Source organism: Stenotrophomonas sp. C-A (genome assembly GCF_054030835.1).
In genome coordinates this window covers 1,519,009-1,742,076 of the sequence record NZ_CM132916.1, presented here as the reverse complement: position 1 = coordinate 1,742,076, position 223,068 = coordinate 1,519,009, and the positions used below count along the sequence as shown (strand labels likewise).

Sequence of the window (223,068 nt, the reverse complement as noted above, 5' to 3'; positions counted from 1 at the left end):
ATGATGCGGCCATGGCCAGCATCCAAAGATCGGAGAACAAGTGGCGCGTGCAGGTGTATGTGGCGGTCGTTCGCGACTCCACTACCAAGCACAGCAAGAAGCAGCGAAGTGGGCTCTTGAGCGAGAGGCAGAACTTCGAGGTGGGAAGCTGCCCGACAAGTCGCTGCGCGACGCCATGCGCCGCTACGTCAAGGAAGAGGCGCCCAAGCGAGCTGGCGAACGGTGGGAGTCGGTACGCATCGCTGCTTGGGAACGATCGCTGCCTCTCTTGGACAGGCGAATTGCGACAGTCAGCAGTTCGGACATCATCGCTTGGCGGGATGGAAGGCTTAGGCAGGTCAAGCCTGGGACGGTTGCTCGCGAAATGAACCTGATGCGGTCCGTATTCGAGACTGCGCGCCGGGAATGGAAGTGGATCAAGCAAAACCCCATGTCGGACGTTCGCTGGCCGCAGCAGCCTAAAGGCCGCGCGCGACGCGTATCTCCAACTGAGGAAGCCGACCTGATCGCAGCGTTCGGGCTCGACAAGGGTCTGTCCGCGGAGACGGCCACCCAGCGGACGGGCTTGGCGTTCCTCCTAGCGCTTGAGACCGCAATGCGGTCCGGTGAGCTCCTCTCACTGACTTGGCCGAATGTGCATCTGTCCGAGCAGTACGTGCACTTGCCGAAAACGAAGAACGGCGACGCGCGGGGCGAAAGGTCCGCGACTCGACGGGCCATCGCGAAGTGCACTTCCACGACAGCCGAGCTGAGGCCATCTGGAGGCTCTCAAAAAAGTTGGACATCCTCCAGCTGGCCCGAATCATCGGACATCGGGACCTCAAGTCTTTGATGATCTACTACCACGAGCCTGCTTCTGAGATCGCCCGTCAGCTGGGATGATGCGCTCATCGTGCCCCATCATCAGAGAGGCTGCTTACATACCGCACTCAAGATGTGAAACGGCGCACACCTCGACAGAAAAGCACTATACACATCTTGGTCCGGAAGGTGACAGCGACACCTCCGCTGCATTCCACTACGCCAGAGACAAGTGATGAACAACGGAAGTAACACCATTACCAGGACAGTAAAGTACATTATTCAGAGCGAACATCCGTCGCCAGACACACTCTCATCGTCTGACTGGGTGGCAATCATTTCTGCCTTCATCGCCCTGCTAGCTCTTTTCGCTACGATTTATTCAAGCATCCTTCAAAGAAGTCATAATCGCCTCAGCTCCAAGCCAGCACTTAACACGATCCTTGACGGACCAAGCATGTCCTTGTACCTGTCGAATCATGGTCTCGGCCCAGCATTCCTTAAAGAGGCTGAAGCCATTTTTGACGGAGAGACTTACAACCTACTGATCGAGAAAGAATCAGACTCGTTTTCAAGTCACTTGTGCGCAGGCACCTCAAAGGGAACCAAGTACAGTTGGATGATCCTAGAAAAGGACGCAGCCATCGCAGCAGGAGCCGAGCAAAAAATGCTTAAAATTCATTCCGACAATGAGAACGAGTGGAATGCGGTCTATCAAGCTCTAGACCGATGTGCCATCAAGATTGTTTATGAGAGCATATACAAAGAAAAGGGAATCACTACGCACATTGGCAACAATGTAAAGACGGCGGCGTCTAGCAGAACAAACGCGTAAATCAACGCATCAAAGCTGAACTTTTTCGACATTTCGCGGACCGGCCCAGGCCTTGCGGGCGTCCTTCGGCCGGGGCTTGGCTGCCGGCGGCTTGGGCGGCTCCAGTGCTTCCTTGACGCGTGCCGTAGCGGCGACCGTCGCCTCGGCCAGGCGCCGGGCCTGTTGCTGCTGCTCACAGGTCGGCGGCAGGCCGGGCAGCGGTTCAAGCGGTTCGCTTGGGGGGGCATCCAGCAACCTAGCCACGGCCGCGCGCAGGCGCATCTCCGGATACAGCCTGGCGGCGCACCAGCGCTCGGCGTAGCGCTTACCCTGAGACACGCTGGCGGCAAAAACCTTCTTGGTCTCGAAGATCTTTCGCGCATCCAAGTGAAGCCGGACGCCGCGACCGGGCGCCGGAGTGATATTGGCGACCGAACGCCCATTCCACCACGAATCCCACCGCTCCCCTGTCTGGACCCACCCAGACGGGATCGGCCCGGTGCGGAAGCCTTGGTAGGTGGAGGAGATCATGGCAGGAAGGATACGACCGGCCGTCTCAACCACTGCGATCCAACCAATTGACATTCTTAACCACTCAGACTCCCCTGCAAGGGTGCCTCTCGCACTACGGCGTAGGGCTTCACCTACAGCCGTGTTGGCGGTTTTCCGATTGCATCCCCGTCTTACTGTTGCGACCTTGCGCGAGCAGTGCAGCACTACCCTACTCATGGAGAGATGGAAGTGAACTCAACGCAAAACGATTGCAGGCCTGCCCGCTCCACCCCGCGCCGCCTGATGTTGGGCATGTCACTCGCATTGCTATCGGTAGGCTTCGCCCAGAGCGCGTTCGCCGGTCAGTGGGTCCCAACGGGCCGCCTGCTATGGGTGGATTCGGAAACTATCCAGCCTTATCCAGTGGCGTATACCAACTTTTGCCAGGGCGGTGTGGACGGGCCGAGCGGAGTTTATTTGTACGGCGACTGGGGTTCGGAAGGGCTTGGCTCGTGCCCGACGGACGCATACACCGGTTTTGACAACATGAAGTACGGTGGCGGCACCTGTAGGCCAGATCCTCAAGGCGTTGGCGGCGGCTATTCCTGCCAGGAATATCACCACGTTTTCGCAGGTCAGAAGTACCAGGGTCCGATACCGGCGACCTGTAGTACACCGGGACTTTACGGGGTCACCAACTACTACCGTGCAGAGCTTGTGTACTTCGGCTCTGGCGATAATCCCAACGACTATTACGACAGGTTCTTCGAAAGCTCTACGGAGTACGTTTGCCAGTAGTCGGCATCCAAACACCAAGCTCTCAGGCGATGTGCTTTAAGAGCTATTGATCCCCATCTGACTACTACAAGCATTATCGTCCCCGCGCGAGCGGGGACACTACTTCATATCGCCCCAAGGTCCTTCATCACCGCGTGGCCCTGCTGGAGGAGCCCAATCAGCAGACGGCCGCCGGCGACCTGCCGGCCCGTCTCCTCGTTGAGGTAGTTCGCCTGAAGCCTTGCCGCAGCCAAGACGTCCTCCGACGCAAAACTGTCTGGACGGCCTCTTAGTGGTTCACCTGGCGAGGCCAGGCCCCCATCGAGCTGCTGCACGATCGCGGGAGTAGTGCTGTCGTTCTTGGCGTAGGCCGTCGCCACCATCCGCCCACTTTTCGGTGACCAGCCGCCAAGCACAAGTTCCGCGCCCAAGCTCTGCTTCGGAAGGCCCGCATCAATGGCAGCGCGCTCATAGCTCAGCCACAGCTTGTCGATCACAAGCCCCGGCTCCTTCATAAGCTGCTCCACTGTGAAATCTGCTCGGAAGCTCGCCTGGAGGGCAAGCTTGTAGATGCGAAGAAAGAACTGCGCGCATCGGCACAGATGATGGGGCAGGAATGGCCGGAGGTCGCCCATTCGGTGGCGCCTGGAGACTCCTTCGAGCAGACCATCCAAGAGATGGCCGGGGCACTGCTGTGGCTTGAGTACGCGCCCCATTTGCGGCGGCCTACGGCGGCTCCGACCATCTTGGATTCGGCTGAGGAGGCGCCGTGACCGAATCGTCTGCTCCTGACCCGACCATCACGGTCCTGGCCGCGATGATCGAGGGCGAACGCTGGCTCAGCGCGGATTCCTGTGCCGTCCTCTTGGGCCTGACGACGCCGGACGGGAAGCCCAACCGGCGCGGGTTCCTCGAAAGGCTAGCGTGCCATCCCAGCTTCCCTGCCCCGCTTCAGATTGGAAACGAGAAGAAGTGGAAGAGGTCTGAGGTCCTGAGGTGGGCGGATGACCAAAGAAGGGTCACCCGCCAGTAGCATTCTCGGCCAATGCTTCGGCGATGACAGCCTTCCCAAGCTCAGACTCCGTCCTCTGCCGCCTAAATATCGCCACCAGTCGCTCACGGAACCCCGGGACGCTGCGGACGGCCAAGTGGAGCTCCTTAGATGTCAGCAGCTCATGGAATGGGCTGCCTGACACTTGATCCTCTACGAGTCGCAGCGGGATCTCATCAAGCCTACTCATCGCAATAGAGAACAACTGAGCCTCAAGCACCTCGTCCAAGCGCGCTGCCTCGGCCCGATAGCCCTCATAGGCGGCAGCCAGAGCCGCCTTGTACGCATAGTCCTCAGACAGCCTAAATCGTTGACCGGTTTGCTTGGTGGCAACCCAGGCTAGCCAAACGGGAGCCGCTAAAGACAGAGTGGCCAGAGCAACTTGCGCCACGAGGAAGGGCCAGCCGCCGTTGGTTACCTTCGTTGCGGCATCCAAGATCGTTGGGAATCGCACGAACCCAATGACAACTGCTGAGACAAGAGCGACAACCAGCACTCCTCCCCACAAGTAAACCGAGTTCCCCAGAGATCGAGCCTTGGAGTCGAAAGATTTGGCGAGTCCCTCAGATGTTGTAGCAGCGTAGGCGGCACCGACCTTCTTCATCATGAGCTCTGCTTCTTGCATTAGCTCATCCATCCTCGCCTTGCTGTCGGAGGCGCCTCCTACGGCCTCCGCAGCAGCGCCTTCGCACTTCAGCGCATTTTCCTTCGCCGTCTTTGCGTCATCCAAGGCCTGCTCAAGGTCTTCCCTCGTCGCATCAAGGTTCGCTGCAACATCGTACGCCGACGCGATTCTTTCGAGCTTACGATCGACATCATCCAAACCCCAACTCGCCTTATCCAGACGTCTCCTTGCGGTGTCAATGTCCTTCTTGAGCGCTCCTGGAAGGGTCCATATCTGACTGACCACCTTTGGATCCAGGAAACTCTGGAGCTGCACATCCAGCGTGATCATCAGTCCCTGCAGTGAAGCGATCACTTGCGGATCACTCTGTAAATATGGCAAGAGCCTGGTGCGCGCTTCGTCAGTCTTGACCTTCAAGTCCGGCAGAAAGACCGCCGCTCTCTCAACATCAACCGTTGACCAGTCGTAGTCCTTGTAGCGCTGACGAATGATGTCGAAGTTTGCTCGGATATCATCCGCATCGATGACGGGACCATAGGTGCCGTAGCTTACAAATTTCGTCTCGGACCATTTTTCAGTAAATTCATCAACAAGCTGCGCCAGCGCCTCGAAAAGACGAGTCGCTGCATCGACTGGGTCGAAATCTTCCGTCATAAGCCCCCCTACCGTAGGAGAATGCTAGGCGGTTGCACTTTATGAATGCAAGCCAACGGCATTTCGGCTACAAGCGCAATCCCGCCCACCGTGCCAAGGCCAGATCATCTCCTCGGCGTTGCTGCCCCATAATTTCCCCACCTTTCGCCAAAACCATTGCAGCACAAAGGGTTCTGATTCCGGCTCCGGGCACCACACGAACGCAGCACAAGCTACCTTCAGATCGCCCGCGAATAACGCGGTTGCTCGTGCGCGGCACGCAGGTACGGGTCGAAGCACATCGCCAGCAACCGCAGCAATGGTCGCCCAGGTTCGCTGGCACGCACCACGCCATCGCGGTATTCGGCCAGGCCGTCTTCCTGCAGCCGCTGTACCGAACGCAGGTCCTCGGCGAAGTACTGCTCGAAATCCACGCCGTGACGCTGCCCCAGCAGCACGCCATCCACCTCGCCCTGGCACATCAGCTGCTGGATCAGCTCCGCACGCAGCTGGTCGTCGGCACTCAACGCCACGCCGCGCCAGACCGGCAGTTGGCCCTGGTCCACCGCGTCCTCCCACGACGGCAGATCGCGCGGATTCTGGCTGTAGGTGGCACCGATGTGGCTGATCGCACTCACGCCCAGGCCGAGCAGATCGGTATCGGCGTGAGTGGTGTAGCCCATGAAGTTGCGATGCAGCTGGCCGGCACGCTGCGCGCGTGACAGATCCTCCTCCGGCAGCGCGAAATGATCCATGCCGATGTACTGGTAGCCGGCCGCAGAGAGCTTCTCCACCGCCAGGCCCAGCAGCGCCAGCTTGTCTTCCGGCGAAGGCAAGCGGCTTTCGTCGATCTGCTTCTGCGCGCGGAACAGATGCGGCAGATGCGCGTAGCCATACACCGCCAGGCGATCCGGGCGCAGCGCCAGCACCAGTTCGAGGGTGCGGCCGAACCCTTCCAGGCTCTGCCCCGGCAGGCCATAGATCAGGTCGACGTTGACCGAACGCATGCCGCTGTCGCGGCAGGCGCGCAGGATGTCCAACGTCTGCTGCACACCCTGTATGCGGTTGATCGATTCCTGCACCTGCGGGTCGAAATCCTGCACGCCGAGGCTGGCCCGGTTGAAGCCCAGCCGCGCCAGCATGGCGACGTCGCGGGTGTCGATGAAGCGCGGATCGAGTTCGATCGAGAAATCGCGCTGCGGCGAATCACTGAAATCGAAGCGCCGGCGCAACCCTTCCACCAGCGTGGTCATCGCCTCGGCATCGAGGAAATTCGGCGTACCACCGCCCAGGTGCAGCTGGATCACCTCGCGGCCATCATCGAACTGCGGCGCCAGCAGGTCGGCCTCGGCCAGCACGCGCGAGACGTAGCTGTGGCCACGACCGCGATCTCGGGTGATCACCCGGTTGCAGCCGCAGTAGAAGCAGGGGCTGGAACAGAACGGCACATGCACATACAGCGACAGCGCGCGGGCCAGCTGGTTGCTGTCGGAGATCGCCTGGCGCAGCGCCGGCGCGTCGAAGCCATCATGGAAATGCGGCGCGGTCGGATACGAGGTGTAGCGCGGGCCCGGCCGGTCGTGCCGGCGCAGAAGGTCGGGGTCGAAGGTCCAGGCCAGGCCACCGGCGGCGGGAGAGAACGTGTCCATGCCGCCAGCATCGCGCCGGGCGGCCTGCGGCGCCTTGACCCAGATCAATCCTTGCCGGGGATCCCCAGCACCGGCAGGCCTACCTGCGGCCAGCGCAGCATCTGGTAGCGCTTCCAGAAGGTGTCACCGATGCGCGCGGCCACTTCGTTGGCCAGCTCCTGCATCGGCGGGTTGTTGCATTCGGCAGTGGTGATCCGGAACAGCACCAGCCAGCGGTCGAACAGGTCCTTGTCCAGCTCGATGGCCATGTGCTTGGACATCGGCGAGCCCTTGAATCGGCGGGTGCCGCGCAGCATTGCCGACCAGAAGTCGACCAGCTGCGCCAGATGCTCAGGCCAATCGTGGACGTGCGCCTCGAACACCGCTCCCAGCCGTTCTTCCTCACGCACGCGGGCATAGAAATCGTGAACCAGGCGGGTCACTTCCTGCTCGGTGCACAACTCGGGTGAGGCGACGGGGAGGACAGGCGGCGGTGTTGCGTTCATCGGGGTACCCAAAGCGTGCCGGCAGTGTGCCGCACCCAGGCGGCAGCGCCGTTGATCCAGATCAATGTCGGCGCAGTCCGCTGCACCTAGGCTGCCACGCTTGCAGGAAGCATGCCCTGCGGATGCAGCGCCGACCCTGGCGAAGTATACGCGCCGCCCACTTTTCGATCCGGGACAGCATGAACAGACCTTCTCCCAACCGCCGCCAGCGGCTGATCCAGCAGTGGGGCGCCATCCTCTGGCCCAGCTTCATCGCCGCCGGCGTTGCCAGCGTGGTGTTCTTCGCCTTCGTCGATCCGTTGCGCCTGCAGGCCATCAGTTTCCCGGGCACGGCAATCAGTCGCGAACTGGGCTATACGGCGGGATTCTTCATGTTCTGGACGGTAACGTCGCTGTCCAGCGCGGTCACCTGGTACCTACAGCGGCCCATGCCGAGCGATGACGACGACGAGCTGCCGCTGGGATGAGCACGTCCTGCACCCGGATTCCTCGCCCCTGGCACTGGCGCGGCACGCTCAGCGCCGCCTTGCTGGCGCTGTTCTACGCACTGCCGTGGCTGCGCTGGGAGGGTCGCCAAGCGCTGTTGCTGGACATCAACGCGCGGCGATTCGACCTGTTTGGCTGGACGTTGTGGCCCAGCGACGCCGGCGTGCTGATCGGACTGCTGGCGGTGCTGGCGGTGGGCCTTGCGCTGCTTACCCACCTCGCCGGGCGCATCTGGTGCGGCCATGCCTGCCCGCAGACCCTGTGGCGGCGCGCCTTCGACGGGATCGCCCGCAGCGCGGCCCGCATGCTGCCTGCACCTGCTGTACGCCCGGCCACCCAGCTGGCCTGGGGACTGCTATCCGTGTGGACCGGCGTTACCTTCGTCGGCCTGTTCAGCCCCATCGCCGAACTGTTGACCGCTGCGCCCCACGCCGGCTGGAGCCGCTGGGAAACCTTCTGGGTGCTGTTCTATGCAGTCGCGACCTGGGGCAATGCCGGTTTCCTGCGCGAGCAGGTCTGCCGCTCGCTGTGCCCGTTCGCACGCATGCAGCCGCTGCTGACCGATCCGCACACACCGCGCATGCTGTACGACGCCCGTCGCGGTGAGCCGCGCGGGCCACGTCCGTCCGGGCTTGGCGGAGTACTGGGCCGTGGCCGCGGCCTGCTCGACCCGACCACTGCGCAGGACTACGTATTCCGCGCCGCGCATCCGCTGCTGGCCGGACCGATGCCGACCTTCAGCGCCGACCGCCTCGGTGACTGCATCGACTGCGCTGCTTGTGTCAGCGCCTGCCCGATGCAGCTGGACATCCGCCAGGGGCCGCAGGCCGATTGCCTGGCCTGCGGCGCCTGCCTGGAGGCCTGCGCACAACAACAGCACCGGGCCGGTTTCGGTCCGGGGCTGGTGCGCTACTGCAGTCCGCAGGCGATGGCTGGACAATCGAAGCGCCTGTGGCGACCCCGGACCCTGGCCCTGCTGTCCTTGTTGCTGGCGCTGCTTGCCTGCGGCGCCTGGCGCCTGCTCTGAATCAACGCGACCCGTTGGCGTGCGGCGGCACAAGCTGCGCACGCCGGACGATGCCCAGCTGTTCGATGATCAGCGCCATTTCGTTGGTGACTTCGGTACGCTCGGTCCCCTGCGGGACCAGACGGTCCAGCACCTGCTGGTAGGTATCCCAGAACGCCGGACCGCATCCGTGTTTGTGGTAACTGGCTTCCAGTTCGCGGCGTACCCGTTCAGCCAAGCCATGCATGCCGTATTCCATACGACCTCCGTTGGACTTGTTCTGCATTGTTGACGGTCTACCGACTCACTTGCGTGCTACTGAAAGACTCCCAGGCTTCACGCTTGGTTGACTCCAATTAGTCATAGATTTCACGACAGGTCAATTACATGCAGCGACTTTCGCGATTGAAATTATTAATCGTTCACGAAACTACATACGGGGACCCGGACCCCGCGGATGGGGTGAAGCCGACAGTAAGCGGGACCCAGGGACCGACACCTCCAGTAGATGGCGCCGATTGTGATTCTCAGATCGATCGATCTTACCTATTTTGCTAAGCATAATTAGCAAAAGGCGCTTAGCGTGCTAGATGCGACAAAAGGCGGCGCAAGTCAGATGGATTCGCCCGCCGACGCTTCTGTCGTGGGGAACAGGTTGGGATAGCGCTGATGCAGGATGTATTGCCGCAGGGCCGGAATCGGGAAGTCCCTCGGCCATTGCGACACTGCGGAACGGCTTATGCCAAAGAAGCGTGCCAGTTCGGCGTCGGTGCGGAATCCCAGCCGGGTGCGCACCTGCCGCTTGCTCCAGAATTCGGTCACGGTCGGTCCTTCTGTTAACCAGACTGATTCTTGCGACAAGGCTTCTTCGCAATCCACGCGTTAAGCTGGCTTGCATAGATGAATACTCTCGGCCAACGACTCGCGGCAGCCATGAAGAAAGCCGGGCACCCACGCCCGGCCGATCTGGCACGCGCCGCCAAATCAACGACAGCAACCATCAGCAACTGGCTCAACGATCACGTGAGCGCCTCGCACGTGAAAGCCGAACAGCTGTTCCGCATCGCAGATGCGGCCAAGCTGGACGCCCGCGAACTGCTGTACGGGGTCAGCGGGCTCGGCGTCGGTGAGCCCGGCAGTGCCTACATCCCCAGCCAGGCCCATCTGGATGTCTGGCAGGACGCCTACGAGCTGGTCAGCCATCTGGTGGCCGAGAACGGGCTGGAGATCGACCACCGCCGCCATGCGGCGCTGGATCTGCTCGCGTTCGAACTGCTGATGGATGGCTTCAGCCGCAGCAAGGTGGCTCGCGTTCTGACGACCTCGATGACGTGAATGCACCGCCGCTGGTAGCATGGACCGCGATGGGGATGGGGCTCCCCCGATAACCGCCTGAGAAGGCTGATGGCTCCTGCCAGGACGAACCCGGTGTTCGTCGACGGCAGGTCGTGCCTGCCCTCGGCGTTCGCCATTGACCCTGCGAACCCGCATTCGAGGCACGCCATGCAAGCATTGAACAATTATTTCCTGGTCTTCGTCGGCGGCGGCATCGGCGCCTGCCTGCGCCACGCCTGCAACCTGATCGGCGCGCGGGTGGCGGTCGGCAGTCCCTGGCCCTGGTCGACCTTCCTGATCAACATCAGCGGTGCGCTGCTGATGGGCGTGGTGGTCGAGGTCTTCGCCATGCGCAATGGCGCCTCGCCGCAGCTGCGCCTGCTGCTGGCCACCGGCATCCTCGGCGGCTACACCACGTTTTCCACCTACGCGTTGGAGATCGGCCTGCTGCTGCAGCGTGGCCAGCATGGGCTGGCGGCACTGTATGCCGGTGGCTCGGTGGCGCTGGGCCTGGCCGGTCTGTTCGGTGGCATGAAGCTCGCCCGGCTGGTGCTGGGCTGACCGATCAGGCCGCGCTGGCCCGCGCCTGCCCGCGCCATTCCCGTGGCGACTGCCCGGTATGCGCCTTGAACGCGCGCGACAACGCCGCTTCGCTGCCATAGCCCACATCGTCGGCGATCCGCTTCAGCGGCCGCCCCTGCCGCAGCGCCTGTTGCGCGAGTCCGACCCGCCACCCCTGCAGGTACTGGCCTGGCGTGGTGCCCATCGCCTCGCGGAAGCTGGCGGCGAACACGCTGCGTGACATGCCGGCGACCTCGGCCAGGTCTTCCAGGGTCCAGGACTGTGCGGGCGCTTCATGCATCGCCACCAATGCCAGCCGCAACCTCGGATGACCCAGCCCGGCGAACAGGCCGCCGCGCATCTCGCCACCTTCCATCAGCTGGCGCAGCACCTGGATCATCACCACCTCGAACAGCCGGTTGACCATCGCCGCCCGCCCGCAGCGCTGCTCGAACGCCTCCTCGAACAGCAGCTCCAGCGCCGCGTTGCCGCCATACAGGTCGGCCAGCGGCAGGCAGATGAAATCGGGCAGCGCAGCGCTGATCGGATTGAGTCGGCCGCCCTCGAAATGCAGGTTGGCGCAGGCCATGTCGGCGCCCTGCTGCGGGTCGGTACTGAATCGATGTGGCATCGGCCGCGGATACAGCAGCAGGCTCGGCACTTCGACCTGCACGGTCTGCTGCCCGTGACTGACCTGCAGCGGCCCGCGCCGCACCAGGTGCAACTGACCCGCCTCGTCCTCGCCGTCCAGCGTGTTGATACCGCACAGCGCGCCAGCATGGAACACCGAGGCAGTGACCGCAAAACGTTCGAGCAGGATGGCGAGACGGTCGACCATGGCGGGACTCCGGGTCAATCAAAAAGGGCTCAATGCGACAGATCGTATCGGAATAAACACTGGAAAGGACGGCACTGGCCGCGTGATCCCCCGGGCGCTATACAGGCCGCACGTTCCCGCGCATGGAGGCACCGATGTCTCTCCGCATCGCCTTGGCCCTGTTGCCGCTGCTGCTCGCGGCCCCGCACGCACTGTCCGCCTCACCCTCGAAGATCGAACACCTGGCCTGGCTGGCCGGTTGCTGGCAGCTTGATGGCCAGCCGGCCGGTGCCGGCGAGCAGTGGTCCATCCTGGCTGGAAACACCCTGTTCGGCAGCAGCCGCACCCTGCGGGATGGCCGCACGGTGGGCTTCGAGTTCATGCAGCTGCGCCAGCACGATGATGGACGCCTGGTGCTGACCGCCCTGCCCTCTGGCCAGAACGCCACAGACTTCAACGCCACCCGGGTCGATGGCAATGAAGCCGTGTTCGAGAATCCCGCCAACGACTTCCCGCAGCGTATCCACTATCGGCGCCTCGACGACCAGCGCGCGCATGCGCGCATCGAGATAGCGCAGGACAATCCGAAGCAGGCAATGGACTTCCCGATGCATCGCGTCGCATGCGGTGGACCGGTGCCCGCGACCTGACCGGCACCGCGCCCAGTCCTACGCCGTATGGCGGATCACCACGAAGCCCTCTTCCGCGGCCGGTGCCACGAAGTGGCGGGTGATCTGTGCGAACTCCTCGTCGCTGGCCTGGAACGGATGCTCGCCGAGTGCATTGCGCGCGCGCAGCCGCGCCTTGCAGACGTCGTCGGCAACATCGAGGAAATGCAGTTGATGTGCAGCGCCAGCCGGCGAGAACACTTCACGTGCCCACGCGCGGCTGGCTGGCGTATTGAATGGAAAATCGAGCACCACCGAAACACCCGCCTGCAGCAATGCGCGCAGATGATCGGCCAGCACAGTGCGCAACGTGGCTGCGCGCTGCAGATAGTTGGCAATGGAATGGATTTCGCCCGGGTACAGCGCCGCCAGCCATGCGTCTTCGCTGATCAATACGTGGCGCGGCGCCAATGCCAACTGCTGAGACAGGGTGGATTTGCCGGCACCGATCTTGCCACACACCAGGTGCAGGGTCGGCGCAGGGTCGTTCGATGAAGAGTCGTGCATCTGCGTTCTCCTTGGTGGATTCATCTACCCGGGAGAGCGCTGCATGCAGCCCGCCTTCCCGGGCGGGCTGCATGGCCGTGACGACCGCGCGCTACCCCGCCTTCCCGTGAGGAATGCGGATAATCGACGCGGTGCTGTGCAGGGCCATGCCGCCAGCGTAGAGCGCCGCCTGTTCGGCCCGCAACCCCCTGCGGCAGTGCAGCGCGCGCAGCGTTTCGTTGGCATCTATGCTCGGCGCCATTCCCGCATGGAATGACCCCGATGCGTCCCTTGCTTCGATGCGCTGTTGCCCTCTGCCTGCTGCCCTGGATGACATCGCTGGCTGCACCGCCGACGGCGGCACGCATGCTCAGCGGCGAACTGCAGGGCGCGCCCTGGCGGTTGGATGTACCGGCAGACTGGAACGGCGACCTGGTGATGCTGGCCCACGGCTATGAGCCCGTGGGCGTGCCGCGCACCACGCCGATGGCCGCCAACGACAGCACGGCAGCGCTGCTGGGCGCCGGTTACGCCGTCGCGCAGAGCGCATACTCCAGCCAGGGCTGGGCGGTGACCGATGCGATTACCGATACGGAACGCCTGCGCCAGCAGGTAGTGGCTGAACTCAAGCATGTGCGCCACACTTGGATGCTGGGATTCTCGATGGGCGGTGCCGTGACCATTGGCAGCCTCGAGCGCTTCCCGCAGCACTATGCCGGTGGCGTGTCGCTGTGCGGTGCCAATCTCAGTGGCGAACAGATCGCGGCCGACCTGCTGACCACGCTGGTCGCGTTCGATTATTTCTTCCCCAAGGCGGAGGGACTGCCGGGCACCGGGTTGGCATCGCGCGAAGCCGCCGCGCTGCCACAGGTGGAGTTGTACCAGGGCATCGCCAATGCACTGCAGCACGATCCATTGCACGCCGCGTTGCTGGCGCAGCGGCTGCAGGTCTCCGCTGATGCACTGGCCGGCACGATCAGCCTGCATGCGCTGGTCCTGCATGAACTGGCCACGCGCAGCGGCGGCATGCCGGTCGGCAACCTTGGTGTGGTGTACAGCGGATTCGGTGACGACGCCGCGTTCAATGCCGGCGTGCAGTGCATCGATCCCGTGCCTGCGGCGCAGGCGCATGTCCGCAATGCGCTCGCATTGACCGGCGCGGTGAAGCGACCGCTGGCGATCCAGTTCAACCACAACGACCCCACCATCGTGCCCCACATGCAGGCGGTGTATCCGCAGATGGCCGCACGGGCTGGCGCGCGACCATTGCCGCGCGTGCTGCCGCCAGTGGGCGAAGGGCATTGTGGCTTTTCGGAAGCACAGGTGGTCGACGCCTTGAAGGCGGTACAGCACTGAGACCACCGCGTGCCGCAGCGCATCAGGACCGTCCAGCAAGTGCTGCTATGGTGGCCCGGCCCATTGACGGGCACACAAAGGACTGACGTGATGATCAAGACGACCTTGAAGACCGTGATGCTCCTTGGCATGGCCGTGACCGGCCTGGCCTTCGCCGCAGACTCCTGCGAGTTCTGCACCCTGAGGTACGAACAATGCCTGCGTGCAACCCATGGGCCATTGGGAAAGACCTCCGAGCAGTGTCTGGCCGAGTACAAGCTGTGCCGTGAAATGGACTGCCCGTCGCCCTGACCGGTGTCCGGCCGGCTCCTTCGGGGGCCGGCTCAGCCCGCCATGCTGCCAAACGCTTACGATGCAGGGATCGGTGCAGCACCCGCCACCTCCCTCCCTGCAGAAGCAACGCACACGATGGCCTTCTTCGAACGACTGAGCGACACCCGCTACCTGCCGACCGAACATACCGGCGGCGCCTGGAACATCCGCGAACAACACATCGCACCTGCGATCGGGCTGCTGGCGCACCACCTGGAACGCGACGCCGCAGCGCGCGGGCACGGTTTCCTGATCGCACGCCTGTCCTACGACATCCTTGGCACCATTCCGATCGAAGCGATGGAGGCCGACGTACAGGTGCTGCGCGCTGGTCGCACCATCGAACTGGTCGAAGCTACGCTGCGTCATGACGATCGCCCGGCGCTGCGCGTGCGTGCATGGTTGATGCGCCCGAACGATACGCAGGCCATCGCCGGCACGCCGATCGCTGCTATCGCACCGCCGGAATCAATGCCCGAATGGGATCCAGGTACGGTGTGGCCAGGCGGATTCATCAAGAGCGTGGAGATCCGCCGGTACGACCAGGGGCCCGGCCGGGCCACTTACTGGGCGCGCGCGAAGCACGCGCTGCTGGACGGCGAGCCAGTCAGTCCACTGGCCCGTGCCGCCACCCTGTTCGATCTGTCCAATGGCATGGCCGTGCGCGCCGATCCGAAGGAGGTCGCCTTCCCCAACCTCGATCTGACCGCGCACCTGTTCGGCATGCCCGACGGCGAGTGGCTGGGCTTCGATACGTCGGTGTCGTTTGGCCACCAGGGTCTCGGCTTGACCAGCACGGTGCTACACGATGCACGCGGTCCGATCGGCATGCTCGGCCAGGCACTGACCGTGCGTCCGTGATCCCAACGGGCGGCGTCAGCCGCCCAGCGTGCCCATGGTGAAGGTGTAGCCGGAGCTCATCAGGAATTCGCGCATGCGCATTTCGGCGCGCCGCGGTGAGGCCAGGTTGGCCGGGGCGTACAGAGCATAGACCAGGCCCGATCCTTCGATATGCTCGCGGCGGACTTCGCAGCGGGCGGTTTCCGAGGCAATCACCCATCCGTCTTTCAGCCGATCCGGTCCGATGGATTGCCCGTTCTTGAGCCGAAAGGTCAACCAGCGCACATCTGCCATGATTTTGCTCATTTCCGATTCGCTCCGTGCCGCAAGCGATCCGTAGTGTCCTTGCTCGCCATTGCAGCTCCCTAAGACGTGGAACTCGACCATAGCGCCTTTCCATGTCGCAGGTGGCTGAGACTGACCGCAGGGCTCAGGTCGCCAGGGTGAACAGCCGCCACAGTGCCTCGCGCCCCGGCGGAGTCAGGCGTAGTTCGCGCCGGCCCTCGACGCGTCGGAGCCAGTCGTTGCTCACGAAGCTGTCCAGCATCGCCTCGCCGACCAGGCCCGCCAGATGTGGACGCCGCTCGGTGCAGTCCAGGCACCCCCTGCAATAGCGCGCAGGCTTGGCCGCGACCGGCTGCCCAAGTAAATCGGCCAGTGGCTGGCCCAGTCCTCGCAGGAAATCGGCACCGCCCTCGCTCACCCGCCAATGCCCCAGGCCCGGCAACACATGCCCCGCCCTCAGCAAATGGTCGGTGATGGCCACCGCGTGCACGCCGGCCAGGTGTCGATAGCAGGAACGAGCCTCACGCAACGCCGGCAGGCTGCGCGATGCGGAAGCCGTGCAGGACGGCGTGCGGTCGGCAACGCGCAGGATGCCCTCCAGCATGTCGGCAACCTCGTGCGAGGCCAGCCGGTGGTAGCGGTGGCGCCCCTGCGCGACAGACACCAGCAGATCGCCCTCAACCAGCCTGCGCAGATGCGTGCTCGCCGTCTGCGGTGTCACTCCGGCCACGCGAGCCAGCTCCGTCGCGGTATACGCACGCCCATCCATCAGCTGCAGCAGCATGGCCGCGCGCGCCTGGTCGCCGACCAGGGCACCGACGCTGACAAGGGAACCAGGGGTGTGGACCATGGCCGCATTGTGGCACGCCGTCGCCGGCCGACAGTTCGATGCAGGCCGAAGCATCGGCACCCGCTGCCACGGCACAGTGGACACCCCGATAGCGCAAGGCCTGCCGTGAAAACCGCTCCGATCCCCCGCCGCCGCATCACCCCTTCGGTCCTGTATCCCGGCACACCGGTGCTGCTGATGACCACGCTGAACGACGATGGCAGCAGCAACATCAGTCCGCTGTCTTCGTTCTGGGCCCTGGGCAACCGGGTGGTGCTGGGCCTCGGCGTGCAGGGCCAGGGCTATCGCAACCTGCAGTTGCGCAACGAGTGCGTACTGAACTTCCCCTCATCCGCGCAGGCCGCACAGGTCGAGGCCATCGCGCGGGCGACAGGCTGCGATCCGGTGCCCGCTGCCAAACAGGCGATGGGCTACGTGCACGTGCGCGACAAGTTCGCGCTGGCCGGATTCAGTGCGGTCGCATCGACACACGTCGCGCCAGAGGCCATTGCCGAATGCCCGCTGCAGGTGGAAGTCAGCGTGATGGCGATGCACCCGCCCGGCGAGGATGACGGCCAGGGCTTCGTGATCGTTGAAGGACGGATCCGTTGCATGCATGCGCACGAAGCGATCACCGTGGCGGGCACCCAGCACATCGACGTTGCGCACTGGAAACCGCTGATCTACCTGTTCCGCCACTACGTGGGCGTGAGCGAACCGGTCGGGCGCAACTTCCGCGCGGAGACCCCTATGGGCGCTTCTGCCTAGCTCCCTAGACCGTTTCGCCCTGCAGATCGAGCACGGCCGTGGTCCAGCGGCGCTCTCCCAGCGTAGCCACCATGCCGCCTCGATAGACGAAACGGCGCGCGTGACCGTCTTCAATGAAGCAGGTCTCGTTCTGCATCGGCACATAGCCCGCAGAGGCATAGTGCCGATGATCCAGGGCGAACAGCACGGCGAAATCGATACCGTGCCGACGCAGCTCCGCATGGGCCGCCTCGATCAAGCGCGAGGCAACGCCTTGCCGGCGAACGTCGGCACGCACCACCACGCCGCCGATCAAGCCTATGCGTTCCGGCTCGCCATCCAGCAATACGTTGCGTTCGTACAGTGCAAGGTGAGCGACCACATGATCGCCTTCCATCGCCAGGACCAGAGCGACCGGCCCCGGGATAGCATAGCCGTCGCCCTGCATGTCCGGGAACGCCTCGCGGAGCAGATCCTCCGCTTGGTGACGGTGATCCGGCGCCACGCGCTCCCTGCTGGATACCTGAACGTGCATTGCCCTGTCTTCCTGGAACATGTGTCCAGCCTCATCGTGCCACGGAAACATGACCGTGCCCGCGGCAACATTTCACCGTCAGTGCAGCGAGATCCAGTACGAGACGATATCCGCGTAGCTGCCCGCGCGTTTGACTGCCCGCGGCTCTGTGCCAATTACGCTGAAGCCCAGCGATTCATACAGCGCGCGCGCGGCAGTGTTGTCCGCCAGCACCGTGAGGGTGAGCGATTCAATGCCTTCCGCGCGCGCAGCCGCGAACGCTGCAAGAAGAAGCTGGCGGGCGACACCCTGGCCACGATGTTCGGTGCCCACATGGACACTGTGCACTTCCGCCGTATGCCGTCGCGCCATCCGCATCGGGCGTACATAACGCAGGAAGCCCGCAAGCATGCCGTCGATGAAAGCGCCGAAGTAGCGCGTACCAGGATCAGCAAGCTGGGCGCGCATCACCTCCGCCGAGTCATTCAACGCCTCGGCCAGCGTCGACAGGAACGCAGCGGGCGACTCGCGAAGCGCCTGCAACCGCGCTTGCCAGAGAATATCGGCGTCGTCAGCGCTGAGTTGCCGGATAAGCATGCGACACCCTCGTGAAGCTGTTGATGCACAGGTGCCCAGCGTAGCGCGGGTCCACTGATGCGGCGTGCATGCAAGAATGTGGAACGTCCTTTTTCATTCTCCACCATGACTGAACTGCAGATTCCCCGCGTTGGATGCGGCGCCGTCGTCCGTCATGCCGACGGCCGCATCCTGCTGATCCAGCGCGGACGCGAGCCGGAGCGCGGGCATTGGGGCCTGCCCGGTGGCAAAGTCGACTGGATGGAAACGGTCGAGGCTGCCGTAGTCCGCGAAATCCGCGAGGAGACGGCGCTGGAAGTGACGCTGCTGCGCCTGCTGTGCGTGGCCGATCATTTCGAGCCTGCGCTTGCGCAGCACTGGGTCGCGCCGATCTTCGAGGCTCGGGCAGCTGCGGGTGCCGAGGCCTCCATCCAGGAGCCGGGCGTGCAGACCGGGTTGGGCTGGTTCGCGCTGGATGCTCTGCCACGGCCACTGACCCAGGCCACGGTGCAGGCGCTGGCCCGGCTGTAGCGGATATCGATCCAGGCGCGTGCCGGTCTCCAGGCAAACAAAAAGCCCTGACCGAGGTCAGGGCTTTTCAATTGGAGGCCTCAAGCGGAATCGAACCGCTGTAAACGGATTTGCAATCCGCAACGACACGTTAGTTTTCAATGACATATACCACCTTGCCATCCTATGAGCCGCCCAGCTGACCCTAGCGACGCGTAGGACGCGCCCCGCCTGACCACTACGGCCCCCAATGCCCCTTCGACTGCGCATGCTCCCTCTCGAACGCCATCTACCTGGCTTGCGAGAACACTTCCTGCAGCTGCTTGATCAAGCGCTCCAGAGACGGAGGGACGTATCCAAGCACCGCCATCGTATCGGCAGCCGCTCGGGCGAAGGCCATTTTTCGCTCTGGGATTACCGAATTGGCGACGATCCTTCGGTGGGCTTCAGAAGCAACCCGCGCCTCGATCAACTGCACCATAGTCATGTCGCCGCCGAGCTTCTGGAAGTTGAGCTTGAGTAACTCATCAGTTCGAGGCTGAAGCCATCCCTTCCCTTCGGCTTCGCCCCAGTCGAACGGGTCGCACAATTCATCAAGAGCCCAAGAGATACCCATGCCGCTTTGCTTTATTGCCCTGACATGGTCGTCTCCGTTGTCCCTCCCCACAAAGATGCACTTCACCCTCCCCGCCCGACCAAGCGCTTCACACACCATTCGAATTCGCTCAGCTGCCGCCCGACCTGCATCGTCATCATCCAGTAGGGCAACGGTTTTGCCAGACACATCTGCCAAGGCCGCGCGTGCAATACACCTGTCCGCCACCCAATTCGCACCGCCCCCCCTGCCTTCTACGACCTCTATCTTGGCGTCGAGCTGAATTTCCATAACCTGTAGCGCGCCGAGCAGAATCACCTGATCCGAGGAGCCCTCAATGAAAAGTGCATTGCCCTTGTAGAGCAAGCCTTCATCGCGAAGCTGTGACAGCGCTTCCAGCACTTTCTGCCGCTCCACTTCCGCGCGATCCAAGTATGGCTCCACGAATGGCATCAGCCCCAAGGTCCCGTCAACGGCCTCAGGCAAGGGTTCATCACGAAACTGAGTCCGACCATCGATTCGAGCAGCAAATTGAATGGACCCAGACTCGCTATCCTTTGCCACCTTATAGAAGGCCGGCGAGTGGGTACTTACAACAATTTGCACATCCTGTGCATATTCACCAAATTCACGAGCAACCTCGACTTGCTTGGCAAGCTCAAGATTATTCTCCGGCTCCTCAAACCCCCAAATGGTCTCAGGCGCGGGCTTGCCCTTGGCGGAATTCTTTTTCCGCTGTTCCGCCAAAAATTTCAGGATAAGTGGGACGTGCCGCCCTTGAACGCCATCGCCTCTGTTGTGAAGCGCAGTCAGGACCCCGACATCTGACGAGCTGAACTCCAGCGCCTCAAACAGGTCGCCAAGATCTTCGGGTAGGGAGAACTCTGTTCTCAGATCAAGCAGGCGGAGCGAATCCTGTTCAATCTTCGCGACTTCTGCGCGAAGGCCCTCAAGAAACATTCCTGATGCTTCCTTCAGCTTTTCTGCCACAGTTGCTGCCAGTGCAGCATGAAGGCGTCGTTTTAGAATATTGAAGAAAGGTCTGCCACGAACAGCTGGAACGTACTCGAAGGCGAGGTTTCGCGCCCAATAGTTTACTTTGGAGTTCGGGGAGAAAGGCTTGCCATCTTTGCGCCTAATTTCATCCGGGAATGGAGTCTGCTGACCCGCTCGATAGACCTTTCGCCAAGTAATCGCATCGGAATCGCGATAGTGCGCTGGCGGCTGAAGCTCTAGCTCAATAACAATTTCGCGCGCCTTCTTCTTACCAACTCGGGCCTTCTGAGAGAAGTCCCTCTCGAACACCAATGGCTCATCAATATCCGTTTCCTGATTAAAGAACAGATTGAGCGCGCGAAGAACATTGCTCTTACCCGCATCATTAAGGCCAACTAGAGCGGTGTAAACCGTAAAATCGACATGCAAGTCAACGAGCGACCTGAAATTGGTCACCCGCACACTAGAAATGAACATCTGTCCCTGATCCCCTGGCTCACGTGATGCAAGCTGGTTTTATCACACTACGATCAGGTTTGGCTCAGTGACTGGCCACCGGCTTAGAAGGCTGGCGTACTGTGCATTGTAGTCAACAGCTTAGATTGAGTTCAATTCAGGAGGCCTGCGAACAGGCCCCTAGTCTCGCAATGGGCAGCTTCCGTGTATTCGGGAACCCTCTTCGCTCACCAACCACGTAGATCGCGCAGCCCTGCCCTCACCCATGCCTTACGCGCATCCCTCGGACGGGGTTTCGTTTCGGCCGGAGGCTTACGGGGCTCCAGCGCTGCCTTGATCCGCTCGACCTCCTTCGCTCCGGCCTCGGCTAGGCGTCGAGCCTGTTGCTGCTGCTCGCGAGTCGGCGGCAGGCCGGGCAGTGGCGGAGGCGGCTGAATCGGCGTGCTGTCGGTCAGCCGGGCGACGGCCTCTCGAAGGGGCAGATCGGGATAGAGTCTGGCCGCGCACCAGCGCTCGGCGTAGCGCTTCGCCTGTCGGACGTTGGCGGCGCGCGCTTCCTTGGTGTGCCACATCTTCTGGCCTTCCATCCACAGCCGAACGCCAGGACCGCCATCGAGCGTGACGTTCGCCGTTTCCCGGCCGTTGTACCAGAGCGCCCAGCGCTCACCGGTCTGGACCCAGCCAGAGGGGATCGGGGCAGTGCGGAAGCCGTGGGAGGAATACATGGCCGGAAGGATACGACCGGCCGTCGCAGATCCTGCGAACACGGCGGCCACCTGCCTGAACCGTTCGGGGAGAGTCGAGACTGACTCGACTCTGTGCCGGCACGCCGCTGCTCAGGCAGCCTCGGCGAATGGTTCGACCAGTGCCACCAGCATCTCCATGGCGGTGGCCTGGCCAACTTGATCGCCCCCCCGCTGCAGGAAGGAAGTCCAGTCGGCCCGCACCAGCTGCACCAGCTCCGGCGGCGACAGGGGGATGCAACGCATCGGCCAGTACGGAAGACTGCGCTGTCCGACCCGCCCCCGCGCAATCTCGATCAGGCTTGAATGGCTGGTGGCGCCCGCTGCTCTGGAGAAGGCCACATCCAAGCCATCGGGCGGCCCCTCCATGTAAGCGAGGAACCTCTGCCCATCAAACAGAGTGACCCCGGTTACTCCGGCAGTGCGATTGAATCGCTCTGCGTCCGCCATGATCTTGGACAGGTGGGCCATGGTCAGGTCGCCAACCGCTTCGCTGACAAATACAACAGCCCTGTTGGGCATGGCTCTCTCCGGCCTCCATGGGGAGCCCGAGCGTAGAACCGCTACCGTAAGTTCCGCGTAGAGGCCGCCTGACCGGCGTCACAGTTCGCCCTGGCCCTACACGCCCCGGGCACGCCCGGCAGGGCTACCCTCCGGCCATGTGCGGCCGATTCGTCCAGCTCCCCGTGATCGACTTCGGCCAGCCAGGGCTGGCTGACCTTGCCCCCGGCTTGGCCGAGATCCAGCCCAGCTACAACTTGGCGCCTACGCAGCGCGCCTCGGTGATCCTGGACCGGGGCGAAGGCCGGCAGGTCACTCGCTTGGCTTGGGGCCTGCTGCCGTTCTGGGCGAAGGCCAAGGGCCTGCAGGGCTCGACCATCAATGCCCGGATCGAGACGGTGGCCACCAAGCCCGCTTTCCGGTCGGCGTTCAAGAAGCGACGGTGCGTGATCCCCATGGCCGGCTACTACGAGTGGTCGGTGAGCCCCGAGGACGGAAAGAAGGACCCATGGTTCATCCACGCCACCGCGCCACTCCTAGCCGCCGGCCTATGGGAAGACACCAGCCCCTTGCTGCCCGATGGCAACCTGGGCACCTTCACGATCATTACCGGTGACAGCAGCGGCGTCTCGGCCGACATCCACGACCGCATGCCGGTCTGGCTCCAGGTCGACCAGATCGATGACTGGATGGCGGCCAGCCCCGACGACGCCATGGCGATGCTGCTGGCAAGCTCGCCTCCATCCATGGAGGCGTACAGGGTCAGCCGCGCCGTCAACACGCCACGAAACAATCGCGAAGACCTGCTCCAGCAGATTGCGTGATGCCTACAGCAGGGTGGCCTGGCTGTCGTCCCAGCTTTTGATGATCAACTCTCCGAACTTTCTCCCCCTCCCCTGCCCGCCGCCGATGGTGTAGTCGAGCTGCAGCGGCACCAGGTCGAAGCCGGCGAAAACTTCGCGGATTTCAGGATGGTCGTTGATCGAGACCACAAAGCGGCCGACCGAGGTGCGCATCAGCTCGGCCATGGCCTCGTACTCCGCGAAGGGGAACTCGACGCCGTAGCCCTCTGTTTCCCAATACGGGGGATCGAGGTAGAACAGCGTCCCCGGCCGATCGTAGCGCCGCACGCACTCCTGCCATGGCAGGCACTCGATCACGGTGTTCGCCAGGCGGAGATGCACAGCGCTCAGCTCCTCCTCGATGCGCAGAAGGTTTAATCGTGGACCGCCAGCGGTAACCACGCCGAACGACTGCCCCTGCACCTTGCCACCAAAGGCGAGCTTCTGAAGGTAATAGAAGCGGGCGGCGCGCTGGATGTCGGTCAGGGTCTCCGGCCGCTCCATCTGCGCCCACTCGAACATCTGGCGCGACACCAGCGACCAGCGGAACATCCGCACGAACTCGTCCAGGTGGTGGCGCACACACCGGTACAGGGACACCAGCTCGCCGTTGATGTCGTTGAGCACTTCCATCTGTGCTGGGTACGGCCGCATAAGCAGCGACGCGGCGCCACCGGCGAACGCCTCGACGTAGCAGTCATGGATTGGGAAGTGCGGATAGAGGTGCTTCAGTAGGCGGCGCTTGCCGCCCGGCCAGGAGATGATGGGCTTGGGCATGGGTTCTCAGTATTTGCGATAGGGGAAGCCGACAATCCCGCCGCTCTCGCGAGGGCGGCAGGGCCACGGCCAATGCCAGGTGCTGAGATCACCTGTGTTGCGGCGCTGCCTGGATGCTTGCCGGCATCCGGGCAGCGCCCTGCTTCGTCAGACGACTAGTTCTACCAACGGGAGATTGGGCGCGGCTTCCAGTAGTCGGCCACCACTGACCCAAACGTTGTACGGAATGGGCTGCTGCAGCTGACCGAAGGCTCGCATCTGCGCGCCGTCGTAGGTTGTCAGGCTACTGGTGCCATCTGCATTGTGTGCAGTGACCGTTGCCAGCAATCGCGGCCGGCCGCTGACCAGTTCGCCGAATTGATCCCACAGATCAGTCCGCATCGGTGAAATGCCTCTCCAGAGTCGCTGTCTGCTCGATCACGACAGCCTGTTGATCCACGACGACCTCAATGCGGATCGACTCGCATTGGCCGTGCCAGGTTCCTTCAGAACTCAGCACCTGCACCAGGTCGAGCGGCAGGATCACCCCGATCTCCCCTGCTTTCAGCGGCCTCGGGAAAAGCGGCACCGTCAGGTCCACCGCCGCCTGCTCACCGCGATCGCAGAGGATGTTGCGCCCCCGCTCGGCTGCGGCGGCAGCAACGTTGATCAAGGGGCTACTTACCTGCTGCGCGTAGAGCTGGCCCGCTTCGCCGGCCTTGCGCACCTTGCAGGTGACCCCCTTCCCGGCCAGCTCTCCCGTGACCACCACCGCGTCATACAGGGGCGCACTGCGCATCTGCAGGCTCTCGGTCAGCACAATGTCTTCCTGCAGTAGGTGATCCGGCGTTGTCTCCCGCCAAAGCCACGGACTGGCCGGGTAGCTGGCGCGGACAACCAGCGCCAGGTCCGAGGGATGGGACTGCACCACCCCGCCACTCGCACCAGCGAGCGCACTAATGGCATCCAGCGGCGTGTTCGCGTCATAGAACCATGCGCCGGGCGGAACCAACCAATCAACCGTGTCGTACCGACTGGCAAAGCCCGTGTCCGCCAATTCCTCCGCGACAAGCTGGGCCATGCTGCGCTCCTCCGTGGTGGCCTTGACGCGAGCAGGGGCGTAAGGCGGTGCCAGCAACGCTGTCCTTGATCGCCCACTCAAACGCACGCCGCCCCCAGCAAACTCGCGCTGTTTCTGGAAGCTCTCGATGATGCCCGTCCAGACGTAGCCGTTCAGCACCAACTCGAACTGTCGCGGGCCCGAGGCCGAGGGCTTGAGCAGTCCCAGCTGATCGGCATCGGCCAGCTCGATGTCAAAGGTCCAGCCCCAAGCCGAACGGCCGGCGCTGAGCGAGACGCGGGCCAGTTCGATCGGAATCCGATCAGGAAGCCGCACAAATGAAACCTCATTGATCACGACGTAGGTCCTACGTTGGGGGCGCACCACATAGCACGCCGAGATACCAAGATTCAGGGGAGCAACACTGGACAGGCCGAGAACTCCGCACCCCAGGTTCAATCCAACCTGGTTGCCAGCAGGAAAGCTGGGGCCAGGTTCCGGCTCTGGATCAGGCCCGGGGCCTGGCCTGATCCCCCACGGGATACGGGCGGCAGCCCCCCAGGGCATCAGTGAATCTCGCCGAGTGCGGACAGGATGGCGCCATTCCCATGACGACACGGCGTTGGCAGAACGCGTAATTGAACGCCAACGCAGCGTGAGCTCTACCGTTGATCTATTGAGCGCACCCCAGGCGAACATCGACCCACTCGAAAGCGCGCTGAGAAGGCTCCGCCAACGAACCTCCAGTGATCGCGATGATTGACCTAATGCCTGCCAACGCAACAGTGTCTCGCTGCTGGACCCACGCATTGTTCGATGCCAATCAAACTGACCCGATGCGCTTAATCCGGATGATGACGACCACGCAATGCCATTCCCTTGATGGACACCAGCGGCAGTGCCCCAAGCCAAGCCCCTATCCGTTGCAGCCACCGAAGCGGGCGCCCAAGCCAAGGACGAGACAGCCTGGCAACGGGCGGACTTTCGCCAATGCAAGCCCACAGCCTGGCGAACACCCCGGATGACCGGCTCAGGCGCGTTATCGTCCCACTCCACGCCAAGATTCAGGCCTACCCGTGATCCACCTGGGACAGCTAGGGGACCGAGGTTCAATCCCGCGCGACGACCTTCCGGTGTCAACATGCACTTACTCCAACGGAGCCGGGGAAACCCAGTCCTGAATCGCAGCGTTGTGGTTGCCGCGATCGTCAAATCCAATGACCAGGAACTTTCGATCCATATCTAGACCCTCGACACGCCACGTCCCATCGACCTTCGATCTGGTCATTGCGACGGCCGACATCGAGATCCTGTCGAACACCATGATTCGACCAGCAGCAGGCTGATTCATGATGCGGAATCGACCATCAACATCCGGCTTCTCCGTCGAAGGGCCCTCACCCGCCAGGTAGCCTTTCGCAGCGATGCCAGCCCGAGAGGCGACCCGTAGGCGCATCACCGCTGTCGCCCGCGTCACCACCACCCACCCCCGAGAGAGAACAGCAGCTGACCCCGGTACGGGTCACCGTTGAGGGTCGAAGAGTAGTAGTTGGGTGCATAGCCAACTGCCACGATCTGGGAGGCTCCTCGAAACTCGAAGGGGGCTGCCTGCACACTTAGATCTGCGAAGGGCCGGAGGTGATAGGGAACAGCAATCCCGGGCAGCACACCACGAGGGCGTCCAGATCCCTCGAAGATCTGCGCCCCGGTATAGAGCAACCCGCCGGTGACTGCGTCAGGGTAGGTGGACTGCCTAGCGCCATCCGAATTCCATGCATGGAACGAGGTATAGCGCATTCCACCCACCAGGAACGCAGGGGCAGACTGCACGGGGGAGTTCACAGTCCTGGGCAAGTAGCAAGCTGGCCTGTTCACGTCTATCGAGGTCGCTTCGTTCTGAGTGGAGAACACGAAACCGTCAAAGTCCTCCGTTCCGAGATAGTCCACCAAGCCGCTATGGCTTATACACCACGCCATCGTGTCGCCAGGCTTGTACGACGTGAAGTCGCCAAAGAAGTATGCCTGTCTCTGATCGACGAGCAGCGCAGGGTTCACATTGGTAAAGAGGTAGATGCAGCGACTATCGGCTATCGCAACCCATCGAGACGCAGTGGCGCTCAACGAGCTGGACTTCGCGATAATTGAGCCGGCCGGCCTAGCGCCCGGGCTAGGCGTCGCGTCATCACCATCGCCAAACGAGCGTAGCGCAGAGTAACCGCGCGCACGGGCATATCGAGCGGTACCAGCACTCGCCGAGTCATCGACCTCCAGTACGAATCCGCTACCGGCATAGGGATCATTTCTGTAGGCCCTCTTGCCAGTTGCACTCAAGTGCCGCGTCCACCCCGCACCCGGCTTGAACGCCTCCCCAACGCCATAGCCATCAACCAGCACAGCGTCCAGCACCACAAGCAAACTGCCAATCTGCCCCGACAACTGCGGGGCGCCAGCGTCTGTACTGCTATAGAACCTTGGAACGGTTGCCATCGTCACTCTCCCGCCACATTGCCGACGACCTGAAATCGCGTTGAATCACGGGCGCCATCCGGAGTTCCAGGTAGCGTCGTGCGCATGAGCCAAACAGGAGCCAACCCACCAACGGAATTGAATCGGACGACGTTGTTCGTGGACCAACCGGTCCCCCAGCCTTCGCGCTTCATAACGAAGTACGGCGCCCCGGTACGTGGATTCAGAGGCGCCAAGTCCGTGGTCGTGTTGCCGGTGGCAATGGTGCCTACCGTCTCACCGATCACTTCAAACTGGGTTGAACTGGTGAATCGCACGGCCCAACGCTCAGTGATTGCATCCGCGTTCTTCACCGCCAGCGGGTAATCCGTTTCGTTGTAGGTACCTGGTGCGACACTGCCGCTCGGAGAGTCCGCCCAGACATTGTTCCACGCAGCCTGATCAAACAGACTTACGACACGTGCTTGCAAGTCCAACGAGCCGTTTGCCTCACCCAGTCGTAGTGCGCTACTGATCATCGTCTCCCCCACCGGATAATCGTGGGTCAGAGGTGTGTTGATCTCGATTTCGCCGGTAATCTGCGGCTGAACAACTAAACGCCGGTCCTCGACGCGCTCGCTGATCGTCAGTGGCAGCGTGTAGGCAGCCAGGTTCAGCGGGTCGTTGAAGCGCAGGTTGCCAACGTCCAGATCCACCGTGAACCATGCGGCGTCGACTGGACGCCCCTCGGCGTCACGCACTTCAATGCCTGCAATCCTGCCGCGACCAAAGGTGACCACCTGTCCCGCTTGCGGCGACGGCACCATATGCTTCGCGGTGTGGTGGATCAGCACGGTCTGGCCCGGCTTGAACGCTGGCGCACGGCCGTCGCTGGGCAGACGCACCGACGACAAGCCAATCACCACCTCCGACAGCGGAATCGACCGATAGACGACCGCGCCCATGTAGATCGTGCCCGGCAGCACGAGCGTCGGCCTCCAGACCTGATCCCCCTCAACCTGATCGGGATCAAACCAAGGCTTACCCTCATTCCCGGCCACGGGCACCAGCTGACCGAACTGAACCTTGACGACGCCACTTTCCCAATCGACCTTGCCACGAATTTCCGCAGCTGACAGCACACCGTTAATGTCCGCAGTCACCGTGAGCAGTTCGCCATCAGTTCGGGTCGCGCGCAGCGTGAACATGCCTGGCCGCAGCGGTGAACCAGGCGCACGGAAGAAACTGACCGCCACACCCGGATCGGCGATCCGTGTCAGGAGGGATTGGATCTGGACAGTGTTCTCGCCGCCTGCCAGCCACTGCACCAGGTTCACCACACCTGCTGCGTAGTCGATCGTCCCTGCATAGATGCCCGAGCCAGTGGCGGGATCGATGGAGTGATACAGCCCGCCGCTACGGTCAACGTAGGTGCGCCCCCGGAATGCGAAGCGAACGCTGCCCGGAACGATGCTGTCGCTGATCGTCGGGGTGAGTTGCAGCTGGACCGCCGGCAGCGGAATGACCTCCTGCGCGGACTGGGCGGCCTCGCCAGCGAGCATCCAACCGGCTGAAACGATACTGCCGGCGGAGAACTGGGCCAGCACGTCCAGACGCTCGTACCCAACCACCTTCAGACGCCCAGAGCGGATCTCGTACACCGGATAGGACACCTGACGGACCGTGAACTTCCCGGCCTGCAGCGAGACCGCGCCCGTGCTGTAGTTCACGGCGCCCAGCACAGTGCTGAAGGCCGTGTCCCCCACCGAAACGCCCACCAGGTTGCCTGCGCCATCATCCTTGGCAATGACCCGCATCGCCTGAGGGGCCGACGACAGGTCATCGCGATCGCGCCGCACACTCACGAGCCAGTCGAGAAGCACTGTGCCCTGCCTCACCGGTCCCTGCGGCAGGGTGAACGAGACGATCCCGGCCGCGTCCGGAACAGGCTGCGGCGCTGCGTGTAGCGGCTGCCCCCAGTCGTAGGCGATCGAGAGCTGACTATCCGCATCAGGCAGACTCAGCGGCCGGAGCGAGATCTCACCGGTCGAGTAGCTGATCTGTCCACGAACCTGCCCGCCAATCAGCAAGCCGCCGTTCCCGTTATCTGTGACCGCCACATTGGAGCCGCCGACACGCAGCGTCAGTTGCACCGTCCCCGGTACCGCCGAGCCCTCGCCCAGCACAAAGCGGAGCGCCGGCGGCAGGATGGCAGTATCACCAACCCGGGCCTCCGCGATGATGGGAGTGCCCCAGTTGGAGATGATGCTGCTCTTCAGATCCGGCAGCGCGCCAGCGGTCACCACGACGGAGCCGGTCTGGTAGTTGATCGTCCCGGTGCCTTGGCCCGGCTTGCCTATCAGACGGCCGCGGCCGTTGTCGGTCAACCTGATCCAGCGCCCAAGGGCGCGGTAGTCGACCACCACTGTTCCCGGGGCCGGCAACGGGGTCAGCTGGAACAGCCAGACCATGCCCTGGTTGTTCTGCGTCACCTCAATCTCGTCGGTGAAGCCCTGCATGGGGATGGAGCCCGCCGGGGACGCGGTGATGCTGATACTGGTACTTCCGACGCCACTCGCATGCGTCAAGGCTACGACCCCACCTTGATAGTCGACCGTACCGCTCCAGGGCGTCGCCACGGCGGAAGCGAGCCCGCCAGTACCGTCGTCGGTGAGTTCGACACTGCCTGCGACAACCCTTACTGCGCCCACCACCAACCCAGTACCGAGGTATCGGCTGACCGGCACGCCAGCAGCAAAGCTCGCACTGAAGTTCTGGCCGAGGCTGCCGGCAGGACCGGACGGGACCTGGCTGATGGTGCCCATGCCGGCCAGAACGTCACTGACCGGGGTTTCAGCCGTGGAGGTAGGAACGATGGACACGTACGGGGTATCGACTTGCACAGCCAGATCGCCAGGCTTCCCAGCAGCGGTGAGGCGTTTGACGCTGTGATAGCTCGTGGCCTCCACCACGTTGGTCTCGTAGATCCTGGTCGCGGGCTTGGTAGCCGAGTAACGCACCACTTCTTGGCCGTAGAAATCACGCAGCAACGCGTTCACCAGCTCGATCACCAAGACATCCCGCTCAAATGCCCCTTGGTCATCGGTAAAAGTCCGTGTCGTACGGGAAAGCACGCCTTTGACCCGCACGTACTGCTCGGCCGGATCATGCCCGGAGCTGGCGAGCGTCAGCAGCGAGAAGTTGTCATTGATGTCGGGGCTCGGCGCGTCCTTCATCGCGTAGACCTGGATCGTCATCTGGCCGCTGAAGTGGTTGCCGAGCAGCACAAAGCGGGACTCCGTGCCGCGCGTGATGTAGCTCTCCACGCGGTTCTTGGCATCAAGGCGCACGTCACTGTAGGAGCCCGTCGCAAACATCGTGACGGTCACGCGCGGGTCTGCGGGCGGATCGATCAACACAGCGATCGCGTCCTTCAGGACGTCCGGTGCGGGCGTATCCACATGCACAAACATCTTGCGGAGAGTAGTTCGGCCGGTAGTCCGCTCTTCATCGCCGATATCCGGGAACAGGTTGTTCATCGCCCCGTCAACGATTTCGGTCTGAACCATGCGGCCACCGCCGTCAGGGTTATCGGTCAAACGCTGCGACTGCCGCAGCTTGATATCGGTAGCAAGAATCGTCATGGATTACACCGTCATGAGGCGAAGGGTGATGGAGAAGAGATCCGCATCAAGCGCGGGGACAGCAAAGCGGGTGGGGTCGACTTCGATGGCCGGTCCATCGGTGCGGCGCCATCTCACCTGGAACGACCGCTCGCCGCTGTTGTGGGCAGGCATGATCAGATCCAGTGGCGCCAGGCGGGCCTCGCTCTCACTGGCCTGCAGCGCCCGCAGCACGGGGAGACTGACGACACCGACGTAGGCGGTACCGTCCCGGGTTGTCTGAAGCGTGATCGGCCGCCCGGCCTGTCGCGCAGACTCTTGGACGATCAAGGCACCCGTCAGGCTTGTGCGCGCCTGCTGCCCTACCTTCCAGGCCGTGAACTCGTCGGTCCATTGAAGGTCAGCCGGCAGTTCGATTCCGGCAAGAACAATGCGGGTCATCAGCCTCGCCCCCGAACAGAAACGGCTCTGCTCTGCTGAACTTGGCGCAGGACCAGCGGAGCGACGAGGCCCGCGAGGCGCTGCGCTTGCTGCACCTCGGCTGCGGTGGCGCCGGCCACCACTTCCTTCGAAGGCAGCTTCCAGTCAATGACGATGACCTGTTCATTGCTGCCGTTGCTGCCGATACGGGCGGCGTCCGCCCTCGCCTGCGCCTCTGCCTCAGCTTCAGCCTGCTTGCGGCGCTCGGCGAGCGCGGCGGCGGCCTCCTGGTCTCGCTGCTGCCGCTGCCGCATGACCTGGGCCTCCAGCTGCGCCACCTCTGCGATTTCGCCCTTGCCCACGTAATCGAACTGCCCGGCCAGTCGCTCCTTCGCTGCTTTGGAAAGCTCGTCCTCCGCCTCGGCGGTCGCCTGAAGCTCTGCCTTGTACTCGGCCAGCTGTTTGCGCTGGTCAGTAACCCGGTTCAGCGCATTTGCAAACTGCACAAGCGGGTTGGGGCCGCTGAGCTTGCGCATTGCCTGCAACGCCGATTCGGAGACCTCGCCAATGCTGAACGCCATTCCTTGCGCAGCGGCCCCGGCCTGCCCCATCTGCTTGCCCATTCGTTCGGAGCTACTCCCTACCCGGTCAACCTGGTCCGCCGCACCTCCCGCGCTCTCGCGCACCTCCTCCAGCCGCTCGCGGCTGCGGCTGGCACCGTCCTGCAGCTGCCGCATTGCCACGTCGCTCACATCGCCCAGCCGCTGCATGCTGCGTTCGGTGTCGTAGATCGATTCCTGAACTGCGAGCTGGCTGTCGACGTTGTCCCGGCGCCACTGATCACTGTCTGCGGCTGCCGCTCGGGTTGCATCGGCATATGCCCGGAAGGCTCGACGCACGTCCTCCACGGACGCCTTGCCCCTGGCCGCGCCGTCACGGATCGCATCGAAAGCGCTCTTGGCCGCGTCGCGCGTTGCATTGAGCGACGCCTGGGACTGGATGCCAAGCCTTGCAAACTCGTCGGCCAGCGGGTCGATGGCAACCTGAATCTCGCGGATGCGAGCGTTCAGCGCTGCAGCCGACCGCGCGGCCGCATCGAAGCCGACCTTGCCCTGCCGCCCTGCTGACTCCAGCAGCGCACCCAGCGTTCGTGCTTCGTCCAGCGTCGCGACCTTGCCAAGCGCTGCCTTGAAGGCCGTCTCGATTTGGACGCCGGTCGCGATCGCGCTCTCAGCCACCGCACCGAAAGCGGCGATGGCATCCTTACCACCAGCGCTGAAGCTGACGCCCATGCGCGATGCGGAAACACCAAGCCGCTCCATTGCACTAACAAGCGTGGTCTGCAGCACGGCGGCGGCATTGGTGGCGCCTTGCGGCATTGCCTCAAACGCCGACTGGGCCGATGCCTGGAAGCGGAGCAGCTCCTCCCCGGAGAGCTTCTTCAGCGTCTCCAGCAACCCATCGCGCACATTGCGCTCTGCGGCAGCGCCTTGGGAGGCGATGTAGCCCAACGCCGCTCCGACCGCCTCCAGGCTCGCCGTGTCTGCAAAGTTGAGCCCTTCGAACACCTTGCCGATCGATTCCTTCGCGAGCTTGGCGTTCCCGTCGATGCCCGCCAACTGCTGCACCACAAGCTGTGCTGCCGGGCCGATGCCGTTCGTGAGCGCGTCCGCAGCAGTCTGGACGCCACCCCGGAGCGCCGCAAAGCCCGTCGACACCTCCAGCAACTTCTGTGTGACCTGACCCAGCTGTTGCAGCTGCTCAGCCGTCGCGACGCCGGCCTTCTGCTGCATCAGCAGGAAGCCTTCCTGCGCCGTGAGGTACTGCTCCAGACCGGACAGGCGCTTCTCGTAAGCCTGTCGCTCCGCCTCGCCCAGCTTGGCGACTTCCTCGGCTGACTTGATGACCACGTCACGGTATGCAACGAAGGACACTGCCTGTTCACGCAGTTGCAGCGCCGAATCGCGGACCTGGCTGATGTAAGCGCGCTGCGCTTCACCGGCACGCTTCAGCGCCGGGTCGTGCTGCTTCCAGATGTCCTGTGCCACGGTCTTGAGGACATCCAGACCGCCCATCGCCGCTTCCAGCCCCAGGACGGCGACAGTAATGGGGATTGCCTTCGGCAATCCGCGCAGCAACGCTCCGAACCGGCCGATGCCCCGGCTGCCGCTGGCGACCGCCGCATTGTTGGCAATTTGCGCGTTCGTCGTCGCGATCAGCGCGGCGCGCCATGCGTTCAGCTGAATCAGGGCCCCCACGATCTTGAACTGCGCGTATGCGGCAGCCATCAGGCCGATCACGCGAGCGTGGTCCACAACCCACTGCGTCGTGCCCTTCACCGCCTCGGCCATGGTGATGATGGCCTGGGCGGTCTGCTTGGCCCAGCGCGATAGGCTGCCATCGGCGGCCAATCGATCCAGCGTGGTCAGCAGGGTGGTGAGCTGTTCCTTGAAGTAGGTCAGCACCCCCTGATCTGCGACCTCCTGCTTCCAATCCTTGAAGCGATCGGTGGCGGTCTTCCACAGGCCGGCGATGGTGCCCACCTTGGCCGCTGCAGCCGCACCACCATACGACTCGGCCAGCAGGTCGAGAATGATCGCCTGAGCCTTAGCCACCTGGCCGGTCGCTTCCAGACTCTTGATCAGCGACTTCTGGCTGTCATCCAGCGTGAAGCCTTGCTTGCTCAGGCTCTCCATTGCCTTCGACGGCGTCTGCAGAGCCTTGCCTACGACCTCGGCAGACTGCTCCAGCGACATGCCCAGCCGCTGGGCCTGGTCGATGGCGATCTGCATCGCTGCCGGGAACTGCTCGCCCACGATGTTGGTGTAGGACAGCAGACGCACCTGGGCGGCGCTGATCTGCCCATCGTCAAACAGCCCACTCTGCAGCTGCTGGCGCATGGCGGCCAGGCTTTGCGCGGTGAACTCACTGGTACGCCCCGTGGCGTGCAAGGCCGCTTCCAGCTGAGCCAGTTCCTGCTCAGCGTCGCTACCCTCCTTCACAATGGCCTTGATGCCATCAACCACTCGGTTCAGGCCGACGAACGCGATCGCACCAGCGGCGACCGCCTTGAGCTTGCTGAACCAGCTGACCGTGCTCTCCGTGGCGTTTGCCAGGTCGCCGCTGCCGGCGGCGGCATCAGCGGCGCGCTCCCTGTACTCAGCCAACGACTTCGCGGCCGCCTTGCTGGTGTTAGCCTGCTTGCGGAAGGCAGCCTCGCCCTCCTCGATTTGCTGCTTGCGCCGCCGCCCCGCCTCGGCCTCTGCCGCAGCGGCCCGGGCCTGCTCAGTGAGCGCTGCCGCGCTGCGGGTCGCCTCGATACGCAGGCGCTGCTGGTGATCGGCCAGGTTCGCGGTGTTGACGCCGAGCGAAGAAAGCTCGTCGTCGGCTTTGCCTACGGCGTCCCATTGCTCGTTGAGCGCCTTTTTCAGGCGCTCGCCTTCCTTACGAAGATCCCGCTGGGCTGCCAGTACCTCGCGGGAGGGCTTCTCCATCTCCCCGATCCCGAGGCTGAGCGCCAGCGCGGCCTTCTGATTGTCATCAAACTGCTTTTCCAGCTCCGCGAGATCGGCCAGCATGCCGTCGAAGGCATCCGCTTTTGCCGCCGCCTCGTTCAGCCCAGTGAGCGAGTCAAGCAGCTTCGTCGCCTTGCCAGCGGTCTCGACCGACACGTCACCCAGATCGCCGAACGCCGCGCGCAGTTCGTCCACACCCTCGCGGCCCTGCGTTTCAATGACGACCCGAATTGCCTCTTCCAGCCGATCAGCCATTGGAGCTTCCATTGACGCGCCACTGGCGGCGCAGTTCAGTCAGGTAGGTGGTGTGGAAGCGCTCGATCAGCCGGCGACGGGCCTCCAGGGCGCGGCTGTTGCCATCAGCACCCGAAAGCATCTCGAACGGGCTGGGACCACGCAGGATGCGGACCGGGCCGCGACCGTGGCGCTTCTGCTGCGCGCGATCCCAGCTGCGTACCCGGATGGCCCTACGACCCTTGATCGTGGCGATGAAGGCACCGTCGTAGGTCTTCGACTCGCCCACGCCAATGCCGGCCGTGGCACCTCGGGATCTGCGACCGGCCCAGCGACCACCGAACTCGATCAGCGAGATCTGCCGCGTGCTGGCCCAGATCGAAAGGAAGTCGTCCTTGCCACGCTTGCCGGTGCTGTAGCCGCGCTCGCCCGTTTCCACGCGATACTTCCCGCGCAGCGCAGAGGCGCGGATGTTGTAAGAGGCACGGACCTCCTGCGCAGTAGCCGGCCCAGCCCGGCGCTGCAGGCCAACAAAGGCACGCTGCACAGACAGGTCGTAGCGATTCAGCACCTCGCCAGCCAGGTCGGTCAGGCCATGGAAGCCTTTTGCCCGCCGGCCGCTGACGTAGTACTTGAGCAGGTTGTTGTTGCGATTGGATGCCACAGCGCCCTTCCTGTTTCAAACCGGGAGGGCGCCTTCCAGGCACCCTCCCTTAGCTGAAGTCACCGGTACGCTCAGCCCGCCGACTGCGCGGCGATCTTGAAGGTGTAGAGATCGGTTTCGCCGGCCTGGAAGATGACCGGGCCAGTCAAGGTCACCTGAATCGGCTCATCGCTGAACCAGTCAACGTCGCCATCGACGGTCAGGTCGACATTGGGGATCGTTAGCAGCCCTTCGTCGCCACTGATGCGGTCCTGCATATCGCCCAGGACCTGGAACGATTTGCTCGGGGTTGTGCCGCCGCTGATCGCGGTTTCCAGATAGGCATCGAAGCTGTAATCGGCAGCCACAACATCGCCGGCCTGCAGCGCGCCACCCTTCTTGGGGATCAGCAAACCATGACGGGGCTCGAGGTCATAGTCGGTGCCCTTCACCAAATCCACTGTGCCCTTCTTGAACACCGGGGCCGGAGTCGCTTCGATGAAGTTGTGCGGCAGCTTTACGGGGGTATCCACGCTGCTAACAGTGACCGACACAGCGTTGGCCGAGCCGGCTGCCACAGTGGTGTTGACCAAGGTGCCGTACAGCATGCGAGCCAAGAAGGCTGGCGGCACTTCCAGCGCGGTAATCGAGACGTTGGTGACGCCCGGGTTCGAGTCCTTGTGGATGATCTGCTGATAGCGAGCATCACGTCGCTTGCTCTTGATCTCCACCGAATCGCCGGCTTCGTAGCTGAAGGTCAGCGAGGACTGCTCCAGGGGCTGGTTGCCGAACTTGTCGGCGGGCTCGGGGATGACGGGGACGCGAACGCCCTCGGAGCCGTGCTCCCAGAAGCGCAGGTCACCTGCGAATTTACGGACTTTGGGCTGTGCCATGGTTCTGGTTCCTTTACGAGTTGGACACGGGCTCAAAGGTCTCGGTCAGACCAGCCCGCGCGGTGATCTGAGCGACTACGGCGGTATGCCCGGCATCGTCCTCCAGGGTCGCCAGCTGGGTTTCCAGCAGCTCGAAACTGGTCACCCCCAGCGGCAGCGACTTCTCTTTGAACGTCAGGGCGCGGATCAGGTCATGGCGCGCGCGATGAACGAGCAGCCTAGGATTCGCCTCATCGCTGCCACGCGGAACTTCGAACTCGATGGTGATGGCCGCATCGGAACTGGACTGGGCCACACCGCCACCACTGCGCGAAAGCTGGCGGACAGAGATGATCGTTGCTGGCTCGGTGCTGTCCTCGCTGATCTCGGTTTCATCGATGATTACGGCGCCCGCACCGATGTCGGTGCGGAAGCCACTGCTGCGCGAGATCAGGCGGACGCGAGCAGCTAGGAACTCCACCAGCTGCCACGACAGCGGCTCTGCCAGGTCAGCCACGGGTCACCAGCCAGCGGCTCTGCGAGCCGTCATCGCTGATCTTCTTACTGTTGACGAAGACCTCAGTACCGAACGCGCTCGAAACCACCTCGAAGCGATCGCCTTGGTCAGGCGCTACGTCCGAACGCAGGTACGCGATCTCCACACGGCCTGACCTGAACTGACGCAGTTCACCGATGGTCTCAACGTCGCGCTCCACATAGGCACGCACACCCTCGGTGGTCGGACCATCCTTGGCCGTGTACCGACCTTGCGACGCCATGCCTGCCAGCGCAAAGGCGGCGTGCAAGGTGCCATCCAGATCGCGAAGGAAGTCGACCTCGCTCACCGCGCACCTCCCGAACACAGCATCGCGTAAGCCTGCAGTGCCCTCACCTGGGCGTCGCACTGGGCGGCGGCGCCAATAGCTCGGCCCGCACTTTCAATTCGGTCGTCGGCTCGACCATCAGGCTGGCTGCCGGCAGCGGCGGCCGCGGACAGCTCTGCGGTGGCGACGGACGCTTGCCAACGCTGGTGCAGGCGCTGGTTGCCAGCGCGAAGATCAGCGATGAGGCGATCAGATGCCTTCTGTGCATCGTTCTTTTCCTTTTCGTACTTGGATGCCAGGTTGTTCGCGGCGGCGGCGCTGCCACGCTCTGCCTTCAGGGTTTTGGCTGCGGCATCGGCCTCAGCGCGAGCGGCATCACGCTCGATTTCCATGGCGTCACGGCTGGACGCGGCCTGGTCGGCCGCACGGTGCGCGATGGACACCGAGCCGCGCTGCCAGACGATGACGCCCAGCAGCAGGAGGATGGCGACGACCAGAGCGCGGATCATGGGGACACCACCGGGTCTTCGGGCGGGATAACCGCACCAAGGCCCCGCAGCGTCGATTCGAGCTGGCGCACACGCGTGCGCAGGGCGCTGGCCTCCTCCTGCGCTCTGAGCCGCAGCAGCATTTCAGCCTGAAGCCGCTCATCCTGAGCGGTGACCCTCTGATCGAGGAAGGAGACACGGTCGGACAGGCCCTTGATGAGATCCACGTTGGCGTCGGTCTCGGTACGCTCCTTCCTACGAGAGAGGAACGCCGTCCACGTCTCGCGGAGCAGCCACAGCGCTACCACGCTGCCTGCAGCCCACCAGGGAGCCGTAGCGGTGACGCCGCCGCCGACCATCAGCGCAGCGCCTCTGCAACACCGGCGTCGATCACGTCCGGGCGCCAGTACATTCCGCCGTTTTCATGCTTGGCGATAGCGGTAGCCAGACGGCTCAGAGTGACCGCGTTGTCCAGGCGGATCACTTCCGAAGGCGCAACGCCCACCGCAGTGGCAACCTGCCGGACGTATGCACCAGTATCGTTCTCCACCGGGGGTGCCCAACGCCCGATGATCTCCTTCACCGTGCGCAGGCCGTGCTTGCGCTGGTATGTGAGCAGGGTCTTCGCCAGAGCGCGGAACCCGGCCTGCGGGGTCAGGAACACGCAGAAGCGCTGCTCGCGCGCGATGGCCGCGACGGACCGATCCTCACCCTGCCACGGCGTGCTGGTACGGTCGATGTTGCCAGGATTGTTGTTGCGTACGCCGCGCGGCGTGCTGGTGGTGCCCATGCCATCCCCCGTTGTCGCTATTGAAGAACCGGCACCGCTCACGCCACCCGGGCGTATGTGAGCGGTGCCGGCCTGTTCGGTTACGCGCCTGCTGCGGCGGAGCCCGGGGTCAACCGGACGAAAACGGTAAGCGCACCGGCTGCCGCCGGGTAGACTGCGAAGCCGATGTCGCCAACCTGGCCAGCACCAGCGGCAGCAGCGATCGCGTGGCCGGCGTCGGTGTCCCAGTTGACAGTGGCGCCGACAGCGAACACGGCGGCCGGCAGTTTGGGGACCTCGAAAACGCCTTCGACATGCGTCGCAATGATCTCGCCGGCCTTGCCATCGGTGACAGCGACGGCAACCAGCTTGCCCTGTACCACCAACTCTCCACTCTTGGTGTCAGCGGCCAGGGTCACGTCGAGCACGCGGCCGTCCTGATGTGCGTTCTTCATAAATACTCTCCGGATGCGTGAGGGGGGTTCAGGAGGCCGCCGCTATTGCGGCGACCTCGATGCGAGACGGTCAGGGGTTACCCGGGTTCTTGTAGATGCCGCGGTAGTCCGCGATGGCCGGCGCCGCATCCAGGCGCACCTTCCAGGACACGCCGTCGACGGTGAAGCCCTGGTGCTGCTCCAGATACGGCGTCTGGTTGCCGTCGAGGTAGCCCACCACGATCCCGTCTACGTAGGCGGGGTTGGAGATGCCGTACCAGGCCTGTGCATCCTTGGCGTCCAGACGCCCGTCGTCCCAGACTTCGAAGGTCTCGCGCACGATGTTGGGGTCGTTGCTGCCAACGCCCGCCCCCACGGCAAACTGGGCGGTGCGCACGGTTTTTGCCAGGCCACTCAGCGCCACCGGCGTCAACAGACCGCGCATCGGCACCTGGATGAGATTGCCGTCAGCATCCTTCTGCAGGCGCATCGCAGCCTGCATCGCGCCTACGCTGGCAGTGCTGATCAGCGCGGCAGGCAGCAGGTTCTTGTGGTCAGCGTGGAACAGGCGCTTGCCGTCAGCCAGGAGCGGGTTGCTGTTGATGAGGTCGAACACCGCCTTCGCGAGCGTGCGGCGTGCAGCCTGGCCCATCTTGCGCGGCACGTCGCCGAACACTCCCAAGTCGTCGTTAATGATGGCCTGGCGGGTGATGGTGAACAGCTTGCCGTAGGTAACGATCTTCATGGCCTGCGACTGCTCAGAGAACGAGCCCTGCTTGTACTCGCCACCCTCCGGAACAATGTCCAGATCCGAGAATGCGCCCAGTCCGACCAAGTTGGTCGGCTTGAAATCACCCACGTTCACCGCTCGGGTGTACTGGTCGAAGGTTTCTTCAACCTCCTGGTAGCCTTGCAGCAGCGCCCGGCGCGAGGCGTCGCCCAGCAGCTGCGGGAAGTCCGAGCTGCTGTGGGTGAACGCCATACCGACCACTTCCAGGCGCTCCATACCACGGGTGTCCACACCGGCCTGCTGCACGCAGGCTCGGGCGATTTCGGTCATGGACATGCCACGGAAGGCATTACCGTCCGTCGCCTGAACCAAGCCGGCACGAGCCTGGATCGCGTTGGACATGGCCGCGCGGGTCAGATCGCGCTGATCTGTACCAGCAGTAACAGCCGCTCCACCATTGAGCGGACTTGCATTGCTGCCCAGCAGCGCCAGGATGTGGCGGCCCACCGCATCGGCGGTGATGTTGGAGTCCGCCTGCGCGATCACACCATCCACGTACTCACGGACCTGCGCGTTGCCCATGTGGGGCAGCGCGATGGCCTGAATCTGGGTATTGCGCTCACGCAATGCACCCAGAGCAGCCTGGACAGGATCGCCCGCGGCCGGCGCTGGAGCGGGAGCCGCAGCGACGACCGGGGTGGCTGGCGTGGCAGCGGTGGTTGCGACTGCCGGGCTCTGTCGACCGGCGTTCGCGAGGATGGCGCTGTACTGCTTCTTCATGGTTGGATCCTCGATATGGCCGATCACGGCCGACTGGCTGACCTCGGAAAGCGAGGCGAATACTTGCGGAGAAAGGCTGGCGACAATGCTTCGACGCAGCTGAGACAACACGGGCGCGCCAGCACCCTCGATGGACTGCAGATAGCCGCTGATGGCGACGGTAGATGCCGACGACCACATGGCCGTGGCACCGGGGTCGGCGTCCACCACCAGGTCAGCCAGACCGGCATCGACGGCCTGCGGACCGGAGAACCAATGGTCGGCGTCGTCGGTAAGCAGTCGCTCCATCTCCTCACGTCGGCCCGAGCGGGCCGCATAGGCCTCCAACATGGCCGAGGCATGCGCGTCCAGCGCGTCTGCGTTCTGGCGGAATGCGGTAGCGCTGCCAGCAGCCACGGTGCGTGGCGCATGAACCATGACCAGGGAGCTGGCATAGACCCGGCGCTCATCTCCGGCCTGCAGGATCAGCGAGGCGATGGAAGCGGCCTGCCCTTCCACGGTGACGATCTTGTGCGCCGGATGGGCCTGCAGCGCGTTGTGGATTGCCATGCCATCGGCGACAACACCACCGACACTGTTCAGCCGCACATGAATGGTGCCGGCCGTGATCTGGCCGATCCGCTCGACCAGGTCGGCAGCGGAAACCGACTCTTCGAACAGGTAGCCACCGATGGCGCCATAGATCATCACATCGGCGACCTCGCCCTCTGCCCGGACCTGATATAGGGCGGGGCCGAGCTCGGCTTCGGTTGCCGCGTCCGCGCGGAGGGTGTTCTGGATCGCGCTGGCCAACAGGCGTGCACGCATGTCATTCGCTCCTGGAGAGATCGCGCGTCAGCTGGCCCAAGACTTGGGCACGCGCTTCTGCACTGGTGTTGGGCGCCGGCGGCGCGAGGGTCTGGGTCTGTTCCTGCCAGTCCTGACGCTGACGCAGGACCTCAGCGGGGTTATTGCCGTACTGAAGCGTGTTCTGCTGCGGTGACACCCAACCGCGGTCCTCCGCCTCGCCGCGCGCGTAGGCCTCCTTCAACGGATCAATCCACGGCATCACCGGGCGGACGTACGTGGAGGCGGCCAGGTCACGCAGCGTCCAGCCACGGGGCAGCCGCACGCGGCCCGAAAGCACGCAGGCCTCCACGAATCGCATACGCTGCGGCCGCACGCACAGGGCGATGAAGCGCTCGGCCAGCATCAGGTAGCTGCCCCACTTCTCGACCAGCTCCTGACGCTGCGCCGAATAGGTGCCGTTGTAGTCCAGCGAAAGGCTGGAATAGCTCACGCCGATGCCGCCGGCAGCTGCGCGCAATTGTTCCTTGCGCCAAGTTGCCGCGTTGGGATTCGGCCGGTCTGTGCCCAGACTCTCAATCGACTCGCCAGGCAGCAGATCATCGAAGATTGCACCTGGCGCAAGGCGCAGCTCACGAATCGGAACACCGTCCTGGAGGATGGCCTGGCCGCCCAGATCCGCGCCGTACTGCTCGCCGCTGCCCTTCTTGATCTGGAACGTCATCGACGCCGCCACCTTGGCAGCAATGCGTTCGGACTCTTCATAGTCCTTCACGTCCTCGAAGCGGGACATGGCACTCGCGAACACGCTGAGCCCGCGCACCTGGTGCAGACGTTTCATCAGCGCGATGCAGTGCATGAACTCGGCGGAAACCCGCTTGGTCTCCAGCCGCGTGCCCATCGGATCACCCGGATGACTCTTGTAAACGTGGAACGCGATAGGCCGGCCCCAGGCGTTGCGCTCGACACCTTGCAGGATGTTGCGCGCCGGATCGTTGAAGTCCAGCGGCACCAGGTCGGCCTCTAGCATCTCGAAGCTATAAGGCACGGCAGTGCCGTGCTCGAAGTACGGCACGGTACCGATGAGATCCTGATAGAACGCATCACCATCGCGGAACCAGCTGCGTGCTAGCAGCTGCTGGCACATGCCGTAGTCGTGCGTCCGGGTGGCCTCGGGCGCGTCCCACCAAGCGTCCCAGAGGTCGTCCAGCTGCAATGCTAGTTCGCGGTTGATCGGCTGCCCGGGAAGTCGAGGCGCAGAAAGCACGTCGATGCCTGCGCCAACCGTGTTCTGGACCAGGACGTTCAGCGCGTTGTCCGCCAGATCCAGGTCACGCTCCAGATGGCGGGCCTGATCGCGGAGCTGGCGCGCATCCATGCCTGCGATGGCATTGCCGCTACCCCAGTCCCTCGCGAGCTTTCGGTTTCGCGACGGGCGAGTGACTTCGTGCGCGCGGGCGATTACCGGGGCCATCTGAGCCCGCGCCGATTGAACGGCGCGATCGGCGCCGAGAGCGGCGCCCAATCGTGCCTTGGCGATCTGCGCGGAGGACATCAGGTCACCCCACCGAAATCGGCGTTGGCCCAGCGCGCCCGCCGACCGGCGACCGAGCCTGCACGCAGGACCGCAGCCTGCCACTCTTTCCGACCGGAACGGATCTCAGCCAGGTCCGCCCGGGTCAACTGGCGATCACCGATGCGAACGGTCTGGCCGGAAAGGACGGCGACCTCCGCGTCGATGTACAAATCCAGCATTTCCTGAGCAGTCTTCATGACTACATAGGCTACGGATAGCACTGTCCACGAACTCAATAAAACCGTGGACAATGCCCCCCTTAAGTTACTGATTCAAAAGGAGCAGAAAACTAATTTGTCTCCACTTTCATTGAAACCGTGGACGACACCTGTTTTCCCTTTCGCGGAAGCCCACCAGGGAACAGCTCGTGCAGCTTTGATCTGGACACGTCAAAGTCTCGCATGACCTGTTTCACGGGAATCCCAGATTCCAGAGAACGACGAATCTCCGCCAAGGGGTAGGTTCGAACTGCTGCAGGAAAGTACGGCTGCTCTCCGGCAAAGCACTGCATCACCGATTCAACGAACGGAAGCGCCATGCGCTCACTGATACCTATGTCGGCCCGCATCGCAGCCAGGATCCGCTCCCTCAACTCTTCGGCTGACTCGGTACGTTTCGCCATCAGAGCGCCCACCCATCTCGCGCCAGCCCGCTGCTACGCGGACGGACCTGTTGCGTTCCACGCGAAACACTCTTCGCCTCGACATCGACCGGCGCTGCCTCTGTTTCACGGGAATCAGCACTGTTCACGGTCAGCAGCAGGCGGGCCTCCAAAACGTCCCAGTCTGCACGCGTGTAGCGATGCAGGCGGACCTCCGGGTGATGCGCGGCGGCGTAGGCATAGACCCAAGTGTCCAGCGGCTCGTTACGTGTAACCCTCTTCTCGAATCGGTTCTTCACCGGGTTGTAGACCTCCGACACCAAACCGGGGAAGTATTCATCCGGCAACTCATCGCTGAAATGCACCAATCGCGTCTCGACAGCGCGCTCCGCATCGGCGGAGAGGCGGCTATACAGATAGTGCTTCGCAGCCACGGTGCCGACGTGGTGAATGGTGATGCCACGCTTGTCAGTTTTGCCGTTCCAGGTTACGTCAGCCAGCTTGCCCTTCGACAGCACGGGGGCGTTATTCGGAACGGCGCCGAAAATACACATGGGCCTGGTGACACGCCGCTGGCGGACGTAGTTCTTGACCGCCTCCGTGCGGTGACCACCGGCGTCGATAGCGACCGCCATCGGACGCAGAAGAGAGCCGTCCGCTCGCTCGATGGCGCGGTTCAGCAGGTCCGTCAGCGAAACCCACACGGCGTCCTCTGCGGGATCACCTTGCAGTTCCACATAGTCGAGGGTCCAGGCGGTCATGCCACGCCCCCAGCCAATAGTGTGAACCGCCAGGCGACCATCCTGGGTATCGACACCCACCGTGACCGCCAGCACCCCGATCGGAGCCAAGCGCAGGGTGTACGGCTCGGCGCGATCCTTGATCACGTTGTGCTTGACCGCGCGCATTGACGGGTCTTCCCACGTCTCGGCCAGCCGGTCATTCACGAAGGTTTTGAGGGAAGCAGGATCACCCTGCGCTTCCAGCCACTCCTTCACCAGGTCCAACCAGCGCGGCCCCAGCCCGAACTGGTAGTACAGGCAGTTGATGGTGTAGCCGCGAATGGGCGAGTCAGGGTTGGCCGCCACCCAGCGGCCGTTGGCAATCATGTCGGTCTTAAAGTGTTCCTCGATGGCGACGCCGCACTCGCAACAGGCGTACCACGCGTGGCTCTTGTCGGGCGACCACACCAGTCCACTCCACTGCAGCGCCTGGTAATAGCCGCAGTGGGGACACGGCACGTGGTACCGGCGCTGGTCACTCTTGTCGTACAGCTTCGCAATCCGGCTGAGCCCGGCGATGCCAGGCGTACTGATGTACTGACGCTTGTAGGTGGTCGGGAAGGACGATGTGCGGCCATCCAGCATCTTCACCGGGTCGTCGCCGGTGGAGAGCTGCTGCGGCGCTTCGTCGATCTCATCCACCTGCAGGTACTTCACCGTCGAGGACTTCAGGCGCTGCGGGCTGCCCATATGCTCCACGAACAGCTGGCCACCAGCGAAGTCTTTGAACGTGCGCTGGTTGGCGCTGTCGCGGCTGGCGGTACTGGTCAGCGCCTTCTTGACCGCCGCGCACACCTCGATCATCGGGTTGAGCTTCTGGGCGATCCACTTGTTCATGGATACCTCGCCCGGCAGCGCGTACATCATCGGGCCAGGCGCATAGTCCATCCAGTAAGCCATGGCGTTGGTCGCTAGCTGGCTCTTGCCGAACTGGATCGGGAACATGCAGACCTGGTCATGCACCGGGCTACGCGCGGACATGTTGTCCATCGGCTCACGCAGTGGCGGGTTGCGGTCCGTCACCCAGCGCCCGGGCTTGCTGCCGCTCTTGGTGGACAGGCGCATGTGTTCATCGCACCACTGCGACACGCTCATGGGCCGCCGCGGCTGCAGCGAGCGCGCCAGTACCGCCGCCAGGCAGCTCTGTGCCTCCTTCATTCCACAGCCTCCGCTGCCTTGGCCGCCAACGTGCGGAAGCCCTGGCTCAGTTCTTCCAGTGCGTGGCTCACCTCATCCCACACCAGACGCCGGCACCCAGCCTCATCCAGCGTTGCAGCCAGCTGCGGCGCCAGCGCATCGGCCAAGCGCTCCATCGCCCCCCGGAAGGTCGTTGCGTGCTCGGCGAGGAAGGCTTCCACGTCGGCACGCGGCAACAGCAGCCCCAGCTCCTTCTGCAGCGCGATGTGCGCCATGTGCGCGTCGGTCTCGGCCTTGTCGGCCAGCGCTTTGGCCTTGCGCGCGGAATCCGGGGTCTGCGGCCGACCGGCCCGTGAGGGCCTGGAATCGTCCTCGTCGCTGCCCTCTTCATCGTCATCGATGTCGGGGTCGAGAGCATTGGCACCCTCCCCACTCCCCACCAGCGAGCTGCCACGCTCATCGGCGTGGCGCTGGGCTACGCCGGCATAGACCGGATCTGCGGTACGAGCGTAGAGATCCAGGGAGGCGGTCTTCAGAAATCCCTTTCCGCCAGCACCCACCACCACCCTACCCTTCTTCCTCAGCTCGACCACGTAGGACGGCTTGCAGCCGATCAGGGAGGCCAGCTCTTTGCCAGTGATCGTCACGTCATCTTCAGCCATTGCTACCCCCTACTCCATTTCCTTCGAAGATCGTTAAAGCGGAAAAACGCGCGCGCGCGAGCATGTGCGGGCTGTGCGGTGACCTGTGCGGCTTCGGGACGAGACTGAATCGCTGCGGCAGTAGGCGTGTGCGGCACGTGCGGGATGTGCGGGACCCCATGTACACGCGAGTGGCTGCTAGGCGTTTGTGGCGGGAACAATCACGCTCACCCGCGCCCGCCCATGTAGGCCGCATCCCGCACATCCCGCACACGCCTACTGCTGCAAGCAATTCACGGCATTTCAATGCCCGCACATCTGCCCGCACGTCCCGCACACACCGCACATTGATGGATGTAGTGATCACGCACGCCCCTTGTAGTCGGAGAACATGCGACGGAAGGACACGACCTGGTCTCCCAGCCATGCTGCCTCTGTCTTCCCGTCAGGCACGGTGCAGTTGCCGAGCATCAGGAAGCCGTGAGGTCCGTTCACGCTCTGCTCGATCTGGTAGCGCTTGCGCGCCCGATCGGGATGGGTGATCTGGCGCTTGCGCACCAGCGCGTTGATGAACTTTGGTGACGGCGCCGGGCGCGGCAGGCCCTCTCGCGCACACCAGGCCTTATAGACCTCGTACCACTCCTTCGAGAGCGCAGGCATGGGCTTGAGCCCGGGGATGTCGTCGCCGTAAAGCTCATCCAAGAACCGCTGCGGGCTATCCTGGCTAAGGCCAATCAGCTCCTCTTTCGCCTGGGTCATCGGCGGGTTGGTGCCATTGGTGAAGCCGGTCAGATCTACCTGCAGCAAATAGTGGTGCAGCGCCGCCGTAGCGCCATTGCGGATATCGGCCAGCACCTCGGTGTAGAACTCTTGACTGAGCTTGTCCGGCGTCCAGATCACTGCGTGGCGCCTGTCATCCTCCTCCAGCACGACAGGCATCGCCTCGTTGGAGAGGAACACCAGGTTGGCGTGGTTGTCTTCCTCGTAGGCCTGAATGTTCTTCGGGTTGATACGAATGCGGTCACCCGTGATCAGCGCCTTCAGCTTGTTCTTGAGGTGGTACACCTCGGTGCGTGCGACCACTTCGTCGGCCAGCAGGAACAGCTTGCGGCTGGCCCAGTCATTGAACTTGTCTTCCAGCGCCGCCTGGTCCAACACGCGCCCATAGTCACCGTAGAGCTTCATGTACTCATCGAAGAACATGTTCTTGCCGGTGCCCTGCGGACCATGAATGACGATGGTCGATTTCATCTTGGCGCCAGGATGCTGCAGCGGGTAAGCAAGCCACTTGACCACCCAGTCGTACAGCGCCTTCTGGTTGGCCTCGTTGCCGCACATGTGCCAGAGCAGCTGCAGCAGCCGGTCGCAGTTGCCCTCTTGCGGTACGGTCGGCCAACCGGCAAAGAGGTTGCATGTCACCCCTGGCTTCTCGCACGAGGGGTCGAAGTCAACTTCGCGTACCCGCACGATGGACCGATCCGAATGCTCCATCCACGCCCGGTGCAATTCCTTGCGCACGCAGGCATCGCGCATGTCGCCCAGTGCGACCAACATGTGTTCTTTGTGGTCGAACACCGTGCCGCCCTGCCCATAGACCAGGGCGAAGCGCTCAAGCAACTCGTTCAGCGAGTGGATCGGTGCCAGGCGATCATTCCCCTCGCCCCCGTTGCTGGTGATGGAAGGCGCGCGTTTTTCTGCTGGCACCCGCCAGGACAGCTCCGTGAGACGGGCCTCGACCTGCGCCCGCACGACATGCAGGCCCTCTTGGGCGTGCAGATCGTTGAAGTCGCTGATCTTGGGGCCGCTGTCGATGAAGCGCTCACGCCTGCCCGACTCATCGGCGAAGACCGGATGCAGCACCGCTCCACCCACGTCCAGCGCTGCGGCCTCGGCACCAAGCAGACCTGCATTCGATGCGCCATGAGGCTGCGCGCAGGAGGGGCAGAACTGCGGATGGTCGGCAAGGACGAGGCGGCTCTTGCAGTGTCGGCACTTCTGCAGCACGTCGTCATCGGCGCACAGCAGCATCTTGATGCCGCGATAACGCTTCGCCAGTGCCGAGGCGACGGCCAGCATGTTGCCGGCGTCGAACGCTACTGCCACCGGGTAGCCCGTCGCCATGTGCAACGTGGCCGCAGTGGCATAGCCCTCGGCCACCAGCAAGATCCACTGGGGACTTCCGCCGATCAGGTGGAAGTGGCCCTTCTTGACCATGCCTGCCGGCCAGTACTCCTTGGCCGGCTTGCGTCCTGCCGCCGCCAGCTTCGCGCTGCGCAACACCTGTAGGCCGTGCACCTGCCCGTTGACGTCCAGCAGCGGAACAAGTGCGGCACCCGTCGTGCCATAGCGCAGGCCGAAACCCTGCACGCCCTTGCTGACCAGGTAATCAGCCTCGCCAACTGCATTGGCCTTGGCCCAGGCGGACGACGCCCGCTCTGCAGCCCGCTTCGCTTGGGTCTGACGGGCAGATTCCGCACGGCGGCGGTCCTCGGCCAGCCGATTGCGCAGCGCTTCGCGCTGTTCATCGGAGAAGGTCTTGTCGCGCTTGCGCAGATCGACCTTCGTTGCGCCGTTCTCGTTGCCGTGCCAGACGCCGTATGTGCCGACGACCAGCACTTCGCCAGCCGAGGTGTTCAGTTCGTGGAGCGCGTACCAGCCGCGGCGCTCGCGTGAGCCCTCGACGCGACAACGGACCATGCGTCCGGTGGTGTCCAGTTCGGTGATCAGCAGGCCAGCGGACTGCAGCTGCTGCAGCACATCCCCATAGTTCTCAGACATTCAGTAGTTTCCCGAGCCGCTATCTACCCAGGAAATGCGCGTCTGAATACCCGCGTTCGTCAGGTCCAGGGAGGACCCAACGCTGGTATCGAGAATCGCTCTCAATGCCAGGGCGGATTCAGTAGCGCGGCCAGCACGCGGCCTTTCACAAGCCACCCGGGGGGATGGGGCCGAATCAATGCTTGCGTGGTACATCAGGGTTCCCCAAAGGCAGGCAGTGCTGCCGGTTGTCTTGCTGCTCTTGTCGCTGGCGGATGCGCTCGCGCTCTGCCAATGCCTCATCGCCTATCAGTCCCGGCACCGCGTCAGTTAGCGCGAGTGCTGCGAGTTCCATGGCATGCCGCGCAGAAGCGCTGGCCTGACCACGCCGTCGATACTTGGATCGATGGGCGCGGTGAACTGCCACGTCAGTCCTCAGCCCCCCTGCTGACCAGCAGCGCGGCACGCATTCCGCTCCAGCCTGAAGCAGAGCGTGCGCACTTCGCGGGACAGGTCCTGGATGCGATCAGCCTCTGGAATGCTCAGCCGTCGGTCGGCCAGTGCATCAATGCCCGCCCCAGCCAGTTGGCCTGTCAGTTTGTGCAGTTCGAGGAGCTTGCTCTGGATCGCCGCCAGCTCGTCAGGCCAACCGCCGACAGGTGGCGCTGGCACGTAATCCACCATCAAGCCGAACTGTCCAGCCAATGAGCACACCCAGTCGGTTGCCATTGCCTGCGTACCCACGAATCGCTGTAGGTACTCGGTGAGGATCTCGGCCATCTCCATGGAGACAGACTCGCCCTCGATTCCACGCAACTTCTTCCGCAGCGTCTCTGTAGTAATGGACTTTCCGCGACGCTTGCTCACGTGTGCAGCAGCGTCTTGCACACCACCTGGTGCGCAGGAAACTGCATTGTTTAGGGCGTCCCGCCAATGCAGATCAGAGCGAAGGCAAGTCATGCGCCCTCCCCCTGAAATGCCGAGCATTTCATCGTTCCATGCCGGCCGGTGCCGCCCTCAAAATTCCGGCTATGCCAGAGATCATCAGCTTCCCTCAGCGCATGCGCTTTCAGGCCATTCGATCCTTTGACGTTCGCACCGGGACAGGCGGCGTTGTTGCGGTCTTGTGGGCGCCCTTGCACTCCGAACGCCAGAAGGAGAATCATCGCCAGAAGCATCAAAACCACCCCGCCCTTGCGGAGCTGCTGCCGAATGAGGTGCAGGCGGTAATGCTGGTGCCCGCGAACCCAACCGAAGCGAGCTATGGCGATGCTTAGGGCAGGATCACGGGCTGGCATTAACGCCCCCCGCCGATCCGATGACTCTTTTGAAATAGCCCACGATTGCGCCGTCAGAATCACGCTCCCAGCGGACACCCGGGATCAGTTCTTCGGCGGTAACCTTTCCTCCGAGGGTATCGGCGCGCAGCGCTGCGTCCTGGTTCTCGGCCATGGCCGAAGCAACCGCCCGCTCAATGGCGATCGCCACCTCCTCGGTCACACCATTCTTGCGCCAGTGATAGACGTAGCCCGTGGCGGGCTTGCCGGTAACCCGACGAGCCAGCTCACTTTGGGTGCCACAGATCGCAATAGCCCGTTGCAGAGGGGTCATGGAATGCCCGGTCACAAGAATTCTTGCGGTAAATTAGCGCAATCTTTCTTGCGAATCAACAGTGCAAGATTGCTTGCATGTTGATAGGTGAAATCACACGGGGCCTGATGGAGGCCCACGGGCTTGGTGTGGAGGCTCTTGCAGCCCGTGTCCGCGCAGCGGGCGCACCCAACGTGAAGTACCAGCACATCCAGCAACTGCTGGACACTCCAACCCGCCGCCCCCGGTACATCCCGGAGTTGGCGCGCGCGTTCGGCATGTCTGTTGAGCAGTTCCTGACCTGGGACAAGGGCGAGCCGCTCAGTGCCCTCTCAGCACCCCGTTCTGCACAATCTCAACCAGTGCAACTCGACGCCCCTACGCTTGCCGCGTCGTACCAACTTGTCCGCCTAGCCTGCCTTGCGCTCGGGTCTTCATTCGATCCAGAGGACGCGAGTGACGCCTCGATTGTCATCTTGGCTCACAACTACCTGGCCGCCCGTCAGGAGAAGGCAGTTACGCCAGACAACGTGGTCGACTTCACCGCACACCTGCGGAAGCGCCAGATTTCAAAGGGGGTTGATCATGAAGGAAGCGGCAGCACTGGAAGCTCTCGCGCAGGCACTCGCTAGCAAAGTTCGGCAGCAGGCACGGCCGCCCGACCTAAGGTGCCCACGACAGTGCCACGCGACAGCGTCAAATGACGCCATCGCCTTCGCGTACATCCGCAGGATTCGCCTGCTATGTGAAGCCTTCCAGCTGAGCTGGCTAGTCGACCAGCACCTGGTTCTGAGGCAACGCCTAACCGACCTTACAGCGCAAGAGCTTGGTGCGTTGCTCTGCGAGATGGAAGAAGCAAGGGAAGCCATCATGGAGGGCTTCCCGCTTGAGCAGACTGGGCTCATCAAGAACATGGCTGAAGTGCTGCCGAACCCTTGACGGGGACAGTTACGGGCTATGCCCGCCACGTTCCCGGATGAAGTCCTGTAGCGTCTGCGGCTCACGGTCATCTTTGGACGTGGCCACGCCTGCCACGTCCCCTGCCTCAATTCCCTGGTCCCGCAACCCCTGCCTAGCCAGCAGCCGATTGTTCCTGCGTTGCTCCTCGATAAGCACCCGCAGTAGCGGCTTGATGCCGAACACGGCAAAAGGCATGAGCAATCCCATAACCACCAATGCCAGCACGGCTAAGGCAACCAGCCAGACGCCCAGAGCACCCAGTGTGCTGAAGAAGACTTCCATACAGCTCCCCTCCCTCCATAGACGGCCTGAAGGTTAGCATTCGAGCGCGCATTCAGCTGCGGCGAGGACAGCCTCCTGGCCGGCACAAATCCACTCCAATCGCATCGACGCAAGTTTTCTTGTTGACGAGAACGCAAGTTTATTTGTAGAGTCCGCCCTGCCAGCTGTGCAGCTGGCGGGCGACCGGCGGGTCGCCACCCTACTGGCCCCTCCCCTAGCCGGTTGCAGCCGCCCCCTCGGCCCCTGACCCGCCGGCGCCCTCCTTCGAACAGGAGCGCGCCATGTCTCATCGCTACGCCGATCCAAGCCCCTGCCTGCTGCCGTTGTTGGCCGTGAAGGCCCTGCGGGCCGTGGCAGCACGCGATCACAGCACCGCCCGAACCCTGTGGGTTCGCAGCAAGGGCGAACACAACCGCAACCAGCTGCGCCGCTCCCGGCGCATGGGCGTCGCCAGCCTCCGCCTGGAAGCCTGCTCGCGGGACATGTCTGCGGAGGTGCGGGCATGAGCGCCCTTGCAGCGAAGAACCACCACCTGTGGTGCTTCAACTGTGATGAGAACAGCCCGGGCGCCGCGTCTGCGGACGACTGCGAGGATCTCGCAGGGCGCGAGGGCTGGGTGCTTGGGATCGATATCGATGGAGGCGGCGGAGCGCAGTACGCGTGCGCCGACTGCGCCGACCTTCTGGATGAAGCACATCCGGTCAAAAGCCTACGAGCAATGCGTCAAGAGACCAGCGGCGGTGCTGCATGAGCCGGCGCCTCCGCCTCGCTTGGGCCGCCGTGGTGCTGGTAGCCGCCGTTGTCGTACCGCTGCGCATCGCCGAGATCCACCAGGCGCACAGCGACCGTGATGCGGCCAAGGCGCGCTGGGCGCTCAGCACCTCGGTGAGGGGCTGACCATGCGCCAGACCGCTCGCCCGCTCCCCGACTCAGTACCGCTGTGCGGCCCCGGCCATCGACCGCAGATCGTCGTGACCGCAGGCGCCCCGACCGGCCATCGCCTGGGCGCGCCCTGCCCTCCGCTGCTGCACATCGAATGCCATCGGTGTGGCCTCGCCACCCGTCCGGTACCGATGGAAAAGGCCGCGTTGGCTGAGCTGCGCTGGACGGATCCGAGTCTTGCCCACCTGCGCATCCCGATCTCCCTGCTCGCCCGCCATCGCGGCGAGGTGCTGGCCGAGATCGCCGCAGCGTCCCCCTCCACGCCCATCGCCGCCTGACCAGGAGAACTGCCCATGGCCGCTCCACTGAAGCCGAAGGAAAAAGCCGCGTTGCTCGCTGCGCATGGCGCTTCGGACCACACACTCCACCGTACCGCCAACGGATTTGCGCCCCGCAACCGACCGGAGAAGCTGTTCACGCGCCGCGTCATGAACTGGCTGGATGAGCGCGTGCTGATCAGGTACGACGACCCGCAGCTGCCGCGCAAGGCGACCCTGACCGATCTCGGCCTCGCTGCCGCAGAGGCCGAGATCGCCAAGGCACGCGACCTGGCGCTCACGGCATGAGCGCGCAGCCAACACTGCCCGTCGAGCAGCCGTTCGCCACAGGCCACCAGGGTGAGTCGCTCGTGCTGATGGTGTGCCAAGGCTGGGTGTGGGCGGGCCTCTACACCGCCGCGCCGCGCGAGTCGCTCCTGAAGGTCGCCGCCAGCGCCAGCCGGAGCGTGGGGGTATCGCACCACTCGCTCACCCTCGGCGGCGTCACGTTTTCCCTCAACCGACTGGCCGCACAGGCCGCGCACCGCTGGCTCGACCGCCAGGGCGTGCGCGTTCGGTCGATCTCCCCCATCAACCGCGCTACGCGCCGCACGCGAGGAATCCCCGCATGAGCCGTTCTGTTGTGATCTACGGGCCGCACCTGTGCGGCACAAATGCCAACGCGCAGGAGCTGCGCGAACACTTCGGCCTGCAGGCCGTGATTGAAGACTGGGATGGGCACAGCAGCTATCCGCTGGATAACACGCTGGTACTGACTGAGAACCCCGATGCCGTCGCCGACAGCTCGTCCAAAGTGATGCATCACGGCTGGGCGATGCGCGAACTGCTCGCGGAGACCCGCGCATGAGCGCACGCCCGCAACAGATCGGCCGGGCCGCCGAAGTGCGCAAGGTCCTGTCCATGTTCCCGCAAGGCGCTACGGTCGAACAGATCAAGACCGCTGGCCGCATCAACAGCACCCACCAGGCCATCGGCTACACGCTGAAGGGGTTGGCACGCAGCGGCCAGGCAGTCTGCCACCGCTCCGGCGTGCGCGGGATCTGGCGCTTGTCCAGCCACACCCAACATGCGATCGCACCGCTGCGTGCGGTACCCGTGCGGGAGCGCCCGACATGCGTGGTAGGTCCGCTCACCGGCGTCAGTGACGCGGCGACCACGATTCGACACAGGGAACTCGACCGGCAGCAGTTGGCCGACGACCTGGACGCATTCCTCGCAGCGGGCGGGCACATCGAGGTGCTTGGGCACACCCCACTTCGCCCGCTGATGAGCCGTCACGCCGCCAACCATGGCAGCTATGCGGAGCGCGTGGCAGCCCATGAAATCGACTGAGGCAACCATGAAAAGCGAATCGCACGCAGCTGCCGTAACGGAGCCCGGCAGGCCCGGCAGTAGCTATTCCGACGGCCCGGCTTGGCATGCATTCGGCGTCAGCCGCGCCGCGTACCACGTAGTGCCGCGACGCACCCTGCAGTCGATGCCGGTCGAGTGGCAGGCGCGCTTTGTCGCGCTGATGCAGGAGGCACGTCAGGCGCTGCCTGATGAAGCGTTCCCTGAGTACCAGGTGATTCGACTCAAGGACGGCAAGTACGCCAACGACCCCAACTGCCGGTACCGCCGCACGCCTCCGTTTCCCTGTCGCCCCGCCGACGAAGCGCATGCCGTCTGCAATGCACCGCTCGCCGGCGCCTTCGTCAACACCCACACCCAATTCGATCAGGCACGCCGATGACCGAGAAACTCACCACTCTCCCCACGAACTGCCCCGTCCTGCGCGACGCATTCGAAACGATCAGCGCGATTGCGGTCGAGGCCGTGTGGCTGCCGAACCAGGCGAAGGCTATCACGGTCACCCAGGCGCAGACCGCGTTGCGTGACCTGCATCATCGCCTTCCCCGGCAGCAGGATCTGCGCGTGTTCGAAGCCCCCGTAGCCGCGTATGTCTCGACGCTGCGTAGCAGCCTGCAGGACGGCGACACGCCGCTCTGCGATACCACCCGTGCCCGGCTGGCGCAGGCGACTGAATTGCTGGAGCTGGTCAGGAATCAGACCCGTACCGTGGTCGATCCGGCCGACCCGTGGCGGGGCCTGTACCACCCCAATCGCCTCCCGGCGCGCAACGCCGACGGAGAGATCCCGTGCCATCCAGATGTGCCGATGTGGGCTGACGGTCGCGAGGTGTCGCTGCGGCCGTTGTTCCTCGCACAGGGATTCGACCTACAGGTGACGTTTGGCGACTTCACCGAAGAAGCCGTGGAGACCGGCGACCACCGTTACTGGGACGAGATGCGCGAGTGGCAGCCCATTGGCCCTGGCGCAGATTGGCGCCTGGTGTGGCTGGGTGATACCGAAGATGGCCCGGCTGCATGGTTCGTGCGACCGCTTGCTGCCGAGGCGATCATCGCGTGGGAGGCAGCACATGGCTGACGGCTCCCGCTCGTTCAACTTTCCCCCGCCACAGCGCTCTCGCCTGCGCCCAGGCGAAATCGTAGTCGACCTGTTCGCCGGCGGCGGCGGAGCCAGCGAGGGCCTCAAGCAGGCCCTCGGCGTAGATCCCGCTCTAGCCTACAACCACGACAAATTGGCCATCGGCATGCACGCCGCGAACCATCCTCTCACCCTGCACCACCGCGAGGATATCTGGCACGCAGACCCACGCGTGGACGTGGCAGGCCGCCCCATCGGCTGGTTCCATGCCTCTCCGGACTGCACCCACTTCAGCCAAGCCAAGGGCGGCCAGCCGCGAAGCAGGAAGACCCGCGCCCTGTCGTGGGTGGTGCTGAAGTGGGTTGGCCAGCTGCGGCGTGCTGATCGCCTGCACGGCACCAACACTGCGCCGCGCATCATCTCCATGGAGAACGTCTGGCAGATCCTGACCTGGGGTCCGCTGGTGGCGAAGCGCTGCTGCAAGACTGGCCGGGTGGTCACCCTAGACATGGTCCAAGCCATGCATCCGGAGTCGGGAAAGCCGATGTTCCGGCGTGGTAAGCCGGTCATGGTCAACCGAGTTGCCGACAAGGGCGAGCGGCTGCCCGTTGAGCGCCAGGCTCTCGTCCCCGACAAGCGATACAGCGGCCGCACCTGGCGACAGTTCGTCGCGGCACTGCGGGCGCTGGGCTACGCGGTCGAGTGGCGCAAGTTGGTGGCGAGCGACTACGGCGCCGGCACCAGCCGCGAACGTCTGTTCCTGCTGGGCCGTCGCGACGGCGAGGCAATCGCGTGGCCGAAGCCGAGCCACGGCTCCGCTCGGGGGCAGAAGCCGCGCGTGACCGCCGCAGACTGTCTCGACTTCAGCGATCTCGGCCGTTCCATCTTCGGGCGCAAGAAGGACTTGGCAGACGCGACAATGCGCCGCATCGCCAAGGGCGTAAAGCGCCATTTGATCGATTCGGCCAACCCGTTCATCGTGCCGGTCACGCATCAGGGTGGCGAGCGCGTGCACAGCGTCCATGATCCACTGCGCACCATTGCCGCCGCCAACCGCGGCGAGCTGATGCTGGCCATGCCGGGGCTGGCACCTTTCATCGGCGAGCATGCGAACACCAGCAATCAGCGCACCATGCCTGCTGACGAGCCGCTGCGCACCGTCTGCGCCGGCGTGAAGGGGGGGCACTTCTCCATGGTGGCCCCGATTCTCGCCGGGGTTGGTGGCCGCGCCGGACAGTCGGAACCGCGATCTGGTGCCGATCCCCTGTACACGATGACCACCGAGGCCGATACGGCACTGATCGCCCCGGTGTTGGTCCAGACCGGCTATGGCGAGCGTGAAGGACAGGCGCCGCGCGCACTCGATCTGCAGCAACCGCTTGGCACGGTCGTTGCCGGAGGGGTTAAGCATGCAGTTGCTGCCCCTTCGCTGGTGACCTTGCGGAGGAACATGGTCGGTGCCAATGTGCGCTCGCCGCTCACAACGGTTGCCGCCCAGGCCGAACACCATGCACTGGCAACAGCCTTCCTTGAACAAGCCAACGGCGGGTTCTACCAGGGCGACGGCAACGATGCCCGCGACCCAGTCAGCACCATCACGGCCAGTGGCAGCCAACAGCGGCTGGTCAGCGCAGATCTGGCTCAACTGTCGCCCGAGCAGGAGGCGGGCGCACTTCGCGTGGCTGCTTTCCTGATCAAGTACTACGGCACAGGGACCAACGCTCCCAGCCTCACCGCCCCCGTGGACACGATCACCACCAAGGACCGGTTGGCCCTGGTCACGGTGGTCGTCCAAGGCACTCCCTACGTCATCGTGGATATCCGGCTGCGCATGCTCAAGCCGCATGAGCTATTCCGTGCTCAAGGCTTCCCCGCAACCTACATCATCGACCGCACCGCAGACGGCAGCGTGCTGAACACCACATCACAGGTGCGCATGTGCGGCAACAGCGTCAGCCCTCCCCCACTGCGCGCCTTGGCCGAGGCCAATCTGGACTGCAGCCCGGCTGACATGGCGGTTGCAGCATGATCGGCGACCTAGCGGAACCGCTTGAGAATCGACGTACGCCCGATCGCGGTCGAGCAACCCTTGGTCGCATGATCCAGCACGGCAAGTCCGTCGCCCAAATTGCGATTCATCGCGACGCAGAACTTGATCCATACCTCGTCTTCCACGCTACTCCTGTCATATTGAAGCAGCCCGGCCAATTTCGATATGTAGCTGACGAAGTACAAAGACCGAGAAACATCCGCGGCAAGAAGAGTACCTACGTCAGGATATTTGCTCAGATCGACTTCAAGAGCGCGGGCGGAAGCAAGGTTTTCCACAAGCGCCTCTGCGGCCTTGGCAAGCCCGGCATCACTCCTGAGAGCCATGCGTTCATCAGCCGACTCCGTCGAGGGCGCGGCGAACGAGTACGCAGAACTGAAGTTCCTAATTGCTGCTTGTGCAGATTCAAGCTGCGTGACGTGAGCGGCAGCAAAAATCGCACTCACACGTCGACTCGCAAAGAAGCGTTTAACAGCGGGAACAGAGAGCGCTGTCACAACACCCGCCACAGTGCCGATGCTGGCCCATGCGTCCCAATTTACTACGCAGGTTTTTCCAAGCCACCAGCACTCACTTATCCCGTCAGAAAAGCTCATTTCAGAAATCCCCCTGATTGTTGGGATGAAGTTTGCCACGAGTCTGTAGGCCAATGAGAAACTTTCCGATTGAAAACACCTCTAAGCAATTTAAAGACGAGATCTCTGACACACTGGGTATTGAGGGCGCGGCACGAATGCTGCGGCTCGGGCTGGAAGCGATGAAGGAGCTTGTGGATAAGGGAGAGGTGCCGGCCGTGAGACTGAATCAAAAGCACACCGTCATGCTCAGAGAGGATCTGATCGACTTCCTGCGTTCGGAGGGCCGCCGCCAGGCAGCCGAGCGCAAGAAGTCGGCCATTGGAACCCGTCCGGCAGCCAACACGCCCGGGTCAGTGCCGATCAGACGTCCAAGCAGATCCCGTCGCACCAAGCTCCCCGACCTCCGCGCGTATGAGCAGGCCGATCACCAAAGCTGATCGGCCAAGTCAGAAGCACGCAGGTTGGCATACCTTTTCAGCTGACGCGGATCGCGATGCCCAGTGATGCTCGCAATCTTGATGTCCGTCAGTGTGGTTTTTTCGTACAGTCGGCTCGTTGCTTCGTGACGCAGATCATGGAAGCCGAGATCCGCGCATCCGGCCGCAACAAAGATGCGCTCGAACTGGCGCGACAGCTTGCTCGATACTCGCCGAAGGGCTAGCGGGCTACGCTCGCCCTCCCAGAAGGGAAACAACCGGCCGCCGAAGTCACCCTGGTACGCAGCGAGCTTAGCTAGCAGTACCGAGGTCATGGGTACCTGGCGCTTGCTTCCGTTCTTTGTTTTATCCAAGAAGATCGTCCGCCGCGCCACATCAAGCTGGCTGCGCTCTAGCGTATAGATCTCCCGCATGCGCATGGCCGTTTCCAGCGCCATGTCGAACATCAGTATCAACGCCTCCCGCTGCGGCAGATCGAGCGGCCGCTGCCGCCCCGGCGGCTTCGCGCCGGCCAGGATCTCGCGGATGCGTTCTTCTTCACCAGGCTCCAGACGGCGATCACGCTCCTGGTCAGTTTTCGCTTCCCCGTCGATGCGCTTCACAGCTACCTTGTCGTCGGCCGTGTACGTCGAATAGCCCCGGGGCAGAAGCCGCAGTGGATTCATTGGCAGCGCGCCATGCGCAGCCAGCCAGTCCAAGGCGCGCGACAGGGCACCCACGTAGTGCCGAATGGTCGACGGCGCGAGGTTTTGCTCCCGCTTCATGGTGGTGACCCACTCGGTCGCCCACGTAAAAGTCAGCTGCGGCAAGGCGATGCCGATTGGCAGCCGTGAGAGCAGGACGGGCAGCAGCTGCTCGTCATCGACCGAAATGTGCTGCGCGCTCCGATACTCGCTGACCTGGCTGCGTAGATCCTTCGCGGCTGCCTTGGTATTTGCCAGCTCCTCCGGTACCACCCCACGGTCGAGCAGCGCCTCGAGGCGGCGCACGTACTCGTCGCCCTCCGCCTCCGAAGCAAAGCTCAGGTAGACAGGCTGGGGCAGCAGTCCCGCCCGCTTGATCGTGTACTGCCAGGAGTCGCCCCGGCGTCGCTTGGTTGCCATCCCTGCTCAAACTCACGTAAACGCACTCGGCACATGTTAACGCGAGTTTGCCACCCGGAAACGGGTGGCAGACCGATGATTTCAGGGCCGAATCAGGGGATTCTGGCTTGCGCCCCCTAACGTCAGGCAAAGAAAAAGCCCTGATAAATCAGGGCTTTATTTGGAGGCCTCAAGCGGAATCGAACCGCTGTAAACGGATTTGCAATCCGGTGCATAGCCACTCTGCCATGAGGCCAACGTACTGCGCGCCAGGAACGGAGCCCTGACAAGACAAAACCCCAAGATGGGGCCTGTCGGAACATGGAGCGGGAAACGAGACTCGAACTCGCGACCTCAACCTTGGCAAGGTTGCGCTCTACCAACTGAGCTATTCCCGCGTAAGCCGACATGCTACCGGAAATCCGGAAAACACACCAGCGATTTCACTTTTCTGACTGCGCGTAAAGCCTTGTGGCCCAACGTGCCCCGCCTTGCCGTGGCGGGAGAAAAACAAGGCCCCTACCGGGGCCCTGTAGAATCTGGAGCGGGAAACGAGACTCGAACTCGCGACCTCAACCTTGGCAAGGTTGCGCTCTACCAACTGAGCTATTCCCGCAGATTCCGTTCGACCTGCGTCGAAGGAGCGCTATTGTGTCCAAATTCCTTCACGCCGTCAACAGCCTTCACACCATGCGGTCACGGGCGTCCGCGCTGGGGTACGCTGCCCCGCCCGGCCCCGTTCGCCCATGCTCCTTCGCGGCACGCCCCTGTTGATCGCCCTGCTGCTGCATCTGCTGGTGGCCCTGCTGTACTGGGCACTGATACCGCTGGGAATGAACGGGTATCGCGACCATTTCGGCTTTACCTCACATCGTGACATCGGCCTGGGCATCGCCCAGTTTTATCTGTTCTGGATGTTCATTGGCGCGCAGCCGCTGATCGCGGTGTTGCGGCCGCTGTTCGCCAGGCTGTTGGTGCTGGCGATCCCCTTGGCGTTCGCGACCTGGACACTGATGCACAACCACCCGCTGCGCCTGCTGTACTTCACCATCGGGCCCGGCCTGCTGGCACTGGCCGCGATCGTCACATCCGCATGGTATGCATCACGCAGCCGCCTGCCCGCCACCACGGACACCGCCGATGCCTAGACGCTACATCCGCCTGTTCTGGTTGCTGGTCGCGTTGACCTGGCTGGCGCTGATCGCGGCCTTGGTCAACGCCGGTTTCACCCCGGACTACTGGCTGCTGCACCACCTGGAAGGCGCCGAGTCGCCCTACCCGACCAGCACTGTCATCGTGTTCGCGTTGCTGGGCACGGTCGAACTGGTGGTGGCCGCCTTGATCGTGCGGCCGTGGAGACTGAAACGCCTGTGGCTGCGCCTGCTGATCGCCTTTGCCCTGCTGGTGCTGTGGTCGGTGCCGTGGATGCTGTCGGCGATGCACCAGCCGCCGGTACAAGGCATGCACCTGCTGTGGCTGCTGCTGTTGGACGTGGGCCTGCTGCTGGCGCTGTGCGGGGTGTCGGCGGTGAGCGCGTGGCGGACACTCAGGCATCGAAAGGGCCCATAGACGCCCCCCCCCAACGCCAGGCCTACTTCAGGAACTCCACCCGCACGTGCTGGCCGAAGCGCGCCTTGGCTTGCCCGTCGAACTCCAGTACGCACTCCACCACCTTGGCCACGCCACGCCCTGCATCTTCAGGCAGGCGTGCCTGCGCGAACACCGGGCTGATGCGCACCACGCGCGCGGATGGCAGCGTGCCGGTGTTCTCGGCGCCATCGCTGTCCGGCACCACGGTGGCCTGCATGCCCACCTGCACGGCATCGGCATAGGCGGCGCTGAGTTCGGCACGCACCTGCAGCGGGCGCGCCGGCAACAACGAGATCGCCGGCTTGCCCGCCTGCACGAAGGCGCCAAGGCCCGGCACCTGGCCGACCACGGTGCCGGCTTCCGGTGCGCTCAACGACATCTGCTGCAGTTTAAGCCTGGCGTGTTCCAGCTTGTGCTGGGCCATGTCGACCTGCGCACCGGCCACGTCGACATCGGCGCGCACACCAGCCAGCTGCTGCTTGGCCGCATCGGCCTGCTGGTTGGACGACACGCCTTCGCTGGCGCCGGTGGACAGGCGGGTGGCATTGCGCTCCAGTTCGCGCAGCTGCGCCTGGCTGCCCTTCAGGCGGTCATTGGCCAGGGCCAGGTCGGCGGTGGCCATTGCGACTTCCTGCTGCAACAGGGCGCCATCCAGCGACAGCAACAGCTGCCCCTTTTTCACCACGGCGCCTTCCTTCACCGGCGCAGCGGTGATCGAGCCATCCACCGGCGGCGCCAGTGCGATCAGCCCGCCTTCGACGTCGATGATGCCGCGCGCCACCGCGACCTTGCCGGCGGCGGCAGCATCAGTCTTGCCCGAAGGCGCCGGTGCAGCCGCGGGCGCTTCCTTGGAACAGGCACCGAGCAGCAATGCCGCCGACAGGGCCAGGCAGAGGGGAAGCAGGTGCAACGTCTTGGTCATGGGGCGGACTCTACAGTTTCGTTCTGGCGGCGGTCATCACGGACCATGCCGTCTTCCATGGCGATCACCCGATCGGCATGCCGGATCAGGCGCGGATCGTGGCTCACGCACAGCACGGTGGCGCCATGCGCACGTGCGTAGCGATGCAGGATGTCGATCACGCGTTGGCCGTTCTCGGCATCCAGCGCGCTGGTGGGTTCATCGGCGAAGATCAGCGTCGGCGACTTGGCAAACGCGCGCGCAACGGCAACGCGCTGCTTCTCACCACCGGACAGCTGCGCCGGTCGCATGTGGCTGCGATGGCTGAGGCCGACTTCTTCCAGCGCACGGCGCGCCAGCGGTTCGCTTTCACGATTGCTCATGCCGCGATAGCCCAGTGGCAGCTGCACCTGCTCCAGCGCGGTCAGTGCCGGGAACAGGTTGAAGCCCTGGAACACGAACCCGACATGGTGCAGGCGGAAACGCTCCACTTCGCTGCGGCTCATGTGGCCCACATCCTGGCCGAGTGCATGCACGCGACCACCATCGGGTGCGGACAAGCCGGACAGCAGCGACAACAGCGTGCTCTTGCCGCACCCCGACGGGCCCGATACCAGGGTCAGCTCCTCCGGGTAGATGTCCAGCGACAGGCCGCGCAGCACCGGCACCTGCACGTCGCCGGACATGAAGCCCTTTTCAAGTGCGTCGGCCCGCAGAGTCGGGGCGACGGCGCGTAAGGAAGTCATCGGCCGGCCCTCAACGCAGCAGCAACGATGGATCGGAGCGAACGACACTGCGTACCGCCATGATGCTGGAGAGCATGGCCATCACCGCGACCAGCGCTACGCAGCCGAGGATCACCATTGGCGTCAACTGCACCGGAACGCGCTGGGTCTGCGCGATCAACAGCACCACCGTACTGAAGGCCGCCGCCAGCAACATGCCGACTCCGCCGATCAGCAACGCCTGCTCGAACACCACCCGTGCCAGCGCGTAGCGGCCGGCACCGAGTGCATTGAGCGTGGCGTACTCGCGCACCGACCCGGCCACCACCGACGCGAACGACTGGTTGGTGATCACCGCGCCAACGAAGCAGACGATGACGGCCATGAACAACACTGCGATACCTGCGCCGGTATCGAACAGCCAGTACTGCTGCGAGCGGCTGGCAAATTCCGGTGCGGTCCAGAACTCGACCGGTGTGGCCTGGCCCATCGACGCTGCAAGGCGGTCACGCACGCGGTCGGCCAGCTCCGGCGAGCGCAGGCCCGCCACGAAATAGGTGCTGCCCTCGTGCGGATCAGTACCGGCGATGGCGCGCGCGGTATCCAGCGAGGCCAGCACGTTGACGCCACCCAGGCCACGCAGTCCCGGCTGCGCGGCAACCACACGCACGGCCTTGCCGTTGATCCAGGCGCGGTTGTTCTGCAGATCCACGCCCAGCGTATCCAGGTCGGCGCTGTCGACGATCACGGCACCCGGTTCGCGCAGCTGTGCACGCACATCGGTCGGCAGGATGCGCGCGAACATCATGGCGTCGTCACGGGTGGAAATGCCGGACAGGTACACCGACACATTGCCGGTACCCTGCGCGCTGGAACGCCACTCGCCATCCACCCACTCGTAGGGTTCGACGCGGGTGACATCCGGATCCATGCGCAGGTGGCTTTCAACATCCGCGCTGATCGCATGCCCGTAGTTGACGCTCTGGGTGCCGGGGAACCCGGCCCAGATATCGGCCGAAGATGCCTTCACGTAGATCGCGGCAGTCCCGAAGATGCCCAGCACCAGTGCGGCCTGCACGATCAGCAGCACACCGGCGAAACACATCGCCAGCACTACCGGCAGGAACCGGCGCCACTCATAGGCCAGGGTCTTTCGGGCCAGCGCGATCATTGCTGTTCGCCCTCACCCTCGACCGGCAGCGGTGCACCGCCAAGAGCACGGTACAGCGACGCAAAGGCCAGCACACGTGCGCCCTGCGCGCCGATCAGGTCGGCCTGCGAGGCTAGCGCGGCACGCTGCGTGTCCAGCCCATCGAACTCGCTGGACAAACCCAGCTGTACCTGCCGCGCCTGGCGCTTGACCTGCTGGCCAGCGGCATCATTGGCCGCACGCAGCGACTGGATGCTGCTGTCCTGGCGCGCCAGGCTGCCCAGCGCACCTTCCACTTCGCTCACGCCTTCCAGCACCGCCTTGCGGTAGCCGAGCAATGCGGCGTCCAGCTGCTTCTCATCGGCCTGGAAACGCGCGCGGCGTTGACCCCAGTCCCACAGCGGAATATCGACGTACGGGCCGATCGACGGACTGGAATCGGAATTGGAGCGGGCGTTCTGGGTAAGGTTGTAGGCATACAGGATGGAGCCGCCAAGGCTGACCCGCGGATACATCGCGGCGCGCGCCGAACCCTTGCTGGCCGCAGCCTGCATCACCTCCGACTCGGCCAGCAGGATCTGCGGACGATGGCGCAGCAGATCCGCGGGAACCTGCTGCAGCGAGAACGTGCCCAGCTTTGGCGGCGTGCGATACGCGCGCCAGGCCGGATCCGCGCCGTCACGGCCCAGCAGCAATGCCAGCGCGCGGGCCGCGTTGTCGGCGTTTTCCCGAGCCTGTGCGATGGCGGCGCGGGTGGCGGCCTGGCGTGCACGCAGGCGGTCCAGCTCGCCGGGCTCATCCAGGCGCAGGCGCTGGCGGACCAGGGCCAGTTGTTCACCGCGGTCATCCACGGTCTGCTGCCGGGCCAGCAGGTCCTGCTGGGCCTGTGCCACGGTCAGGTCCAGATAGCTGCGCACCACGTCGGCAATCACCGCCACCTGTGCGGCATTGCGCAGCGCCTCGGCGTTGCCGGCCGAGGCCTGCGCGCTCAGCTGCGCGCTTTCGGCGGCGCCGAACAGGCCCAGGTCCCAGATCGCTTCGATGCCGGCATGGAAGTAGGTATCGACTGCGGCGGCGTCCTGCACCTGCTTGGCGCTGGCCGAGATTTCCGGCAGGAAACGCGAGTCGGAGGTGCCGGCGACGATCCGCACGGCCTGCAGCCGCAACGTGGCCTGCTGCAGGTCGAGGTTGCCGGCGATGGCCTGGTCCACCAGTCCGTCCAGCGCCGGGTCGGCCAGCACCTTCCACCACTGCCTGGCGTCCACCGCCACACCCTGCCCCTGCGGCACCTGGGTCCAGGCGCTGGGTGTGCGATCAGGCAGGTCCGGGACGGACACCGACATGCAACCTGCCAAGGCCAGGGTTGCCAACAACGCGCCGGGGCGCAGCACTGCCTGCAGGGAGAGTCCACGCCCTGTCTTGGGCACTGCCACTGAAGTGATACGCCTGACCACCAGCCCGCCAACGTGTAGAAGGAGCATGAAGGCTACCGTGCGATTGTGGAGCGAACATGGAGAAATCGTCCGAAAAAGGTCACAGCACGCGTGCGGTTCAGGCAACGCCGACCCAGCCTTTCACCACGCTTTCAATGCGTTCCCGGCACGGAACACTGGACGACTTTCACGGCGTATTGCACATTGCGGCACTGCCTTGCTTCGATGCTGCCCGACCGTGAAACACCCTCGCCGCTGGCTGCTGATTGGCTCGATCACGACAGCGACTGTCGGTGTGATCGTGCTCGTCCTGACCACCCCACTGGTCTCGAACGCCCTGCTGCTTCTGATGGAGCGCAGCAACTTCATCCCCGGTGAATCCTCGATCCTCACCTTCGAGCCGTATGCCATCAACCAGGGCTCGTCGAACTACTGGTTGTACGGAAAGGATCGCACCTACTACTACCACTTCACCTACGAAGATGACGTTCCCTACGTCTACATTCCGCAGGACAACCGCTGCCCCGGTTTCGACCGGCAGAATGCGCGGACCTGGTGCAGTGCCCTGCCCGGCAAGGCACGCTAGCGCGTGGGTGGTGCAACCGGTGTGACAAACGAAAAACGCCCCCTTGCGGGAGCGTTTTTCTAGAATCTGGAGCGGGAAACGAGACTCGAACTCGCGACCTCAACCTTGGCAAGGTTGCGCTCTACCAACTGAGCTATTCCCGCAGATTTCGTTCGACCTGCGTCGAAGGAGCGCTATTGTGTCGATATTGCTGCACGGCGTCAACAGGAATTTCCACGTGAAGTGAAGGGCGGCGTTCAGGCCTCCAGGACCAATACCTCAGGTCCGCAGGCCACGGCGGTGGAAGTAGACCTGCTCGGCAATGCGCCGCGTGGCCGCCGTGTGCAGCAGCGCGTTGAGCGGCCAGTCGGCCTGCAGATGATCCATCGCCCAGCGCAGCAGGCGCTTTCCATGGAATGCCGGCGCCACCTGCCGCGCCACCCGTTCCGCTTCCGGCCCCTGCCCACGCAGATGGCGGGCCATCGCCTCGCCGACCGCCCAGCCATGCCGCCACGAGGAGTGGATGCCCCCGGCGGAGAGCGGCGAGACGATGCCCGCCGCGTCGCCGGTCAGGATCACGCGTTGGCCGGTAATCGGCCCATCCGGCCGGCCGCAGGGCACCAGGCCGGCGCGGGTGGCCGAGGGACGCGCCGAAGGCGGAATGCCGACCACATCGCGCACGTGGCCGAGGAAACCTTCAATATCCGGCGGCCGCACCTGTCGCGGATCATGACGCAGGGCCAGCCCGACCTGCAGGCCGGTTGGATTCTGCGCGACCCAGCCGATGTAACCCGGCGCGTAGCGCTTGTTGACGAAGCAGTGCAGCGCGTCGCCCTGCGTGACCTGCAGGCCGGCGAACTCACGTTCGACGCCGTAGAGGTTGTCACGCACCTGACCGAGCCCGGTGCGCTGTGCCACACGTGAGCGTGCGCCATCAGCGCCAACCAGATAGGCACATCGCCCTGCCCCATCCACCAGCCAGCCGTCACCATTGCGATGTGCATTGGTGAAGGACTGCTGCAGGCGCAGGTCGACACCGTTCGCGCGCAGCTCGCTGGCCAGCCAGCGCATCAGGTTCGGCGTATCGGTGGTGAGGAAGTAATAGCCGGGCGCGGCCAGCAACACGCTGCGCAGATTCGGCGCATACAGGCGCACGTTTGCAACGCGTTGCACGAGATGTTCGGGCATGCGCCCCAGCCAGGTCTGCTCCATCGCCTCTTTCACCACGATGCCGGTGGTGTGCAGGCGCTCGCCGGGGTCGGCCTTGCGTTCCAGCACGCAGACGCGCAGGCCGTACTGGGCAGCGGCCAATGCGCAGGCGGCACCGGCGAAGCTGGCGCCGACGATGACCACATCGTGGTCGTAGGCGGAGGGAGTGTGGGGCATTGCTGCATCGTCCTGGAGGAACACAGATGCAGCTTCGAACGGGTGCGTGGTGACGCGATGGGGTGGCGGTGAAGTGGGGATGAAGCGGGCTCTACGCAAACGAAAAACGCCCCCTTGCGGGAGCGTCTTTCTTGAATCTGGAGCGGGAAACGAGACTCGAACTCGCGACCTCAACCTTGGCAAGGTTGCGCTCTACCAACTGAGCTATTCCCGCTTGGGAGGCGAAATTTTACCTATTCCAAGGATGCCGTCAAGCGCTTTTTTTTCAGGGTCTGCGAGGCGCCTTGCACCGCGTATCCACGCATGGCGTGGATCTACCACGGCGTCCCCGCAAACCGATTGATCCGCATCATCCGTGGATGCAGCATTTCCAGTAGATCCACGCCATGCGTGGATGGCGGCGGCGATGGGGTCAGAGCCCTTTCCTGCGGAAAGGGATCCGACCCCGAGCCTCAGTTGCCCAGCTTCTTCTGCCGCGCACGCTCGCGCGCAGCGCGCTCGTCATCGCGCAGGCTCGGCCAGGCGGCGTGCAGGTACTGCAGGCCCGACCACAGGGTCAGCACCGCGGCAATCGCCAGGGTCCAGTCGCCGATGTGGAACACCGGCCAGCCCATCCAGATGTCTTCCACCGGCACGTTCGGGGCCACCGAATACAGCAGGCACAGCAGCGCGACCATCTGCGCGGTGGTCTTGACCTTGCCGATCATCGCCACGCGCACCTTGGCGCGCTGGCCCAGCTCGGCCATCCATTCGCGCAGCGCCGACACCGCGATCTCACGGCCGACGATGACCGCCGCCCAGAACGCCATCCACGGCGTCGGGTGGCCCTGCACGATCAGGAACAGTGCCACTGCCACCATCAGCTTGTCCGCGACCGGGTCGAGGAAGGCACCGAAGGCCGACTCCAGCTGGTAACGGCGTGCAATCCAGCCATCGAGCCAGTCGGTGATCGCGGCCAGGCCGAAGATCGCCGCCGAAGCGAAGTTGGTCCAGGTGTAGGGCAGGTAGAACACCAGCACCAGCACCGGGATCATCACGATCCGCAACAACGTCAGCCAGGTGGGCAGGGTCAACTTCATGCTTGCGTGCTTCTCTCTCTACTCGGCCGCATCAGGCGTGGCCAACCCGTGCAGGTTAGCGTAGATACGTGCCGCGAGGGCGTCATTGATGCCTTCCACCTTGGCGATTTCCGCTTCGCCAGCGGCTTTCAGGCCCACCAGGCCACCAAAATGCTTGAGCAGGCTGGCGCGGCGGCGGGGGCCGATACCGGGGATGTCCTCCAGCTTGCTGGTCATCCTCGCCTTCTGGCGGCGGCCGCGGTGGCCGGTGATGGCGAAGCGGTGCGCCTCGTCGCGCACCTGCTGGATGAACTGCAGGGCCGGGTTGGCTGCGCCCGGGCGCAGCTCGCGGCCGTCAGGCATCACCAGCGCTTCGTGGCCGGCGCGGCGCTCCACGCCCTTGGCCACGCCCACCAGCAGAACGCCTTCCACGCCCAGGTCGGCCAGTGCGGCCTGCGCCTGTGCCAGCTGCCCGGCGCCGCCGTCGATCAGCAGCACGTCCGGCAGCACGCCCTGCTCTTCCACCGCACGGCGGAAGCGACGGTCGATGGCCTGGCGCATGGCGGCGTAGTCATCGCCCGGCTCGATGCCGCTGATGTTGAAGCGGCGGTACTGCGCGCGCACCGGGCCTGCCGCGTCGAACACCACGCACGACGCCACGGTGGCCTCACCCAGGGTGTGGCTGATGTCGAAGCATTCCACACGCTTGACCGGCTCGGCCAAGCCCAGCATGTCGCGCAGTGCATCGCTGCGCGCGTGTTGAGCATTGCGGCTGTTGAGCTCGGTGGCCAGGGTCAGCTGCGCGTTGCGACTGGCCAGCTCCACGTAGCCGGCACGCTCGCCGCGCACGTTCCACTTCAGCTGCACCTTGCGCTCGGCCGAGGCCGACAGCGCGGCGACCAGCAGGTCGGCGTCGGGAATCTCGCGGTCCAGCAGGATCTCGCGCGGCGGCTCGAACTCGATGTAGTACTGCGAGACGAACGCGGCCAGCACTTCCTCCGGGCTCTCCTCGCCGTTGGTGCGCGGGAAGAACGGGCGGGTACCGAGGTTGCGGCCATCGCGGAAGGCCAGCAGCAGCACGCAGGCCTGAGACCCCTGCATGGCCACCGCCAGCACGTCCAGATCCGCGGCGCGGCCATCCACGTACTGGCGGGTCTGCATACTGCGCAGCGAGGAGATCAGGTCGCGCAGGCGCGCGGCCTGCTCGAACTCCAGCGCCTCGCTGGCGGCCTGCATCTGCTCGCCCAGCTCGCGGGTCAGTTCGTCGCTCTTGCCTTCCAGGAACAGCGCAGCGCGGCGCACCGATTCGGCGTACTCGGCAGGCGCCACCAGCTCCACGCAGGGCGCGCTGCAGCGGCCGATCTGGTACTGCAGGCACGGCCGCGAGCGGTTGCGGAACACGCTGTCTTCGCAACTGCGCAGCTTGAACAGCTTGTGCATCAGGTTCAGCGTTTCGCGCACCGCCGTAACGCCGGGATACGGCCCGAAGTAGCGACCGGGAATGGCGCGCGGGCCGCGATGCAGGGCGATGCGCGGCCAGTCCTCGCGGGTCAGCAGCACATGCGGATAGGTCTTGTCGTCGCGCAGCGAGACGTTGTAACGCGGCGACAGCGACTTGATCAGCTGGTTTTCCAGCAGCAACGCCTCGGCTTCCGAGCGCGTCACGGTCACGTCCATGCGCGTGATCTGCGAGATCATCGACATGATCCGCGCGTTCTTCGGGCTGCCGTTGAAATAGCTGCCGACGCGGTTGCGCAGCGCACGGGCCTTGCCGACGTACAGCAGGGTGTCGTCGGCCGCGTACATGCGGTACACGCCGGGGGCGGTGCTGAGCTGGGCCGCGAAGGCCTTGCCGTCGAAGACCGGAGCGGGAACGTCGGTCATTCGCTGATCGGCACTTCGCTGAGCACGCCGCTGTCGGGGTCGAAGCGCAGCACGGCGTGGGCGTCGGTCTCGGCGATCCACACCGCACCTGCGCCCACCGCCAGTCCCGCCGGGCCATGCAGGCGGCGCGGCAGCGGCTGGGTGGTCAGTTCACCGCCGCCCAGGCGCAGCGTGCGCAGGCGGCCGTTGCCGGTATCGGCAATCCACAGCAGCGGTGCATCCGGGCTGAGCGCGATCGCCTGCGGGAACTGCAGGCTGGCCTGCGCGCGCGGGCCGTCTTCACTGCCGAAGCGCCATGGCCCCTGCCCGACCAGCGTCTGCACCAGGTCGCCGCGCAGCTGCAGTGCGCGGATCGAGGATCCCAGTGCATCGGCTACGTACAGCACCTGCTGCACTACGGCCAGCGCAGTCGGTTGTGCGAACGCGGCCAGATGGCCGCTGCCATCACGCTCGTCGATGGAACCACTGCCCGCGCGCCATCGCAGGCTGCGCTGGCCCAGGTGGTAGCTCCAGATACGGTTGTCGCCGGCCATCGCGATGTGCAGCTGGTTGTCGGCGATGGCCAGGCCGACCGGATGGTCCAGCGAGACCTGCCGGGCCTGCGCGACCGGACCTTCCACCGGCGCACCGGGACGGCCATTGCCGCACAGCGTGTCGACGATGCCGGTCAGCAGGTTGATGCGGCGCACGGCGTGGTTGCCGGTGTCGGCGACGTACAGCGCATCGCGTTCCAGCACCAGCGCCTGCGGGCGGTGGAACGCCGCTTCGGCGAGGTTGCCGTCCATGAAATCGGCGGTACCGAGACCGAACTGGCGCAGGATGCGGCCGCCATGGCTGCATTCGAGGATGCGGTGATGGCCGCTGTCGGCGATGTAGAGGCGCTCGGTACTGACCGCCAGGCCCAGCGGGAAGCGCAGTGCCTGGCGGGGCTCCGGATGCAACTCGCTACCGCCACGCGGCGGCGCCGACGGCGCACCCTCGCACAGCGCATTCAAGGCACGCTCCAGTTCGCCGGGCGCGCCCTGCCCGACCAGCCGCTGCTGTTCGCGGCCCTGCGCATCCAGCAGCACCAGGGTTGGCCAGGCGGTGATCCCGAAGCGGCGCCAGCCATCCCAGTCGGCATCGAGCAGGACCGGCACCGTCAGGCCCTGGCGACGCAACAGCTTCAGTGCGTCACCGGCGTCGCGTTCGAAGTCGAAGCGCGGCACCTGCAGCACCAGCGGCTGCAGCTTGCCGGGGTGGCGCGACAGCCATTGGCCGAACTCGGCCAGGCGTTGCGCGCTCCAGGCGGAGGCGGCGTTGACGAACAAGAGCGCCACCGGCCGACCGCGCAGTTCGGTCAGGGTGCAGGGGGTGGCATTGAGCCAGGTGGCGAACTCGGGCAGGTCCGGGACGGGCTGGACGTTCATGGCCCGATTATGCCGGAGTCGGCGTCATGCAACAGTCGTGCCACGGCACGTTTTGCAGCATTGTCGACCAATGTCCAGACCTGTTCGAAATGATCACTGCCGCCGGTGTAGGGATCCGGGATCGCCACCCGGCCCTCTCCGCCCGACCATGGCAGGTACAGTGCCAGGCGTTCGCGCTGGGCCGGCGTGGCGATACGGCCGGCATCACGCAGGTTGGCCTCGTCGGCGCACAGGATCCAGTCGAAACGTTCGAAATCCACTGCCTGCAGCCGGCGTGCACGCAGGCCGCCGATGTCCACGCCGTGCCCGGCCGCGCAGGCGATTGCACGCCGGTCCGGCGGCTCGCCCACATGCCAGTCGCCGGTGCCGGCCGAATCCACCTGCACCCGCCCGGCCAGCGGCGAGGCCTCCAGGCGTGCGCGCAGCGCACCTTCGGCCATCGGCGAACGGCAGATGTTGCCGAGGCAGACGACCAGCAGCTTCATCGTGCCGACAGCGTCTGCAGCAGTGCTTCGGCGCGCTCCAGGTCCTCGGGCGTGTCGATGCCCGGCGGGAACGGTTCGGGCGAGATCGCCACGCTGATCGGGAAGCCCGCTTCCAGCACGCGCAGCTGTTCCAGCGATTCGACCTGCTCCAGCTGGCCCGGCGGCATCGCCGCGAACTGCTGCAGGAAACCGGCGCGATAGCCGTAGATGCCGATGTGACGCAGCCAGTTGTGACCGGCCGGCAACGTGTCACGGCTGCGTGCGAAGCCATCGCGATGCCAGGCGATCGGCGCGCGGCTGAAGTACATCGCCTCGTTGCGCACGTTGCGCACCAGCTTCACCACGTTCGGATCGAACAGGGTTTCTGCATCCTCCACGGCGGTCGCCAGGGTCGACATCGGCGCATTGCCGTCAACCAGCGCCTGGGCCACCGCACGGATACCCGCAGCGGGTGCAAACGGCTCGTCGCCCTGCAGGTTGACCACCACGGTGTCATCGGCCCAGCCGGCGATGCGCGCGCACTCGGCCAGGCGATCGGTGCCGGAGGCATGCGAGGTGGCGGTCATTGCCACCTTCACTTCGGCCAGGCCGGACAGTGCGTCGGCAATGCGTTGATCGTCGGTCGCGACCCAGACCTCGCCGGCACCGGCCTGCAGCGCGCGGCGCGCCACATGCAGCACCAGCGGCTCACCGCCCAGCAGGCGCAGCGGCTTGCCCGGCAGCCGCGAGGCGGCATAGCGGGCCGGGATGGCGACGACGAATTCGGTCATGGGGCAGTACTCGGCAGGCTCGTTACAACGGGAATGCGGCCGGCGGCGCATGAATGCAAGCGCCGCCGTGCCACTCAGTTCGGTCGCAGCTTGTCCAGGCGGTCGGTCAGCGCCACCCAGAACGCGGCAGGCAGCTCGGCGCGCAGCGGGACCGCGTAGTGCCAGTCATTGCCGAACGCCCGGCATTTCACCGCGTCCTTTTCGGTCATCAGCACCGGCAGCTGGCTGCCAAAGGACAGGTCCTGCGGCTGATAGGCCTGATGGTCGGCGAAGGCGTGCGGCACCACGCCGATGCCTCGCGCGCGCAGCATGTCGAAAAAGCGCTGCGGGTGGGCGATGCCGGCCACGGCGTGCACGCGCTGGCCCTTGAAGTACGACAGTGGACGGGCACGGCCTCCGGCCAGCGGTTGCGCGCTGTCGATGTGCAGGGCCATCGGCCACTGGCCGAAACCACAGGCCTGGGCTGCAGATTCTTCATCGGCCTGGCCGAGATTCACCACGCGGAAATCGCACTCGCTGGCGCGGCTGACCGGCTCGCGCAGCGGTCCGGCCGGAATCATCCGGCCATTGCCGTAGCGGCGCTGCGCATCGACCACTTCGATCTCGATGTCGCGCGCCAGCCGGTAGTGCTGCAGGCCGTCGTCGCAGACGATCACATCGCAGCCGGCCTCGATCAGCGCCTTGCCGGCAGCAACGCGATCACTGTCCACGCGCACTGGTACGCCTGTCTTCCAGGCAATCAGCACCGGTTCGTCGCCGCCCTTGGCGGTCGGCGTATCGGCCTTCACCCACAGCGGTTTGTCCGCATCTTCGCGGCCGTAGCCACGACTGGCCACGCCCGGCTTCCAGCCGGCGGCACGCAGGCGCTCCACCAGCGCGATGGTCAGCGGCGTCTTGCCAGTCCCACCGGCGGTGATGTTGCCAACCACGATGACCGGCACCGGCAGCGTGTAGCGCTTGCGCCAGCCACGCCGATAGGCGCGCCGGCGCAGCGCGGTGACGCCGGCATACAGCGGCGCCAGCAGGCGCATCGCCCACGGAACCGGGCTGCCGTCGTACCAGTACGGCGGGGTCTGGGTACCCTTGCCGGCCATCAGTCCTGCCTTTCGCGGAACTGCATGCTGTGCAGATGCTGGTAGAGGCCACCCATGGTGAGCAGCTCCTTATGGGTACCGCGCTCGACGATGCGACCGTGGTCCATCACCAGCACCTGGTCTGCATGCTCGATGGTCGACAGGCGGTGCGCGATGACCAGCGTGGTGCGCTCGGGCATCAATCGCTGCAGCGCGTCCTGCACCAGGCGCTCCGATTCGTTGTCGAGCGCTGCGGTGGCTTCATCGAGGATCAGGATCGGCGCGTCGCGCAGGATCGCACGGGCGATCGCCAGGCGCTGGCGCTGGCCGCCGGACAGCAGCGCGCCGTTCTCGCCCACCGGGGTCTGCAGCTGCTGCGGCATGCGCGCGATGAACTCCCAGGCGTTTGCGGCTTCGGCCGCCGCTCGGATCTGTTCATCGGTCGCGTCCATGCCATAGGCGATGTTCGCGCCAATGGTGTCATCGAACAGCATGACCTTCTGCCCGACCATCGCCACCTGGCGACGCAGGTCGGCCAGCGGATAGTCATCCAGCGCCACCCCATCGAGGGTGATGCGCCCGCCGCTGGGTTCGTAGAAGCGCGGCACCAGCCGGATCAGGCTGGTCTTGCCACTGCCGGACCGACCGACGATGGCGGTGACCGTACCCGGCTTGGCCACGAAGCTGATGTCGTCCAGGGCGATGCCACTGTCTTCGCGGTAACGCAGCATGACGTGCTCGAAGGCCAGTTCGCCACGCACGCGCTGCACCGTGTTGCGGCCATCGTCGCGCTCGACCGGCATGTCGAGGATGTCGAACAGGCGCTCGGCGGCGGACACACCGCGGGAGATCGAGGACTGCACGCTGGTCAGGCGGCGCAGCGACGGGATGATCGCCGTCATCGAGATCATCAGGCCCATGAACTGGCCGGCATTGAGGCGGCCCGCCAGTGCTTCGCGGGTCGACACCCAGACGATCACCGCCAGCGCCAGCGCGGCCAGGAACTGGACCACGCTGGAGGCACCGGCACGGGTGATTTCCACCTTCATGTTCAGCGCCAGCATGCGGTTGGCCAGGCGCGAGTAGCGCGACATTTCGTGCTGCTGCGTGCCGTGCACCTTCACTTCCTGCTGGGCCGCCAGCGACTGCTCGGCAGTCTGCGCCATCGTGCCCATGCCGTCCTGGATGCCGCGGCTGATGCGCCGGTAGCGCTTGCCGACGTAGGACACGATCACGCCGATCATCGGCACCACCACCAGCATGGCCACGGTCACCTTGACGCTCATCTGCAGCATCACCGCCAGCATGGCGATGATGGTCAGGGTGTCGGCAACCACGGTCTTGAGCGCGTCGGCACTGGCCTGGGTGACCTGCTCGGTATCGAAGTTCAGGCGGCTGACCATCACCGGCGTCGATTCGGTATCGAAATGCGAGGACGGCAGGTGCAGGTACTTGGCCAGCACCTGTTCACGCAGGTCGCGCACCACGCTGCGACCGGTCTTGGCCAGCGCGTAGTCGCTCACCCAGGTGGCGGCGCTGCGCATCAGGAACAGGCCGAGGATGGTCAGCGGCAGGATCACCGCCATTTTCGGTTCGGGATTGACAAAGCCGCGGTTGACCAGCGGCTCCATCAGCTTGGTGAAGTGGTAGCCGGCCACCGACTCCACCGCCATGGCGATGACGGCGGCGACCATCATGCCCCAGTAGGCACGGGTGTATCCCAGCAGACGTTTGTAGATCGGCCACACCGGCGCGTGTTTGGAACTCATGGACGCACCTCGGGTGCTGTTGCAATGGCAATACGGCGGAAGCCGAGCTGACCGAGCGCATCCTGCGCGGTCACCACGGCCTGATAGGGCGTGCGGGCATCGGCACGCAACAGCACCGGCTGGGTGCGGTCGCTGCCGGCAACGGCCGCGATGGTCTGCTTGACCGACTCGACGTCGCTGCGCAGCACTTCCTGGTCATTGATGAAGTAGCGGCCTTCGGCGTTGATCAGCACGCTCAACGAGCGCGGCGGCTCATTGCTGGGCTGCTGGCTGGCCGTGGGCAGCTGCACCTGGAGTGTCGAGCGCGCGTCGAAGGTAGTGGTGACCACGAAGAAGATGATCAACACCAGGATGACGTCGATCAGTGGCACCAGGTCGATATGCGGCTCATCCTGGGATCGGTCGTTGCCGATACGCATCGATCAGGCCTTCGCCATCGCCGCGCCGGCCGGGCGCGTGGCAGCGGCAGGGTTCATCACCCCAGGTCGGCCATCCAGCGTATCCAGCAGCGCGCTGGCTTCCTGCTCCATCTCCACCACGTAACCGTGGATGCGGCCCTTGAAGTAGCGGTGGAACATCAGCGCCGGAATGGCGACGATCATGCCGGTGGCGGTGCACACCAGCGCCTTGCCGATACCACCGGCCAGCTGGTTCACATCACCGACGCCGTGGTCGAGGATACCCAGGAACATCTGGATCATGCCGATCACCGTGCCCAGCAGGCCCAGCAGCGGCCCGGCCGAAGCGATGGTGCCCAGCGCGTTGAGGAAACGCTCCATGCGGTGCACCAGGTGGCGGCCGGTGTCTTCGATGCGCTCGCGGATCTGGTCACGCGGACGGTTGCGCGCTTCCAGCGCCGCGGCCAGCAGCGCGCCCAGCGGCGAGTTCGCGCGCAGGGTCTGCAGGTGGGCCGGGTCGAGCTTGCCGCGTGCCGCCCAGTTGCGCACTTCCTGGCCGAGGCCGGGCGGCAGCACTTCAGTACGCCGCAGGGACCAGAAACGCTCCAGGATGATCGCCAAAGCCAGTACGCCCAACAGCAGCAGCGGCACCATCGGCCAGCCACCGGCCTTGACCAGTTCCCACACGTTTCAACCCTCCGGCCCAACGGCCGCTTGTTCGATCGGCGATAGGATAGCAGCCGACCGCGCCCGCCCAGCGGCATCCCACCAGCGGGATGCGTGGATGCGCTGTTCACGCAGCTGCAGCCCTTGTGCGCCAAGCCATATGCGGATCGCCCCGGAATCGGCCGTGGCCAGTACCTCGGCCCCTTGCGCCTGCCAGCGCTGGACCACGTCCTGGCGAGGGTGCCCGAAGCGGTTGCGGTGCCCGGCCGAGACCACCGCCAGCCGTGGCGCCACGGCCTCAACCCACGGCGCGCTGGAGCTGCCGCCGCTGCCATGGTGGGGCACCAGCACCACATCCGCCTTCAGCGCTGCCGGAGACGCCTGCAGCAGCGTCCGCTCGGCCGGCCGGCCGATGTCACCCGGCAGCAGGACCACGCCGTGGCGGCTGGCGATGCGCAGCACGCAGCTGTCTTCGTTCTCGGCCTGACGGCTGCCCGGCGCCGGGTGCAGGACCTGGAAATCAACCCCGTCCCACTGCCAGCGCAGCCCCCGCTGGCAGGGCGTGGCGCCAGCGATGGTGCTGCCCGGTGGTGCCAGCAGCTGCAGTCCGTGCAGCTGCCGTCGCAGGCTGGACAGGCTGCCGGTGTGATCAAGATGGTCATGGCTGAGCATCGCCCGCCGGGGCGGCCCCTGGCCGAGCGCGCGCAGGGCCGGGACCAGAATGCGTTCGTTGCCCTCGCCGCCGGTCGGCGGCCCCACGTCGTACCAGAGCGCGTGCCGCGCCGTACGTACCAGCACCGCAGTGCCCTGCCCTACGTCATGCACCAGCAGCTCCAGCTCCCCTTCGGCCGGTGCATGGCGGGCGGGCCACAGCAGCGGCAGGCACAGCAGCAGGCCCGCCAGGCCACCGCCTGCGCCGCGTGGCAGCAGCCACCAGAACACCCCCGCCAATGCCGCCGGGACGGCCCAGCGCGGCGCCTCGGCCAACCACCACATCGCCTGCGGGTGCAGCGCCAGTGGCTGCAGCGCCTGCCAACTCAGCTCGAACAGCCAGGCAGCGGCACGCCAGGCCCAGCGCCCGGCACCGTCGTGCAGCACCTGCAGCGCAGTACCCAGCAACGACAACGGCACCACCAGCAGGGTCCACCACGGAATGATCGGCAGGTTGACCAGCGGCCCCAAGCGCGCGGTGCCGCCGAACAGGGCCACGCACAGCGGCAACAGGCCGAGGCTGGCCACGCCCTGGGCGGCCAGGAAGCCACGCAGGCCCCCACCGGCGCCCTCCGGCCCGGTTCGCGGCAGGCACCACAGCAGCCACAGCACGCCGCCAAAGCTGAGCCAGAAGCCGGCCGACAGCACCGACAGCGGCGCCGGCAGCAGCATCACCATCGCGGCCAGGGCCAGCCCCTGCCCCGCACCCACCGGGCGACGTCCGGCACGGGCCAGTGCCACCAACCCGATCATCAGCGCCGCGCGCACCGTTGGCAGCGCGCCACCGGCTGCCACGGCATAGGCAGCTGCGGCCAGCGCCGCGCCCCATGCCGCCGCCTGCGGCCGTGGCCAGTACCGTCCCAGCACTGGGCACAGCCACCACGACACACGGCACAGCAGTACGCCGAAGCCCGCCACCACGCCCACATGGAAACCGGAGATGGCGACCAGATGGGTCAGGCCCAGCGCGCGCAGGTGTTCCCAGTCGGCATCAGACAGGCCGCGGGTGTCGCCCAGGGCCAAGGCCTGCACGAACCGCGCGGCAGGATGTGCCACCTGCGTGGCGATGGCGTCACTGCTGCGCTCGCGCCAGGCCGGCAGGCCCTGCGCAGGCGCGTGCTCACGGGCAGCGCCCGGGTCGCGCACCGTGCCATTGCCGGAGATACCACGCAGCAATGCATGGCGTTCGCCATCGAAGCCGCCGGGATTGATCCGCGAGCGTGGCGCACGCACGCGCAACGACAACTGCCAATGCGCCCCTGCACGAACCGCATGGCGTCCGCCCTCGGCCCCGTGCGCTGACGATCCGCGCCACGGGTCGTTCCAGGTGATCTGCAGGCGCTTGCCACGCAACGCTGGCAACGTATCGGCCTCATCCACGTGCAACACGAAGCGCGTGTAGCCGGGCCCGCTCTGTGGAAGATCAGCCACCCGCCCTCGCACCTGCACATCCTGCGGCGGCGCGTCGGGTGGAAGCTGGTCGTGCAAGGCCCATTGCCCGTGCACTGTTGCCCATGCCAGGCCGAGCATGACCGCAGCCCAGGTGCGGCCGCGCCAGCGCAGCAGCCAGCCCGCGCCGCCGGCAACCGCCATCGGCACGCTCAGCCACAGCGGCAGCAGCGCCGGCATCTGCACGCAGGCCAGCGCGCCCAGTACCAGGCCGGCGGCGCAGCCGGGGCCGAACAGGGCCGGCGCGGAACGTTCGAAAGCCATTCCATCAGCCTGCCGCCGGGTGCAACAGGTTGCCTATCGGGGTTTTCCCCGCGTGGCTGTCAGCGCCGGACGGTGCCGCGGTGGAAGTTGACCCGGAAGCTGGCACCGCCGCCGGCGGCCTCGCCGACACTGACCGAGCCGCCGTGATGCTGCACGATTTCCTTCACCAGATGCAGGCCCAGGCCACTGCCACTGCCCGCCGCACGCAGGCGATGGAACGGCTCGAAGATCGCTTCACGGTCGCTCACCGGAATACCGGCGCCCTGATCGCTGACTTCCAGCAGGCCGCGTGCGTCCAGGCGCACGCAGATGGTGCCGCGTCCGCCGCCATGGACGATGGCGTTGTGCACCAGGTTGGCGATCACCCGCCCCAACGCCAGGCTGTCGCCATGGATCCACACCGGCATCTCAGGTGCATCCACTTCGAAGCCGTAGCCGGCACCGACTACCAGCGGCGCCAGATCGGCGGCCGCTTCACGCACCAGCAGTGCCAGATCCAGCCGCTGCAGTGCACCGACATTACGATCAAGTCGCTGCAGGTCCAGCAGGTGCTCGGCGACGTTGCCGAGCCGCGCCACGTCGGTCAGCAGCTGCGACTTCAGCTCGCCCTGCGGCAGCTGCGACAGGCGCGCCTGCACCACCGCGATCGGCACACGCAGCTCGTGCGCGGCATCGGCAAGGAACTTGTCACGCGCCGCATAGCCCTGCTGCACCTTGTCGATCGCGTCGTTGAAGGCTTCAACCAAAGGCGCGACCTCGGTCGACACCAGCTGCGCATCCAGCCGCGCACCCGGCTGGCCGATATCCAGCTCCTTGGCCTGTTGCGCGGAGCGGCGCACGCCACGCATGGCGCGGTGGATCACGGTCGGCATCACCAGCAGCGTGATCACGATCAGCGGCAGGAAGAACCACAGGCCGATCAGGCGCAGCACCATCAGCGCGCCATCCAGCAGCCCGCCCTTTGGAGCGCCGCCCACCATCACCGTGATGCGACGGCCCTCTTCGTTGCGGATCATCACCCGCGCCACATCCAGGTACGGCGGCACCAGCGAACCGAGTTCGGTCGCGCCCAGCGTAGGCAACCGCGCCAGCAGCGGCGCGTGGATCGCCGGAATCGTGCCGCGCTCCAACCAGGCTCCCTTGTCGTCGACTGCCGCGAACCAGAGGTTGCCGCCGGCACTGGCATCGAGCTTTTCCCAGCGTGCCTGGTCCAGCACCAGCCGGCCACCATCGCTGTGCACCGCCTTGGCCACCGCCTCGGCCATGAACATGTCCATGCCCCAGGTGTCCTTGTCGCCCCAGGTCAGGATCAGCGCAACAACTGCGAACAGCACGGTGAAGGCCTGCGCCAGGAACAACCGCCAGGCCAATCCCAGCGTGATGGAACGGATCGGACGTGTCGGACGTGCCATCTCAGGCCTCCGCCAGCAGGTAGCCGACGCCGCGGATCACATGGATCTCCACGCCGGCCCCGGCCTGTTGCAGCGCCTTGCGCAGCTTGGAGATATGCGCGTCCAGTGCATTGGACTGGATCTCGTCATCGAAGCCGTACACTGCCGCCTCCAACGCGCTGCGGGTGACCGTGCGTCCCTGTCGCATCGCCAGCGCCTGCAGCACCAGCACCTGGCGCCGGGGCAGCGCCAACAGCTGGCCCTCCACCTGCGCCTGCAGCGATTCGAAGTCGAATTCCAGCCGGCCCAGATGCAGGCTTGGCGTCACCATCGCCGAGGGCCGGCGCGAGACCGCGCGGATCCGCGCCATCAGCTCCTCGATCGCCACCGGCTTCACCAGGTAGTCATCGGCACCGACATCCAGCCCCTCGACCTTGTCCGACAGCGTTCCCTTGGCCGTCAGCATGATCACCGCCAGGTTCGGGCGCAGCGCGCGCGCGGTGGCGACGAACGCCACGCCATCGCCATCGGGCAGCTGGCGGTCGAGCAGCATCAGCTGGTGCACCGGCTCGCGGAGCGCGATCGCGGCTTCGGCCAGGCTGCCGACCACGTCGGCGACCACGCCCTGCCGCTCCAGGCCCGATTGCAGGGCACGGGACAGATCGGGATCGTCTTCGACCAGGAGGATGCGCATCAGGGGCTCGGCTACCGGAAACGGTGCCGATCATAGTGCCTGGCGCCGGCTTTGGGCGCCTTCGCGTGCCGAATGCCAAGGCGCAATGTTCTGACAATGTTGTGCCCGCACCATGCACAGCCATCCCCCGCAAAGTGGCTGATCGATGCCGTCGCTGTCCCCGACCCTGCTGCGCCCGTTGCTGTTCTCCGCTGCCATCGGCCTTCCGTTGATCACCCACGCCGCCGACCGGAACCCGGGGGTGCAGGCCGGTATCAGTGCCGGCGCGACCTCAGGGGCCTACGCCCACTACGACGTAAAGCCGCTGGTCGTACCGTCCATTGCCTGGCAGGGCGAGCGCTTCTTCGCCAGCCCGGGCTCGCTGGGCATGTACCTGTACAAGCGCGAGGGCCTGCGCCTGTCGGCGGCGGTCACGCCCTACACGCTGCGCTTCAAGACCGACGACGTGAACGATCCTCAGCTGCGTCGCCTGCACAGCCGGCAGATGTCCGCCATGGCCGGCATCAATGGTGAATACAGCGCCGACTGGGGCATCGTCGAGGCCAGCGTGATGCGCGAGGTCACCGGCCACGGAGGTGGCATGGAATCGCGCCTGCACTACAGCTATCCGATCCAGGCCGGTCGCTTCACCTGGGTGCCCAAGGTCGGCGTGGTGCACTCCAGTGCGCGCCTGCTCGACTACTACTACGGCATCACCGACGAAGAAGCGCTGCGCTCGGGACTTGCCGCCTACAACCCGGGCAGCGCGACATCGCCGAGCCTGCAGATCGCGGTCAGTACGCCTCTGGGCACGAAGTGGCGCGCGACCGGCGTCGTCGCCAACCAGTGGTTCGGCGATGCCGTAAAGGACAGCCCGATGGCCCGTCGCGGCACGCAGACGTCGGCCTTCATTTCCCTGATGCGCTCGTTCTGATCGAGCGCCCGCAACGGACAAGGACCCCCCATGGCCTCCGTCTCCCCTGCTGCTGAAGCGCACGCGATCCTGCGTGCCCCGGACCTGGACAGCGCCGAGCGCGCCTACCTGGGGCTGCTGCCCGACCTGGAACACGTGAACGCGTTGACGCGCCGCGCACTCGGCCTGTCGCGTGCCGCCGATGCGGCACGCGGCTATGCGTTGTCGATGACGCTGGTGGGATTGCGCCTGCAGGAACTTGAGATGGGCGAAGCAACCGCAAAGGAACATCGCCAGGCCACCCTGCGCAGCCTGCGCCAGGCCTTCAGCGCCTGAGCGCAGGCCAGCAACGCTGCCGGTGCTGCAGAGCAGCGGGAAGACTCAGCGGAACGTGGTCCACGCCAGCACTGCCGCCAGCAGGGCCACCCAGATCACCGCCTTGAAGGTACCCTCCAGCATGTTGCCGCCGAACAGCAGCTCGAGGATGGGATTGGGCCGGGAAACCGGAACGTGATCGCTCATGCGGCAGCTCCTTGCAGTGACGGCGCGATTGCGCGGTAGACCGAAGTCTACGCCTGCACGGCCCGGATTCATCGCCCCCCCGGCCGTCTTTGGCGGCTCAATTCCGGCCTTCGTCGCAGACCGGCTGCAGCACCCCACATGTCATGCCAGCCTGCGTGCACTTTCCCGCTGGAGCACCGTGCCATGCCGATGCTTGCCCTGATGCTGCTGCTCTCCAGCCTGTTCGGCGCTGGCAACGAACCCTCTGAAGAGGCCCTTCGCAGCCAGATCCTGATTGCCGAAACCCAGCCGCCGGAAGCCGTACGACAGGATTGCGGTTCGCCCTCCCTGCTGCTTTACCGGCTGCGCCAGGACCGGGTCCTGAGGCTGGCCAACCAGCCTCTGCAACGCGAACCCGCCGATGCCCAGCCCACGCGTGGTGCGACGGTTCGCGTTGCCCAGCTCTGGGAGCGCGTGGACGGCCACTGGAAGTTGCAGCGGATGATCAGCGTCGAAGACCTGGCCGTGCAACGCTGACCATGTGGAACCATGGTCGATGCCTAAAACGAAAAAAGCCGGCCCAGGGCCGGCTTCCATCGTGATCCACCGCTGCACCGGCAATGCCGGGAGCCAGGTGGTGGGCGGTACAGGGTTCGAACCTGTGACCCCTACCATGTCAAGGTAGTGCTCTACCGCTGAGCTAACCGCCCATATTGTTCTTGCCGCCCGAGAGCTGGCCTTGCTACGTAAAAACCCGGCGCCAGGGCCGGGCTTTGCAGTTCACGACAGCCTCCTTCCGGAGACTTCGTGGTGGGCGGTACAGGGTTCGAACCTGTGACCCCTACCATGTCAAGGTAGTGCTCTACCGCTGAGCTAACCGCCCGTTTTTGCTTCTGAACGTCCGCGATTGCGTCGGTGCAGGCCGCGTATATTACGGATGCCGGCCGTGAAGCGCAACACTTTTGTGAAGAAGATGCTGCACTGCCGCGTTCAGCCCAGACTCGCTTCCTTCAGCTGCCGGATCTGGTCACGCACGCGGGCGGCATCCTCGAATTCCAGGTCCTTGGCGTGCTGGTACATCTGCTGTTCCAGTGCCTTGAGACGGGACGCCAGCTGGGCCGGGCTGAGCGATCGATAGTCACTCCCCTCCTCGGCAACGCCGGGCCTGCCTTTGCCCTTGCCCTTCTTTGCTTCCTTCTCGGCGGCGTCCGAACGCGCCCCTTCCAGCACGTCGACGATCGGGCGCGCCACCGAGCGCGGCACGATGCCGTGCTCCTCGTTGTACTCGACCTGTTTGGCGCGACGACGGTCGGTCTCATCGATCGCGGCCTGCATCGAACGGGTGATCTTGTCCGCATACAGGATCGCCTTGCCGCGCACGTTGCGCGCGGCACGGCCGATGGTCTGGATCAGCGAACCGGTCGAGCGCAGGAAGCCCTCCTTGTCGGCATCCAGGATCGCCACCAGCGACACTTCCGGCATGTCCAGGCCTTCGCGCAGCAGATTGATGCCCACCAGCACATCGAACTTGCCCAGGCGCAGGTCGCGGATGATCTCCACGCGCTCGACCGTATCCACATCCGAGTGCAGGTAGCGCACGCGGATGCCGTGCTCGGTCAGGTACTCGGTGAGGTTCTCGGCCATGCGCTTGGTCAGCGTCGTGACCAGCACCCGGTCACCGGCCTTGATGCGCGCGTTGGCCTCGCTCATCAGGTCATCGACCTGGGTACCGACCGGACGGATCTCCACCACCGGATCGATCAGGCCGGTCGGGCGCACCACCAGTTCGGTGATCTCGTCACCCGCCTCGCGGTACTCGTACGGGCCTGGCGTAGCGGACACGTAGATGCTGCGCGGGCAGCGCTCTTCCCACTCCTCGAAGCGCAGCGGCCGGTTGTCCAGCGCCGAGGGCAGCCGGAACCCGAATTCGACCAGCGTCTCCTTGCGCGAACGGTCGCCCTTGAACATGGCACCGATCTGCGGAATGGTCACGTGCGATTCGTCGATCACCAGCAGCGCGTCGGCCGGCAGGTAGTCGAACAGGGTCGGCGGCGGCTCGCCGGCGTTCTTGCCGGTCAGGTGCCGGGAATAGTTCTCGATGCCGTTGCAGAAGCCGACCTCGGCCATCATTTCCAGGTCGAACTGGGTGCGCTGCGCCAGGCGCTGCGCTTCGACCAGCTTGTTCTGCGCGTACAGCTGCTCCAGCCGCTCCTTCAACTCGACCTTGATCGTCTCGATCGCTGCCAGCACACGCTCGCGCGTGGTGGCGTAGTGGGTCTTCGGGTAGACCGTGAAGCGCTGCATGTTGCGCAGCGTCTCGCCGGTGAGCGGGTCGAACAGGGTGATCTTCTCGACCTCGCCATCAAACAGTTCCAGGCGCAGGGCTTCGCTGTCCGACTCCGCCGGGAACACGTCGATCACTTCACCTCGCACGCGGAACGTACCGCGCTGCAGCTCATACTCATTGCGCGTGTACTGCAGCTGGGTGAGGTGGTTGATCAGGTCGCGCTGGTCGATGCGCTCGCCCTTGGACAGGATCAGGCGCAACGACAGGTAGTCTTCCGGCGCGCCCAGGCCGTAGATCGCCGATACCGTCGCCACCACGATCGCGTCCGGGCGCGACAGCAGGGTCTTGGTCGCCGCCAGTCGCATCTGCTCGATGTGCTCGTTGATCGAACTGTCCTTCTCGATGAAGGTGTCCGACGACGGCACGTAGGCTTCCGGCTGGTAGTAGTCGTAATAGCTGACGAAATACTCCACCGCGTTGTGCGGGAAGAACGCCTTGAACTCGCCATACAGCTGCGCCGCCAGCGTCTTGTTCGGCGCCATGATCAGCGTCGGCTTCTGCACGTTCTGGATGACGTTGGCGATGGTGTAGGTCTTGCCCGAGCCGGTGACGCCCAGCAGGGTCTGCTTGGCGATGCCCGCTTCGAAGTTGCTGGTCAGCTTTGCGATGGCATCAGGCTGGTCGCCCGCCGGCGAATACGGCGAGACGAGTTCAAAACGGTCGCTCATGGTGTTGCCAGTTCCCGGGAAGGGTGAGTATACGGGGCAAGCGGTGACGGCCGGCTGAGGGGTTTCCGGGCAGGCAGCCGCGGCGTTGGCCGATGGTGAATGCGCGAGCACGGAACGAGGCTGGAGGCATGTCCCTTCATCTTCGCCCTGCCCGGCTCCACCGCGGCCTCCATCTGATCGAGCTGCTGATCGCTGTCATGGTGCTGTCGGTCCTGCTGGCGTTGGCGTGGGGCCCCTGGCAACGCACGCTGCGGCACTTCCAGGCGGAAACGCTGCGCGCCGAACTGGTCGCCAGCCTGTCGATGGCACGCAACGCCGCCATCACCGAACGCCGCCGCGTGACGGTCTGCGGTTCGTCGGATGGCCTGAGGTGTGACCAGGCATGGAGCCAGGGCTGGCGGGTGCAGGTCGAACCGGCCAACAGCGCGACCGGCGCCGCAAGGGAACTCCGCGTACACAGGGCACGCCGGCGTCATGTCGACCTGCGCACCAGCGATCATCGGCCCGACATACGGTTCCGGCCCGACGGCCGCAATGCAGGCACCAACCAGTCCATCGTGCTGTGCATGAATGGACAGGAGCACAGCCGCGTCATCATCAGCGTCCCGGGACGGGTCAGGAGCCAGCGCCCGCGCAGTCCCACCCCGTGCTGAAAACTGAAATGCCATCGCGGAAACGAAAAAAGCCGCGATTTCTCGCGGCTTTTTCGAATCTGGCGCCCGAAGTTGGACTCGAACCAACGACCCCCTGATTAACAGTCAAGTGCTCTAACCGGCTGAGCTATTCGGGCGGGGTGCGCATTTTAGCCAGCGTTCGCAGGGGAGTGCAAGCCTTTTCTGCAATGTGGCGAAACGGCCCGCCCTTCACCAGCATCCGGGGCCCTTGCTGGCATTCGGCGTCTTTCGTCCGGCCTGATCAAGGGTCAGGGTCCCGCATTTGTCGTCTTCCTGGCCATTCTCCGGTACCGCCTGCAACTCGAACGCGGCCGCAGTCGCATCACCTTTCAAGGACAGTGCATAGAACGAGGTGCCGTTGCGCGGCGAGCTGGTGAACGGCAGAGTCAAACCGGCGTAGGTGTTCTGAGTGGTGTGATTGCGTTCCAGCACCTGCGCCAGTTCCACCAGATCGGCCTTGGCCTGGGCGCGCCGGGCCTTGCGCACGTGCTCGGTGTAAGCCGGCATGGCAACAGCGGCAAGAATCGCAACTACGGCAACGGTGATCATCAGCTCGATCAGAGTGAAACCACGGACGGTACGAAATGATGATTTCATGCGCATAGGCTTCCCGGATTGCAAACAGTTCATCGAATCTGCCGCCATGACTGGCGCCCACAGGGCCGTGGCAGATACATGCCATCGGCCCCCTGGGTACCAAGCATATAGGTGCATGGTTCCAGCAACTCATCCACCTTGCACTTGGTCTTGCTGGGGTCGCAGGGTGTCAGCTTGGGGACAAACACACTGTTGTTGGTAATCGGTCCGCCCTGGCTGCCCTTGCCCCCCTTGGTCAGCTTGATTCCACCACAGTTGCCGGTGCAGATCGAATCACCGCCGGGCTTGTCGCTGAGGCCAGACATGCCTCCCCCGCCGGTCAGCAGGTACACACCGTAGCGCCAGTTGACCCCCCCGCTGCCACAGATGGCGCTCCCGGGAACATAGGTCAGGAAGAACACACGGCCACTCTGAATCGTCGGCGTTGCAATGAAACGCTCGCCATCAACGATTGAATCGACGGTCAGGTCTACGTACCAGCCACGCTTGTTCGTATAGCTGACCGGATTGGAGGTAATGTCGCGGGTCTCATAGCCATTGCTGTCGGTGCCAACCAAGACGCTCTGCTGGACCAGGCTGGTGCGGTCGGCGATCGGTGTTTTCAGATCGTCCCATACGCCATACAGCGTCTGCACGCCGGTATTCGCATTGACGGTGTTGTCGTCGGCCGCGAAGTACTGCCCGGTACCGAAGAACAAACTGATGCCGCCGGCTGGACCGCTGCTGACTTCGATGCTTCCGGTGATGGGCTGGGCCACGTTGTTGCGGGTCGCAGTGAACAGTGGTGCTCCGCTATAGGCCACGTTCCAGTTGGCCGGATCATTGCTGGACAGATCGAACTTCCACAGATTGCCCTTCATGTCGCCGCCATACACCGTATCGGTCACCCCGTCCGCATTCTTCAGCGCCACCGGCACGATGTTCATCAGGCCATTGCGGCCCACGTACTTGGAATCAGCCGGACTCAAGCGCTTGAGCACCTTGCCGGTCTGGATATCGACCACGTACAGCACAGCCTTGCCACCTGACGAGTTCACACCGTTGCCGAACAGCGCGACAAAACGCGGTGCCCCACCACTGGTGGCGCTGGTCAACGGAACGATCGCTGGCTTGCCAAGCACGAAACCAAGATCTGATTCGTTCTTGCCGGATACTTCCCACAGCACCTTGCTGGCGTCGAACCCGCTCGGATCGCTGACATCCAGAGCGAATACCGAGCCATTGCCGACGCTTGCCGCATTCGGCGCCTTGCTCGCGCCACCGGCGCCGGTGGTCGCCGCCACCACGGTATGCCAGGAATCACCGTAATAGACATCCGAAGATGTCACCGGACCGTCCACATAGTAGCGGTGGCCATACTTCGGGTTCGCCAGTTCGGCAATGTGCTGCAGTGATGTGGACGGAATGAAAGCAAACTCCTCCCTGCCCGCCGCCGCTGTGGTGCTGGCATTGAAGCCGTGCAGCATGCCATCGTTGGCACCGACATAAACCATGGTTGGCGGTCCATTGGCCGCACGCTTTGCATTCAGGAAGGTCTTGTAGGCACTGCCGAGCGTCTGCTTCCACGCAACGCTCTGCGCCGTCCAGCCCCCATAGCCAAAATCATCGCGGTTGGACACGATTTCAGTAGTGGAGTTGATGATGTCACCCAGAGGCGAGGTGCGGGTCCGAAGCCCAGGCACTGCGCTGCCACTGAGATAGTTGACCAGTTGGTCGACAGTCGTGCTACCGAACCAGGCCGGGATCGGTGTCGGGGTGGTGCTGAAGCCCATCACCGCCAGCTTCTGCGCGCGGGTGCTGCCTGGAATGGCGGACGCCGTGAACGCCGCTGCAGCTACTGGCGTGACCACGTCCTTGGTGTCCTGCATGTTGGCGGATGTCGCCATGAAGATCTTGCGGTTGGCGCCCGCCATCCTGCTCGATGCACGCCACAATTCATCACCATCGGCGCCGCTGGGCAACACCTGGGTTCCCACCACGTCACCCGTCCAGTCATTTGAGCCGGCAGTAACCTTGTAATGCGAGCCTACCGTGAACGAGCCGGTAGTGATGCGTGCACCCGAGCCACTGCCACCGACCGGCGCGTCGCCCTCGGCAGCACTGGCAAAGATGTCATCCAGCGCCTGGCGCAGCTTGGAAGGATTGCGAGCCAGGAAGTAGTTGTCGGGTACTCCGGGCTTCTTGCTGTCCCACTTCTTGCCAGCCGGCACGCCGTATTTGGCGGCGTACCACAGCGGGCTTTCCAGCTGGCCGGCTGCCACACCACTTGAGGCCTTGTACTTGATCACCACCGGCCGATCCCACGTACTCGGGAAATCGTCGGACTGGGTAATGACGGAACCATTGCGCGCAGGACCGCTGGTGCCCCGTTGGTAATCACCCTTGCGCAGGGTCAGACGCTGCACCGTATCGGCGGCGTTCGAGCCGGAAATGGTATAGCCGGTCAGCATTGCGTTGCCGGCGAAGGCGGACAGGTTCTCGATTCGGATCAACACTTCGTCGGCCGCCACGGTGCTGCGCAAGGTGGTACCACGACTGGATTGATCGCGGTTGCACAGGGTGGTGGTGGTATTGGCAACCACGCTGCGGGCCGGATCAGCACGCCAGCACATGTCATTGGCACCCGGCGGCACAGTGTTGCAGGCTGCCCCTACGCAGTAGCTCATCATCGCCACAACGTCATTGTCGTGGTCATTGCCCCACAATGAGTCCTCCCATACCAGCGAGAAGCTGCCCGAACTCGCGTCATTCGCGTACGGCCGACCGTACTTGTTGTTGTTGACACCGGATTTCACTCCAACACCAACCGAACCCAGGAAGCAGCTGCGCCAACCGGCGTCCTTGATTTCCAGCCAACCGTCGTTGTTGGCCTGGCACAACGGCGCCAGACTGATGGTCTTGCCGCCGACCTTGATCTCGAACTTCGGCAGGTTCTCGGCCATCGCCACGGTATAGGTGGTGGCGGAGATCTTGTAACTGGCTGGCTTGCTCTGTACGCCTGGGCGCAGATCGGTAGCCGCTGCAGCCTTGGCCATGCCTGCCACCAGATAGCTACCCTCCATCGAAGGAATGTCGGGACAGATGCCACGCGCCAGGCTGAGATTGTCGACGGTACGCCCTTGGCAGATATCTTCGTGGGTATTGAGCACGGTGCCGCTCGGGGTCGTACCCACGCGACCGATCATCCAGCTTTTGCCGGCGATGCCCTCAGCGGTTCCGATATCGTTGGTCGCGGTAGTCGCGTTGATCGAAGCGGGCAACGTACCAATGTTGTCGCTGTCGAACGACGGCAGACCAGATGACATGACCAGAATGTTGCAGGTAGCGCAATAGGAGTTGCCGCCCTTGGCCGGGTCCCGATAGGGGTCGACCCAGGCAATGCCGGTTGGAAGCGTAGGGAGATCACCAGAATCACTGTAAACCTTGCTTCCACCCGTCACATAGCGCAGGGCTTCTGCATACATCTCCGCCAGCGGATTGCCCCAGGCGCTGCACTTCTGGTTGCCTGAGCCGGGGTTGTTGAGAATCTTGGATTTATCGGTGCCTACACGATTAAGAATGCCGTACTGGTTGCAGTCGGTCCAGTTATCCTTCCAGTTCCACTGGTCGATGCTGAAGTTGGAGATCGTGTTGATCACCCCTTCGCCATTGGCGGTCGCGCCGGACTTCATGTAGCAGAACTGTCCGGTGGAGAGATCGATCTCGTCACCGGTGCCGCAGAAGCTGTCACCATTGCCGGCCAGCTTGCCGATGTTCCTGCGCAATACGCCACCATCACGCGGATTGGCATATGTACCGGAAATCAGGCCAAAACGCAGGCGCCCGCTCTCGCCATAGGTCTGCAGCAGGCCGGCCGGCTTGTAACGATCGGTATTGCCACTGGTGTACTTGCGGCAGTAGTTTTCGCGCAAGGCGTCAGTGCCTCCCGCGCAGACATCCAGGCGCACAGCATAGTCCGCTGCCGATCCGGGCACGTCGCGCTTGCCGTCGGTATCGGTACGGCCGACGCCGCACTGATAACTGGCCGTCGATGCCCACTCGGACCAGTTGCCCGAAGCCACCCGCATCAGCGACCCGCTGGTGGCAGATGTGTTGCCATTGCAGAATGACCAGCCGGTGGAGTTCGCCGTCAGCGGTGCGAAGCTGCCGATGTCTGAACCGGTATACACCTTCACCCAAGCGTGCAGATCATTGGGAATCCGCGCGCGCTCGATGATGGTCTGGGTCAGGCTGTCTGTTGTGCGCAGTCCACCGTAAAGCACGCTACGCATGACGTCCAGCCTGCTCATGGTGACCCAGTTGAGGAAGTTGCCGGACCACTGGCCCGTGCAGCTATGACCGTTATTGCCACCGCCCTTCGCGGCAGCCTTGAACAGTGCGCTGGCTCCAGTTCCTGTCACCGAGTAGCAGAGTTTGGAGTCGAAGTAGCCGCCGTACTCGAATGCATCCAGATAGGTCGTATCGAGGATGCCGTCCTCACTGCCATCAGGACCGCCACCGATGTCGGTGTAGTCGCTGTATGCCTTGTTGAACAGCTGTTCGTCACGCGACATCACCATCATCATCAGCGGTGGCTGGCTCTGCTTGCTGTATAGCGGCTCCTGGGCGATATCGAAGTCACCAATGGCCGCACGTAGCGGAATCACCAGCGCGGCGACAGCAGCGACGACAGCACCAGCGGTACCCCATCGCAACCACTGGGACGGAGTGAGGCGGAGGAAACGGCGCGGAGTGTTCATGGAATGAAAACCGTATCGATGACGGCGCTGGCCGAAGCGTTGGTGGTGGCATCACTGGACAGGGCAGTGACCTGATAGATGTTGCCGGTGTCTTCGTTCAACTTCGCACCCACGCGACGACTGGAGGATGGGAAGCACTTGTCGATCCGACGGGTGTACTGCGCCGAGTTGGCGGAAACTCCATTGGCCCAGGTCAGTGGGTCGTAGGTTGGGCTGCAGGCCTCCTGCGCCGCAGCGTACAACCCACCACCTTCGATGGTGGTGGCAATGGTGTCCTCAACCTGACGGGCATTCTGCTCAGCGTTCTGGAACGCCAGGTTGGTCCGTAGATAATTGGCCGCCATGCGCTCCTGCATGCCTGTTACCTGCATGCCTGCGATGCCGATCAGGGCCAGCAGGATGAGCATGATCAGGGCAACGTAGAGCACCGCACCCCGTTGAGTGCGAGGAGGTTGCCAGCGGGGCGCGCGTAGAGCCATGGGATGCCTCAGTTGCCAAACAGGCGGTTACGGATTGCGATGGTCGTCTGGTAGGTGGAGCGCATGCGCCCATCACTGGGCGCGGCAAAGGTCACCCCCAGCGCAGTGAGTGCCGCCCCGTCCTTGGCCTGGGTAGCTGCGGCCGGGTCGGGGCTGGACATGACCAGACCCAGTTGCACGGCACCCACACGCCGCCAGGCCTGCGCGGTATCGGTCAATGACTTCTCCACGTCATCAGCGGTGCCTTGGCGGTCGATGAAGCCGGTTGGTGCGGTCCGCGTCAGGCCGCGATCCTGCCCGTACAGAAGCTGCATGTTAGCCACACCCTCGACCAGCGCTTCGGGCGCGCTGGCAGTGAATGCACCATTGGGAGCGGCACCGAAGCGGACGCGGTACAGCGAGGTCTGCTCCCTGTCGGCATCTTTACCGACGTAGAACACCACGCTTTCGGCGCGATGCAACATGGTCTGCCCTTCGGTATAGACGCTGCTGAAAGTGCCGGTGTTGTTCGGCGCGGTGTCAAAGGTCACGGTACCGGCAGCGGCATTCACTGCATTGGCCTGGAACGTGGTCGCGGAAATGCAATCTGCGACACCGAACAATCCCGGATTGCTGACACCACTGTTCAGCACCGCCACGCGCTTGGCGTCGAAACTGAAGATCGGCTTGGACGCGGTGCCGCCGATCAGGGTTACCGGGACACCGTCGGGCATCAGGTAGCGCATTGCCACGATATCGCTGCCGTTGACCCGGTTCGGCAGGGCATCAGCGATCTCCTTCGGCAGCACGGGGAGGTAGTCCACGCCGCCAGTCGGCGGATCAGCGCTGATCGTGACATCTTTGCCGGGCGCGGTCCCGACAGCTTCATAGCCCTGGATGGAACGGCCGAAGTCCAGGGTTGGATGCGCGCTGGCAGTCAAGGTGCTGTGCAGCGATCCGGAAAGATCGTGCGACTGGTCGTTGACGCAACCGAAATGGCCGGCCATCCGCAGTTCGCGCTGTAGGGTATCCATCGCGAACCGGCTATTTTCCTGCACGCGCGCCATGCCCTCGGACAACTGATAGGCCGCACGGGAGGCGGCGAACACCTGGATCACGGCGAGCATGATGATCAAGCCGATCGCGAGCGCAATCATGAGCTCGATCATCGAAACACCAGCCAGATAACGACGGTAACGAAGCGTGCTCACAGGCGTGTACTCGCACTGAAGGTAGTGTCATCGGCATCTGCACTCCAGCGCTCATCTCCCCAGCTGACGCGCACCGTGACCACGTTGTTGTTGCGAGTAACGGATGCACTGGCGTTGTCGCCGAGCGCTTTGCCCAGCCGGCAACGCCAATCTTTCATGAAGGCTGCCTGATCAATGTCCTTGCCGATCGGCGGATTGCACTCGCTTGTAGTCGCTGAGTAGTCACCTACGTACAACGCGGCAGCTACACGATTGATACGGACCTGATCGAGCAGTTCATAGCTGAGGTTGGTGGCTTGGGTGCGGTAGTTCGCACTCTGTACGTAGCGTACGTTCATGGTCTGAAGCAGAGCAAAGCCAAGCAGCCCGATGCCGAGCACAAGAATGGCGATCAGCACTTCAATCAGGCTGAACCCGTTCTGCGCGCGATGGCGCGCCACTTTCCACTGGATGCGACGGCGATTCATTTGCAGGCCTCCTTGTGCAACCTGAGCTGGCCCGTAAGGGACACCGTCAGACGCCGTTGAAGTGGCTGGTCACCGCATTTGTCTGGGCGAAGAGTAATGTCGGTGGCGGTAGCGGCCCGACTGCGCCCACGGGGATCGAACGCCACCGACACCGCGTTCACATCAACTCCGGACATCGCTGCGCGTGGCTCGCTGTAACGCAGGACGGCCTCCCCGGCATCGAAGCCGCCATTGCCGTTGGTGTCATCCCACACCATCCAGCCTTCGGTCCATGACTTGCCATCGCAACTGGTACCGGTACTGGAAGCACACATGCCGGCGCCGTGCGCATTTTTGACCGCTTCCGAGCGCGCCAACGCCAGCGAGGCCATCAACTCGTTGCTGGTCGTGGCCATTCGATTGGAACGGATCGTACTTTGGAAGCTGGGATACGCGATGGTGCTCAGGATCGCCAGGACGGCAACCGTGACCATCAACTCAACCAGCGTGAAGCCGTTTTGCCGGCGCAAAGACATTGGACGCTCCCCAGCGTGTTGATGGCCACGATGGGCCATCGCCCTGCCCCCGGCAAGCGGCGGCAGGATGAACGGTCATTCCGGGGCGACGGGCGTCAAAGCCTTGACGACCCGCCCTCCCCTGCCTGTGCCGGCGCGATCCCCATCGCGCCGGCACAGGCTCAGGCCAGCACCTGGTAGCAGGGCTGGTATTCGCCGGAGATCTTCATCCGGCGCTGTTCGACGAAGGCACGCAGCAGCCCGTCCAGGGCCTGCATCATGTCCGGGTCGCCATGGATCTGGAACGGCCCGAACTGCTCGATGCGGCGCATGCCGTCTTCCTTCACGTTGCCGGCCACGATGCCCGAGAACGCCCGGCGCAGGTCGGCCGCCAGCGCGTGCGGGGCACGCCCGTGGTGCAGGTCCAGCGCGGCCATCGCCTCGTGGGTCGGCACGAACGGCTGCTGGTACTCCCACGGAATCTCGATCGACCAGTTGAAGAAGAACGAGTCCTTCTGCGCCAGGCGGTGCTCACGCACGCGCTTGATGCCGTTGGCCATCTTCTTTGCCACCGCCACCGGATCGCCGATGACGATCTCGTAGCGCTCGGCGGCCGCATCGCCCAGGGTCAGGCGGATGAAGCGGTCGATCTGCTCGAAGTACGGCGCCGCCACCGTCGGGCCGGTCAGGATCAGCGGGAACGGCAGGTCCTTGTTTTCCTCGCGCAGCAGGATGCCGAGCAGGTACAGGATTTCCTCGGCCGTGCCAACACCACCGGCGAACACGATGATGCCGTGGCCGATGCGGACGAAGGCCTCCAGACGCTTCTCGATGTCCGGCATGATCACCAGGTGGTTGACGATCGGGTTCGGCGACTCGGCGGCGATGATGCCCGGCTCGGTCAGGCCGATGTAACGCGTCACGGTACGGCGCTGCTTGGCATGGGCAATGGTGGCGCCCTTCATCGGGCCCTTCATCGCGCCCGGACCGCAGCCGGTGCAGATGTCCAGGCCGCGCAGGCCCAGCTCGTAGCCCACCTGCTTGGTGTACAGGTACTCGTCGCGCGAGATCGAGTGGCCACCCCAGCAGACGACCAGATTCGGGTCGCCCGGGTTGAGGATGCGCGCGTTGCGCAGCAGGCCGAACACCGCATTGGTGATGCCCTCGGACGACTCCAGCTCGGCCGCGTAGGCAGGGCCCATCTCGATGGCCATGTAGGCCAGGTCACGCACCACCGCGAACAACAGTTCGGCGACGCCGCGGATGATCTCACCGTCGACGAAAGCCATCGCCGGTGCATTGACCAGGTCGATGCGCACGCCGCGATCCTGCTGCGCCACCTGGATGTCGAAATCGGGATACAGATCGCGCGCCGCGCGCGGATCGTCAGAAGCACTGCCGCTGGTCAGCACGGCCAGCGCGCAGCGGCGCAGCAGCTCGTGCATGCCGCCGGCGGAGGCATCGCGCAGGCGGGCCACTTCGGCCCGCGACAGCACATCCAGCCCACCGCGCGGGTAGATCCGCGCGTCCTGCACCGGCAGTGCACGGGCTGATTTTTCGTTCGTGGTCATGTCCAATTTTTCGCTTCCTTCAAGGTTTCCGACTGTACTGCCGCCCCCTTAAAAAGCAAAACGGCCGGGAAGCCCGACCGTTGGATGTGTGCTTCCCGCGTTCGCCTCTCCGGGACCGCATCGGCGGCGTTGGCACCGCGCACATTTCCGGATGCTACGCCGATGCCAGGTGACCTGCAAGGACTTTCGCCTGAACGGAAAACGGCCGGGTTTCCCCGGCCGTTTTCACTTACTGCTTCAGGCTCTGACGGATCAGAACTTGTACTTCACGGTCAGCTGCATCGACCAGCGCGACACGGCGGTGTTGCCCTTGTCGTTGTTGTTTTCCTGGACCGAGGAATCGTCCGCACCGGTGAACGAGTACACGTACTTGCCGGTGGCCGGATCGATACCCGCGAAGTTGCCCACGCGACGGGTGGCGTAGAAGCCGTAGTCGTCGATCAGGCCCCACTTCTTGTTGAGCAGGTTGCCGACATTCATGATGTCCAGCGCGATCTCACCCTTGTGGGTCTTCGCGAAGCCCGGGAACTCCTGGCTGATGCGGACATCGAAGCTGTTGACCCACTTGGCGCGGTGCTGGTTGGCCGGCACCGTGCTGCCACGATAGGCATCGAGTTCCGGGTTCTGCGCCAGCCAGTCGAAGAACTTCTTCTCCATGTCCACGCCGCCCACGAACAGCACGTCACCCGGGCCCTTCGGCACGTAGAACAGGTCGTTGCCGATTGCGCTGTCACCGTTGGCATCGTTGTAGAACACGTAGCTGTACGGACGGCCCGAACGGCCTTCATAGAACAGGCCGACGCGGGTGGCGTTGTCACCGAAGAAGTTGTGCTTCCACTCCAGGGTACCGGTGATACGGTCCTTGATCGCATAGCGCGAGTTGTACGCGATGTTCTCGTTGGCGTTCAGGATCTGGGTGTTGTTCCAGTTCGAGGTGTTCTGCGAGCTGGTCAGCGGGCTCACTTCCTTCGACTGGGTGTAGGTGTAACCCAGCGACCAGCCCCAGTTCTCGGTCAGCGGCTTGGCCAGCGAGAAGGTGGCCTGGCTGCCACGGCCCTTGTTCGTGTTGCGCAGGAGCAGCACGTCGCCGATGTTGTTCGGGCGGTAGTTGCGGTTCAGCACGCCATTGGTGCCGTTCTCCATGCCCAGATTGTCACCGGTGCGGCTGTCGATCTTGCTGTTGGCCTGGTTCAGGCCCTTGTCGTTCCAGTAGATCTCACGACCGTCCTGTGCCGACACGTAGGTTGGGCCATTGCCCTTGCCATCGGTCAGGTCCAGACGCTCGAAGTACAGGCCATCCTTGACCTTGGTGAACAGCAGTTCGGCCGACGCCACGATGCCGTACCACGGCAGTTCGTGATCGAACGCCAGGTTGGCCTTCCACACCGACGGCAGGCGGGTGCCCGGGTTGATGATGTCGACGTTCTGGCGCGCGATGATCTTCGACGGATCCGGGATGAACGGATTGTCGGCATCGACGCTGAAGCCGCCCGGGTTGCCGCTGACGTTGTACTCAACGTAGTTCAGGCCGGTGTTCTGGTACGCACCTGCCAGCCACACGTTCGGGGCAGCACCGCCGAACAGGCCCACGCCGCCGCGCAGCTGGGTCGGGCGATCGCTGTCGAAGGTGTAGTTGAAGCCAACACGCGGCTGGATCAGGCTCTTGTCCACCAGCTTGGTGTTGTCATAGCCGTAACGGGACTGGATGTCCGCGTTGTACTTGGTCTGGCTGGTGAAATCCGGGATGTCCACGCGGACACCGAACATCAGGCTCAGGTTGTAGTTGATCGCCCAGGTGTCTTGGATGAACAGACCGGTGTTCTTCAGGTGGAACTTGGCCGGAATGTCATCCAGGCTGCCGCCCGGACGCGGAACGCGCAGCTGGTAGCCGTTCGCGGTGCCCTTCAGGAACGAGGCCAGGTCACGGAAGTCATACGCGCCGTACAGGTTGCGGCCGTAGAAGTTCATCAGGTCGTTGTCGGTGTAATCGAAACCGAACTTGATGGTGTGGTCACCGACGTACCAGGTACCGGCACCGAAGGCACTCAGCTCCTTCGACTCGACCAGGTTGGTGTGGGTATTCTGCTCGGTACCCAGGTACAGCGAATTGCTGCCGAAGCGGACGCGCATCTGCGGCAGGTGCGAAGCCGCAACACGGTTGGACGAGTAGTCCTTGTGCGAAACCTTGAACTCGGTCGAGAAGTTCTCGGACCAGTCGCTGAACAGTTCACCCATCCAGGTTTCGTATTCGGTCGGCTGGGTGTACCAGAAGTCGCTCAGCGACAGGGCGCTGCTGCTGACCTGCGGGAAGCGGACGACGTCCTGCTTCATCTTGTTGTAGCGCAGGGCTGCACGATGGTTCTCGTTGATGTTCCAGTCCAGCTTGACCGCGTACTCTTCGATCTCGGTCTTGTTGTTCAGGTCGCTGACGCTACCCACCGGATGACCCAGTTCCGCCATGCGCTTCTGCACGGCCGAGATGTCGGCGTCGCTGATGCCACCCTTCGCCGGATCCTTGTTGTACGGGCTTTCGCTCAGGCTGACGCCGCCGCCGCTACGCTCGTACTTTTCGTAGTTGGTGAAGAAGAACAGCTTGTCCTTGACGATCGGGCCGCCGAAGGTCATGCCGTAGGTCTTCTCGTCCTTGAAGCCGTTGAAGTCCGTACGATCACCTTCCAGGCGCGAGCGGACCATGTCCTTGTCGCGGTACGAACCGTACACGGTGCCGTGGAATTCGTTGGTACCCGACTTGGTCACGGCGTTGATCACCGCACCGGTGCCACCGGCGATGGTGGTGTCGTAGTTGGCCAGGTCGATGTTGATTTCCTGGATGGCATCCATCGACACCGGCTGACGCTCGGTCGGCAGGTTGTTGGAGCCCAGGCCGAACGGATCGGAGGCACTGATGCCGTCGATGCGGATGGCGTTGTAACGGGTGTTCTGGCCACCGGCCGAGATCGCACCGTCAGCCTTGCTGACCTGCGAGATGCGCGGGTCCAGGCGGATGTAGTCCTGGATGTTGCGGTTGGCCGACGGCAGCGCGTCCATCGTTTCGCGGGTCACGTTGGTGCCGGTGCCCATCTTGGTCGCGCTGAACAGGTCCAGGCCGCCGGCGGTGGCGACAACGTTCACGGCGTCCAGGTTGGTGGCAGCCAGGTCACCGCCCAGGTTGGCATTGACCGTGTTGACCTGGTTCAGGTTCAGGAAGACACCTTCTTCGGTCTTGGTGCCTTCACCGGACTTGGTGATGGTGATGGTGTACGGGCCACCCACGCGCAGGCCGCGCGCGTTGTAGCGACCCGACGCATCGGTGGTGGCACGCGAAACGGTGCCCGACTCGGTGTGGGTGATGGTGACTTCAGCGCCAGCGACAGGCTGGCCTGCAGAGGACATCACCTGGCCGCCGACACCGGCAGAGGTGCTCTGGGCGAAGGCGGGAGCGGCGGCGAGCGCAGCCACGAGACCAAGGGTGAGCTTGGACATCCGGAGTGGGTGGGTCATTTTTCGGTAGCCTCGATGCGAGTTGGCGATGGCGGAAAAAAAGCGCATCCAAACAGCCCTGCGGGTGGCTGGTCGGACATTTATCTGGGGTTCCCTACCGCTTGGCTGAAGGAAGCCACAACGGTTAACACTAGATTAACACGCTACGCCATCAATGTGACGGTTGTGCGACAAACGGCACCGGATCGCAACGCAATCGTGACGGGTTCTTCACTCCGCCTTTCCCCGGAACTCACTCGCCGGGAGGCGCCTCGCTGGCATCGAAAATCTGGCCGCGCCAGGTAGCGCCAGCACTGGACAACAGGGTCACGGCCGCGGCGGCGGCGGCCTCCGGGCCTTGCGCGGCCGGGTCCTGGTCTACGGAATAGGCCCGGGCCCGCAGGGCCGTGCGCAGCGGACCGGGGTACAGGCCACTCACCCTTACCGGGCTGCGGCCGAGTTCGTCGTGCAGGCTGGCGATCAGGCCACGCAGGCCATGCTGGGCCACGCCGTAACCGCCCCAGTAGGCCTGGCCGACCCGTTCGGGGGCATCGACCGCAAACACCAGCGCCGCATCTTCGCGCTGCCGCAGCAGCGGCAGGCAGGCCTGGGCCAACCAGGCGGGCGCAGTCAGGGTGACGTGCACCGCGCGGGCAAAACTGGCCGGGTCTGCCAGCTCAAACGGGGTCAGGCCCGGGAAGTGAGCGGCACAGACCAGCAGGCCGTCCAGGCGCCCCAGCTCGCGCTGCAGGGCCTGGGCCAGCTCGGCATAGTCGTCGGGGCCCGCGCCTTCCAGATCCAGCGGATACAGCAGCGGCTCCGGGCCGACCGCCTGCACCTGGGCGTAGACACGGTCCAGGCGGCGAGGCTTGCGGCCCAGCAGAACCACGGTGGCCCCGGCGGCCGCAGCAGCCACTGCCGCCGCACTACCCAATCCGCCACCGGCACCGGCGACCAGCACCACGCGATCCTGCAACGGGCGGCCATCGAGCGCCCCGTCGGTCGGTGACGTCGATGGCCAGGCACTCATCCCTGGGTCGCCTCTTCGACGATGCGCTTGAGCTCGCCGGCTTCGAACAGCTCCAGCACGATGTCACAGCCGCCAATCAACTCACCGTTGATGAACAGCTGCGGGAAAGTCGGCAGGTTGGAAAAGCGCGGCAGGTTGGCGCGGATCTCGGGCTCTTCCAGCACGTTGACGGTGCGCAGGGTGACCGCGCCGGCCGCCATCAACGCCTGTACGGCGCGGCTGGAGAAGCCGCACATCGGGTATTGCGGGGTGCCCTTCATGAACAGCACGAGCGGGTAACGATCGACCTCGGCCTGGATTTGCTGCATTACCGCCACAACCACACTCCTTGCTTCGCCGGACAAACCGACCGTGATGGTCGGCTAGACTGCCCACGGTAGCCGCCATTGTAAGCGGATGGAACCGGCTGCCGCCGCCCCCTGGCCACGAACCTGTCCATGCCTGTCGAATTGCCCGCCCTGCCCTATCTTCCCGGCTCCCTGCAGCCGCACCTGTCCGCACAGACCGTGGAACTGCATCACGGCCGCCACCATCGCGCCTATGTGGATGCCGTCAACGCCGGCATTCTCGGCACCGAGTGGGAGGAAGCGTCGCTGGAGGAGATCGTCCGCCACGCCCAGGGCACGCTGTTCGATGCCGCCGCCCAAGCCTGGAACCATGGCTTCTACTGGCAGTGCCTGCGCCCGCGCGGCGGCGGTGAGCCGCAGGGGCGACTGGGCGAACTGGTCAAGCGCCAGTTCGGCGACGTGCAGCGCCTGCGCGAGGAATTCAACCGCACCGCACTGGGCCTGTTCGGCTCCGGCTGGGTCTGGCTGGTGCAGCATCCGGGCGGGCAGCTGGGCCTGCAGGCCACCCGCAATGCAGGCACGCCATTGACCGGTGAAAGCACCCCGCTGCTGTGCTGCGACGTCTGGGAGCACGCTTACTACACCGACTACCAGAACGATCGCGCGCGGTATCTGGACGCGTTCTGGCAGATGGTCAACTGGGAATTTGCCGAAAGCCAGCTGCGCTGACCCCTGTAGAGCCCAGCCCATGCGCGGCTGCTGTCCGGCCAGCCGAGCATGGGCTCGGCTCTACAGATCAGGCATCACGCGCTCTCGTGCGCGGCCACGGCGTCCATCACCCGCGCCGAGTACACCAGCGCCGCACCGGCGTTCAGCGACACCGCCACACCGAGCGCCTCGGCGATCTCCTCGCGGCTGGCGCCGTGCTTCAGCGCGGCATCCACGTGCACGGTGATGCAGCCGTCGCAGCGGGTGGTCACCGCCACCGCCAGCGCGATCAGCTCGCGGGTCTTGGCATCGAGGTGGTTGGTCTGGGCCCCGGCATTGGCCAGCGTGGCGTAGCCCTTTACCGTATCCGGCGAGAGCTTGCCGATCTCGCCGATGCGGCCCTTCAGTTCCTTGCGGTAGGCATTCCAGTCGAGCATGGGGGTGACTCCTGTGAAAGGAGCTCCACGCTACCACCGGGAATGTTGCGCCGATGCCTGCACCGGCGCGCCACACCGTTGCAGCCACACAGGGTAGTGCCGGCCGCTGGCCGGCCCCCCTTTGCTCAGCGGTTGCGCAGCGCCTGCACCGCCGGCGCCACCTGCGCCTGGCGATCCAGCTCCAGGCCGACCTGCTCCAGCGCATCGGCCAGTGCGGCAGCCTCGTCATCGCGCAACGTGGCGTGGCCGACCTTGCGACCTTCGCGCGGCTCCTTGCCGTAGTCGTGCCAATGGCCGCTGGACTGGCCCAGCACCGGCGCGGGGTCAGGCATCGCACCCAGCCAGTTCAGCATGCAGGCATGGCCGAGCATGCGGGTGCTGCCCAGCGGCAGGCCCAGCACGGCACGCAGGTGGTTCTCGAACTGCGAGGTCTCGCTGCCTTCGATGGTCCAGTGGCCGGAGTTGTGCACGCGCGGCGCCATCTCGTTGGCCAGCAGTTCGCCATCGCGGCAGAACAGCTCCAGCGCGAACACGCCGACGTACTGCAGGTGCTCGGCAACGCGGCGGGCATAGCCGATCGCGGCCTGCTGCTCGGCATCGGAGAGCACGGCCGGGGCCACGCTGGCCGACAGCACGCCGTCGACATGCCAGTTGCCAGTGACCGGCCAGGCCTCGAAGCTGCCATCGCGGCCACGCACGGCGACCACGCTGACCTCGCGCTGGAACGCCACGAACCCTTCCAGGATCAGGCCGGTACGCTCGACCTGCGCACCCAGTGCATCCCACGCGGCGTCGATGTCGGCCTCGCTGCGCAGGCGGAACTGGCCCTTGCCGTCGTAACCAAGGCGGCGGGTCTTGAGGATGCACGGCAGGCCGAACTCAGCCGCCTTCGCAGCCAACTCGTCACGGCTGCGGATATCGGCAAAGGCCGGCAGCGGGATACCCAACTGCTGGAACAGGGTCTTCTCGCTCAACCGGTCCTGGGCCACCGCCAGCGCGGCCGGCGGCGGATAGACCGGCACGCGGTCGGCAAGGAACTGCGCGCTGTCGGCCGGCACGTTCTCGAAATCGAAGGTGACCACGTCGACCTTGGCAGCGAAGTCCGCCAGTGCCTGGCGGTCATCGAAGGCGCCGACCGTGAGCGGCGCCAGCGGGCCGCTGCAGGCGTCGGCCGCCGGGTCGTACAACTGGAAGCGCAGCCCCAGCGGCGCACCGGCCAGGACCATCATGCGGGCGAGCTGGCCGCCGCCCAGGATACCGACGGTCAGGCTCATTGGCGCGGATCGTCGTGGGCCATCACGTCTTCGGTCTGGCGTGCACGGAAGGCGTCGAGCGCCTGGCCGATCGCCGGCTGGTCGCTGGCCAGCATTGCGGCGGCGAACAGCGCGGCGTTGGACGCGCCGGCATTGCCGATGGCGAAGGTGGCGACCGGGATGCCGGCTGGCATCTGCACGATCGACAGCAGCGAGTCCATGCCGTTGAGGGCCTTGGACTGCACCGGCACACCCAGCACCGGCACGGCGGTCTTGGCGGCGATCATGCCCGGCAGGTGGGCGGCCCCGCCGGCCCCGGCGATGATCGCGCGCAGGCCACGCGGGCCCGCCTGCTCGGCGTAACTGAACAACACATCCGGCGTCCGATGCGCGGACACCACCTTCACTTCGAACGGAACACCCAGGGCTTCAAGCTTCTGGGCGGCGTGCTGCATGGTTTCCCAGTCGGAACGGGAACCCATGACGATGCCGACAAGCGGCGCGATCGGGTTGGGGGTCATTGGCCGTCACCTGCCTTAAAGACGTATTCTAGCCATCTTCCACGCAAGACGAAGAACCATGGATCGCAAGCTGCTCGACCTGCTGGTGTCGCCGGACACCCGCCAGCCCCTGTCCCTGCTGGATGGCAAGGGCCTGGAAGCCCTCAACAAGGCCATTTCCGCCGGCGCGGTGAACAAGGCCGATGGCAACCCGCTGGCGCAGCCGCTGCGCGAAGCGCTGGTCACCCGCGACCGCAAGCAGGTGTTCCGCGTTGACGACGGCATCCCGGTGCTGCTGGCCGAGGAAGCCATCCCCACCGCCCAGATCGCCGACTTCCCGGCCGCATGAGCGCGCTGCCGACGCCGGATGCGGCCGTTGTCGCCGCCGATGTCGCGCGTGCGCTGGCCGAGGATCTTGGCAGCGGCGACGTCACCGCTGCGCTGTTGCCCGACCAGGCTGACAGCGCGTACCTGCTGTGCAAGCAGGACGGGGTGATCGCCGGTCGCCCCTGGTTCGACGCCACCCACCGCGCGCTCGACCCGGAGGTGCGCATTGAATGGCGTGTCTCCGAAGGTGACGCGGTCACTGCCGGCACCGTGCTGGCCGTGCTGCATGGGCGCAGCCGCAGCCTGGTGAGCGCCGAGCGCACCTCGCTGAATTTCCTGCAGACGCTGTCCGGCACCGCCACGACCACCGCGCGTTACGTGGCGGCGGTGGCCGGCACCGGCACGCGCATCCTCGACACCCGCAAGACCCTGCCCGGCCTGCGCCTGGCGCAGAAGTACGCAGTGCGTTGTGGCGGCGGCGAGAACCACCGCTTCGGCCTGTACGACACGGTGATGCTGAAGGAAAACCACATCCGCGCTGCCGGTTCGCTGCCCGCAGCCGTGGCTGCCGCGCGCCGGCAATGGCCCGCGCTGCCCCTGGTGGTCGAGGTGGAGGATCTGGCGCAGCTGCGCCAGGCGCTGGAAGCCGGTTGCGAACGCATCCTGCTGGATGACTTCAGCCCGGACCTGCGCCGCGAGGCCGTGCGCATTACCGCCGGCCGCATTCCGCTGGAAGTGTCCGGCAGCGTGGGCCTGGGCGGCCTGCGTTCGATCGCCGAGGACGGCGTGGACTGCATCTCCATTGGTGGCCTGACCAAGCACGTGCAGGCGATTGACCTGTCGTTGAAGCTGGGCCCGCCGCCGGGCTGAGGCCTACGTGACCTTGTAGCGCCGAGCCCACGCTCGGCTGCTTCTCGATCTGCGGCGCGCCCTGCACGCGTTGAGCCGAGCACAGGCTCGGCTCTACACGATCCGGAACGCCTTCACGGCTCGGCTACGGCCGCCTCTGCGACGCTGCCGACATCCCCCACAGGAGCCGCGCATGCGCCGGATGCTCTTGCCTGCCTGTCTGCTGCTCGCGGCAGCCCCCTTGTCCGCAGCGGCCGCCGAAGCCTGCGATGTGCCACCGCGCTTCGGCCTGAGTCCGCTGGCGGTGGCCATCCGCAACACTGCCTGCAACGAGCACCGGCTCTGGTACCGGCCCTTCATCGACCGCGATGGCCGCGCCGCCAGTCTCAGTGTCACCGAAGCCGAAAGCGATCACCTGGCCGACAACGGCCTGATCGCCTGGCAGCGCGTGGCCGGCTACTGGCGCAACAGCGGCACGCTCAACGCGATGGGCAGCATCGCGGGTGCCAGCAGCTGCCTGGCACCGCTGGGCACGCGCTACACCGACAGCGACTGCCGTGCCTTCCTGGTCGACAACCCGTGGTCGGCCGCGTTCATTTCCTGGGTGATGGTGCAGTCCGGCGTTCCCGGCTTCAACACGTCGCCGCGCCATATCGACTACATCCGCGCCGCGTACCAGGGCGGCCCCTCGGGCGTGCCGTACCGGCTGGTCGATCCCGCGACCGCAAAGCCCGCGCCCGGCGACCTGCTCTGCTTCCTGCGCGACCGCAGCACCACGCTCAGCTACAGCGGGCTGGTGCAGGCGCTGGGCAACGGTTCGGTGGGCCACTGGAAATCGCATTGCGAAGTGGTGGTGGCTGCCAACCTCGGGGGCGACCAGACCCTGTACCTGGTCGGTGGCAATGTCATGAACACCGTGGCGATGCGGTTGCTGCAGCTGGACCGCACCGGGCTGATCAAGTTGCCTCCGGCACGCGAACGCAACAGCACCGGCATCGACCCCAGCTGCACGCCCGGCCGCGAGGACGAATGCAGCTTCAACCGCCAGGACTGGGCAGCGCTGCTGCAGTTGACCGCCACATCACCGCTGGTGATGCCGTCACCAACTGCGACGCCAATGCAGCCCGCGCCTGTGCCGCAGCCGGTCGTCATACCGCCTCAACCAGTCTCTGCTGGTCCACAACCGACGCGGTGATGCCAGGCGCTTGATCCAGCGCGCGTTCGCCGCCATCTTTGCGGGATCGACCTCTGACGGCTGACGCCATGCCCACCCTGCTGCTGTTGCTGATTGCCGGCGGAATCATCTATTTCTTCTGGAATGCCGCACGTTCGGCCGCCGAGCGCGCGGTCGAACTGGGGCGCAATGCCTGCCGCGCCGCCGATGTGCAGTGGTTGGACCAGGCGGTGCACGCCACCGGCCTGCGCCTGTCGCGCGGCGAGGATGGCCGGCTCGGTTTCGAGCGCACCTTCAAGTTCGAGTACTCCTACGATGGCATCGATCGCCACGTGGGCCGCATGGTCCTGCGCGGCGACCAGCTGATCTCATTCACTGGCCCGGGCGCAGCGCGGATCAGCCAGATCCGGCCGGATGTGGATGATGCCGAGGATGTGTAAGGACTGAAGGTGTGCCGACCAACGGTCGGCACCCACACAATCCCGGCACCCGCCGATAAATCCTGCAAAGGAAAACGCCGCCCATCGGGGCGGCGTCGGAAACATTACTTGACCACGCGCAGGTTCGGGCGCCCCTTCGGCGGCGGACTGGCCGGCGGCGTATCGTCCGGCGGCGTGCCTTCCTCGTGCAGCAGCTCGTCGCTGGTCGGCGCGGTTTCGTTGCCCGGAATGTCATCCGGCAATGCCATGCCCTGCCCGGTCTCGCGGGCGTAGACGGCCAGCACGGCGCTGATCGGTACCTGCACCGGGTAGCTGGTGCCGGAGAAGCGCGCCGAGAAGCTCACCATCTCGTTGTCGATCATCAGCCGCACGACGGCACGTTCGGCGATGTTGAGCACGACCCGGCCATCCTTGACCGCCGAAGGCGGGACCTGCACGCCGGGAACGCCGGCGTCGACCAGGATGTGCGGGGTCAGCTGGTTGTCGTTGATCCATTCCACCAGCGCCCGCAGCAGGTACGGGCGGTGGCTGGTCATGTGGAAGAAGTCTTCGGTCATGCGTGAAGTGTACGCGCCCGGCGCCCTGCCGGGGCGGATCGCCTGCACGCCGGTCGGCGTGCAGACGGGTAACGCATGCCCGGATCAGACCGGCAGATCGCGCAGCTTCTTTTCCTGATCGGTCAGGCTGCGGACGAAACCGGGATGGCGGAAGATGCGGTTGCCGTAGTCTTCGATCGCCTTGCCGTCCTTCGGCAGCGGTACGTCCAGCGACTGCAGGCGCCAGATGATCGGCGCCATCGCGCAGTCGGCCAGGCTCATTTCCGGGTTGAGGAAGAACTTGCTGGCCTTGAACAGCGGCAGCGAGGCGGTCAGCAACTCCTTCAGGCGCTTGCGGCCGGCCTCGGCCTGGGTCTTGTTGCCCAGCTGGATGGCCTGCACCTGCGGCACCCAGTCGTGCTCGATGCGCAGCATGGCCAGACGGATGCGCGCACGCGAGAGCGGATCGACCGGCATCAGCGGCGGATGCGGGTAGCGCTCGTCCAGGTATTCGCTGACCACCGACGCGGCGTAAAGCACCAGTTCGCGTTCGACCAGCGTCGGCACCGAGTGGTACGGATTGAGGTCGATCAGGTCTTCAGGCGGGTTCTGTGGATCGACCGGAACGAAGTCGAAGGTCACACCCTTGGCCGCCAGGACCAGGCGTACACGGTGGCACAGTACATCGTCGTTCGAGGAAAACAGCGTCAGTGTATTGCGCATGCGTACGCTCGCCGCCATCAAAGGCTCTCCCACGACAGGAGACCGCCTGCCGCATCGGCGCCGCCGGCACCGTGCCAGCGATCGACTCCTCCCCGAGTGTGCAACCGACCATCACAAAAGCCAATAGGCCCGTGCGATGGCCGGCGGCAGAATCAGTGAACGTCCTTCCAGTATTCCTTCTTCAGCAGGTACAGCAGGAAAGTCAGCAGGGCCAGGAACAGGATCACCCACACGCCCAGCTGCTGGCGCTTGAGCGCGGCCGGTTCACCGGCATATTCGAGGAAGTTGGTGATGTCCCGCACGGCCTGGTCGTACTGCCCGGCATCGACCGAACCCGGCGTTTCAATCTTCAGGCCGGTCACCGGCGGATCCATGCCCGGCGCCTCCGGCTTGCCATGCACGGCATGCTGCAGGCCCTGCATTTCCCACAGCGGGTTGGGCATGGAGGCATTGGCGAACAGCGCGTTGTTCCAGCCCAGCGGCCGGCTGCTGTCCAGGTAGAACGACTTGAGATAGGTGTAGACCCAGTCGCTGCCCCGCACGCGCGAGATCAGGCTGAGGTCCGGCGGCATCTTGCCGAACCACTTCTCGGCATTCTCCTTGGGCATCGCCACCGGGATCGGATCGCCGATCGCCGAGCCGGTGAAGTTGAGGTTGTTCATCACCTCTTCCTCGGTCAGGCCCAGGTCCTGCGCCATCCGCGAATAGCGCAGGTACTTCAGCGCATGGCAGCCGGAGCAGTAGTTCATGTACAGCTGCGCGCCGCGCTGCAGCGAGGCACGGTCACCCAGGTCGTTGCCGGCCTGCAGCAGCTTGGTGCCGCCTTCGGCGGCGGAGGCCAGGAAACTGCCCAGCATCAGGGTGGCCATCAGGGCCAGCCGGACCATCCAGCGCTCAGTCATGGGTGGTCACCCTCTCCGGTACCGGCTTGGTCTTGTCCAACCTTGTCCATAGCGGCATGGTGATGAAGAACGCGAAGTACAGGAAGGTCAGCACCCGCCCGATGTAGGTCTCGTGCACGTCGGTGCCAGGGCCGGAACCAATCACGCCCAGCCACACGAAGCACACCGCCAGCACACCCAGCATCACCTTCGAGATCCAGCCGCGGTAGCGCACCGACTTCACCCTGGCCTTGTCCAGCCACGGCACAAGGAACAGGATCGCAATGGCCGAGAACATCACCAGCACGCCACCCAGCTTGTTGGGCACCACGCGCAACATCGCGTAGTAAGGCGTGTAGTACCAGACCGGCTTGATGTGCTCCGGGGTCACCAGGCGGTTGGCCTCGGTGAAGTTGTCGTGCTCCAGGAACAGGCCACCGAAACCGGGTGCGAAGAAGATGATGAAGGCGGCGATGATCAGCAGGAAGCCGGCGCCGACGCCATCCTTGAGCGTGTAGTACGGGTGGAACGGAATGCCGTCGGCCGGCGCGTTCGGCGACCAGCGGTTGCCCTTGGGCCCCTTCTTGATCTCCACGCCGTCCGGGTTGTTGGACCCCACTTCGTGCAGTGCACCCAGGTGCAGCACCACCAGCAACAGCAGCACCAGCGGCAGGGCGATGACGTGCAGGGCGAAGAAGCGGTTGAGCGTGGCGTCACTGGGCAGGTAGTCGCCCATGATCCATTCGGTCAGGCCGTTGCCGATCACCGGTATCGCGCCGAACAGCGAGATGATCACCTTGGCGCCCCAGAACGACATCTGGCCCCACGGCAGCACGTAGCCCATGAAGGCTTCGGCCATCAGCACCAGGTAGATCAGCATGCCCAGGATCCACACCAGCTCGCGCGGCTTCTGGTAGCTGCCGTACAGCAGGCCACGGAACATGTGCAGGTAGACCACGATGAAGAACAGCGAGGCACCGGTGGAGTGCATGTAGCGGATCAGCCAGCCCCACTCCACATCACGCATGATGTATTCGATGGAGCCGAACGCCTCGGCGGCGTTGGTCTTGTAGTGCATCGTCAGGAAGATGCCGGTGACGATCTGGTTGACCAGCACCAGCAACGCCAGCGAACCGAAGTAGTACCAGATGTTGAAGTTCTTCGGCGCGTAGTACTCGCTGACGTGCTTGCGGTACACCGGCATCAGGCCGGGCGCGCGGGCATTGACCCAGTCGGCCACGCCGCTGGCGGTACGGGCGAGGATATTGGCCATCAGGCAGCCCCCTGCGGATCGACACCGATGATGATGGTGTTGTCGTCCTGGTAGTGGTGCGCGGGCACCTTCAGGTTGATCGGCGCCGGCACGTCCTTGAAGACGCGGCCGGACATGTCGAAGCGCGACTTGTGGCAGGGGCAGAAGTAGCCGCCCTTCCACTGCGGGTCGTAGGGCTCAGGCCGGATCTCGGCGACCATTTCCGGCGAGCAGCCCAGGTGCGTGCACAGGCCGACCAGCACGGAGATGTCCGGCTTGATCGAGCGCAGCTCGGGGTTCTGCTTCAGCACGTACTCCGGCTGCTGGTCCTTCTCGCCGGACTCGGGGTCCTTGAGACGACCGTCCAGCCCGTGCAGCGCATCGAGGATCGCCTTGGACCGCTTGACGATCCAGATCGGCTGGCCACGCCATTCCACGATCAGGCGTTGGCCTTCCTGCAGGGCGCTGATGTCGGCCACCACCGGTGCGCCGGCAAGCTTGGCGCGGGCACTGGGGTTCCAGGATTTGATGAAAGGAACTGCGGTGAATCCGACGCCGACGGCGCCCACCACGGCTGTGGTGGCAGAAAGAAAACGCCGACGTCCGGTGTTGACTGGATCGTGTACCCCATCGTTGGCCATCCGGCACTCCGATATTGATTAGGTAGCTTTAAGGCTGCCAGCGGATCCGGTGGGGGCCAGAGCCGCATTGAATCACGGTCGAGTGTAGCGGAACCGTCGCGCGCCACACAACGCTCTTTGCAAGGAGTGCCGACTAACAGTCGGCACCTACCTGTTCAACGGTGTGCCGACTAACAGTCGGCACCCACCAGTCTGCGGTACCTACTGGTGACTCAGGGCACTGCGGTAACGCTCGGCCAGCTGCCCGACCCGGCGCACGTAGTACTGGGTTTCGCTGTAGGGCGGTACGCCGCCATGGCGGTCGACCGCGCCTTCGCCAGCGTTGTAGCCGGCTGCGGCAAGGGTCAGGTCGCCATTGAAGCGCTTCAGCAACCACGCAAGATACTGCACGCCGCCGCGGATGTTCTGCCCGGCATCGTAGGAGTCACTGACCCCGAAGCGCGCGGCGGTTGGCGGCATCAGCTGCATCAGGCCCTGCGCACCGGCACGGCTGAGCGCGGTCGGGTTGTAGGCCGACTCGGCATGGATGATGGCCCGCACCACCGCCTCTTCCACGCCGAACTCGCGTGCGGCCGAGGTGATCTCGGTCTGGAAGGCCGAGGTGTTCAGGCGCACGCTGCCGAAGTCCACGCGTGGATTGACCCCGCACGCGTAGCAACGCTCCATGAAGCTGTAGCGGATGGTCCGCACTGGGCCGAGGTTGGCGACCTGGGTCGGGCGCGCACTCGTGTAGTGGCGCACGCCGTCCTTCATGAAGGAATAGACCTGGCCGCTGACCATGCGCCCGGCGCGCGAGGCGACCGGCTGTGCCGGCGCGGCTGCAGGCGCAGGCGCGAGCGTTGCCGGCGTGGCGGCGCTGGCGGCAACGGCAACCGGGTTGCGTTCGATGCTGGCCACCGTGGTCGGCGCGGGCCTGGGCGCGGCCACCACCGGGCGCGGTGCCGGACGGGTGTCGCGGCTGTAGCTGATGGTGCTGCAGCGCGCACCCGCCACCCGCTTGCTCACATAACTGGTGACGCCGTCAGGGCCCTGGCACTTGTACAGGGTGCCGGCGCTGGCCGGCGCAGCGGTCAGCGCAGCGATGATGATCGCCGTTGTCCCCAGTATCCCCTTCATGGCGGCGAGTGTCCCAGCTTCGCCGGAGCTTGCCAAGCGATGTGGCTCAGCCTGTGACCGGCGGCACAGCCAGCACCTGGCCCAGCCCGGCCAGGCGCTGGGCCAGTTCGTCGCGCAGGCCCGGCGGCGTGGTCCACAGCGCCACCGGCACGCGGTCCAGGCTGAGGATCTGCGCCAGCATCATGCCGCGGCTCTCGGCCCCCATGCGCAGCAGGCAGTGCTCGGCGCCATCCGCCTCCAGCACCCCGCACCAGGGCGGAATGCGGCCTTCCAGTTCGGCGCGGCTGCCGGCCAGGCGGACGATGGCCTGCAGCGCGAACGGGGCCTGGCTGACCGCCTGCCGCACCATCACGTCCGGCGGCGCCGGGGTGCGCCGGTGCATGCCCGGCTCGGAGCACTCACGTACCGCGCCCATCCGGTCCACGCGCAGGGTGCGCCAGTCCTGCCGGCCCAGATCCCAGGCCAGCAGGTACCAGCGCCGGCCGTAATTGACCAGGTGCTGCGCCTCGACTTCGCGCTGGGTAACAGCCTCCTGCGCGCTGCGGTATTCAAAGGCCAGCCGTGACGCCTGCCGGCAGTACTGGGCCAGCCGTCCGAGCAGGCGTGCGTCGGTGGACGGAAGATCGGACAGGGTGGCCGTCGCTGCATGCACCTCGCCGGCCTGCTGGCGGCGACGGGTCGGCACCAGCGGGTCGAGCTTGGACAGCAGACCACGCGCGGTGTCGTCGATGCCGGCGACGGTGGCCGAGGCGGCGCGCAGGGCGATGGCCAGGGTGGTTGCCTCCTCCTCATCCAGCAGCATCGGCAGTACCGGTGCCCCGGCCCCCAGCTGATAGCCGCCCCCTACCCCGGCCGAGGCCTGCACCGGGTAGCCCAGCTCGCGCAGGCGCTCGATATCGCGGCGGATGCTGCGTCGGTCCACGCCCATGCGCTCGGCGAGCTCGGCCCCAGACCACTGGCGGCGGGCCTGCAACAGAGCGATCAGGCGCAGCAGTCGGTGGGCGGTATGGCGCATGAAGGATCGAGGACAGAAGTCGTCCGCAATAGTGCCCCAGGATGGCCTCCAGTTCACCACCCACCGCAAGGAGCAATGCCATGAATTCACGCCAGATCACCCTGTACCACGCCGCCCGTTCCCGCTCGAGCGGCGCCGTGGCCCTGCTCGAAGCGCTGGGTGCCGACTACCGCATGCAGGTGCTGGACCTGAAGGCCGGCGCCAACCTGGCCCCGGCCTATCTGGCCATCAACCCGATGGGCAAGGTGCCGGCCATCGTCCACAACGGCGCACTGGTAACTGAACAGGTGGCCATTTATCTGTACCTGGCCGACCTGTATCCGGAAGCCGGGCTGGCCCCGCCGATCGGCGACGCCCTGCGCGGGCCCTACCTGCGCTGGATGGCCTTCTATGGCGCCTGTTTCGAGCCGGCGATGATCGACAAGGCGATGCATCGTGAACCGCCGCCGCGCCTGATGTCGCCCTACAACGACGCCGAGACGGTGCTGCAGGTGATCGAGGCCCAGCTGGCGCAGGGCCCGTACCTGCTCGGCGAGACCATGAGCGCCGCCGACGTGCTGTGGGGCAATGCGCTGGCCTGGACCACCGCCTTCGGCCTGGTACAGCCGGCGCCGGCAACGGCCGACTACATCGCCCGGATGAGCGCGATGACCGCCTTCGACCGGTCGCGGCGGATCGATGCGGAGCTGGTGGCGGCGTAATCAGCGCCCGCCTTGCACAAGACAGCCGAGCGTGGGCTCGGCTCTACAGTGATGACCACGCCGGGCTTGGGCTTGGCCGCATGAACGCGGCGGCTGGCGCGGGATGCCGGTAGAATTGCCCGCTTTCCCGCCACCCGAATGGATTAAGCGCCATGACCGGGACGCCAGACGTCTTTCCGCCCGCCACGCCGGGCGGTACCCCGCTCGTTGCCCTGCCCGCTGGTCCGCGCAAGCCCGACCAGGTCAAGGGCAAGCTGTACATCAAGACCCACGGTTGCCAGATGAACGAGTACGACTCAGCCAAGATGGCCGACGTGCTTGCCGCCAGCGATGGCCTGGAACTGACCGACAGCCCGGACGACGCCGACGTCATCCTGGTCAACACCTGCTCCATCCGCGAGAAGGCGCAGGAGAAGGTGTTCAGCCAGCTCGGCGTGTGGAAGGGCCTGAAGAACAAGGGCCGTGAGGTCATCATCGGCGTGGGCGGCTGCGTTGCCTCGCAGGAAGGCGAAGCGATCATCAAGCGCGCACCGTTCGTCGACCTGGTGTTCGGGCCGCAGACCCTGCACCGCCTGCCGGAGCTGATCCGCGCCCGTCGCGAGCAGAAGCGCCCGCAGGTGGACATCAGCTTCCCCGAGATCGAGAAGTTCGACCGCCTGCCGGAACCGCGCGCCGAGGGCGCTTCGGCGTTCGTGTCGATCATGGAAGGCTGCTCGAAGTACTGCTCGTTCTGCGTGGTGCCCTACACCCGCGGCACCGAAGTCAGCCGCCCGTTCGAGGACGTGGTGGTGGAAGTGGCGCAGCTGGCCGCGCAGGGCGTGCGCGAGATCAACCTGCTCGGCCAGAACGTCAACGCCTACCGTGGGCCTTATGGGGATGGCGAATTCGCCGACCTCGGCCTGCTGATCCGCACCATCGCCGAGATCGATGGCGTCGGCCGCATCCGCTTCACCACCTCGCACCCGCTGGAGTTCAGCGATTCGCTGATCGATGCATTCCGCGACGTGCCGCAGCTGGCCAACTTCCTGCACCTGCCGGTGCAGGCCGGCAGCGACCGCGTGTTGTCGGCGATGAAGCGCGGCTACACCGCACTGGAATTCAAGTCGAAGATCCGCAAGCTGCGCGCGGTGCGCCCGGACATCTCGATCAGCTCGGACTTCATCGTCGGCTTCCCCGGCGAGACCGATGCCGATTTCGAGAAGACCATGAAGCTGATCGAAGACATCGGCTTCGACCACAGCTTCTCCTTCATCTATTCGCGCCGCCCGGGCACGCCAGCGGCCGACCTGGAGGACACGATCAGCGATGCGGAGAAGCACGCGCGCCTGTCGCGCCTGCAGGAGCGCATCAATGCGCACGCGGCCAGCATCTCCGAGAAGATGGTCGGCACGGTGCAGACCGTGCTGGTGGAAGGTCCGTCGCGCAAGAATCCGAACGAGCTGACCGGCAAGACCGAGAATATGCGTTCGGTGAACTTCCCGGCGCCGGCGCGGCTGATCGGCCAGTTCGTGGATGTGGTGATCACCGAAGCGCTGACCAATTCGCTGCGCGCGCGGGTGGTGGCGGAGTAAGGTCTGGGTGTGCCGACCAACGGTCGGCACCCACCGGAAATGATGCCGGCCAGCGGCCGGCACTACCGAATGACAGGCCTTAATCCAATCGCTTGCGGAAACGCAGGATCGCCAGCGTCATCATCACCACGATGAAGGCCAGCAGCGCCAGCGCGTCGTGCCACAGCTCCCACAGCGAGGCGCCGCGCAGCATGATGCCGCGCACCAGCCGCAGGAAGTGGGTCAGCGGCAGCACTTCGGCCAGCCATTGCACCGGCCGCGGCATGCCAGCGAACGGGAACATGAAGCCCGACAGCAGGATCGACGGCAGGAACAGGAACAGCGTCATCTGCATCGCCTGGAACTGCGAGCGCGCGCGCGTAGAGATCAACAGGCCCAGCGCCAGGTTGGCCAGCACCAGCAGCACGGCGGCCAGATAGATATCGAGCAGGCTGCCGCGGATCGGCACCTGGAACAGCCAGGTGCCCAGCACCAGCACCAGCGTGGTCTGCAGCAGGCCAATCGCTGCATAAGGCAGCACCTTGCCCACCATCAGTTCGCTGCGCGACACCGGCGTTGCGATCAGCAGTTCCATGTTGCCGCGCTCGCGTTCGCGCACCACCGCCACGGCCGTGAACATCACCAGGGTCATGGTCAGGATCACCCCGATCAGTCCCGGCACGATGTTCACCGCCGAGCGCCGCTGCGGGTTGTAGAAGCTGGTCACGCTGACCTGTCCACTGGCGATGCTGCCCTCGCGCAGGGGACGCGTGTTGCTGGTCGGACGCGTATCCAGCGGCACCTGCGCCAGCTGGATCGCTGCGCTCTGCACCACGGTGTCGCTGCCATCGACCAGCACCTGCACCGCTTCGCGACCGTCAAAGCGGCGACGCTCGAAGTCGGCCGGCACCACGATGCCGACACTGATCTCGCCACGGCGCAGCGCCTGCATCAGCTGGTCCGGGCTGTAGGCTTCGCTGCGCGGGGTGATCACGCCGGTGGCCATCATGTCCTGCACCAGCGCGCGCGAGGCGGCGCTGTTGGCCTGGTCGGCGACACCGGCATCAAGGTGGCGCAGGTTGAGGTTGATCGCATACCCGAACAGCAGCAGCTGCATCACCGGAATACCGACGATCATCGCCAGGGTGATGCGGTCGCGCCGTAGCTGCCGCAGTTCCTTGAGCATGATCGCCCACAGCCGGCGCAGGTTCATTCCGCCGGCTCCCGGCCACGACCACGGGTGGCGGCCACGAACACGTCTTCCAGGTTCGGTGCCACCTTCTCGATGCTGGCCTGCGGGTCAGCACTGGCCAGCGCACGGCCCAGCACTGCGATGTCCGCCGCTCCCTCATTGCACAGCACGCGCAGATGGGTGCCGATCTGCGCCACGCTGAGCACGCCGGGCAGATCGGCCAGTGCGCGGCTGGCCAGGCGCGGCTGCGACGCGGTGACCTGCAGCGTGCGCCCTTCCAACCGTGCGCACAGTTCAGCCGGTGTGCCATCGGCCACCAGCGCACCACGATCGAGGATCGCCAACCGATGGCAGCGCTCGGCTTCGTCCATGTAGTGGGTCGATACCAGCACGGTGGTACCGGCGTCGGCAAGTTCAAACAGGGCCTCCCAGAAATCGCGGCGTGATTCCGGGTCGACCGCGCTGGTCGGCTCGTCCAGGAACAACAGCTCGGGCGCATGCACGACGGCGCCGGCCAGCGCCAAGCGCTGCTTCTGGCCACCACTGAGGGTGCCAGCCAGCTGCGGCTGCCTGTCCAGAAGACGATACTGCTGCAGCAGCTCGTCGACCCGCTGCCGGGCCTGCGCGCGTGGCAGGTCCTGGATGGCGGCGAGGAATTCCAGGTTCTCGCGCACCGAAAGATCTTCATACAACGAGAAGCGCTGAGTCATGTAGCCGATGCGCCGGCGCAGTGCTTCGGCCTGCTCGGGAACCGCCAGGCCCAGCACCTCGATCTGCCCGGCACTCGGTTCCAGCAGGCCGCACAGCATGCGGATGGTGGTCGACTTGCCCGACCCGTTCGGCCCCAGGAAGCCATAGACCTGGCCACGCGGCACGGTCAGGTCGACATTGTCCACGGCCAGCAGATCGCCGAAGCGGCGGGTCAAGCCCTGCGCATGCACCGCGATGTCCGCACCGGTGCTCAGAAGCGCACCTGTACCGGAAGACCCGCTGGCAGCTTCTGCATGTCGCTGTTCCCGTCCACTTCGATCTCGGCCAGATAGCTCAGGCGCTCGACGTCATCACCGGTCAGTGCGTAGTACGGCGTGAACGACGGCTCGCTGCGGATCGCACGCACGTGCCCCGTCAGCACCATGCTGCCTCCCTCCAGCTGTATCTGCGCGCCCTGTCCGACCTTGACCTGCAGGCGCAGCGGCTGCGGCAGGTAGACGCGTGCATAGGGGCGCTCGCCGACCAGGATCACCGCCAGCGGCGCGCCGACCGGCGCCTGGTCCCCCTGCCGGTAAGGCAAGGCATCGACCACGCCGTCGCGCGGTGCGCGCAGCTGCAGTTTCTGCAGGTTGAGGCTCTGCACCACCTGCTGTGCCTGTGCGGCATCCGCGGCCGCCTGGCCCTGGGCGATATCCTGCACACGGCTGCCGTGCACCCGCTCCAGCCAGGCCTGCTCGGCAGCACGCGCGCTGGCCTCGGCATTGCCTGCGGCCGCGCGTGCGCGGTCCAGCTCGGCGGCGGCGATCAGGCGCTGGCGTGCCAGCGGTTGCACCCGGCGGTAGTACGCGCTGGCTTCGGCGGCCTGCGCACGCAAGGCGGCCAGCTGCGCCTGGGCCTGCGCGATCTGCTCCTGCCTCGGGCCGATCTTCAGTTCCTCCAGCTGTGCCTGCGCGCGCACCGTGTCGGCCTGCGCTGCGGCAAACTGCGCGTCGCCACGGGCCGGGTCGAGCTGCATCAGCACGGTGCCGGCCTTGACCTGTTGGCCCTCTCGCACATCCACCGTAGCGATCACCTCGGCCGCCGGTGCTGGCACCGTAATGCGGTCCCACTCCAGCGTTCCCAAGGCGGTTGGCGTTGCCTGGCCACACCCCGCCAGCAGGCCGATGCCCGCCAGTCCGATTCCACGCACCCCGTTGCCGATGCCCATGCCATCCCCTCCTGCGATGGCGCGACGGTGCCATGCGCCCCGTGCACCCACAATGATTGCAATCCGCCATGGCGTTTTTTTCACCGCCTGCCGCGGAGCCTTTTGCCGCAAGGCTCCGCACCACCTATCCACAGGTTGATTCGGCATCATTCCACAACCGCTGTGGAAATCCGCCAGGACGTGGCTTTGTTGCTCGCCCGGCAACGAAACCTGCACTGCCATCACGATGAATGCCCCCGTGCAGGCCACCTGTGGCAGTGCTGCCGCAGCGACGAACGGCCATGACGCTTTTTTCACCAGGACCTCATGGGCCTTGTGGCACAAGCATTGCAAAGGTCTATCCACAGGTTTCCGCGCGCCCCGTCCACACCGGGTGTGGAAAACGCTGTATCGACCGTCTGCTGGCCGTGTGCCCCGCACGCGCGCTACCCTTGTCCTCCCTGAATACACTGCGGTGGAAGGCGTCCGCCCCACCCCAAGCAATGAAAAGCATCGATCATCGAGACTTCACCCTGTCGCCGGAAGACAACGAGCGACTGGCCAACCTGTGCGGCCCCTTCGACGGGCACCTGCGCCAGATCGAGCTGAAGCTCGGCGTGGAGATCGCAAATCGTGGCTTCGTGTTCCGCATCAGCGGGCCGAACGAAGCCATCGTCGAGGCGCAGAAACTGGTTGAAGCGCTGTACGCCGAAGCCGGCGAAACCACCTTCGACAACCACGCCATCCACCTGCGCCTGGCGCAGGCCAACGTCGAGCAGATCGCCGAACGCTCCTACGAAGCGCAGGAGGTGGCGATCAAGGTCAAGCGCGGTACGGTGCGCGGTCGCGGTGCCAACCAGGGCCGCTACCTGCACCAGATCGCCACGCATGACATCAACTTCGGCATCGGTCCGGCCGGTACCGGCAAGACCTTCCTGGCCGTGGCCAGCGCGGTCGAAGCACTGAACGAATCGCGGGTGCAGCGCCTGATCCTGGTGCGCCCGGCGGTGGAGGCCGGCGAGAAGCTGGGCTTCCTGCCCGGCGACCTGAGCCAGAAGGTCGACCCCTACCTGCGACCGCTGTACGACGCCCTGTACGAGATGATGGGCGTGGAGAAGGTGGTCAAGCTGCTGGAGAAGAACGTCATCGAGATCGCACCGCTGGCCTACATGCGCGGCCGCACGCTCAACGATGCGTTCGTGATCCTGGACGAAGCACAGAACACCACCATCGAGCAGATGAAGATGTTCCTGACCCGCCTGGGTTACGGCTCCACTGCGGTGGTCACCGGTGACCTGACCCAGACCGACCTGCCCAAGCATGTGAAGTCCGGCCTGCGCGACGCCATCGACGTGCTGCGTGAGGTCGAGGGGGTCAGCTTCACCTTCTTCGAATCCCGTGACGTGGTCCGCCACCCGCTGGTCGCACGCATCGTCAGCGCCTACGACCGCCGCGACCTGCATCAGATCCAACCTGGAGCAACTCCATGACCCGTGGTCCCGTGCGACTGGACGTCGCCGTCAGTTATGCCCTGCCACGTGCCGGCCTGCCGGCGGCAGTCAGCTTCCGCAAGTGGGTGGCCGCCGCGTTGAAGGGCCGCATCCGCGAGGCCGATCTGGCCATCCGCGTGGTCGATGCCAAGGAAGGACAGTCATTGAACCGCCACTACCGCGGCAAGGACTACGCCACCAACGTGCTCAGCTTCCCGGCCGAAGTACCCGAAGGCCTGCCCAAGGGCGTCAAGTTCCCGCTGCTGGGTGACCTGGTGATCTGCGCGCCGGTGGTGGCCCGCGAGGCCGACGAGCAGGGCAAGGCGCTCAACGCCCACTACGCGCACCTGACCGTGCACGGCGTGCTGCACCTGCTCGGCTGGGACCACGAGGACGACAAGGAAGCCGAGGCGATGGAACAGCTGGAACGCGAGATCCTGGCCGAGCTGGGCATCGACGACCCGTACGCGGGCGAGCGCTGACACCGGGCTCTGTTCCGAGCCCACGCACTCACGGAAGAGGAGCGCAGCATGTCCCTGCCCGCACTTGTGCTTGCCGCGCTACTGCAGTCCGGGGCTGGCCTGATGCCCGATCCTGACCGTCCGTCACCGTTCCCCACCAGTGACAGCGAGGCCGACATCGCCGCAAAGATCGCCGAACTACGGGCGTTCTTTGGCAGCAACGAGCGCGACACCCGCAATACCGTCGCCACCGCCCAGCAACGGGCGCTGATCGACCGCCTGGAAGCGCGGCACGCGGCCCGCCTGGCCGGCATCTGGGTGGACAATGCGAGGGGCTGGAACGTTGTGGTGCGACTGACAGGCGCCGCACCCGAGGCCGATGAGACACACCCAGGGGCGGATGGCCCGCAACGTGTGCACTACATCACCGGCGCCGCGATGACCGAAGCGGAGATGGAGCGCCGCCTGCATGCTCAGCGGGACGGGCTGCTCGCCCAGCTGCCCGACCTGTTCGGCTATAGCCTGGATGTCAAGACCGGGGAGCTGGAGGTGGAACTCCGGGATACCCCAGCCAACCGCGCAACGGCGGCGACCGTGCGCGACCACCTGCAGGTGCAACTGGGCTACCCGGTCAGGCTGCGCTGGTATCCGGCGACATCGCAGCGGCGATCCCCCTGACCAACGTGGCCTGCGGGCGCCGGTCCGCGCGCTGCGCTATTGTTCGCCGCCAGGCATGGGGCGCAAGGAAACCAAGGATGACCTCGGACAACGGCTCGATGATGTTTACGCTCGGCGTGGGTCTTTTCGCCGTGCTGCTGGCGCTTGGCGCCTATGCCGTGCGCCGCATCAGCGCCCGCGACCCCAGCGGCAGGCATTGGCTGCTGCGCAGCCTGGCCCTGCTGTCGCCCCTCTGCCTGCTGACCGGCGCGGCGATCGGCCTGATCGGCCCGCATCTCAATGGCGAACGGGAACCGGCCCATACCCCCGCACTGTGGGGGGCGTCGATGATCCTGGTACTGGCGGGTGCGCTGACTCTGCCGGTGTTGTGGCGGATGCTGGTGCACCGGCACCTGGGCCGCCCGGTCAACGCGCTGCCGTTCTTCCATGCCAGCCGGACCTCGCTGCTGGTGCTGTTCGTGCTGGCCCTGATCTACCTGAAAGCAAGCGGCAAGGCGGCGGACGACCTGATGCCGTGGCTGACAGGTCCAGGCCTGTGGCCGGCAGTGGTGCGTGCCGCAGGGGAAGCCATGCAGATCGCCATGACGTCGGTCGTGCTCACCTTGTCCTTCATGGTCGTGCGGTTCCTGATGATGGGTTTCGCGCGCCGTCTGGTGGCACCGCTCCGGCGCTCGCCAGGGCTATGATGGCGCCCCTCTGCCTGCGGAAACCGCCCGTGTCACTGCGCTGCTGCCTGCCCCTGCTGTGTGTCCTTGCGGTCCCATCCGCCTTCGCTTCCAGCCTGGACCTGCCGGCGCTGATCGAATGCCGCCAGGGCGTGGCCGACCAGGCCGCGCTGGCGCCGTTGCTGGCCGACCCGCTGAAGGCCGTGGCCCAGGGCCTGCAGCCGCTGCCACAGGGCAACCAGTTCATGAGTGAGTTCCGCCTGGCCCAGCCGATCAGCGTGTTCGGCATGAGCACCGAGCGGGTGGCCGTGGCCGGCGCCAGCATCATGGCGGTGCTCGACCAGGCCGACCCGCGCCCGCTGGCCAAGCGCCTGGCGCTGGAGACCGGCTACGACCAGGACGGCAAGTTCATGGCCGGCCGCGAGCTGGTCAGCCGCGACGTGACCGACCCGAAGACCGGCGAGGCCCAGATCGAGTCGATCATCCTCAGCGTCTCCACCGTGGCCTCCCACCCGGGCAAGACCCTGGCAGGCTGCACCTACAGCCTGGACCTGCCCGAGGAGGAGCCGGCCCCGGCCGCCCCTGCCCCGGCCACCGGCAGTCACTGACAGGCCGCCACATCCTGCTAGACTTGGGCCAACGCCCGGCCTGCCGGGTGCCTTTTTTCCAGAGATGTCAGAAGACGACAGTAGTAGCTCCCCTGCGGAGCACAGTGAAAAGAAGCGCGGCTGGCTTGAACGCCTGACCTCCGCCTTCTCCGGCGAACCCCATACCCGCGACGAGCTGGTCGCTGTCCTGCACACCGCGCAGGAAGAGGGTCTGATCGCCGCCGACACCCTGAAGATGATGGAAGGCGCCATTTCGGTCGCCGAGCTGACCGTGGGCGACGTGATGATCTCGCGCTCGCAGATGGTCTCGCTGCCGGTTGAGGCGCCCTTCCTGGAACTGATGAAGCAGGTGGTCGAATCCGGCCATTCGCGCTTTCCGGTGCACGGCGAGAACAAGGACGACATCCTTGGCATCCTGCTCGCCAAGGACCTGCTGCGCGGCGTGGTTGCCGACAACGGCCCGGCCAACGTGCGCGAGCTGCTGCGCCCGGCGGTACTGATCCCGGAGGCGAAGAAGCTCAACGTGCTGCTGAAGGAGTTCCGCCTGTCGCGCAACCACATGGCCATCGTGGTGGACGAGTACGGCGGTGTCGCCGGCCTGGTCACCATCGAGGACGTGCTGGAACAGATCGTCGGCGAGATCGATGACGAGCATGACGAGGCCGAGGATCCTTCCGCTCAGATCGCGATCCAGTCCGACGGCCAGTACGTGGTCGACGCGCTGACCCCGATCGGCGACTTCAACGAACGCTTCGGTGCCACCTTCTCCGACGAGGACTACGACACCATCGGTGGCCTGGTCACCGAGGCCGTGGGCCACCTGCCGGAAGTCGGTGACGAACTGGCGCTGGACCGTTTCATGTTCCGCGTGGCCCGTGCCGATGCGCGCCGGGTGCAGGCCTTCCACGTGACCGTGCTGCCGCCGGACGCGCAGGACGACGCTTGAAGCGCCGCGGCCCCATCCTGGCACTGCGCCTGACGCTGTGGCTGGCACTGTGCGTGCTGGCCATGGCCCTGCCGCTGGCCGCGTTCGCGCAGCCCGTGGCGGCCACACCTGCTGCGCCCGGCACCGGCGCCGAGACCCCTGCCCCGCGCATCGGCGTGGTGACCATGCAGCCGGGCACGGTGTTCTTCGAACGCTTCGGCCATGACGCCATCGTCGTGGTCGATCCGCTCAGCGGCGAAGCGACCTCGTACAACTTCGGCTACTTCGATCCGTCCGAAGACGATTTCATCAGCCGCTTCGCACGCGGCGACATGATGTATTACCTGGTGGCGCTGCCGCTGCAGCAGGACCTGTCGTACTACGACGAGACCGGCCGCGGTGCCAGCGTGCAGTGGCTGGACCTGCGTACGGACCAGGCCCGCGCACTGGCCGCCGACCTGGCCGAACGGGCCAAGCCGGAAAACGCGCGTTACCACTACGACTACTACACCGCCAACTGCGCCACGATGGTGCGCGACACGGTGGACAAGGCACTGGGTGGCGGCCTGCAGTCACAGCTGGCCGGCCGTTCGCGCGGCAACACCTACCGCAGCGAATCGGTGCGCCTGGCCTCGCCGGCGCCGTGGATGTGGCTGGGCTTCGACGTCGGCCTGGGGCCGTTCGCCGACCAGCCGCTGTCACGCTGGCAGGAAGCATTCGTGCCGATGCGCCTGGCCGACGCGCTGCGCCAGGCACGCAACAGCGATGGCCGGCCGCTGGTGCAGTCCGAACAGGAACTGCTGCCGCACCGCATCGACCCGGAGCCGAAGGAGTTCGCGCGCCGCTGGTGGCCGTGGCTGCTGTGCGGCCTGGTGATCGCCGCCGGCGTGCTGGCGCTGCGCCACCGTCCGCGCCTGCTGGCCGGGCTGGCGCTGCCGTTCTGGCTGCTGTGTGCCCTGTTCGGCGGCGTGCTGGTGTTCCTGTGGGGCTTCAGCATCCACTACGCAGCGTGGGCCAACCGCAACCTGCTGCTGCTTTCGCCGCTGGCCGTGCTGCTGCTGCCGGGTGCGATCGCCCTGCTGCGCCGGCGCGTGCCGGGGCGCATGTTCAGGGGGGTGCTGTGGCTGCTGGCGGTGCAGGCCGTGGCCGCGCTGGTACTGCACTGGCTGAGCCTGCAACCGCAGTACAACGTGCAGTGGATCGTGCTGCTGCTGCCGGTGCACGTCGCCCTGGCGTGGGTGCTGGGGCGCCGTCCTCACTTGTCCGAAACACGGCCCTGACGCACGATGGCGGGCATGTCATTGCCCGCCTCCGCTTCCGCCCCGGCTTCGGCCAACCCCACCTGCGTCATCAACTGCGTCCACTACGATGACGAGGGCAGACGCCACGACATCAGCCTGGACGCCATCAGCGATGTCATTGCCAGCGGCAACGGCTTCGTCTGGGTCGGCCTGTACGACCCCAACGAAGACGTGCTGCTGAAACTGCAGGAAGAATTCTGCCTGCACGACCTGGCCATCGAGGATGCGCGCAATGCGCACCAGCGGCCCAAGGTCGAGACCTACGGCAATTCGCTGTTCGTGGTGGTGACCACCGCGCAGATGGTCGACGAGCGCATCCAGTACGGCGAAACCCACGCCTTCCTCGGCCCTCGCTTCCTGGTGACGGTGCGCCACGGCGCCTCGCTGTCCTACGCCCCGGTACGCGCGCGGGTCGAGCGCGAGCCCCAGCTGCTGAAGATGGGCCCGTCGTACTGCCTGTATGCGGTGACCGACTTCGTGGTCGACAACTACCTGCCCATCGTGCACCGCTTCCGCGACACCCTGGACCTGCTGGAAAAGGACATCTTCGCCGACACCTACAAGCGCAGCACCGTGGTGCGGCTGTACGAGCTCAAGCGCGAACTGAACAAGATGCGCATGGCGGTGGCGCCGCTGCAGGACGTGCTGGCACAGCTGCGTCGCTATCAGGGCGAACTGATCCCCGACGAGGTGAAGCTGTACATCCGCGACGTGCACGACCACGCGGTACGCATCAGCGATGTGATCGACACCCTTCGCGAGATGCTGGGCACCGCACTGAGCGTGAACCTGTCGCTGGTGACGCTGGCGCAGGGCGAGACGGTCAAGCGGCTGGGTGCATGGGCGGCGCTGCTGGCGGCGCCGACGCTGATCACCAGCTGGTACGGCATGAACTTCAGCCACATGCCCGAGCTGAGCGAACCGTGGTCCTACCCGCTGATGATCGTTGGCGTGGGCGGTGTGTGCGTGGGCTTGTACCGGCTGTTCAAGCGCGCGAAGTGGTTGTAGATCGTATCGACCAACGGTCGATACCCACAAAACCGGGGACATATCGACCAACGGTCGATACCCATCAGACCGGTAGGCCACGACCGTTGGTCGTGGCGCATTGGATGGTCCATCAAGCCACGTAGACAGTCTTGATGTTCATGAACTCATGGATGCCATGGTCGGCCAGTTCGCGACCGAAACCGGACTGCTTGCTGCCACCGAACGGCAACCGCGCATCGCTCTTGACGATGGCGTTGACGAACGCGGCGCCGCATTCCATGCGCTGGGCAAAGCCTTCGCCGCGCACCGCGTCGCGCGTCCACACGCTGCCGCCCAGGCCGAAACGGGTGTCGTTGGCCACGCGCAGCGCCTCGGCTTCATCCTTGACCCGGATCACCGCCGCCACCGGCCCGAACAGTTCCTCATCGTATGCCGGCATGCCAGGACCCACCTGGTCGAGCACGGTGGCCGGATAGCCGGCATGCGTGCCGGCAATCGGCTCGCCACCGATCAGCACGCGCGCGCCCTTGGCGACACTGGCCTGCACCTGCTTGTGCAGTTCGTCGCGCAGGTCGGCACGCGCCATCGGCGCCAGCGTGGTGCCGCGCTCGTCAGGGTCGCCATACTGGCGCTCGCCCGCCGCTTCCACGAAGCGACGGGTGAATTCATCGGCCACCGCATCGACCACGATGAAGCGCTTGGCCGCGATGCAGGTCTGCCCGCTGTTGTCGAAGCGTGACTTCACTGCCGCGGCCACAGTCTTGTCGAGGTCGGCATCGTCGAGCACCACGAAGGCATCGCTGCCGCCGAGCTCCATCACCGACTTCTTCAGCTGGCTGCCGGCATTGGAAGCGATCGAGCGCCCTGCCCGCTCGCTGCCGGTCAGCGTCACCGCCTTCACCCGCGCGTCGCGCAGCACCTCGGCGGCCTGGTCGTTGTCGATGTGCAGTACATCGAACACGCCATCGGGCAGGCCGCCGTCACGGCACACCGCCAGGATCAGGTCGGCGCACTGCGGCACGTTGCTGGCGTGCTTGAGCAGGGCGACGTTGCCGGCCATGAACGCAGGGGCCAGGAAACGGAATACCTGCCAGATCGGGAAATTCCACGGCATCACCGCGAATACGCAGCCGATCGGCTCATAGCGCACATAGCTGCGCTGGGCTTCAGTGTCGATCAGCTGCGGCTTCAGGTAGTCGGCCGCGTGGTCGGCGTAGTACTCGCAGGCGGCAGCGCACTTGTCGACCTCGGCAAGCGCCTCGGCCTTGAGCTTGCCCATCTCGTGGGTCATCGCCTGCTGCAGGTCATCGCGACGGGCGCGCAGCTGCGCGGCAATCTGGCGGAGGATGGCGCCGCGGTCCTGGAGCGAGTGATCAGCCCAGCCGGGGAAGGCATCGGCAGCGGCCTGCAGGCGCTGCTCGATGTCGGCTGCACCCATCAGTTCATGGCGGTAGGTCACCTGGCCGGTGGCCGGGTTGATGATCTCGACGGTCATGGGGGATCTCCATCTGGAAGACCCCCATTGTGCGCCGCCGGCCGTGAGCCGGGTGTTGCCGGCCTTGTCGGCAGACCGTGTGCTCAGCCGTTGTCCTGCCGCGCCAGCTGCAGATCGCGCTGGCGCCGCTTCTCCGCACGCGCATTGATGTACCAGCCGATCACCGCGGCGATCGACACCGCCGACACCAGCAGCGTGGCCAGTGCGTTGATCTTCGGGCTGATGCCCATGCGCACCGAAGCGAACACCTTCATCGGCAGCGTGGTCGAGCCCGGCGTGGCGACGAAGCTGGCCACGACCACGTCATCCAGCGACAGGGTGAAGGCCAGCAGCCAGCCCGCCACCAGCGCCGGCGCGATGATCGGCAGGGTGATGCGGCCGAACACGGTCAATCGGCTTGCGCCCAGATCCATCGCCGCTTCTTCCAGCGACAGGTCCATTTCCTGCAGGCGCGAGGACACCACCACGGTGACAAAGCACAGGGTGAAGGTGACGTGCGCGATCCAGATCGTGGTCAGGCCACGCGCCGGGAACCCGGGAATCGCGCCCATCGAGGCCAGCAGCGCCATCAGCGAGAAGCCCAGGATCACATCCGGCATCACCAGCGGTGCGGTCACCAGTGCACCGAACAGTGGCTTGCCACGGAAGCGCTTGAAGCGGGTCATCACCATCGCCGCCAGCGTGCCGAGCACGGTAGCCGTGCAGGCGGTCCAGAACGCGACCACCAGGCTGGTCCACATCGCATCCATCAGCGCGCGGTCGGCGAACAGGTCACTGTAGGCGCGGGTGGAGAACCCGGCCCAGACCATCGCCAGCCGCGAGCTGTTGAACGAATAGAACATCAACAGCAGGATCGGCAGGTACAGGAAGGCGAAGCCGAGCAGCAGCACGCCCAGCCCCAGGCCCTTTGCGCTACGCGGGCTCATGCCTGCTTCCCTTCCAGCAGGCGCTGCTGGGAACGGTTGAACAGCAGGATCGGCACCAGCAGCAGCAGGATCATCGCCACCGCCATCGCCGAGGCGCCCGGCCAGTTACGGTTGTTGAAGAACTCGTTCCACAGCTGGCGGCCCACCATCAGCGTCTCCGAGCCACCCAGCATTTCCGGGATCACAAATTCACCGATGGCCGGAATCATCACCAGCATGCAGCCGGCGATGATGCCCGCCTTCGACAACGGCAGGGTGATGCGCAGGAACGCCTGCCACGGCTTGGCACCGAGGTCGTAGGCCGCTTCCAGCAGGCGGTGGTCGTGCTTGACGAGGTTGGCGTACAACGGCAGCACCATGAACGGCAGGTAGCAGTAGACGATGCCGATGTAGGCGGCAGTCGGCGTATCGATCAGCTGCAGCTTGGGCAGGCCGAGGCTGGTCATCAGCGACTGCAGGCCGGTGAACTGCAGGAACTGGTCGAGCAGGCCGTTGCGGTCCAGGATCGCCTTCCACGCATACACGCGGATCAGGAACGAGGTCCACGACGGCAGCACCACCAGCATCATCGCCACGTTGCGTGCGGCCGGTGACAGGCGGGCGATGGCGTAGGCCATCGGGTAGCCGATCAGCAGGGTCAGGAAGGTGGAGATCGCCGCGATCTTGATCGAGCTCAGGAAGGCCTGCGCATAGATCGAATCGCGGAACAGCGCCAGGTAGTTTTCCAGGTTCAGCTTCAGCGAGAAGCCGCCATCCACGTACTGCAGCAGCCAGGTGTACGGCGGCGAGCCGACCCGGCTGAGCGAGAAGCTGATCATCAGCACGATCAGGAACGGCACTGCGAAGAACAGCAGCAGCCACAGGTACGGAATGCCGATCACCGTGGCACGCAGCCCCGGCAGCCAGCGCTTCAGGCCGGCCGTGCTCATGAGGTCAGCACCACGCCGTCGTTGTCGCGCCAGTGCACCCACACACTGTCGCCCCAGGTGAGGCCATCGCTGGCCCAGCGCTGCGAGTTGGCGAAGTTGGCCAGTACCTTGGCGCCGCTGGGCAGGCGCACGTGGTAGACCGAATGGCTGCCGAAGTAGGCGATGTCCTCGATCACACCCTGGGCCTTGTTGGTGTGCCCTTCCGGCTCGTCCTTGCCGATCATCACCTTCTCCGGGCGCAGCGCGAACGCGACCGGCTGCCCTTCATAGCCGGTGATGCCATGGGCGATGTAGATCGGCGCCGGGAACAGCGGCGAGCGCACGGTGACGTACTCGGGCAGGTCCTCGTCGATCACCCCGTCGAACAGGTTGACCGAACCGATGAACTCGGCGACAAAGCGGTTGGCCGGCTGCTCGTAGACCTCGTCCGGCTTGCCGACCTGCTGGATCCAGCCGGCATCCATCACCGCGATGCGGGTGGCCATGGTCATCGCTTCTTCCTGGTCGTGGGTGACCATCACGCAGGTCACGCCCGACGATTCGATGATGCTGACCAGTTCCAGCTGCATCTGCGAGCGCAGCTTCTTGTCCAGCGCGCCCATCGGCTCGTCCAGCAGCAGCAGCTTCGGCCCCTTGGCCAGCGACCGCGCCAGCGCCACGCGCTGCTGCTGGCCGCCGGACAGCTGGTGCGGCTTGCGCTTGCCCAGATGGCCCATCTGCACCAGGTCGAGCATCTCGCCGACGCGCTTGCTGATCGCGTCCTTGCCCAGGCCATCCTGCTTCAGGCCGAAGGCGATGTTCTGCTCGACCGTCATGTGCGGGAACAGGGCATAGGACTGGAACATCATGTTGACCGGCCGCTGGTACGGCGGCAGCGCGTCCAGGCGCTGGCCATCGAGGGTGATGCTGCCCTTGGTGGGCGTCTCGAAGCCGCCCAGGCAGCGCAGCAGGGTCGATTTGCCGCTGCCGGAGCCACCGAGCAGGGCAAAGATCTCGCCCTTGCGCACGTCCAGATTGACGTCGTCGACGGCGACGAAACCGTCGAATTCCTTGCGCAAATCACGAATGGAGAGATAGCCGGGCGCACCGGTCGTGTCGACGACGGCGGCTACCGGCTGGGCTTCAACGGGCATGGGGGCTCCGGGAGCGGGCGGTGGACAGCGGCGGCCATTCTAACGGCCGGGGGCCGAAGGGGATATGACGGAGGCAGGTGGCAGCGGCCGCTGGCCGGCCCCGGGGGCCCGAGGGGTGTCGGTTTTCCCCCGCCATGGTGGCCTGTCCGCTCCAAGGCCTGGGCTCCCCTGGACGACCCTGCGGCCATCCCGGCCAGGCGCCACGGGCGTTGGCCCGATCTGCAACGATTTTCAGAACCGGATGTGTTGAAGGCCCGGGACATTCCCCGCGCAATGCCCCGGATCAAGGCCTTGCATGGACCCACACTGGTGATTTCCCCGGACAGCCCCTCCCCCTTCCCGCCCCGCCTGCCGGGCTCCCTGCCTGCAAGGCTGCCACTGGTCATCATCGGCGCCGGCCAGGCCGGGTTGTCGCTCAGCGCGCTCCTGCAGGAGGCCGGCGTCGCGCATCGCGTGCTGGAGGCCGAAACCGTGGGCGCCAGCTGGCAACGGCGCTGGGAGTCGTTCCAGACCAACACCGCCAACGCGACGATGGCCCTGCACGGTCATGCCTATGCCGGCGATGACCCGGAAGGCTTCATGGGCGCCCCGGAGGTGATCCGGCACCTCCGCGAGTATGCCCACGAGCGTTCCCTGCCGATCAGCGAGGGGTGCGTGGTCCACCGGGTCGGGCCCGAGTCCGGTGGCTATGCCATCGACAGCAGCCAGGGGCCGATCCATGCCCGCGCAGTGGTGGTCGCCACCGGTGAATACCGCCGCGCGCGGATGCCCCGGGTCCCATTCGCACCCGCACCAGGCCTCACCGTGCTGCACTCGGGTGACTACCGCAGTGCCCGCTAGCTGCCCGATGGCGCCGTGCTGGTCATCGGGGGTGGGCAGTCGGGCGCGCAGATCGCCCAGGACCTGCGCGACAGCGGTCGCAGCGTGTACTGGTCACTGGCCCAGCGTCATTCGCACACCCGCCGGCTGCGCGGCAAGGACTCGATGACCTGGTGGGACATGGCCGGGCGCATCCACCAGCATGTGAGTGAAGCGGCCGCCGTACTGGCCGGAGAACCGGATGCGCTGCGCAAGGCCCGCACTGCGGAGTTTCCGCTGATCTCGGGCAAGGGAAGCGGCGGCCTGGGCAGCTCGATCAGCCTGCTGGCGATGCACCGCGCAGGCATCAGGTTGCTGGGCCGGTTGCAGGAATTCAGTGGAAACACCGCCCGCTTCGCAGATGTCCGTCCGCAGCTGCGCACCGCGATCGAGGCCACTCGGGCCGAGTATGCCTATCTCGATTCGCTGGCCAGCGCGTACTACGCCACGCGGCCCGAACCGCGCACCGACGATGCCCGCTACATTCCCGAAGAGGTCTATCTGCACTGGGAGCCGGAACCGTCGCCATGCGAGCTGGATCTGCAGGCCGCAGGCATCCGCTCGGTGGTGCTGGCCACCGGTTTCGTCGCCGAATGGCCCTGGCTCGACGTGCAGGGCGCGCTGGATGCACACGGCTATCCGCTCGGCGAGTTCGGTGTTTCACCGCAGCCGGGGTTGTTCTTCATCGGCATGCACAACCTGCAGCGGATGAGTTCGTCGTTCCTGTGCAACGGCGGCCGCGATGCACGCGACCTGCTGCCGGCCATCCTGCGGCACCTTGGCCGAAGCGGGAGTACAGGCTTCGGCGCAGGGTAAGGGAGCCGCCGGGCAAGGCCCGACGGCGCCAGACCGGCTTAGCGGCCGGTCTTCACCTCGGTCCACAGCCGGGTGTAGAGCTTGTCGGTCTCCGGCGTGTTGATCGAATAGGTGAACATCTTCTCGGCCACGTCGGCCGGCGGGTAGATGGTCGGGTCGGTACGGATCGCCTCATCCACCAGCGGGGTCGCGGTCGGCACCGGGTTGGCGTAGTGGATGAAGTTGGTGTTGGCTGCGGCAACCTTCGGCTGCAGCAGATAGTTGATGAACGCGTACGCGGCTTCCGGATGCTTGGCATCCTTCGGGATCGCCAGCATGTCGAACCACTGCGGGGCGCCTTCCTTCGGGATCGAATAGGCCACGTGCACGCCATTGCTGGCTTCCTCGGCGCGGTCGCGGGCCTGGATGATGTCACCCGACCAGCCGACCACCAGGCAGGTGCCGCCATTGGCCAGCGACCCCACGTACTGCGAGGAGTGGAAGTTCTGCACGTACGGGCGGATCGACTTCAGCAGGTCGGCCGCCTTCTGCAGCTCGGCCGGGTCGCCGCTGTGCGGATCCAGGCCCAGGTAATGCAGCGCGATCGGGATCATGTCGGCCGGCGTGTCCAGGATGGTCACACCGCAGTCCTTCATCTTGCTGATGTTCTCCGGCTTGAACACCAGGTCCCAGCTGTTGGCGATATCGGTGCTGCCGCCAAAGCGCTGCTTCAGCATCTCCACGTTGTAGCCGATGCCGGTGGTACCGATCATGTACGGCACGCCGTACTGGTTGCCCGGGTCCTGGGTGGCGATGCGCTTCATCACCGCCGGGTCGAGATTGGCCAGGTTCGGGATCTTGCTCTTGTCCAGCGGCAGGAACACGCCGGCCTGGATCTGACGACCGAAGAAGTTCAGCGTCGGCACCACCACGTCGTAGCCACTGTTGCCGGCCAGCAGCTTGGTCTCGACCATCTCATCACTGTCGAACACATCGTAGGTCACCTTGATGCCGCTCTCCTTCTCGAAGGTCGGGATGGTGTCCTCGGCGATGTAATCGCTGTAGTTGTAGACGTTCAGGACCTGGCTGTCCTGCGCGCCGCCGTTGCCACCGCTGCAGGCGGCGAGCATGGCGGAGGCCAGGCCGAGCGTGAGGATACGCAGCTTCATCGGGTGCTCCAGAATGCGGAAAGGGGGGCCGGCGGGGCCGGCAACGGGTGCCAGCCTACCCCCCGGCGGCGGATTTTTCTATTCCAGATGCTCAGACGTTCAGCAGCAGGAACTCGCGCTCCCACGAGCTGATGACGCGGAAGAAGGTCTCGTATTCCTTGCGCTTGACCGAGATGTAGGCGCGGCAGAAGCGCTCGCCCAGCAGCGCCTGCAGCTCGCTGCACTGCTCCAGCCCGTCCAGCGCTTCGCCCAGCGAGCGCGGCAGGTTATAGCCCAGTTCCTTGGCACTGCCGGTCACCGGCGCATCCGGTGCCAGCCGCTCACGGATGCCCAGCAGGCCGCAGGCCAGGGTCGCGGCCATCGCCAGGTAGGGGTTGGCGTCGGACCCGGCGAAACGGCTTTCCACGCGCATGTTCTCCGGCGTGTCCAGCGGCACGCGCAGCCCGCAGGTGCGGTTGTCATAGCCCCAGTGCACGTTGCTCGGCGAGACCTCGCCGAACACCAACCGCCGATAGGAATTCACGTTCGGCGCGAAGAACGCCATTGCCTGCGGCACGTACTTCTGCAGGCCGCCCAGGTAGTGGCCGAACACCGGGCTGAACTCGCCTTCGGCATGGGTCTCGCCGGCGAACACATTGCTGCCATCGCTCACCCGCACCAGGCTCTGGTGGATGTGCATGGCGCTGCCCGGCTCGTTCTCCATCGGCTTGGCCAGGAACGTGGCATACACCCCGTGGCGCATCGCTGCCTCGCGCATGGTGCGCTTGAACAGGAACACCTGGTCGGCCAGGTCCATCGCATCGGCGTGGGTGAAGTTGACTTCCAGCTGCGCTGCGCCGGATTCGTGGATCAGCGTGTCCACGTCCAGCTTCATCGCATCGGCGTAGTCGTACATCAGGTCGAGGATCGGGTCGAATTCGTTGACCGCGTCGATCGAGTACGACTGCCGCGCGGTTTCCGGGCGCCCGGAGCGGCCGGCCGGTGGCAGCAGCGGAAAGTCCGGGTCGGTGTTCTTCTGCACCAGGAAGAACTCCAGCTCCGGCGCCACCACCGGGCGCAGACCCAGCTCAGCATAGGCTGCCAGCACGCGACGCAGTACATTGCGCGGTGCCAGTTCGTGTGGCTCACCGTTCTTGGTGTAGCAATCGTGGATGATCTGCGCAGTGGCATCGGCCGCCCACGGCACCATACGCACCGTGTCCGGATCGGGTCGCAGCATCATGTCCGAGTCCGACGGCGAGGTCAGCTCGTAGTAGTCATCAGGGAACTCGCCGGTGACGGTGGTGGCGAAGATGCCTTCGGGCAGCCGCGTGCCGTAGTCGTGCGAGAACTTGTCGGCGGGAATGATCTTGCCGCGCGCGTTGCCGGTGATGTCCGGCACCAGGCATTCGACCTCGGTGATGCGCCGCTCCTTCAGCCAGCGCAGCAGGCTGCTTTCCTGCGGTGCGGGGGGCGTGGCCGTCTTGCGCGGGCGCGTTCGGGAACTCATCGGGAATCCAGTCGGTTCTGTTGGTGCTGCCGGCAAGCTTGGCCGAACGCACGGAAAATAGCGTGATAGAACGGCGCCTGCATGACACGCCACTCCGGGTGCCACTGTACGCCGAGCACGAAACCATGGTGCAGGCTGCGCGCCGCCTCGACCAGTCCATCATCAGCCAGGGCCTCGACCTGCAGGCCCTGCGCGAGGCGGGCAATGCCCTGCCCGTGCACCGAATTGACCTGCGCCCGGTCACTGCCGTGCCACTGCGCCAACCAGCCATCGGTAGCCAGGGTGATCGCATGGGCCGGCCCGTACTGCACCTCCACCGGCGCCTGCGGGTCTTCGCGATGATCGGACAGGCCCGGCACCGCATGCACCTGCGGATGCAGGCTGCCACCCAGCGCGACGTTCAGTTCCTGGAAGCCGCGGCAGATCGCCAGTACCGGAAGATCCTGCGCCAAAGCCTCACGCAGCAACGCGAACGCATTGGCATCACGGGCCGGGTCATGCGGATTGCCCGGCCAGCTGCGGCCGCCCTCGTAGTGCTGCGGTTCGATGTTGCTGACCGCACCGGTCAACAGCAGACCATCGAGCCCCTGCAGCCAATCGCCAGCCGGCAAAGGAGGCTGCAGGCTCGGCAGTACCACCGGGGTCACTTCGGCGGCCTCGGCCAGCGCGCGCACGTACTTCTCGCCGGCCACCGCGAAGCGGTGATGGCCGAGCACGGTACTGTCGGTGGGCAGGCCCACCCAGGGCAGGCGGCGCATGGAAAAACTCCTTGACGTGCCGACACGTTACCCGTCGCCCGCCGAGGGCGGCAAGTCGTCGCCGTCACACCATGGCTGTCACGCATCGGCGAAACTACGCGGGTGAATGCTGATCGTCCTCTCCCGCTCCCCCCCTCCCGCACTGCGCCCGCGAGGCCCGCGGTAAGCGCCGCCTTCCCGCCCAGCTGGTTCGCCGCCAGCCTGCCAGAACCGCCCGCACTGCCCTCGCTGCAGGGTGAGGTTCAGGCCGATGTCGCAGTGCTCGGCGCGGGTTATACCGGCCTGACCGCCGCACTTGAACTGGCTACCCGTGGCCAGCGCGTGGTGGTACTGGACGCGCAGCGGATCGGCTGGGGCGCGTCCGGTCGCAACGGTGGCCAGGCGCTGGTCGGCTATGGCTGCGAGGTGGACGAGCTGGAGCGTCAGCTCGGTCGTGATGATGCGCGCCACCTGTTCGACTGGTCACGCGACGCGGTGCAGGCAATGCGCACACGCATCGATCGCCACGGCATCGACTGCCATTGGGTGGAAGGCCACGCCAGCGTCGCCATCCGCGAACGCCATGAGCGCGACCTGCGGGCCAACTGCGAGCACCTGCAACGCCACTACGCCTACCCCATGCAGTGGTGGGACCGTGATGCCCTGCGCGCACAGCTGGACAGCCCGCGCTACCGCGCCGCGATGTTCGATCCGCTCAGCGCGCATCTGCAGCCCCTGGCCTATGCCCGCGGACTGGCCGATGCGGCGCGTGCGGCCGGCGCGGTGATCCACGAGAACTCCGCAGTGACCCGCGTGCAGCGCGGACCGCAGCCCACCCTGCATACCGCGCAGGGAAGCGTGCGCGCCGCGCATCTGGTGGTGGCCGGCAACGCCTGGCTGCAGGGCCTGCTGCCCGAGCTGGAACGGCGGATCATGCCGGTCGGCACCTATATCGGCGCCAGCGCGCCGCTGGGTGCCGAGCGCGCCCATGCCCTGATCGGCAACAACATGGCCGTGGCCGACACCGCCTGGGCACTGGACTACTTCCGTCTCAGCCACGACCACCGCCTGCTGTTTGGTGGCCGTGCCAGCTATTCAGCACTGCCCCCGCCCGGCCTGCGCGGGGTGATGCAGCGGCGCATGCACCAGGTGTTCCCGCAGCTGGCCGACGTGGCGCTGGAGCAGGTCTGGGGCGGTTATGTGGACATTACCCGCAACCGCGCCCCGCATTGGGGCCGGCTGGACGGCAACCTGTACTTCGCGCAGGGGTTCTCCGGCCATGGGGTGGCCGCCGCCGGGCTGGCCGGTGAGGTGATCGCCGCTGCCATTGCAGGCCAGAGCGAGCGCCTGGATGTGTTCCAGCGCCTGCGGCATGCCCCCTTCCCTGGCGGCCGGCTGCTGCGCACGCCGCTGCTGGTGGCGGCGATGTCGTGGTACAAGCTGCGGGATGCGTTGTGGTGAGTTGATCAGGGATCACCCTGAATTGGCTCCCTCGGAAACTGTGAAACCCGTCGCCACGGGAATTCATGTGATGATTTTCTCACTTGCCCGACGCTGCGCTGCGGAGATTGCATAATCGAACGCGTGTCGATACCGTCGGTACGAACCGGGTCCCGCGGCGAATGGATGCTGACAGGGAACGTACTGTGAAGGGGTAGTGCGATTGAATTGGTGGAATGAAGGCCTGCAGCTGAAGTTGCGCATCCATCCGGCAGGACTTGCCTTGGCTGTGCTGTATGCCATTGCCTGTTGGGCCACCCGCCAGTTGTCCCTTGATCAGTTCTACCTACCTGCCGGCGTTCGCGTGGCTGCAGTGCTGCTATGCCCAACGCGGTTCTGGCCTTATCTGCTGCTGGGTGAGTACGCCTACTTTGCGCAGATGCGATTGCCGATGGTTGAAAAGTACGGCGCAGCCTGGGCCATCCTCGCGTCAGGCGTGCTGATGCCTGCAGTAATGCTCATCACCCGCTGGGCCCGCAGCTTTTTTGCGAACTCGGTCACATCCCGTCTTCTGGCCATCGCGTTCCTTTCCTCCGTCGTGGTCACTCTCTTGAATGTGAGCCTTTCCCAACTGCTTTGGCCAACGCCACCCGCAGATTCGGCGCTTGCGTTCCTTTCCCGTGCAGCACGTTTCAGCGTAGGTGATTTCATTGCCATCCTTACGGTGACTCCCCTCGCATTGCTTTGGGCAATGAGAAACACCGAACCACACTGGAAGACCATTTTCACAGGCCCCACCGCCGTGGCCCTGTTGTTGATGACATTGCTCGGCGTTACCGCATCGTTGATTCCCAACGAAGCCAGTACACTCCGGACGTCCCTGCAGTTACTGATGGGGCTGCCCGTGATCGCACTCACGTGCCTGCATGGCTGGCGCGGTGCGGCCGTCGGCGTACCGATGCTGAATCTGATTATTGGCCTGACAACGCCAAAGCCCTATGCAGCAGCCTTTGATGCCGCAACGTTCACCACACAGCAAATCATGGCCATCACGGGAGTAGCACTACTGCTGCTTGGCTCCCGTATAAGCCACTTTCGTCGGCGCTATCAGTTGCGTGAGGTGGGCGAAAAGAACGCCATCAACCTTGCGCGCAGCTCGCACCTGGCGAGCGAGTCAGATCTTCGCGAACGCGCGATTCACCTGCGCAAGCTGGGTGACGGCATCGACCTGTCGCTTTCGGAAGTCATCAACTGGCTCAACAGCCACGGTCATTCCGCAATTGCCAACAGCCTGACTCACACAGCCAATGTGCACTCCCGGCTGTTCCGCGAACAGGCAAGCCTGGTGTATCCCACTGCGCTTGAGCAGTTGGGTCTGTATGTTGCACTGCAGGCCGGAGGCGTGCGCTCGGCGTGGGTCAATACGCACCGCGTAGCCGAACCGCGCCTTGCCGGTGATCCCTGCCGTCTCAGCCTGGACTTGCAGCTGACGGCATACCGGACTCTCATCGATGCCGTTTCTTTGTTGTTGAAGTGCGAATCCGGGCAGGTCATCGTCCGGGCACGCTGCGTCAACGCGGGACAACAGCGAGGAATCGTCATGACAGCCTCGCTGCTGGATCGGCATCGCGCATTGTCCCCAACAACCGTCAGTCTCGTCAGGGAGCGGTTGGCCGGGCGTGCGCTGGCCTTTGGTGGGTCCGTTCACTGTCGCCAAAGCCGCATCGTCATGGTGCTGGTGGAGCCTGGCACCACGACACTGCGTGAGTCGCAAGAAGGGAGTTCATTTGGCGCCCGAGTTGCATCTTCCGCCTAGGCTCAAAATCGGGTGAACGCCTGACCACAGTCGCACCGGCGTGCCGGTGAACGGACACATGGCTGACCGAGATTTGGCTGAGAACGGTTGACCAACAGGTGATGTTTGCCACCTGCTGACCAGTGATTACTGCGTTTCGATGGCCCAGACCGCACTTGTACCGGCGCTGTAGCGCACCAACACGAAACCATTTCCGCGATAGACCAGCGAGCGGATTGCATTGCCTGGTACTGGCAACGGCTGGCCTGGCAACGACACAGGTATCTGCGCCTTGCCGGCCGGGAGCGCCCAGAAAACTCCACCAGCGTTGCCTATGATGACCTGGACGCGACCAGCGAGGTCATTTACCTGGAAATAGGAAATACCATCACGCTGGAAACCGTAGACCTGCCAAGCAGGATCCTGGCTCAGATTGACCGTCGCAGGGAATGCCTCCCCCAGCCCCTGCCGGCTCAAACGGATACCGTGATCGTCAGACTGTGCCCAAACCGCCATCGGCAGCCCAGCGGCGATGACCACTCCCAACACCGCCCCAGCATTAGTTACTCGCATTTTTTTTCCTCGATAAAGAAAACGAAGAGCACGATGAAACTCCCACCCTGTTGAGCCGGGCACCGCCGTCAATGCTCCGCCGCACGGCACCCTCGCCTCACCTGGGCATTCAAGGACCACTATATGTCTATGGGCCCTCTTGATACATAGCAGCGCGCATCTGGATGCAATGTGGAAAACTGCGTCCGCCGCGGAAGATCAGGAACCAACTACCAGCACCCTGTGGGCGCCCTATGCCCCCCGTAGAGATTGCACGTCCTTTCGTCTACAGATAGTGTCCACATCGGGCTTGGCGTGATGCCCCGGAGCATGGGAGGCTCAGGCTTGGACCGATTCAAGAAGGCAATTGAGCTGAGCTTCCGGATCCGTCCGGTCGGTCTTGTGCTGGCCGCCACCTATGCTGCCAGCTGCCTCATATCGCGTCAGTTCTCGCTGGATCAGTTCTTCCTGCCCGCAGGTATCCGGGCAGCGGCGCTGCTGATCGTCCCGACCCGTCTGTGGCCCTACCTGCTGCTGGGCGAGTATGCGTACTTCGCAACGCTGCGCATTCCTATGATCGACTCCTATGGCCTGGATTGGGTCATTCTGGCTTCGACACTGCTGATGCCGATGGCGATGCTGGTGGTCTACCTGCATCGAAGGAGAATGCCGTCCGAGGCAGCCACCGGCCTCTGGCTGCTGTCGTTGTCGATCTGCACGGCACTGTTCGTCCCGGCTCTCAACCTGAGCATTTCATATGTCCTCTGGTCGAATCCTCCGCCGAGCAACCTGCTGGACGCGGTCGACCGAACGATCTTTGGCCACTTCGCGGCCATCATTACCCTGCTCCCACTGGCCTTTCTTTGGGCGCAGCGGCACGTGGATCCCAGTTGGAGCACCCGCTTTGTCGCGCCTACAGCTGCGGCGATCCTGGCGATGCTGATACTGGGGTTGGGCATGCAACTGACAGACAGCAGCGCCCATACCACCCGCACACACCTTGTCCTGCTGGCGGCTCTGCCTGCCATCGCCCTGACCTTCATGCATGGCTGGCGTGGCGCTGCCATCGCGATTCCGCTGTTGAATCTCCCACTTCACGGCGCTACGCCCAGTACCGGCCTGCCCTCCTCTTTCGACCTCGGTACGTTCGCCACCCAACAGAACATGGCTGTGATCAGCGTCGCATTGCTCGCACTCGGATCCAGCATCAGCTATCACCATCAACGCGCACAGGCCCGTTGGCAGGCTGAACGGAACGCCCTGCGTCTGGCACGCAGTTCCCACCAGACCAGCGAGCGTGAGCTGCGTGAACGCGCGGCCCATCTGAAGCATCTAGGCGAGGGCATGGACAGTTCGCTCAGTGAGATGGTCAGCTGGCTGAAGGATCAGGGTCATCATGCCGTGGCGAACAGCCTGCAACACGCGTCATCCGTGCACTCACGTCTGTTCCGCGAGCAGGCCAGCATGGTCTACCCCACCGGGCAGGAGCAGGTCGGGTTGTACATCGCGCTGCAAGCAGGCGGCGCATGCGAGATCTGGAACAACACGCATCGCGTCATTCCGCCCAGGCTGGCGGGTAACCCTTGTCTGCTGACTGTAGATCTGCAACTGGCCATCTATCGCTCCTTGATCGAGGCGGTGTCACTGCTGCTGGAGCTGGAGACCGGGCAGGTCTGCGTGCGTGCCCGAAGTGGCCGGGCGGGCGGACGTCGCGGCATCGTTGCTGTCGTGAGCCTGCTCGACCGTGGTTGCACGCTGTCGGCACGCACCACCGACCAGGCCGTCGAGCGCCTGGCCGGTCGAATGCTTGCTTACGGCGGCAAGGTCAACTGCCGGGGCAATCGGCTGCGACTGGTCCTGCATGAATCGATCAGCCACGCGGCGCCAGCGGCGGCCTGACACGGAATCTGGCCCAGCGCGCAACGTTCGCCGCTAAAGTTACACCCGAAACCGCCGCTATCCGTGCCGAGCCCTCCTTCGTGAGCCACCGCATCATGCCCGTCCTGCCGCAGGCCGCCGTCGATGGCGACCTGGCCGATCCCCTGCCACAGCGGATCCTGCTGGTCGAAAATTCCCGTGCGTTCACCGGCATGCTGCGCGAAGCCATCGAACAGCGCCTGGAACTGCCGGTGGTGATCGCTTCCACCCTCGCCGAGGCCGATCGCCTGCTCAGCGAAGGCGGCGGCTGGTTCCTGGTGCTGACCGGGTTGGTGCTGGCCGACGGCGACCGTGATGCGGTGGTCGAGTTCTTCCTCAAGCGCGACCTGCCCACCGTGGTGGTCAGCGGCGTGTACGACGAGGACCTGCGCAAGCGCGTGCTGCAGCAGCAGATCATCGACTACGTGCTGAAGAACACCCCGGGCAGCATCGACTACCTGGTGTGGCTGGTGCAGCGGCTGGAACGCAACCGCCGCATCGCCGCGCTGGTGGTGGACGATTCGCCGTCCGCGCGTGGCTATGCCGCCGCCCTGCTGCGCATGTATGGCCATGAGGTGCACGAAGCGGCCGACGGCAACGAGGGCCTGGCTGCAATCGAGGCGCATCCGGCAATCCGCCTGGCGGTGGTCGACCAGGAAATGCCCGGCATGCAGGGCGTGGAATTCACCCGCCGCCTGCGCACCCTGCGCTCGCGCGACAAGGTGGCGGTGATCGGCATCTCCGGCAATACCGATGCCTCGCTGATCCCGCGCTTCCTGAAGAACGGTGCCAATGACTTCCTGCGCAAACCGTTCTCGCGCGAGGAATTCTTCTGCCGTGTCTCGCAGAACGTGGACCAGCTGGAACTGATCGGCACCCTGCAGGATCTGGCCACCCGCGACTTCCTGACCGGCCTGCCCAACCGCCGCTGCTTCCTGGAGCAGAGCCAGCGCCAGCTGCCTCAGCTGCAGCTGCATGGCCAGTGCGTGGCGGTGGCGATGATCGACATCGACCACTTCAAGCACATCAATGACACCCATGGCCATGAAGCCGGCGACGACGCACTGCGTGCGGTGGCCGGCGCGGTAGCCGCACATGCGCGCAGCCAGGACCTGATCGCACGCTTCGGCGGCGAGGAGTTCTGCCTGCTGGTGCCGGACATGGAACAGGACGAGGCGCTGCTGTACTTCGAGGAACTGCGCCAGCGCATCGCCGCACTGGAAGTGGACATCGGCACCGCCACCCTGCGCATGACGGTCAGCATCGGCCTGTGCTGCCTGCGCCCGCAGCGTGATGCGCTGCACCGGTTGATCTCCGAGGCCGACCGCCAGCTGTACCTGGCCAAGGCCGGTGGCCGCAACCGGGTCAGCTGCACCACGGTGGCCAGCCCGCTGCGCCCGCGCGAGCCTGCCCTGCCCTGACCGGCCCGCTTTGATCCAGATCAACGCCGCACCCGCGCGGCAGTTCTACAGTCGGCCCCGACATACGCATGAAGGGGAGCCGGGGATGGCACTACTGGTCTGGCAGGACGATCTGAACATCGGCATCGATGTGATCGACCAACAACACCGCCGCATCATCGAGATGCTCAACCACCTGCACGTGGCCCAGGCCAGCCTGCAGCGTGCGGCGGTGGGTGAGGTGATCGATGAGGTGGTGGACTACACCATGTCGCACTTCGCGTTCGAGGAAGAGCTGATGGAGGAAGCGGGCTATCCATTCTGTGCCGCGCACAAGCGCGTGCATGAGGTCTTCATCAAGCGGGTATCGGAACACCGCATGCGCTTTCAGGCCGGCGAGGACATCAGCGATGAACTGCGGACCATGCTCTCGCGCTGGCTGTTCAACCACATCCGCGGTGATGACCAGGCCTATGCCGAACAGGTCAAGGCGCACCTGAACCAGTTCGCCCGCGAACACCAGGGCGGCGGTTGGCTGGGGCGCACGCTCAAGCGCTTCTTTGGTTGAGCTGCAGCGCGCGCCGGTGCAGTGCCACCAGCGCGCACAGGGTCGCCACCGCCGTCAGGCACAGGTAGTAGCCGACCGCGACCAGGCCGAAGCGTTCGGCCAGCCAGGTGGCCAGGTACGGCGCCGGTGCCGCACCGAGGATGCCGGCCAGGTTGAATGACAGCGACGCGCCGGTATAGCGCACCTCCACCGGGTAGATCTCGGCCAGGAAGGTGCCGCAGGGGCCGTAGGTCAAGCCCATCAGGAACAGGCCCAGGCACAGAAAGCCGGTGACCAGCCACGGGCTGTGCGGCTGGAACAGCGGCGCGAACAGCACACCGAAGCCGACGATCAGTACGCTGGCGACGATCATCGTGCGCCGCGTGCCCCACCGGTCGCCATAGCGCGCCGACAGCGGGATGCCCAGTGCGAAGAACAGCATGCCGGCCATCTGCATCAGCAGGAACTGCTCGCGGCTGTAGCCCAGCACCGCAGTGCCATGGCCGAGACTGAACACCGTCATCAGGTAGAACAGCACGAAGGTGGCGAACGCGCCCAGGGTGCCCAGCAGCATGGGCACCGGATGGTCACGCAGCACCGTCCACATCGGCAGCCGCACCGGCGCCTTGCGCTCCAGCGCCTTCTTGAAATCGGGTGTCTCGTGGATGTTCAGGCGCACCCACAGGCCAAGGCCGACCAGCAGCGCGCTGGCCACGAACGGAATGCGCCAGCCCCACTGCAGGAAGTCGTCCTGGCTCAGGCAGCGGCCCAGCACGAGGAAGATGCCGGCTGACAGCAGAAAGCCGAGCGGCGCGCCCAGCTGCGGGAACATGCCGTACCAGGCGCGCTTGCCTGGCGGTGCGTTCTCGGTGGCCAGCAGCACCGCCCCGCCCCATTCCCCGCCCAGGCCCAGACCCTGGCCGAAGCGGCACAGCGCCAGCAGCGCAGGGGCCCACAGGCCGATCTGGGCATGGGTGGGCAGCAGGCCGATCAGCACCGTGGACAGGCCCATGGTCAGCAGCGCGGCCACCAGCGTGGCCTTGCGGCCGATGCGGTCACCGAAGTGGCCGAACACCGCCGAGCCCACCGGGCGCGCGATGAACGCGACCGCAAACGTTGCCAGTGACTGCAGCAGCGCCGCCTGTTCACTGCTGTCCGGGAAGAACAGGTGCGGGAACACCAGCACTGCAGCCGTGGCGTAGATGTAGAAATCGAAGAACTCGATGGTGGTGCCGATCAGGCTGGCCAGCAGGACTCGACTGGGGGAATTCACGGGCGGCGCGGCAGCGGTGATCGTCGACATCGGCAACACGGGTAACGGCGGATCGCCCGATTCTGCCACGGGCCGATGGCCACACGGGGCGATGGTTTCAGCCGACACCGATGCCAACGGAATTTTTCGGGCCGCCCGCTAGTCTGCGCCACCGGTCCCTGCATGGATGCTTTGCCAATGACTGCAGTCGCGCTGTCGTGGTCCGATTCGCCGAAGCTGCCGCGCATGGCGGCATGGCTGGTGGTGCTGCTGGTGCATGGGTTGATGGCAGTGTGGCTGCTGGGCAGTGGCAGGATGACGCTGCGCAGCGAGGAAGGTGCCAGGATTTCATTGCGCTGGATACCTCCGGAGCAACCCGTGCCGACGCAACAACGCCCGGCACACCCCACCGCAGAGGCAACGCGTCCGGCCCCCTCGACAGCGCCACGCCCGACCCCAGCGGCACCCGCGGATGCCAGCACACCCTCTTCCGAGGAACGGCCTGCAACGACGCCACTGATGCTGGATCTGCCCGCGGGCAGCATCGATGGCGGTGACGGCATCAGCGCGGCGGGCGTGGCGCCACGCCTGATCGGCCGCCGCGAGGTCCATCCCGCGTTCGGGCCGCGCCGCAATTACTTCCGGATCCGTCGGCAGATGACCCCCGAGCAGATCGTGCATGGCGTGGCGCAGCTGCTGGGGTTGTGGCCACCGGGGTACATCGTCGACCCGTGCGAGCTGGGCAAGCAGGACATGGACTATTTCCAGAACGCCGTCGAAGAAGCCGACCGCGACATGCTGCGTGCGGCAGTGCTGCAGGTGAGCACCCGCTGCCGGTAGCGGGCACGCCTTTGTAGAGTCGAGCCATGCTCGACTGCTCTTGCCGAGACGCAGCCGAGCATGGCTCGGCGCTACAGAAGAACGAACGGCAGTCGAGCATGGCTCGACTCTACAAAGAGCGAACAGCCATCCAGCAATCGCGTCGTCACAACTGGATCCAGGTAGCCTTGATCTCGCTGTACTTGTCGAACGCATGCAGTGACTTGTCCCGCCCATTGCCGGACTGCTTGTAACCACCAAACGGGGCGGTCATGTCGCCACCATCCCAGCCGTTCACCCAGACACTACCCGCGCGCAACTGCCGCGCGACCCGATGGGCGCGGCTGAGATCACGCGTCCACAGGCCCGCGGCCAGGCCGTAGCGACTGTCATTGGCCAGGCGCACCGCTTCGGCCTCGTCGTCGAAGCCGAGTACGGCCAGCACCGGCCCGAATACTTCCTCACGAGCCAAGGCCTGCTCCGGGCGCACCTGGTCGAACACTGTCGGCTGCACATAGCTGCCGCCGGCCTCGACCTCGGCCCGTCGCCCACCCAGCAGCAGCCGCGCGCCCTCGCCTTCTGCGCGTGCGATATCGTCCATCACCTTGTCCAGATGCGCGGCATCGACCAGTGCGCCCATCGGTGCATCGGCCTCCAGCGGATGCTGCGGCTGCATGTGCTGGCCATGGGCGATCACTTGATGCACGAAATCCTCGCGGATCGAGCGCTGGACCAGCAGCCGGGAGCCGGCAGTACAGACTTCGCCCTGGTTGAAGAAGATGCCCTGTGCCACCGCCTTGGCGACGACGTCCAGATCGGGGGCGTCGGCGAACACCACATGCGGGCTCTTGCCACCGCATTCCAGCCAGACCCGCTTGAGGTTGGATCGCCCGGAATACTCCAGCAGCTTCGCGCCGGTGGCAGTGGAACCGGTGAAGGCCAGCACGTCCACGTCCATGTGCAGGGCCAACGGTTCACCGACGCGCGCACCGTGGCCGGGCAAAACGTTCAGTACGCCCTCCGGCAGGCCCGCCTCGGCGGCCAGTGCGGCCAGCCGCAGCGCACTCAGCGGTGACCGCTCGGAAGGCTTGAGCACCACCGAGTTGCCCATGGCCAAGGCCGGTGCGATCTTCCAGCACGCCATCAACAGCGGGAAATTCCACGGCACGATGGCCGCCACTACCCCAGCGGCCTCGCGCGTGACCAGCCCCAGCTCGTGCGGGCCGGTGGGCGCGACCTCACCGTACAGCTTGTCCACCGCTTCGGCGGTCCAGCGCAGGCAGCGCACCACGCCGGGCAGGTCGATACGGCGCGCGTCACGCACCGGCTTGCCCATGTCCAGGGTTTCCAGCAGGGCCAGTTCATCGGCGTGCGCGTCCACCAATGCCGCCAGCGCCAGCAGCACGCGCTTGCGATGGGCCGGAGTGGCCTGCGACCAGTGGCCCGCCTCGAAGCTGCGTCGCGCGGCCAGGACCGCGCGCTCGACATCCTGCGCGTCGCAGTCGGCAACCGCAACCAGCACGCGACCGTCGATCGGGCTGATGCAGTCGAAGCGGGCGCCACTGGCGGCATCGACATAGCGGCCGTCGATGAAGGCCTGGCCCGGCATCGACAGCTGGAGGGCCAGCGCCTGCCAATGGCTACGGTCGGGGAAATCAGCCATGGGAAGCTCCAACATTCAACGAGCCTTGGTTATACCGGGACCGCCGCGACTCCGCCGTGACGCGGCTGCGCTACATTCGTCGCATCGGACCCGACGGAGCCGGCATGAAGCGTCCCGAAAGCGACCTGCACGACCTGGCCACCCAGCGCCCCGAGTCACTGGACGCGTACTGGATGCCGTTCACCGCCAACCGCCAGTACAAGGCCGCGCCGCGCATGCTGGTACGCGCCGAAGGCATGCACTATGAGGATGTCGACGGCCGCCAGATCCTCGATGGCACTGCCGGCCTGTGGTGCTGCAACGCCGGCCATGCCCGCCCACGCATTGTCGAGGCTATCGTCGAGCAGGCACGCACCCTCGACTATTCGCCGGCCTTCCAGATGGGCTCGCCGCCGGCCTTCGCGCTGGCGCAGCGGCTGGCTGCACTGGCGCCGGGCCCGCTCAACCACGTGTTCTTCACCAGCTCCGGTTCCGAGGCGGTGGATACCGCGATGAAGATCGTGCTGGCCTACCACCGCCAGCGTGGCGAGGGCCAGCGCACGCGCTTCATCAGCCGCGAGAAGGCCTATCACGGCGTCGGTTTCGGCGGCATGGCACTGGGCGGGCTGCCCAACAACCGCAGGGCGTTCGGCCTGCAACTGGGTGGCGTGGACCACCTGCGCCACACCCTGGACCTGCCGCGCAATGCGTTCAGCAAAGGCCTGCCGCGCCAGGGCGCGGAACTGGCCGACGACCTGGAAAGACTGATCACGCTGCACGACGCCTCCACCATTGCCGCCGTCTTCGTCGAGCCCATCGCCGGCTCCGCCGGGGTGATCCTGCCCGCACCCGGCTACCTGCAGCGCCTGCGCGAGCTGTGCGACCACCACGGCATCCTGCTGGTGTTCGATGAGGTCATCACCGGCTTCGGCCGGGTTGGCATGCCGTTCGCCGCGCAGCGCTTCGGGGTCACCCCGGACCTGCTGACCTTTGCCAAGGCAGTCAGCAACGGCGCGGTGCCTCTGGGTGGCGTGCTGGCCAGCGACGCCGTGCATACCACGCTGATGCAGGCCCCGCCGCAGGCCATCGAGCTGTTCCATGGCTATACCCATTCCGGCCATCCGCTGGCCTGCGCCGCAGCGCTGGCGACGCTGGATGTCTATGCCGAGGAGCGCCTGTTCGAGCGTGCCATCGAGCTGGGCGAGTACTGGCAGGAACGGCTGCATGCGCTGCAGGGCCTGCCCAACGTGATCGACATCCGCAACTTCGGGCTGGTCGGCGCGGTCGAGCTGGCACCGCGCCGCGATGCTCCCGGCAGCCGTGGCTACGAGGTGTTCCGGCGCTGCTTCCATGACGGCCGGTTGCTGGTGCGCTGCACCGGCGACATCATCGCGCTGTCGCCGCCACTGATCGTGGACAAGGCACAGATCGACCAGATCACCGGCACCCTGGGCGAGATGATCCGGGCCACCGCCTGAGCCCGGGCCGGCGGTGGCGAGCGGGTACAATGGGCGGTTCCGCTCCTGCTCGCTGCCGTGCCCATGGATATCGTCGTCAAAGAAGAACTCAAGGCCTATATCGACCCGCTGACCGCGGACGAACATGACGCGCTGGAGCGCAGCATCCTGGCCGAAGGCTGCCGCGATGCGCTGGTGCTGTGGGGTGATGTGCTGGTCGATGGCCACAACCGTTTCGGCATCTGCCAGAAGCACGGACTGCCCTTCAACACCGTGCAGAACACCCGCTTCCAGAGCATGGAAGACGTGCACCTGTGGATGATCGAGCAGCACCTGGGCCGCCGCAGCGTGTCCGATTTCCAGCGCGGTGTGCTGGCGCTGCGCAAGCGCGACATACTGGCCGCCCGCAAGCAGGTCGAGCAGGCCCAGCTGCAGCGCGAGAGCGACGGCACCGCCGACGTCGTCGAAGACGCGGGTGAGGACAGCCCGCCGTGGGAACCGGCGCCGAAGATCAGCCGCGCCGAGCTGGCCCGCGAGGCCAAGCTGAGCACCAGCCAGGTCGGCATGATCGAGCGCATCCACGCCCAGGCTGCGGCCGAGGTGGTGGAAGCGGTGAAGGCCGGCGTGATCTCGATCAGCGCCGCTGCGGCTGTGGCCGACCTGCCGGAAGACGAGCAGCGCGCTGCCGCCGCCGGTGGCAAGGACGAGCTGAAGCAGGCCGCCAAGCGCGTGCGTGATGCCAAGCGCAAGCCGCGCGCACCGAAGCCTGAACCAGCCGAGATGGATTTCGAAGAACCCAGCGAGGACGAGGTGGCCAGCCGCGATGCCGAGGTTCTGTCGGCACTGGAACAGCTGGGCGAGGATGCACCGGCCCTGCGCCGTCGCGTGGTCGCGCTGACCCGCGAGAACGACACCCTGCGCGCGCAGCTGGCCGCGCTGCGCAAGCAGCTGGAAGCGCTCTAAGCGCTCTCGACGCGCTTCTGTAGAGCCGAGCCCATGCTCGGCTGCTCTTTGCCACGCGCAAGGCAGCCGAGCATGGGCTCGGCTCTACAGACAGGCGTCACCAAGCTGCGGTTAGACTTTCCGCATGACGCCTGCCCACGATCCGCGCCGCGCTCAGCTGCGGCGCCTGAAAGCCCTCGCGCTGGGCCTGTTGCTGTTGATGCTGGCCGGTTTCGCAGTCAGCCACTGGCAGGGCGAGCGCGGTATCTGGGCCTGGGTCTCGGCCTTCTGCGAAGCCGCTGCCGTGGGCGCACTGGCCGACTGGTTCGCCGTGGTCGCGCTGTTCCGGCGGCCGATGGGCCTGCCGATCCCGCACACCGCGATCATCCCGCGCAGCAAGGAACGCATCGGCGACAGCCTGGCGCTGTTCGTGCGCGACCAGTTCCTGGAGCCAGGTGTGCTGCTGGCCAAGCTGCAGGTATTCGATCCAGCCAGCCGCCTCGGCAGCTGGCTGGCCGACCCGGCGCGCTCGCGGATGCTGGCCGACATGGCCCGCGGCTGGGCCCTGCAGGCGCTGGACTTCTTCGACGAAACCGCAGTACGCCGGCAGCTGCATGCCTTCGTGGTGCAGCAGCTGCGGCAGTGGAATGCCGCCGCCACCGCAGGTGAACTACTGGCCCTGCTGACCGCCGATGGGCGCCACCAGCGCGTGCTGGACGAGGGCCTGCAGCGGCTGGGGCGCTGGCTGGAACAACCGGAGGTGAAGGAACGCGCCTCGCAGTTGATCGTGCGCTATATCCAGCGTGAATGGCCGACGTTGTCGAGCACGGTGAACTGGGTCAAGCCGATCGACGAGATCGGCGACAGCCTGGCCGAACGCCTGGCGCGGGCGGTGCTGGAAGAGCTGCAGCAGGTGCTGGCCGAACCGCAGCATCCGCTGCGCCAGGACTACGAGAGCTGGCTGCAGAACTACGTGCAGCGCCTGCGCGAGGACCCGGCCCTGGCCGAGCGCATCGAGCAGCTCAAGCAGGAAATGATCGACCACCCTGCCCTGCAGGACTACGTGCAGGGCCTGTGGGCACGCATCCATGCCAGCCTGCGCGCCGATCTGCAGCGTGAGGATTCGGCGCTGGTCGGGCACCTGCAGCGCAGCCTGGCCTCGCTGGGCAGCAGCCTGCAGGCCGATCCCGCCCTGCGCGACGCGCTGAACCAGCATCTGCTGGAGGGCGCCCAGCGTCTGACCGGCCGCCTGCGCGAAGGCGTGACCACGCATATCGCGCAGACCGTGAAGAGCTGGGACGAGCGGCACCTGGTCGAGCAGCTGGAACTGAGTGTGGGTCGCGACCTGCAGTTCATCCGCTTCAACGGCACCCTGGTAGGTGGCCTGATTGGCCTGCTGCTGCATGCCGCAACAGTAGTGTTCAGGTTCTAGGAACCCATCCGGCAGTCGATCCACGCCCTGCGTGGAGGGCGGAGTTCGTCACGCTTGATTAACGAAATGCGAATGCCTATCATTTGCTAATCGGTTGTACGCTTAGCCAAGCGGGGCACGGAAGCACGCACCTACCCGCCCCTTCGCCCGTGTACATCCCCCGACTACCGGGTCGCCCGCACCAAGCGGGTGGCGCACCGTCGATGGGACTCGCTGGGCGACGTGCGCGGAGCGCATGGCTGCTGTGTCTGCGCATTCCATCGCCTGTTTCGTCCTGCATGGAATCGCACCGATGGCAACGCCGCTGAACCTCCCTCGTCCCACTCTGCTGGCCCTGGCCGTGACCGCACTGATGATCGCCCCGCTGGCCCACGCCGACGGCACCGCCGAATCCTCCGCGCGCACGCTGGACACCGTGAAGGTGACCGCCGATGGCGAGATTCCCAACAGCTACACGGTCAAGGGCGCGCGCAGTGCGACCAAGCTGGACCTGTCGCTGCGCGAGACACCGCAGTCGGTAACGGTGATCACCCGCCAGCGCCTGGACGACATGGGCCTGTTCTCGCTGTCGGACGTGATGGGCCAGGTCACCGGCGTCAGCGTGTCGGTCACCGACAGCGAGCGCATCAACTATGTCTCGCGCGGCTACACCATCGACAATTTCCAGATCGACGGCATGCTCAACACGTTCGGTGGCTCGGTCAAGACCAACACCGACAACGTGATCTACGAGCGCATCGAAGTGATCCGCGGCGCCACCGGCCTGACCACCGGCGCCGGCGATCCGTCCGGCACCATCAGCATGATCCGCAAGCGCCCCACCGACACCTTCCAGATGGGCGCCAACCTCACCGTGGGCCGCTGGAACAACCGCCGCCTGGAAGCCGACCTCGGCGGCCCGGTCGCCTGGGACGGACGCATCCGTGCGCGCGTGGTCGCCGCCAAGCAGCAGAGCGATTCGTTCCGTGATGTCTATGCGCTGGACAAGGACGTGTTCTACGGCATCGTGCAGGCCGACCTGAGCGACAGCACGCTGTTCGAGGTGGGTTACGAATACCAGTCGCCGCGCACCACCGGCGTGACCTGGGGTGTGGTGCCGTACTGGGGCGCCGATGGCGCGCCAGCCAACCTGCCGCGCTCGACCAACCTGTCGGCCTCGTGGAGCGCGTGGCCGATCGTGGAGAAGACCAGCTTCGCGCGCCTGGAGCAGCAGCTGGGCAACGGCTGGTCGGTGAAGGGCAACCTCAGCCACGCGGTGCGCGATACCGATGGCAGCGTCTGGTACGGCGCGGCCGGCTATCCGCGCGCCGATGGCACCGGCATCACCGCCTACATCTCGCACTTCAACGAGCACAGCACGATGGACGTGTTCGACGTCAACGTCGGTGGCCCGTTCCAGTTGTTCGGCCGTGAGCATGAACTGGTGTTCGGGCTGGGCCAAGCGGTGCGCAAGGGCGAATCGGAGGCGATGTCGTTCGATTCCAGCGCACCGGGCTACTCCCAGGTGCCCGACTGGCGCCACTGGACCGGCGAGGTGCCGGTACTGCCGGTGACCCGCCTGGGTCGCCTGTCGTCGCAGGACGAGCTGCGCCAGCGCGCCGCCTATGTGGCGGCCCGCCTGCGCCTGGCCGACCCGTTGCTGGCCGTGGTGGGCGCCCGCTATGGCAGCTGGGAAACCCGCAAGTGGGCCTATGGCTACGACGCCAACGGCAACCGCAACAGCACCACCCGCACCGGCTACCGGCCGGACGACATGCTCACTCCGTATGCCGGCCTGGTCTACGACTTCAATTCGATCTTCAGCGGCTATGTCAGCTACACCGACATCTTCAAGCCGCAGAACTACCGCGACCGCAACGGCAATTACCTGGAGCCGGTGGTCGGCGACATGTACGAAGCAGGCGTCAAGGCCGAGTTCTTCGGTGGCCTGCTCAATGCCTCCGCTGCCGTGTTCGAAGGCAAGCAGGACAACGTCGCCGAGATCGACGATTCGGTGCCGGTGAATTCGCTGCCCGATGGCGGCCAGGCCTACCGCTCCACCGGCAAGGGCAACAAGGTGAAGGGCTGGGAGATCGAGAGCCAGGGCAGCATCGGCGAGCAGTGGAACGTCTCGGCCGGCTTCGCCCATACCGTCATCCGCAACAAGGATGGTGTGCTGCAGCGGACCACCGCCCCGCAGGACACCTTCCGCCTCAACACCAGCTGGCGCCCCGGCGGCATCGAAGGCCGCTTCTGGCTCGGTGGTGGCGTGACCTGGCAGAGCCGTATCTGGAACACCAGCACCAAGGCGGATCGCAGCAAGGCCAACATCACCCAGGACGCCTTCTACCTGGTCAACCTCGCCGGTGGCTACCGCTTCAACGAAAATTTCAGCGCCCAACTGAACATCAACAACCTGCTGGACAAGAAGTACTTCAACAACGTCGGTTTCTACAACGGCGTGTACTGGGGCGAACCACGCAATGTCACCGTGACGCTGCGCTGGAAGCTCTGAACCCGATGGACGGCGCTGGTTCTGCGACCAGCGCCCGGCCACGGATGGCCAACCCCGGCGCACTGCGGTGCGCCGGTCCCCTTTTCACTGAATCCTGCAGGAATGCCGTGGACCGCTCGCCCGCAACCGCCAGCCCCCGCACCTTCTTCTCCAACCCGCGCTGGGGCGTGCTGTCACGCTCGTTGGCTGCAATCTTCGGCGGCTACGCGCTGGCCTCGGTGACCAGCGTGTTCTGCGCGGTGGCGCTGCCTGGCGCGCGCGGCCAGACCGTGCTGACCGGCATGCTGCTGGCGATTCTGGTGGCCGCCTGCGCGGCGCTGTGGGCGTTCGCCACCCGCAGCGCGCTGCGTGCGTGGGTCGGCATTCTCGCTCCCGCCCTGCTGATGGCTGCCATCGCGCGCATGCTGGGGGCCTGGGCATGAAGAACGGATTCCGCCAGTCGATGGCCTGGCTGCACACTTGGACCGGCCTGCTGGTCGGTTGGTTGCTGCTGCTGATTTTCATGGCCGGCACGGCCAGCTACTACCGCGAAGAAATCAGCCGCTGGATGCGCCCGGAGCTGCCCTCCAGCAACGTCAGCATCGACGTCGCCGCGCAGCGCGCGGTGGACTACCTGCAGGCCAACGCCACGCAGGCCGAGAACTGGTTCGTCACCCTGCCGCAGCCGCGCAACCCGGCCATGCAGATGTTCTGGCGGCTGCCGCCGGAACTGGCCGACCCCAGCCGTGGCCGCCGCGGTGGCTTCGGCGACGCCACTTTGGACCCGAACACCGGCCAGGCATTGAAGGCGCGCGAGACCCGTGGCGGCGACTTCTTCTACCGCCTGCACTTCGACCTGCACTACATCCCGGTGCTGTGGGCGCGCTACCTGGTCGGCTTCTGCGCGATGTTCATGCTGGTGGCGATCATCATCGGCGTCATCACCCACAAGAAAATCTTCAAGGACTTCTTCACCTTCCGCAAGGACAAGGGCCTGCGCTCCTGGCTCGATTTCCACAACGTCAGCGCGGTGATGGCCCTGCCCTACCACGCGATGATCACCTACACCGGCATCGTCACCCTGATGATCATGTACCTGCCGTGGGGGGTGAAAGTCGCCTACCCACAGGACGAGGACAAGTTCTTCAGCGAAGCCTTTGGCGGTATGCCGGAGGTGACCGCGCCGGCCGAAGGCCGCGCAACACCGCTGCCGATCGCGCAGCTGCTGGACAGCGCGCGTGCGCATTGGCACGGCGTGGAAGTGGCCGGCTTCACCGTGTCCAACCCGGGCGCGGCCAATGCGGTGATCGACATCCGCCAGCGTGATGGCAAGCGCCTGTCCACCGACACCCCGGCCGTGCGCTACGACATGGTCAGCGGTGCATTGCTGGAAGAAACACCGCCCTCCGGTGGCGCCACCGCCACCCGCGGCGTGCTGTACGGCCTGCATCTGGCACGCTTTGCCGACTGGGGCCTGCGTGCACTGTTCTTCCTGTCCGGCCTGGTCGGCTGCCTGATGGTCGCCAGCGGCGTGGTGCTGTGGGCGGTGAAGGAACGTCCCAAGCATGCCAAGAGTGGACGCATCGGCTTCGGCCTGCGCCTGGTGGATGCGCTGAACATCGGCACCGTGGCCGGCCTGCCGATCGCCTTTGCCGCCTACTTCTGGGGCAACCGCCTGCTGCCGCTGGACATCGCCGAGCGCTCGAGTGCGGAAGCCAACGTGTTCTTCTACGCTTGGGGCGGCGCGCTGCTGGCCGCTTTCATCTGGCCGAAGCGGATGATGTGGGCGTGGCAGCTGTACCTGGGCGCCGCCGCGTTCGCGCTGGTGCCGGTGGTCAACGCGCTGACCACGCATGCGCACCTGGGCATCACCCTGCGCAATGGAGACTGGGTGTTGGCTGGCTTCGATCTGTCGATGATCGCCTTCGGCGCGATGCTGGCGTTGTGCGGCTGGCGCATGCAGCGCTGGACGCCGCCATTGAGTGCGGCCGAGAAGAAGAAGCGCGCGGCCGCAGCCGCTGCACCCAAGGCACCGGTCGAAGCGGCGGAAGCTGCCGAAGCGGAGGCCAGCGCATGATGCTGCTGGCTCTGACGCTGTCGTTCTCCGCGTTCACCGCCCTGTCGCTGGCGATGGAAAAGCACCAGCACGACCTGCACGGCAAGGCTGCAGCTCCCCCGGCACGGCGCACGCAGTGGCGGGTGCTGGGTTGGGCCCTGCTGACGGTGGCGTTCGCGTTGTGCGTGGTCGACCACGGCTGGGCGATGGGCCCGGTGCTGTGGCTGGGTATGATGACCGTGGGCGGCGTGGTGCTGTCGTTCGGACTGTACCCGTACCGACCGAAATGGATCGCGCCGCTGGCGATCACGCTGCCCGTGGCCGGGCTGCTGGTGGCGTTGCTGTAACCGCCATCCACGCATGGCGTGGATCTACTGGCCAGACGGGGTAGTGCCGGCCGCTGGCCGGCATCCCCTTTCGACTGGAATCACCCCAACCGCTTCAATTCCCACGCGCGGTGGATGCGCGCGTTGCGCTCGAAATCCGGACCGATGGTGCGCGCGGTGATCTCACGGCACTGAGCGAATTCGGCGATGGCGTTCTCTTCCAGCTTGAAGCGGCGGAAGTTGTTCGAGAAATACAGCACGCCGCCCGGCGCCAGCCGCGCCACGGCTGCACGCAGCAGCTTCAACTGCTCGCGCTGCACATCGAAGTCATCGGCACGCGCGGAGTTGGAGAAGGTCGGCGGGTCGCAGAAGATCACGTCGTACTGGCCACGGTCGCCTTCCAGCCAGGCCATCGCATCGGCCTGCACCAGCAGGTGCTGGTTGCCGCCCTGCCCGTTCAGCGCCAGGTTGTCGTAGCACCACTGCAGGTAGGTGGCCGACAGGTCGACGCTGGTGGTACTGGCGGCACCGGCCACCGCGGCCTGCACGCTGGCCACGCCGGTGTAGCAGAACAGGTTGAGGAAACGCTTGCCACGCGCCTGTTCGGCCATCATCCGGCGCAGCGGGCGATGATCGAGGAACAGGCCGGTATCGAGGTAGTCGAACAGATTCACCTGCAGCAGCGCGTTGTTCTCGCGTACCACGATGAACTCGTCACGCTGCTCGAAGCGGCCATACTTGCTGCCGCCCTTGCCGCGCTCGCGCGACTTCATCGAGACCTGCTCCGGCGGCACGCCGAACACTTCACGCGCAGCGGCCAGCAGTTCGTTGCGGCGACGGCGCACGTCGTTCTCCGGAATGGCAGCCGGTGCGGCGTATTCCTGCACGTGCAGGAAGGTACGGCGCTTGCCGCCGTCTTCCTCATAGACGTCGATGGCGGCGGCGTACTCCGGCAGGTCGGCGTCATAGGCGCGGAAGCAGGTGATGTCCTCGCGGGCACGCCAGCTCTTGAACTTCTTCAGGTTCTTGCGCAGGCGGTTGGCCACCATCTGCGCACCTTCGCTCAGCTCGCGCGGCTGAGCCGGATCGCGGCCCGGCACGGCGATCGGATCGCAGACGATCAACGCGCATTCCAGCGCACCGTTGAACATCTGGTACTTCTTGCCTGCGCGCAGGCCGGTGGCGAAGGCCAGTTCGTCGTTGCCGCACAGCAGGCTGGCACGCCACTGCGGCACCGCCTTCTGCAGGGCGCTGCCCAGTGCGCGGTACAGCGCCGGATCGGCGGCCAGGCGCTCGTCGTACGGCGGGTTGCAGACCACCGCGCCGATCTCCTGCTCCGGTGCGGCGAGGTCGGCGACGTCGGCGCGGGTGAAGCGAATCGCGTGGGCGACGCCCGCGACCTCGGCATTCTCGCGTGCCGCCTGAATCGCGGTCGGGTCGATGTCGCTGCCGTGGATGACCGGCTTCAGCGCGGCCAGGCCTGCGGCCTCACGGTCGCGCGCTTCGCTCTGGATGGTCTTCCAGGCGGCCTTGTCGAAGCCCAGCCAGCGGCTCGGCGGCAGGCTGCCATGGCGCATCAGGCCGGGAGCGACGTCGGCGGCCATCAGCGCGCCCTCGATCAGCAGCGTGCCGCTGCCGCACATCGGGTCCAGCAGGCCACCACCGGCGGCGTGCAGGCGCGGCCACTGCGCGCGCAGCAGCAGCGCGGCAGCCAGGTTTTCCTTCAGCGGTGCCTCGTGGGCGGCCCCGCGCCAGCCCCGGCGATGCAGCGGGCCGCCGCCGAGGTCGATCGACAGCGAGGCACGGCCCTTGCGCAGTGACAGGTTGACGCGCACGTCCGGCAGGTCGGTGTTGACCGAGGGACGTTCCAGCCCCTCATCGCGCATGCGGTCGACGATGGCGTCCTTGATCCGCTGGGCGGCAAAGCGGGCGTGGGTGATCTTGTCGCCGGACACATGTGCGTCCACCGCCAGGGTCATCTCCGGCTTGATGTGCTCATGCCACGGCAGCGCACGCACGCCGTCATACAGGGCCTGCTCGTCCGGGCACTCGAACTCGTCGATCGGCCACAGCACGCGGCTGGCCAGGCGCGACCACATCACGATCCGCAGCGCCTGCTCCAGTTCGCCCTCGGCGTTGACGCCGGCAATGGTGGCAGTGGCCTTGGCAAGGCCCAGGGCCGACAGTTCATCGGCAAGCAGGTATTCCAGGCCCTTGGCGCAGGAGACGAAGAATTTCACGGGATCGGTTCGCAGGTGGTCGGGCGCGGCACAGGGGCCGGGCCGGTCGGAAAGGAGGGCCGCAAGCACGGCCAGCAGGCCCGCGCCGGGGGCGGCGGGGCTGCCATTGTAGTCAAAGCGGGCGGGCGCGCCGTGCGCCCGGGCTTCACAGTTGCCGCAGCAGGCGCTCGAAGGCCTGCGCGGAGGCCTCCACGTGGTGTTCCAAGCGGTGACCGTCATCGACCAGCAGCAGCTGCGCGGCGCGCGCCTGCGCCCAGGCAATGACCCCGGCGGCCGGGACCACATCGTCATGCCAGGCCTGCACCACCGTGATCGGCACCGCCGCGGCATCCAGCGCCGGCATCGGGCCCATGGTGGTCGGCGGCACCATCAGGAACAGGCCGGCCACAGGCACCTGCAGCGAGGCGATGGCGGAGATGTAGGCGCCCAGGCTGGAGCCGGCCAGCACCACCGGGCCCTGCTGGGCGGCGATGGCGGTGCGTTCCACCAGGCGCTGCAGCCGGGTGCGCACGTCGCCCACCCGGCTGACCTCGCTCATCGCGTCCAGGTCGGTGTAGTCCGGGCGTTCATGGGTCCAGCCCAGGCGTTGCGCCACGTCGGCCAGCGCGGTGACCTTGGTCGCTTCCGGGCCGCTCTCGAAACCGTGGGACAGGATGCAGTGGCCGCGGCTCATGCGCGCGCTCCGTGGGAGCGGGTCGGCGGCGAAAGAGGAGGCAGGTTCATGCCGCAATGCTAGCATCGCCGGATGCCCAACCCGCTCCTGCCCGGCCTGCAGCTGCAGCCCCTGCCCTACCAAGACCGCCTGCCGCTGCGCAACCCGGCCACGCTGGAGATGGTGGTGATCCACTGCACCGAGCTGCCCGATCTGGCGATGGCCCGCGAGTACGGCGAGCGCGTGCTGTATGACAGCGGTGCCGGCAACAGCGGCCACTTCTACATCGACCGCGATGGCAGCGTGGTGCAGTACGTGGCACCGGAACGCGTGGCCCACCACGTGCGCGGCATGAACGCGCATACGCTGGGTATCGAACTGGTCAACACCGGGCGCTACCCGGACTGGTTCGACAGCCGCCACCAGGCGATGGACGAGCCGTACACCGAAGCACAGCTGGCGACGCTGGAGGCGCTGCTGCAGGCGCTGGTGGCACGCTACCCGTCGCTGCGGCGGATTGCCGGGCATGACCAGCTGGATCTGGAGCAGGTGCCGGCCAGCGATGACCCGACGCTGATGGTGGCGCGCAAGCGTGATCCGGGACCGTTGTTCCCGTGGGCGCGGGTGCTGGCGAAGGTACCGCTGCAGCCTGTTGGGTAAGCGGCAGGGCTGCGCCCTGCACCCGCAGAGGCAACGGCCGAAGCAAGGGCAACAGCAGGATTCCGTGGGATGGCGGGGTGGGTCCGGTTGCGGGGGACGCCGTAAACCCGTCCATGGGGGCTTGTCCGCGGCATCCATGCCGCGGACACCCCCGCAACCGGACCCACCCCGCCTTCGACAGATCTCCGCCGCTGTTGGTGGGTGCCGACCGTTGGTCGGCACGGGGTCGAATCGATCGGAACGGGCTTTTGTAGAGTCGAGCTATGCTCGACTGCTCTTTGCGTGGATATCGAGACGATAGAGTCAGGCGCCGCTGGCCACCGGGCGGCTGCTGTCGCTCACCCAGCCGCTCCAGGAATCGGCATAGATGCGTGCGCCGCTCAGTCCTGCGCTTTCCATCGCCAGCAGCAGGTGGCAGGCGGTCACGCCGGAGCCGCACATCAGCACCACCTGCTGCGGATCACGGTTGCCGATCACGCCCTGAAGTTCGGCGCGCAGCTCCTGTGCATCACGCAGGCGGCCGTCGGCGACGTTCAACGCAAACGGGCGGTTGACCGCGCCGGGTACGTGGCCGGCGACCGGGTCCAGCGGCTCGACTTCGCCGCGGAAGCGTTCGCCCGCGCGTGCGTCGACCAGCCAGCCCGGCGCGTGCTTCAGGCGTGCGCTGATCTCCTCGGCATTGGCGATCTGGGTGGTGTCGAAATGGCCCGGGTAAGCTGGCAACGTCGTCACTTCAGCCTGGCCGCTCGCCAGCGCGTGGCCAGCCTCCTGCCAGGCGGCGATGCCGCCGTCGAGCACGGCGACCTTGCGGTGCCCGATCAGGCGCAGCAGCCACCACAGGCGCGAGGCGGCCATGCTGCCGTCGCTGCCGTCGTAGACCACCACCTGGGTGTCGGGACCGATACCCCACTGGCCAAGCTTCGCCGCGAAGGCATCGCTGTCCGGCAGTGGATGACGGCCGTGGCCGCTGCGGGTCAGATCCGACAGGTCATGATTGAGGTCGGCGTACACCGCACCCGGAACGTGCCCCGCCAGATACTGGCCGCTACCCGCCTGCGGATCGGCCAGCGAGGACCGCGCATCGACCACACGTACAGCGCTGCTGGCAGTGGCACGTGCATCGACGACACGTACGCCCTCACCCAATGCAGCCGCCAGGCTGGCGACATCGACAAGCGTGGTCCACGACGGATCGATCGGCTTCATTGCACTTGCTCCAGGCGGCGACGCAGGTTGTAGAGAATGGCGGCGGTCGCGCCCCAGATGCGCTGGCCGGGCCAGCCGTACTCGAGGACGTGGCGGATGCGGCCGCGGTGATTGATTTCGACCTGGCGCAGATTGTCTGCGGCCATCAGGTAGGCCAGCGGCACTTCGAACACTTCGGCCACTTCGCTGGGCTGCGGCACCGGCACGAAGTCCGGATCGACCACGGCCACCACCGGCGTGACCCGGTAGCCAGTGATCGTCACAAAGGGATCGAGATAACCCAGCGCCTGCACTTGCCCCGGAGCCAGTGCGATTTCTTCCTGGCTCTCGCGCAGCGCGGCCGCCAGTGCGTCGCGGTCATCGGGTTCGGTGCGCCCGCCGGGGAAGCCGACCTGGCCACCATGCTGGCGCAGGGTTTCGGTGCGACGGGTAAGGATGACCTGTGCGCCATTGGCGCGCGGCACGATGCCGGCCAGTACGGCGGCTTCCACAGGTGGTCCCGGCGGCAGCAGGTCACTCAGTTCGCTGCGGTTCCAGCCGTCGCCGGCCGGCGGCTCGGCCAGTGGATGCAGCGCGCGCATCAAGCGTTCGTGATCGGCCAGCGAGCCGCGCAGTGATTGCTGCAGCTGTTCACGCAGAGGTTGCACGCGATGCAGGATGCGGCTGCGCTCCTCGTTGCTCATCGACGACCACCGTGCGATTTCATCGATGTGCCGCCCGCAGCCGGTGCATTGCCGGTCCGGATCCAGCGTGCACACTCCGATGCAGGGACTTGCGACAACACGCGCCGTTTCTTCCATTGTTTGCACCCGGCAACAGTAGCGCGATCGGGCTGAATTTGCGCGGGGTGCAGATGCGGTGCGTGGCACCGTCGCGCTCCGCGCAAACAAAAACGCGCCGGTGGAATCACCGGCGCGTTTCGTTTACGGCTTCGATTTACTTGACGCTGACCAGCTTGATCTCGAACTGCACAGCCACGTTCGGCGGGAACGGGGTGCGCGGGTCGGCACCGTAGGCCTGGTCCGGCGGCAGGGTGACTTCCCACTTCGAGCCTGCCGGCATCTGCAGCAGGGTCTCGCGCATGGCCTTCATTTCGACTTCGCTGACCTTGATCGACGGAATCTGCTGGGCCGGGCGGGCTTCGGTCGGGCGCTGGCCGTACGGGAACGGACCGGCCACTTCCAGCTGCACGGTGCTGGCCTGGGTCGGCTTGGCGCCCTTGCCGGCTTCGATCACGCGGTACTGGACGCCGCTCGGCAGGGACTGCACGCCGGCCTTGGCCTTGTTCGCCGCGATGAACTGATCGCTCTTGGTCTTGTTTTCGGCAGCAGCCTTTTCGTACTCGGCCTTGGCAGCCTGGGCACGGCCCTGCTCGCGCTTCTGGAACGCTTCAACGGCCGGCTTCAGCTGGTCGGCGGTGATCGCCGGCTGCTTCTTGGCGTAGGCGTCCTGCAGACCCTTCACCACCGAGTTGATGTCCAGCTGCTCACCACGACCGGTCAGCTCCGCCAGGTTGTTGCCGTAGTCGTAACCGAAGTAGTAGCTCAGCTTGCCCTTTTCGGACGAGACGTCCTGGGCGAAGGCATTGCCCGTCAGGGCCAGGGCCGCGACGGCGACCGCGATAGAACGCAACTTCATCAAACAGTTCTCCAGGGGTGGTAACTCAGGGACGTTCTGCGCCGCCCTGAGGCGACGGGTTAGGATAACGGGCACAACGTGTAACCGCTACTCACGATGCAGGCTAAGACCCGTCTGCGTTGGCGGAGTTCAATCTCACTTTTTTTTAACGTTTCAGGAGTTTTCCCGTGGCCGATGCCCTGATCGCTGTCGCCGACGACGGCGCCATCCGCACCGTGACCGTCCAGCGCCCGGACAAGCTCAACGCCTTGAATGCCGCGACCCTGCAGGCGCTGGCCGAGGCATTCAGCGCCGCCGCTGCCGACCCGGACGTGCGCGTGGTGGTGCTGACCGGTGCCGGTCCGAAGGCGTTCGTGGCCGGGGCCGACATCGCCGAGATGAACACACTCACTGCGGTTCAGGGACGTGATTTCTCCCTGCTCGGCCAGGCCCTGATGCGCCAGATCGAGCGCATGCCCAAGCCGGTGATCGCGCGCGTGAACGGCTTCGCCCTGGGCGGCGGGCTGGAGCTGGCCATGGCCTGCCACCTGCGCATCGCTGCCGATACGGCCAAGGTCGGGCAGCCGGAGATCAATCTCGGCCTGATTCCCGGCTTCGGCGGCAGCCAGCGCCTGCTGCGCCTGTGCGGCCGCGCCGCCACCCTGGAGCTGTGCCTGCTGGGTGCACCGGTCAACGCCGCGCGTGCGCTGGAACTGGGCATCGTCAACGAGGTGGTGCCGGCCGACGCGCTGGACAACCGTGTGCAGGACGTCGCCCGCCAGTTGGCCCGCTCGGCGCCGCTGGCCCTGCGTGGCCTGCTGGATGCCGTACACGTGGGTGGCGAATGCAGCCTGGAGGCAGGACTGGAGTACGAAAGCGCGCAGTTCGGCCTGCTGTTCGCCACCGAGGACATGCGCGAAGGCACCAGCGCGTTCCTGCAGCGCCGTCCGCCGGCCTTCCAGAACCGCTGACGCCATGGCATCCCGACCCAACCCCGCGCAGCTGTTCGCCCGGGTCCAGGCAGACGATCTCGATGGTGCCCTGCAGGCAGGCCTGATGGACTACGTCGCCCGCGCCGGCGACGAACAGCTGCTGCCCGGCCACCCGGACCTTCCGCGACGCCTGCAGCAGGCGCAGCAGCAATTGCATACGGCCTGGGCCGCACGCGAACGCTACCGTGCGCGTGCGGTGCGGCTGGCACGGCGCGAAGCCGAGCGCGATGCACGCCGTACGCCGGCCCCGGCGCCGGACGTGAAACCCGCCCTGCCCGCCGCAGCCGCCGCCATCCTCGCCCGGGCCAAGGCCCGCGCCAGCGGCAAGGAGCAGTAATGGCCACCCTGAAGAAGACCGCACGCGCCCCGGCGCGGCGTGGCGGCACGATGCCGCGCGCCGACGTGGTGGAAATGTTCACCCGCCTGCGCGAACTCAATCCACACCCGAAGACCGAACTGGAGTACAGCTCGCCGTTCGAGCTGCTGGTGGCGGTCGCGCTGTCGGCGCAGGCCACCGACGTCGGCGTCAACAAGGCCACGCGCCGTCTGTTCCCGGTCGCCAACACGCCGGCGAAGATCCTCGCACTCGGCGAGGACGGGCTGAAGCAGTACATCGCCACCATCGGCCTGTTCAACGCCAAGGCGAAGAACGTGATCGCCACCTGTGCGATCCTGCTGGAGAAGCACGGCGGTGAAGTGCCGCGCGATCGCGATGAACTGGAAGCGCTGCCAGGCGTTGGACGCAAGACCGCCAACGTGGTGCTCAACACTGCGTTCGGCGAGCCGGTGATGGCGGTGGACACGCATATCTTCCGCGTATCCAACCGCACCGGCCTGGCGCCAGGCAAGAACGTGCGTGAAGTGGAAGACAAACTGGTGAAGGTGATTCCGGCCGAGTTCCTGCTCGACGCGCATCACTGGCTGATCCTGCACGGGCGTTATGTGTGCAAGGCGCGAAAGCCGGATTGCCCGGGCTGCGTGATCGCCGACCTGTGCCGGTTCAAGGAAAAGACCACGGCCGAGGCGTGACCGCGTTCGTGGTGTGACAAAACAAAGACGGCGGGCACAAGGCCCGCCGTCTTTGCTTGTAGACAAGGGTGCTTCAGGACATCAGAACGACAGGTCGCCCCAGACGCCGAATTCCTTGGTCTTGTCGTTCTTCTTGTCGCTGGCGTTGGCCAGGTGCGTGTACTTGTACACGGTCGACAGCTTGAGGTTCTTCATGACCGGGAACTCGACGCCGACGTTCCAGTACTTGTCGCTCAGGGTCGGGTCCAGGGTCTTGCTGACGTCGGTGTCATCGTAACGACCGAACACGTTGATGCCGCCGTCGGTGACGCGCACGCTGCCCCACACCGACCAGCCACTGGTCTTGTCGGTGGCAACGGTCATCACGTTGTTGAGGTTCTTGGCCTGGAAGTACTCGCCACCGACGCGGAAGTCGCTGCTGGCGTAGGCCACCATCGCATTGGCGCGGGTGTAGGTGTTCTCGGCGCTCTGGATGTCGGTCTCCTTGCCCAGCTTGCCGCTGTAGCCACCGATGGCAACCACGAAGTTCTCGTTCGGGGTATAGGCCGCGCGGCCTTCCACGTCCATGCCCTTGCTGCGGGTCGGGTTCTTGTAACCGGCGCCGGACACGACCGAGACCGCATAGTTGAAGTTGTTGCCCAGGTTGCCGAAGCCATGCAGGCCCCAGTCGGACGAGTTGCCGTACTTCAGGCGGTCGGTCAGGGTGTTCTCGACATAGCGCATGCCGTAGAACTTCTCGACGTACGGGATCCACGGCATGTCGGCGGCACCGACGCGCAGGTTGAAGGCCGGGTCGAAGCTGCCCTGCACGTAGGCCTTCTTGACGAACAGTTCGGTGTTGCCGATGGCCGAGCTGTACTGGAAGTCGGTGGTCAGGTTGGCCGACCAGATGTCGTTGAACTTGTGATCGACGGTCAGGTAGAAGCGCTTGACGTCCAGACCGGTGCCGCTGGCGGCGGTGTCCTTGCCGTTGCTGGTCTTGTCGATGTTGGTCAGGTCGAAGAACATGCGACCGCCGATCTTGTTGTCATTGACCAGCTTGGCCAGCTTGTCGACGCTGGTCTGGGTCTTCTGTGCACCTTCCAGGGCCTGCGCCTGAGTGATGTTCACTTCGGACTGCGCGTCGGACTGCGCCTGCAGCGCCTGCGAATCGTTCTGCAACTGCTGGACCTGGGCCTGCAGCGCAGCGATCTGTGCCTGCAGCTGCTGCAGCTGTGCCTGGGATACGCCCGAGCTGGCGGGGGCTGCGAAGGCGTCGGCGGAAACCAGACCGAGGCTTGCAACGACCGCGGCGGCGAGCAAATGGGAACGCATTTTGGATTTCTCCAGAGGGTTGGAATGGCTTGGGCAGAACGCCACGCCGGCAGGCCGGTCAAGCGTTTTGCGAACGTTCCGTTAAAACCATGACAACCGAATGACAGATTGAGCACCAACCACAGATTTCTTCGTGCGGTCATGCGTACGACTCATTTGTGGCTACATGCTTGTCGATCCCTTGCGGCATATGGCGTGACGTATCAGCGTCCATGCCCGGGCCGGTCGCCGCGCGACCTTCACCGGCATTGCTGGTTTCGTGTGGATGACGCGGCATCACTGCGGAATGCCGGGCAGGGTCGGCATTGACGACCGCACCGGACAGGCCATCAGCGACATATAGAACGTGATCGCAACCGGCTTACGTCCGTTTCCGGTGCATTGGCCATCACGTCGCCCGCAGCACTCAGAACCTTCACGCCCCTGCTGTGCGGGCACCGGGCAGCGCTGTAACGGTTGCGTCATACAACGGTCCCTGCGCTGTCATCGAACCGTTATGGAATGTGCGCCGGGCGGGTAACCCCGCATCCCAATCAACCCAGGAGCCACCCCGTGATCCACGCCTTCAAGTCGCGCGTTGCCGTTGCCGTCTTCGCAGCGTCGTCCGTGTTCGCCGCCAACGCCGCTGAAATCACCGGCGCGGGCGCCTCGTTCATCTACCCGGTGATGTCGAAGTGGTCGGCCGACTACAACGCCGCCACCAGCAACAAGGTCAATTACCAGTCGATCGGTTCCGGCGGCGGCATTGCGCAGATCAAGGCCAAGACCGTTGATTTCGGCTCGTCCGACGCCCCGCTGAAGCCGGAAGAGCTGGCGGCTTCGGGCCTGGCGCAGTTCCCGTCGGTGATCGGCGGCGTGGTGCCGGTGGTCAACGTGGCCGGCATCGCCCCGGGCGCGCTGAAGCTGGACGGCACCGTGCTGGCCAACATCTTCCTGGGCAAGATCAAGACCTGGAACGACCCGGCCATCGCCGCGCTGAACCCGGGCGTGACCCTGCCGAGCGCCAAGATCACCGTCGTGCACCGTTCGGACGGCTCGGGCACCACCTTCAACTTCGTCAACTACCTGTCCAAGGTCAGCCCGGAGTGGAAGAGCTCGGTCGGTGAAGGCACCTCGGTCCAGTGGCCGGCCGGCATCGGCGGCAAGGGCAACGAAGGCGTTGCCGCTTACGTGAAGCAGATCAAGGGCGGCATCGGCTACGTCGAACTGTCCTACGCGCTGCAGAACAAGCTGTCGTACACCGCGATGAAGAATGCCGCCGGCCGCTTCGTGCAGCCGAGCGACACCTCGTTCGCCGCCGCCGCTGCCAGCGCCGACTGGGCCAGCGCCAAGGACTTCTACCTGGTGATGACCAACGCCCCGGGCGCCGAGTCCTGGCCGATCACCGCCACCAACTTCATCCTGGTGCACAAGAAGCCGAAGAACGCTGCCAACGGCAAGGCCACCCAGGAGTTCTTCCGCTGGGTCTACAAGAGCGGCGACGCCCAGGCCCGCCAGCTGGACTACGTGCCGCTGCCGGACAGCCTGGTCCGCCAGATCGAGACCTACTGGACGCAGAACCTGAAGTAAGCAAGCGCGTTCCCCCGCAGGAACGGGATCGGCGGGTCCTCTCTCCCCCGCCGATCCCGCCCAGGGCGCGAGATCCTCGAGATCTCGCGCTCTTCTTGTATTTTCGGGGTTGGTCGCGAAGAGCGTTTGCGCCTTCGCTGATCCGTGGGTGAGTCAGTGGGCCAGGGCGTGCAGGACACGCCGTAAACCCGTCACTGGGGGCTCGGCCACGGCATCCATGCCGTGGACGGTCCTGCACGCTCTGGCCCACCGCCTCTCGACACTTCACCGGGGGGCGCGGTGGGGTCATGGAAGGCAGGAGCAAAGGCAGGAGCGTTTGTAGAGCCGAGCCCACGCTCGGCTGGGTGCTGGAGCGTGCGGACCAACGGTCCGCACCTACCGAGGGCAGGGAGCAGTCGAGCATGGCTCGACTCTACAAGAGCCAACCGGCCGCCATACCGGTGCGCAGATCCGGGTTCTTCTGAGGCCTTCTCGATCTGGGCCAACCCTGTGAAACCCTTGTCAGAACGTGATCCAGGACACCTCTGTCATGGTCGTAATACGGCTGTAACAAAAACATCATTTCATAGCCGCATCCGCCGACACCGTCGGCTCTACCCCGCTATGGAGTGACCATGAAACTGCACTCGGCCGGCCTTGCCGCCCTTTCCCTGGCCATCGCCCTGGGCCTGTCGGCCTGCGGTGGCGACAAGCAGGCCGCGCAGCAGCCGGCTGCCGACGGTGCCGCTGCCCCGGCCGCTGCCGGTGCCAAGGTGACCGCCGAAGTGTCCGGTGCCGGCGCTTCTTTCATCTTCCCGCTGGTCTCCAAGTGGTCGGCTGACTACAACGCCAGCACCGGTGCCAAGATCAACTACCAGTCGATCGGCTCGGGCGGCGGTATCGCCCAGATCAAGGCCGGCACCGTCGACTTCGGTTCCTCCGACAAGCCGCTGAGCAGCGAAGAGCTGGCCCAGGCCGGCCTGGCGCAGTTCCCGTCCGCCATCGGCGGCGTGGTGCCGGTGGTCAACATCGAAGGCCTGGAAGCCGGCAAGCTGCGCCTGAGCGGCGCCCTGCTTGCCGACATCTTCCTGGGCAAGGTCAAGACCTGGAACGACCCGGCCATCGTCGCCGCCAACCCGGGCGTGAAGCTGCCGGAAGGCAAGATCACCCTGGTCCACCGTTCGGACGGTTCGGGCACCACCTTCAACTTCTCCAACTACCTGTCCAAGGTCAGCCCGGAGTGGAAGAGCAAGGTCGGCGAAGGCACCTCGGTGCAGTGGCCGGACGGCGTCGGTGGCAAGGGCAACGAAGGCGTTGCTTCCTACGTGAAGCAGATCAAGGGCTCCATCGGCTACGTCGAACTGGCCTACGCCCTGCAGAACGGCATGCCGTACACCGCCATGCAGAACGCGGCCGGCAACTGGGTCGCGCCGAGCGCGGAAACCTTCGCCGCCGCGGCCGCCAGCGCCGACTGGGCCAGCGCCAAGGACTTCAACCTGGTCATCACCAACGCTCCGGGCGAGCAGGCGTGGCCGATCACCGCCACCAACTTCATGCTGATGCAGAAGCAGCCGAAGGACGCCAAGCGCAACCAGGACACCCTGGCCTTCTTCAAGTGGGCCTTCGAGAACGGCCAGGCCCAGGCCAACGAGCTGCACTACGTGCCGCTGCCTGCCGAACTGGTCAAGCAGATCGAGGCCTACTGGGCGACCGACCTGAAGTGATGGACACGACGGTGCCCGCCCCGCGCGGGCACCGCCTCTTCCACGCCGTGCCGCCCCGCCCCTTCCTGGCCCTGCCGTCCCCATGAATGCCATCGCCCAGCCTGTAGCAGCCCCGTCCACGCGTGATACGCGTGATGCCCGCAATGACAAACTGTTCCGATGGGTGCTGGTCGGCACCGTCATCTTCGTCCTGATCGCCCTGGCCTGCGCCGCACTGTCGATGCTGTGGGGCGGCCGTCATGCCCTGCAGATGCAGGGCCTGAGCTTCTTCTTCTCCGCTGACTGGAATCCGGTCGAAAACAAGTTCGGCGCCCTCGCCCCGATCTACGGCACCCTGGTCACCGCGCTCATCGCGATGGTCATCGCCGTGCCGGTCAGCTTCGGCATCGCCTTCTTCCTCACCGAAGTCGCGCCGCGCTGGCTGCGTGGTCCGATCGGTACCGCCATCGAACTACTGGCCGGCATTCCCTCGATCATCTACGGCATGTGGGGCCTGTTCGTGCTGGTGCCGGTGATGACCGAGTACGTCACTCCGTTCCTCAACGAAACCCTGGGCGAATGGCCGATCATCGGCCCGATGTTCCAGGGCCCGCCGCTCGGCATCGGCATGCTCACCGCCGGTTTCGTGCTGGCCATCATGGTCATTCCGTTCATCTCCTCGGTGATGCGCGAAGTGTTCCTGACCGTGCCGACCCGACTGAAGGAATCGGCCTATGCGCTGGGTTCCACCAAGTGGGAAGTGAGCTGGGACATCGTCCTGCCCTACACCCGCTCGGCGGTGATCGGCGGCATCTTCCTCGGCCTCGGCCGCGCTCTGGGCGAGACGATGGCGGTGGCGTTCGTTATCGGCAACAGCGTGCGCCTGTCGCCGTCGCTGCTGGAACCGGGCACCACCATCGCCGCGCTGATCGCCAATGATTTCGGCGAAGCCACTGAAACCTACCGCTCGGCCCTGCTGCTGCTCGGCTTCGTCCTCTTCATCGTCACCTTCGTGGTGCTGGCCATCGCCCGCCTGATGCTGATGCGCCTGTCCCGCAAGGAGGGCAACTGATGTCCACCACCGCTGATTCGCTGTACCTGCGCCGCCGCATCGGCAATGTCATCGCCATCGCCGCATCGTGCGCCACCGCCCTGTTCGGCCTGTTCTTCCTGGGCTGGATCCTGTTCACCCTGGCCTCCAAGGGCCTGGCCGGCATCAACTGGGATCTGTTCACCAAGATGACGCCGCCGCCGATGCAGGAAGGCGGCCTCGCCAACGCCTTCTTCGGCAGCGCGGTGATGTGCGCGCTGGCGATCGGCATCGGCACCCCGCTGGGCGTGCTGGCCGGCACCTGGCTGGCCGAGTACGGCAACGCCCGCAAGGCCGGCACCGTGGTCCGCTTCGTCAACGACATCCTGCTGTCGGCGCCGTCGATCGTGCTCGGCCTGTTCGTCTACACCCTGTACGTGATGCAGACCGGCGGCAACTTCTCGGCGTTCGCCGGTGCCCTGTCACTGGCCTTCATCGTGCTGCCGGTGGTGGTGCGTACCACCGACGAGATGCTGCGCCTGGTGCCCTCGCAGATGCGCGAGGCGGCCCTGTCGCTGGGTATCCCGCAGTGGAAGGTAATCGTGCAGGTGCTGTACCGCAGTGCATCGGCCGGCATCATCACCGGCATCCTGCTGGCGCTGGCCCGCATTTCCGGCGAGACCGCGCCGCTGCTGTTCACCGCCTTCGGCAACCAGTACTGGAACAACAACATCTTCCAGCCGATGGCCTCGGTGCCGGTGGTGATGAACCAGTTCGCCGGCAGCCCGTATGAATCCTGGCAGGTGCTGGCCTGGGCCGGTGCCCTGGTGCTGACTGTCTTCGTGTTGCTGGTCAGCCTTGCCGCCCGCGGCATCCTGCTGCGCAACCGTATCTCCCATGACTGACCTTTCCGTGGATAACGCCATGAACGACCTTTCCAACGCCGTGCCGATGCAGCGCATCGCCGTGCCGTCCTCGCACGAGAGCCTGCACACGCCGTCGCCGGTGAAGCTGGCTGCGCGTGGACTGGACTTCTACTACGACAAGTTCCACGCCCTGAAGGGCATCAACCTGGAAATCCCGGAAAAGCGCGTGACCGCGCTGATCGGTCCCTCCGGTTGCGGCAAGTCCACGCTGCTGCGCATCTTCAACCGCATCTATGCGCTGTACCCGAAGCTGGAGGCGCGCGGTGAAGTGCTGCTGGACGGCGAGAACATCCTGTCGCCGAAGTACCCGATGAACCGCCTGCGCAGCAAGGTCGGCATGGTGTTCCAGAAGCCGGTGCCGTTCCCGATGACCATCTTCGAGAACGTGGCCTACGGCATCCGCCACCACGAGAAGCTGAGCAAGGCCGACATGGCCGACCGCGTCGAGCAGGCGCTGCGCCAGGGCGCGCTGTGGGACGAAGTGAAGGACAAGCTGGGGCAGAGCGCACTGGGCCTGTCCGGTGGCCAGCAGCAGCGCCTGTGCATCGCCCGTGCCGTGGCCCTGCGCCCGTCGGTGCTGCTGCTGGACGAGCCGACCTCGGCGCTGGATCCGATCTCGACCAGCCGCATCGAGCAGCTGGTGGAAGAGCTCAAGCACGAGTACACGATCGTGATCGTCACCCACAACATGCAGCAGGCCGCGCGCGTGTCCGACTACACCGCCTTCATGTACCTGGGCGACCTGATCGAGCACGACCGCACCGAGGTGATCTTCTCGCAGCCGTCGCAGCGGCAGACCGAGGACTACATCACCGGTCGCTTCGGCTGAAACGGCAGTCGAGCGTGGCTCGGCTCTACAGACAACGGCAGTCGAGCATGGCTCGACTCTACAGAGTGGAACAACCATGAATCTTCCCAACGACCACATCGTCAAGAGCTACGACGAAGAGCAGCAGCGCCTGGTGGCCGAAATCGTGCGCATGGGCGAGATGGCCGTCGCCCAGCTCGAAGCGGCGATGGACGTGATCGAGAAGCGCGACGAGAACGCTGCCCATCGCATCATCGCCAACGACGAAGCGATCGATGCGCTTGAGCAGCAGATCAGCCACGACGTGATGCGCCTCGCGCTGCGTGGCCCGATGGCGCGCGACCTGCGCGAGATCCTCGCCGGCCTGCGCATCCCCGCCGACATCGAACGCATCGGCGACTATGCGGCCAACGTCGCCAAGCGCTCGATCGCGCTGGGCAAGGTGCCGCCGCTGCCGCAGATCCAGGGCCTGCGCGCACTGGGCCGCCTGGCCGCGCAGCAGGTGCGCCGCGCCATTGCCGCCTACCGCGACAACGACGCCGACGCCGCACTGGCACTGCGCGAGGACGATGCCCGCCTGGACGCGCAGTACACCGCGCTGTTCCGCGAGCTGCTGACCTACATGATGGAAGACCCGCGCAACATCACCCCGTGCACGCACCTGTTGTTCATGGCCAAGAACCTGGAGCGCGTGGGTGACCACGCCACCAACATCGCCGAGAACGTGTGGTTCCTGGTGCACGGCGAGCAGCCGCTGCCGCCGCGTGAAAAGCGCGACGAGACCTCCAGCACCGGCCAGCCCTGACGCTGCACTGCAACACCGGAGTCGACTCCAAGGTGGCCGCTGTCCTAGTGACAGCGGCCTTCCTGTTTCTGGGCGTTCCACCCGCGTTGTGGGCGCCGGGCTTGCCCGGTGCGAATCTTCCGGATGCTTCTGTAACAAACCTCACGAAAATTTGAGGTCTTGGCGAGGATTCGTTGAGTAGGATCGCTGCACCATCGTTTCCACCGGCATCCCTGCCGGCCACTCGGGCACCCGCCCACACCACCCAGGAGCACGACCGATGAGCAGTTCCAACAAGACCCTGTCCCTGCTGACTGCTACCGCCCTGGCCGCCGGCCTGGGCATGACCGCCAGTGCCTCGGCGCTGAGCATGAGCGACCTGGCCCAGGGCTATCTGGTGGCCGGCCAGGCAGCCAAGGCCAGCACCGATGCCAAGGCAGCAGATACCAGGATGGCCGCCGACGCGACCAAGCACGCCGAAGGCAAATGTGGTGCCGACGGCAAGAGTGCCGAAGGCAAGTGCGGCGCCGACAAGGGCAAGGCCGCCGGTGCCGCGGCAGGCGCCAAGGCCAAGACCGGCGACAAGAAGGCGGCCGAGGGCAAGTGCGGCGAAGGCAAGTGCGGTGCCAAGCACTGACGTCCGCGCCAGCGCCGTCCACCTGCGGTCGCCGCTTCATGCGGCGGCCGCCGGGTTGGGGCTGCGCAGGGCGCTGCTGCAGGATCTGCGCGATGCACCGGCGGGCGACTTCGATTTCCTCGAATGCGCACCGGAGAACTGGATCCATGTCGGTGGCCCCGCTGGGGATGCGCTGGCCGAACTGGCGCAGCGCCATCCGTTGAGCTGCCACGGCCTGTCTTTGTCGCTGGGCGGCAGTGCGCCGTTGGATACGCAGCTGCTGGAACAGGTCGGCCAATTCCTGGAAAAGCACCGTGTGCCGCTGTACAGCGAGCACCTGAGCTACTGCAGCGACGACGGCCACCTGTACGACCTGCTGCCGATTCCGTTCACCGACGAAGCGGTGCGCCATACCGCCGCACGCATCGCCCGCGTGCAGGACCTGCTGGGTCGCCGCATCGCGGTGGAAAACGTGTCCTACTACCTGGCACCGGAGCCGGCAATGGACGAACTGGCCTTCACCAAGGCCGTGCTCGCCGAGGCCGACTGCGACCTGCTGCTGGACGTCAACAACGTCTACGTCAACGCCTGCAACCATGGCTACGACGCCGACGCCTTCATTGCCGGGCTGCCCGCAGAGCGCATCGTCTGCCTGCACGTGGCCGGGCACCTGGACGAGGCACCGGACCTGAAGATCGATACCCATGGCAGCGCGGTGATCGACCCGGTCTGGGAGCTGCTGGCGCGTACCTACGCGCGCATCGGCCCACGCCCCACCCTGCTCGAACGCGATTTCAATTTCCCGCCCTATGCAGAACTGCAGGGCGAACTGCAGACCATCCGCCGCCTGCAGGCCGCGCACGCCGGGGCTGCACATGGCTGACGCCACCGACACCCTGCGCGCGCAGCAGCACGCGTTCACCGCTCACCTGCGCGATCCACATGCGGTGCCTGCACCGGCCGGCCTGGAGCCACGCCGGGTGGCGGTGTACCAACGGCTGCTGTTCAACAACCTGCTCGGCCTGTTGAGCAACGGCTTCCCGGTCTGCGTGCGCCTGCTCGGCGAACCGGCCTGGAGCGGACTGGTGCGCCAGTACTTCGCGACCCATCGCTGCCAGACGCCGCTGTTCACCGAACTGGCCGCCGAATTCGTGCAGTGGCTGCAGGCCCAGCCACAGCTGCCGCACCCGGCGTTGGCCGAACTTGCTCATTACGAGTGGGTGGAAACCGCGCTGTACCAGCTTCCTGCCGAGCCTCTGCCTGCGCCAGGTGGCATCGACCCGCTGCGGGTGCCGCTGCAGCGCTCGCCACTGGCATGGCCGCTGCTGTATCAGTGGCCCGTGCACCGGCTCGGTGCCGAGGACGCACCGTCACAACCGCCGGCGGAACCGACCGGCCTGCTGGTTCGTCGCGAGGCCGATGGCGAGGTGCGCTTTGCCGTACTCAGCCCGCTGGCGGTGTACCTGCTGTCCAGCATCGGCGAACACCCTGGCCTCGATGGCCATGGCTACCTGCGGCACCTGGCCGCCGCGCACGGCCTGGCCGAGGACGCGCTGGCCGGACCCGGTGCCGCGCTGCTGCAGCAGTTCCTGCAGGCCGGCGTGATCGGCCCGCTCGCAGTCCCCGGCTGACGCCCCCTTCCCCCGGAGAATCACCGTTGAACCTCCCGACCCTGGCCGCCGTGCGCGGCCAGCTGGACCGTCTCGCCCCCTGGTTGGCCCCGCTCGGCCTGCGCCTGCTGCTGGCCTGGGAATACTTCGAATCCGGCCGCGAAAAACTGCACGGCCAGAACTGGTTCGCCGACCTGCAGGATGCCTTCCCGTTCCCGTTCGACCAGCTGCCGGCCACCCTGAACTGGCAGCTCGCCACGTGGTTCGAACTGATCGGCGCGGCCTGCCTGCTGGTTGGATTCGGCACCCGGTTTGCTGCGGCCAGCCTGCTGGTGCTGACCGTTGTAGCGACCTATGCGGTGCATTGGCCGATGGAGTGGAACTCGCTGTCTGACCTCGCCATGGGCTACGCGATCACTGACCAGGGCTTCGGCAACTTCAAGCTGCCGGTGCTGTTCATGGCGATGCTGCTGCCACTGATCTTCACCGGCGCCGGCAGGCTGAGCGTGGATGCGTGGTTGGCGCGGTGGCAGCCATCGGGCACGACGGCACGGCCCGCAGTCCGGTAAATGCCGACCCTGGTCGGCGCGCACCGTGCCAACCAAGGTTGGCACCTACCGGAATCCTGAGCGTGCGGTGCCCGGTAGGTGTCGACCTTGGTCGACACACGACCACGCAGGGAACCCATGCACAGAAGGCTGGCCGGGCGCTCAGGGTCGCTCTGCTAGAATTCACGCATGACTGACCCCACGCCCGCACCTGCCGCCGCTCCCGATTCCGCAGTACCCCAGGCGCAGCGCGCGATGTCACAACGCTTCCGCGGCTTCCTGCCGGTGGTGGTGGATGTGGAAACCGGCGGCTTCGACAGCCAGCGCAACGCCCTGCTGGAAATCGCTGCCGTGCCGATCGAGATGGACGAGAACGGCCTGCTCTACCCCGGCCAGACCGCCAGCGCCCACGTGGTGCCGGCCGAAGGCCTGGAGATCGACCCGAAGTCGCTGGAAGTGACCGGCATCATCCTCGACCACCCGTTCCGGCTGGCCAAGGAAGAGAAGGCCGCGCTGGACCACATCTTCACCCCGGTGCGTGCGGCGATGAAGAAATACGGCTGCCAGCGCGCGATCCTGGTCGGCCACAACGCCCATTTCGATCTCGGTTTCGTCAATGCGGCGGTGGCCCGGACCGGTCACAAGCGCAATCCGTTCCATCCGTTCAGCGTGTTCGACACAGTGACCCTGGCCGGCATCGCCTACGGGCAGACCGTGCTGGCACGTGCGGCCACGGCCGCCGGGCTGGGTTGGGATGCCAACGAGGCGCACAGCGCGGTGTATGACACCGAGCAGACCGCGCGGTTGTTCTGCACCATCGCCAACGCCTGGCCACGCTAAGGCAGCGCTTTCTGTAGAGCCGAGCCATGCTCGGCTGCGCCTTTTTCCGCGCTGTCGCGCTGTAGTCGAGCATGGCTCGACTCTACCGATCGATAGAGGCATATCCACGCCACGCGTGGATGTGATCAACCGATGCTCGTGCGATCGCGGCCGTCGCTCTTGGCGCGGTACAGCGCGCGGTCTGCGCGCTGGTACAGCAGCGCCGGGGTGCGGTCGTCGGCGTCCAGCTCCACCAGCCCCGCGCTGAAGGTCACGCGCAGGCCGTCAACACCGGCCCAGTCGGGGTGGTCATGGAACAGGCCGCGCAGGCGTGCGCACAGCTGTGCGGCTTCCTCCAGGCGGGTGTCGTTGAGCAGCAGCGCGAACTCTTCGCCACCGGTCCGCGCGGGCAGGTCCGAGTCGCGGCTGGCGGCGGCGATCAGCCGCGCCACCTGCACCAGCACCGCATCACCGATGCTGTGGCTGTGGCGGTCGTTGACGTCCTTGAAGTGGTCGATATCCAGCACCACCAGGCACAGCGGATGACCACTGCGCTGCGAACGCGCGAAGTCGCGGGCCAGGGTTTCATCGAAGGCACGGCGGTTGGCCAGGCCGGTCAGCGCATCTTCGCGGGCCTGCCGTTCGAAGGCCTCGGCCTGGCGTGCCAGACGCTCGGCCAGTTCGGTCTTTTCCTGGTTCAGCGCCTGCAGGTGCACGGTCTTGGCCTGCAGGTCGAAGGTGGCTTCATCCACCCGCCGCGCCAGGCGCAGGTTGCTGGCCTTCAGCTGCTGCAGCAGCAGGCGGTACAGCGCCACCAGCCCGGCCAGCAGCAACAGTCCACCCAGCCCCTGCACACTGCGTCGCTGCCACCAGAACGGCTCCACGGTGAAGCTCCATACCGCTTCCTGCTGGCCCCAGCTGCCACTCGGATGGGCAGCGGCCACGTGCAGGGTGTAATCGCCCGGCGGCAGGCCGACGAACTCCACGCTGCGCTGCGGGCCGCGTTCGACCCACCCCGCATCCAGGCCATCCAGCCGCGTGCGGTAGCGGATCCGGTCAGACATCAGGTAGCTCAGGCCGACATAGCTCACCGTCAAGCGGCGGCCGCCGGGAATGTAGTTGCGGTCCGGGCCCTCCCAATGCACCGGTGCGCCATCCACCTGCACGCTTTCAATCGCTGCCGGCGGTGAAAGGCGCTCGCGGAAGCGCTGCAGGCGTTGCGGGTCAACGGTGCTCAGGCCTCCGGCGGTGACCACCCAGAACGTGCCGTCCTGGCGCAGGATCGCCGATGGCCCGGAGCTGCCGTTGGCCTGCGCGTTGGCCATGCCGTCGATCTCGTTGTAGCGCTCCACCATCACCCGGGGTGCGCGGCCATCGGCCACGGCGTTGAGGGTGGCCATGTCGGTGCGCAGTACACCGCGGTTGCTGCTGATCCACACATTGCCAAGGCGATCCGGCACCAGCTGGAACACCGCATCCACCGGCATGCCCTGCTCCAGCCCCACCCGCGCCAGCGTGCTGTTCCGCCAGCGGTACAGGCCGCGGTCGCTGCTGATCCACATCGCGTCGCCCAGCTGATGGAAGCCGAACACGCTGCGGCCACCGCCCAGCGGCGCCAGGTCGATCGACTGCACGTGGTCGCCGCGCAGCACGCGGATTCCCTCGATGGTGCCGATCCACAGGTTGCCCTGATGATCGTGTTCAAGCGCGGTGATCAGGCCGCCAGGCATGCCCGGGACGTTCGATACCTGCACGCGGTCACCGTCGATGCGGACCACGCCCTTCTGCGTGCCGGCCCAGACCACGCCCTGCGGGTCCACGCTGATCGCACGGATGTTGCCACCCGGCATGCCATCGGCTGCGGCATAGTTGTGCCGCAGCCGGCCGTCACGACCAAGACGGTAGACGCCATCGCCGAACGTTCCGACCCACAGGTCACCGTCCGGGCCCTGCGCCAGGCTGAGCACCGAAGGTGCCTTGCCGCCGCGGTTGTGCAGCGGCATCGCACGGAAGTGGCCATCGGCGGTCTGCAGATCGAGGCCGCTGGCACTGCCGACCCACAGCTGGCGGTCGCGGTCCTCGAACACGGTGCGCACATAATCACCACTGAGGCCATCGCGCTCGGTGTAGCTGCTGAACAGCGTTTCGCGCAGGCGGTACAGTCCACCGTTGGCACCGACCCAGATGCTGCCCTCGGCATCCTCGCGCAGGCTGACCACGCGTCCACCCGGCAGGTTCAGGCCCGCCGGCAGCCGCTCCAGGCCATGCGAGGAGATCCGCAGCAGGCCCTGGTTCTCGGTGCCCAGCCACAGGTCTCCATGGCGATCCTGCAGCATCGAGGTCAGGTGCAGCTGGCCCGGCAGGCGGTGCATCAGCACCAGCTGATCATCTTCCACGCGGTACAGGCGCTCGCCGGCGACGATCCACAGCGCGCCGTCCGGAGCGCGGTACGGCCACGACAGGCCACTGCCGGCGCCCAGCCCCCACGCCGCGGGCGCCCGCTTGAGCACGCCGTCGTTGTCGCGCAGCACCAGCCCGTCCAACGTACCGGCCCAGACCCGGTCCTGCGCATCGACCACCAGCTTGGTGAAGCTCATCGCCATCGGCAGGTCGGCGGCCGGCGCCTGGTAGACGATGCCGGTGTCCGGCGTCAGATAGCCGATGCCCTTGCCTTCATAGAGCAGCCACAGGCGGCCCTGGCTGTCCATCTGCATGGACTGGATCAGTACCTGCGGGGTATCGGCCTGGTGCTCCCAGACCCGCCACTGGCCATCGTTACCGCGGTGGCTGACGTTGCCGCGCGAATCACTGATCCACAGCCCACCCTGACGGTCGACGAACAGCGCACCGATGCCGTTGTCACGCAGGCCCGGGCGGGTGCTGCGGTCGAACACGGTGAAATCGAGGCCGTTGTATCGCACCAGGCCTTCCCAGGTGGCGAACCACAGGTGGCCTTCGGGGGTCTGCGCGATGTCGCGCAGCGAGTTGTGTGGCAGGCCGTTGCGCGACGTCCATACATCGATGGCGTAATCGCGCAGCGGCGGTGCCCCCTCCTGCGCAGCCACCGGCAGTGCAAGGGCCAGCAGCAGCCACAGCAGGCCCTGTCGCAGCCATCGACCGATACCTGATCCGCAGCGCTCCGCCCAGCGCCCGATGTCCCCCTGTCCGGCCATCAGTGCAGCGGCGGCGGCCAGGCAGGGCTGCCGGGCCTGGCAGCATGCGGGAACTGCCAGGCAGCGCTGAACGGCATGCCGGCGGGAACGGGCTGGCTCATCGGGGGGAAACTGGGAAGATGCGCAGATGATAGGCCAAACCCGGCCCACGGCGTCACCATCGCCAGCCGCGAAGACTCAGCCCGCGCGCCCCGGCGGCGTTACCTGTGCACTGGCCGGCCACTGCACTACCGCCTCCAGCCCGCCTTCGGCGCGGTTGCGCAGCCACAGCCGCGCGCCATCCTTCTCGGCCAGAGCGCGGGCGATGGTCAAGCCCAGACCGGCGCCGCCGGTTTCGCGCGAACGCGAGGTCTCCACCCGCACGAACGGGTCGAACACGGCTTCCAGCTGATCCTCGGCCAGGCCGGGGCCGTCGTCGGCCACCACCACGGTGATCGCGCCGCCACTGCGCTCGACCCGTACCCGCACCCGGTAGGCATACATCACCGCGTTGTCCACCAGGTTGGAAAACAGGCGGTGCATGGCCAGCGGACGCAACATCAACACCGCTCCGCTGCCCCCTTCGAAGACGACATCACCGCCGCCCTCGGCGGTGTCTTCAACGATGCTCTCCAGCAGCGAATCCAGGTCCAGTGCGGCACGCTGCTCGGCGCTCTCAGCGCTGCGCGCCAGCTCCAGGCCTTCGCGCACCAACGCCTGCATCGCGGCCAGATCGCCGATCAGGCGCTCGCGCAGTACCTCGTCGCTGACGTTCTCCAGGCGCAGGCGCAGGCGGGTCAGCGGGGTCTGCAGGTCATGGGTGATCGCCGCCAGCATCTGCGTACGCTCGGCCAGGTGCCGCTGCAGGCGATGCTGCATGGCGTTGAAGGCTTCGGCGGCACGCTGCACCTCGCGCGGCCCGCGCAGCGGCAGGGGATCGCGCTGCAGGTCGTCGCCCAGGTCTTCGGCGGCGGCCGCCAGCTCCTGCAACGGCGCGCTGGCGATGCGCGCGACGATGTAGGCCAGCACCGCGATCGCCAGCACCAGCAGGGTCAGGAACCACGGATCAACGGCGAGGATGCCGTTGTGCGCCACCGCCGGCGAATCCAGCGCCAGCTTCAGCAGCGTGCCGTCGTTGAGGGTCACGTCGACCGCACGGCACTTGGGCGGGATGAATGCCGGATCACGCTCGCGCGGGTGCTTGCGATGCCCGGGCGGCGGCGGCGGCAACAGGTCCTGCAGCTTGGGAATGCAGGAGCGGAACGAAGCAAAGTGCACATGTGCGCGTGCGACCGGCCCCGGCCGGTCATCCAGCACTTCCATCAACGCCGTGTCGGCCCGCCCCAGGCGTGCGCCGGGTTGCAGCGCGCGCACGCTCGGCCCACCGATTTCGAGCAGGCGTTCACGCAGTTCGGGATTGCCGTCGAGCAGGTTGACGTAGCCCTGCAGGCGGTCGGCGATGCGGTTCAGGTTCTGCCGCTCGAACTCCTGCTGGCGCTTGGAGGTGGCCAGCATGGTCGCGCCGATCGCGGCCACGCTCATGCCCAGCAGCAGGATCACGAACAATCGCCCGACCATCGAGGACAGGAAATGGCGCAGGCGCTTCATCGCGGCTTATTCCAGGTTCACCGAGGAGGCCAGTACATAGCCTTCGTTGCGTACGGTCTTGATCAGTCCGTCCGGGCCACCATCGTCGCCCAGCTTGTTGCGCAGGCGGCTGACCTGCAGGTCGATGGCGCGGTCCTGTGCCTCGTAGTTGCGGCCGCTGCTGAGCGCGACCAGCTGCTCGCGCGACAGCACCTTGTTGGCATGGGCGATGAACACCCGCAGCAGGCGGAACTCGGCGCCGGACAGCACCACCACGCGATCGTCCGGGTCCACCAGGTGGCGATGCTCCAGATCGAACACCCACCGCGAGAAGCGCGCACGGCGCACCGCCAGCGGCTCCAGGTTGGCCGGCAGCGCCTCGGTCCGGCGCAGCACGTTGCGGATGCGCGCCAGCAGCTCGCGCGGTTCGAACGGCTTGGCCAGGTAGTCGTCGGCGCCCATTTCCAGGCCCAGCACGCGGTCGATCGGCTCGGCGCGTGCGGTCAGCATGATCACCGGCGTGTTCGAGCGCGCGCGCAGGTCGCGGCACAGGGTCAGTCCATCCTCGCGCGGCAGGTTGAGGTCCAGCACGATCAGGTCCACATGCTCGCGGTCCAGCAACTGGCGCATGGCGGTGCCATCGGCAGCCGTACTCACCTGGTAACCGGCACGGCCGAGCTGCTCGGCCAGCAGGGTGCGGATGTCGTTGTCGTCGTCGACGATCAGCAGTCGATGCATCGTGTTTTCAGTCTCCATGTCGCGATCATCCCGTGTCGGCAGCTGAACCGCATCCGGGGCAATGCGTACCAGTGTATCCACCCATGGGCGGGATACCTGTGGTTACGCGTATTCACCGACAGTGTTACATAGAGACATACCCCGAGGATTGAGCCGCCCATCGCCCGGTCTTCACAATGCCCACCAACGCCGCCACCGCGGCCCCGAGAGTGAAGCCACGACGTGACGTTCCGCCTGCTGCCCGCGACCCGCCGGGGTCGCCTGATACTGATCGCCCTGCTTGCCCTTGCCGTCGCCGCAGCCGCCTGGTGGCTGCTGCGCAAGCCCGCCGCCCCGGCGGTGGCGACCACGCCCGTCAGCCGTGGTGATATCGAGCAGACGGTGGAGGCCACCGGTGTGATCGACGCCTACAAGCTGGTCAGCGTCGGCGCCCAGGCCTCGGGCCAGATCAAGTCGCTGAAGGTACAGCTGGGCGACACGGTGAAGGAAGGCGACCTGATCGCCGAGATCGACGCCACCACCCAGCAGAACCAGGTGCTCAACGCGCAGGCCTCGCTGGACCAGGTCACCGCCCAGCGTGCCGTGCAGCAGGCCACCCTGCGCCAGGCCGAACTGGAATTCGCGCGCCAGCAGCAGATGCTGGCCGCCGAAGCCACCTCGCGCCAGGAATACGATGCCGCCGAGGCACAGCTGAAGACCGCCCGCGCCCAGCTGCAGTCCTACGAGGCACAGATCAAGGGCCGCGAAACCGAGCTGGGCACCGCCCGCGCCAACCTGGCCTACACCCGCATCACCGCGCCGATGGACGGCACCGTGGTGGCGGTGGTGGCCGAGGAAGGCCGCACCGTGAACGCCAACCAGACCGCGCCGACCATCGTCATGCTGGCGCGGCTGGACGTGGTCACCGTCAACGCCGAGATCTCCGAGGCCGACGTGGTCAAGATCAAGGCCGGCATGCCGGTGTACTTCACCACGCTGGGTGACCCGGACCGCAAGTACCACGCCACGCTGCGCCAGATCAATCCGGCGCCGGCCTCGATCGCCAATGAAAACTCGTCCAGTTCCAGCAGCTCCTCCAGTTCCAGCTCCAGCAGCGCGGTCTACTACAACGCGCTGTTCGACGTGGAGAACCCGGACGGCACGCTGCGCATCGACATGACCGCCCAGGTCTCGGTGCTGCTGAAGCAGGCCAAGAACGTGCTGATGGTGCCAGCGGTGGCGCTGGGACCGAAGCGCCGTGGCGACGAGCGCATGGTGCGGGTGCTGGACGACAAGGGCCAGCCGCAGCCGCGCAAGGTCAGCGTGGGCATCAACAACGGCGCCTCGGCCGAAATCCTGTCCGGGCTGAAGGAAGGCGAGCGCGTGGTGGTGGGCGAAGCCGGTGCGGCCGGTGCCAGCGCCGGCGGCGGCAACCGCGGCGGCATGCAGATGCGGGTCGGCGGCCCGGGCATGGGGCGCCGATGAGCACGACGGCGCCGCTGCTGCGCCTGCGCGACCTGCGACGCGAATTCCCGGCCGGCGATGATGTGATCGCCGTGCTGCGCGACGTCAATCTCGACATCCACGCCGGTGAGATGGTGGCCATCGTCGGCCAGTCCGGCTCGGGCAAGTCGACGCTGATGAACATCCTCGGCTGCCTCGATCGCCCCACCCGTGGCAGCTACCAGGTGGCCGGCCGCGAAACCGGGAAGATGGAACCGGACGAGCTGGCCGAACTGCGCCGCGAACATTTCGGTTTCATCTTCCAGCGCTATCACCTGCTGGGCGACCTGGATGCGCGCGGCAACGTGGAAGTACCGGCGGTGTATGCCGGCAGCCCGGGCGCAGTGCGCAACGCGCGTGCCGAGCAGCTGCTGCAGCGGCTGGGCCTGAGCGACCGCATGCACCACAAGCCGGGCCAGCTGTCAGGTGGCCAGCAGCAGCGCGTGTCGATTGCACGTGCCCTGATGAACGGCGGCGAGGTGATCCTGGCCGACGAACCCACCGGCGCGCTCGACACGAAATCCGGCGAGGAAGTGATGGCGATCCTCGGTGAGCTGCACGCCGAAGGCCACACCATCATCATCGTCACCCACGACATGAGCGTGGCCGAACACGCACAGCGCATCATCGAGATCCGCGACGGCGAGATCATCGCCGACCGCGCCAACCCGAACGCACCCACCTACCGCGCGCAGCGCGAGGCCAGCACCGGCGTCGCCCGCGGCAACAGCTGGCGGGCGGCCCGCGACCGCTTCACCGAAGCGTTCCGCATGGCCCTGCTGGCGATGAACGCACACCGGCTGCGCACCTTCCTGACCATGCTCGGCATCATCATCGGCATCGCCTCGGTGGTCTCGGTGGTGGCGCTGGGCAATGGCTCGCAGCAGCAGATCCTGCAGAACATCAGCGCGCTCGGCACCAACACCATCGACGTCTATCCGGGCCGTGGTTTCGGTGACATGCGCTCGGCGCGGGTACAGACGCTCAAGGCCAGCGATGCCGATGCACTGGCAAAGCAGAGCTACGTGGACAGCGCCACGCCCAGCGTGTCGACCTCGGTCACCGCGCGTTACCGCAACCAGTCCTCCACCGCCCAGGTCAGCGGCGTCGGCGAGCAGTTCTTCCGGGTCAAGGGCGTGACCCTGCTCAGCGGCAGCTTCTTCGACAGTGACGCGGTGAAGGGCCTCGGCCAGGTGGCGGTGATCGACGAGAACACCCAGACCCAGTTCTTCCCCGATGTCGATCCGGTCGGCCAGGTGATCCTGCTCGGCAACGTGCCGGCGCGCGTGGTCGGCGTGGCCAAGCGCCAGAGTTTCGGTTTCGGCGGCAGCACCAGCCTCAGCGTGTGGGTGCCGTACACCACGGTGATGTCGCGCATGCTCGGCCAGAGCCACGTCTCCAGCATCACCGTGCGCGTTGACGACGACACGCCAATGGATGCGGCGCAGGAAGCAATCACCCGCCTGCTGACCCTGCGCCATGGCACCGAGGATTTCTTCCTCAGCAACAGCGCCGAAATCCGCCAGACCATCGAACAGACCACGCGCACAATGACGCTGCTGATCGGCGCCATCGCCGCCATCGCGCTGCTGGTCGGTGGCATCGGCGTGATGAACATCATGCTGGTGTCGGTGACCGAGCGTACCCGCGAGATCGGGGTGCGCATGGCCGTCGGTGCGCGGCAGAGTGATATCCGCCAGCAGTTCCTGATCGAAGCGGTGCTGGTGTGCCTGCTCGGCGGTCTGCTCGGCATCGGCCTGGCGCTGCTGCTGGGCTCGATGATCGGCCGCTTCGCCAGCGACTTCCAGGTGCTGTTCTCCACCGCCTCGATCGTTGCCGCCTTCGCCTGCTCGACCCTGATCGGCGTGGCGTTCGGCTTCCTGCCCGCGCGCAATGCCGCGCAGCTCGACCCGGTGGAGGCTCTGGCCCGCGAATGAAGATGATGACCCGACTGCCCTTCCCTGCTCCCTCGCGCCTGCTGCTGGCGGGCGCTGTTCTGCTCGCCCTCTCAGGCTGTGCATCGGTGGGCCGCTACCCGGTGCAGGCCCCCGACGTGGCGGCCAGCTACGGGCGTGGCGACGCCGCCCTCAATGCACCCGCCGACGACCCGCGCAGCAGCCTGGATACATCCGGCCGCGACATCCGCCAGGACACCTGGTGGACCGGCTTCGGCGACGAACGACTGGACCGTCTGGTGGCGCAGGCGCTGGCCGCCAACAGCGATCTGGCCGCCGCCGGTCTGGCCGTGCAGCGTTCGCGCCTGCAGGCTGGCCTGGCCAGCAACGCGCTGTGGCCGCAGCCTTCGTCTTCCGGGGTCAGTGGCAGCGCCAGCCGCGCCACCGACCAGGCTGATGACTGGCGTCGCAGCTATTCCACCGGCGTTTCGCTGGGCTGGGAGGTCGATCTGTGGGGCCGCCTGCGCACCCAGCGCGACATCGCCCGCTGGGAAGCCGAGGCCAGCGAGGAAGACCGGCAGAACACCGCGCTGCTGGTGATCGGCGACACCATCACCCAGTACTGGAACCTGGCCTATCTCAACCAGTCGATCGCCACCGGCCAGGCCAACCTGGAGCGGCTGGAACGTACCCGCGAACTGGTCCAGGCCCGCTTCGACGCCGGTGCGGTATCGCGCCTGGAAGTACGCCAGGCACTGCAGAACCTGCAGTCGCAACGTTCCGCACAGAGCGCGCTGGAACAGCAGCGGGTGGAAGTGCGCAATGCGCTGACCGTGCTGCTGGACGGCACGCCGTGGCCACAGCAGGACGAACCGCAGGACCTGCTGGCCGCACGCAGCCCCGGGATCAACGAAGGCCTGCCGACCGACCTGCTCGGCCGCCGTCCCGACCTGCGCGCAGCCGAACTGCGCCTGCGCAACAGCCTGAAGACCATCAAGGTCACCGCGACCCAGTACTACCCGGCATTGAGCCTGACCGGCAGCCTCGGCTCCAGTGCAACCTCGCTGGGCGATGTGCTGCGCAACCCGGTGGCCACGCTGGGCGCCGGCCTGTCATTGCCGTTCCTCAACCTGCAGCGCGCGCAGCTGGATACCGACATCGCCGGTACGGCGTACCAGATTGCTGCAACCAACTTCCGCAAGACGCTGTACACCGCGCTCTCGGAAGTGGACAACGCGCTGTCGGCACGTGAGCAGCTGGCGCGCCAGGTGGCGGCCTCGCAGGCTTCGTATGACGAAGCGGTGGAAGTAGAGCGCGCGCAGGAAGTGCGCTACCGCGTGGGTGCCACCGATCTGCGCACCTGGCTGGAGGCACAGCAGACCCGGCGCGACGCCGAGCTGTCACTGGCGCGCGTGCGCCAGGGCCAGCTGAACAACGACGTGACCCTGTTCAAGGCGCTGGGCGGCAGCGCGGGCTGAGGCCCGTCCTGTAGAGCCGAGCCCACGCTCGGCTGCAACGAAGAGCAGCCGAGCGTGGGCTCGGCTCTACAGATCAACCGCGCTGGCGCACGGCCTCGAACAGGCTGACGCCGGCGGCGACGGAGACGTTCAGGCTCTCGATCTCGCCCGGCATCGGGATCTTGACCAGGCCATCGCAGTTCTCGCGGGTCAGTCGGCGCAGGCCGTCGGCTTCGCCACCCAGCACCAGGGCGATGTTGCCCTTCAGGTCCAGCTGGTACAGCGAAGCGGTGGCTTCGCCGGCCAGACCATAGATCCACACGCCCTGCTTCTGCAGGTCCTTCAGGCAGCGCGACAGGTTGGTCACCGCCACCACCGGGATCAGATCGGCGGCACCGGCCGAGGTCTTGCGCACGGTGGCATTGACCGTGGCCGACTTGTCCTTGGGGATGATCACTGCGGTCGCACCGGCGGCAGCGGCCGAACGCAGGCAGGCGCCGAGGTTGTGCGGGTCCTGCACCTCGTCCAGCACCAGCAGCAGGGCCTTGCCTTCGGCTGCAGTGACGAGGCCTTCCAGCTCGTTCTCGCTGTAGGTACGGGCGGCGGCATAGCGCGCGGCCACGCCCTGGTGGCGCACCGAACCACCCACGCCATCCAGCGCCTGGCTGTTCACCTTGCGCACGTCGATGCCCTTGCGGCGGGCATTTTCCTCGATCTCGGTCAGGCGCGGGTTCTTCGCACCGGCCTCGACCAGCACTTCGCGGACGTTCTCGGCGTCGTTCTCGATGGAGGAGGCGACGGCGTTGACGCCGACAATCCACTGGCTGTTCTTGCTCATGCGGGCGGGGACCGGAAAGGGGGTGGCTATGGTAGAGCATCGGCGGGCCGGGCGCTGCGGCGGGCCCGCCTGTAGAGCCGAGCCTGCACCCGGCGGCCCTGGGTTCAGGCTGCGACGACCTGCCAGCCGAGCGTGGGCTCGGCTCTACAGGTGCGTTACCGGCTGCGCGGCGGCCAGTGCGGAGTGTCGTGATCGGGGTGCTGGTGGGACACGATCGTGGCCAGGAAATCCAGCGCGGCGATGTCTTCCTCGGTGCGACGGGCCGGCAGGCTGGCCAACGTATCGACGAACGGCAGCTTGCGCTCGACCCCGTACTGGATCGTCGGCGGCAGGCGCTCGGGTTCGTCAAAGGCACCGGCCGCCACCGCCACGCCGTCCGGCGCCTCGTAGGTCAGCGGCGTACCGCAGTCAGCGCAGAAGCCACGCCGCACCACGTTGGACGACTGGAAATAGCGCGGCTGGCCGCGGGTCCAGCTGAACTGCACGCCGCGCACCGAGACCAGCGGCGCGTAGTAGGCACCGAAGGCCTTCTGGCACATCCGGCAATGGCAGATCGAGCTGTCGGTGAGCGCGCCACGCGCCTGGAAGCGGATCGCGCCGCACTGGCAGCCGCCACTGTATTCGGGTTGACCCTGCATCTGCGGTCCTCCGTAACGTCGTGCCAACCAAGGTTGGCACCTACCGGGTGAGGGATGTGCCAACCAACGGTTGGCACCCACCAGCTGAAGTAGGTGCCGACCGTTGGTCGGCACACCTTTCAATACTGCTTCTTCGTCCGCTTGGCCGGCTTGCCGCGCTCCGGCAGTGGCGGCAGGCCCTCGCCTTCGTCCTCGCCCTTGTGCTCGACCAGGCGGAAGTCGATCTTGCGTTCTTCCATGCTGGCCTTCAGCACCAGGATCCGCACGCGATCGCCCAGACGGTAGCTGCTGCCGCGGCGCTCGCCGGTCAGCGTCTTGCGGGTCGCGTCGAACTTGTAATAGTCCTGCGGCAGCTGGGTCACGTGCACCAGGCCCTGCACTTTCGACTCATCCAGCTCGACGAACAGGCCGAAGCTGGTCACGCCGCTGATCACGCCATCGAACTGGCCACCCACGTGCTTTTCCATCCACGCCGCGCGGTAGCGCTCGTCGACCTCGCGCTCGGCTTCATCGGCACGGCGCTCACGCTCGGAGCACTGCAGCGCCAGCGCAGCCATTTCGCGCGCGTTGTAGGTGAACTTGTCCAACGGCTTGCCGGACAGCGCATGCTTGATCGCGCGGTGCACCAGCAGGTCGGGATAGCGACGGATCGGCGAGGTGAAGTGCGCGTACGCCTCCAGCGCCAGGCCGAAGTGGCCGTGGTTCTCCGGGCTGTAGATCGCCAGGCTCTGGCTGCGCAGCAGCACCGATTCCAGCAGCGTGGCATCGGGGCGGTCGCGGATCTTCTTCAGCAGCTTGGTGTAGTCACCCGGGCGCACCTTGGACCACGGCGGCAGGCTCAGCTTGAACTCCTTGAGGAATTCCAGCAGGTCGGCGTACTTGGTTTCCGGCGGCTTCTCGTGGATGCGGTACGGGGCCGGCACGTGGCGCGACAGCAGGTACTTCGCTGCCTCGACGTTGGCCGCGATCATGCATTCCTCGATCAGCTTGTGCGCGTCGTTGCGCACCAGCATGCCGGCCTGGGTCACTTCACCGCGGTTGTCCAGCACGAAGCGTACTTCACTGCTTTCGAACTCGATGGCACCGCGCTTGGCGCGCGCCTTGGACAGCACCTTGTACAGCTGGTGCAGGCGCTGCACCTGCGGCAGCAGGTCACCCATCCAGGCCTTGGTATCGGCATCGTCCTCGCCCACCGCCTTCCACACCTGGGTATAGGTCAGGCGCGCGTGCGAGTTCATCACCGCCTCGTAGAAGCGCGAATGCGTCACCAGGCCGTCGCGGTCGATCTGCATGTCGCAGACGAAGCACATGCGGTCGACCTTCGGCATCAACGAACAGATGCCGTTGGAGAGCGTCTCCGGCAGCATCGGCACCACGAAGCCGGGGAAGTAGACCGAAGTCGCACGCTTCTGCGCTTCCTCGTCCAGCGGCGTGCCGGGACGGACGTAGTTCGAAACATCGGCAATCGCCACCACCAGGCGGAAACCGTCGGCATTCGGCTCGCAGTACACCGCGTCGTCGAAGTCCTTGGCATCTTCACCGTCGATGGTGACCAGCGGCGTGCTGCGCAGATCGACACGGTCGCCGATCATCGCCGGTTCAACCACCATCGGCACCGAGGCGGCTTCGTCCAGCACCTCCTGCGGGAACTCGAACGGCAGCTCGTGGCCGTGGATGGCGGTCTCCACCACCAGCGATGCGGTCAGCTTGTCGCCGAGCACGGCGATGATGCGGCCGATCGGCGGGCGGCGGCTGTCCGGCGCCTGGGTCAGTTCGCAGACCACCAGCTGGCCATCGCGCGCGCCACCGGTCTGGTCCGGCGGTACCTGCACGTTGCGCTGGATGCGCTTGTCATCGGGCACCACGTAATTGATGCCCATTTCAATGCTGAAGCGACCGATCAGGCGGGTCATGCCGCGTTCGAGCACGCGCGCAATGCTGCCTTCGCGACGGCCACGGTGGTCGATGCCGGTCACGCGGGCCAGCACCTTGTCACCGTGCATGACCTTGCGCATTTCATACGGGGGCAGGAACAGGTCGTCGCCCCCCTCGACCGGGCGCAGGAAGCCGAACCCTTCCGGGTTGGCGATCACCACGCCGGTGACCAGGTTCAGGGTCTGGATCGGGGCGAAGCCGCCACGGCGGTTCTGCACCAGCTGGCCATCACGGACCATGGCACCGAGCCGGCGCGACAGCGCTTCGGCACGATCGGGTGCGGTCAGGCCCAGGCGTGCGCCCAGTTCCTCGGCGGTCTGCGGCCCTTCGCAGCGCTCCAGCAGGGCCAGGATGGCCTCGCGGCTGGCGATGGGCTGTTCGTATTTCTCCGCTTCACGCGCGGCATAGGGATCGTCGATCACCTTGCCGGTCGGCGGCAGCTTGCGGCCCGGGGTCGGGCCTGGCGCGTCGGTATTGCGGACCTTGCGGCCACGCGGTGGTGCGCCGCCCTCATTCAATTCGGGGAACCAGCCCGGCAACGGCTTGCCCGGCTTGGTGGTGCGGGCTGCGCCCGCCTTGGCGCCCTTCTTCGGGCCCTGGCTGCGGGAGGTGCTCCCGCCCTTGCTTGGTTTTTTGGTAGTCATCGCCCTACATGGTAGCCGTTGACGGCGTGCAGAACGGGTCAGTGGCCGTCTTGAAGGCCTTGCGTGAAAAATATTCAGGAAGTCGTTGACAGCCTGCGGATTCATCTTCACAATTGCGCCTCTGGAACGCCCAGGTGGCGGAATTGGTAGACGCACTAGTTTCAGGTACTAGCGGGTAAAACCGTGGAGGTTCGAGTCCTCTCCTGGGCACCACGTTTCAAGGCTTCGGCCGCACAGAACCCCGCCATGGCGGGGTTTTTGCGTTATGCCCGTCCCCCACGCCAGCAATGGCGGCATGGAAACGGGACGCCGCCATCGGCGTCCCGGCGGATAACCGGTAGAGGCGCTAGGGCAGCGGCGGCGGGCCACCCGGGATCGGTGGCATGCCCCCTTCTGCAAGCGGCGGGATCTCCCGCACCGCCTTCCAGGCAGGCAATCCCTCATGCCAGACCAGTGTCTCCACAGTGATGCGACGCTCACGCAGGAGGCGCAACACCTGCTCAAGGCCGTGAGGCCCCGACGCATTGCCGTCCACGGCCAGGAAGTACTGCGTGGCGACAGGAAGCGAGGGAGGCTGTGCCGGCAGACGCGGCGTCAGCGCATCCAGCTGACTTGCCATGCCCCGCCCCAACCCCAGGCCAGCACCGAGCCCCAGCCCGGCCTGCACCGCCGGATTGCCTTCGTTGGCCGCTGCGGTTTTCAACACGTCGATCGACCTGTCGTACTGGTAGATATCGCGCCCCAGCATGTTCAGCTCAGCCGTCTTTTCCTTCAGTTCCTTCAGCCGCCGGAAGCTCGGATCGTCTTCCGGTACGTTGACCGAGTGGAAGTAGAAATTGACGACGCTGACGCCGAATTGACCCATCTCTTCATCGATGGCCGCACTGCATTGCGCAGCAATCTCCTCAAGGTGCAGCGACGCTTCGACGACGGAGATGCGCAGCGTCGTCAGCGCGCGCGCCAGGTGCACGTTGACGGCCTGCAGCACCACCCCGGTGAAGTACTCGACCACCTGCCCGGCCGAAAAGCCGGTCCCCGCCCCCACCAGCGACTCCAGGAACCGCCGCGCGTCGGTGATCCGGAAACCGTACTGGCCATAGGCGCGCACCGGCACGACCACGCCGTATCGGGGATCCTCCAGCTGGATCGGGCGACGGGTCCCCCACAGGTTGTCCAGCTTCGAGACGAGATTGACGAACCAGACTTCGGCCTGGAACGGACTGTCCATTCCGAACGGCACGCTGGTGAGCGTGGTCAGGAAAGGCAGGTTGTGCGTATCGAGCGTAATCGTCCCTTCGCGCACCTCCTCGCGGATGGTGCCGCGGTAGACGAAGAACGCGACCTGGCCAGGCTTCACCACCAGCTGCGAACCCCGCCTCAGGCGGGTGGAGGGAAACTTCCAGACGAAGTCCTGCGCAGTGTTCTCGAACGCAACGACATCAATGAGCGCCATGCAGTCAGGCCTCGATCATGTTGGCAGACAGGCGACGGCGCGCCCACGCAGCCAGCGGTGCAACAAGCAGCACCCGCGTAGCGCCACGGGCCAGCGCACTGCCCTCGATCAGGCGAGCCACCGGCGGCGAGCAGCGATAGTAGAGCCTGACAAAGCGGCGGCCTGCCGCTGTCCTGCGCAGCACGCGGTCCCGATACCGCCGCAGCACCCGCACGCTGCCATCCTCATATGAGCCCATGGCCGCCGTGGCAATGAAACACCCCGTCTTCGCCGGCGGCGGCAGGCCACCGGCCACCGCTTCGGGCCAGGCGCTGGCATCGTAGACGTTGTTGTAGAACTGCCTGCAGTACTTCTGGAATCCCTGGCACCAGTCCAGCGGCGGATCCGAATGGACGGTCGCGCCCTGGATGCGCACTTTCAGGACCTGAGCAGCGCAGATCGTCTTCAGAAGCGCTTCGGAGATGATGTAACGCCCATTCTCGAAGCAGAACAGCTGGCCACCGATGTGCTCGACCTGGGTGTCCTGCTCGGTGAACTCGACCCGTTGATTGACCTGGTCGCAATTGAAGATGATCACACCATCGCGCGCATGAAACCAATCATCGGCACGGATCACCACGCAATCGAGCACAAGGACATCGAGCTCAGCCGTCTTGACACGCCGCAGTGTAAACCGGGCATTGAACGCGCTCAGATTTTCCGAGCTGATGGCGACCTCGTCCAGGTAATCGCGGATGTAGAGGTTGCCCTCTCCCCACATGAACTGCTGGACATGCGTGATTTCGGTCTTTTCGGTGAACTCGTCGAAGGTTTTCTCGACGAAGGAATCTGCTGCATCCGACACTTACACTCCCCCTGTTTGCTGCAAAAGTGCGCCGAGCCTCCGCTCGACGTTTTCAATCTTCCGGGCAATGCTCGGATGACCGGTTTCAACCTGCTGCTCGACAAGAAACGCGAGCTCGCGACGCAAGGAGGCCTCCAGGGCACGCGGCTCCGCTTCGCCGGCACTCCCGGCATCCATCGCGGGCCCGACCGCCGCTGCCTCTTCCGCCAGGCTTCCACAGTAGGCACACACCCGCATTGCTGCCCGCAGGGGCGCACCGCACGACCGACACTCCACCATTCACTCCTTGCTGCTGCATGCCAGGATCTCGTTTCCAACCCGACCACGGCAGGCATGCTCCCTGCGCCGCATCGGTCAGCGCTGCATCATCGGGCCAAAACGTGCGGCAATCCAGACGGCAAACGGGTGGGATGCATGGGGGCCTGGCTGCCCTTGTGAGCCCCCTCGCAGGCATACCGGGCACAGGTGTTGACACCCCCGTCACAACACCCCATAATCTCGCTCCTCGACGCCCAGGTGGCGGAATTGGTAGACGCACTAGTTTCAGGTACTAGCGGGTAAAACCGTGGAGGTTCGAGTCCTCTCCTGGGCACCACGTCGAGAGTGAGAAAAACCCGCGAAAGCGGGTTTTTTCATGCCCGGAATCCGGCATTGCGGCCACCGGCATCAGAACAGCGGCCGCAACACCAGCTCCAGCCCAAGCAGCAGCAGGAACCCGAGGAAACAGGCGCGGAACACCCGTGCGCTGATGCGCTGCCGGATCACCTGCCCCAGCCACATGCCCAGCAATGCCGGCAGCACCGCCAACGCACTCAGCCCCAGCTGCTGGATGCCGAATGCGCCATGCAGCACCAGGCCGGTGGTCAGCGAAATCGTCGACACAGTGAAGGCCAGCCCCAACGCCTGCACCAGCTCCTCGCGCTGCAATTCCAGCGACTGCAGATACGGTACCGCCGGCATCACGAACACGCCGGTGGCGCCGGTCACCACGCCCGACAATGCCCCCACCAGCGGCCCCAGCCAACGCTCGCGCCGCTGCGGCACGCGGAACGCCGGTGCAAGCAGGGCATAGACGGCATAGACCACCAGCGCCACTCCCAGCGCAACCCGCGACCAGGTGCGATCGACCCGCACCAGCAGCGCCGCCGAACCCAGTGTCACCACCACCACCGCCAGCATCATCGGCCACAGGCGCCGCACGATGGGGCCCAGCGACGGCCCGGACAACAGCTGCCACGCATTGGTGACAAAGGTGGGGATGAACAGCATCGATGCCGCCGCCACCGGCGACAGCGCGCCACCGAGCAGCCCCATCGCCACGGTCGGCAACCCCATGCCGGTCACGCCCTTGACCACGCCAGCCAGCACGAACACCACCACCAGCAGCGCGTAGAAGTACATCGATTCATTCATGCCTTGATTGGATCGGGCCGTCGCCCGGCGCACAATGCGGTCTTCCCGGCCCACCCTTCGGCTGATCCGAAGGCTCGGGCGTTGCGATGAGGGCATGACATGCGGATGGATATCGCCGACCTGCGCCTGTTCCTGGCGATTGCCGAGGCGGGCAGCATCACGGCCGGCGCGGCGCAGGCGAACCTGGCCCTGGCTTCGGCCAGCGAACGCCTGCGCACGATCGAAGCCGATGCCGGCACCGTGCTGCTGAACCGCCATCCGCGTGGCGTCAGCCTGACTGAAGCCGGCGCCGCCCTCGCCCACCATGCACGCCTGATCCTGCAGCAGCAGGCGCAGCTGCGCGGCGAACTGCAGGCATTCGCGCATGGCGCGCGCGGTACCCTGCATCTGTATGCCAATACCGCTGCGCTGACCAACTACCTGCCCTCGCGGCTGGCACCGTGGCTGGCCGAACGCCCACGCCTGCACGTGGAACTGCTGGAGCGCACCAGCCCCGAAGTCGTGCGTGCGATCAGCGCTGGCCAGGCCGAGGCCGGCATCATCAGTGATGCGGTCGACGCTGCCGGCCTGCAGCAGCATGTGGTGGCCGAAGATCCACTGGTGATGCTGCTGCCCGCAGACCATCGCCTCGCATCGCGGCGCAGCCTGGCATTCGCCGATGTTGCCGGCGAGACTTTCGTCGCCCTGGCCGATGGCAATGCACTGCAGACCTACATCGAGGACCAGGCACGCGACATCGGGCGGCGCCTGGACGTGCGCATCCGCATGAAGACCTTCGAAGGGGTGTGCATCATGGTCGGCCACGACATTGGTATCGGCATCGTGCCGCGGACCATCGCCCGCCAGCATCGGCGCAGCACGCATACCGTCGCCGTACCGCTCGCCGATGCGTGGGCACAGCGCCGCCTGTGCGCCTGTTTTGCCGAGTGGGCGCAGTTGTCATCGGCAATGCGCAGCCTGCTGCTTCACCTGGGCGTGCAGCCGCAGAAAAAGCTGTGAAATGTTGTTGACACATCCTCTGCCGTACCGCACAATTCGTCTCCTGAGTCGCCCAGGTGGCGGAATTGGTAGACGCACTAGTTTCAGGTACTAGCGGGTAAAACCGTGGAGGTTCGAGTCCTCTCCTGGGCACCACGACTCAAGATGATCAAACCCGCGAAAGCGGGTTTTTTCGTTTCCGGGGTTTGGCGAGCGTGGCATCGCATCTACCGCTCGAACTGTCGTATCTCGCACCACCCAGGCGTCACGTTACGCGTTCAATTCGTACCTTTCTTAGTCGGAGATCTACCCGATTCCTTTTCGGTGGAAGGCAACTTTACGGGAGCCGGTTGCAGGTCTATCGCCACGACCTGACCAGCGCCCCCCCTTTCCCCAAAGGACGCCCCAATGCAGCGCAACATCATCTGCCCTCACTGCTACACCGGCTCGAACCACGGCGTACGCGTATGCGTGGGATGCCAGGCCGAGGTCCACTACGGCGCATCGAAGGAGGCCGTAATGTTCGTCTTTGTCGCCGCCATCATCTGCGGCGCACTGGTCGGCAGCCGATTGCAGGCCACTGCCGGCTGGATCACGTGCGGCGCCGTACTTGTGGCGGGAATGTGGGCCGTTTCCCGATTGTTCCGTGATCGGGTGGTATTCAAGCGCATCTATCGCACGCGCTGAACCTGCGCCGCTGCACTCCCCCAACGGCAGGGCCCGTGCGCCCCGCGTTGCACAAACAAGAACCCCGCCTTGCGGCGGGGTCAAAATACAGCACGTGTTTCCAGGGAGTTTTCAGTGCCCGCCGCCGGCGGCCGCACCTGCGCCTGCGCCGAACGGCGGTTTGGCCAGCCAGAGGAACGCGATGATCGCCAGGAAGATCCAGCCCAGCAGGAAGAAGATGTCGTTGAAGCCCATCTGCGATGCCTGGTGGTTGATCATGTTGTTCAATACCGCTGCACCATGTTGCAGGTCGCCCTGCCCCATCGCCGTCACCTGGTCCTGCATGCCCGGCTGATAGACCGAGATGTGCTCGGTCAGGTCAGCATGGTGCACCTGGGTGCGCCGCGCCCACAGCCACGTCGTCAGCGACGCCGCGAAACTGCCGCCCAGCGTACGCAGGAAGGTGGCCAGGCCGGAGCCCGCCGCGATCTCACGCCCATCCAGGTCCGACAGCAGGATCTGCAGCACCGGCATGAAGAAAAGCGCGACGCCGATGCCCATGATCAGCTGCACGCCGGCCACGTGGGTGTAGTCCACCTGCAGGTTGAAGTTCGAACGCAGGAAGCTGGTCATCGACAACACGATGAATGCAATCGTAGCCAGCATCCGCATGTCGAAGCGCGAGGCGTACTTGCCCACGAACGGGGTCATGATCACCGGCAGGATGCCGATCGGCGCCGTCGCCAGGCCTGCCCAGATCGCGGTGTAGCCCATGTCACGCTGCAGCCACTGCGGAATCAGCAGGGCCACGCTGAAGAACGCCGCGTACGCCACCACCATCGCCAGCGTACCGGCGCGGAAGTTGCGATGCCGGAACAGCTTCAGGTCGACGATCGGATCCTTGTCGGTCAGTTCCCAGATCAGGAACACCGTCAGCGTGACCACGGCCACGCACGCCAGCACCACGATCTTCATCGACGAGAACCAGTCCTCGTCATTGCCCAGGTCGAGCACCAGCTGCAGCGCACCGACACCGATCACCAGGGTGACCAGGCCGACATAGTCCATCTTCGGCTTCTCGATGTGCTCCGGACGCCCCTTCAGCTGGTTGCCCACCACCAGCGCGGCAAAGATGCCCAGCGGCACATTGATCAGGAAGATCCATTCCCAGCTGTAGTTGTCGGTGATCCATCCACCGAGGATCGGGCCGCAGATCGGCGCCACCACGGTGATCATCGCCAGCAGTGCCAGCGCCTGCCCGCGTTTCTCGCGTGGATAGATCGAGACCAGCAGCGACTGCGTGATCGGGTACATCGGACCGGCCACGAAGCCCTGCAGCGCACGCGACAGCACCAGCATGCCCATGCTCTGCGCCAGGCCGCACAGCAGCGAGGTGATGACGAAGGCCAGCGTGGCCCAGACGAACAGCTTGCGTTCGCCGAAGCGGCGGCTGAGCCAGCCGGTCAGCGGCAGCGCGATGGCCGTGCTGACCGCGAACGAGGTGATGACCCAGGTGGCCTGCTGCGAACTGGCGCCAAGATTACCGGCGATGGTCGGCAGCGAGACGTTGGCGATGGTGGTATCGAGCACCTGCATGAACGACGCCATCGCCAGGCCCACGGTGCACAGGGCGACGCTGGGCGGCAGGAACCCGGAGGCCGCACCCGGCGCCGCCGGTGCACCCGGAGCGCCGGGCGCGGCTGGAGCTTGTGCGGACATGGCGACCTCAGCCCACCTTCGCCTGCTGCGGCAGGTTGCCCTGGATGATCGTGTGGATCACCTCGTCGGCATCATGCAGCTGCTTGGCATACACATCGGTGTCGAACACCGTGCCCTTGGCCGGAGTGCTCGGCAGCACTTCGCCCTTCTGGTCGCGCAGGCTCACTTCGGCCTTCATCGACAGGCCGATGCGCAGCGGGTGTTCGGCCAGCTGCTTGGCATCGATGGCAATGCGGACCGGCACGCGCTGCACGATCTTGATCCAGTTGCCGCTGGCGTTCTGCGCCGGCAGCAGCGAGAACGCCGAACCGGTGCCCAGGCCCAGGCTCTGGATGCGACCCTTGTACTTCACGTCACCGGCGTACAGGTCCGACTTCAGCTCCACTTCCTGGCCCAGGCGCATGTGGCGCAGCTGGGTTTCCTTGAAGTTGGCCTCGACCCACATCTGCTCGGTCGGCACTACCGCCATCAGCGCGTTGCCCGGCTGCACGCGCTGGCCGACCTGCACCGAACGACGGGCAACGTAGCCGGTGACCGGCGCGACGATGCCGGCGCGGGCGTTGTTGAGGAAGGCCTGGCGCAGCTGCGCGGCGGCCGCCTGCACGTCCGGCTGGGTGGCGATCACGGTGTCGTCGACCAGCGCGCGGTTGCGCTCGACGGTCTCGCGCGAACCGGCCACGGCGGCTTCGGCAGCGGCCAGCTCGTCACGGGCGTGGGCCAGTTCTTCATTGGAAATGGCGCCGGTGGCGGCCAGGTCCTTGCGGCGGGCGAAGTCGTCGCGCACGCGCTTCAGGGTCACCTGGCGGGCGTTCAAGTCCGCCTGCGCACCTTCCACGCTGCGGTACAGGCCACGGGTCTGGCGCACGGTCTTGGCCAGGTTGGCTTCGGCCTGCTGCAGCGCCACCGATGTATCGGACGGGTCCAGCTGCACCAGCAGTTGGCCGCGCTCCACGCGCATGCCGTCATCGGCGTTGATGGCGACCACGGTACCGGCCACCAGCGGGGTGATCTGCACCTGGTTGCCCTGCACGTAGGCGTCGTCGGTCTCTTCGAACCAACGGCCGAACATGAAGTACCACAATGCCAGTGCGGCAAGTAGCAGCACGACGATCACGAACAGGCCGCGCAGCAGGTTGCCGCGGCGGTTGGAGGCGGCCGGGGCCGCAGTGTCTTGGGTCTGGCTCATGGCGGAAGTCTTCAGGAATGCGAGGAATCGGAATGGGAGGCGATCGGTGCGCGGTCGGCGTCAGCGGGCTGGAAACCACCGCCCAGCGCCTTGCTCAGGCGCACCGAGGTCTGCACCTGCTGCGACTGCAGGCCGGCCAGCTGCTGCTGCGACTGCAACAGCGTGGACTGCGCGGTCAGCACGTCCAGGTAGCTGCCGATGCCGGCGCGGTAGCGCTGCTGGGCCAGATCGAAGGCCGAGCGCGCGGTATCCACGGCCTGCTGCTGCGAGTGCGCCTGCTGTGCCAGCGAGCGCACTGCGTTGACCTGGTCGGCCACGTCGCGCAGCGCATCGAGCACGGTCTGGTTGTAGTTGGCCACCGCCAGGTCGTACTGCGCATCGGTGTTGGCCAGGTTGGCGCGCAGCTTGCCGCCTTCGAAGATCGGCAGGCTCAGCGCCGGGCCGATGTAGGCGAAGGTGGAACTGCTCTTCAGCAGGTCACCCACGTTCGGGGCGACCACGCCGGCCAGCGCGGTCAGGTTGAAGCTCGGGTAGAACTTGGTCTTTGCCACCTTGATCTGCTTGTCGGCCGCTTCCACGCGCCAGCGTGCGGCAACGATGTCGGGGCGACGGCCCAGCAGTTCGCTGGGCAGCACGCCCGGCAGCTGCAGCGCCACCGGGTTCAGCGGTTGCGGGCGCTGGATCGACAGGCCACGGTCCGGGCCCTTGCCGACCAGTGCCGCCAGCGCGGTGCGGGCGGCGTCGATGCGCTGCTGCGCGGCCTGCACCTGCTGCTGTGCGGCCGGTACCCGGGCTTCGGCCTGGCGCACCTGCAGGTCGCTGTCGATGCCGGCGCTACGGCGCTGGCGGGTCAGTTCCAGCGACTTCTGCGAGCGGCCCAGCTCTTCTTCGGCCACGTCATTGAGCTGCCATGCATAGGCCAGATCGGCATAGGCCTGGGTGATGCCGGTGGACAGGTTCAGGCGTGCAGCCTGGGCTTCGACGGTGGCGGCATGGGCGCCGTCCACGGCCGCTTCCCAGGCAGCGCGCTTGCCACCCCACAGGTCCACGCCATAGCTGAAGTCGAAGGCGACCTGGCTGCTGCCGCCGTAGCGGCCGCCCATCTCGCTGCCGACCATCGACTCGGGCAGGCGCAGGCCGGTGTAGCCACCGGACACCGACAGGCTGGGCAGTTCATCGGCACGTGCGGTGCCGACCTGGGCCTGGGCCTGGCGCAGGCGCGCATCGGCGGCGTCCAGGCTCGGGTGACCGGCCAGGCCTTCGGCAACCAGGGCGTCCAGCTGCGCATCGCCCAGCGCCTTCCACCAATCCTGCGCCGGGAAGCCGGTGGCGCTCAGGTCGGTGTCGGCCAGGGTGCGTTCGCTGTGCAGGCTGTCCACGTCAAGCACGTGGCCCTGCGGGTTGAGGCCACGACTGCTGGCGCAGGCGGCCAGGGCCAGGGCCAGCGCTGACACCAGCAGCGCGCGCCCGGACCGGCGGAGAGTGGAATGCGGGATCGGGTTCATGGGGTCGTCAGGGAATCGCGGATTCGGGTAAGGAGGGACAGCAGCAGCGTGCGCTCGTCGGCGGAAAGATCACGCAGGGCGTAATCCATCACCGCGTCGCCACGCAGCTTCAGCCGCGCCCACAGTGCGCGGCCTTCATCGGTCAGCACGATCTGCAGCGCACGCCGGTCCTGGGCATGCGGTTCGCGGCGGACGCAGCCCAGCGCCTCCAGCTTGTCCAGCAGGCGGGTCACCGCACTGGGCACCTGGTCGATGGCCTGGGCCAGCTCGTTGGCCGTGCACGGGGCCATGTTGGAAAGCACCTTCAACCCGATGTAGTGGGTGAAACCGATACCCAGGTCTTCTTCAGCCATGGATGCGTCGAGTTGACGGACCAGGCCGTCGCGCACCTGGCGCAGCAGCAGGCCGAAGCTGGGGGGAGTGGTTGCAGGACAGATCATGGGGGAGCATTCTCTTCCAAAAAAAATATTTCTCAATGGAAATATTCGATCTGGCATCGAATGCTGTGTTGCAGCAGCGGGCTGGATCAATGAAGGCGCCTACCTTAATGATCTGGTCAGGTGGCCCGGTAGTACAATTCAGCCAATGGATGACACATTTCAGCCAGCGGATATGATGAACAAGGCAGAAATCCCCCCTCCCAAGCGGTTGTTGCGCGACGACGCCCTGGATTGGTTCGAGCGCAATGACGGGCCACCGGTTGTCGCTTTCCGCTTCGACAGCCCCTTGGGCCTGGTCCGTGAAGTGGATTGGCACCACCACCAGCGCGCGCAGCTGATCTGCGTCGAACGTGGCCTGCTGACCACCCGGACCTCGCACGGGACATGGTCACTGGCGCCGGGCTCGGCCGGCTGGATGCCGCCGCTGGAGCCGCATACGGTCACCCTCGACGGCCCGCTGCGCGGCTGGGGCATGGCACTGGCCGCGCCGGCCTGCGCCACCCTGCCTGCCGATCCCTGCGTGCTGGGCCTGTCCAAGCTGGCGCAGGCGCTGGCCGACCGCATCTGCGAATGGCCGCTGGGCTATGACACCACACCCGAGCGCCAGCACATCATCGAGGTGCTGCTGGACGAGATCCGCACCGCGCCACGCCAGCGCATGCATCTACCGATGCCGCACGACCGGCGCCTGCTGAAGATCGCCTCGCAGCTGCTGGCCGACCCCTCCGACGAGCGCAGCCTGGCCGAATGGGCGCATTGGGCCGGCCTGTCGCCGCGCAGCCTGACCCGCCACTTCCGCGATGAGACCACGCTCAGCTTCGCCCAGTGGCGGCAGCAGGCCCGCCTGTCCGAGGCTCTGCGCCAGCTGACCGACGGCCGCAGCGTGGCCGACATCGCCCACGCGCTGGGCTTCAGCAGCGCCAGCGCCTTCGTCACCGTGTTCCGCCGCCACTTCGGGCTGCCGCCGGGGCGCTACCTGGCACGGGCCGGCCACGGCCTGGAAACCGGGCTGGACCCTGCACGCGGCTTGGCATCCCCCGCCGCATCCGGATAATCACAGGATTGCGAGCGGCGACCGCCGTCGCCGCCTCCCGACAACAGGTAACAACGCCGCATGACCGAACTTGCCCGCCCCGTGTTCCACGGATTCGAACAACTGCCGCTGCGCGAGTACGCCGAACGCGCCTACCTCGACTACTCGATGTACGTGGTCCTGGACCGCGCCCTGCCGTTCATCGGCGACGGCCTGAAGCCGGTGCAGCGCCGCATCATCTATTCGATGAGCGAGCTGGGCCTGAACGCCGCGTCCAAGCCGAAGAAGTCCGCGCGCACCGTCGGTGACGTCATCGGTAAGTACCACCCGCACGGCGACAGCGCGTGCTACGAGGCACTGGTGCTGATGGCCCAGCCGTTCTCGTACCGCTACCCGCTGATCGAGGGCCAGGGCAACTTCGGCTCCAGCGACGACCCGAAGTCGTTCGCGGCGATGCGCTACACCGAATCCAAGCTGACGCCGATCGCCGAAGTGCTGCTGGGCGAACTGGGCCAGGGCACCACCGACTGGGCACCGAACTTCGACGGCACCCTGCAGGAACCGACCTGGATGCCGGCGCGGCTGCCGCACCTGCTGCTCAACGGCACCACCGGCATCGCCGTGGGCATGGCCACCGACGTGCCGCCGCACAATCTCAACGAGATCGTCAGCGCGCTGCTGCACCTGCTGGACAACCCCGATGCCAGCGTGCGCGACCTGTGCGAGCACGTGCAGGGCCCGGACTATCCGTCCAGCGCCGAGATCATCACCGCGGCCAATGACCTGCGCAACATCTACGAGACCGGCAACGGCAGCGTGCGCGCACGTGCGACCTTCACCAAGGAAGCGCACAACATCGTGGTCACCGCGCTGCCGTTCCAGGTGTCGCCGTCGAAGGTGATCGAGCAGATCGCCGCACAGATGCGCGCCAAGAAGCTGCCGTGGCTGGAAGACATCCGCGATGAGTCCGACCATGCCAACCCGGTGCGCGTGGTGCTGGTGCCGCGTTCCAACCGTGTCGACGCCGAGCAGCTGATGGGCCACCTGTTCGCCACCACGGACATGGAACGCAGCTATCGCGTCAACCTCAACGTGATCGGGCTGGACGGCCGTCCGCAGGTGAAGAACCTGAAGATGCTGCTCAGCGAATGGCTGACCTTCCGCAGCAACACCGTCACCCGCCGCCTGCAGCACCGCCTGCAGAAGGTCGAGCGCCGCCTGCACCTGTTGGAAGGCCTGCTGGTCGCCTTCCTCAACCTGGACGAGGTGATCCATATCATCCGTACCGAGGATGAACCGAAGGCAGCGCTGATCGCGCGCTTCGGCCTGTCCGAGGAACAGGCCGAGTACATCCTGGAAACCAAGCTGAAGCAGCTGGCCCGCCTGGAGGAGATGAAGATCCGTGGCGAGCAGGACGAGCTGGCCAAGGAGCGCGAGAAGATCCTCGGCATCCTCGACAGCAAGGCCAAGCTGAAGAAGCTGATCCGCGACGAACTGACCGCCGACGCCAGGAAGTTCGGCGACGCACGCCGTTCGCCGCTGGTGCAGCGCCAGGCCGCACAGGCCATCGACGAGACCGAGCTGGTGCCGAGCGAGCCGATGACCGTGGTGCTGTCGGAGAAGGGCTGGATCCGTGCCGCCAAGGGCCACGACGTCGATGCGTCCGCCCTCTCCTACCGCGACGGTGATGCCCTGCAGGGCGCGGTGCGTGCGCGCAGCACCCAGCAGGTCGCGTTCCTCGACAGCGAGGGCCGCGCCTACTCGACGCCGGTGCACACCCTGCCCTCCGCGCGTGGCAACGGTGAACCGCTGACCGGCCGCTTCTCGCCAGCCGCGGGCACCAGCTTCGTGACCCTGGCCAGTGCCGAGCCGGACACCCGCTTCGTGCTGGCCTCCAGTCATGGCTATGGCTTCGTCACCCGCTTCGAGAACCTGATCGGTCGCAACAAGGCCGGCAAGGCGATGCTGAACCTGTCGGCGGGTTCATCGGTGCTGACCCCGTCGGTAGTGGCCAATGTCGCCACCGACCGCATCGTGGCAGTGACCAGTTCGGGCAACCTGCTGGCGATCGCTGCCAACGACCTGCCGGAACTGGACAAGGGCAAGGGCAACAAGATCATCGAGATCCCGAAGGCCAAGCTCGCCACCGAACGCGTGGTCGCCATCGTGGCGATCAGCCCGGGACAGACCCTGCAGGTACGCAGCGGGCAGCGCACGATGGGGCTGAAGTTCAACGAGCTCGACGCCTACCTCGGCGCCCGCGCCACCCGCGGCCACCTGCTGCCGCGCGGCTGGCAGAAGGTGGAAGGGTTGTCGGTGGAGTAAGGCGCCCGCCTGGTAGGTGTCGACCTCGGTTGACACGCCTTGCCTGACGTCAGATACGAAAAAGCCGGGGCAATCCCCGGCTTTTTCGTTGTCGGCTGGCGGGCGGTGGAGCAGCTGGCTGGCGAAAGCTGGCTGGCGGTGCTCCGGTGCTGGCGGGCGACAGAACTTTTGTAGAGTCGAGCCATGCTCGACTCGGATCCAACAGCAGCCGAGCATGGCCCGGCTCTACAGAGAGCGGTGCCGGCTCAGTGCGCCGGGGCGCCGTTGCCGTCGATCTTGCTCAGCTGGTACAGCTCCAGGCCGATGCGCTTGATCAGGCCCAACTGCTGCTCCAGCCACCAGGCGTGGTCTTCCTCTGTGTCCTTCAGCTGCGCCAGCAGGATGTCGCGGCTCACGTAGTCGCCGTTCTCTTCGCACAGCTTCATGCCGGCGGCGAGATTGTTCCGAACCGCGTATTCAGTGTCGAGATCCTTCTGCAGCATCTCTTCCACGGTCTTGCCCGGCTCGGTGGCATGCGGACGCATGTCCGGGTCGCCGCCGAGGAACAGGATCCGGCGCAGCAGCGCATCGGCGTGCTGGGTTTCCTCTTCCATCTCGTGGTTCAGGCGTTCGTACAGCGCGAACAGGCCCTGATCCTCGTAGCGGCGGGAATGGATGAAGTACTGGTCGCGGGCTGCAAGCTCGCCGCGCAGCAGTTCCTTCAGGCAGGCGATGACGTCCGGGTTGCCTTTCATGGGGGGGCTCCTGTGAATCGATGTGACATAGGGTGCCGCATTTCAAAATACGGTGATCTAATCGGAATCAGTCGCAGTTGCGCCTGCGGCTACAATCGGCCCACGAGTTCGGAAAGGACGTGCGATGCGACGTACATGGCGTTGGGTGCTGGGCGTGTTGATCGCCATCGTGCTGGTCACCGCACTGGTCCTGTGGCTGCTGCTGCGCGGCAGCCTGGCCGACCTGGACGGCGAGCATGCGCTGCCGGGGCTGGCCAAGCCGGTCACCATCGAGCGCGATGCGCTGGGCGTGGTCACCATCACTGCGGGCAGCCAGGCCGACGCGATGCGTGCATTGGGCCGCGTGCATGCGCAGGAACGTTACTTCGAGATGGACCTGATGCGCCGCAGCGCCGCCGGTGAGCTGTCGGCACTGTTCGGACCGAAGGCCATCGACGCCGACAAACGCATGCGCGTGCATCGCCTGCGCGCGCGCACCGAGGCGAACCTGCAGGCCGCGCTGGGCGAAAACGGCGCGGCCGTGCGTGCCTACGTCGACGGTGTCAACGAAGGGCTGGCCGGCCTTTCCGTGCGGCCGTGGGCGTACCTGCTGCTGCGGCAGTCACCGCAACCGTGGAAAGCCAGCGACAGCGTGCTGGCCGGGCTGGCCATGTACGCCGACCTGCAGGACCCGGACAACCAGACCGAGCTTGCGCTCAGCCGCATCCGCGCAGTGGTGCCGCCCGCGCTGTACGCGCTGATCGCCCACGACGGCACCGAATGGGATGCACCGCTGTTCGGCGAACCGACCGGCAACGCCACGCTCCCCGATGCCAGCCAGCTGGATCTGCGCACGTTGAAGGGGAAGCCAGGCACCGGGCAGGAAGAGGCCGATGTCATCGGCAGCAACAACTTCGCGGTGGCCGGTGCACTCACCGCCGACGGCCGCGCGATCGTCGCCGACGACATGCACCTGGGCCTGCGCGCACCCGGCCTGTGGTTCCGTGTGCGCCTGCGCTATCCCGACCCGCAGGCCGCGGGCGGCCAGGTCGACGTCACCGGCTTCTCGCTGCCCGGCCTGCCGGCGGTGATCGTCGGCAGCAACGGGCACGTGGCCTGGGGCTTCACCAACAGTTACATCGATACCGCCGATTACCGCACTGAACCGGCCAACGCCGCGGTAACCGTGCATGAAGAACACATCGCCGTGGCCGGCCAGGCCGACGTGCTGTTCCCGGTGCGCGAAACCGCCTGGGGCCCGATCCTGCATACCCACGCCGATGGCAGCGGCGATGCGCTGCGCTGGGTCGCCCACCTGCCCGGCGCGGTGCGCCTGGACTTCGGTGACCTGGCCCGTGCCGGTGACCTGGACGGTGCCCTGCAGTTCGCCGACCACGCCGGCATCCCCGCGCAGAACCTGGTGGTCGGCGACCGCAGCGGGCGCATCGCCTGGCGGCTGATCGGCGCCCGCCCGGATCGCGGTCCGGGCTGTGCACCGGCCGGCTTCACCGCCGCCAGCAACCAGGACTGCGCGCCATGGCCAATCCGCAGCGATGCCTCACCGGCATTGATCGATCCCCCCAACCATCGCCTGTGGACCGCCAACGGTCGCGTCCTCGACGGTGAGGCGCTGGCTACCGTCGGCAACGGTGGCTATGACCTTGGCGCTCGCGCGCGGCAGATCCGCGACCTGCTGGCGATCCAGGAGCGCTTCGACGAACACGACCTGCTGGCGATCCAGCTCGACGACCGCGCGGTGTTCCTGCAGCGCTGGTGGGCACTGCTGCATGACGTGATCGAAGGCAGTGACGATCCTGCGCTGAAGCGGTTGAAGTCCGTCAGCCACCAGTGGGGCGGCCGGGCCTCGGCCAGCTCGGTCAGCTACCGGGTGGTGCGCGCGTTCCGCACGCAGGTGATGGATACCCTGTCCGATGCACTGCTGGCCCCGGCCAATGCGCAGCTGGGCGATGACTATCTGGATCCGCGCCTGGCGCAGCTGGAAGGTGTGGCCTGGCCGATGCTGCAGCAGCGCCCCGCCAACCTGTTGCCACCGGCCTACGACAGCTGGGACACGCTGCTGCTTGATGCCGCACGCCGCACCGAGAGCGAGCTGGCCAAGCAGGGCCCGCTGACCAAGCGCACCTGGGGCGAACGCAACACTGCGGCGCTCTGCCACCCGATCGCACGAGCGTTGCCCGAGGTTGCCAAGCGCTGGCTGTGCATGCCCGCCGACCAGCTGCCCGGCGACCGTGATATGCCGCGCGTGCAGACGCCGAACTTCGGCGCCTCCGAACGCATGGTGGTCTCGCCCGGCCACGAGGCCGACGGCATCGTGCACATGCCCGGCGGCCAGAGCGGGCATCCACTGTCTCCGTACTGGGGCGCCGGCCACGAAGACTGGGTGCATGGGCGGCCGACGCCGTTCCTGCCCGGCAAGGCGCAGCACACGATGACGCTGGTTCCAGCGCGCTGACGGCGGCACCCACATGCCCAAGGGTGCGCTGCACGCTGTAGAGCCGAGCCCATGCTCGGCTCCGCGCCAGAAGCAGCCGAGCATGGGCTCGGCTCTACAGAATGCCCGCGCGGCGCTAACGGGTCAGCCCCTGCGCCGCTCGATCAGGTTCAGCAGCGGCCCGGTCATCGCAGTGGTCACCAGCGCCATGATCACCAGCACCGCAAACAGGCGGTCACCGAGCAGGCCCAGCTCGTAGCCCAGGTTGAGCACGATCAGCTCCATCAGACCGCGGGTATTCATCAGCGCGCCCAACCGCCACGCCTCGCGCGTGGGCATGCCCGCGCTGCGTGCGGCACTGAAGGTGCCCAGCAACTTGCCGGCCGTGGCTACCGCGATCACCACCACGCACAGCACGATGTCGCTGGCCTGCAGCGCATCGGCGCGCATGCGCAGGCCGGTCATGGCGAAGAACAACGGCAGCAGCAGGGTTACCGCAAACGGTTCGACGCGGGCCATCAACAGGTCGCGCAGCTGCGCGTTGGACGATACGGCGACGCCCGCCGCGAATGCACCGAACAGCGCATGGATGCCGAGCATCTCGGTGATCAGGGCACTACCCAGCGACAGCAGCAGGATGCCGAGCAGCCAGCGCCCTTCACGGCCCGGCACGATCTGCTGGCGGGCGAACCACGGCTTCACCAGCCCCAGCATCAGCGCCACGAAGGCGACCACGCACAGCAGGTTGAGGCTGGCCGGCAGCCATCCGCTGGCCTGTGCAGCCGCCACGATCAGCGCCAGCAGGCACCATGCGGTGGCATCGCCCAATGCCGCGCAGGCGATGGCGGTCTGCCCCAGCGGCGTCTGCGTGATACCGCGGTCGGCAAGGATGCGCAGCAGCACGGGAAAGGCCGTGATGCTCATCGAAATACCAACGAAAAGTGCGAATGCAGTGAAGCCTACGCCCTGCGGGCCGTGCTGCGGATACAGCCAGATTGCGAGGGCGACGCCGAGCACGAACGGCACCGCGATGCCGGCATGACTGACCGTGAACGCAAAACGCCGGCGCCCGCGCAGCGCCGCCAGGTCCAGCTCGGCACCGGCCACCAGCAGGAACATCAGCACACCCAGCTGGCTGAGCATGCCCAGCGGGCCCAGCGAGCTGGCCGGGAACAGGGCACCATGCAGCTGCGGCAACAGGCTGCCAAGGACCAGCGGCCCCATCATCAGGCCGGCGGCCATCTCGCCGATCACCGCCGGCTGGCCAAAGCGCTTGAGCAGCGCACCTGCGCCCTTGGCCACCAGCAGCAGCACCAGCAGCTGCAGCAGGAACAGGCCCAGCGGTGACGCCAGGTGCTGCGCCCAGCTGCCTTCGGCAGCAACCGTGGCACGCGCGACCGCCTCGGGCGCCGCCGGCCCGGCATACCGCGCCAGCAGCACGCCGGCCAGCAGCGGGACACCGGCCCAGGCCAGATAACGCCATCCCCATTTCGTGGGCCGCATGCCGCCGCCCGCCTGTACGTCCATGAACATTCCCCAATGCGCAGGGGGCGATCATACAAAAAGGGGACGGAGGGGATTAAGTCGTTAGTGGCACAAACGACTTAATCCCCTCCGTCCCCTTTTTGGGGCTTAGGCCAGCGCCTGCTCGTGCACGCCGGCGATCGCGCGGCCGGAAGGGTCGGCCGCCGCCGCGAAGCTGGCGTCCCAGGCAATGGCCGCCGGCGACGAACAGGCGATCGACTTGCCGCCCGGCACGGTCTCGGCGGCCGCGCGGCTCGGGAAGAACTGCTCGAACAGGTGGCGGTAGTAGTACGCCTCCTTGGTCTGCGGCGGGTTGTGCGGGAAGCGCTTGTCGGCGGCCGCCAGCACACGGTCGCTCACCTGCGCTTCGGCATGCGCCTTCAGCCCGTCGATCCAGCCGTAGCCGACGCCATCGCTGAACTGCTCCTTCTGGCGCCACAGGATGCTGTCCGGCAGGTAGCCATCGAATGCCTCGCGCAGCACCGCCTTCTCGATGCGACGGCCACCGAACCCGGCACCGACCATCTTGTGCGCGGCATCGAAGCGCATCGCCACGTCGAGGAACTCACGATCCAGGAACGGCACGCGCGGCTCCACGCCCCAGGCCATCATCGACTTGTTGGCACGCAGGCAATCGTAGTTGTGCAGGGCATCGAGCTTGCGCACCAGCTCGTCGTGGAATTCGCGCGCATCCGGCGCCTTGTGGAAGTACAGGTAGCCACCGAAGATCTCGTCACTGCCCTCGCCGGACAGCACCATCTTCACGCCCATCGCCTTGATCCGTCGTGCCAGCAGGAACATCGGCGTCGATGCACGGATGGTGGTGACGTCGTAGGTTTCGATGTGGCGGATCACTTCCGGCAGTGCATCCAGGCCTTCTTCGAAGGTGTATTCGAAGCCGTGGTGCACGGTGCCGAGTGCCTCGGCGGCGATCGCGGCGGCGGCCAGATCGGGCGAGCCCTTCAAACCGATCGCGAACGAATGCAGCCGCGGCCACCAAGCTTCGGTCTGGCCACCGTCCTCGATGCGGCGACGCGCGTAGCGTGCGGCAACTGCCGCCACCAGCGACGAGTCCAGGCCACCGGACAGCAGCACGCCGTACGGCACATCGCTCATCAGCTGGCGCTCCACCGCATGTTCGAACGCCTGGCGCAGCTCGGCCAGATCGGCCTGGCGGCCCTGTACGTCGGCATAGTCGCGCCACGGTTGCTGGTAGTAGCGCACCAGCTCACCACGGGCACTGTCGAAGTAGTGGCCCGGCGGGAACTGCGCGACGTCGGCACAGGTGTCGACCAGCGCCTTCATTTCCGACGCCACGCGCAGCCGCCCCTGGGCATCGTGGCCCCAGTACAGCGGCACCACGCCGACCGGGTCGCGCGCCACCAGCACGCGGCCGCTGTCACGGTCCCACAGGGCGAAGGCAAAGATGCCGTTGAGCTGCTCCAGCCACTGCGCCGGCGATCCGCCCTGGCGGTACAGCGCGTTGATCACTTCACAGTCCGAACCGGTCTGGAAGTCGTAGGCGGTAGTCAGCGCGGCCTTCAGTTGCTGGTGGTTGTAGATTTCGCCGTTGACCGCCAGCGCCAGCTGGCCATCGGCCGACAGCAGCGGCTGCGAACCACCGGCCGGGTCGACGATGGCCAACCGCTCGTGGACCAGCAGCGCGCCTTCGTCGAGGTACACGCCGCTCCAGTCCGGGCCACGGTGGCGCTGGCGCTGCGACAGTTCCAGCGCATGGCGGCGCAGGGCCGGAAGATCGTCACCGGCCTGCAGGCCGAAGATTCCGAAGATCGAACACATGGGGGAGCTCCTGTTGGGGAATTTCACGGGTGGGAAGGTGTTCGACCGGCCATCCAGGCCCGGGTGGGCGGCGCCCGGGCACAAAAAAACCCGCATCGGCTGATGCGGGTTTTCTGGTGTCCGGGCGTGTGTTGCTGTCTATCTACCCAGGGCGCAGTCCCGCATCGGCCGCGCACGATTATTCGCGCGCAGATTATTGCGGTTGTTGTTATTGACGGCGGTGGCCAGGCGGATCGACATGGCATCGACCCTACCCCGGTTTCCGGCGCGGCGCAACAGTTGCGTCGGCAACCACGCCTGAGGCGCATAATGGCGCGCCCTGAACCGTGTAACAGGAATGCAACACCGCAATGGACGCACCGGCGCACTGACCGCCCTGCTCTGCCTGGGCCTGGCGGCCTGCCAGACCCTGCCCCCGCCTTCTACGCTGCCGCAGTCCCAGCAGCAGGCATTGGAACAACGTGGAACCGACGGCAGCTTCGAGGGTGCCTTCGATACCGCGCAAACCTTCGAGCGCTTCAACGATCCGCGCGCCATCGCCTACTACTAGCGTGCCGCAGCGGTCACCCCCTGGACCTTCCACAATACCAAGGCGGAAGAAGCACTGGGCCGGATCTGGATCTCCGGCACGCTGCGCCATGCCGACAGCCCCCACATCAACCCGGCACCAGTGCTGCGCGCATCCTGGCGACGTGGCGAACGCGCCTCTCTGGCGGCGGCCTACCACGGCAATCCCTATGCGTTCTTCGGGCTCGCCAAGGCCTATCGTCAGCGTGGCGACACGCAACAGGCGCTGCGCTGGGACCTGCGCGGCATGATCTACGAGCGCTACCCGAGTTCGTCGTCACGTCTACCGGATGCGGTCGCCGCACAGGGTGACACCGTGCATCCGCTGGTTGCGCGGATCCAGCGTTGCGCCGAGCGTGGCGATGCCGAAGCGCAGGTGGACCTGGGCGCGCTGCTGGAGATAGGCATGGGACTGCCGCGCGATCCGGCACGTGCGCTGCAGCTGTACCAGCGCGCCGGTGAGAAGGGCAATGTGTTCGGCCAGTACTTCGCCGGGCTGCTGCTGGGCCGCAGCGCGCCGGGGGTGGAGAAGGACACCGAGGCGGCGGCGCGCTGGTTTGCCAAGGCCGAGGCGCAGCGCTTCTACATGGCGGCGCCGAGTTACTGGAAGAAAGCGGTCGAGCCGCCGTTCTTCCTCTTTTCGGAATAGTGGAGCCGAGCCATGCTCGGCTGCTTCTGCCGGGAAAAACCAGCCGAGCATGGCTCGGCTCCACAGGAAAACAGCCCAGGCGAGAGGCCGCGCCGACCAACGGTCGGTACCCACCGTCGCAGGCTCACGCCAGCAGCCGTTCCACCAGGCGCTGGTACAGCCTCGGCAACGCTTCCAGATCGTCCACGCGCACGTTCTCGTCCACCTGATGGATGCTGGCGTTCACCGGCCCCACTTCGATGCACTGCGCACCCAGCGGCGCGATGAAGCGAGCATCGGACGTGCCGCCGCCGGTGCTTTCTTCCGGGGCACGGCCGATCTGCTCGGCCAGCACTGCACGTGCGGTGGCGCGCAGCGTGCCTTCCGGGGTGTAGAACGGCTCACCACTGCGGTGCCACTTCAGCGTGTACTGCAGGCCATGCCGGTCCAGCAGTGCGGTGATCTCTGCTTCCAGCTTCGGCGCGTCCCAGTGCGGGTTGTAGCGGAGGTTGAAATCCACTTCGAGCTCGCCGGGAATCACGTTGTTGGCACCGGTGCCGGCGTGGATGTTGGAGATCTGCAGGCTGGTCGGCGGAAAGCTCTCGTAGCCTTCGTCCCAGCGCCGCGCACTCAGTTCGGCCAGGGCCGGAGCCGCCTGGTGAATCGGGTTGCGTGCCTTTTCCGGATACGCCACGTGGCCCTGCACGCCCTGCACGCGCAGCTTGGCCGACAGGCTGCCACGACGCCCCACGCGCAGCAGGTCGCCCAGGATCGCGGTCGATGACGGCTCACCGGTGACGCACCAGTCGATGCGCTGGCCGCGTTCGGCGAACAACCGTGCGACGTGGCGCACACCATCGATGGCGTCGCCCTCCTCGTCGCTGGTCAGCAGCACCGCCAGCGTACCGGGGTGATCGGGATGCGCGGCGACGAACTGCTCGGCGGCGACCACGAACGCGGCCACGCTGCCCTTCATGTCTGCAGCGCCACGGCCATACAGCACGCCATCGCGGATCTGCGGCGTGAACGGGTCGCTGGTCCAGGCCTCGCGCGGACCCGTCGGCACCACGTCGGTATGGCCCAGCAGGACCAGTACCGGCGCGCCCTGGCCGTGGGTCGCCCACAGGTTATCGACGTCGCCCAGGCGAAGGTGATCGCACTCGAACCCGGCCTGCTTCAGGCGTGCCGCCAGCAGTGCCTGGCAGCCAGCATCATCCGGCGTCACCGAGGGTCGTGCGATCAGTTCGCAGGCCAGGTCGAGGACCGCGCTCATGCGTCACCCACGCCGAAGCGGGCCTTGAAGCCGTTGTCACTGAAACCCTGGCTGACCGCGCCATCGGCGGTGACCACCAGCGGGCGCTTGATCAGCTGCGGGTACTCGCGCAGCAGCAGCTTCCATTCGGCCTCGGAATCGGCAGCCTTGCGGTTGTCCGGCAGCTGCCGCCAGGTGGTGGAGGACTTGTTGACCATCGCCGCCAGGCCACCCAGCTGCGCTGCCCATGCCAGCAGTGTTTCCGGGCTCGGCTTGTGCTCGCGGTAGTCGACGAAGGTGTACGGCACGCCGAAGCGGTCCAGCCACTTGGTCGCCTTCTTGCAGGTATCGCAGTTCTTCAAACCGTAGACAGTGGTGCTCATGGCCATCTGTGATGCTGGAAAACAGAGGGCCAGAATCTCACAACAGGCGCTCGGACACGACCCGGAACGGCACCCGTGGCAGCAGGAAGGCCAGCCCTTCGTGCAACGCCACGCCCATCGCCTGCAGGCGCGGGCACTGCAGCTCGCCTTCCAGCTGCAGCGGCTGCAGGCGGTCGATCTCCACCGGCAACGCGATGCGGGTGCTGGCCCAGCGACAGTCGCAGGTACGGGCGATGGCCTCGTCCTGGCAGGTGAGGAAACGCAGGAGGGCCTGATGGCCACCGAAAGCCGCCGTCCATGCCGCGTCCTCCCAGCCCGCAGCAGCCTGCCACTGCAGGTACAGCTCCGGCGCACTGCCCTGCCCGCCTTCGATCCGGGTATGCCCACCGCCATCGGCGCGCACCGCATGTTCGAAGCGGGTGGACAGATGCGGCTGCATGGCATCGCTGAAGGCACGCGCGCCGGCGACGAAGGGCAGCTGGTCCATCACGTTGCGGTCGAACAGCACCACCGGTGTCCCGTCCGGAGCATCGTCACGACGCAGGTACCAGCGCCAGTTGCTCTGCCTTGGAGACGGCATCAGGGAACGCAGCGGCCCGGCCAACGCCGGCCCGAAGTGACCGTGACGGTAACTGAGGATGGTGTAAGGCGTACGTCCGGCATGGACCACGTAATGATGGCCTGGCGGTGGCATCGGCGCGTGGCGCACGTCGACCCACCAGCTCACGTAGACCACATCGCGCACATCACTGACCAGCGCTGGCATCGGCCAGCGCCGCGATAGTGCGCGGCGCAGCCGGGTCCAGCGCGGGGCGTGCAGCAGGCGCGGCAGCATCCGCCCGAACAGGGTGTCGGACGGATGCCGGTAGATCGCGGACTGCGCCAGATCCTCCGGCGCAGCCACCTTCAGTCGGCCAGGCCGCGCAGCAGGTCGTTGACGCTGGTCTTGCTGCGGGTCTTGGCATCAACCTGCTTGACGATCACCGCGCAGTACAGCGAATGGGTACCGTCCTTGCTCGGCAGCGAGCCGGACACCACCACGCTGTACGGCGGGATGTAGCCGTAGGTGATTTCGCCGGTGGCACGGTTGTAGATGCGGGTGCTCTGGCTGAGGAACACGCCCATGCCGATCACGCTGTGGTGACCGACGACCACGCCTTCCACCACCTCCGAACGGGCACCGATGAAGCAGTGGTCCTCGATGATGGTCGGGCTGGCCTGCAGCGGCTCCAGCACGCCGCCGATGCCGGCGCCACCGGACAGGTGGCAGTGCTGGCCGATTTGCGCGCACGAACCCACGGTGGCCCAGGTGTCGACCATGGTGCCTTCGCCGACGTAGGCGCCGATGTTGGTGAAGCTCGGCATCAGCACCACGTCCTTGCCGAAGTACGTACCGCGGCGGGCGATCGCGCCCGGCACCACGCGCACGCCGCCGCGGCGGAACTTCGCTTCGTCATAGCCGGCGAAGCGCGATTCGACCTTGTCCCAGAACGGCGCCGGGCGCGCATCGACCACCGCCATGTCGTTGACGCGGAAATACAGCAGCACGGCCTTCTTCAGCCACTCGTTGACCTTCCAGCCACCCTGGCCGTCCGGCTCGGCGACGCGGAACTCACCGCTCTCCAGGCCGTCGATCACGCGGTTGACCAGTGGCTTGGTCGAGCCTTCCAGCTCGTGCAGGGTCAAGGTGGCACGGCGCTCGAAGGCGCTCTCGATACCAAACTTCAGCTCTTCCACACCCGGTGCCGACGGCTTGCGCAGCGACTTGCGGGCGATGGTTTCGGCGCGGACGGCTTCGGCGCTCCTGGCCGGTGCCTTCTTCGCTGCTGCCGTTTTCTTCGCCGGGGCCTTCACCGCAGCGGCCTTCTTCGGCGCAGTGGCCTTCTTCGCGGCCGGTGCGGCGGCAGCAGGTTTCCGGGCCGCTGCGCTCTTGGGGGTCGCGGCGGTCTTCTTGGCGGGCTTGGTGGCCATCAGGCGGGGTCTCCGGCGTTTCGATCAGGATCCAGGCAGGCCAGCATCGCGTCATGCAACTGCTGCCGGGCAGGTTCAGTCAGGGGGAGGTCGTGTTCGTCACTGATCACGAAAGTGTCTTCGGCGCGTTCGCCGAACGTGGCAATGCGCGCATCATGCACGCGCAGGCCCTGGTTGCGCAGCACGAACGCCACATCGGCCAGCAGGCCGGGACGGTCGGGAGCGACCAGCGCGAAACGGGTTGCGCCCGGCTCATCGCGGAATTCGATGCGCGGAGCGAAGCGGAAGTGCCGCAGCTGCCGTGGCACCACCCGGCGTGACGGCCGCAGGCGCGACAGGTCACCACTGAGTGCCTCGCGCAGCGCCGCTTCCAGATTGGCACTGCTGCCATCGGCAAAGGTATCGGCCGGGTTCACTTCGAAGGTATCGAAGATGGTATCGGCCGGGCCGTCCAGCACGCGTGCGCGGTGGATGCCGTAGCCCTTGCGGTCCAGCGTCATCACGATCGCGGCGAACAGGCCGTCGCGGTCCGGCGAATGCACGAATACTTCCAGCGCGGGGTCGTCGACACTGATCCGGCGTACCTTCACCAGCGCCTGGCCCTGCTTCACCGGCACCAGCGCGGCGGCCTGCCAGGCCAGCTGCTCAGGGCGCAGGCGGATGAAGCCCTCATCCGGCATCACCGCGAACTGGCGGTCGATGGTGGCATCGTCGTAACCCCGCTCGCGCACCAGCGCGCGCACGCTGTCGCGCGCCTCGGCCACGCGCTCGGCCGCCGGCACCGGGTGCTCCAGCCCCTCGCGCAACGCGCGCCGGGTGGCGAAGTACAGGTCGGCCAGCAGGCGGTCCTTCCATGCATTCCACAGCTTGGGGCTGGTGCCGGCGATGTCGGCGCAGGTCAGCAGGTACAGATAGTCCAGGCGATCGCGGCTGCCGACCAGGGTGGCGAAGCGATGGATCACCTCCGGGTCGGCGATGTCCTGCTTCTGCGCGGTCACCGACATGCGCAGGTGCTGTTCGACCAGCCACGCCACCAGTTCGGTGTCGGACGTGCTCAGCGCATGCGCCTGGCAGAACGCGCGCGCGTCCACCGCGCCCAGCTCCGAATGGTCGCCGCCACGGCCCTTGGCGATGTCATGGAACAGGCCGGCGAGCAGCAGCAGCTCGGGCTTGCGCAGGCGTGGCCACACTTCATGCGCGATCGAGAAGCGCTCGTCGGCACGGCTGCTGGCGAACAGGCCGATGTTGCGCAGGACCATCAGCGTGTGCTGGTCGACGGTGTAGACATGGAACAGGTCGAACTGCATGCGCCCGCTGACCTGGGCGAAGGCGGGAATCCACTGGCCAAGCACGCCCAGCCGCGCCATGCGCGAGAGCGTATCGACCGGGCGCTGGCCGCGCAGCAACGCCAGGAACTGCTCGCGCGCATCGACGTCGGCCTGGTCGTAGGCCGGCAACAGCGGCAGCGCTTCGGCCAGCGCGCGTGCCGTCAGCGAATGCAGGCCGCGCACCTGCGGATTGTTGGCCCAGCTGGCAAACAGTGCGAACACCTGGCCGATATCGCCGCGCGGCCAGTCAGCTTCGTTGGCCGCCAGGTAGCCACGGCGCAGGGAAAAGCCCACGGTCAACGGCTCCGGCTGCGCCTCGCCGTCGAACTGCTCCTCGAAGCGCTGCAGCAGGCGGTCGCTGATCCGGCGCACCACCAGCGCGGCGCGGTAGAAGCCCTGCATCATCTTCTCGACACCGAGATTCTCGGCATCGTCTTCGAAGCCCAGGCGCGCGGCCAGGGTCTTCTGGTAATCGAAGCGCAACCGTTCTTCGGGGCGTCGCGCCACCAGGTGCAGGCCGAAGCGCAGCCGCGCCAGCACTGCACGTTCGCGCTTCAACGCGGCGGCTTCGTCGGCACCGAGATGGCCCAGCCCGACCAGCGCTTCCAGGTCACGTACACCGAACGCGCGAAGCGCCATCCAGCCCAGCGTATTGAGATCGCGCAGGCCACCGGGGCCATCCTTCAGATCCGGTTCCAGGTTGTCGGCGGTGTCGCCGAAACGCTGGTGGCGGTTGCGCAGCTCTTCCAGCTTGGCCAGGAAAAAGGTGCGTGCCGGCCACAATTCCCGATCGTCGATGGCCTCGCGCAGCGCGCGGCGTGCCGCATCATCGGCCAGGATCGGGCGCGCCTCGATCAGCGCGGTCAGTACGGTCTGGTCCGCCGCCGCCTCACGGCACTGCGGCGCCGAACGCACCGCATGGCTGACCGCCAGCCCGCAGTCCCACAGCAGTGCGAACAGGCGTGCCAGTGCGGATTCATGCGCCAACTGTGCCGACGGATCACCGAACACCAGCAGGTCGATGTCCGATCGCGGGAACAGTTCACCGCGGCCATAGCCCCCCACCGCGAACAACGACAGCCCGCTATCGGCTGGCAGGCAACGCTGCCACGCCAGGCGGATCAGATGGTCGGCGGCACGCGCGCGCAGCGCCAGCAGGCGCTCGATGTTGTCGCCCTGGTCGAAGCGGCGGTACAGGCGTGCGTCAGCCTGCTGCAGCGCCTGGCGCGCGGCAGCAGCCCAGTCCGGGTCGTTAAGCGACGCGGCCGGCGTGTCCAGCAGCGAACTCGCCGGCAGCATCTTCAGGAGACCTGCGACTCGCCCGGCGACAGGGTCAGCACGTCCACGCCGGTCTCGGTGACCGCGATCATGTGCTCCCACTGCGCCGACAGCTTGCGGTCCTTGGTCACCACGGTCCAGCCATCCGGCAGCACCTTGTTGTAGCGGGTGCCCTCGTTGATCATCGGCTCGATGGTGAAGGTCATGCCCGGCTGCAGCACCAGGCCCTGGCCCGGGCGGCCGTAATGCACCACCTGCGGCTCATCGTGGTAGACCTTGCCGATGCCGTGGCCGCAGTACTCGCGCACCACGCTGAAACGCTCGCCTTCGGCATAGCTCTGGATGGCATGGCCGATGTCGCCCAGGGTGGCGCCCGGGCGCACCGCGCGGATGCCGCGCCACATCGCTTCGTAGGTGGTTTCCACCAGGCGGCGGGCCATCACCGACGGGGTGCCGACGAAGAACATGCGGCTGGTGTCGCCGTGCCAGCCATCCTTGATGACGGTGACGTCGATGTTGATGATGTCGCCATCCTTGAGCACCTTCCCTTCGCTGGGGATGCCATGGCAGATGACGTTGTTGACCGAGGTGCACACGGTCTTGGGGAAGCCGCGGTAGCCGACGTTGGCCGGAATGGCGCCCTGCACGTTCACGATGTGGTCGTGGCAGATGCGGTCCAGTTCCTCGGTGGTGACACCGGGCTTGACGTGGGGGGTGACGATGTCGAGCACTTCGCTGGCCAGGCGGCCGGCGATTCGCATCATCTCGATTTCCTGCGGGGTTTTCAGATTCACGCTCATGGCCCCCATTATCGCCGATCCGGCCACAATCTGAACGAACGCCACCCAACTGGCGATCCGGGCCATGCACGGTTCCGGCAAGGAAAGTGAAAGCGTGATCGCCGCCACCCTTTCACCTCCCTGTTTATCACGAAATACAGACACTTACGCCACCTAAGCTGGGGTCACCGTCGCCGAAGCGGTGCCGAACGTGCCGCCTTCGCCTTGTTCAACGGACCTTCGGGTCAGGGAGGTTGTCCATGCGATCCGCGCTTCGTTCCCCGCTTGCCTGGGCCCTGACCGGGATCCTGCTGTCCAGCCCGGCCCTGGCTGCAGACACCACCACCTTCAATGTCACCCTGGTGGTCACCAAGGCCTGCACCATCACCGCTGCGGCCGCCACCAACGTCGACTTCGGCACGGCGGCCTCGACCACCGCTACCCCCACCCTGGGCCAGGGCACGGTCACCGCCCAGTGTTCGGCACTGACCCCGTACACGATTTCACTGAATGCAGGTGCCAACGCCAGCACCGCGAATGACGTCACCACCCGCCGGATGAAGAACACCAACGCCGCGGTGACCGCCAACAACTACGTCGGCTACCAGCTCTACCAGGACGCCGCACACACCCTGGTCTGGGGTGCCACCTCCGGCACCAACACCCAGGCTGGCATCGGCACCGGGCTGGCCGTGCCCTACATCGTCTACGGCCAGATCCTGAACCTCAGTACGAACAACCCGGCGACCGGTAACTACCTGGATACGGTTACCGCCACGATCACCTATTGATGGAGCACGCCCGCATGGCCCGACCCCGCCCGTGGCGCGCCACCGGCGTGGCGCTGCTCGTCCTGAGCCTGGTGCTCGCCGCCCCTGCCGAAGCCACCAGCCTGCAGGTCGCCCCCACCAGCCTGCAGCTGGAAGCGCGCCAGCGTGCCGGCGAGCTTTGGCTGACCAACAGCGGCACCTCGCCGGTGAAGCTGCAGGTGCGGGTGTTCCGCTGGGTGCAGCAGGACGGCCAGGAACAACTGTTGCCCACCGATGAGCTGGTGGTCACCCCGCCGATGCAGGAACTGGCTGCCGGACAGCAGCAGCTGGTCCGGGTGATGCGTCCGGACAGGACGCCACCACCTGCACAGCAACATTACCGCCTGATTGTCGACGAGGTGCCCGATCTGGCCACCCGTGCCGAAGGGATGCAGTTCGTGCTGCGCTATTCGATACCGGTGTTCGTGCAACCCGGCGCCGGCAAGCTTGCGCCGCAGCTGCAGGCCCGCCTGGTGCAGTTGCCCGATGGCCGCAACGGCGTCGAGGTGGCCAACGCGGGCAACAGCTATGCACAGATCGCCGATCTCGCGCTGGGCAGTGCCACGCGCCCGCGCATCGTGCATCCCGGACTGCTGGGATACGTGCTGCCCGGGCAGGTGATGCGCTGGCCGATCGAGCGCACGGCGATCGACCGCGACAACGACCAGATCACGGCCAAGCTCAATGGCGAGTCGGAACAGACGCCGCTGTCGCCTCCATCGGCTCGCTGAGGCGTTGATGGGTGCGCTGCTTGCTGCCCTGGCTCCTGCGGCGATCCAAGCCGCCGATGTGTCCGGCGCAGCGGCCACCGCCGCCGCCGATGCATCAGGCATCTCCGCCGATGCGATCCTGCCACCGCCCACACCATTGACCGCCAACCAGACGCTGTACCTGGACGTGTCGCTCAACAGCACCCCACGCGGCCTGATGCCTTTCATCGAGAACCGTGGCCGCCTGCAGGCCAGCCCCGACGTGCTGCGCCAGCTCGGCTTCAACGCCAACGGCGATGCACCGGTGTACCTGGACCAGATCAGCGGCGCGGTGGTGCGCTATGACGCACGCCTGCAGACCCTGGCGTTGGACGTGCCGCTGGACCAGCTGACCCTGCCGACCACCGTGCTCAGCCGCCCGCAGACGCGCGCCCCCGCAGGCAGTGCCTCACCCGGACTGCTGTTCAACTACGACGTGTATGGCAGCCGGGTGGATACGCTCGGCAACCTCAGCCTGAGCTCGGAACTGCGCCTGTTCGGCGTCGGCAACGGTACCTTCGAAAACACCGCGGTCAGCCGACGCTACCAGCAGCCCGGCGATCGTCGCTGGCGCGGTGAGAGCGTGCGCCTGGATACGCGCTGGAGCCTGGATTTCCCCGACAAGGCGATGACGCTGGAGGTCGGCGATTTCTACAGCGGCTTTGTCGACTGGACCCGCCCGGTGCGCCTGGGCGGTCTGCAGATCGGCCGCAACTACGGCCTGCAGCCGTATCGCGTGCTCACTCCCACGCCCAGCTTCCTCGGCCAGGCCGTGGTGCCCTCCACCGTCGAGCTGTATGTCGACGGCCTGCGCCAGTACAGCGGCCAGGTCCCGGTCGGCCCGTTCCAGCTGGCCGCGCAGCCAGGCATCAGCGGCACCGGCAGCGCACAGGTCGTGGTCACCGACGCATTCGGCCGCATGCAGACACTGGATTTCAGTTTCTATGGCACCCAGCAACTGCTGGCCAAGGGCCTGTCCGACTGGTCGGTCGGCGTCGGCAACCTGCGCGAGGACTTCGGCCAGCGCTCCTTCGCCTACGACGATCGCACCGTGGCCAGTGCCAGCTGGCGCGGCGGCATCAGCGATACCTTCACCGGTGAAGCGCATGCTGAAGGCGGAGGTGGCCTGGCCCAGGCCGGCATAGGCGGCTGGTGGCTGCTGGGCGGCGCCGGCGTGTTCAACGCGGCCTACGCGCACAGCAACCATTACGGCCTGCAGGGCGGGCAGTGGGCACTGGGTTACAGCTGGAACAACCGCCGTCTCAACGTCAACCTGCGCAGCGTGCGCAGCCACGGCGACTACCGTGACCTCGGCGCGCTGCAGGGCAACCTGCCGCCGAGCATCAGCGAACAGGCCACGGTCGGGCTGGATCTGCTGCGGCTGGGCACGCTCAGCGCCAGCTACCTGCGCCTGCGCTACCCCGATGGCGAAGACAACCGCTATGCCAGCCTGTTCTGGTCGCGCACCTGGAGCCAGCGCTGGTCGGCCTACCTGTCGGTGAACCAGAACCTGGACCACAGTGATGACCGCAGCATCTATCTGTCGGTGACCGCCAGCCTGGGCAACAACCGCCAGGCCAGCCTGTCCAGCCAGCGCAACGGCGACAGCCAGACCTGGGTGGCCGACGTCACCCAGCCGGTGCCCGGCGATGGCAGTGCAGGCGGCATCGGCTGGCGCGCGCAGGTGCGCCACGGCGAGGACGGCAACGGCGGCCTGGCCGAAGTCGGCATCCTCAATGACATTGGCCGCTACTCGTTCGGCGCCTCGCGCCAGGGCGGGCTAAACTATGCCTACGGCAGCGCCAGTGGCAGCCTGGTCTGGATGGGCGGGCACGCGTTCGCCACACGCGAGGTCTCGGACGCGTTCGCGGTGATCAGCACCAACGGCGTCGGCGGCGTGCCGGTGCGGCTGGAGAACCGCCTGATCGGCGTCACCGATGATCGTGGCCTGTTGCTGGTCAGCCCGCTGCTGTCCTGGCAACGCAACCGGGTCTCGATCGACACCCTGGACCTGCCCGAGGACATGCGTGCCGACCGCATCGAGGACTGGGTGACGCCGCGCCAGCGCGCCGGTACCCACGTGACATTCCAGTTGCGCTCGCGTCCCTCTCTGAGCCTGACGCTTCAGAGCATGGACGGGCAGCCACTGGAAGTGGGCAGCGAAGTGCAGCTGCCCGATGGACGCCAGGCCACGGTGGGCTATGACGGCCTGCTGTACCTGGAAGACATCGCTGCCGGCAGCGTGCTGTACATCACCACCAGCCGCGGCCAGTGCCGGGTGAAGGTACCCGACCAGCCCAAGGTGGTGGCGTCTGGCGCCCGGCCGAAGCCGGCACCGCTGCAGTGTATTCCGGAGGTGGCGCCATGAGGATGCTGCTGCTCGTCCTGCTGCTGTGGGCCGGCCTGCTGGCGGCGGCGCCCGCCAGTGCCACCGCGGTCTGCACGGCGGCGGCCAATCCGACCCTGCCATTCGGCAACATCAACAGCAACGCTCCCGGCCCTACGGCGGCAACGCTGAACATCACGGTGACCTGCACCACCGCCGCACTGAGCCTGCTGGCCACCACCGGCGTCCGCGTCTGCGTGGGTATCGGCGCTGGCAGTGGCGGCGGCAGCAGCTCCACCTTCCGCACGATGTCCACCTCCACCAGCGACACCATGAACTTCCAGTTGTACAACACCGCCAGCTACAGCCAGGCCACCGGCCTGGTGCCGCACGGCACGCCACCCGCGCAGGAGCTGACCATGAGCTACAGCGTGCCGCTGCTGACCGGCGGCAGCGGTGCGCAGTCCGTGCAGCTGTTCGCGCAGATCCCTGCCAACCAGATCCTCGCTTCGGGTGCCTACAGCAGCACCTTCAGCGGCGCCAACGTGGTGCTTACCTGGGCCTGGAACGAAGTCCTGCTCGGCACCGCCACCGTGCCGGCCACCTGCAACGGCGGCGCGACCGGCACCAACAGCGCCAGTGGGGCATTCAGCTTCACCGCCACTGCCAACGTGCTGCCGCAATGCGGCAGCTACGTCACCACCAGCATGGACTTCGGCAACGTCACCGGCAGCATTCCCGCCAACATCGACCGGACCGCCACGCTCACGCTGACCTGCCTGAAGAACACTGCCTACCAGATCAGCCTCAACAACGGCCAGAACAACCCCGCCGCCTCCACCACCCGACGCATGGCCACCACCATTGGCAGCGGCACCTACTACCTCCCCTATGAGCTGTACCGCGATGCCGCGCGCAGCCTGCGCTGGGGCAATACCCTCAACGTCGATACCGTTGGCGGCACCGGAAGTGGCAGCGCGCAGCAGCTGACCATCTATGGCCGGGTGCCGCCGGTCACCGGCCAGCCCGCGGCCGGTACCTACAACGATCTGGTGCAGGTGACGATCACCTATTGAGTCCCCTGTAGCGCCGAGCCCAGCTCGGCTTCATTTTCTGGCATCCGGCAGGCCGAGCATGGACTCGGCTCTACAGTTCCGGCGCATCCTGCCGATACCGCGCAACGGGTCCTACAGCACGGTGGATGGCAGGTGGTTCGCGCACTTCTGATCGGGGCGATGCTGGTCGCCAGTACGCCCGCGTGGGCCGATCCCGGCAGCACACCCCTGCAGATCCGGCTGACCGTGGTCGAGGGCTGCAGCGGTGATGCCGGTAATACCCGATGCGCGGCACCGCACAAACGCAGCGACGCGCCCGAGCTTCCGCAACAGATCCGCGACCTCGCGCCGCCGGCCGACAGCGACGACGCGGTGCCTGCCGTGACCGTCATCTACTGATGCGTACCCTGCTGAGCCTGCTGGTACTGCTGCTGGCGCTGCCCGCGGCGGCGCTGGACCTGGTGCCGACCACCCTGCAGCTGCCAGCCGAAGGGGGGTACGGCGAGCTGTGGCTGTACAACCCCGGGCCCGGCCGCTGGCAGGGCGAGGTTCGGATCCTGGCCTGGGAACAGCAGGCCGACGCGGAAAAGCTGCGGCCCAGTGACCAGATCCTGGCCAGCCCTGCCCGGCTCGACCTCCCGCCCGGCACCCGCCAACGCATCTGGCTGCTGCCCCGGGAGAGGTCGCCCATTGCCGTCGAGCAGGCCTACCGGGTGCTTCTGGCTCCCAGTGAACCGGACCTGTCACGGTACTCGCTGCCCTTGTTCAGGGGACACGCCGTGCCCTTGGCGCGGCCGGAGCTGCATGCCGGGATCGAACCCGGTACGTCACATCCCTTTCTGAGATTGAGCAACGCAGGTACCGTACACGCCCGCCTGCACGATCTTGCGTTCGTCGCCGACGATGGCCACCGCACCCTGCTGCTGCCGGGACTGGCCGGCTACCTGCTGGCGGGCCGGGAGCGCCGCTGGGCCCTCCCCGCCCATGCCGACGGCTATGCCCGTGGCCATTTCCAGGCCCGGCTGCAGGACGGCCGCGTGGTCGATCTGACCGTGCCGG

Annotated in this window: 214 protein-coding genes, 12 tRNA genes, 3 pseudogenes and 1 riboswitch (1 of these 230 only partly in view); of the genes and pseudogenes, 97 read left to right on the top strand and 132 right to left on the bottom strand. The window is 65.8% G+C overall.

Features of this window, described 5'->3' with window-relative positions; all coding sequences use genetic code 11:
- Positions 1-175: 175 nt before the first annotated feature.
- Positions 176-832: a tyrosine-type recombinase/integrase gene (locus ACW5IY_RS08325; RefSeq protein WP_457327158.1), complete on the top strand. Its 657-nt coding sequence runs from the start codon at positions 176-178 to the stop codon at positions 830-832.
- Between the two features lie 204 nt (positions 833-1,036).
- Positions 1,037-1,636 carry a hypothetical protein gene (locus tag ACW5IY_RS08320; protein WP_152906251.1) on the top strand — a complete coding sequence of 200 codons (600 nt, stop codon included), beginning with the start codon at positions 1,037-1,039 and terminating at the stop codon, positions 1,634-1,636.
- Positions 1,637-1,645: 9 nt separating this feature from the next.
- On the opposite strand, the gene ACW5IY_RS08315 is transcribed toward ACW5IY_RS08320, so the two are convergent.
- The gene (locus ACW5IY_RS08315) at positions 1,646-2,146 is read right to left on the bottom strand and encodes a hypothetical protein (RefSeq protein WP_152906252.1); all 501 of its coding nucleotides are present in this window, start codon (positions 2,144-2,146) and stop codon (positions 1,646-1,648) included.
- 204 nt (positions 2,147-2,350) lie between these two features.
- Here ACW5IY_RS08315 and ACW5IY_RS08310 point away from each other — a divergent pair, with 204 nt between their 5' ends.
- Positions 2,351-2,905, top strand: coding sequence for a hypothetical protein (locus tag ACW5IY_RS08310; protein WP_049436587.1), 555 nt, complete (start codon positions 2,351-2,353; stop codon positions 2,903-2,905).
- Between the two features lie 104 nt (positions 2,906-3,009).
- On the opposite strand, the gene ACW5IY_RS08305 is transcribed toward ACW5IY_RS08310, so the two are convergent.
- The 4 genes from ACW5IY_RS08305 to ACW5IY_RS08290 form a co-directional block, all read right to left on the bottom strand.
- On the bottom strand, positions 3,010-3,519 hold the full coding sequence (locus ACW5IY_RS08305) for a hypothetical protein (protein ID WP_152906253.1): 510 nt from the start codon (positions 3,517-3,519) through the stop codon (positions 3,010-3,012).
- Positions 3,520-3,903: 384 nt separating this feature from the next.
- Entirely contained in the window at positions 3,904-5,214 is a 1,311-nt protein-coding gene (locus ACW5IY_RS08300; protein ID WP_049436585.1) for a hypothetical protein, read from the bottom strand.
- 218 nt (positions 5,215-5,432) lie between these two features.
- Entirely contained in the window at positions 5,433-6,842 is a 1,410-nt protein-coding gene (gene hemN / locus ACW5IY_RS08295; protein ID WP_049436603.1) for an oxygen-independent coproporphyrinogen III oxidase, read from the bottom strand.
- Positions 6,843-6,886: 44 nt separating this feature from the next.
- The gene (locus tag ACW5IY_RS08290) at positions 6,887-7,327 is read right to left on the bottom strand and encodes a group III truncated hemoglobin (protein WP_049436584.1); all 441 of its coding nucleotides are present in this window, start codon (positions 7,325-7,327) and stop codon (positions 6,887-6,889) included.
- 179 nt (positions 7,328-7,506) lie between these two features.
- Between ACW5IY_RS08290 and ACW5IY_RS08285 the strand changes: the two genes are divergently transcribed.
- Both ACW5IY_RS08285 and ACW5IY_RS08280 read left to right on the top strand, forming a co-directional pair.
- On the top strand, positions 7,507-7,794 hold the full coding sequence (locus ACW5IY_RS08285) for a hypothetical protein (protein ID WP_049436583.1): 288 nt from the start codon (positions 7,507-7,509) through the stop codon (positions 7,792-7,794).
- Positions 7,791-8,840, top strand: coding sequence for a 4Fe-4S dicluster domain-containing protein (locus ACW5IY_RS08280; protein ID WP_049436582.1), 1,050 nt, complete (start codon positions 7,791-7,793; stop codon positions 8,838-8,840). Before ACW5IY_RS08285 ends, ACW5IY_RS08280 begins: the two co-directional genes overlap by 4 nt.
- Before the next feature lies 1 nt (position 8,841).
- On the opposite strand, the gene ACW5IY_RS08275 is transcribed toward ACW5IY_RS08280, so the two are convergent.
- Positions 8,842-9,078 (bottom strand): hypothetical protein, encoded by a 237-nt coding sequence (locus tag ACW5IY_RS08275; protein WP_019337197.1) that lies wholly within the window; start codon positions 9,076-9,078, stop codon positions 8,842-8,844.
- Between the two features lie 353 nt (positions 9,079-9,431).
- Entirely contained in the window at positions 9,432-9,641 is a 210-nt protein-coding gene (locus ACW5IY_RS08270; RefSeq protein ID WP_010486042.1) for a helix-turn-helix domain-containing protein, read from the bottom strand.
- A 111-nt stretch (positions 9,642-9,752) separates the two neighbouring features.
- On the opposite strand from ACW5IY_RS08270, the gene ACW5IY_RS08265 reads away from it, so the two are divergent.
- Together ACW5IY_RS08265 and crcB are read left to right on the top strand one after the other, a co-directional pair.
- Positions 9,753-10,154, top strand: a complete 402-nt coding sequence (locus tag ACW5IY_RS08265) for a transcriptional regulator (RefSeq protein WP_010486043.1) — start codon at positions 9,753-9,755, stop codon at positions 10,152-10,154.
- Between the two features lie 22 nt (positions 10,155-10,176).
- Positions 10,177-10,240: riboswitch (Fluoride riboswitch) on the top strand.
- Between the two features lie 82 nt (positions 10,241-10,322).
- On the top strand, positions 10,323-10,715 hold the full coding sequence (gene crcB, locus ACW5IY_RS08260) for a fluoride efflux transporter CrcB (RefSeq protein ID WP_005412844.1): 393 nt from the start codon (positions 10,323-10,325) through the stop codon (positions 10,713-10,715).
- A gap of 4 nt (positions 10,716-10,719) precedes the next feature.
- Here the strand turns inward: crcB and ACW5IY_RS08255 are convergent, their stop codons facing one another.
- On the bottom strand, positions 10,720-11,553 hold the full coding sequence (locus ACW5IY_RS08255; protein WP_049436581.1) for an AraC family transcriptional regulator: 834 nt from the start codon (positions 11,551-11,553) through the stop codon (positions 10,720-10,722).
- 134 nt (positions 11,554-11,687) lie between these two features.
- On the opposite strand from ACW5IY_RS08255, the gene ACW5IY_RS08250 reads away from it, so the two are divergent.
- Complete coding sequence (locus ACW5IY_RS08250) at positions 11,688-12,182, top strand: DUF6265 family protein (RefSeq protein WP_010486050.1); 495 nt, start codon at positions 11,688-11,690, stop codon at positions 12,180-12,182.
- 18 nt (positions 12,183-12,200) lie between these two features.
- On the opposite strand, the gene ACW5IY_RS08245 is transcribed toward ACW5IY_RS08250, so the two are convergent.
- Positions 12,201-12,707 (bottom strand): AAA family ATPase, encoded by a 507-nt coding sequence (locus ACW5IY_RS08245; RefSeq protein ID WP_049436580.1) that lies wholly within the window; start codon positions 12,705-12,707, stop codon positions 12,201-12,203.
- Between the two features lie 261 nt (positions 12,708-12,968).
- On the opposite strand from ACW5IY_RS08245, the gene ACW5IY_RS08240 reads away from it, so the two are divergent.
- The 3 genes from ACW5IY_RS08240 to ACW5IY_RS08230 all read left to right on the top strand — a co-directional run bounded on the left by ACW5IY_RS08240 (position 12,969) and on the right by ACW5IY_RS08230 (position 15,215).
- Complete coding sequence (locus ACW5IY_RS08240) at positions 12,969-14,042, top strand: hypothetical protein (protein WP_049436579.1); 1,074 nt, start codon at positions 12,969-12,971, stop codon at positions 14,040-14,042.
- A 90-nt stretch (positions 14,043-14,132) separates the two neighbouring features.
- The gene (locus tag ACW5IY_RS08235; RefSeq protein WP_043402170.1) at positions 14,133-14,333 is read left to right on the top strand and encodes a hypothetical protein; all 201 of its coding nucleotides are present in this window, start codon (positions 14,133-14,135) and stop codon (positions 14,331-14,333) included.
- A gap of 117 nt (positions 14,334-14,450) precedes the next feature.
- Complete coding sequence (locus tag ACW5IY_RS08230; RefSeq protein ID WP_049436578.1) at positions 14,451-15,215, top strand: thioesterase family protein; 765 nt, start codon at positions 14,451-14,453, stop codon at positions 15,213-15,215.
- Between the two features lie 15 nt (positions 15,216-15,230).
- On the opposite strand, the gene ACW5IY_RS08225 is transcribed toward ACW5IY_RS08230, so the two are convergent.
- Positions 15,231-15,500, bottom strand: a complete 270-nt coding sequence (locus ACW5IY_RS08225; protein WP_043402175.1) for a hypothetical protein — start codon at positions 15,498-15,500, stop codon at positions 15,231-15,233.
- A gap of 124 nt (positions 15,501-15,624) precedes the next feature.
- Positions 15,625-16,329 (bottom strand): ArsR/SmtB family transcription factor, encoded by a 705-nt coding sequence (locus tag ACW5IY_RS08220; protein ID WP_049436577.1) that lies wholly within the window; start codon positions 16,327-16,329, stop codon positions 15,625-15,627.
- A gap of 105 nt (positions 16,330-16,434) precedes the next feature.
- Between ACW5IY_RS08220 and ACW5IY_RS08215 the strand changes: the two genes are divergently transcribed.
- Positions 16,435-17,076, top strand: coding sequence for a flavin reductase family protein (locus ACW5IY_RS08215; protein ID WP_049436576.1), 642 nt, complete (start codon positions 16,435-16,437; stop codon positions 17,074-17,076).
- Between the two features lie 4 nt (positions 17,077-17,080).
- Here ACW5IY_RS08215 and ACW5IY_RS08210 read toward each other — a convergent pair whose 3' ends face one another.
- Together ACW5IY_RS08210 and ACW5IY_RS08205 are read right to left on the bottom strand one after the other, a co-directional pair.
- Complete coding sequence (locus ACW5IY_RS08210; RefSeq protein ID WP_230080551.1) at positions 17,081-17,611, bottom strand: GNAT family N-acetyltransferase; 531 nt, start codon at positions 17,609-17,611, stop codon at positions 17,081-17,083.
- Between the two features lie 57 nt (positions 17,612-17,668).
- Positions 17,669-18,166: a GNAT family N-acetyltransferase gene (locus tag ACW5IY_RS08205; RefSeq protein WP_049436574.1), complete on the bottom strand. Its 498-nt coding sequence runs from the start codon at positions 18,164-18,166 to the stop codon at positions 17,669-17,671.
- A gap of 57 nt (positions 18,167-18,223) precedes the next feature.
- Here ACW5IY_RS08205 and ACW5IY_RS08200 point away from each other — a divergent pair, with 57 nt between their 5' ends.
- The gene (locus ACW5IY_RS08200; RefSeq protein ID WP_192840218.1) at positions 18,224-18,676 is read left to right on the top strand and encodes an NUDIX domain-containing protein; all 453 of its coding nucleotides are present in this window, start codon (positions 18,224-18,226) and stop codon (positions 18,674-18,676) included.
- Positions 18,677-18,748: 72 nt separating this feature from the next.
- Here the strand turns inward: ACW5IY_RS08200 and ACW5IY_RS08195 are convergent.
- From ACW5IY_RS08195 to ACW5IY_RS08180, 4 genes are all read right to left on the bottom strand, one after another.
- Positions 18,749-18,851, bottom strand: a tRNA-OTHER gene (locus ACW5IY_RS08195).
- Between the two features lie 93 nt (positions 18,852-18,944).
- On the bottom strand, positions 18,945-20,723 hold the full coding sequence (locus ACW5IY_RS08190) for an ATP-dependent nuclease (RefSeq protein ID WP_423177391.1): 1,779 nt from the start codon (positions 20,721-20,723) through the stop codon (positions 18,945-18,947).
- Between the two features lie 206 nt (positions 20,724-20,929).
- On the bottom strand, positions 20,930-21,427 hold the full coding sequence (locus ACW5IY_RS08185; RefSeq protein ID WP_457327156.1) for a hypothetical protein: 498 nt from the start codon (positions 21,425-21,427) through the stop codon (positions 20,930-20,932).
- Between the two features lie 111 nt (positions 21,428-21,538).
- Positions 21,539-21,967 (bottom strand): BLUF domain-containing protein, encoded by a 429-nt coding sequence (locus ACW5IY_RS08180; RefSeq protein ID WP_457327155.1) that lies wholly within the window; start codon positions 21,965-21,967, stop codon positions 21,539-21,541.
- A 137-nt stretch (positions 21,968-22,104) separates the two neighbouring features.
- Here ACW5IY_RS08180 and ACW5IY_RS08175 point away from each other — a divergent pair, with 137 nt between their 5' ends.
- Positions 22,105-22,770, top strand: a complete 666-nt coding sequence (locus ACW5IY_RS08175; RefSeq protein ID WP_197632349.1) for an SOS response-associated peptidase family protein — start codon at positions 22,105-22,107, stop codon at positions 22,768-22,770.
- Positions 22,771-22,773: 3 nt separating this feature from the next.
- Here the strand turns inward: ACW5IY_RS08175 and ACW5IY_RS08170 are convergent, their stop codons facing one another.
- From ACW5IY_RS08170 to ACW5IY_RS08065, 22 genes are all read right to left on the bottom strand, one after another.
- Positions 22,774-23,565 carry a DNA adenine methylase gene (locus tag ACW5IY_RS08170; RefSeq protein WP_457327154.1) on the bottom strand — a complete coding sequence of 264 codons (792 nt, stop codon included), beginning with the start codon at positions 23,563-23,565 and terminating at the stop codon, positions 22,774-22,776.
- Positions 23,566-23,935: 370 nt separating this feature from the next.
- The gene (locus ACW5IY_RS08165; protein ID WP_457327153.1) at positions 23,936-24,961 is read right to left on the bottom strand and encodes a hypothetical protein; all 1,026 of its coding nucleotides are present in this window, start codon (positions 24,959-24,961) and stop codon (positions 23,936-23,938) included.
- 1,116 nt (positions 24,962-26,077) lie between these two features.
- Positions 26,078-27,091 carry a hypothetical protein gene (locus ACW5IY_RS08160; RefSeq protein ID WP_457327152.1) on the bottom strand — a complete coding sequence of 338 codons (1,014 nt, stop codon included), beginning with the start codon at positions 27,089-27,091 and terminating at the stop codon, positions 26,078-26,080.
- A gap of 2 nt (positions 27,092-27,093) precedes the next feature.
- Complete coding sequence (locus ACW5IY_RS08155) at positions 27,094-30,693, bottom strand: hypothetical protein (protein WP_457327151.1); 3,600 nt, start codon at positions 30,691-30,693, stop codon at positions 27,094-27,096.
- Positions 30,694-30,696: 3 nt separating this feature from the next.
- Positions 30,697-31,113, bottom strand: coding sequence for a hypothetical protein (locus ACW5IY_RS08150; protein WP_107380159.1), 417 nt, complete (start codon positions 31,111-31,113; stop codon positions 30,697-30,699).
- On the bottom strand, positions 31,113-34,862 hold the full coding sequence (locus ACW5IY_RS08145; protein WP_457327150.1) for a Laminin subunit alpha-2: 3,750 nt from the start codon (positions 34,860-34,862) through the stop codon (positions 31,113-31,115). The genes ACW5IY_RS08150 and ACW5IY_RS08145 overlap by 1 nt, the downstream gene beginning before the upstream one ends.
- Positions 34,855-35,505 carry a hypothetical protein gene (locus ACW5IY_RS08140; protein ID WP_457327149.1) on the bottom strand — a complete coding sequence of 217 codons (651 nt, stop codon included), beginning with the start codon at positions 35,503-35,505 and terminating at the stop codon, positions 34,855-34,857. Before ACW5IY_RS08140 ends, ACW5IY_RS08145 begins: the two co-directional genes overlap by 8 nt.
- 71 nt (positions 35,506-35,576) lie before the next feature.
- The gene (locus ACW5IY_RS08135) at positions 35,577-36,377 is read right to left on the bottom strand and encodes a phage tail tube protein (protein WP_457327148.1); all 801 of its coding nucleotides are present in this window, start codon (positions 36,375-36,377) and stop codon (positions 35,577-35,579) included.
- A gap of 13 nt (positions 36,378-36,390) precedes the next feature.
- Positions 36,391-36,873 (bottom strand): hypothetical protein, encoded by a 483-nt coding sequence (locus ACW5IY_RS08130; RefSeq protein WP_457327147.1) that lies wholly within the window; start codon positions 36,871-36,873, stop codon positions 36,391-36,393.
- Positions 36,866-37,201 (bottom strand): head-tail joining protein, encoded by a 336-nt coding sequence (locus ACW5IY_RS08125; protein WP_457327146.1) that lies wholly within the window; start codon positions 37,199-37,201, stop codon positions 36,866-36,868. The genes ACW5IY_RS08130 and ACW5IY_RS08125 overlap by 8 nt, the downstream gene beginning before the upstream one ends.
- Positions 37,198-37,689 (bottom strand): endopeptidase, encoded by a 492-nt coding sequence (locus ACW5IY_RS08120; protein ID WP_457327145.1) that lies wholly within the window; start codon positions 37,687-37,689, stop codon positions 37,198-37,200. The genes ACW5IY_RS08125 and ACW5IY_RS08120 overlap by 4 nt, the downstream gene beginning before the upstream one ends.
- Positions 37,686-38,027: a hypothetical protein gene (locus ACW5IY_RS08115; protein WP_125894702.1), complete on the bottom strand. Its 342-nt coding sequence runs from the start codon at positions 38,025-38,027 to the stop codon at positions 37,686-37,688. Before ACW5IY_RS08115 ends, ACW5IY_RS08120 begins: the two co-directional genes overlap by 4 nt.
- Positions 38,027-38,458: a structural protein P5 gene (locus ACW5IY_RS08110; protein WP_125894700.1), complete on the bottom strand. Its 432-nt coding sequence runs from the start codon at positions 38,456-38,458 to the stop codon at positions 38,027-38,029. The genes ACW5IY_RS08115 and ACW5IY_RS08110 overlap by 1 nt, the downstream gene beginning before the upstream one ends.
- A gap of 80 nt (positions 38,459-38,538) precedes the next feature.
- A complete protein-coding gene (locus tag ACW5IY_RS08105; protein WP_457327144.1) occupies positions 38,539-38,892 on the bottom strand; it encodes a DUF2190 family protein in 354 nt (117 codons plus the stop codon).
- 70 nt (positions 38,893-38,962) lie between these two features.
- Positions 38,963-41,188, bottom strand: a complete 2,226-nt coding sequence (locus ACW5IY_RS08100) for a ClpP-like prohead protease/major capsid protein fusion protein (RefSeq protein WP_457327143.1) — start codon at positions 41,186-41,188, stop codon at positions 38,963-38,965.
- Between the two features lies 1 nt (position 41,189).
- Positions 41,190-42,722 (bottom strand): phage portal protein, encoded by a 1,533-nt coding sequence (locus ACW5IY_RS08095; RefSeq protein WP_111118863.1) that lies wholly within the window; start codon positions 42,720-42,722, stop codon positions 41,190-41,192.
- Positions 42,722-42,940, bottom strand: a complete 219-nt coding sequence (locus tag ACW5IY_RS08090) for a DUF6148 family protein (RefSeq protein ID WP_457327142.1) — start codon at positions 42,938-42,940, stop codon at positions 42,722-42,724. The genes ACW5IY_RS08095 and ACW5IY_RS08090 overlap by 1 nt, the downstream gene beginning before the upstream one ends.
- A gap of 92 nt (positions 42,941-43,032) precedes the next feature.
- Positions 43,033-43,365 carry a helix-turn-helix domain-containing protein gene (locus ACW5IY_RS08085; RefSeq protein WP_457327141.1) on the bottom strand — a complete coding sequence of 111 codons (333 nt, stop codon included), beginning with the start codon at positions 43,363-43,365 and terminating at the stop codon, positions 43,033-43,035.
- On the bottom strand, positions 43,365-45,284 hold the full coding sequence (locus ACW5IY_RS08080) for a phage terminase large subunit family protein (protein ID WP_457327139.1): 1,920 nt from the start codon (positions 45,282-45,284) through the stop codon (positions 43,365-43,367). The genes ACW5IY_RS08085 and ACW5IY_RS08080 overlap by 1 nt, the downstream gene beginning before the upstream one ends.
- Positions 45,281-45,925 carry a hypothetical protein gene (locus ACW5IY_RS08075; protein ID WP_457327138.1) on the bottom strand — a complete coding sequence of 215 codons (645 nt, stop codon included), beginning with the start codon at positions 45,923-45,925 and terminating at the stop codon, positions 45,281-45,283. Before ACW5IY_RS08075 ends, ACW5IY_RS08080 begins: the two co-directional genes overlap by 4 nt.
- Positions 45,926-46,267: 342 nt before the next feature.
- Positions 46,268-48,682 (bottom strand): DUF5906 domain-containing protein, encoded by a 2,415-nt coding sequence (locus ACW5IY_RS08070; RefSeq protein WP_457327136.1) that lies wholly within the window; start codon positions 48,680-48,682, stop codon positions 46,268-46,270.
- A gap of 414 nt (positions 48,683-49,096) precedes the next feature.
- Complete coding sequence (locus ACW5IY_RS08065) at positions 49,097-49,528, bottom strand: hypothetical protein (RefSeq protein WP_457327135.1); 432 nt, start codon at positions 49,526-49,528, stop codon at positions 49,097-49,099.
- Between the two features lie 164 nt (positions 49,529-49,692).
- Between ACW5IY_RS08065 and ACW5IY_RS08060 the strand changes: the two genes are divergently transcribed.
- On the top strand, positions 49,693-49,938 hold the full coding sequence (locus ACW5IY_RS08060) for a hypothetical protein (RefSeq protein WP_197578050.1): 246 nt from the start codon (positions 49,693-49,695) through the stop codon (positions 49,936-49,938).
- Positions 49,939-49,945: 7 nt separating this feature from the next.
- Here the strand turns inward: ACW5IY_RS08060 and ACW5IY_RS08055 are convergent, their stop codons facing one another.
- Positions 49,946-50,272 carry a hypothetical protein gene (locus tag ACW5IY_RS08055; protein ID WP_329767271.1) on the bottom strand — a complete coding sequence of 109 codons (327 nt, stop codon included), beginning with the start codon at positions 50,270-50,272 and terminating at the stop codon, positions 49,946-49,948.
- Positions 50,273-50,349: 77 nt separating this feature from the next.
- On the opposite strand from ACW5IY_RS08055, the gene ACW5IY_RS08050 reads away from it, so the two are divergent.
- Positions 50,350-50,883, top strand: coding sequence for a hypothetical protein (locus ACW5IY_RS08050; protein ID WP_057500290.1), 534 nt, complete (start codon positions 50,350-50,352; stop codon positions 50,881-50,883).
- A gap of 316 nt (positions 50,884-51,199) precedes the next feature.
- On the opposite strand, the gene ACW5IY_RS08045 is transcribed toward ACW5IY_RS08050, so the two are convergent.
- Entirely contained in the window at positions 51,200-51,493 is a 294-nt protein-coding gene (locus tag ACW5IY_RS08045; RefSeq protein ID WP_057500288.1) for a hypothetical protein, read from the bottom strand.
- A 281-nt stretch (positions 51,494-51,774) separates the two neighbouring features.
- Here ACW5IY_RS08045 and ACW5IY_RS08040 point away from each other — a divergent pair, with 281 nt between their 5' ends.
- The 11 genes from ACW5IY_RS08040 to ACW5IY_RS07990 are packed head-to-tail and all read left to right on the top strand — an operon-like array spanning position 51,775 to position 57,169.
- Complete coding sequence (locus ACW5IY_RS08040; RefSeq protein ID WP_014646649.1) at positions 51,775-51,999, top strand: hypothetical protein; 225 nt, start codon at positions 51,775-51,777, stop codon at positions 51,997-51,999.
- On the top strand, positions 51,996-52,244 hold the full coding sequence (locus ACW5IY_RS08035) for a hypothetical protein (protein ID WP_457327133.1): 249 nt from the start codon (positions 51,996-51,998) through the stop codon (positions 52,242-52,244). The genes ACW5IY_RS08040 and ACW5IY_RS08035 overlap by 4 nt, the downstream gene beginning before the upstream one ends.
- A complete protein-coding gene (locus tag ACW5IY_RS08030; protein WP_197586030.1) occupies positions 52,241-52,390 on the top strand; it encodes a hypothetical protein in 150 nt (49 codons plus the stop codon). Before ACW5IY_RS08035 ends, ACW5IY_RS08030 begins: the two co-directional genes overlap by 4 nt.
- 2 nt (positions 52,391-52,392) lie before the next feature.
- Positions 52,393-52,713 (top strand): hypothetical protein, encoded by a 321-nt coding sequence (locus ACW5IY_RS08025; RefSeq protein ID WP_457327130.1) that lies wholly within the window; start codon positions 52,393-52,395, stop codon positions 52,711-52,713.
- A 15-nt stretch (positions 52,714-52,728) separates the two neighbouring features.
- Positions 52,729-53,001, top strand: coding sequence for a hypothetical protein (locus tag ACW5IY_RS08020; protein ID WP_049417593.1), 273 nt, complete (start codon positions 52,729-52,731; stop codon positions 52,999-53,001).
- Entirely contained in the window at positions 52,998-53,324 is a 327-nt protein-coding gene (locus tag ACW5IY_RS08015; protein ID WP_231521998.1) for a hypothetical protein, read from the top strand. The genes ACW5IY_RS08020 and ACW5IY_RS08015 overlap by 4 nt, the downstream gene beginning before the upstream one ends.
- Positions 53,321-53,560 carry a hypothetical protein gene (locus tag ACW5IY_RS08010; protein WP_457327129.1) on the top strand — a complete coding sequence of 80 codons (240 nt, stop codon included), beginning with the start codon at positions 53,321-53,323 and terminating at the stop codon, positions 53,558-53,560. Before ACW5IY_RS08015 ends, ACW5IY_RS08010 begins: the two co-directional genes overlap by 4 nt.
- The gene (locus ACW5IY_RS08005; protein ID WP_457327128.1) at positions 53,557-54,045 is read left to right on the top strand and encodes a hypothetical protein; all 489 of its coding nucleotides are present in this window, start codon (positions 53,557-53,559) and stop codon (positions 54,043-54,045) included. Before ACW5IY_RS08010 ends, ACW5IY_RS08005 begins: the two co-directional genes overlap by 4 nt.
- Before the next feature lie 7 nt (positions 54,046-54,052).
- On the top strand, positions 54,053-54,445 hold the full coding sequence (locus tag ACW5IY_RS08000; protein ID WP_457327127.1) for a hypothetical protein: 393 nt from the start codon (positions 54,053-54,055) through the stop codon (positions 54,443-54,445).
- Positions 54,442-55,140, top strand: coding sequence for a hypothetical protein (locus ACW5IY_RS07995; protein ID WP_457327126.1), 699 nt, complete (start codon positions 54,442-54,444; stop codon positions 55,138-55,140). Before ACW5IY_RS08000 ends, ACW5IY_RS07995 begins: the two co-directional genes overlap by 4 nt.
- Positions 55,133-57,169 (top strand): DNA cytosine methyltransferase, encoded by a 2,037-nt coding sequence (locus ACW5IY_RS07990; RefSeq protein WP_457327125.1) that lies wholly within the window; start codon positions 55,133-55,135, stop codon positions 57,167-57,169. The genes ACW5IY_RS07995 and ACW5IY_RS07990 overlap by 8 nt, the downstream gene beginning before the upstream one ends.
- Positions 57,170-57,177: 8 nt before the next feature.
- Here ACW5IY_RS07990 and ACW5IY_RS07985 read toward each other — a convergent pair whose 3' ends face one another.
- The gene (locus tag ACW5IY_RS07985) at positions 57,178-57,786 is read right to left on the bottom strand and encodes a hypothetical protein (protein WP_457327124.1); all 609 of its coding nucleotides are present in this window, start codon (positions 57,784-57,786) and stop codon (positions 57,178-57,180) included.
- Between the two features lie 53 nt (positions 57,787-57,839).
- Between ACW5IY_RS07985 and ACW5IY_RS07980 the strand changes: the two genes are divergently transcribed.
- Entirely contained in the window at positions 57,840-58,205 is a 366-nt protein-coding gene (locus tag ACW5IY_RS07980; RefSeq protein WP_457327123.1) for a hypothetical protein, read from the top strand.
- On the opposite strand, the gene ACW5IY_RS07975 is transcribed toward ACW5IY_RS07980, so the two are convergent.
- From ACW5IY_RS07975 to ACW5IY_RS07960, 4 genes are all read right to left on the bottom strand, one after another.
- Complete coding sequence (locus tag ACW5IY_RS07975) at positions 58,193-59,308, bottom strand: tyrosine-type recombinase/integrase (RefSeq protein ID WP_197588950.1); 1,116 nt, start codon at positions 59,306-59,308, stop codon at positions 58,193-58,195. The two genes, ACW5IY_RS07980 and ACW5IY_RS07975, sit on opposite strands and share 13 nt — an antisense overlap.
- A gap of 161 nt (positions 59,309-59,469) precedes the next feature.
- Positions 59,470-59,543 (bottom strand) — tRNA-Cys (locus tag ACW5IY_RS07970).
- A gap of 66 nt (positions 59,544-59,609) precedes the next feature.
- Positions 59,610-59,685 (bottom strand) — tRNA-Gly (locus ACW5IY_RS07965).
- A 142-nt stretch (positions 59,686-59,827) separates the two neighbouring features.
- Positions 59,828-59,903: transfer RNA gene (locus ACW5IY_RS07960), tRNA-Gly, on the bottom strand.
- Positions 59,904-60,033: 130 nt separating this feature from the next.
- Here ACW5IY_RS07960 and ACW5IY_RS07955 point away from each other — a divergent pair.
- The gene (locus tag ACW5IY_RS07955) at positions 60,034-60,435 is read left to right on the top strand and encodes a hypothetical protein (protein WP_049436572.1); all 402 of its coding nucleotides are present in this window, start codon (positions 60,034-60,036) and stop codon (positions 60,433-60,435) included.
- Positions 60,428-60,856: a hypothetical protein gene (locus ACW5IY_RS07950; protein ID WP_049436571.1), complete on the top strand. Its 429-nt coding sequence runs from the start codon at positions 60,428-60,430 to the stop codon at positions 60,854-60,856. Before ACW5IY_RS07955 ends, ACW5IY_RS07950 begins: the two co-directional genes overlap by 8 nt.
- A gap of 22 nt (positions 60,857-60,878) precedes the next feature.
- On the opposite strand, the gene ACW5IY_RS07945 is transcribed toward ACW5IY_RS07950, so the two are convergent.
- The 4 genes from ACW5IY_RS07945 to ACW5IY_RS07930 are packed head-to-tail and all read right to left on the bottom strand — an operon-like array spanning position 60,879 to position 65,134.
- Positions 60,879-61,799: an HlyD family efflux transporter periplasmic adaptor subunit gene (locus ACW5IY_RS07945; protein WP_049436570.1), complete on the bottom strand. Its 921-nt coding sequence runs from the start codon at positions 61,797-61,799 to the stop codon at positions 60,879-60,881.
- Positions 61,796-62,524 (bottom strand): ABC transporter ATP-binding protein, encoded by a 729-nt coding sequence (locus tag ACW5IY_RS07940; RefSeq protein WP_049436569.1) that lies wholly within the window; start codon positions 62,522-62,524, stop codon positions 61,796-61,798. The genes ACW5IY_RS07945 and ACW5IY_RS07940 overlap by 4 nt, the downstream gene beginning before the upstream one ends.
- Before the next feature lie 10 nt (positions 62,525-62,534).
- Entirely contained in the window at positions 62,535-63,674 is a 1,140-nt protein-coding gene (locus ACW5IY_RS07935; RefSeq protein WP_049436568.1) for an ABC transporter permease, read from the bottom strand.
- Positions 63,671-65,134, bottom strand: coding sequence for an efflux transporter outer membrane subunit (locus ACW5IY_RS07930; RefSeq protein ID WP_049436567.1), 1,464 nt, complete (start codon positions 65,132-65,134; stop codon positions 63,671-63,673). The genes ACW5IY_RS07935 and ACW5IY_RS07930 overlap by 4 nt, the downstream gene beginning before the upstream one ends.
- A gap of 190 nt (positions 65,135-65,324) precedes the next feature.
- Here ACW5IY_RS07930 and ACW5IY_RS07925 point away from each other — a divergent pair, with 190 nt between their 5' ends.
- Positions 65,325-65,672 (top strand): hypothetical protein, encoded by a 348-nt coding sequence (locus ACW5IY_RS07925; RefSeq protein ID WP_053091864.1) that lies wholly within the window; start codon positions 65,325-65,327, stop codon positions 65,670-65,672.
- 67 nt (positions 65,673-65,739) lie between these two features.
- Here ACW5IY_RS07925 and ACW5IY_RS07920 read toward each other — a convergent pair.
- The 15 genes from ACW5IY_RS07920 to ACW5IY_RS07850 all read right to left on the bottom strand — a co-directional run bounded on the left by ACW5IY_RS07920 (position 65,740) and on the right by ACW5IY_RS07850 (position 81,058).
- Positions 65,740-65,815: transfer RNA gene (locus ACW5IY_RS07920), tRNA-Gly, on the bottom strand.
- A 115-nt stretch (positions 65,816-65,930) separates the two neighbouring features.
- Positions 65,931-67,037, bottom strand: a complete 1,107-nt coding sequence (locus ACW5IY_RS07915; RefSeq protein WP_049436566.1) for an NAD(P)/FAD-dependent oxidoreductase — start codon at positions 67,035-67,037, stop codon at positions 65,931-65,933.
- A gap of 138 nt (positions 67,038-67,175) precedes the next feature.
- Positions 67,176-67,251 (bottom strand) — tRNA-Gly (locus ACW5IY_RS07910).
- Between the two features lie 238 nt (positions 67,252-67,489).
- A complete protein-coding gene (pgsA, locus tag ACW5IY_RS07905; protein WP_012510614.1) occupies positions 67,490-68,116 on the bottom strand; it encodes a CDP-diacylglycerol--glycerol-3-phosphate 3-phosphatidyltransferase in 627 nt (208 codons plus the stop codon).
- Between the two features lie 18 nt (positions 68,117-68,134).
- Positions 68,135-69,979, bottom strand: a complete 1,845-nt coding sequence (gene uvrC / locus ACW5IY_RS07900) for an excinuclease ABC subunit UvrC (RefSeq protein WP_049436565.1) — start codon at positions 69,977-69,979, stop codon at positions 68,135-68,137.
- Positions 69,976-71,388, bottom strand: a complete 1,413-nt coding sequence (locus tag ACW5IY_RS07895; RefSeq protein ID WP_049436564.1) for a nhl repeat protein — start codon at positions 71,386-71,388, stop codon at positions 69,976-69,978. Before ACW5IY_RS07895 ends, uvrC begins: the two co-directional genes overlap by 4 nt.
- The gene (locus tag ACW5IY_RS07890; RefSeq protein ID WP_049436563.1) at positions 71,385-71,873 is read right to left on the bottom strand and encodes a low molecular weight protein-tyrosine-phosphatase; all 489 of its coding nucleotides are present in this window, start codon (positions 71,871-71,873) and stop codon (positions 71,385-71,387) included. The genes ACW5IY_RS07895 and ACW5IY_RS07890 overlap by 4 nt, the downstream gene beginning before the upstream one ends.
- On the bottom strand, positions 71,870-72,643 hold the full coding sequence (gene kdsB / locus ACW5IY_RS07885; RefSeq protein ID WP_049436562.1) for a 3-deoxy-manno-octulosonate cytidylyltransferase: 774 nt from the start codon (positions 72,641-72,643) through the stop codon (positions 71,870-71,872). The genes ACW5IY_RS07890 and kdsB overlap by 4 nt, the downstream gene beginning before the upstream one ends.
- 74 nt (positions 72,644-72,717) lie before the next feature.
- A complete protein-coding gene (gene lpxK, locus ACW5IY_RS07880; RefSeq protein WP_049436561.1) occupies positions 72,718-73,737 on the bottom strand; it encodes a tetraacyldisaccharide 4'-kinase in 1,020 nt (339 codons plus the stop codon).
- Positions 73,737-75,485: a lipid A export permease/ATP-binding protein MsbA gene (msbA, locus tag ACW5IY_RS07875; protein ID WP_010486079.1), complete on the bottom strand. Its 1,749-nt coding sequence runs from the start codon at positions 75,483-75,485 to the stop codon at positions 73,737-73,739. The genes lpxK and msbA overlap by 1 nt, the downstream gene beginning before the upstream one ends.
- The gene (locus ACW5IY_RS07870) at positions 75,482-75,904 is read right to left on the bottom strand and encodes an ExbD/TolR family protein (RefSeq protein WP_049436560.1); all 423 of its coding nucleotides are present in this window, start codon (positions 75,902-75,904) and stop codon (positions 75,482-75,484) included. The genes msbA and ACW5IY_RS07870 overlap by 4 nt, the downstream gene beginning before the upstream one ends.
- Positions 75,905-75,907: 3 nt before the next feature.
- The gene (locus tag ACW5IY_RS07865; protein WP_010486081.1) at positions 75,908-76,570 is read right to left on the bottom strand and encodes a MotA/TolQ/ExbB proton channel family protein; all 663 of its coding nucleotides are present in this window, start codon (positions 76,568-76,570) and stop codon (positions 75,908-75,910) included.
- Positions 76,571-76,573: 3 nt separating this feature from the next.
- The gene (locus ACW5IY_RS07860) at positions 76,574-78,973 is read right to left on the bottom strand and encodes a DNA internalization-related competence protein ComEC/Rec2 (RefSeq protein WP_049436559.1); all 2,400 of its coding nucleotides are present in this window, start codon (positions 78,971-78,973) and stop codon (positions 76,574-76,576) included.
- 59 nt (positions 78,974-79,032) lie between these two features.
- Positions 79,033-80,385 carry a sensor histidine kinase gene (locus ACW5IY_RS07855; protein ID WP_049436558.1) on the bottom strand — a complete coding sequence of 451 codons (1,353 nt, stop codon included), beginning with the start codon at positions 80,383-80,385 and terminating at the stop codon, positions 79,033-79,035.
- A gap of 1 nt (position 80,386) precedes the next feature.
- On the bottom strand, positions 80,387-81,058 hold the full coding sequence (locus tag ACW5IY_RS07850; RefSeq protein ID WP_010486084.1) for a response regulator transcription factor: 672 nt from the start codon (positions 81,056-81,058) through the stop codon (positions 80,387-80,389).
- A 145-nt stretch (positions 81,059-81,203) separates the two neighbouring features.
- On the opposite strand from ACW5IY_RS07850, the gene ACW5IY_RS07845 reads away from it, so the two are divergent.
- Together ACW5IY_RS07845 and ACW5IY_RS07840 are read left to right on the top strand one after the other, a co-directional pair.
- Positions 81,204-81,971, top strand: coding sequence for a MipA/OmpV family protein (locus ACW5IY_RS07845; protein WP_049436557.1), 768 nt, complete (start codon positions 81,204-81,206; stop codon positions 81,969-81,971).
- 30 nt (positions 81,972-82,001) lie between these two features.
- Positions 82,002-82,286, top strand: coding sequence for a hypothetical protein (locus tag ACW5IY_RS07840; protein ID WP_019337170.1), 285 nt, complete (start codon positions 82,002-82,004; stop codon positions 82,284-82,286).
- 45 nt (positions 82,287-82,331) lie between these two features.
- Here the strand turns inward: ACW5IY_RS07840 and ACW5IY_RS07835 are convergent, their stop codons facing one another.
- On the bottom strand, positions 82,332-82,472 hold the full coding sequence (locus ACW5IY_RS07835; RefSeq protein WP_010486087.1) for a hypothetical protein: 141 nt from the start codon (positions 82,470-82,472) through the stop codon (positions 82,332-82,334).
- Between the two features lie 183 nt (positions 82,473-82,655).
- Here ACW5IY_RS07835 and ACW5IY_RS07830 point away from each other — a divergent pair, with 183 nt between their 5' ends.
- Complete coding sequence (locus ACW5IY_RS07830) at positions 82,656-82,988, top strand: hypothetical protein (protein ID WP_049436556.1); 333 nt, start codon at positions 82,656-82,658, stop codon at positions 82,986-82,988.
- Between the two features lie 98 nt (positions 82,989-83,086).
- Here the strand turns inward: ACW5IY_RS07830 and ACW5IY_RS07825 are convergent.
- From ACW5IY_RS07825 to uvrB, 3 genes are all read right to left on the bottom strand, one after another.
- A tRNA-Val gene (locus ACW5IY_RS07825) sits at positions 83,087-83,161 on the bottom strand.
- Positions 83,162-83,259: 98 nt separating this feature from the next.
- A tRNA-Val gene (locus tag ACW5IY_RS07820) sits at positions 83,260-83,334 on the bottom strand.
- A gap of 107 nt (positions 83,335-83,441) precedes the next feature.
- Entirely contained in the window at positions 83,442-85,466 is a 2,025-nt protein-coding gene (uvrB, locus tag ACW5IY_RS07815; RefSeq protein WP_019337166.1) for an excinuclease ABC subunit UvrB, read from the bottom strand.
- Between the two features lie 128 nt (positions 85,467-85,594).
- On the opposite strand from uvrB, the gene ACW5IY_RS07810 reads away from it, so the two are divergent.
- Entirely contained in the window at positions 85,595-86,119 is a 525-nt protein-coding gene (locus tag ACW5IY_RS07810) for a GspH/FimT family pseudopilin (protein WP_049436555.1), read from the top strand.
- A gap of 60 nt (positions 86,120-86,179) precedes the next feature.
- On the opposite strand, the gene ACW5IY_RS07805 is transcribed toward ACW5IY_RS07810, so the two are convergent.
- From ACW5IY_RS07805 to grxD, 11 genes are all read right to left on the bottom strand, one after another.
- Positions 86,180-86,256 (bottom strand) — tRNA-Asn (locus tag ACW5IY_RS07805).
- Between the two features lie 73 nt (positions 86,257-86,329).
- Positions 86,330-86,743 carry a type IV pilin protein gene (locus ACW5IY_RS07800; RefSeq protein ID WP_065428005.1) on the bottom strand — a complete coding sequence of 138 codons (414 nt, stop codon included), beginning with the start codon at positions 86,741-86,743 and terminating at the stop codon, positions 86,330-86,332.
- 23 nt (positions 86,744-86,766) lie between these two features.
- On the bottom strand, positions 86,767-91,476 hold the full coding sequence (locus ACW5IY_RS07795; protein WP_239682842.1) for a pilus assembly protein: 4,710 nt from the start codon (positions 91,474-91,476) through the stop codon (positions 86,767-86,769).
- Positions 91,473-91,883, bottom strand: coding sequence for a pilus assembly PilX family protein (locus ACW5IY_RS07790; protein ID WP_343144385.1), 411 nt, complete (start codon positions 91,881-91,883; stop codon positions 91,473-91,475). Before ACW5IY_RS07790 ends, ACW5IY_RS07795 begins: the two co-directional genes overlap by 4 nt.
- 80 nt (positions 91,884-91,963) lie before the next feature.
- Complete coding sequence (locus ACW5IY_RS07785; RefSeq protein ID WP_064968344.1) at positions 91,964-93,103, bottom strand: PilW family protein; 1,140 nt, start codon at positions 93,101-93,103, stop codon at positions 91,964-91,966.
- 38 nt (positions 93,104-93,141) lie between these two features.
- A complete protein-coding gene (gene pilV / locus ACW5IY_RS07780) occupies positions 93,142-93,612 on the bottom strand; it encodes a type IV pilus modification protein PilV (protein WP_049436552.1) in 471 nt (156 codons plus the stop codon).
- Positions 93,609-94,127: a GspH/FimT family pseudopilin gene (locus tag ACW5IY_RS07775; protein WP_049436551.1), complete on the bottom strand. Its 519-nt coding sequence runs from the start codon at positions 94,125-94,127 to the stop codon at positions 93,609-93,611. Before ACW5IY_RS07775 ends, pilV begins: the two co-directional genes overlap by 4 nt.
- Before the next feature lie 161 nt (positions 94,128-94,288).
- Positions 94,289-95,677 carry a nucleotide 5'-monophosphate nucleosidase PpnN gene (gene ppnN / locus ACW5IY_RS07770; protein WP_049436550.1) on the bottom strand — a complete coding sequence of 463 codons (1,389 nt, stop codon included), beginning with the start codon at positions 95,675-95,677 and terminating at the stop codon, positions 94,289-94,291.
- A 252-nt stretch (positions 95,678-95,929) separates the two neighbouring features.
- Positions 95,930-99,178: a TonB-dependent receptor gene (locus ACW5IY_RS07765; protein WP_100049898.1), complete on the bottom strand. Its 3,249-nt coding sequence runs from the start codon at positions 99,176-99,178 to the stop codon at positions 95,930-95,932.
- Between the two features lie 232 nt (positions 99,179-99,410).
- A complete protein-coding gene (locus ACW5IY_RS07760) occupies positions 99,411-100,187 on the bottom strand; it encodes an SDR family NAD(P)-dependent oxidoreductase (RefSeq protein ID WP_049436548.1) in 777 nt (258 codons plus the stop codon).
- Positions 100,184-100,504 (bottom strand): Grx4 family monothiol glutaredoxin, encoded by a 321-nt coding sequence (gene grxD / locus ACW5IY_RS07755; RefSeq protein ID WP_005408852.1) that lies wholly within the window; start codon positions 100,502-100,504, stop codon positions 100,184-100,186. The genes ACW5IY_RS07760 and grxD overlap by 4 nt, the downstream gene beginning before the upstream one ends.
- 120 nt (positions 100,505-100,624) lie before the next feature.
- On the opposite strand from grxD, the gene ACW5IY_RS07750 reads away from it, so the two are divergent.
- A complete protein-coding gene (locus tag ACW5IY_RS07750; protein WP_049423333.1) occupies positions 100,625-101,203 on the top strand; it encodes a superoxide dismutase in 579 nt (192 codons plus the stop codon).
- 74 nt (positions 101,204-101,277) lie between these two features.
- Here ACW5IY_RS07750 and ACW5IY_RS07745 read toward each other — a convergent pair whose 3' ends face one another.
- The 3 genes from ACW5IY_RS07745 to purE form a co-directional block, all read right to left on the bottom strand.
- Positions 101,278-101,619 (bottom strand): carboxymuconolactone decarboxylase family protein, encoded by a 342-nt coding sequence (locus tag ACW5IY_RS07745; protein ID WP_004152082.1) that lies wholly within the window; start codon positions 101,617-101,619, stop codon positions 101,278-101,280.
- A 125-nt stretch (positions 101,620-101,744) separates the two neighbouring features.
- Positions 101,745-102,893: a 5-(carboxyamino)imidazole ribonucleotide synthase gene (locus tag ACW5IY_RS07740; protein WP_049436547.1), complete on the bottom strand. Its 1,149-nt coding sequence runs from the start codon at positions 102,891-102,893 to the stop codon at positions 101,745-101,747.
- Positions 102,890-103,393: a 5-(carboxyamino)imidazole ribonucleotide mutase gene (gene purE / locus ACW5IY_RS07735; protein ID WP_005412808.1), complete on the bottom strand. Its 504-nt coding sequence runs from the start codon at positions 103,391-103,393 to the stop codon at positions 102,890-102,892. Before purE ends, ACW5IY_RS07740 begins: the two co-directional genes overlap by 4 nt.
- 58 nt (positions 103,394-103,451) lie before the next feature.
- On the opposite strand from purE, the gene ACW5IY_RS07730 reads away from it, so the two are divergent.
- The 4 genes from ACW5IY_RS07730 to ACW5IY_RS07715 all read left to right on the top strand — a co-directional run bounded on the left by ACW5IY_RS07730 (position 103,452) and on the right by ACW5IY_RS07715 (position 106,162).
- On the top strand, positions 103,452-103,721 hold the full coding sequence (locus ACW5IY_RS07730; RefSeq protein ID WP_005408847.1) for a Trm112 family protein: 270 nt from the start codon (positions 103,452-103,454) through the stop codon (positions 103,719-103,721).
- Positions 103,718-104,569, top strand: a complete 852-nt coding sequence (nadC, locus tag ACW5IY_RS07725) for a carboxylating nicotinate-nucleotide diphosphorylase (RefSeq protein ID WP_049436546.1) — start codon at positions 103,718-103,720, stop codon at positions 104,567-104,569. Before ACW5IY_RS07730 ends, nadC begins: the two co-directional genes overlap by 4 nt.
- A 172-nt stretch (positions 104,570-104,741) precedes the next feature.
- Entirely contained in the window at positions 104,742-105,743 is a 1,002-nt protein-coding gene (locus ACW5IY_RS07720; RefSeq protein ID WP_049436545.1) for a DUF2272 domain-containing protein, read from the top strand.
- A gap of 68 nt (positions 105,744-105,811) precedes the next feature.
- Complete coding sequence (locus ACW5IY_RS07715; RefSeq protein WP_049436544.1) at positions 105,812-106,162, top strand: DUF3301 domain-containing protein; 351 nt, start codon at positions 105,812-105,814, stop codon at positions 106,160-106,162.
- Between the two features lie 104 nt (positions 106,163-106,266).
- Here the strand turns inward: ACW5IY_RS07715 and ACW5IY_RS07710 are convergent, their stop codons facing one another.
- From ACW5IY_RS07710 to ACW5IY_RS07680, 7 genes are all read right to left on the bottom strand, one after another.
- Entirely contained in the window at positions 106,267-106,719 is a 453-nt protein-coding gene (locus tag ACW5IY_RS07710; RefSeq protein ID WP_005412806.1) for a ClpXP protease specificity-enhancing factor, read from the bottom strand.
- Between the two features lie 84 nt (positions 106,720-106,803).
- Entirely contained in the window at positions 106,804-107,439 is a 636-nt protein-coding gene (locus tag ACW5IY_RS07705) for a glutathione S-transferase N-terminal domain-containing protein (RefSeq protein ID WP_005408842.1), read from the bottom strand.
- A 134-nt stretch (positions 107,440-107,573) separates the two neighbouring features.
- Positions 107,574-108,323, bottom strand: a complete 750-nt coding sequence (locus ACW5IY_RS07700) for a cytochrome c1 (RefSeq protein ID WP_049436543.1) — start codon at positions 108,321-108,323, stop codon at positions 107,574-107,576.
- A complete protein-coding gene (locus ACW5IY_RS07695; RefSeq protein WP_008266017.1) occupies positions 108,316-109,575 on the bottom strand; it encodes a cytochrome b in 1,260 nt (419 codons plus the stop codon). Before ACW5IY_RS07695 ends, ACW5IY_RS07700 begins: the two co-directional genes overlap by 8 nt.
- Positions 109,575-110,195, bottom strand: a complete 621-nt coding sequence (petA, locus tag ACW5IY_RS07690; protein ID WP_010486121.1) for a ubiquinol-cytochrome c reductase iron-sulfur subunit — start codon at positions 110,193-110,195, stop codon at positions 109,575-109,577. The genes ACW5IY_RS07695 and petA overlap by 1 nt, the downstream gene beginning before the upstream one ends.
- Before the next feature lie 201 nt (positions 110,196-110,396).
- Positions 110,397-111,311, bottom strand: coding sequence for a lytic transglycosylase domain-containing protein (locus ACW5IY_RS07685; protein WP_049436542.1), 915 nt, complete (start codon positions 111,309-111,311; stop codon positions 110,397-110,399).
- A 46-nt stretch (positions 111,312-111,357) separates the two neighbouring features.
- Positions 111,358-112,326: a helix-turn-helix transcriptional regulator gene (locus ACW5IY_RS07680; RefSeq protein ID WP_049436541.1), complete on the bottom strand. Its 969-nt coding sequence runs from the start codon at positions 112,324-112,326 to the stop codon at positions 111,358-111,360.
- Between the two features lie 80 nt (positions 112,327-112,406).
- Between ACW5IY_RS07680 and ACW5IY_RS07675 the strand changes: the two genes are divergently transcribed.
- On the top strand, positions 112,407-113,027 hold the full coding sequence (locus ACW5IY_RS07675) for a glutathione S-transferase family protein (protein WP_049436540.1): 621 nt from the start codon (positions 112,407-112,409) through the stop codon (positions 113,025-113,027).
- A 152-nt stretch (positions 113,028-113,179) separates the two neighbouring features.
- The gene (gene miaB, locus ACW5IY_RS07670; protein WP_049435924.1) at positions 113,180-114,598 is read left to right on the top strand and encodes a tRNA (N6-isopentenyl adenosine(37)-C2)-methylthiotransferase MiaB; all 1,419 of its coding nucleotides are present in this window, start codon (positions 113,180-113,182) and stop codon (positions 114,596-114,598) included.
- Between the two features lie 79 nt (positions 114,599-114,677).
- Here miaB and ACW5IY_RS07665 read toward each other — a convergent pair whose 3' ends face one another.
- The 3 genes from ACW5IY_RS07665 to ACW5IY_RS07655 are packed head-to-tail and all read right to left on the bottom strand — an operon-like array spanning position 114,678 to position 117,687.
- Positions 114,678-115,790: an ABC transporter permease gene (locus ACW5IY_RS07665; protein ID WP_049436539.1), complete on the bottom strand. Its 1,113-nt coding sequence runs from the start codon at positions 115,788-115,790 to the stop codon at positions 114,678-114,680.
- Positions 115,787-116,710 (bottom strand): ABC transporter ATP-binding protein, encoded by a 924-nt coding sequence (locus tag ACW5IY_RS07660; protein WP_010486131.1) that lies wholly within the window; start codon positions 116,708-116,710, stop codon positions 115,787-115,789. The genes ACW5IY_RS07665 and ACW5IY_RS07660 overlap by 4 nt, the downstream gene beginning before the upstream one ends.
- 20 nt (positions 116,711-116,730) lie before the next feature.
- Positions 116,731-117,687, bottom strand: a complete 957-nt coding sequence (locus ACW5IY_RS07655; protein WP_457327121.1) for an HlyD family secretion protein — start codon at positions 117,685-117,687, stop codon at positions 116,731-116,733.
- Between the two features lie 482 nt (positions 117,688-118,169).
- Between ACW5IY_RS07655 and ACW5IY_RS07650 the strand changes: the two genes are divergently transcribed.
- From ACW5IY_RS07650 to ACW5IY_RS07615, 8 genes are all read left to right on the top strand, one after another.
- Positions 118,170-119,156: a PhoH family protein gene (locus ACW5IY_RS07650; protein WP_019337148.1), complete on the top strand. Its 987-nt coding sequence runs from the start codon at positions 118,170-118,172 to the stop codon at positions 119,154-119,156.
- A complete protein-coding gene (gene ybeY, locus ACW5IY_RS07645; protein ID WP_005408831.1) occupies positions 119,153-119,638 on the top strand; it encodes an rRNA maturation RNase YbeY in 486 nt (161 codons plus the stop codon). Before ACW5IY_RS07650 ends, ybeY begins: the two co-directional genes overlap by 4 nt.
- Before the next feature lie 48 nt (positions 119,639-119,686).
- Entirely contained in the window at positions 119,687-120,295 is a 609-nt protein-coding gene (locus ACW5IY_RS07640; protein WP_049436537.1) for a hypothetical protein, read from the top strand.
- Positions 120,296-120,372: 77 nt separating this feature from the next.
- On the top strand, positions 120,373-120,981 hold the full coding sequence (locus ACW5IY_RS07635; RefSeq protein ID WP_049436536.1) for a hypothetical protein: 609 nt from the start codon (positions 120,373-120,375) through the stop codon (positions 120,979-120,981).
- Positions 120,981-121,568: a hypothetical protein gene (locus ACW5IY_RS07630; protein WP_049436599.1), complete on the top strand. Its 588-nt coding sequence runs from the start codon at positions 120,981-120,983 to the stop codon at positions 121,566-121,568. The genes ACW5IY_RS07635 and ACW5IY_RS07630 overlap by 1 nt, the downstream gene beginning before the upstream one ends.
- Before the next feature lie 64 nt (positions 121,569-121,632).
- Positions 121,633-122,514 carry an HlyC/CorC family transporter gene (locus tag ACW5IY_RS07625; RefSeq protein ID WP_005408827.1) on the top strand — a complete coding sequence of 294 codons (882 nt, stop codon included), beginning with the start codon at positions 121,633-121,635 and terminating at the stop codon, positions 122,512-122,514.
- On the top strand, positions 122,511-123,773 hold the full coding sequence (locus ACW5IY_RS07620) for a lipoprotein N-acyltransferase Lnb domain-containing protein (RefSeq protein ID WP_049436535.1): 1,263 nt from the start codon (positions 122,511-122,513) through the stop codon (positions 123,771-123,773). Before ACW5IY_RS07625 ends, ACW5IY_RS07620 begins: the two co-directional genes overlap by 4 nt.
- 6 nt (positions 123,774-123,779) lie before the next feature.
- Positions 123,780-124,802, top strand: a complete 1,023-nt coding sequence (locus ACW5IY_RS07615; protein ID WP_049436534.1) for a magnesium and cobalt transport protein CorA — start codon at positions 123,780-123,782, stop codon at positions 124,800-124,802.
- A gap of 112 nt (positions 124,803-124,914) precedes the next feature.
- Here ACW5IY_RS07615 and ACW5IY_RS07610 read toward each other — a convergent pair whose 3' ends face one another.
- From ACW5IY_RS07610 to ACW5IY_RS07595, 4 genes are all read right to left on the bottom strand, one after another.
- Positions 124,915-126,279, bottom strand: a complete 1,365-nt coding sequence (locus ACW5IY_RS07610; protein WP_019337143.1) for an NAD-dependent succinate-semialdehyde dehydrogenase — start codon at positions 126,277-126,279, stop codon at positions 124,915-124,917.
- A gap of 83 nt (positions 126,280-126,362) precedes the next feature.
- Positions 126,363-127,205 (bottom strand): ABC transporter permease subunit, encoded by an 843-nt coding sequence (locus tag ACW5IY_RS07605; RefSeq protein ID WP_008267688.1) that lies wholly within the window; start codon positions 127,203-127,205, stop codon positions 126,363-126,365.
- Positions 127,202-128,134, bottom strand: coding sequence for an ABC transporter permease subunit (locus ACW5IY_RS07600; RefSeq protein ID WP_049431291.1), 933 nt, complete (start codon positions 128,132-128,134; stop codon positions 127,202-127,204). The genes ACW5IY_RS07605 and ACW5IY_RS07600 overlap by 4 nt, the downstream gene beginning before the upstream one ends.
- Positions 128,131-129,267 carry an ABC transporter ATP-binding protein gene (locus ACW5IY_RS07595; protein WP_010486163.1) on the bottom strand — a complete coding sequence of 379 codons (1,137 nt, stop codon included), beginning with the start codon at positions 129,265-129,267 and terminating at the stop codon, positions 128,131-128,133. The genes ACW5IY_RS07600 and ACW5IY_RS07595 overlap by 4 nt, the downstream gene beginning before the upstream one ends.
- 273 nt (positions 129,268-129,540) lie before the next feature.
- On the opposite strand from ACW5IY_RS07595, the pseudogene ACW5IY_RS07590 reads away from it, so the two are divergent.
- Positions 129,541-130,941 (top strand): annotated as a pseudogene (locus ACW5IY_RS07590) (flavin-containing monooxygenase).
- A gap of 38 nt (positions 130,942-130,979) precedes the next feature.
- Here the strand turns inward: ACW5IY_RS07590 and ACW5IY_RS07585 are convergent.
- The 3 genes from ACW5IY_RS07585 to ACW5IY_RS07575 form a co-directional block, all read right to left on the bottom strand.
- Positions 130,980-132,089, bottom strand: coding sequence for a polyamine ABC transporter substrate-binding protein (locus tag ACW5IY_RS07585; RefSeq protein ID WP_004151739.1), 1,110 nt, complete (start codon positions 132,087-132,089; stop codon positions 130,980-130,982).
- Between the two features lie 91 nt (positions 132,090-132,180).
- Positions 132,181-133,578: a glutamine synthetase family protein gene (locus tag ACW5IY_RS07580; RefSeq protein WP_049436533.1), complete on the bottom strand. Its 1,398-nt coding sequence runs from the start codon at positions 133,576-133,578 to the stop codon at positions 132,181-132,183.
- Entirely contained in the window at positions 133,575-134,336 is a 762-nt protein-coding gene (locus ACW5IY_RS07575) for a gamma-glutamyl-gamma-aminobutyrate hydrolase family protein (RefSeq protein WP_049436532.1), read from the bottom strand. The genes ACW5IY_RS07580 and ACW5IY_RS07575 overlap by 4 nt, the downstream gene beginning before the upstream one ends.
- Before the next feature lie 102 nt (positions 134,337-134,438).
- Here ACW5IY_RS07575 and ACW5IY_RS07570 point away from each other — a divergent pair, with 102 nt between their 5' ends.
- Both ACW5IY_RS07570 and ACW5IY_RS07565 read left to right on the top strand, forming a co-directional pair.
- Positions 134,439-135,776, top strand: coding sequence for an NAD(P)/FAD-dependent oxidoreductase (locus tag ACW5IY_RS07570; protein ID WP_457327119.1), 1,338 nt, complete (start codon positions 134,439-134,441; stop codon positions 135,774-135,776).
- Between the two features lie 196 nt (positions 135,777-135,972).
- Positions 135,973-137,571 carry an MASE1 domain-containing protein gene (locus tag ACW5IY_RS07565; RefSeq protein ID WP_043400413.1) on the top strand — a complete coding sequence of 533 codons (1,599 nt, stop codon included), beginning with the start codon at positions 135,973-135,975 and terminating at the stop codon, positions 137,569-137,571.
- Between the two features lie 126 nt (positions 137,572-137,697).
- Here ACW5IY_RS07565 and ACW5IY_RS07560 read toward each other — a convergent pair whose 3' ends face one another.
- Complete coding sequence (locus ACW5IY_RS07560; protein WP_239682843.1) at positions 137,698-138,090, bottom strand: hypothetical protein; 393 nt, start codon at positions 138,088-138,090, stop codon at positions 137,698-137,700.
- Between the two features lie 357 nt (positions 138,091-138,447).
- On the opposite strand from ACW5IY_RS07560, the gene ACW5IY_RS07555 reads away from it, so the two are divergent.
- The 3 genes from ACW5IY_RS07555 to ACW5IY_RS07545 all read left to right on the top strand — a co-directional run bounded on the left by ACW5IY_RS07555 (position 138,448) and on the right by ACW5IY_RS07545 (position 141,987).
- Positions 138,448-140,001 carry an MASE1 domain-containing protein gene (locus ACW5IY_RS07555; RefSeq protein WP_049436529.1) on the top strand — a complete coding sequence of 518 codons (1,554 nt, stop codon included), beginning with the start codon at positions 138,448-138,450 and terminating at the stop codon, positions 139,999-140,001.
- A gap of 95 nt (positions 140,002-140,096) precedes the next feature.
- Positions 140,097-141,440, top strand: coding sequence for a diguanylate cyclase (locus ACW5IY_RS07550; RefSeq protein WP_012510568.1), 1,344 nt, complete (start codon positions 140,097-140,099; stop codon positions 141,438-141,440).
- 85 nt (positions 141,441-141,525) lie between these two features.
- Positions 141,526-141,987, top strand: a complete 462-nt coding sequence (locus tag ACW5IY_RS07545) for a bacteriohemerythrin (RefSeq protein ID WP_049436528.1) — start codon at positions 141,526-141,528, stop codon at positions 141,985-141,987.
- Here the strand turns inward: ACW5IY_RS07545 and ACW5IY_RS07540 are convergent.
- Positions 141,968-143,269, bottom strand: coding sequence for an MFS transporter (locus ACW5IY_RS07540; RefSeq protein ID WP_019337132.1), 1,302 nt, complete (start codon positions 143,267-143,269; stop codon positions 141,968-141,970). The genes ACW5IY_RS07545 and ACW5IY_RS07540 overlap by 20 nt on opposite strands.
- A gap of 147 nt (positions 143,270-143,416) precedes the next feature.
- On the opposite strand from ACW5IY_RS07540, the gene ACW5IY_RS07535 reads away from it, so the two are divergent.
- Positions 143,417-144,058 carry a hypothetical protein gene (locus tag ACW5IY_RS07535; protein WP_049436527.1) on the top strand — a complete coding sequence of 214 codons (642 nt, stop codon included), beginning with the start codon at positions 143,417-143,419 and terminating at the stop codon, positions 144,056-144,058.
- A 145-nt stretch (positions 144,059-144,203) separates the two neighbouring features.
- Here ACW5IY_RS07535 and ACW5IY_RS07530 read toward each other — a convergent pair whose 3' ends face one another.
- A complete protein-coding gene (locus tag ACW5IY_RS07530; RefSeq protein WP_049436526.1) occupies positions 144,204-145,700 on the bottom strand; it encodes an aldehyde dehydrogenase in 1,497 nt (498 codons plus the stop codon).
- Between the two features lie 104 nt (positions 145,701-145,804).
- Here ACW5IY_RS07530 and aptA point away from each other — a divergent pair, with 104 nt between their 5' ends.
- The 7 genes from aptA to ACW5IY_RS07495 all read left to right on the top strand — a co-directional run bounded on the left by aptA (position 145,805) and on the right by ACW5IY_RS07495 (position 154,386).
- Positions 145,805-147,157 carry an omega-aminotransferase AptA gene (gene aptA / locus ACW5IY_RS07525; protein ID WP_049436525.1) on the top strand — a complete coding sequence of 451 codons (1,353 nt, stop codon included), beginning with the start codon at positions 145,805-145,807 and terminating at the stop codon, positions 147,155-147,157.
- A 63-nt stretch (positions 147,158-147,220) separates the two neighbouring features.
- Complete coding sequence (locus ACW5IY_RS07520) at positions 147,221-148,099, top strand: ParB N-terminal domain-containing protein (protein ID WP_049436524.1); 879 nt, start codon at positions 147,221-147,223, stop codon at positions 148,097-148,099.
- Between the two features lie 124 nt (positions 148,100-148,223).
- Positions 148,224-149,510 (top strand): DUF445 domain-containing protein, encoded by a 1,287-nt coding sequence (locus tag ACW5IY_RS07515; RefSeq protein ID WP_049436523.1) that lies wholly within the window; start codon positions 148,224-148,226, stop codon positions 149,508-149,510.
- A 292-nt stretch (positions 149,511-149,802) separates the two neighbouring features.
- Positions 149,803-152,004 (top strand): TonB-dependent siderophore receptor, encoded by a 2,202-nt coding sequence (locus ACW5IY_RS07510; protein WP_049436522.1) that lies wholly within the window; start codon positions 149,803-149,805, stop codon positions 152,002-152,004.
- 107 nt (positions 152,005-152,111) lie between these two features.
- On the top strand, positions 152,112-152,426 hold the full coding sequence (locus ACW5IY_RS07505; RefSeq protein WP_010486186.1) for a DUF3649 domain-containing protein: 315 nt from the start codon (positions 152,112-152,114) through the stop codon (positions 152,424-152,426).
- Positions 152,423-154,060: a PepSY-associated TM helix domain-containing protein gene (locus ACW5IY_RS07500; RefSeq protein ID WP_457327118.1), complete on the top strand. Its 1,638-nt coding sequence runs from the start codon at positions 152,423-152,425 to the stop codon at positions 154,058-154,060. Before ACW5IY_RS07505 ends, ACW5IY_RS07500 begins: the two co-directional genes overlap by 4 nt.
- The gene (locus ACW5IY_RS07495; RefSeq protein WP_049436520.1) at positions 154,057-154,386 is read left to right on the top strand and encodes a DUF3325 domain-containing protein; all 330 of its coding nucleotides are present in this window, start codon (positions 154,057-154,059) and stop codon (positions 154,384-154,386) included. Before ACW5IY_RS07500 ends, ACW5IY_RS07495 begins: the two co-directional genes overlap by 4 nt.
- 80 nt (positions 154,387-154,466) lie before the next feature.
- Here the strand turns inward: ACW5IY_RS07495 and rlmKL are convergent, their stop codons facing one another.
- Positions 154,467-156,605 carry a bifunctional 23S rRNA (guanine(2069)-N(7))-methyltransferase RlmK/23S rRNA (guanine(2445)-N(2))-methyltransferase RlmL gene (rlmKL, locus tag ACW5IY_RS07490; RefSeq protein ID WP_049436519.1) on the bottom strand — a complete coding sequence of 713 codons (2,139 nt, stop codon included), beginning with the start codon at positions 156,603-156,605 and terminating at the stop codon, positions 154,467-154,469.
- Positions 156,606-156,750: 145 nt separating this feature from the next.
- Entirely contained in the window at positions 156,751-157,278 is a 528-nt protein-coding gene (locus tag ACW5IY_RS07485; protein ID WP_049436518.1) for an alpha/beta hydrolase, read from the bottom strand.
- Positions 157,279-157,350: 72 nt separating this feature from the next.
- Between ACW5IY_RS07485 and ACW5IY_RS07480 the strand changes: the two genes are divergently transcribed.
- Positions 157,351-157,917, top strand: coding sequence for an N-acetylmuramoyl-L-alanine amidase (locus ACW5IY_RS07480; protein WP_049436517.1), 567 nt, complete (start codon positions 157,351-157,353; stop codon positions 157,915-157,917).
- A 303-nt stretch (positions 157,918-158,220) separates the two neighbouring features.
- Here ACW5IY_RS07480 and ACW5IY_RS07475 read toward each other — a convergent pair whose 3' ends face one another.
- The 3 genes from ACW5IY_RS07475 to ACW5IY_RS07465 form a co-directional block, all read right to left on the bottom strand.
- Entirely contained in the window at positions 158,221-159,123 is a 903-nt protein-coding gene (locus ACW5IY_RS07475; protein WP_049436516.1) for a sulfurtransferase, read from the bottom strand.
- A complete protein-coding gene (locus ACW5IY_RS07470) occupies positions 159,120-159,923 on the bottom strand; it encodes a CoA pyrophosphatase (RefSeq protein ID WP_043402636.1) in 804 nt (267 codons plus the stop codon). Before ACW5IY_RS07470 ends, ACW5IY_RS07475 begins: the two co-directional genes overlap by 4 nt.
- A 136-nt stretch (positions 159,924-160,059) precedes the next feature.
- Positions 160,060-160,761, bottom strand: a complete 702-nt coding sequence (locus ACW5IY_RS07465; RefSeq protein ID WP_032127896.1) for an FKBP-type peptidyl-prolyl cis-trans isomerase N-terminal domain-containing protein — start codon at positions 160,759-160,761, stop codon at positions 160,060-160,062.
- 167 nt (positions 160,762-160,928) lie between these two features.
- On the opposite strand from ACW5IY_RS07465, the gene ACW5IY_RS07460 reads away from it, so the two are divergent.
- Genes ACW5IY_RS07460 through nth form a run of 3 tightly spaced genes read left to right on the top strand, consistent with a single transcriptional unit; the run spans position 160,929 to position 162,761 of the window.
- Positions 160,929-161,711 carry an enoyl-CoA hydratase/isomerase family protein gene (locus ACW5IY_RS07460; RefSeq protein ID WP_049436515.1) on the top strand — a complete coding sequence of 261 codons (783 nt, stop codon included), beginning with the start codon at positions 160,929-160,931 and terminating at the stop codon, positions 161,709-161,711.
- Between the two features lie 4 nt (positions 161,712-161,715).
- On the top strand, positions 161,716-162,069 hold the full coding sequence (locus tag ACW5IY_RS07455) for a hypothetical protein (RefSeq protein ID WP_043402629.1): 354 nt from the start codon (positions 161,716-161,718) through the stop codon (positions 162,067-162,069).
- Positions 162,069-162,761 carry an endonuclease III gene (gene nth, locus ACW5IY_RS07450; protein WP_049436514.1) on the top strand — a complete coding sequence of 231 codons (693 nt, stop codon included), beginning with the start codon at positions 162,069-162,071 and terminating at the stop codon, positions 162,759-162,761. Before ACW5IY_RS07455 ends, nth begins: the two co-directional genes overlap by 1 nt.
- Positions 162,762-162,842: 81 nt before the next feature.
- Here the strand turns inward: nth and ACW5IY_RS07445 are convergent, their stop codons facing one another.
- Positions 162,843-164,075 carry a porin gene (locus ACW5IY_RS07445; RefSeq protein WP_049436513.1) on the bottom strand — a complete coding sequence of 411 codons (1,233 nt, stop codon included), beginning with the start codon at positions 164,073-164,075 and terminating at the stop codon, positions 162,843-162,845.
- A gap of 552 nt (positions 164,076-164,627) precedes the next feature.
- Here ACW5IY_RS07445 and pstS (ACW5IY_RS07440) point away from each other — a divergent pair.
- The 11 genes from pstS (ACW5IY_RS07440) (at position 164,628) to rnt (ending at position 174,488) form a co-directional block, all read left to right on the top strand.
- Positions 164,628-165,644 (top strand): phosphate ABC transporter substrate-binding protein PstS, encoded by a 1,017-nt coding sequence (gene pstS / locus ACW5IY_RS07440; protein WP_049436512.1) that lies wholly within the window; start codon positions 164,628-164,630, stop codon positions 165,642-165,644.
- Positions 165,645-166,258: 614 nt separating this feature from the next.
- On the top strand, positions 166,259-167,347 hold the full coding sequence (gene pstS / locus ACW5IY_RS07435) for a phosphate ABC transporter substrate-binding protein PstS (protein ID WP_049436511.1): 1,089 nt from the start codon (positions 166,259-166,261) through the stop codon (positions 167,345-167,347).
- Between the two features lie 82 nt (positions 167,348-167,429).
- A complete protein-coding gene (gene pstC, locus ACW5IY_RS07430) occupies positions 167,430-168,398 on the top strand; it encodes a phosphate ABC transporter permease subunit PstC (RefSeq protein ID WP_049436510.1) in 969 nt (322 codons plus the stop codon).
- Positions 168,398-169,261: a phosphate ABC transporter permease PstA gene (gene pstA, locus ACW5IY_RS07425; protein ID WP_049436509.1), complete on the top strand. Its 864-nt coding sequence runs from the start codon at positions 168,398-168,400 to the stop codon at positions 169,259-169,261. The genes pstC and pstA overlap by 1 nt, the downstream gene beginning before the upstream one ends.
- A gap of 19 nt (positions 169,262-169,280) precedes the next feature.
- Positions 169,281-170,111, top strand: a complete 831-nt coding sequence (gene pstB / locus ACW5IY_RS07420) for a phosphate ABC transporter ATP-binding protein PstB (protein ID WP_005408788.1) — start codon at positions 169,281-169,283, stop codon at positions 170,109-170,111.
- A gap of 76 nt (positions 170,112-170,187) precedes the next feature.
- Positions 170,188-170,895, top strand: a complete 708-nt coding sequence (gene phoU / locus ACW5IY_RS07415) for a phosphate signaling complex protein PhoU (RefSeq protein WP_008265615.1) — start codon at positions 170,188-170,190, stop codon at positions 170,893-170,895.
- 259 nt (positions 170,896-171,154) lie between these two features.
- Positions 171,155-171,511, top strand: coding sequence for a hypothetical protein (locus ACW5IY_RS07410; protein WP_019337649.1), 357 nt, complete (start codon positions 171,155-171,157; stop codon positions 171,509-171,511).
- Positions 171,498-172,373, top strand: coding sequence for an HvfB family MNIO-type RiPP peptide maturase (locus tag ACW5IY_RS07405; RefSeq protein ID WP_049436508.1), 876 nt, complete (start codon positions 171,498-171,500; stop codon positions 172,371-172,373). The genes ACW5IY_RS07410 and ACW5IY_RS07405 overlap by 14 nt, the downstream gene beginning before the upstream one ends.
- Positions 172,366-173,121, top strand: a complete 756-nt coding sequence (locus ACW5IY_RS07400; protein WP_049436507.1) for an HvfC family RiPP maturation protein — start codon at positions 172,366-172,368, stop codon at positions 173,119-173,121. The genes ACW5IY_RS07405 and ACW5IY_RS07400 overlap by 8 nt, the downstream gene beginning before the upstream one ends.
- A gap of 26 nt (positions 173,122-173,147) precedes the next feature.
- Positions 173,148-173,669: an HvfX family Cu-binding RiPP maturation protein gene (locus ACW5IY_RS07395; RefSeq protein ID WP_049411501.1), complete on the top strand. Its 522-nt coding sequence runs from the start codon at positions 173,148-173,150 to the stop codon at positions 173,667-173,669.
- A gap of 168 nt (positions 173,670-173,837) precedes the next feature.
- A complete protein-coding gene (gene rnt / locus ACW5IY_RS07390) occupies positions 173,838-174,488 on the top strand; it encodes a ribonuclease T (RefSeq protein ID WP_014036542.1) in 651 nt (216 codons plus the stop codon).
- A 125-nt stretch (positions 174,489-174,613) separates the two neighbouring features.
- On the opposite strand, the gene ACW5IY_RS07385 is transcribed toward rnt, so the two are convergent.
- The 3 genes from ACW5IY_RS07385 to ACW5IY_RS07375 form a co-directional block, all read right to left on the bottom strand.
- Positions 174,614-177,640, bottom strand: a complete 3,027-nt coding sequence (locus tag ACW5IY_RS07385) for a ligand-binding sensor domain-containing diguanylate cyclase (protein WP_049436506.1) — start codon at positions 177,638-177,640, stop codon at positions 174,614-174,616.
- A 177-nt stretch (positions 177,641-177,817) separates the two neighbouring features.
- Entirely contained in the window at positions 177,818-179,227 is a 1,410-nt protein-coding gene (locus ACW5IY_RS07380) for an ATP-binding protein (protein ID WP_010486233.1), read from the bottom strand.
- A gap of 6 nt (positions 179,228-179,233) precedes the next feature.
- Positions 179,234-179,962: a response regulator gene (locus tag ACW5IY_RS07375; protein ID WP_005408779.1), complete on the bottom strand. Its 729-nt coding sequence runs from the start codon at positions 179,960-179,962 to the stop codon at positions 179,234-179,236.
- A gap of 204 nt (positions 179,963-180,166) precedes the next feature.
- On the opposite strand from ACW5IY_RS07375, the gene ACW5IY_RS07370 reads away from it, so the two are divergent.
- From ACW5IY_RS07370 to ACW5IY_RS07360, 3 genes are read left to right on the top strand one after another with little or no spacing between them, the layout of a single operon-like run.
- Positions 180,167-181,408, top strand: coding sequence for an efflux RND transporter periplasmic adaptor subunit (locus tag ACW5IY_RS07370; RefSeq protein WP_043402608.1), 1,242 nt, complete (start codon positions 180,167-180,169; stop codon positions 181,406-181,408).
- Complete coding sequence (locus ACW5IY_RS07365; RefSeq protein ID WP_049436505.1) at positions 181,405-183,363, top strand: MacB family efflux pump subunit; 1,959 nt, start codon at positions 181,405-181,407, stop codon at positions 183,361-183,363. The genes ACW5IY_RS07370 and ACW5IY_RS07365 overlap by 4 nt, the downstream gene beginning before the upstream one ends.
- Entirely contained in the window at positions 183,360-184,799 is a 1,440-nt protein-coding gene (locus ACW5IY_RS07360; RefSeq protein WP_049436504.1) for an efflux transporter outer membrane subunit, read from the top strand. Before ACW5IY_RS07365 ends, ACW5IY_RS07360 begins: the two co-directional genes overlap by 4 nt.
- Positions 184,800-184,872: 73 nt before the next feature.
- On the opposite strand, the gene rlmB is transcribed toward ACW5IY_RS07360, so the two are convergent.
- The 3 genes and pseudogenes from rlmB to rnr form a co-directional block, all read right to left on the bottom strand.
- Positions 184,873-185,616, bottom strand: coding sequence for a 23S rRNA (guanosine(2251)-2'-O)-methyltransferase RlmB (gene rlmB, locus ACW5IY_RS07355; protein WP_005408775.1), 744 nt, complete (start codon positions 185,614-185,616; stop codon positions 184,873-184,875).
- 155 nt (positions 185,617-185,771) lie between these two features.
- The gene (locus tag ACW5IY_RS07350; protein ID WP_010486247.1) at positions 185,772-186,254 is read right to left on the bottom strand and encodes a GFA family protein; all 483 of its coding nucleotides are present in this window, start codon (positions 186,252-186,254) and stop codon (positions 185,772-185,774) included.
- Between the two features lie 119 nt (positions 186,255-186,373).
- A pseudogene (gene rnr / locus ACW5IY_RS07345) lies at positions 186,374-188,602 on the bottom strand (ribonuclease R); the annotation flags it as partial.
- A gap of 359 nt (positions 188,603-188,961) precedes the next feature.
- On the opposite strand from rnr, the gene ACW5IY_RS07340 reads away from it, so the two are divergent.
- A tRNA-Leu gene (locus ACW5IY_RS07340) sits at positions 188,962-189,046 on the top strand.
- 133 nt (positions 189,047-189,179) lie between these two features.
- On the opposite strand, the gene ACW5IY_RS07335 is transcribed toward ACW5IY_RS07340, so the two are convergent.
- The 3 genes from ACW5IY_RS07335 to ACW5IY_RS07325 are packed head-to-tail and all read right to left on the bottom strand — an operon-like array spanning position 189,180 to position 191,256.
- A complete protein-coding gene (locus ACW5IY_RS07335; RefSeq protein ID WP_049436502.1) occupies positions 189,180-190,286 on the bottom strand; it encodes an SPFH domain-containing protein in 1,107 nt (368 codons plus the stop codon).
- Between the two features lie 4 nt (positions 190,287-190,290).
- Positions 190,291-191,130: a CFI-box-CTERM domain-containing protein gene (locus ACW5IY_RS07330; protein ID WP_049436501.1), complete on the bottom strand. Its 840-nt coding sequence runs from the start codon at positions 191,128-191,130 to the stop codon at positions 190,291-190,293.
- Positions 191,131-191,256, bottom strand: a complete 126-nt coding sequence (locus tag ACW5IY_RS07325) for a hypothetical protein (RefSeq protein ID WP_258009581.1) — start codon at positions 191,254-191,256, stop codon at positions 191,131-191,133.
- A gap of 384 nt (positions 191,257-191,640) precedes the next feature.
- Here ACW5IY_RS07325 and ACW5IY_RS07320 point away from each other — a divergent pair.
- Positions 191,641-191,725: transfer RNA gene (locus ACW5IY_RS07320), tRNA-Leu, on the top strand.
- A 71-nt stretch (positions 191,726-191,796) separates the two neighbouring features.
- Here ACW5IY_RS07320 and ACW5IY_RS07315 read toward each other — a convergent pair.
- Complete coding sequence (locus tag ACW5IY_RS07315) at positions 191,797-192,543, bottom strand: sulfite exporter TauE/SafE family protein (protein ID WP_049436499.1); 747 nt, start codon at positions 192,541-192,543, stop codon at positions 191,797-191,799.
- A gap of 99 nt (positions 192,544-192,642) precedes the next feature.
- Between ACW5IY_RS07315 and ACW5IY_RS07310 the strand changes: the two genes are divergently transcribed.
- The 3 genes from ACW5IY_RS07310 (at position 192,643) to ACW5IY_RS07300 (ending at position 194,208) form a co-directional block, all read left to right on the top strand.
- Positions 192,643-193,542 carry a LysR family transcriptional regulator gene (locus ACW5IY_RS07310; protein ID WP_029380078.1) on the top strand — a complete coding sequence of 300 codons (900 nt, stop codon included), beginning with the start codon at positions 192,643-192,645 and terminating at the stop codon, positions 193,540-193,542.
- Positions 193,543-193,592: 50 nt separating this feature from the next.
- Positions 193,593-193,677, top strand: a tRNA-Leu gene (locus tag ACW5IY_RS07305).
- Between the two features lie 252 nt (positions 193,678-193,929).
- Positions 193,930-194,208 carry a hypothetical protein gene (locus ACW5IY_RS07300; protein WP_049436498.1) on the top strand — a complete coding sequence of 93 codons (279 nt, stop codon included), beginning with the start codon at positions 193,930-193,932 and terminating at the stop codon, positions 194,206-194,208.
- Positions 194,209-194,319: 111 nt separating this feature from the next.
- On the opposite strand, the gene emrB is transcribed toward ACW5IY_RS07300, so the two are convergent.
- From emrB to emrR, 4 genes are read right to left on the bottom strand one after another with little or no spacing between them, the layout of a single operon-like run.
- Positions 194,320-195,906: a multidrug efflux MFS transporter permease subunit EmrB gene (emrB, locus tag ACW5IY_RS07295; protein ID WP_049436497.1), complete on the bottom strand. Its 1,587-nt coding sequence runs from the start codon at positions 195,904-195,906 to the stop codon at positions 194,320-194,322.
- A 7-nt stretch (positions 195,907-195,913) separates the two neighbouring features.
- Entirely contained in the window at positions 195,914-197,092 is a 1,179-nt protein-coding gene (emrA, locus tag ACW5IY_RS07290; protein ID WP_049436496.1) for a multidrug efflux MFS transporter periplasmic adaptor subunit EmrA, read from the bottom strand.
- 11 nt (positions 197,093-197,103) lie between these two features.
- The gene (gene emrC / locus ACW5IY_RS07285) at positions 197,104-198,597 is read right to left on the bottom strand and encodes a multidrug efflux transporter outer membrane subunit EmrC (protein ID WP_049436495.1); all 1,494 of its coding nucleotides are present in this window, start codon (positions 198,595-198,597) and stop codon (positions 197,104-197,106) included.
- Positions 198,594-199,037, bottom strand: coding sequence for a multidrug efflux system transcriptional regulator EmrR (emrR, locus tag ACW5IY_RS07280; protein ID WP_005415875.1), 444 nt, complete (start codon positions 199,035-199,037; stop codon positions 198,594-198,596). Before emrR ends, emrC begins: the two co-directional genes overlap by 4 nt.
- A gap of 172 nt (positions 199,038-199,209) precedes the next feature.
- Between emrR and ACW5IY_RS07275 the strand changes: the two genes are divergently transcribed.
- Both ACW5IY_RS07275 and parC read left to right on the top strand, forming a co-directional pair.
- Positions 199,210-200,091, top strand: a complete 882-nt coding sequence (locus ACW5IY_RS07275) for a helix-turn-helix domain-containing protein (protein WP_049399506.1) — start codon at positions 199,210-199,212, stop codon at positions 200,089-200,091.
- A 60-nt stretch (positions 200,092-200,151) separates the two neighbouring features.
- On the top strand, positions 200,152-202,395 hold the full coding sequence (parC, locus tag ACW5IY_RS07270) for a DNA topoisomerase IV subunit A (RefSeq protein WP_049436494.1): 2,244 nt from the start codon (positions 200,152-200,154) through the stop codon (positions 202,393-202,395).
- Between the two features lie 245 nt (positions 202,396-202,640).
- On the opposite strand, the gene bfr is transcribed toward parC, so the two are convergent.
- Positions 202,641-203,129 (bottom strand): bacterioferritin, encoded by a 489-nt coding sequence (gene bfr, locus ACW5IY_RS07265; protein ID WP_010486279.1) that lies wholly within the window; start codon positions 203,127-203,129, stop codon positions 202,641-202,643.
- Positions 203,130-203,253: 124 nt separating this feature from the next.
- Here bfr and ACW5IY_RS07260 point away from each other — a divergent pair, with 124 nt between their 5' ends.
- Positions 203,254-205,581 carry a penicillin acylase family protein gene (locus ACW5IY_RS07260; protein WP_049436493.1) on the top strand — a complete coding sequence of 776 codons (2,328 nt, stop codon included), beginning with the start codon at positions 203,254-203,256 and terminating at the stop codon, positions 205,579-205,581.
- 123 nt (positions 205,582-205,704) lie between these two features.
- On the opposite strand, the gene ACW5IY_RS07255 is transcribed toward ACW5IY_RS07260, so the two are convergent.
- Positions 205,705-207,093: a cation:proton antiporter domain-containing protein gene (locus tag ACW5IY_RS07255; protein WP_049436492.1), complete on the bottom strand. Its 1,389-nt coding sequence runs from the start codon at positions 207,091-207,093 to the stop codon at positions 205,705-205,707.
- 99 nt (positions 207,094-207,192) lie between these two features.
- Positions 207,193-208,884: an asparagine synthase B gene (gene asnB / locus ACW5IY_RS07250; RefSeq protein ID WP_049436491.1), complete on the bottom strand. Its 1,692-nt coding sequence runs from the start codon at positions 208,882-208,884 to the stop codon at positions 207,193-207,195.
- Positions 208,885-209,221: 337 nt separating this feature from the next.
- On the opposite strand from asnB, the pseudogene ACW5IY_RS07245 reads away from it, so the two are divergent.
- A pseudogene (locus ACW5IY_RS07245) lies at positions 209,222-210,100 on the top strand (tetratricopeptide repeat protein).
- Between the two features lie 124 nt (positions 210,101-210,224).
- On the opposite strand, the gene dapE reads toward ACW5IY_RS07245, so the two are convergent.
- From dapE to map, 6 genes are read right to left on the bottom strand one after another with little or no spacing between them, the layout of a single operon-like run.
- Positions 210,225-211,352, bottom strand: a complete 1,128-nt coding sequence (dapE, locus tag ACW5IY_RS07240; RefSeq protein WP_049436489.1) for a succinyl-diaminopimelate desuccinylase — start codon at positions 211,350-211,352, stop codon at positions 210,225-210,227.
- Positions 211,349-211,720 carry an arsenate reductase gene (locus ACW5IY_RS07235; RefSeq protein ID WP_192840217.1) on the bottom strand — a complete coding sequence of 124 codons (372 nt, stop codon included), beginning with the start codon at positions 211,718-211,720 and terminating at the stop codon, positions 211,349-211,351. The genes dapE and ACW5IY_RS07235 overlap by 4 nt, the downstream gene beginning before the upstream one ends.
- 31 nt (positions 211,721-211,751) lie before the next feature.
- Complete coding sequence (locus tag ACW5IY_RS07230; protein WP_049436488.1) at positions 211,752-212,618, bottom strand: hypothetical protein; 867 nt, start codon at positions 212,616-212,618, stop codon at positions 211,752-211,754.
- 2 nt (positions 212,619-212,620) lie between these two features.
- Positions 212,621-213,685, bottom strand: coding sequence for a 2,3,4,5-tetrahydropyridine-2,6-dicarboxylate N-succinyltransferase (dapD, locus tag ACW5IY_RS07225; RefSeq protein ID WP_049436487.1), 1,065 nt, complete (start codon positions 213,683-213,685; stop codon positions 212,621-212,623).
- Positions 213,685-216,294 (bottom strand): [protein-PII] uridylyltransferase, encoded by a 2,610-nt coding sequence (locus ACW5IY_RS07220; protein ID WP_456044017.1) that lies wholly within the window; start codon positions 216,292-216,294, stop codon positions 213,685-213,687. The genes dapD and ACW5IY_RS07220 overlap by 1 nt, the downstream gene beginning before the upstream one ends.
- Positions 216,295-216,314: 20 nt before the next feature.
- Positions 216,315-217,157 carry a type I methionyl aminopeptidase gene (map, locus tag ACW5IY_RS07215; protein WP_049436485.1) on the bottom strand — a complete coding sequence of 281 codons (843 nt, stop codon included), beginning with the start codon at positions 217,155-217,157 and terminating at the stop codon, positions 216,315-216,317.
- A 173-nt stretch (positions 217,158-217,330) separates the two neighbouring features.
- Here map and ACW5IY_RS07210 point away from each other — a divergent pair, with 173 nt between their 5' ends.
- The 6 genes from ACW5IY_RS07210 to ACW5IY_RS07185 form a co-directional block, all read left to right on the top strand.
- The gene (locus ACW5IY_RS07210; protein WP_049436484.1) at positions 217,331-217,861 is read left to right on the top strand and encodes a Csu type fimbrial protein; all 531 of its coding nucleotides are present in this window, start codon (positions 217,331-217,333) and stop codon (positions 217,859-217,861) included.
- Positions 217,861-218,610, top strand: coding sequence for a fimbrial biogenesis chaperone (locus tag ACW5IY_RS07205; protein WP_197638471.1), 750 nt, complete (start codon positions 217,861-217,863; stop codon positions 218,608-218,610). Before ACW5IY_RS07210 ends, ACW5IY_RS07205 begins: the two co-directional genes overlap by 1 nt.
- Before the next feature lie 7 nt (positions 218,611-218,617).
- On the top strand, positions 218,618-220,996 hold the full coding sequence (locus ACW5IY_RS07200; RefSeq protein ID WP_049436482.1) for a fimbria/pilus outer membrane usher protein: 2,379 nt from the start codon (positions 218,618-218,620) through the stop codon (positions 220,994-220,996).
- Positions 220,993-222,030, top strand: coding sequence for a Csu type fimbrial protein (locus ACW5IY_RS07195; RefSeq protein ID WP_197638472.1), 1,038 nt, complete (start codon positions 220,993-220,995; stop codon positions 222,028-222,030). Before ACW5IY_RS07200 ends, ACW5IY_RS07195 begins: the two co-directional genes overlap by 4 nt.
- Positions 222,031-222,162: 132 nt before the next feature.
- Positions 222,163-222,408 (top strand): hypothetical protein, encoded by a 246-nt coding sequence (locus ACW5IY_RS07190; RefSeq protein WP_401741144.1) that lies wholly within the window; start codon positions 222,163-222,165, stop codon positions 222,406-222,408.
- Positions 222,408-223,068: the 5' portion of a fimbrial biogenesis chaperone gene (locus ACW5IY_RS07185; RefSeq protein WP_049436479.1), read on the top strand. Its footprint extends 38 nt past the window's final position; the window shows 661 of its 699 coding nt (coding positions 1-661); it begins with the start codon at positions 222,408-222,410; the stop codon falls past the right edge of the window. The genes ACW5IY_RS07190 and ACW5IY_RS07185 overlap by 1 nt, the downstream gene beginning before the upstream one ends.

Excerpts from the sequence above, each read along its gene's own strand:
- ACW5IY_RS08325 (WP_457327158.1), top strand. The coding sequence starts at position 176 with ATGCGCCGCTACGTCAAGGAAGAGGCGCCCAAGCGAGCTGGCGAACGG.
- ACW5IY_RS08320 (WP_152906251.1), top strand. The coding sequence starts at position 1,037 with ATGAACAACGGAAGTAACACCATTACCAGGACAGTAAAGTACATTATT.
- ACW5IY_RS08315 (WP_152906252.1), bottom strand. The coding sequence starts at position 2,146 with ATGATCTCCTCCACCTACCAAGGCTTCCGCACCGGGCCGATCCCGTCT.
- ACW5IY_RS08310 (WP_049436587.1), top strand. The coding sequence starts at position 2,351 with ATGGAAGTGAACTCAACGCAAAACGATTGCAGGCCTGCCCGCTCCACC.
- ACW5IY_RS08305 (WP_152906253.1), bottom strand. The coding sequence starts at position 3,519 with ATGGGCGACCTCCGGCCATTCCTGCCCCATCATCTGTGCCGATGCGCG.
- ACW5IY_RS08300 (WP_049436585.1), bottom strand. The coding sequence starts at position 5,214 with ATGACGGAAGATTTCGACCCAGTCGATGCAGCGACTCGTCTTTTCGAG.
- hemN (WP_049436603.1), bottom strand. The coding sequence starts at position 6,842 with ATGGACACGTTCTCTCCCGCCGCCGGTGGCCTGGCCTGGACCTTCGAC.
- ACW5IY_RS08290 (WP_049436584.1), bottom strand. The coding sequence starts at position 7,327 with ATGAACGCAACACCGCCGCCTGTCCTCCCCGTCGCCTCACCCGAGTTG.
- ACW5IY_RS08285 (WP_049436583.1), top strand. The coding sequence starts at position 7,507 with ATGAACAGACCTTCTCCCAACCGCCGCCAGCGGCTGATCCAGCAGTGG.
- ACW5IY_RS08280 (WP_049436582.1), top strand. The coding sequence starts at position 7,791 with ATGAGCACGTCCTGCACCCGGATTCCTCGCCCCTGGCACTGGCGCGGC.
- ACW5IY_RS08275 (WP_019337197.1), bottom strand. The coding sequence starts at position 9,078 with ATGGAATACGGCATGCATGGCTTGGCTGAACGGGTACGCCGCGAACTG.
- ACW5IY_RS08265 (WP_010486043.1), top strand. The coding sequence starts at position 9,753 with ATGAAGAAAGCCGGGCACCCACGCCCGGCCGATCTGGCACGCGCCGCC.
- crcB (WP_005412844.1), top strand. The coding sequence starts at position 10,323 with ATGCAAGCATTGAACAATTATTTCCTGGTCTTCGTCGGCGGCGGCATC.
- ACW5IY_RS08255 (WP_049436581.1), bottom strand. The coding sequence starts at position 11,553 with ATGGTCGACCGTCTCGCCATCCTGCTCGAACGTTTTGCGGTCACTGCC.
- ACW5IY_RS08250 (WP_010486050.1), top strand. The coding sequence starts at position 11,688 with ATGTCTCTCCGCATCGCCTTGGCCCTGTTGCCGCTGCTGCTCGCGGCC.
- ACW5IY_RS08245 (WP_049436580.1), bottom strand. The coding sequence starts at position 12,707 with ATGCACGACTCTTCATCGAACGACCCTGCGCCGACCCTGCACCTGGTG.
- ACW5IY_RS08240 (WP_049436579.1), top strand. The coding sequence starts at position 12,969 with ATGCGTCCCTTGCTTCGATGCGCTGTTGCCCTCTGCCTGCTGCCCTGG.
- ACW5IY_RS08235 (WP_043402170.1), top strand. The coding sequence starts at position 14,133 with ATGATCAAGACGACCTTGAAGACCGTGATGCTCCTTGGCATGGCCGTG.
- ACW5IY_RS08230 (WP_049436578.1), top strand. The coding sequence starts at position 14,451 with ATGGCCTTCTTCGAACGACTGAGCGACACCCGCTACCTGCCGACCGAA.
- ACW5IY_RS08225 (WP_043402175.1), bottom strand. The coding sequence starts at position 15,500 with ATGAGCAAAATCATGGCAGATGTGCGCTGGTTGACCTTTCGGCTCAAG.
- ACW5IY_RS08220 (WP_049436577.1), bottom strand. The coding sequence starts at position 16,329 with ATGGTCCACACCCCTGGTTCCCTTGTCAGCGTCGGTGCCCTGGTCGGC.
- ACW5IY_RS08210 (WP_230080551.1), bottom strand. The coding sequence starts at position 17,611 with ATGTTCCAGGAAGACAGGGCAATGCACGTTCAGGTATCCAGCAGGGAG.
- ACW5IY_RS08205 (WP_049436574.1), bottom strand. The coding sequence starts at position 18,166 with ATGCTTATCCGGCAACTCAGCGCTGACGACGCCGATATTCTCTGGCAA.
- ACW5IY_RS08200 (WP_192840218.1), top strand. The coding sequence starts at position 18,224 with ATGCGGCGTGCATGCAAGAATGTGGAACGTCCTTTTTCATTCTCCACC.
- ACW5IY_RS08190 (WP_423177391.1), bottom strand. The coding sequence starts at position 20,723 with ATGTTCATTTCTAGTGTGCGGGTGACCAATTTCAGGTCGCTCGTTGAC.
- ACW5IY_RS08185 (WP_457327156.1), bottom strand. The coding sequence starts at position 21,427 with ATGTATTCCTCCCACGGCTTCCGCACTGCCCCGATCCCCTCTGGCTGG.
- ACW5IY_RS08180 (WP_457327155.1), bottom strand. The coding sequence starts at position 21,967 with ATGCCCAACAGGGCTGTTGTATTTGTCAGCGAAGCGGTTGGCGACCTG.
- ACW5IY_RS08175 (WP_197632349.1), top strand. The coding sequence starts at position 22,105 with ATGTGCGGCCGATTCGTCCAGCTCCCCGTGATCGACTTCGGCCAGCCA.
- ACW5IY_RS08170 (WP_457327154.1), bottom strand. The coding sequence starts at position 23,565 with ATGCCCAAGCCCATCATCTCCTGGCCGGGCGGCAAGCGCCGCCTACTG.
- ACW5IY_RS08160 (WP_457327152.1), bottom strand. The coding sequence starts at position 27,091 with ATGGCAACCGTTCCAAGGTTCTATAGCAGTACAGACGCTGGCGCCCCG.
- ACW5IY_RS08155 (WP_457327151.1), bottom strand. The coding sequence starts at position 30,693 with ATGACGATTCTTGCTACCGATATCAAGCTGCGGCAGTCGCAGCGTTTG.
- ACW5IY_RS08150 (WP_107380159.1), bottom strand. The coding sequence starts at position 31,113 with ATGACCCGCATTGTTCTTGCCGGAATCGAACTGCCGGCTGACCTTCAA.
- ACW5IY_RS08145 (WP_457327150.1), bottom strand. The coding sequence starts at position 34,862 with ATGGCTGATCGGCTGGAAGAGGCAATTCGGGTCGTCATTGAAACGCAG.
- ACW5IY_RS08135 (WP_457327148.1), bottom strand. The coding sequence starts at position 36,377 with ATGGCACAGCCCAAAGTCCGTAAATTCGCAGGTGACCTGCGCTTCTGG.
- ACW5IY_RS08120 (WP_457327145.1), bottom strand. The coding sequence starts at position 37,689 with ATGATCCGCGCTCTGGTCGTCGCCATCCTCCTGCTGCTGGGCGTCATC.
- ACW5IY_RS08115 (WP_125894702.1), bottom strand. The coding sequence starts at position 38,027 with ATGGTCGGCGGCGGCGTCACCGCTACGGCTCCCTGGTGGGCTGCAGGC.
- ACW5IY_RS08110 (WP_125894700.1), bottom strand. The coding sequence starts at position 38,458 with ATGGGCACCACCAGCACGCCGCGCGGCGTACGCAACAACAATCCTGGC.
- ACW5IY_RS08105 (WP_457327144.1), bottom strand. The coding sequence starts at position 38,892 with ATGAAGAACGCACATCAGGACGGCCGCGTGCTCGACGTGACCCTGGCC.
- ACW5IY_RS08100 (WP_457327143.1), bottom strand. The coding sequence starts at position 41,188 with ATGCGTGCACGCCTGTTGGCCAGCGCGATCCAGAACACCCTCCGCGCG.
- ACW5IY_RS08095 (WP_111118863.1), bottom strand. The coding sequence starts at position 42,722 with ATGTCCTCCGCGCAGATCGCCAAGGCACGATTGGGCGCCGCTCTCGGC.
- ACW5IY_RS08090 (WP_457327142.1), bottom strand. The coding sequence starts at position 42,940 with ATGAAGACTGCTCAGGAAATGCTGGATTTGTACATCGACGCGGAGGTC.
- ACW5IY_RS08085 (WP_457327141.1), bottom strand. The coding sequence starts at position 43,365 with ATGGCGAAACGTACCGAGTCAGCCGAAGAGTTGAGGGAGCGGATCCTG.
- ACW5IY_RS08080 (WP_457327139.1), bottom strand. The coding sequence starts at position 45,284 with ATGAAGGAGGCACAGAGCTGCCTGGCGGCGGTACTGGCGCGCTCGCTG.
- ACW5IY_RS08075 (WP_457327138.1), bottom strand. The coding sequence starts at position 45,925 with ATGGCTGAAGATGACGTGACGATCACTGGCAAAGAGCTGGCCTCCCTG.
- ACW5IY_RS08070 (WP_457327136.1), bottom strand. The coding sequence starts at position 48,682 with ATGTCTGAGAACTATGGGGATGTGCTGCAGCAGCTGCAGTCCGCTGGC.
- ACW5IY_RS08060 (WP_197578050.1), top strand. The coding sequence starts at position 49,693 with ATGCCAGAGATCATCAGCTTCCCTCAGCGCATGCGCTTTCAGGCCATT.
- ACW5IY_RS08055 (WP_329767271.1), bottom strand. The coding sequence starts at position 50,272 with ATGACCCCTCTGCAACGGGCTATTGCGATCTGTGGCACCCAAAGTGAG.
- ACW5IY_RS08050 (WP_057500290.1), top strand. The coding sequence starts at position 50,350 with ATGTTGATAGGTGAAATCACACGGGGCCTGATGGAGGCCCACGGGCTT.
- ACW5IY_RS08045 (WP_057500288.1), bottom strand. The coding sequence starts at position 51,493 with ATGGAAGTCTTCTTCAGCACACTGGGTGCTCTGGGCGTCTGGCTGGTT.
- ACW5IY_RS08040 (WP_014646649.1), top strand. The coding sequence starts at position 51,775 with ATGTCTCATCGCTACGCCGATCCAAGCCCCTGCCTGCTGCCGTTGTTG.
- ACW5IY_RS08035 (WP_457327133.1), top strand. The coding sequence starts at position 51,996 with ATGAGCGCCCTTGCAGCGAAGAACCACCACCTGTGGTGCTTCAACTGT.
- ACW5IY_RS08030 (WP_197586030.1), top strand. The coding sequence starts at position 52,241 with ATGAGCCGGCGCCTCCGCCTCGCTTGGGCCGCCGTGGTGCTGGTAGCC.
- ACW5IY_RS08025 (WP_457327130.1), top strand. The coding sequence starts at position 52,393 with ATGCGCCAGACCGCTCGCCCGCTCCCCGACTCAGTACCGCTGTGCGGC.
- ACW5IY_RS08020 (WP_049417593.1), top strand. The coding sequence starts at position 52,729 with ATGGCCGCTCCACTGAAGCCGAAGGAAAAAGCCGCGTTGCTCGCTGCG.
- ACW5IY_RS08015 (WP_231521998.1), top strand. The coding sequence starts at position 52,998 with ATGAGCGCGCAGCCAACACTGCCCGTCGAGCAGCCGTTCGCCACAGGC.
- ACW5IY_RS08010 (WP_457327129.1), top strand. The coding sequence starts at position 53,321 with ATGAGCCGTTCTGTTGTGATCTACGGGCCGCACCTGTGCGGCACAAAT.
- ACW5IY_RS08005 (WP_457327128.1), top strand. The coding sequence starts at position 53,557 with ATGAGCGCACGCCCGCAACAGATCGGCCGGGCCGCCGAAGTGCGCAAG.
- ACW5IY_RS08000 (WP_457327127.1), top strand. The coding sequence starts at position 54,053 with ATGAAAAGCGAATCGCACGCAGCTGCCGTAACGGAGCCCGGCAGGCCC.
- ACW5IY_RS07995 (WP_457327126.1), top strand. The coding sequence starts at position 54,442 with ATGACCGAGAAACTCACCACTCTCCCCACGAACTGCCCCGTCCTGCGC.
- ACW5IY_RS07990 (WP_457327125.1), top strand. The coding sequence starts at position 55,133 with ATGGCTGACGGCTCCCGCTCGTTCAACTTTCCCCCGCCACAGCGCTCT.
- ACW5IY_RS07985 (WP_457327124.1), bottom strand. The coding sequence starts at position 57,786 with ATGAGCTTTTCTGACGGGATAAGTGAGTGCTGGTGGCTTGGAAAAACC.
- ACW5IY_RS07980 (WP_457327123.1), top strand. The coding sequence starts at position 57,840 with ATGAGAAACTTTCCGATTGAAAACACCTCTAAGCAATTTAAAGACGAG.
- ACW5IY_RS07975 (WP_197588950.1), bottom strand. The coding sequence starts at position 59,308 with ATGGCAACCAAGCGACGCCGGGGCGACTCCTGGCAGTACACGATCAAG.
- ACW5IY_RS07955 (WP_049436572.1), top strand. The coding sequence starts at position 60,034 with ATGCTCCTTCGCGGCACGCCCCTGTTGATCGCCCTGCTGCTGCATCTG.
- ACW5IY_RS07950 (WP_049436571.1), top strand. The coding sequence starts at position 60,428 with ATGCCTAGACGCTACATCCGCCTGTTCTGGTTGCTGGTCGCGTTGACC.
- ACW5IY_RS07945 (WP_049436570.1), bottom strand. The coding sequence starts at position 61,799 with ATGACCAAGACGTTGCACCTGCTTCCCCTCTGCCTGGCCCTGTCGGCG.
- ACW5IY_RS07940 (WP_049436569.1), bottom strand. The coding sequence starts at position 62,524 with ATGACTTCCTTACGCGCCGTCGCCCCGACTCTGCGGGCCGACGCACTT.
- ACW5IY_RS07935 (WP_049436568.1), bottom strand. The coding sequence starts at position 63,674 with ATGATCGCGCTGGCCCGAAAGACCCTGGCCTATGAGTGGCGCCGGTTC.
- ACW5IY_RS07930 (WP_049436567.1), bottom strand. The coding sequence starts at position 65,134 with ATGCTCCTTCTACACGTTGGCGGGCTGGTGGTCAGGCGTATCACTTCA.
- ACW5IY_RS07915 (WP_049436566.1), bottom strand. The coding sequence starts at position 67,037 with ATGCCCCACACTCCCTCCGCCTACGACCACGATGTGGTCATCGTCGGC.
- pgsA (WP_012510614.1), bottom strand. The coding sequence starts at position 68,116 with ATGAAGTTGACCCTGCCCACCTGGCTGACGTTGTTGCGGATCGTGATG.
- uvrC (WP_049436565.1), bottom strand. The coding sequence starts at position 69,979 with ATGACCGACGTTCCCGCTCCGGTCTTCGACGGCAAGGCCTTCGCGGCC.
- ACW5IY_RS07895 (WP_049436564.1), bottom strand. The coding sequence starts at position 71,388 with ATGAACGTCCAGCCCGTCCCGGACCTGCCCGAGTTCGCCACCTGGCTC.
- ACW5IY_RS07890 (WP_049436563.1), bottom strand. The coding sequence starts at position 71,873 with ATGAAGCTGCTGGTCGTCTGCCTCGGCAACATCTGCCGTTCGCCGATG.
- kdsB (WP_049436562.1), bottom strand. The coding sequence starts at position 72,643 with ATGACCGAATTCGTCGTCGCCATCCCGGCCCGCTATGCCGCCTCGCGG.
- lpxK (WP_049436561.1), bottom strand. The coding sequence starts at position 73,737 with ATGGCCGGCAAGGGTACCCAGACCCCGCCGTACTGGTACGACGGCAGC.
- msbA (WP_010486079.1), bottom strand. The coding sequence starts at position 75,485 with ATGAGTTCCAAACACGCGCCGGTGTGGCCGATCTACAAACGTCTGCTG.
- ACW5IY_RS07870 (WP_049436560.1), bottom strand. The coding sequence starts at position 75,904 with ATGCGTATCGGCAACGACCGATCCCAGGATGAGCCGCATATCGACCTG.
- ACW5IY_RS07860 (WP_049436559.1), bottom strand. The coding sequence starts at position 78,973 with ATGGCTTTCGAACGTTCCGCGCCGGCCCTGTTCGGCCCCGGCTGCGCC.
- ACW5IY_RS07855 (WP_049436558.1), bottom strand. The coding sequence starts at position 80,385 with ATGGCACGTCCGACACGTCCGATCCGTTCCATCACGCTGGGATTGGCC.
- ACW5IY_RS07850 (WP_010486084.1), bottom strand. The coding sequence starts at position 81,058 with ATGCGCATCCTCCTGGTCGAAGACGATCCCGATCTGTCCCGTGCCCTG.
- ACW5IY_RS07845 (WP_049436557.1), top strand. The coding sequence starts at position 81,204 with ATGCCGTCGCTGTCCCCGACCCTGCTGCGCCCGTTGCTGTTCTCCGCT.
- ACW5IY_RS07840 (WP_019337170.1), top strand. The coding sequence starts at position 82,002 with ATGGCCTCCGTCTCCCCTGCTGCTGAAGCGCACGCGATCCTGCGTGCC.
- ACW5IY_RS07835 (WP_010486087.1), bottom strand. The coding sequence starts at position 82,472 with ATGAGCGATCACGTTCCGGTTTCCCGGCCCAATCCCATCCTCGAGCTG.
- ACW5IY_RS07830 (WP_049436556.1), top strand. The coding sequence starts at position 82,656 with ATGCCGATGCTTGCCCTGATGCTGCTGCTCTCCAGCCTGTTCGGCGCT.
- uvrB (WP_019337166.1), bottom strand. The coding sequence starts at position 85,466 with ATGAGCGACCGTTTTGAACTCGTCTCGCCGTATTCGCCGGCGGGCGAC.
- ACW5IY_RS07810 (WP_049436555.1), top strand. The coding sequence starts at position 85,595 with ATGTCCCTTCATCTTCGCCCTGCCCGGCTCCACCGCGGCCTCCATCTG.
- ACW5IY_RS07800 (WP_065428005.1), bottom strand. The coding sequence starts at position 86,743 with ATGCGCATGAAATCATCATTTCGTACCGTCCGTGGTTTCACTCTGATC.
- ACW5IY_RS07795 (WP_239682842.1), bottom strand. The coding sequence starts at position 91,476 with ATGAACACTCCGCGCCGTTTCCTCCGCCTCACTCCGTCCCAGTGGTTG.
- ACW5IY_RS07790 (WP_343144385.1), bottom strand. The coding sequence starts at position 91,883 with ATGCTCATCCTGCTGGCCCTGATCGGCATCGCAGGCATGCAGGTAACA.
- ACW5IY_RS07785 (WP_064968344.1), bottom strand. The coding sequence starts at position 93,103 with ATGATCGAGCTCATGATTGCGCTCGCGATCGGCTTGATCATCATGCTC.
- pilV (WP_049436552.1), bottom strand. The coding sequence starts at position 93,612 with ATGAATCGCCGTCGCATCCAGTGGAAAGTGGCGCGCCATCGCGCGCAG.
- ACW5IY_RS07775 (WP_049436551.1), bottom strand. The coding sequence starts at position 94,127 with ATGTCTTTGCGCCGGCAAAACGGCTTCACGCTGGTTGAGTTGATGGTC.
- ppnN (WP_049436550.1), bottom strand. The coding sequence starts at position 95,677 with ATGACCACGAACGAAAAATCAGCCCGTGCACTGCCGGTGCAGGACGCG.
- ACW5IY_RS07765 (WP_100049898.1), bottom strand. The coding sequence starts at position 99,178 with ATGACCCACCCACTCCGGATGTCCAAGCTCACCCTTGGTCTCGTGGCT.
- ACW5IY_RS07760 (WP_049436548.1), bottom strand. The coding sequence starts at position 100,187 with ATGAGTGCCTGGCCATCGACGTCACCGACCGACGGGGCGCTCGATGGC.
- ACW5IY_RS07750 (WP_049423333.1), top strand. The coding sequence starts at position 100,625 with ATGCCTGTCGAATTGCCCGCCCTGCCCTATCTTCCCGGCTCCCTGCAG.
- ACW5IY_RS07745 (WP_004152082.1), bottom strand. The coding sequence starts at position 101,619 with ATGCTCGACTGGAATGCCTACCGCAAGGAACTGAAGGGCCGCATCGGC.
- ACW5IY_RS07740 (WP_049436547.1), bottom strand. The coding sequence starts at position 102,893 with ATGAGCCTGACCGTCGGTATCCTGGGCGGCGGCCAGCTCGCCCGCATG.
- purE (WP_005412808.1), bottom strand. The coding sequence starts at position 103,393 with ATGACCCCCAACCCGATCGCGCCGCTTGTCGGCATCGTCATGGGTTCC.
- ACW5IY_RS07730 (WP_005408847.1), top strand. The coding sequence starts at position 103,452 with ATGGATCGCAAGCTGCTCGACCTGCTGGTGTCGCCGGACACCCGCCAG.
- nadC (WP_049436546.1), top strand. The coding sequence starts at position 103,718 with ATGAGCGCGCTGCCGACGCCGGATGCGGCCGTTGTCGCCGCCGATGTC.
- ACW5IY_RS07720 (WP_049436545.1), top strand. The coding sequence starts at position 104,742 with ATGCGCCGGATGCTCTTGCCTGCCTGTCTGCTGCTCGCGGCAGCCCCC.
- ACW5IY_RS07715 (WP_049436544.1), top strand. The coding sequence starts at position 105,812 with ATGCCCACCCTGCTGCTGTTGCTGATTGCCGGCGGAATCATCTATTTC.
- ACW5IY_RS07710 (WP_005412806.1), bottom strand. The coding sequence starts at position 106,719 with ATGACCGAAGACTTCTTCCACATGACCAGCCACCGCCCGTACCTGCTG.
- ACW5IY_RS07705 (WP_005408842.1), bottom strand. The coding sequence starts at position 107,439 with ATGGCGGCGAGCGTACGCATGCGCAATACACTGACGCTGTTTTCCTCG.
- ACW5IY_RS07700 (WP_049436543.1), bottom strand. The coding sequence starts at position 108,323 with ATGACTGAGCGCTGGATGGTCCGGCTGGCCCTGATGGCCACCCTGATG.
- ACW5IY_RS07695 (WP_008266017.1), bottom strand. The coding sequence starts at position 109,575 with ATGGCCAATATCCTCGCCCGTACCGCCAGCGGCGTGGCCGACTGGGTC.
- petA (WP_010486121.1), bottom strand. The coding sequence starts at position 110,195 with ATGGCCAACGATGGGGTACACGATCCAGTCAACACCGGACGTCGGCGT.
- ACW5IY_RS07685 (WP_049436542.1), bottom strand. The coding sequence starts at position 111,311 with ATGAAGGGGATACTGGGGACAACGGCGATCATCATCGCTGCGCTGACC.
- ACW5IY_RS07680 (WP_049436541.1), bottom strand. The coding sequence starts at position 112,326 with ATGCGCCATACCGCCCACCGACTGCTGCGCCTGATCGCTCTGTTGCAG.
- ACW5IY_RS07675 (WP_049436540.1), top strand. The coding sequence starts at position 112,407 with ATGAATTCACGCCAGATCACCCTGTACCACGCCGCCCGTTCCCGCTCG.
- miaB (WP_049435924.1), top strand. The coding sequence starts at position 113,180 with ATGACCGGGACGCCAGACGTCTTTCCGCCCGCCACGCCGGGCGGTACC.
- ACW5IY_RS07665 (WP_049436539.1), bottom strand. The coding sequence starts at position 115,790 with ATGAACCTGCGCCGGCTGTGGGCGATCATGCTCAAGGAACTGCGGCAG.
- ACW5IY_RS07655 (WP_457327121.1), bottom strand. The coding sequence starts at position 117,687 with ATGGGCATCGGCAACGGGGTGCGTGGAATCGGACTGGCGGGCATCGGC.
- ACW5IY_RS07650 (WP_019337148.1), top strand. The coding sequence starts at position 118,170 with ATGAAAAGCATCGATCATCGAGACTTCACCCTGTCGCCGGAAGACAAC.
- ybeY (WP_005408831.1), top strand. The coding sequence starts at position 119,153 with ATGACCCGTGGTCCCGTGCGACTGGACGTCGCCGTCAGTTATGCCCTG.
- ACW5IY_RS07640 (WP_049436537.1), top strand. The coding sequence starts at position 119,687 with ATGTCCCTGCCCGCACTTGTGCTTGCCGCGCTACTGCAGTCCGGGGCT.
- ACW5IY_RS07635 (WP_049436536.1), top strand. The coding sequence starts at position 120,373 with ATGACCTCGGACAACGGCTCGATGATGTTTACGCTCGGCGTGGGTCTT.
- ACW5IY_RS07630 (WP_049436599.1), top strand. The coding sequence starts at position 120,981 with ATGGCGCCCCTCTGCCTGCGGAAACCGCCCGTGTCACTGCGCTGCTGC.
- ACW5IY_RS07625 (WP_005408827.1), top strand. The coding sequence starts at position 121,633 with ATGTCAGAAGACGACAGTAGTAGCTCCCCTGCGGAGCACAGTGAAAAG.
- ACW5IY_RS07615 (WP_049436534.1), top strand. The coding sequence starts at position 123,780 with ATGGCGGGCATGTCATTGCCCGCCTCCGCTTCCGCCCCGGCTTCGGCC.
- ACW5IY_RS07610 (WP_019337143.1), bottom strand. The coding sequence starts at position 126,279 with ATGACCGTCGAGATCATCAACCCGGCCACCGGCCAGGTGACCTACCGC.
- ACW5IY_RS07605 (WP_008267688.1), bottom strand. The coding sequence starts at position 127,205 with ATGAGCCCGCGTAGCGCAAAGGGCCTGGGGCTGGGCGTGCTGCTGCTC.
- ACW5IY_RS07600 (WP_049431291.1), bottom strand. The coding sequence starts at position 128,134 with ATGAGCACGGCCGGCCTGAAGCGCTGGCTGCCGGGGCTGCGTGCCACG.
- ACW5IY_RS07595 (WP_010486163.1), bottom strand. The coding sequence starts at position 129,267 with ATGCCCGTTGAAGCCCAGCCGGTAGCCGCCGTCGTCGACACGACCGGT.
- ACW5IY_RS07585 (WP_004151739.1), bottom strand. The coding sequence starts at position 132,089 with ATGAAGCTGCGTATCCTCACGCTCGGCCTGGCCTCCGCCATGCTCGCC.
- ACW5IY_RS07580 (WP_049436533.1), bottom strand. The coding sequence starts at position 133,578 with ATGAGTTCCCGAACGCGCCCGCGCAAGACGGCCACGCCCCCCGCACCG.
- ACW5IY_RS07575 (WP_049436532.1), bottom strand. The coding sequence starts at position 134,336 with ATGCGCCGCCTGCCCTGGGTGGGCCTGCCCACCGACAGTACCGTGCTC.
- ACW5IY_RS07550 (WP_012510568.1), top strand. The coding sequence starts at position 140,097 with ATGCCCGTCCTGCCGCAGGCCGCCGTCGATGGCGACCTGGCCGATCCC.
- ACW5IY_RS07545 (WP_049436528.1), top strand. The coding sequence starts at position 141,526 with ATGGCACTACTGGTCTGGCAGGACGATCTGAACATCGGCATCGATGTG.
- ACW5IY_RS07540 (WP_019337132.1), bottom strand. The coding sequence starts at position 143,269 with ATGTCGACGATCACCGCTGCCGCGCCGCCCGTGAATTCCCCCAGTCGA.
- ACW5IY_RS07535 (WP_049436527.1), top strand. The coding sequence starts at position 143,417 with ATGACTGCAGTCGCGCTGTCGTGGTCCGATTCGCCGAAGCTGCCGCGC.
- ACW5IY_RS07530 (WP_049436526.1), bottom strand. The coding sequence starts at position 145,700 with ATGGCTGATTTCCCCGACCGTAGCCATTGGCAGGCGCTGGCCCTCCAG.
- aptA (WP_049436525.1), top strand. The coding sequence starts at position 145,805 with ATGAAGCGTCCCGAAAGCGACCTGCACGACCTGGCCACCCAGCGCCCC.
- ACW5IY_RS07520 (WP_049436524.1), top strand. The coding sequence starts at position 147,221 with ATGGATATCGTCGTCAAAGAAGAACTCAAGGCCTATATCGACCCGCTG.
- ACW5IY_RS07515 (WP_049436523.1), top strand. The coding sequence starts at position 148,224 with ATGACGCCTGCCCACGATCCGCGCCGCGCTCAGCTGCGGCGCCTGAAA.
- ACW5IY_RS07510 (WP_049436522.1), top strand. The coding sequence starts at position 149,803 with ATGGCAACGCCGCTGAACCTCCCTCGTCCCACTCTGCTGGCCCTGGCC.
- ACW5IY_RS07500 (WP_457327118.1), top strand. The coding sequence starts at position 152,423 with ATGAAGAACGGATTCCGCCAGTCGATGGCCTGGCTGCACACTTGGACC.
- ACW5IY_RS07495 (WP_049436520.1), top strand. The coding sequence starts at position 154,057 with ATGATGCTGCTGGCTCTGACGCTGTCGTTCTCCGCGTTCACCGCCCTG.
- ACW5IY_RS07485 (WP_049436518.1), bottom strand. The coding sequence starts at position 157,278 with ATGAGCCGCGGCCACTGCATCCTGTCCCACGGTTTCGAGAGCGGCCCG.
- ACW5IY_RS07480 (WP_049436517.1), top strand. The coding sequence starts at position 157,351 with ATGCCCAACCCGCTCCTGCCCGGCCTGCAGCTGCAGCCCCTGCCCTAC.
- ACW5IY_RS07475 (WP_049436516.1), bottom strand. The coding sequence starts at position 159,123 with ATGAAGCCGATCGATCCGTCGTGGACCACGCTTGTCGATGTCGCCAGC.
- ACW5IY_RS07470 (WP_043402636.1), bottom strand. The coding sequence starts at position 159,923 with ATGGAAGAAACGGCGCGTGTTGTCGCAAGTCCCTGCATCGGAGTGTGC.
- ACW5IY_RS07465 (WP_032127896.1), bottom strand. The coding sequence starts at position 160,761 with ATGAAGTTGCGTTCTATCGCGGTCGCCGTCGCGGCCCTGGCCCTGACG.
- ACW5IY_RS07455 (WP_043402629.1), top strand. The coding sequence starts at position 161,716 with ATGGCATCCCGACCCAACCCCGCGCAGCTGTTCGCCCGGGTCCAGGCA.
- nth (WP_049436514.1), top strand. The coding sequence starts at position 162,069 with ATGGCCACCCTGAAGAAGACCGCACGCGCCCCGGCGCGGCGTGGCGGC.
- ACW5IY_RS07445 (WP_049436513.1), bottom strand. The coding sequence starts at position 164,075 with ATGCGTTCCCATTTGCTCGCCGCCGCGGTCGTTGCAAGCCTCGGTCTG.
- pstS (WP_049436511.1), top strand. The coding sequence starts at position 166,259 with ATGAAACTGCACTCGGCCGGCCTTGCCGCCCTTTCCCTGGCCATCGCC.
- pstC (WP_049436510.1), top strand. The coding sequence starts at position 167,430 with ATGAATGCCATCGCCCAGCCTGTAGCAGCCCCGTCCACGCGTGATACG.
- pstA (WP_049436509.1), top strand. The coding sequence starts at position 168,398 with ATGTCCACCACCGCTGATTCGCTGTACCTGCGCCGCCGCATCGGCAAT.
- pstB (WP_005408788.1), top strand. The coding sequence starts at position 169,281 with ATGAACGACCTTTCCAACGCCGTGCCGATGCAGCGCATCGCCGTGCCG.
- phoU (WP_008265615.1), top strand. The coding sequence starts at position 170,188 with ATGAATCTTCCCAACGACCACATCGTCAAGAGCTACGACGAAGAGCAG.
- ACW5IY_RS07410 (WP_019337649.1), top strand. The coding sequence starts at position 171,155 with ATGAGCAGTTCCAACAAGACCCTGTCCCTGCTGACTGCTACCGCCCTG.
- ACW5IY_RS07400 (WP_049436507.1), top strand. The coding sequence starts at position 172,366 with ATGGCTGACGCCACCGACACCCTGCGCGCGCAGCAGCACGCGTTCACC.
- rnt (WP_014036542.1), top strand. The coding sequence starts at position 173,838 with ATGACTGACCCCACGCCCGCACCTGCCGCCGCTCCCGATTCCGCAGTA.
- ACW5IY_RS07385 (WP_049436506.1), bottom strand. The coding sequence starts at position 177,640 with ATGGCCGGACAGGGGGACATCGGGCGCTGGGCGGAGCGCTGCGGATCA.
- ACW5IY_RS07380 (WP_010486233.1), bottom strand. The coding sequence starts at position 179,227 with ATGAAGCGCCTGCGCCATTTCCTGTCCTCGATGGTCGGGCGATTGTTC.
- ACW5IY_RS07375 (WP_005408779.1), bottom strand. The coding sequence starts at position 179,962 with ATGGAGACTGAAAACACGATGCATCGACTGCTGATCGTCGACGACGAC.
- ACW5IY_RS07365 (WP_049436505.1), top strand. The coding sequence starts at position 181,405 with ATGAGCACGACGGCGCCGCTGCTGCGCCTGCGCGACCTGCGACGCGAA.
- ACW5IY_RS07360 (WP_049436504.1), top strand. The coding sequence starts at position 183,360 with ATGAAGATGATGACCCGACTGCCCTTCCCTGCTCCCTCGCGCCTGCTG.
- rlmB (WP_005408775.1), bottom strand. The coding sequence starts at position 185,616 with ATGAGCAAGAACAGCCAGTGGATTGTCGGCGTCAACGCCGTCGCCTCC.
- ACW5IY_RS07350 (WP_010486247.1), bottom strand. The coding sequence starts at position 186,254 with ATGCAGGGTCAACCCGAATACAGTGGCGGCTGCCAGTGCGGCGCGATC.
- ACW5IY_RS07335 (WP_049436502.1), bottom strand. The coding sequence starts at position 190,286 with ATGGCGCTCATTGATGTCGTTGCGTTCGAGAACACTGCGCAGGACTTC.
- ACW5IY_RS07315 (WP_049436499.1), bottom strand. The coding sequence starts at position 192,543 with ATGAATGAATCGATGTACTTCTACGCGCTGCTGGTGGTGGTGTTCGTG.
- ACW5IY_RS07310 (WP_029380078.1), top strand. The coding sequence starts at position 192,643 with ATGCGGATGGATATCGCCGACCTGCGCCTGTTCCTGGCGATTGCCGAG.
- ACW5IY_RS07300 (WP_049436498.1), top strand. The coding sequence starts at position 193,930 with ATGCAGCGCAACATCATCTGCCCTCACTGCTACACCGGCTCGAACCAC.
- emrB (WP_049436497.1), bottom strand. The coding sequence starts at position 195,906 with ATGTCCGCACAAGCTCCAGCCGCGCCCGGCGCTCCGGGTGCACCGGCG.
- emrA (WP_049436496.1), bottom strand. The coding sequence starts at position 197,092 with ATGAGCCAGACCCAAGACACTGCGGCCCCGGCCGCCTCCAACCGCCGC.
- emrC (WP_049436495.1), bottom strand. The coding sequence starts at position 198,597 with ATGAACCCGATCCCGCATTCCACTCTCCGCCGGTCCGGGCGCGCGCTG.
- emrR (WP_005415875.1), bottom strand. The coding sequence starts at position 199,037 with ATGATCTGTCCTGCAACCACTCCCCCCAGCTTCGGCCTGCTGCTGCGC.
- ACW5IY_RS07275 (WP_049399506.1), top strand. The coding sequence starts at position 199,210 with ATGATGAACAAGGCAGAAATCCCCCCTCCCAAGCGGTTGTTGCGCGAC.
- parC (WP_049436494.1), top strand. The coding sequence starts at position 200,152 with ATGACCGAACTTGCCCGCCCCGTGTTCCACGGATTCGAACAACTGCCG.
- bfr (WP_010486279.1), bottom strand. The coding sequence starts at position 203,129 with ATGAAAGGCAACCCGGACGTCATCGCCTGCCTGAAGGAACTGCTGCGC.
- ACW5IY_RS07260 (WP_049436493.1), top strand. The coding sequence starts at position 203,254 with ATGCGACGTACATGGCGTTGGGTGCTGGGCGTGTTGATCGCCATCGTG.
- ACW5IY_RS07255 (WP_049436492.1), bottom strand. The coding sequence starts at position 207,093 with ATGTTCATGGACGTACAGGCGGGCGGCGGCATGCGGCCCACGAAATGG.
- asnB (WP_049436491.1), bottom strand. The coding sequence starts at position 208,884 with ATGTGTTCGATCTTCGGAATCTTCGGCCTGCAGGCCGGTGACGATCTT.
- dapE (WP_049436489.1), bottom strand. The coding sequence starts at position 211,352 with ATGAGCGCGGTCCTCGACCTGGCCTGCGAACTGATCGCACGACCCTCG.
- ACW5IY_RS07235 (WP_192840217.1), bottom strand. The coding sequence starts at position 211,720 with ATGGCCATGAGCACCACTGTCTACGGTTTGAAGAACTGCGATACCTGC.
- dapD (WP_049436487.1), bottom strand. The coding sequence starts at position 213,685 with ATGGCCACCAAGCCCGCCAAGAAGACCGCCGCGACCCCCAAGAGCGCA.
- map (WP_049436485.1), bottom strand. The coding sequence starts at position 217,157 with ATGGCCCGGATCGCCAGTTGGGTGGCGTTCGTTCAGATTGTGGCCGGA.
- ACW5IY_RS07210 (WP_049436484.1), top strand. The coding sequence starts at position 217,331 with ATGCGATCCGCGCTTCGTTCCCCGCTTGCCTGGGCCCTGACCGGGATC.
- ACW5IY_RS07205 (WP_197638471.1), top strand. The coding sequence starts at position 217,861 with ATGGAGCACGCCCGCATGGCCCGACCCCGCCCGTGGCGCGCCACCGGC.
- ACW5IY_RS07200 (WP_049436482.1), top strand. The coding sequence starts at position 218,618 with ATGGGTGCGCTGCTTGCTGCCCTGGCTCCTGCGGCGATCCAAGCCGCC.
- ACW5IY_RS07195 (WP_197638472.1), top strand. The coding sequence starts at position 220,993 with ATGAGGATGCTGCTGCTCGTCCTGCTGCTGTGGGCCGGCCTGCTGGCG.